Below are 226322 nucleotides of genomic sequence, written 5' to 3'. Positions count from 1 at the left end.
TGCGGGCGGACATCGACGCCGGTGAGCGGCTCGTGATCGGTGTGGCGACCGGGAGCATGGACGAGATCAAGGCCATCGCCGAGGCACTGCGCGACTTGGCCGAACCCCCACTGTGACGTCAGTCCCACCCGCCCCGCCCCCCGCCCCGTCCGAGCACGGCGGAGCCGGTGGCGCCGGTAGGGTGGCCCGGTTGTCATACGTAGCCGAGTTGCCCTACGCCCCCACCCCCGGAGACCGTGACTACCACCGCCGCTTCCGCCTCGAACCATCTGTCCCCCGCCTTTCCCGGCCGGGCCCCCTGGGGCACCGCCAGCAAGCTGCGTGCCTGGCAGCAAGGGGCGATGGACAAGTACATCCAGGAGCAGCCGCGTGACTTCCTCGCCGTCGCCACCCCCGGCGCCGGCAAGACGACCTTCGCGCTGACGCTGGCCTCCTGGCTGCTGCACCACCACGTCGTGCAGCAGGTGACCGTCGTCGCGCCGACCGAGCACCTGAAGAAGCAGTGGGCGGAGGCCGCCGCGCGGATAGGGATCAAGCTCGACCCGGAGTACAGCGCGGGCCCGGTCGGCAAGGACTACCACGGGGTCGCGGTCACCTACGCCGGTGTCGGCGTACGCCCGATGCTGCACCGCAACCGCTCCGAGCAGCGCAAGACACTGGTGATCCTGGACGAGATCCACCACGCCGGCGACTCCAAGTCCTGGGGCGAGGCGTGCCTGGAGGCGTTCGAGCCCGCGACCCGGCGCCTGGCGCTGACCGGTACGCCGTTCCGCTCGGACACCAACCCGATCCCCTTCGTCACGTACGAGGAGGGCAACGACGGCATCCGGCGCTCCTCCGCCGACTACACCTACGGCTACGGCAACGCGCTCGCCGACCATGTCGTGCGCCCCGTCATCTTCCTCAGCTACAGCGGCCAGATGCGCTGGCGCACCAAGGCGGGCGACGAGATCGCCGCCCGGCTCGGCGAGCCGATGACCAAGGACGCGGTCAGCCAGGCGTGGCGCACCGCGCTCGACCCGCGCGGCGAATGGATGCCGAGCGTGCTGCGCGCCGCCGACCAGCGGCTCACCGAGGTCAGGAAGGCCATCCCGGACGCCGGCGCCCTCGTCATCGCCTCCGACCAGGACTCCGCCCGCGCCTACGCCAAGCTCATCCGCGAGCTGACCGGCACCAAGGCCACCCTCGTCCTCTCCGACGACGCGGGCGCCTCCAAGCGCATCGACGACTTCAGCGCGAGCAACGACCGCTGGATGGTCGCCGTCCGCATGGTGTCCGAGGGCGTCGACGTGCCCCGCCTCGCCGTCGGCGTGTACGCCACCACCATCTCCACCCCGCTGTTCTTCGCCCAGGCCGTCGGCCGCTTCGTACGGTCCCGGCGGCGCGGCGAGACCGCGTCCGTGTTCCTGCCGACCGTCCCCGACCTGCTGACCTTCGCCAACGAGATGGAGAAGGAGCGGGACCACGCCCTCGACAAGCCGAAGAAGCAGGGCGAGGAGGACCCGTACGCCGAGTCCGAGAAGGAGATGGAGGAGGCGAACCGGCAGGAGGACGAGGACACCGGCGAGCAGGAGCAGTTCTCCTTCGAGGCGCTGGAGTCCGAGGCCGTCTTCGACCGCGTCCTCTACGACGGCGCCGAGTTCGGCATGCAGGCCCGCCCCGGCAGCGAGGAGGAGCAGGACTACCTCGGCATCCCCGGACTGCTGGAGCCCGAACAGGTGCAGTTGCTGCTCCAGAAGCGGCAGGCCCGGCAGATCGCGCACAGCAAGAAGCGGCCGGACACCGAGGCCGACCTGCTGGAACTGCCCGCCGAGCGCCGCCCGGTGGTCAGCCACAAGGAGATGATGGAGCTGCGCAAGCAGCTCAACACCATGGTCAGCGCCTACGTCCACCAGAGCGGCAAGCCGCACGGCGTGATCCACACCGAGCTGCGCCGGGTCTGCGGCGGCCCGGCGAGCGCGGAGGCGACCGCCGGCCAGCTCAAGCAGCGCATCGCCAAGATGGGCGAGTGGGCGACCCGGATGCGCTGAGGCGGGCGCCCGGGGCGCGTATGCGGACGAACACTGGCAGGCCGGAACGGGCCCTGACCGGATTCTGGACCGAGTCTTCCGCTGAGCGAACCGGCTCGCTACTGTCCCGCTACGCACACGCCCCGTGGCAGCGCCGCCGCGGAGCGCAGCCGTGAAGCGACGGGTCCGACAGCCGCCGGGCCGTCCTGCCGATCGGCGGCCTCTGATACGCGTCGCCGACGGGGCTCGGTGACGCGCGCCGCTCGGAGGGCGCCGACCTCACCGCAGAAGGAGGGGGCGTCGTGACCGCGGAGACCTCCCAGACGCTCGACCGGGGACTGCGCGTCCTCAAGCTGCTCGCCGACACGGACCACGGCCTGACCGTCACCGAACTGTCCGGCAGGCTCGGGGTGAACCGGACGGTGGTGTACCGGTTGCTGGCCACGCTGGAGCAGCACGCGCTGGTCCGCCGCGACCTCGGCGGCCGCGCCCGCGTCGGGCTGGGGGTACTGCGGCTCGGCCGCCAGGTGCATCCGCTGGTACGGGAGGCGGCCCTGCCCGCACTGCGCTCGCTGGCCGAGGACATCGGCGCCACGGCCCATCTGACCCTGGTCGACGGTACGGAGGCGCTCGCCGTCGCCGTGGTGGAGCCGACCTGGACGGACTACCACGTCGCCTACCGCGCGGGCTTCCGCCATCCCCTGGAACGCGGCGCCGCCGGCAAGGCCATCCTCGCCGCCCGCCGCTCCCCGGCCGAGGGCCCCGGCTACATCCTCACCCACGGCGAACTGGAGGCCGGCGCGAGCGGCGCCGCCGCCCCGCTCCTGGGCGTCACCGGCGTGGAGGGCAGCGTGGGTGTGGTCATGCTGAGCGACGCGGTCCCGGAGCGGGTGGGCCACCGGGTGGTGGAAGCGGCGCGCGAGGTCGCCGATGCGCTGAGGTAGCGCGTACCGGCACCGCTCGGCACAGGAGCCGCGCGTTAGATTTACCCCGTGCTCTCACGTCTCTCGCGTTCCCGGATCATCGCCCTGTGCTCCCTGCCCGTCGTGGGGCTGATCGGGGTCGCGGTGTTCGCGCCGTTGCCGTTCTCGGTGGCTCAGCCGGGGATGACGGCGAACGTGCTGGGCAAGAACGACGGCACGCCGGTGATCACGGTGGCCGGGGCGCCGACCCGGAAGACGTCGGGCGAGCTGCGGATGACGACCATCGAGGCGACCTCGCCGGGTACGCGGGTGTCGCTCGGACAGGTGGTCGACAACTGGTTCCGCACCGACCGCGCGGTGATGCCGTACGACGCGGTGTACCCGACCGGGGACACCGTCAAGGAGATCGAGAAGCACAACACGACCCAGATGCGGCAGTCGCAGGACGCGGCGACCACCGCGGCGCTGGACCATCTGCGCAAGGACCCCGACGACGTGAAGGTCACCCTGCGCCTCGCCGACGTCGGCGGCCCCAGCGCGGGCCTGCTGTTCAGCCTGGGCATCGTCGACAAGCTGGCCGGTGACGGCAGCGGGGGCGACCTCACCGGCGGCCGGACCATCGCCGGCACCGGCACGATCGACGCGGACGGCAAGGTCGGCGCGGTCGGCGGGGTGGCCCTGAAGACGCAGGCCGCCCGGCGCGACGGTGCCACCGTCTTCCTGGTGCCGAAGGCCGAGTGCGCCGACGCCCACACCAATCTGCCCAGGGGCCTGCGCCTGATCCCGGTCACCACCCTCGACGGCGCGGTGGACTCCCTCATCGCGCTGGAGAAGGGCACGGGCAAGATCCCGAGCTGCTAGACCTCGCCGAACTCCCCGGCCGCCTGCTCCACCAGCGGGATGATCCGCAGCGGCACCGGGTTCTCCATCACGATCGCCGTGGAGGCCCGCACGATGCCCTCGAAGCCCACCACCCGGTCGATGACGCGTTGCAGATCCGCGTTGGAGCGGGCCACCAGCCGGCACAGCATGTCCCCGGTGCCGGTCGTGGTGAGCAGCTCCAGCACCTCCGGCACCCCGTCCAGGTACGCCCGTACGTCCGCCCCCTGCCCCTGCCGGATCTGGAGCGTGGCGAACGCGGTCACCGGGTAGCCGAGCGCCGCGGCGTCCACCTGCGGGCCGAACCCCCGGATCACCCCGCGCGAGCGCAGCCGGTCCAGCCGGGCCTGGGCGGTGCCGCGCGCCACCCCGAGCCGCCGGGACATCTCCAGCACCCCGATCCGCGGCTCCTCGGCCAGCAGCACGATGATCCGGCCGTCCAGATGATCGATCGCCACGACGTCCTCCCCGGATGGTCATCCTGTACAGAAAGCGCGCCGGTACCGCCGTAAGGCTGAACACAGTGACCAGCGAATACGCGAACTATTGCGCACCTTGCAGGGCGGGGCCACCCTTCGAGCATGACGCAGACCACTCAGCACACTCCCGAAACCGCCCGGCGGGCCGACCCCTTCCCGGTCAAGGGAATGGACGCGGTCGTCTTCGCCGTGGGCAACGCCAAGCAGGCCGCGCACTACTACTCCAGCGCCTTCGGCATGCGCCTGGTCGCCTACTCCGGCCCGGAGAACGGCAGCCGCGAGACGGCGAGCTACGTACTGGAGAACGGCGCCGCCCGGTTCGTGTTCACCTCGGTGATCCGCCCCACCACCCCCTGGGGCGAGTTCCTCGACCGGCACGTCTCCGAGCACGGCGACGGCGTGGTGGACCTCGCCATCGAGGTCCCGGACGCCCGCGCCGCGTTCGCCTACGCCGTCGAGCACGGCGCCCGCCCCCTCGCCGAGCCGCACGAGGTGAAGGACGAGCACGGCACCGTCGTCCTGGCCGCCATCGCCACCTACGGCGAGACCCGGCACACCCTGGTCGAGCGCTCCGGCTACGACGGCCCGTACCTCCCCGGCTTCGAAGCCGCCGCCCCGATCGTCGAGCCGCCCGCCCGCCGCACCTTCCAGGCCATCGACCACTGCGTGGGCAACGTCGAACTCGGCAGGATGGACGAGTGGGTGGCGTTCTACAACAACGTCCTCGGCTTCACGAACATGAAGGAGTTCGTGGGCGACGACATCGCCACCGAGTACAGCGCGCTGATGTCCAAGGTCGTCGCGGACGGCACGCTGAAGGTGAAGTTCCCGCTCAACGAGCCCGCCGTCGCCAAGAAGAAGTCCCAGATCGACGAGTACCTGGAGTTCTACGGCGGCCCCGGCGTCCAGCACATCGCGCTGGCCACCAACGACATCGTGCAGACGGTACGCACCATGCGCGCGGCCGGCGTGCAGTTCCTCGACACCCCGGACTCCTACTACGACACCCTCGGCGAGTGGGTCGGCGACACCCGGGTGCCGATCGAGACACTGCGCGAGATGAAGATCCTCGCCGACCGCGACGAGGACGGCTACCTGCTCCAGATCTTCACCAAGCCGGTCCAGGACCGGCCGACGGTGTTCTTCGAACTCATCGAGCGCCACGGCTCGATGGGCTTCGGCAAGGGCAACTTCAAGGCCCTCTTCGAGGCCATCGAGCGGGAGCAGGAGAAGCGGGGCAACCTGTAACCCGGCTCCACACAAGCTGAGTCGGGGGCGCGAGGAGCGGTCGCGCCCCCGACTCACAGCACGTCGGCGGGCAGTGGCCCCTCGGTCACCTCACCCATGTCCGCCAGCGCGGCTCGCGCCTCGGGCGCCCACAGCGGCGAGAACGCCGGGTTGACCAGCAGCGCGTCCTCCAACTGCCGCCGGGCGCTGCCGTACCGCTCCAGCGCGTACTCGATCATGCCCCGGTGGAAGGCGTGCGGCGCGCTGCGCACCCCGCCGCCCTTGGTGCGGTCGGTCGCGATGGTCGCGTACTTCAGCGCCTCCTCGTCCTCGCCCGCCCGGTGCAGCGCCCAGCCCAGCGCGTCGGCCACCTCGATGCCGGGCTGCCGCTTGTACTCCGCCCGCAGCCGGGTCACCGCCTCCTGCGGATCGCCGTGGTCCGCCTCCAGCCGGCCGAGCAGCAGCTCCTCGTCGACCCCGTCGGAGGCCGACTTCTCCGCCCGCTTCCGCACCAGCGCGTACTGCGCCTCGGCGTCCTGGGTGCGGTTCAGCGACTCGTACAACTCGGCCAGTTCCAGGGTGACTTCCGCGTCCGGCCGCTTCGCCAGAGCCTCGCGGTACGCGGTGAGCGCGTCGGCGGTGCGGCCCTGGGCGGCGAGGGTACGGGCCTTGCCAGCGCCCGCCGTGGCCTCGGCCGGGTCCAGGCGCAGTGCCTCGGTGAACTGGCGCAGGGCCTCTGGGAGTTCGCCGCGCTCCCAGGCCAACTGGCCCACCCCGGCACGGTAAGCAGCCTGCTCGGCGGGCGTACCGGCGGCCGCCGCCGCGTCCGTGAGCTGGGCCAGCGCGTCCTCCCGCCAGCCCCGGTCCCGGTACACGGCCGACGCCCGCGCCATCACGGCCGGGCGGTCCGCGGGTGCGGTGCGCAGCGCCATCAGCTTGTCCAGGGTGCTCCGGGCGGCGGTGTAGTCACCGAGCCCGTTGTACGCGTCGATCAGCGGGGGATACGCCGACCAGCGCTTCGGGGTCAGCTTCAGCGCCTGCTCCCCGTACCGCTTGGCCGCCGCGAAGTCCCGGCGGGCGTTGGCCAGCGCGGTCATCCCGGCCAGCGCCTCGGTGTTCCTCGCGGCGCGCGCCTTCAGCGAGGTGCCGAGTGCCCGCTCGGCGCGGGGGAGGTCGGCCGGGTCGGCGGTGCGGGCGGACCGGGCCACGTAGGCCGCGCCGAGCACCGCCCAGGCGCGGGCGTCGGCGGGGCGGGCCCGTACCCCGCTCTCCTGCCGGGTGATCAGCTCCGCCAGGTCGGGCAGCGCCGCGGGGACGCCGGTGGTGACCGCCGTCAGCGCCCGCGCCTGCGGTCCGGGCGCGGGTGCCGGGGGCCGGTGCCGGGCCCGCTGCGGCGCCTCCTGCGGCAGCAGCGTCAGCGCCACGCCCGCCGCGGCTCCGCCCGCCGCCACGGTGAGCAGCGTGCGGCGCAGCCAGCGCCGGGGGCGGCGGGGCGGGGGCTCGGCCACCAGGGACGTACCGGGCCGCGCGTCGCCGTACTGTCTCTTCGCCATGCCGTTCACTGTGCGTCAATATGACGAGCACATCCGGGTGGCCCAAGGGCGGCGCGTGCGGGGTTCACACCGATGGCCCCGAGTGACACGCTGTGATCATGAGCCGTATCGAAGCACCCCGCGACGGCGACACCGCGCCCGCCGAGACCCCCCTCATCGAAGCGCTGCTGGCGGGGCTGCCCGCCGGGGCCGTGCTCACCGATCCCGACGTCACCGCCTCCTACGCGCACGACATGGCGAGCTTCTGCCCGGCCGGGGCCCCCGCCGCCGTGGTCCTGCCACGCACCGTCGAACAGGTCCAGCACGTGCTGCGCACCGCCACCGCGCTGCGCGTGCCGGTCGTCCCGCAGGGCGCCCGCACCGGGCTGTCCGGCGCGGCCAACGCCACCGAGGGCTGCATCGTGCTGTCCCTCACCAAGATGGACCGCATCCTGGAGATCAGCCCCGTCGACCGGATCGCCGTCGTCGAACCGGGCGTCGTCAACGCCGTCCTCTCCCGCGCGGTGGAGGAGCACGGGCTGTACTACCCGCCGGACCCGTCGAGCTGGGAGACCTGCACCATCGGCGGCAACATCGGCACCGCGTCCGGCGGCCTGTGCTGCGTCAAGTACGGGGTGACCGCCGAGTACGTCCTGGGTCTTGAGGTCGTCCTCGCCGACGGCCGCCTGATGTCCACCGGCCGCCGCACCGCGAAGGGCGTCGCCGGGTACGACCTGACGCGGCTGTTCGTCGGCTCCGAGGGCTCGCTCGGCATCGTGGTCCGCGCCGTGCTCGGGCTGCGGCCCAAGCCGCCCCGGCAACTGGTGCTGGCCGCCGAGTTCGCCACCGCCGCCGACGCCTGCGACGCGGTGTGCTCGATCATGGCCGGCGGGCATGTGCCCTCGCTGCTGGAGATGATGGACCGCACCACCGTCAAGGCGGTCAACGACTTCGCCCGGATGGGCCTGCCGGAGACCACGGAGGCGCTGCTGCTGGCCGCCTTCGACACCCCCGAACCCGCCGCCGACCTCGCCGCCGTCGGCGCCCTGTGCGAGGCGGCCGGGGCCACCGGGGTGGTCGTCGCCGACGACGCCGCCGAGTCCGAACTCCTGCTCCAGGCACGGCGGATGTCGCTGGTCGCGCTGGAGGCGGTCAAGGGCACCACGATGATCGACGACGTGTGCGTGCCCCGCTCGAAGCTCGGCGCGATGCTGGAGGGCGTGGAGCGGATCGCCGCCAAGTACGACCTGACGATCGGCCTGTGCGCGCACGCCGGTGACGGCAACACCCACCCCACCGTCTGCTTCGACGCCCTGGACGAGGACGAGTCCCGGCGCGCCCGCGAGTCCTTCGACGAGATCATGGCCCTCGGCCTCGAACTCGGCGGCACCATCACCGGCGAGCACGGGGTGGGCGTGCTGAAGAAGGAGTGGCTGGCGCGCGAACTCGGGCCCGTGGGACTGGAGATGCAGCGGGCCGTGAAGGACGTCTTCGACCCGCTCGGCATCCTCAACCCCGGCAAGCTCTTCTGAGCTGAGCTTTTGTGCGCCGGGGCCCCTCACCGGGCCAGCAACTGGTCGAGCGCGTCGTCGATGCCGAGCTGGGCGGCCTCGGCGCCCGGCGGCACTGCCCGCAGCGTCCGCTCCAGCCAGGCGGACACCTGCGGGGTGGGCGCCTCCAGCAGGGCGTCGCCGTCCGGCGAGCTGAGCGCCATCAGCACCACGCTGCGGCCGTTCACCTTCGTCGGCCACACCCGCACGTCCCCGTGCCCGCACGGCCGGAACACGCCCTCCACCAGCAGCTCGCGGGCGAACGTCCAGTGCACGGGGAAGTCGGAGTTGATGTGGAAGGTGATGTGGACGGCGTAGGGGTCGTCCGACCGGTACGCGAGCCGGGCCGGTACCGGGATGCTCCGCTCGGGCGAGAGGATGAGCCGCAGCTCCAGTTCGCGCTCCACGACCGTGTGCTCCATGACCTGTCTCCTTCGATCTGACCGCGGGCCGCTCGGACGGGCCCGTGCCAGGAGAGAGGGGGCAGGGGCGCGGTCATTACGCGGGTTCCCGGAAATTTTTTTCCAACCGGCGTCGCGCGCCCTGAGCATCGCCCGGAAGGGGTCGGCTCCGGCCGGAGAGGGGTAAGGGGCGCCTCGGGTCTGATAGATGTGGAGGCTCCCTTCCACCCCCGAGCAGATACGGGACGACGGACATGAGCGCCCCTACGCCGGCCCACGGTGACGACAGGCCCCGTGAGGGCTACTACCCGGACCCGTCCATCCCCGGCTACGTCCGCTACTGGAACGGCACCGCCTGGGTGCCGGGCACCAGCCGCCCCGCCCCCGCGGACGGCGAACCGCTCACCGCGCCGTCAACCTCCGGCCCCGACACGCCCCCGGTGGAGGAGACGGGTCCGCACTTCTTCGAAGAGGGCGGCTCCGCCGACGCTCCGGGGGCCCAGGGCGAGGCGCCTTTGGACACGTTCCTGTTCCGACGGCCGACTCCGGGCCCGGCGGCGGGTCCGTCGGCGGGGGTCCAGCGGGACGACGGGACGATGACGTTCCGTCGGGTGCGGGCGGGGGACGCCGTGGAGGGCGCGGGGGCGCCGGGGCAGGGCGCTCAGGGTTCCACCGGGCCCGTGGCGGGCGCGGCTCAGGGACCCGTAGGGGGACCGGCGGGATTCGGTACCGCCGCCGACGCGGCCGCCCGACCGGCGGCGGGGGCCGCCGTCGCACCCCAGGTGCCGGGGCAGGGGACGCCCGCCCCGCAGGCGGACCCCCGCAGACAGTCCGGGTTCCCGCAGCCGTCCGCCCCCGCCCCGGCGAACCCCGTACTCCCGCCCCGGACCGGCGGCCCCCTCGCCCCCGGACCCGGCGGCGGACAGGCGTCCTGGGCGCAGCAGGTGCACCGGTTGGCCGGGGCGGGCGAGGAGCAGCAGCCCGTGGCGCCGTGGAAGCCGCCGGTGGAGGACCTGTTCCTCGCGGCGGCCCGGCGCCAGGCGGAGGCCCGCCCGGCCGGACTCGGCAAGCGCTTCGCCGCCCGCCTGATCGACAACCTCTTCATCGGCGCCGTCACGGCAGCCGCAGCCGTACCCCTGGGCGTACGGGCCGTGGACCACACCCAGAGCAAGATCGAGGCGGCCCGCCTCTCCGGCCGTACCGTCACCGTCTGGCTGCTCGACGGCACCACCGGCGTCTCGCTCGCCATCGTCCTCGGCGTCCTGCTGGTCTTCGGGGTGGTGTACGAGGTGCTGCCGACCGCCCGCTGGGGCCGCACCCTGGGCAAGCGGCTGTGCGGCATCCAGGTGCGGGACATCGAGGGGCACGAGCCCCCGTCCTTCGGGGCGGCGCTGCGCCGCTGGCTGGTCTACAGCGTGCCCGGCGTCCTCGTCATCGGCGTGATCGGTGTGCTGTGGGGGCTGTTCGACCGGCCGTGGCGCCAGTGCTGGCACGACAAGGCGGCACACACCTTCGTGGCCGAATAACGTCCCCCGGACGGTCGCCCGCCGGGTGCGGCGGCCCCGCGTTCGCGGTCGACTCGGTGCCATGAGCAGTGAACCGCCCCCCGGCTCCGGACCGCAGCCCCCCGACGACGACCCGCTGCGGAAGCGGCCCCCGTCGGACCCGGGGCCGGGCTCGCCGTACGACCGTCCGTACGGCGCCCAGCAGCCCCCGCCGCCCGGCGGCGAACCCCCGCCCCAGGGCGGCGGCCCCTACGGGACGGGCGGCCCTTACGGGGGCGGTCCTCAGGGCCCCGGCGGCCCCTACGGGGGAGGTGGCCCCTACGGGGGCGGCGGTCCCTACGGCGACAGCCCCTACGGGGGCGGCCCCGGTGGTCCCGGCCGCCCCGGCGACCCCCTCGCCGGCATGCCCCCGCTCGCGGACAGCGGCAAGCGCACCGTCGCCCGCATCATCGACATGATCATCGTCGGTATCGCCGTCTGGCTGCTGACCTGGGCCTTCGGTGTGCACCAGTACGACGTGAACGGCGACCGGATGGAGGTCGGCAAGTCGCTCGGCCAGTCGATCATCGCCGCCGTGCTGTACGTCGCCTACGACACCATCCTGATCGCCCGCACCGGGCAGACGCTCGGCATGCGCTGGTTCAAGATGCGGGTGGCCAACCTGCGCGACGGCGCCACCCCCTCCGCGCAGTCCTCGCTGATCCGGGCGCTGGTGCTGTGGCTGCCGTTCGCCTTCTGCTGCGCCTGCGTCTGGACCGCGATCTGCGGCGGCTGGAGCTACTTCGACCGCCCGTACAAGCAGGGCCTGCACGACAAGGCGGCGAAGACGGTGGTGGTCGCCACCACCTGACCGGGCCGGGGCGCGGCGCACCGGAGCGGCGGGCGGGAGAGGAGTCCCCGGCCCGCCGCTCCGGCGTGTGGTCGTGCGGGGCGGCCGCTCTCAGGACGCCGCGCGGCCGCGTACCGACTCCGCCGAGGCGCCGACCGGGCGGCGGCGCTCGGAGAGCCGGGCGGGCTCGGCGGGCGTCGGGCCGGTGGCAGCGGCCGACCGGGTGGGGCGCGGCCGGGGCAGCGGCACCGTCATGGCGACCAGCAGCCCGAGCGCGAGCGCGGCCAGCGCGATGACGGCGACACCGATGCCCGAACTGGTTCGGGACAGGGCCAGCATGGCGACGGTGGAGAGGATCACGGTGCAGGAACCGTAGGCGAGCTGTGCGACGGTCGGACGAGGCATGGCAATCGTGTCCTCGGAAGACGGGGGCAGGGGCGAGCTGGGGCGCCGATTCGACTCTATTCGCGTGCATGCCCGAGTCCTGTGCCAGGTAAGCCCCGCCTCACCCCGGCCGGCGGTGCACAGGGGGCGCACGGAGTCATGGTCCACCTCAACTGGGGTGATGCACGCGCCCGTTCCGCCATAGCACGTGTTCGTAAAGCGGACGCCAACTCCGCATAGTGCACTTGTCCTGTTCAAGTCAAGGTCTGTCTTTTCCAGAGAACCTCTAGTCAAATTGCGGCACTTGAATACACGCGTTGATCGTGCGCGCACGGAATCTTCCAAGGTCCGGAACCCTCCTGCCGTGCGCGCGGCGCGGGGGAGGATCTCAAGTGACCAGCAGACCCTGGACGTTCAGAGCCGCGGCGATAGGCGTGGCCCTCGCGGCGTCGTCCGCCGCCTTCGCCACGTTCGCCGTGGCCGAGGCCGACACGATGGCCCGCCCGGCGGCCGAGAACCGGCACGACCCGGCCCCAGCCGGACAGCGGGAGCACGACCTCGACGGCCCGCTGAGCAAGACCCAGGAGGCTCAGCGCCAGGAGGCCCTGAACCAGCTCATCGCCGGCAAGGCCACGGCGAAGGAGCGCAACGGCTCGAAGGTCGTCCAGCTCAAGAGCAAGCAGGGCGACAGCAAGTACGTCGAGCTGAGCCGGGAGAAGACCGACAAGATCTTCACCATCCTGGTGGAGTTCGGGGACCAGACTGACCCCAAGTTCGGCGGCACCCCCGGCCCGCTGCACAACAAGATCGCCGCACCGGACCGCAAGAAGGACAACTCCACGGCCTGGCAGGCGGATTACAACCAGAAGCACTACCAGGACCTCTACTTCGGCACCGGCGCCCAGACCGAGTCGCTGAAGAAGTACTACGAGAAGCAGTCCTCGGGCCGCTACTCGGTCGAGGGCGAGGTCTCGGACTGGGTCAAGGTCCCTTACAACGAGGCCCGTTACGGCAACAACGCCTGTGGCCAGACCAACTGCACCAGCGTGTGGAACGTGGTCAGCGACGGTCTGAACTCCTGGGTCGCCGGGCAGAAGGCGGCCGGCAAGTCCGACGCCGCCATCAAGGCCGACCTGGCCCAGTACGACCAGTGGGACCGCTACGACTACGACGGCGACGGCGACTTCAACGAGCCGGACGGTTACGTCGACCACTTCCAGATCGTGCACGCCGGTGAGGACGAGTCCGCGGGCGGCGGCGCCGAGGGCGAGAACGCCATCTGGGCGCACCGCTGGTACGCGTTCGGCACCGACGCGGGCGCGACCGGCCCGGCGGGCAACAAGCTCGGCGGCGCCCCGGTCGGCGACACCGGCGTCTGGGTCGGCGACTACACCATCCAGCCGGAGAACGGCGGACTCGGGGTCTTCGCCCACGAGTACGGCCACGACCTCGGTCTGCCGGACGAGTACGACACCGACGGCGGCGACAACTCCACCGGTTTCTGGACCCTGATGTCCTCCGGTTCCTGGCTCGGCACCGGCAAGGACTCCATCGGTGACCTGCCCGGCGACATGAACGCGTGGGACAAGCTCCAGCTCGGCTGGCTGACCTACGACACCGCCAAGGCGGGCGTCTCCTCCTGGCACAAGCTCGGTGTCGCGGAGTACAACACCAAGTACCGCCAGGCCCTGTTGGTCTCGCTGCCCGACAAGGCGGTCAAGACCGACATCGTCACCCCGGCCCAGGGCGCGACCCAGTGGTGGAGCGGCAGCGGTGACAACCTCAAGAACACGCTGACCCGTTCGGTCGACCTGACCGGCAAGTCCAAGGCCACGCTGGGCCTGGACGGCTGGTACGACATCGAGGCCGGTTACGACTACCTCTACACCGAGGTCTCCACGGACGGCGCCAACTGGACCGCCCTGGACGGCACGGTGGACGGCCAGCCGATCCGACGCGACGGCTCCGACAAGCCCGCGCTGACCGGCACGGTCGACGGCTACAAGAAGCTGTCGTACTCGCTGGACGCGTACGCGGGCAAGAAGATCCAGCTCCGCTTCCGCTACCAGACCGACAGCGGCGTGGCGTTGAAGGGCTTCGCGGCCGACGAGATCACGGTCACCGCGGACGGGGCCCCGCTGTTCCTGGACAACGCCGAGGCCGCGGACGCCGCTTGGGCCGCGACCGGGTTCTCCCGCGTCGGCGCGTCCTTCACCAAGGACTACAAGCAGTACTACCTCGCGGAGAACCGTCAGTACGTGTCGTACGACAAGACGCTGAAGGTCGGCCCGTACAACTTCGGTTTCACCGGCACCGACCGGCCCGACTGGGTGGAGCACTACCCGTACCAGGACGGCCTGTTGATCTGGAAGTGGGACACCTCCCAGGCGGACAACAACACCAACGCCGACGCGCACCCGGGCACCGGTCTGATCCTGCCGGTCGACGCCCACCCGAAGGCGCTGAAGTGGTCCGACGGGACGCTGCTGCGGAACCGGATGCAGGCGTACGACTCGCCGTTCTCGCTCGACCCGACGGACGGGATCACGCTGCACAACGCGGGCGCGGCGACGAAGATCAAGGCGCAGAATGGGGTGTCGGTCTTCAACGACCGCACCCACACGTACTGGGACCCGTCGAACCCCACCGGTGGTGTGAAGGTCACTGACACCAACACCAAGATCAAGATCAAGAAGCAGGCGGACGACGGCTCCACGATCGAGCTGGAAGTCGGGCCCGCGACGAAGTAAATAGCATCTTCGCAGGTCAGAGACGTATCGGCGGTGACCCCCTAGCGGGTCGCCGCCGATCGTGTTTAGGTGCGTCCTGTGGACCGCTTATTGACACCTGACTGGACGGGGATGTGACCGCATGGCCGCAGGAGGCTTCTGCAAGCTGCCGGGAGGCACGGTCGTGGTGGCGGTGAACCTGCCCCACGGCACCGCCGGCGTACGGGTCCTCGTCCACGCGGGGAATCGCGCGAAAGCCTTGACCCGCCTGCGAAACCTCGGCCGGTGGTCCGTCTTCCTCCGCGGCAACACCGCCCCGCCCACCCCCGACGAGGTGACAGCGGTCCTCCACCACCCCGACGGCCTCATATGGCGCACGGCCCCGGTGGAGGGCACGGGCCTGTGGCGCCCGATCCGAGCCCTGCGATCCTCTGCGGTTCAGCGATAGCGTGCCGGCATGGCATTGCGACCGGCGTTGGTGGAGGCGCTCGTACTGGTGGCGTCCTCCGCGGAGGAGCAGGCGGAGTGGGTACGGCGGCTTCGGGTGGGACCCGATGAGATCGCGCTCGTGTTCGACGACGCCTGGCGGGCTCCGCAGGGGGAGCTGACCGGTGAGGACCTGGCCGGCCTGCGGGCCATCGACGCGATCCTCGACGAGATGACCGCCGACCGCACGGTGGACCACTGGAGCGAGGCGGCTCTCGCCGAGGACGAGGGGTGGGCCCGTACCCGTGTGCTCGCGCGGGAGATCCTTGGGCGTCAGCGTTCGACCGCGGGTGCGTAGTGGCCGTTCGCGCAGTTCCCCGCGCCCCTTGGGCGAGACATCTGTGCCCGAGCCTTTCAGGCGGACGCCGGTTCACGCACGTGACTCCGCCCAGGCTCGCCACCCCAGGGGCGCGGGGAACTGCGCGACCAGCTACAGCCGGGCCCGCGGGCGCGTACTACGCGTTCACCACCGGCTTGCCGGTCAGTTGGACTCCGGCCTCGCGGAGGGACTCCAGGGCGCGGGCCGTGGTCTCCTGGGCGACGCCTGCTGTCAGGTCCAGGAGGACGTGTGTGCGGAAGCCCTCGGAGGCCGCGTCCAGGGCGGTGGCCCGTACGCAGTGGTCGGTGGCTATGCCGACCACGTCGACCTCCTCGACGTCTCGGGCGCGGAGCCAGTCCGCGAGGGACTGCCCGTTCTCGTCCGTGCCCTCGAAGCCGCTGTACGCGGCGGAGTACGCGCCCTTGTCGAAGACCGCGTCGACCGCGCCGGAGGCGACCGCCGGGGCGAAGTTGGGGTGGAAGCCCACGCCCTCCGTGCCCGCGACGCAGTGCGCGGGCCAGGAGTGGACGTAGTCCGGGTTGTCCGCGAAGTGACCGCCCGGCGCGATGTGATGGTCGCGGGTGGCCACCACGTGCCGGTACCCGGACCCGGCCGCCTGACCGATCAGCTCGGTGATCGCGGCGGCCACGTCCGCCCCGCCGGCCACCGCGAGACTGCCCCCTTCGCAGAAGTCGTTCTGCACGTCTACGACGATCAAGGCGCGGCGCATGGTGGTGTCCTTCGAGTGGGGTCCAAGGAATCGAGCCTAGAGACTTCCGGCCTCCCGCACTAGCTACCCGAGGGCAGGTGCAGGTACTCCGTCGGGATGACGGGCTCGCCGCGGGAGAGCTGGGTGGCGGAGAGCGGGAGGTTCCCGCGCGCCGCGATGTGCCGCTCGCGCGCCGCGTCCAGCGGCTCGCGGGCGACGACCTCGCCGCCCTTGACCAGCTCGACCAGCAACTGCCGGTCGGCCAGCTCGTCCGGCACCGGTCCGGTGCCCACGACCTCGGCCTCCGCGACCCCGTACTCGTCCAGCCGCCGGGCCGCCCACTTGCGCCCGCCGATGGAGGTCTTCCCGCCGCTGGACTTCTTCGCCACCGGCACCAGCTCGGCGGAGGGATCGGCGGACTCGGCGCGGGCGACCAGCTTGTACACCATGGAGCAGGTCGGATGCCCGGACCCGGTGACCAACTGCGTGCCCACCCCGTACGCGTCCACCGGCGCCGCGGCCAGCGAGGCGATGGCGTACTCGTCGAGGTCGGAGGTGACCACGATCCGGGTGTCCGTCGCGCCGAGGTCGTCGAGCTGCTGCCGCACCCGGTGCGCGACCAGCAGCAGGTCGCCGGAGTCGATGCGCACCGCGCCCAGCTCGGGCCCGGCCACCTCCACCGCCGTACGGACGGCCTCCGCGACGTCGTAGGTGTCCACCAGCAGCGTGGTGTCCGCGCCCAGGGCGTCGACCTGGGCGCGGAAGGCGTCCCGCTCGTGGTCGTGCAGCAGGGTGAAGGCGTGCGCGGAGGTGCCCACGGTCGGGATGCCGTAGCGGAAGCCCGCCGCGAGGTCGGAGGTGGTGGCGAAACCGCCCACGTAGGCGGCGCGGGCGGCGGCGACCGCGGCCAGCTCGTGGGTGCGGCGGGCGCCCATCTCGATCAACGGCCGGCCGCCCGCGGCGGAGGCCATCCGGGAGGCGGCGGCCGCGATGGCCGAGTCGTGGTTGAGGATGGAGAGGATCACCGTCTCCAGCAGCACGCACTCCGCGAAGCTGCCCTCGACCCGCAGCAGCGGCGAGCCGGGGAAGTACACCTCGCCCTCCGGGTAGCCCCAGATGTCGCCCTGGAAGCGGTAGTCCGCCAGCCACTTCAGGGTCGGCTCGTCGACGATCCCCCGCTCGCCCAGGAAGGCGAGCATCGCCGCGTCGAAACGGAAGTTCGTCACCGCGTCCAGCACCCGGCCGGTGCCCGCGACCACGCCGTAGCGGCGGCCGTGCGGCAGGCGCCGGGTGAAGACCTCGAACACGCTGCGCCGCTCGGCCGTCCCGGCCTTCAGGGCGGCTTGCAGCATGGTCAGCTCGTACTGGTCCGTGAAGAGCGCCGTCGACGGGACTTCCACCGGCAGCCCAAGGTCCGCTGTGTTCATGACGACGAAGCGTACTCCCATTTCGTCAGTGTGACGATTTCTGGGGTGCGTGGCAGCATGGCTGTGTGACGTCACCCGCGCCCGTAGAGATCGAACGCACCGAATCGGCGGAGGAGACCTTCGCCGTACCCGAGCCGGACGTCCCCTGGATCACGATCGTCCACAATGATCCGGTCAACCTCATGAGTTACGTGACCTACGTCTTCCAGACGTACTTCGGCTACTCGAAGGACAAGGCCACCGAACTCATGCTCGACGTCCACCACAAGGGCCGGGCGGTCGTCTCCAGCGGGAGCCGCGAGGAGATGGAGCGCGACGTGCAGGCGATGCACGGCTACGGACTGTGGGCCACCCTCCAGCAGGACCGGAAGTAAACCGACACAGATGCCCGGACACTTCGAACCGCTCCCCGGCGGCGGCGCGACCGTCGCGCTCGACGACGTCGAGATCTCCATCATCCGCTCGCTGGCCGTCCAGCTCCTGGAGCTGATCGGACCCGGCCCCGCCCAGGACGCCGGCGGCGACCCGCTCGCCGAGCTGTTCGCGGAGGGCCCCACCGAGCCGCCCGCCGACCCGGTGCTGCGCCGGCTCTTCCCGGACGCCTACACCGACCCGGAGCAGGAGCCGGCCGACCCGGCCGACGCCGAGGAGCGGCGCGCGCACTCCGCCGAGTTCCGCCGCTACACCGAGAACGACCTCCGGGCCGGGAAGCGGGAGAACGCGCTCGCGGTCATCCGCACCCTGGACCAGGTCGCGTCGTCGGCCGAGGGCGGCGAGGCGGTGCTCAAGCTGTCGCCGGAGCGGTCCCGGCAGTGGCTCTCCGCGCTGAACGATCTGCGCCTGGCCATCGGGTCCCGGCTGGAGATCTCCGACGAGGAGGACACGGACCCGCTGTACCGCCTTCCGGACCACGACCCGCGCAAGCCCATGGTGCTGGCCTATCTCTGGCTCGGCGGTCTTCAGGAGACCCTCGTCTCGACACTGATGCCGTAATACGTCGCTTTCGCGTTCGCTCAGAGGACGCTCAACTCCGGATAACGATCGCATTACCGTTGCGGCCGCTTTTGGCGCATTTGGGCGTACTTTGTCCGGTTCTTCCTGTGTGGTGCGCCACAGCACGCCCTCGGACCCCTCTTTGCTCAATATTGCGGCCGTGATAAATCTTCACGACCGCCCGGCGAACACCACCCATGTTCGGCCGGGTGCGCCACCGAGCCGGCGACCGCCGGCCAGGCACGAGCGGGTCGCTGACCTGCTCACTCCATCAGTTCCGGGGGGATCGAGACCCGATCCGAGGCCGAGTGAAGGCCACGGGTCGGCATGGAGAAAGGCGCACCACCATGGCCTCTGAGAAGGTCACCGAAGCCCCTGAAGAGGGTTACGAGCGAGGGCTCGGCAGCCGGCAGGTCCAGATGATCGCCATCGGTGGCGCCGTCGGAGTCGGCCTGTTCCTGGGAGCCGGGGCGAACATCGCCAAGGCCGGTCCCAGCCTCATCCTCATGTACGCCCTCGCGGGCGTGATCATCTTCTTCATCATGCGAGCCCTGGGCGAGCTGCTGCTCTACCGCCCGGTGTCGGGTTCGTTCGCCGAGTACTCGCGCGAGTTCCTCGGCGACTTCTTCGGTTACTTCACCGGCTGGACGTACTGGCTGATGTGGGTCGTGACCGGCATGGCCGAGCTGACGGCCGCCGCCATCTACGTCAACTACTGGTTCCCGGCCGTCCCGAGGTGGGTCACGGCGCTGGTCTTCCTGGTGGTCCTGTTCGGCGTCAACCTGATCTCCGTCAAGCTCTTCGGCGAGCTGGAGTTCTGGTTCTCGATGGTCAAGGTCACCGCCCTGATCGGCATGATCGTCATCGGCCTCGGCGTGCTGACCTTCGGCTTCAGCGCCGCCGGTGACACCGCCTCGGTGGCGAACCTGTACCAGTTCGACGGCTTCTTCCCCAAGGGCATCGGCTCCTCGCTGATGACCCTCCAGGGCGTCATGTTCGCCTACCTCGCGGTCGAGCTGGTCGGCGTCACCGCCGGCGAGTCCGAGGACCCGGAGAAGACGCTGCCCAAGGCGATCAACACCCTGCCCTGGCGTATCGCGCTGTTCTACGTCGGTGCCCTCACCGTCATCCTCTGCGTGGTCAAGTGGACCGAGTTCGCGCCGGGTGTCAGCCCGTTCGTGAAGGCGTTCGCGGTGATCGGCATCCCGGCCGGCGCGGGCATCGTGAACTTCGTCGTCCTCACCGCCGCCCTGTCCTCCTGCAACTCCGGCATGTACTCCACGGGCCGCATGCTGCGCACCCTGGCGGACAACGGCGAGGCCCCGCGGATCTTCGCCCGGCTGTCCTCCACCAAGACCCCGGCGCTCGGCATCACCGTCTCGGTGCTGTTCATGGGCATCGGCGTGGTGCTGAACTACATCGTCCCGGAGAAGGCGTTCGGCTACGTCACCTCCGTCGCCACCGCCGCGGGCATCTGGACCTGGCTGATGATCCTGATCAGCCACGTGCTCTACCGCCGCGCGGTCGTCGCGGGCAAGCTCCCCGCCTCGTCCTTCCCGGCGCCCGGCGGCTCGGTCTGCTCGTACGTCGCCATCGCCTTCCTGCTCTTCGTCACCGGCCTGATCGCGTACGATGCCGACTCCCGCGTCTGCCTGTACGTGATGGCCGTCTGGGCCGTCGCGCTCGGCATCGGCTGGAAGGTCATGAAGTCCCGCACGCCGCAGAGCGGCGAGCGTGACGAGCCGGCGCTGGAGAAGGTGGGCTAGACCCACCGCCAGACCCACCGAGGGACCATCCAGGACGTCTGGCCGCCGGGAGTACTCGTGGCACCCCCGGCGGCCGCCGCTCAAGGCGTCCGCCATGCGGGCCGTCCCGTACCGCACTGCGGTACGGGACGGCCCGTCCCCCTATCCTGGCCCGCATGCTGACCATCACCCAGGACCTGTACGACCGGATCGTCGCCCACGCCCGCGAGGACCACCCCGACGAGGCGTGCGGTGTGGTGGCCGGGCCGGAGGGCGCCGGGCGCCCCGAGCGGTTCATCCCGATGCTGAACGCCGCGCGTTCGCCCACGTTCTACGAGTTCGACTCCCAGGACCTGCTGAAGCTCTACCGGGAGATGGACGACCGGGACGAGGAGCCGGTGATCATCTACCACTCCCACACCGCCACCGAGGCGTACCCCTCGCGCACGGACATCGGCTACGCCAACGAGCCCGGCGCGCACTACGTCCTGGTCTCCACGGCGGACGCCGACGGCCTCGGCGACTTCCAGTTCCGTTCGTTCCGCATCCTGGACGGAGAGGTCACCGAGGAGGAGGTCAAGGTCGTCGAGGCGTACTGATCCCACTCCCCGGTCGGAAACCGTCCGCCATCCGGGACGGGATTCCGGTCGGTGGACCGGGAATCGATACGATGAGCCCATGGTTCTGACTGTGGTGCGCGCCTTCTGCTGACGTACCGAGCCGCAGCCCCGACGAACACCTTCGAACAGGAGCCCGCAACCATGGCCATCGAGGTCCGCATCCCGACCATCCTCCGCCAGTACACCGACGGCCGGAAGGCGGTCGAAGGCAGCGGGGAGACCCTCGCCGACCTGTTCGCCGACCTCGAGACCCGGCACGCGGGCATCCAGGGCCGCGTGGTGGACGGCGGGCAGTTGCGCCGCTTCGTCAACGTGTACCTGAACGACGAGGACGTCCGCTTCGTCGACGGGATCGACACCAAGCTGTCCGACGGCGACACCGTGACCATCCTGCCGGCCGTGGCCGGCGGCATGGTCTGACCGGCCGCCGCGCTCCGATGCGTTACGACTCCCCGCTGGCCGCGGTGGGCAACACCCCTCTGGTGCGCCTGCCGCGGCTCTCGCCGTCCCCCGACGTCCGGATCTGGGCCAAGCTGGAGGACCGCAATCCGACCGGCTCCATCAAGGACCGGCCCGCGCTGCACATGATCGAGCAGGCGGAGAAGGACGGCCGGCTCACCCCCGGCTGCACCATCCTGGAGCCCACCTCGGGCAACACCGGTATCTCGCTCGCCATGGCCGCCAAGCTCAAGGGCTACCGCATGGTGTGCGTGATGCCGGAGAACACCTCCCGCGAGCGCCGGGACCTGCTCGGCATGTGGGGCGCGGAGATCATCCCGTCCCCGGCGGCCGGCGGCTCCAACACTGCCGTCCGGGTCGCCAAGGAACTGGCCGCCGAGCACCCCGACTGGGTGATGCTCTACCAGTACGGGAACCCCGACAACGCGGGCGCCCACTACGCCGGGACCGGCCCCGAGATCCTGGCCGACCTGCCCTCCGTCACCCACTTCGTCGCCGGTCTCGGCACCACCGGCACCCTGATGGGCGTCGGCCGCTACCTGCGCGAGCAGAAGCCGGACGTGAAGATCGTCGCCGCCGAGCCGCGCTACGACGACCTGGTGTACGGCCTGCGCAACCTCGACGAGGGCTTCGTGCCCGAGCTGTACGACGCCTCGGTGCTCACCACCCGGTTCTCCGTCGGCTCGGCGGACGCGGTGGCCCGTACCCGTGAACTCCTCCAGCAGGAGGGCATCTTCGCGGGCGTGTCCACCGGCGCGGTGCTGCACGCGGCGCTCGGGGTGGGCCGCAAGGCGGTCAAGGCGGGCGAGAGCGCCGACATCGTCTTCGTCGTCGCCGACGGCGGCTGGAAGTACCTCTCCACCGGGGTCTACACCGCGGCGACCACCGAGGAGGCGGTCGAGGCGCTGCACGGCCAGCTCTGGGCCTGATCCTCCTCCGGCCGTTCCCCGCAAGGCTTCTTCCGGTCAAACCCGGGAAGCCCACAAGATCGCGTCAGCCCCCTCCTATGAGGGGGCCAACCGCTTTCTATGGCGGGGCAAAGAATTCCGTGCGGTACTGCCGGGCCTCGGCATCCCGGAGCTACGTTCCTCCCGCGATCTGTCATGTCACGTTCACTGGCATGCCGGACGGCTGAGAATGTCATGCTCATGACGCGTGTGCCCTGCCACCGCTACACGCGTCACGTGCCTGCCGATCCAGCGCGAGAAACCCCCACTCCCCATGGAGGCAGTTCCCCATGCGTGACTCACGCACCGGCGGGCGGAGACGGAGTCTGCCCAGACTCCTCGCCGTCGCCCTCCCCGCCCTCGCCCTCTCCGTGGCCGGATTCACCGCGGCCCCCACGGCCTCGGCCCGACCCACCACCCCGGACACGTCCCCCGCCACCTCGCGCATCACCCAGAACCACAAGGCGCTGACCGACCCCGGCCGGCAGACCTTCCACCCCACCGGCAAGGCCGGCCAGAAGGTCCCCACCACCCATCTGTGCGCCACCGCGCAACCCGGCCACGCCTCCTGCTTCGCCCAGCGCCGCACGGACATCAAGCAGCGGCTCGCCTCCGCGGTCGCCGCCGCCACCCCCTCCGGCCTCTCCCCGGCCAACCTGCACAGCGCCTACAACCTGCCCTCCACCGGCGGTTCCGGCATGACGGTCGCCGTGGTCGACGCCTACAACGACCCCAACGCCGAGGCCGACCTGGGCACGTACCGCTCCACCTACGGCCTGTCCTCCTGCACCAAGGCCAACGGCTGCTTCAAGCAGGTCAGCCAGACCGGCTCCACCACCTCGCTGCCCGCCAACGACACGGGCTGGGCGGGTGAGGAGGCGCTGGACATCGACATGGTCAGCGCGGTCTGCCCCAACTGCAAGATCATCCTGGTCGAGGCCAACTCCGCCAACGACACCGACCTCGGCATCGCCGAGAACGAGGCCGTCTCGCTGGGCGCCAAGTTCGTCTCCAACAGTTGGGGCGGCTCCGAGGCGTCCAACCAGACCACCGAGGACACCCAGTACTTCAAGCACCCGGGCGTCGCCATCACCGTCTCCGCCGGTGACTCCGCCTACGGCGCCGAGTACCCGGCGACCTCGCAGTACGTGACCGCCGTCGGCGGCACCGCGCTCACCACCGCGTCCAACTCCCGCGGCTGGAGCGAGTCCGTCTGGCACACCAGCGCCACCGAGGGCACCGGTTCCGGCTGCTCCGCCTACGACCCGAAGCCCACCTGGCAGACCGACACCGGCTGCGCCAAGCGCATGGAGTCCGACGTCTCCGCCGTCGCCGACCCGGCCACCGGCGTCGCCGTCTACGACACCTTCGGCGGCTCCGGCTGGGCGGTCTACGGCGGCACCAGCGCCTCCGCCCCGATCATCGCCGGCGTCTACGCCCTCGCGGGCACCCCGGGCGCCACGGACTACCCGGCGCAGTACCCCTACAGCCACACGGCGAACCTCAACGACGTGACCAGCGGCAGCAACGGCTCCTGCGCCACCTCGTACTTCTGCACCGCGCGCGCCGGTTACGACGGCCCGACCGGCTGGGGCACCCCCAACGGCACGGCCGCCTTCACCTCCGGCGGTGGCGGGGGCGGCGGCACCTGCACCCCGGCGCAGTTGCTCGGCAACCCCGGCTTCGAGTCCGGCGGCACCACCTGGACCGCCAGCAGCGGGGTCATCAACTCCGACACCGGCGAGGCCGCGCACTCCGGTTCGTACAAGGCGTGGCTCGACGGCTACGGCTCGGCCCACACCGACACGCTCTCCCAGTCGGTGACGATCCCGGCCGGCTGCCGGGCCAGCTTCACCTTCTACCTGCACATCGACACCGCCGAGACGGGCAGCACCGCGTACGACAAGCTGACCGTGACCGCCGGTTCGACCACCCTGGCGACGTACTCGAACGTCAACGCCGCCTCCGGGTACGCGCAGAAGACCTTCGACCTGTCGTCCTTCGCGGGCCAGACGGTCACCGTGAAGTTCAGCGGTGTGGAGGACTCCTCCCAGCAGACCAGCTTCGTCGTGGACGACACCGCCGTCACCACGAGCTGAACCGCACCAGCACCTCCGGTCCCGCGCGCGGAAGCCGTCCGCGCGCGGGACGCGCGCGTCTCCAGGGAGCCGATCGCGCCGGTGTCACGTCACATCACCCGCGGTGCCGAACGGCACCGGCCACGACGGAGAGGCGGACCCCATGCGCCGTACGACGTCCCGCGCCCTCGCGGCGACGGCCCTGCTCCTGCTGCTCGCGGGCTGCGGGGGCGAGTCCACGCCCTCGGCCTCGGCCGAGCCGTCCGCCGTCCCCTCGCGCTCGGGCGGCTGCGCGGACCAGGTGCGGCTGACCTCCGCCGCCGCCGGGAAGACCGTCTGTCTCAAGCGGGGCGGCGAGCTGCGGCTCACCCTCGACGGCACCGAGTCGCGCCCCTGGGAGCCGGTCCGGGCGAGCGGCGACGCGCTGACCCCGATCAACGCCGGGATCGTCCTCCCGCCCGGCGACGCCAACGCCGCCTACCGCACCTCCGCCACCGGCACGGTCCACCTGACCTCCACCCGTCCGCTGTGCGCCCGGCCCACCACACCGGGCGGGGTCTCCTGCAAGGGCATCCAGGAGTTCCGCGTCACCGTGCGGATCGGTTAGGGGGCGTCTTGCCGCTCACGCCGGGCTCGCGACGCCTGGCACCGCACCTCGCCGCGTTGTCGTCGGTCGCCGATGCTCCGCATCGACTCCCTCCTCCGCCTTGCGATGCACGGCACCAGACGCCGCTCCCTGATCCGGCCTGAGCGGCAAGACACCCCCTAGCGCGTCAGGCGGCGCACCTCGTCCCACAGGGCCGGGTCGACGGTGCCCACCCGGCGCCGGAAGTCGCTCACGCGCACCTCGCGCAGCTCGTCGGTGCGCAGGAAGCTGGGGCGGCCCCGGCTGTCGCCCACCGAGCCGGGCGGCAGCGGGATGACCCCGGCGCGCTGGTCGTGGTCCTTGCTGGTGATCTTCGCGACCGTGACCCGGTCGCCGCGTACGGACAGCACCAGACACGGCCGGTCCTTGGACTCCGGCCGGTCCTCGTAGGGCACGTCGGCCCACCAGATGTCGCCCGGTCGCGGACGGTCCGTCAGAGTCCGTGTCCGCTCCCGCGGTCGGGACCGCGGGGCGGGCCGGCCGGGTGGCCGCCGCCGCCCGCGCGGACGGTGACCGCGTCCCCAGCCGTCCACCAGCGTGGCGACCAGGGCCAGCAGGAGCACCGCCACCAGCGCGAGCCACCAGGTCGTGTCCATGCGGAGGACGTTACCGGCGCGCGCCGCCCGCCGCGCGCCCTTGGTCATCCCCATGCGCCCCCGGTCCAGCCGAACCGGTGACAGCACAGGTGAGTTCGCCCACAACGGCCCCTGGCGAAGGAGCGACCCGTGCTTTGGCGCCTTACGCTCGACAAACCGCACAACCATGCCCTGCTGCTTCCCGACCCGCTTCTGCCCACGGAGGTTTCCGCTCCATGAAGCTCACCGTCGTCGGCTGCTCGGGGTCGTTCCCGTCCGCGGAATCGGCCTGTTCGAGCTACCTCGTCGAGGCCGACGGCTTCCGGCTGCTTCTCGACATGGGCAACGGCGCCCTGGGCGAGTTGCAGCGCCACATCGGTCTGTACGACCTCGACGCGATCTTCCTCAGCCATCTGCACGCCGATCACTGCATCGACATGTGCGCGTACTTCGTGGCGCGCTACTACCGGCACGACGGCGGCCGCTGCGAGCCGATCCCGGTCTACGGTCCCGAGGGCACCGAGCACCGGCTGACCACGGCGTACGCCGACACGCCGTCCGCGTCCTCGATGAGCGAGGTCTTCGACTTCCACACGGTCAAGCCGTCCACCTTCGAGATCGGCCCCTTCACCGTGCACACCGAGCGGGTGCGGCACCCGGTCGAGGCGTACGCGATCCGGATCGAGCACGACGGCAAGTCCCTGACGTACTCCGGGGACACCGGGGTCAGCGAGGCGCTGGACGAGCTGGCGCGGGACGCCGACCTGTTCCTGTGCGAGGCGGCGTTCACGCACGGCAAGGAGAACATCCCCGACCTGCACCTCAACGGCCGCGAGGCCGGGGAGACCGCCACGCGCGCGGGCGCCCGCATGCTGGTCCTCACCCACATCCCGCCGTGGACCGACCCCGAGGTCAACCTGGCCCACGCCCGCGAGACCTTCCCCGGTCCGGTGGAGCTGGCGGTGCCCCGGATGACCTACGAGCTGTAGGCCCTGAACGCGACGAAGGCCCCGGAACCTCAACAGGTTCCGGGGCCTTACGCGTGCTTCGGCCGGGTTACTTGGCCTCGGCTTTCTGCAGCTCGGCCAGCTCCTCGTCGGACTCGCGGCCCGGCGTGGGGAGGTTCCACTTGGTGATGGCGAAGCGGAAGACCACGTAGTAGACGACCGCGAAGCACAGGCCGACCAGGATGAGGCCCAGCGGGTTGGACGCGATGCCCCAGTTCAGGCCGAAGTCCACCGCGCCGGCGGAGAAGCCGAAGCCGTCCCGCATGCCCAGCGACCAGGTCAGCGCCATGGAGACACCGGTGAGCACCGCGTGGATCGCGTACAGCACCGGAGCGATGAACATGAAGGTGAACTCGATCGGCTCGGTGACACCGGTGACGAAGGAGGTCAGCGCGAGGGAGAACATCATGCCGCCGACGACCTTGCGGCGCTCGGGGCGGGCGCAGTGCACGATGGCGAGGCAGGCGGCGGGCAGCGCGAACATCATGATCGGGAAGAAGCCGGTCATGAACTGGCCCGCGTGCGGGTCACCGGCGAGGAAGCGCGCGATGTCGCCGCTCTTACCCTGGTAGTCACCGGCCTGGAACCACGGGAACGAGTTGAGCAGGTGGTGCATGCCGATCGGGATCAGCGCGCGGTTGGCGACACCGAAGATGCCGGCGCCGACCGCGCCCGAGCCGACCAGCCACTCACCGAAGTTGTGCAGGCCCGTGCCGAGCACCGGCCAGATGTAGCCGAAGACGATGCCGATGAGCAGACCGGCGAGCGCGGAGAGGATCGGGACCAGACGGCGACCGCCGAAGAAGCCGGCCCAGTCGGGCAGCTTGGTGCGGTAGAAGCGCTGGTAGAGCAGGGCGACGACGATGCCCATCACCACGCCGCCGAGTACCTTGGCGTCCACCGGGGCGTCCACCATGACGACCTTGCCGTCGACGGCGGTGGCCACCTTCGGCAGGTTCTTGTCGGTGAACGTGGCCAGCACGTTCTTGAAGACCAGGTAACCGACGACCGCGGCGAGCGCGGTGGAGCCGTCCGACTTCTTGGCGAAGCCGATGGCGATTCCCACCGCGAACAGCAGCGGCATGTTGTCCAGGATCGCGTTGCCGCCCGCGGCCATGAAGGAGGCGATCTTGGTCAGGAACGCCGGGAAGGTGGGGTCGCCCAGCATGTCGGTGTTGCCGAGCCGCACCAGGAGGGCGGCGGCCGGGAGCACCGCGACCGGCAGCATCAGGCTGCGGCCGATCCGCTGGAGAACGCCCATCACCTTGGCGCCCGTCTTCTTCTCGGCCGGGGGCGCGGCGCTGGCCGTGGTCACAACTTCCTCCAGATGGGCAGGGCGCCGCCCTGGGACCATGGAAGGGGACGGCGGCGTCTGTGGTCTACACCACTTGTGGTGTAGACCTGTTGTAGCACGATGGCACGGATATAAGGAACCCGTGAAATAGCGATCGCCGGGCTACACGGAGTGCGGGACCTGTCGGGGTCCGGGGGCGGTTTGGTGGGGTTCCCCTTGGTGGTGTAGACCAGTCTTCGGACGGTTCTCGTTCGGACCGGTTCGGACCAGGGAGATAGAACATGGCCACCAAGGCTGAGAAGATCGTCGCCGGGCTGGGCGGCATCGACAACATCGACGAGGTCGAGGGCTGCATCACCCGCCTGCGCACCGAGGTCCACGACGCGTCGCTCGTCGACGAGGCCGCCCTGAAGGCCGCGGGCGCCCACGGTGTCGTGAAGATGGGCACCGCCATCCAGGTCGTCATCGGTACGGACGCCGACCCGATCGCCGCGGAGATCGAAGACATGATGTGAGCCTCGCGCTCACCCGGGGCTCACCGGAGCCTCACCGGCACGAGGGGCTTCTTCCCACGGGGGAGGAGCCCCTCGCGTCACTCCCGATAGGCTCATCCGCATGTCTCGCATCGACGGCCGCACCCCCGAACAGCTCCGCCCCGTCACCATCGAACGCGGCTGGAGCAAGCACGCCGAGGGCTCCGTCCTCGTCTCCTTCGGCGACACCAAGGTGTTCTGCACCGCCAGCGTCACCGAAGGCGTCCCCCGCTGGCGCAAGGGCAGCGGTGAGGGCTGGGTCACCGCCGAGTACTCCATGCTGCCCCGCTCCACCAACACCCGAGGCGACCGTGAGTCGGTCCGGGGCAAGATCGGCGGGCGTACGCACGAGATCTCCCGCCTCATCGGCCGCTCGCTGCGCGCCGTCATCGACTACAAGGCGCTCGGCGAGAACACCATCGTCCTGGACTGCGACGTCCTCCAGGCCGACGGCGGCACCCGTACCGCCGCCATCACCGGCGCCTACGTCGCCCTCGCCGACGCGATCGCCTGGGCCCAGCGCAAGAAGCTGATCAAGGCGGGCCGCCAGCCGCTCACCGGCACGGTCGGCGCCGTCTCGGTCGGCATCGTGGACGGCGTCCCGCTGCTCGACCTCTGCTACGAGGAAGACGTGCGCGCCGAGACCGACATGAACGTGGTCTGCACCGGCGACGGCCGGTTCGTCGAGATCCAGGGCACCGCCGAGGCCGAGCCCTTCGCCCGCGAGGAACTGAACGCCCTGCTCGACCTGGGTGTGGCCGGCTGCGCCGAACTCACCGAGTTCCAGCGGGCCGCCCTCGCGCTGACCCTGCCCGCGTAGCGCCGGCCGGGTAAAGGGCACTTCAAAAACCCCCGCCCGCACAGGCAACCCCGCCCCGGCGGACGGCGTCTTGGACGGTACGGGCGCGCGGCTCGATCCCGCGCGCCCGGCCAGCCGTACCTGGGGAGGGACACCGCATGGCCGCCGGCCGCCGAAGCCGTACCACCGCCATCGCCGCACTCGCGGCCGCCGCGCTCACCATGGGCCTGACCACCGGCTGCGACGCCGTGAACAAGGCCCTGGACTGTGTGCAGACCGCCGACTCCATCGCGGACAGCGTCACCGACCTCCAGCAGGCCGTGGAGAACGCCGCGAACGACCCCGCGCAGGCCGACGCCTCGCTGGACTCCATAGAGAAGAACCTGGACCGGATCGGCGACCACACGGACGACGCCGACGTCAACAAGGCGGTGGACGACCTGAATTCGGCCGTCTCCAACGTCCGCACCGCCATCAGGAACGGCGACAGCACCCCGGACGTCCGCCCGGTCACGGACGCGGCCGGCGAACTCACCAAGGTCTGCACGCCCTAGCGGTCGCGGTCCTCCCGGCGGCCCCGGCGGAGTTCCTGCCGGGCCTCGCGGCGGTCCAGGCGCTCCTGGCGGCGCAGTTCCCTCAGCCGTTGCCGCTCGGCGCGGGTGAGCTTGCGCTCCACGCCCACCCCGCCCCAGAACGCGAACCCGCTGATGATCACGCGCGGCGCCCCCGGATCGCCGGGCTCGTCCCGGTCCAGGTGCTCGAAGCCGCCCATGATGCCGATTCCGCGCACCACGACCTCGACGCCCGGCGGCACGATCACCTCCAGGCCGCCCATCACGGCCACGCAGTTGATCTCGACCTCGCGGTCCGCGAAGAACGCCTCGCGCAGGTCGATCTCGCCGCCGCCCATGAAGGCGAAGCAGGTGAACTTCTTCGGCATCGTCCAGCGCCCCTTGCGCTGGAACCCGGACAGCACCGCCACCGCCCGGGTCGAGGTGCCCTCGCCGCCGACGATCCGGGACGCCCAACTCCCGTCGTCCACCGGCTGCTTGATGAAGGAAACCGGTGCGGCGGCGGCCCCGGCGGCCGGCAGGTCGCTGGTCAGCGGGGCCAGCTCGCCGTAGGTGCGGGCCTTGTACGCCGACTCCAGCCGTTCCTCGAACTCCGCCATGTCCAGGCGGCCTTCGGCCAGGCCGTCGCGGAGGATCTCGGCGACCCGCTCCCGGTCGGCGTCGGAGGCCCGCAGGTCCGGGACGGGACCGGGGGAGCGGCGGTCCGGGGCGGCGTCGTCGGTCATGACAGCAGACTACGAGACGGCCTTCTCCGCGTACATCTTGGCGATGACCGCCTCGATGTCGGGTTCGCGGACGGAGAGGTCCACCAGCGGGTACGCCGCCGCGATGTGGGCCACCAGGGGTGCCGCCGACTGCCCGGCCGGGAACGCGAGCCACTGCCGGGGCCCCTCCACCCGCACCACCCGCGCCGAGGGCACCTCCACCGGCGGCAGCTCCCGCTCCAGGTCCACCACCAGCGTCCGCTCACCGTCCCCGGCCGCGTGCAGCCCGGTCAGCGAACCGTCGTACACCAGGCGGCCGTGGTCGATCACCATCACCCGCGAGCACAACTGCTCGATGTCCGTCAGGTCGTGGGTGGTGAGCAGGACCGTGGTGCCGCGCTCGGCGTTCAGCTCCTTCAGGAAGCCGCGCACCTTCGCCTTGGAGACGACGTCCAGGCCGATCGTCGGCTCGTCCAGGTACAGCACCTCCGGGTCGTGCAGCAGGGCCGCCGCGATGTCGCCGCGCATCCGCTGGCCGAGCGAGAGCTGCCGTACGGGCACGTCCAACAGGTCGCCCAGTTCCAGCAGTTCGACGCAGCGGGCCAGGTTCTCCCGGAACCGGGCGTCCGGAATCCGGTACATGCGGTGCGCCAGGCGGTAGGAGTCGATCAGCGGCAGGTCCCACCACAGGGTCGTCCGCTGGCCGAACACCACCCCGATCCGCGCCGCCAGCCGGGTCCGCTCCCGCGAGGGGTCGATCCCGGCCACCCGCAGCCGGCCCGAGGTCGGGGTGAGGATGCCGGTCAGCATCTTGATCGTGGTCGACTTGCCCGCCCCGTTCGGCCCGATGTAGCCGACCATCTCGCCCCGCGCCACGGTGAACGAGATCGAGTCCACCGCCCGCACCTCGCGCCGCTCCCGCTTGAGGAACCCCGTCTTCCGGCGCACCTCGAAGACCTTGCCGACCTTCTCCAGCGCGATGAACCCCTCGCCGTCCGCCATCAGTTCAGCTCCCCGTGCTCCGGTACGAACGCAGTCCCGCCCGCCAGGCCAGCCCGGCGAGCGCACAGCAGGCCAGCGCCACCAGCGGGGAGACGAACGCCGCCCACCCCGGCAGCCCCAGCGGATACGGGCGCCCCAGCACATAGGCCGCGGGCACCCAGTTGACGAAGGCCAGCGGCAGTACGAAGGTCACCCCGCGCACCAGCTCCACGGTGAACACCGCCGGCGGGTACTGGAGCAGGGTCGTACCGCCGTAGGTGAAGGCGTTCTGCACCTCCGAGGCGTCCTGCGCCAGGAACTGGAAGGCCGCGCCCGCCACGAACACCGCGCAGAAGATCCCGCAGCCGCCCACCACCATCACCGGCATCAGCAGCAGCTTCAGCGGCGTCCAGGCCACGTCCAGCCGGCTCAGCGACCAGCCCAGCACCAGCGCCCCCTGCGTCAGCCGCCCCAGCCGTCGCAGCGCGAACCGGTCCGCCGCGACCTGCGCCAGCACCGGCGCCGGACGCACCAGCAGGGTGTCCAGCGTGCCGTCCCGCACCCGGCGCCCCAGCCGGTCCATCGACCCGATCAGCAGGTCGGCCGCCCCGAACGCCACCGCCGACAGCCCGTACAGGAACGCCACCTCCGGCAGCGACCAGCCCGCCAGCGAGTCCACGCGGGAGAACATCAGCATGATCGCGACGAAGTCGAGGAAGGTCGCCGCGAAGTTGCCGAGCGTGGTCATCACGAACGACGCCCGGTACGCCATCGTGGAGCGCACCCACATCCCGGCGATCAGCCCGTACGCCCGCACCCCCTCGCGGACCCGGCCGTACTCAGCCACCCTGGACCACCACCCGCCGGGTCGCCGCCGACTGCAGGAGGCGCCCCGCGCCCAGCAGCGCCACCGCCCACCCGGCCTGGAACAGCCAGACACCCAGCGGGTCGGCCCGGCCCAGCAGCACGTCCGCCGGGGCCTGGAGCAGCGCCGACCAGGGCAGCGCCCGGACGACCTCGCCGAGGGTGCCCGGGAACACGTTCAGCGGCAGCAGCATGCCCGAGCAGAAGTGCCCGGCCAGCCAGGCGATCCGGGAGATCCCCGAGCCGTCCAGCAGCCAGAACGTGCTCAGCGCCAGCAGGTACCGGATGCCGAAGCCGACCAGCATCGCCAGGGCCAGCGTCACCAGCAGCGCCAGCCAGGTGCCCGCGTCCGAGGGCAGGTAGGCGTGGAAGCAGAGCATCCCGAAGAGGAAGGGGAGCACCCCGCGCCCGAGCAACTGGAAGGAAGCCCGGCCCAGGTCCGCCGCGAGCCACCACAGTTGCAGATCGGCGGGCCGGTACAGATCCACCGCGACATCACCCGTACGGATGCGTTCCATCAACTCTTCCTCGACGCCCCCGCCGCCGATCGCCAGCGTGGACAGCAGGGCCTGACCGAGCCATACGTAGGTCACGGCCTGCGCCTGGTCATATCCGCCCAAGTGCGGGCGGGCCTCCCACAGGGCACGGTAGGTGCAGACGATGATCAGACCGAAGACGGTGTTGGTGAACACCCCTGCCGCCGTGGCCGCGCGGTAGGTCGCGTACCGTCTGAATCCCCCTGCCGCGACGGCCACGTACAACCGTCCAGCGCCCACGCCGGTCCACCTCCTCGGACTGCTCGACACCGAAGCGCAGGAGCCTAGCCCCGGCCCCCGCGAACGGCCACGCGTTTTCCGTGACCGAAGCGTGCCGGAATCCGGGAACGGTTCACCAGGTGCGAGAGTCTTCAACCAGGGGGCGCAGAAGGCGTACGAGGCGTACGGGAACGTACGACGAAACAGGAGTCCGTGCACGACATGAGCGACGAGCCGCAGCCGCAGCAGCCGAACGAGGGCGGGGCGCCGGAAGATCCTCAGCCGGCTGAGGGGCCCGCAGCAGCGGAACCGCAGGCGAAACCGGCGAAGGGTCCGGCCGACCGCGCGCCGGCCAAGACCGGGCCGAAGCCGGAGAGCGCCCCCGCGCGCGACTCCGCGACCCCGAACGCCCCCCGGGCGACGGGAGCTTCGGCGACGGGTTCTCCGGCGACGGGTTCTTCAGCGACAGGTTCTCCGGCGACAGGTGGGAAGTCCGAGGCGGGGAAGCCGGGCGAGGGTGCCAAGGGTGCCCCGAGCGCTCCGGCCGCGAGGGAGGCCGGGCAGGCTCCGGCCGTGCCCGCGCAGTCCGGCGCCAAGGAGGCCCCGGCCGCCAAGAACCCGGCGGCGAAGGCCCCGGCCACCAAGCCTCCGGCCGCCGAGAACCCGGCCGCCAAGAACCCGGCCGTCAAGCCCCCGGCTGCCAAGAACCCGGCAGCCGAGCCGCCGCCCGCCGAGAGCACCCAGGTGCTGCGCCGGGTGAACGCCCCCGCCGGGGCCGCGAAGCCCCGTACCGGTGGTGCCGAGCCGGAGCAGGCGCCCGAGAACACCCAGGTGCTCCGGCGCGTCAAGGCCGACCAGCCGCCGCCCGCCGAGAGCACGCAGGTGCTCCGCCGGGTCAACGCGCCCCGGTCCGGGGGCGCCGCGGGGCCCGGCGCCGACGCGCCCAAGCCCCCGGCCGCCCCGGTCGCCGCGGCCGGGGCCACCAGCGTTCTGCCCCGCACCCCGTCCGAGCCGGCCGCGACCGCGACCCCGCAGGCGAGCGGCAACGGCAGCGACGGCGGCCAGGGCGGCGGCACCGGTGACGGCGGCGGCAAGAAGCCCAAGCGCCCCAAGCGCACCGGCTGGCGGCGGATCTTCCCCACCTGGCGGATGGTGCTCGGCACCTTCGTGCTGGGCGTGCTCGTGATCATCGGCCTGCTGTTCCTCGGCTACTCGATGGTCCAGATCCCGGCCGCCAACGCCCTGGCCACCAAGCAGGCCACCGTCTACCTGTACGCCGACGGCTCCCAGCTCGCCCGCGACGGCGAGGTCAACCGCGAGAACGTGGGCCTCGCCCAGATCGCCAAGCCCGCCCAGCACGCCATCCTGGCCGCCGAGGACCGCGACTTCTACACCGAGTCCGCCGTCGACCCCAAGGCGATGCTCCGCGCGGGCTGGAACACCGCGCTCGGCAAGGGCAAGCAGTCCGGCTCCACCATCACCCAGCAGTACGTGAAGAACTACTACCTGGCCCAGGAACAGACGGTCACCCGCAAGGCCAAGGAGTTCTTCATCTCGATCAAGCTGGACCGGGAGAAGTCGAAGAACGAGATTCTTGAGGGCTACCTCAACACCAGCTATTTCGGCCGCAACGCCTACGGCATCCAGGCCGCCGCCCAGGCGTACTACGGCGTCGACGCGATCGACCTCGACCCGGCCCGCGCCGCCTACCTCGCCGCGCTGGTCAACGCGCCCAGCGAGTACGACGTCGTCGCACACCCCGAGAACAAGGGTTCCGCGCTCGGCCGCTGGAACTACGTGCTGGACGGCATGGTCGCCAAGGGCTGGCTGAGCCAGTCCGAGCGCACCGGGATGAAGTTCCCGATGCCCAAGGAGCAGACCGTCTCCACCGGCATGTCCGGCCAGCGCGGCTATCTCGTCGAGGCCGTCAAGGAGTACCTGGTCGGGCACGACATCCTCACCAAGGAGCAGCTCGCCACCGGTGGTTACCGGATCACGACCACCATCCAGAAGCCCAAGCAGGACGCCTTCGTGAAGGCCGTCGACGACCAGCTCATCTCCAAGCTGGACAAGAAGAACCGCAAGGCCGACACCTACGTCCGCGCGGGCGGCGCCTCGATCGACCCGAAGACCGGCAAGATCGTCGCGATGTACGGCGGCATCGACTACGTGCAGCAGTACACCAACGGCGCGACGCGGGGCGACTACCAGGTCGGCTCCACCTTCAAGCCGTTCGTCTTCACCTCGGCCGTGCAGAACTCCTCCAGCACGCAGGACGGCCAGCGCATCACGCCCAACGCGTACTACGACGGCACCAACATGCGCCCCGTGCAGGGCTGGTCGGGCGGCCGGTACGCGCCGGAGAACGAGGACCAGAAGTCGTACGGCCAGATCACCGTCCGCAAGGCCACCGACCTGTCGGTCAACGCGGTGTACGCGCAGATGGCCGCCGACGTCACCGGTGACAAGGTCAAGGAGACGGCGATCTCCCTCGGCATCCCGGCCGACACCCCCGACCTCTACCCGTCCCCGTCCATCGCGCTCGGCACCGCCACCGCCAGCGTGCTGGAGATGACCGAGGCGTACGCCACCCTGGCCAACCACGGGCGGCACGGCACGTACACGATCATCGAGAAGATCAGCAAGGACAACGTCCCGGTCGACCTGCCCGGCCGGCAGACCAAGCAGGTCGTGACCCGCGAGGCCGCGGACACCACCACCTCGGTGCTGAAGAGCGTGGTCGAGGGCGGCACCGCCACGGCCGCGCAGGCCGCCGGCCGTCCGGCCGCGGGCAAGACCGGCACCGCCGAGGAGGACACCGCCGCCTGGTTCGCGGGCTACACCCCCGACCTCGCCACGGTGGTCTCCGTGATGGGCCAGGACCCGGTCACCGCCAAGCACAAGCCGCTGTACGGCGCCCTCGGCGTCGCCCGCATGAACGGTGGCGGTCCGCCCACCGAGATCTGGGCCCAGTACACGCGGGACGCGCTGCGCGGCAAGCCCGCCGCGAGCTTCGACCTGGAACTCCAGGCCGGCGCCGACGTGGTCGCGCCCAGCACCCGGCCCTCCACCTCGCCCGGCACCGACGCGGGCCAGGGCGACGGCGGCACCACCGGCACCCCGAGCGAGGGCACCACGCCCACCGACGGCGGCCAGGGCAACGGCGGCACCACCGGCACCCCGACCCAGGGCACCACCCCGGCCGACCCGACCACCACGGGCGGCGGCGACACCGACGGGGGCGTCGGCGGCGGTCCGGCCACCACCGACGGCGGGGCCGCCGACGGGGGCGCCACCGGTGGCGGCGGCCCCGGCGGCCAGCCCGGCACGGGCGGCACCGGCGGCGGCGCCGACCCCGGCACGACCGGTCTGCCCGGCGGCTTCATCGCCCCGCAGACGGCCCGGCGCGAGTAGCGGAGAACACGGGAAGGGGCTGACGACCACGGTCGTCAGCCCCTTCTCACGTTCTCCCGGCGGCGGCTCGGCTCAGAGATACAGCCCGGTGGAGTCCTCCGACCCCTCGAACCGGTCCGCGGCCACCGCGTGCAGGTCACGCTCGCGCATCAGCACGTACGCCACGCCCCGCACCTCGACCTGGGCCAGGTCCTCCGGGTCGAACAGGACCCGGTCGCCGGGCTCCACGGTCCGGACGTTCTGCCCGACCGCGACGACCGCGGCCCAGGCCAGCCGGCGCCCGACCGCCGCGGTCGCGGGGATCAGGATGCCGCCGCCCGAACGGCGCTCGCCCTCACCGGTCTCCTGCCGCACGAGGACCCGGTCGTGCAGCATCCGGATGGGCAGCTTGTCGTGGTGGGGGGTGCTCTGCTCGTCTCTGTTGGCGCTCACGCCTTTGAACCTACCTGCCCGCGCGGCGCGGACACGCCTCCGGGTCGCCACGGCACCCGCCGCGGCGACCCGGTCGCAGAGATCGGCCGAACTAGCGCCGGCGCCGGTGCCTGCGCTTGCGCGACCCGGCGACGATCAGCCCGACGGTCCCGGCCACGATGAGCACGGCGGGCACGACGCGCTCCTTGCGGGGCGCGCCGTCGTCGTCCACGAACTGGTCCCGTACCTCGGTCATCACGCGATTGACCTGCACGTACGCCCGTCCGAAGACCCGGTCGACGCCGGCGACGGCCTTCGCCTTGGCGTCCCCGACGATCGTCTTGGGGTGCACTCGCACCCCGATCTCGTCGAGCGTCTCGGCCAGCACTTCACGACGGCGCTTGATGTCCGCCTCGATCTGCGCCGGTGTTCTGGTGTCCGACGTCTCCGCCACCGTACGGCCTCCGAAATCTCCTGGTGCTGTTCCGAACAGTCTGTCAGCTCTTCACCACACCGCACGGCAGGGGCACCCGGTTAGGCTGGCCGGATGAGCCAGCGACTTGAGCCCGGGGACGTTGCCCCCGCCTTCACCCTGCCCGACGCCGACGGGAACGAGGTGTCCCTGTCGGACCACAAGGGCCGCAAGACCATCGTGTACTTCTACCCTGCGGCACTTACCCCCGGCTGCACCAAGCAGGCGTGCGACTTCACCGACAACCTCGCCCTGCTGGCCGGTGCCGGGTACGACGTCATCGGGATCTCGCCCGACAAGCCGGAGAAGCTGGCCAAGTTCCGTGAGCAGGAGGACCTGAAGGTCACTCTCCTCGCCGACCCGGACAAGAAGGTCCTGGAGGCGTACGGCGCCTTCGGCGAGAAGAAGCTCTACGGCAAGACCGTCACCGGGGTCATCCGCTCCACGGTCGTCGTGGACGAGGACGGCAAGGTCGAGCGGGCGCTGTACAACGTCAAGGCCACCGGCCACGTGGCGAAGATCATCAAGGATCTGGGCATCTGAAGCCGCCGCCCGGCCGCTAGCATGGCCGGGCAGCAGCAGGCGGCCGTGGTGGAATTGGCAGTCACGCTGGGTTTAGGTCCCAGTGGGGTAACTCCCGTGAGGGTTCGAGTCCCTCCGGCCGCACCAGCATGCAGAGGCAGGGGCTCAGCCCAGCAGCTCCCGCACCACCGGGACCAGGGCCCGGAACGCCTTCCCGCGATGGCTGATGGCGTTCTTCTCGTCCGCGCTCAGCTCGGCACAGGTACGGCTCTCGCCCTCCGGCTGCAGGATCGGGTCGTAGCCGAAGCCTCCCGTACCCGCCGGAGCCTGCCGCAGGGTGCCGCGGAGCTGCCCCTCCACCACCCGCTCGGTGCCGTCCGGCAGCGCCAGCGCGGCCGCGCAGGCGAAGTGGGCACCCCGGTGCTCCTCCGCGATGTCGGAGAGCTGGGCGAGCAGCAGGTCGAGGTTGGCGGTGTCGTCGCCGTGCCGGCCGGCCCAGCGGGCGGAGAAGATGCCGGGGGCGCCGTTCAGCACGTCGACGCAGAGGCCCGAGTCGTCGGCGACAGCCGGAAGCCCGGTCGCCCGGGCGAGCGCGTGCGCCTTCAGCAGGGCGTTCTCCGCGAAGGTGACGCCGGTCTCCTTGACGTCCGGGATCTCGGGAAAGGCGTCGGCACCGATCAGCTCGTGCGGCAGCCCGGCGTCGGCCAGGATGGCCCTCAGCTCGGTGATCTTTCCGGCGTTACGGGTGGCGAGGATCAGGCGGGTCATGGGGGCCAGTATCCCCGGCCCCCGTCCGCTTCCCCGCGAGGGGTCAGAGCTCCGCCTGTCCGGCGCCCGCGAGCAGTCGCAGGTCGAAGACCTCGGCCATCTTGCGGTACCCGAGGTCGCTGGGGTGCAGGTGGTCGCCGGAGTCGTACGGTTTCGCCAGCCGCTGCGGCGCGGCGGGGTCCCTGAGCGCGCTGTCGAAGTCGATCACGGCGTCGAAGATCCCCCCGGAGCGGATCTCCGCGTTGACCTGCCGGCGCATCTCCTCGCGGGCCGGGGTCCAGCCCCTGCGCCGCTCGAAGGGCGTCAGGGTGGCGCCCACGACCTTCAGGCCGCGCGCGTGCGCCTGCCGGACCAGGGTGCGCAGGCCGTCCAGGATCTTCGTCCGGTCGCCGGGTGTCTCCGCGTGCAGGATGTCGTTGATGCCCAGGTCGATGACGACGACCTTCACATTGGCGTGGCCGAGCGCGTCCCGCCCGAACCGGTTCAGCCCGCTGGGGTTCTCGGCGGGCCTGCCCAGGCCGTCCGTGAGCACGCGGTTGCCGCTGATGCCCTCGTTGACGACGGAGTAGCGCGGCGCGTCGGCCCGAAGGCCGGCGGCGGAACGCAGCCGGGAGGCCAGGAGGTCCGGCCAGCGGCGGTTCTCGCCCGTGGTCGAGGTGATGCCGTCGGTTATGGAGTCGCCGAACACCACGACCGTGCCGTGCGCCTCGTTGCTGAGCACGTCGAGCGCGGTCAGGTACCGCCAGAAGGTGGTCTGCTCCGCGTACGGGACCCCGGTCGACTCCTCGGTGCGGTCACCGTCCGCGACGTAGGAGATCTGACGGGCGTGCGGGTGGTAGGTGACCGGGCCTGACGGGTCGGCGGCGTACGTGGTGACCAGCACGTCGGAGTCGTGCGGGACGACGATCCGTACGGCGTCGCTGAGCACTTGCTCCCCGGCCGGGATGGTGACCGCGTACGCGCCGTCGAACGTCAGGCGCCGCATCGTTTCCGCACGGGCGGCGGCCGTGCCCGGTCCCGCCGAGAGGGCCACCGAGGCGTGAGTGATGGTCAGCGGCGCCTGCCCGTACAGGTTGGACAGGGTGACGCGGGCGCTCGTACCGCCGGTGTTCGCGTGCACGACGTTGCGTACCGAGCGGCCCGCCAGACCGGTGGCCTCGGTGCCGGGCTCGGCGCCTACGGGCGAGGCCGCCCAGGAGCCGACCCAGGTGCCCGCGGAGGCGGGTGCGGCGGAGGAGCCGTGGGGGCGCCGGCCCGTGGCCGTGGACCCCGAGGTGCTGTCGCCGGCCGCCGACCTGATGAGGACGGTGACGGAAAGGGCGACGACGAGTGCGACGAACGCACTGAGCAGGGCATAACCGTGGCGCTTGGTCACGCTGGCGTTGTTCTCCTCGGGAGACGGGAAGCCGGACGATCGATTCACCATGATGCGGCATATGGGGGAACGGAGTTGACGGGCACCCCGTTCGACGGGACCCGCCCCCGGCCCTCCTTCAGTCAGACGCCGTGGGCCTCCCGTACGTTCCGCGAGCCGGCGGGAAGGGACAATGTGTGTGCGGGATCACCGATCGGGCGGAGCGAGATGGAACGCGCGCAAACGGAAGAGGCGCAGCCGGGGCGCACCCCCCGGCCCACGGCTGCCGGGCGGGCCGGTTCGTACCGGACCATGACCGCCTTCACGGCGGCCGACGAGGAGCGGCAGCGCGGCGTACGGCGCATGAAGCTCACGGCGGCCGGACTGCTGCTGTTCGTCGCCGTCGTCTACGTCCTGGCCACCTGGGCCGGGCACGCGGGGGCGGGCGCCTGGACGGGCTATGTGGCGGCGGCCGCCGAGGCCGGCATGGTCGGCGCGCTCGCGGACTGGTTCGCGGTCACCGCGCTGTTCCGGCACCCGCTGGGCCTGCCCATCCCGCACACCGCGATCATCCCCACCAAGAAGGACCAGCTCGGCGTCTCCCTGGGCGAGTTCGTCGGGGAGAACTTCCTCTCCGAGGACGTCGTACGCCAGCGGCTCGCCGCCGTCGGCATCGGCAGCAGGCTCGGTGACTGGCTGGCCGAGCCCGAGAACGCCGACCGGGTCACCGCCGAGCTGGCCACCGCGCTGCGCGGCGCGCTGACCGTGCTGCGCGACTCGGACGTGCAGGCGGTGGTGGGGGAGGCGATCACCCGGCGGGCCGACGCGCGGGAGATCGGTCCGGCCGTGGGCAAGCTGCTGGACCGGATCGTGGCCGACGGCGGGCACCGGCGCGTGGTCGACCTGGTGGTGGGCCGCGCCCACGAGTGGCTGGAGCGGCACCGGGACGACGTGATGGTGGCCATCGAGGGCGGCGCGCCCGGCTGGACCCCGCGCTTCGTGGACCGCAAGGTCGGCGACCGCGTCTACAAGGAACTGCTGCGCTTCGTCACCGAGATGCAGGAGATGCCCTCGCACCCCGCGCGGGCCGCCCTGGACCGCTTCCTCACCGACTTCGCCTCCGACCTCCAGTCCGACACCGAGACACGGGCGCGGGTGGAGCGGCTGAAGAGCGAGGTGCTGGCGCGGGACGAGGTGCAGGACCTGATCGCGTCCGCCTGGACCGCCGTACGGTCGATGATCGTCGCGGCGGCGGAGGACGAGCACAGCGAGCTGCGCCTGAGGGTGCGGGCGGGGCTGCTGTCGCTCGGGCAGCGGCTGGCGACCGAGCCGAAGATGCAGGGCAAGGTCGACCGCTGGATCGAGGGCGCGGCCGTGCACGTGGTGACGACCTACCGCAAGGAGATCACCTCCCTGATCACCGAGACGGTGGCGGGCTGGGACGCCGAGCACACCACCCGCAAGATCGAGGCGCACATTGGGCGCGACCTCCAGTTCATCCGGATCAACGGCACGGTGGTGGGCTCACTGGCCGGGCTGGTGATCTACACCGTGTCGCGGGCGCTGGGCGGCTGACCGGCTCGTCCGGCGGGGTGAGCCTGCCGGACGGCCCGGTCTGATCCCGTCCGGCGGGGGCACCCGTAACTCGTCCTTCGACGAAGAAGGGGTGCCGAGGAGCGAGGGGTGCCGATGAGCACGGGAGCAGGGACGCCGTCGCGGGGCGGGGGTTCGGCCGGGGGCGGTTCGGCCCGAGGCGGTTCGCCCGGAGGCGGTTCGGTCGGGGGCGGTTCGGTCGGGGGCGGTTCGGCCGGAGGCGGTTCGACCACCACCGACATCCCGGCCCGGCTGGACCGCCTGCCGTGGTCCCGCTGGCACTGGACGATCGTGGTCGGGCTGGGCACGGTGTGGATTCTGGACGGCCTGGAGGTCACGGTCGTTGGCAACATCGCGGGCCGGCTCTCCGAGCCCGGCAGCGGGCTGTCCATCAGCTCCGGGCAGGTCACCGGTACCGCGGCGGCGCTGTACGTGGCCGGGGCGTGCCTCGGGGCCCTGTTCTGGGGGCGCCTGACGGACCATTTCGGGCGCCGCAAGCTGTTCCTGATCACGCTGGGCGTGTATCTCGCGGCGACCGCGCTGACCTCGCTGTCGACCGAGGCATGGTGGTTCTTCCTGTTCCGCTTCCTGACCGGCTTCGGCATCGGCGGGGAGTACGCGGCCATCAACTCCGCGATCGACGAGCTGATCCCGGCCGCCTATCGCGGGCGGGTCGACCTGATGATCAACGGCAGCTTCTGGCTGGGCGCGGTGGGCGGCTCCCTGCTGTCCGTCCTCGCGCTGGACACCGCCTTCCTGCCGGAGAACATCGGCTGGCGGCTGACGTTCGCCCTCGGCGCGGTCCTCGCCCTGGTCATCCTGCTGGTACGACGGCACGTACCGGAGAGCCCGCGCTGGCTGCTGATCCACGGGCGGGACCGGGAGGCGGAGGAGATCGTCTCCGGGATCGAGCGGAAGATCGAGGAGCAGACGGGGGAGGCGCTGCCCGCCCCCGAGGGCCGGCTGGAGATCCACCGCCGGGGCAGTGTCACCTTCCTCGAGATCGCCCGCACCGTCTTCGGCCGCTACCGCAAGCGCGCGGTGCTCGGCTTCTCCCTCTTCATCGGCCAGGCGTTCCTCTACAACGCCATCACCTTCGGCTTCGGCGCGATCCTGACCCGCTTCTACGACGTGCCCGCCGACCGCACCGGCTACTACTTCGCCGTCATCGCGGTCGGCAACTTCTTCGGGCCGCTGCTGCTGGGCAAGCTGTTCGACACGGTGGGCCGGCGGGTGATGATCTCCTCGACCTACCTGCTGTCCGGCGTCCTGCTGTTCGCCACGGCCTGGCTCTTCGACCGCGGCACCCTCAGCGCGGGCACCCTCACGGCCTGCTGGTGCGCGGTCCTCTTCTTCGCCTCCGCGGGCGCGTCGAGCGCGTACCTGACGGTCTCGGAGATCTTCCCGATGGAGACCCGGGCGATGTCGATCGCCTTCTTCTACGCCCTGGGCACGGCCGCGGGCGGCATCAGCGGCCCCCTCCTCTTCGCCGACCTCACGGGCACCGGCCGGGTGGGGGACACGGTGTTGGCCTTCCAGATCGGCGCGTCCCTGATGTGCGTGGCGGGCCTGGTGGCAGCGGTGCTGGCGGTACGGGCGGAGGGGCGGTCCCTGGAGGACATCGCCACCCCACTGTCCTCTGCTTCGCCTTCGGGGGCGGGGGAGAAGGGGGTGGGGGTGGGGTAGGGGGTCTTGGGGGCAGGGGCTGTTGTGGGGTAGGGGCTCTTGAACGGTGGGGCCGCCCGGGTGTGGCCGGGCGGCCTCTGCGGCTTGAGACCGGGCGGGGCGGTGTGTTCAGCTTCGGCGGTCTGGGAGGGGCTGGGCGGGTGTGTTCAACCCCGGAGGTCTGGGAGCGGCTGGGCGGGTGTGTTCAGCTTCGGCGGTCTGGGAGCGGCTGGGCGGGTGTGTTCAGCTTCGGCGGTCTGGCAGCGGCTGGGCGGGTGTGTTCAACCCCGGAGGTCTGGGAGCGGCTGGGCGACGGCGCCCGGCCTTTGGCGTTCCGTGCTGGCGGTCGGCCAGGGCTGAGCGGGGCGGCGATGCAGGCGTCGTGGTGTTGGGGCCTAGCCGTCGCCCAGGCTGAACAGAGCGGCGGCACCGCCCGCCTGGTGTCCAGCGCCGGCGCCCGGCCGGGGTCGGAGCGGGGCGGCGGCGCAGGCGTCGTGGGGTTGGGCCTCGCCGTCGCCCAGGCTGAGCAGAGCGGCGGCACCGCCCGCCTGGTGTCCAGCGCCGGCGCCCGGCCGGGGTCGGAGTGGAGCGGCGGCGCCGGTGCCCTGAGGTTCAGCCCCGGCGGTCCGCGAGGGCCCAGGAGGCGAGGGCGACCGCACCGGCCACGCCGAGGACGGACGGCCAGGCGCCGACCTTCTTGGCGAGGGGGTGGGAGCCGGCGAACCCGGCGACGTACGCACCGGTGAGCGCGGCGGCCGTAGGAGCCCCGGCCCGAGCGTTCCACTCCCGAGCGGCCAGCGCCCCGGCGGCGGCCAGCACGACCCCGCCGAGCGGGCGCTTTTTGGTCCAACGAGCGACGCCGTACCCACCGACGAGCCCGGTGGCGGCGGCCACAGCGCCAGGAATCTTGGCCATGAGTTGTCTCCTGTCGTCCCCGTATGCCTTGGTATGCCTTGTTCGGTATGCCTGCCGCCGAGGCTAACGCGCGGCACGACGCCCCCGGCGACCGGGTCACCCTCCCCCGAACTGACCGAAAACCTCCCCCATGCCCCAGCGAACCCGGGGCATCCGGGCTTCGCCGCCCCGACGTGCCGGAAGAGGAGCCCCGACGATGACTGTGACGACCGTGCAGCCGAGACCCCTGACGGAAGCGGTCCGCGAGGTGGGCCAGTACCGCAGCGCCGCCGAAGCGGAGTCGGTCACCCGCACCGTCCTACTGGCCCTGGCCGCTCACCTCCCCGCGGCCGAACGCGCCCTGCTCCCCATCGAAGCCCCCCTGTCCAGCCCTCTCGCCCCCCGCCCCCTAACGGCACGCGAGTTCGTGGAATCCCTGGCCCCCCACATCGAAAACGCCACCCCGGCAACAGCCCGCTGGCACGTAACCTCAGTCCTGACAGCACTGGCCCAGCAGTTGGGCACCACCCACACAGCCGGCCTCCTCAGCCAACTCCCGCCCGGCTACGCCCTGTTGTTCGGCCTGGCGGATTTGGCGGCGGTGGCCTAGCCGCCGCCTCCTCTGCGCGAGCAGTACGAGTCAGCTTGCCGTGACGGCTGCGGAGTAGGTCCAGACGTCAGCCGGCAGATCGTGCTTGAGCCGCCAGGTAATGGCCATCGGCTTGCTGCCAGTGTGCGTGTCGTACGTGGCCGGTCCGAGCAGCATCCAGGGCTGAGACTTGCCTATGTCGGTGTTCTTGTACCGTCGCATGAAGAGAAGGACTTCACTGCCCAACGCCTCGTGCTGCTGGTAACGCTTACCTGTGCGAGAGTCGGCAGCCGTAGCGTTCTGTGACTCCCAGTGGAAGAGCGTCGGGCTAAGCGCGTAGTCCCGGTATCGAACGGTGGGGGAGAAGTCCTTCTCGTTCTTCTCCAGGGTGATGAGCAGCGCATCTGTCTGCAACTCATCAACCCACTGCACCCCTTGGGCAAACGAGCGCGGCATCTGGCCACCTAGACGAGCCACACCAAGCGCGGCAAGGATCTCCGAGCGGTTGTACGCGCTGTGCACCTTCAGCGGTACCTGACTCAAGCGCCCGGAGAGGGAGATGGGGAAGTGGTCCGTTAGCTCCATGACATACGTAAGGAGCTGACGCAGTTCGTCACGGAACTCTGTCAACGGACGCAGCGACTCAAGGCCCTCTTGGTAGCTGGTGAAGCCGCCAGCGTTATCCCAAATGTTGAAGAACAGCATGCGGGCGTAAGCCTGATCGAGGGGACTTAGCTCCGCATAAGTAGGAGCGTCATCCTGGAGCAGCCGTTGGTAGGCGTCTGCCCGCTCCGGGTCGTCGACGTGCAGAAAGGCGTGGACTCGCTTAAGCAGGGCCGCCTCCGCAGGGGGAGCGGTCTCTTCGAGGAACCCCGCGCGGCGCAGGACCGCCGTCCAAGAGTTGTCGCTCTTATAGAGCTCCTTGATCTCGCGCCTACTCTCTCGCAGGTAGTCGGCCAGAAGAGGCGTGTGGTAGGACTTCACCTCCTTGACTAGCGTCTTCACCGTGGCCCCAAGCTGCGTCCGGATATTGTCCAGGACGAAGTCCTTGGACTTGCCCTCCAGGATGATCTGGCAGCCCGATGGGAGCTGCGGGAAGTCATGCTCAATGTGATCGACCAGCCGGTTCCGGGTCAGGTTGGTCAGGGCCCGGAACTGCTCCTCAAAGCGGAACTCGGCCCGGTGTTGCCCGATAAAGTCGAGGACGGTGAGTACCGGCTTGGCCTCGGTGCGCCGCAGCCCTCGGCCCAACTGCTGAAGGAAGATCGTGGCGCTGTTGGTCGGACGGAGTAGGAGCAGAGTGTCTACGTCGGGGATGTCGAGCCCCTCGTTGAACAGGTCGACGGAGAAGATCACCTGAAGCTTGCCATCACGGAGATCGGCGAGCGCTTGGGCGCGTGCGTCCGAGGAAGAGTCGCTGTCGAGCGCTACTGCCTGAAAGCCCGCCTCGCGGAAAAAACCCGCCATGAAGTGCGCGTGGGCTTTGGTGACGCAGAAGCCGAGCGCCCGCATGGAGCCGGGGTTGGAGACCTTGTCCTGGATCTGCTTCACCACGATGCGGGCGCGAGCGTGGTTGCCGGTGTAGAGCTTGTCGAGGTCCTGGTCGGTGTACGAACCCTTCTGCCAGTTCAGGTTCGTCAGATCGGTGCCATCGGGGACGCCGAAGTAGTGGAAGGGGCAGAGGAGGTCGTTTTCCAACGCCTCCCAGAGGCGCATTTCGGCCGCAATCCTGCCATCGAAGAACTCGTCCTGGACGTTACGCCCATCCATCCGCTCGGGTGTGGCTGTCAGCCCCAGCAACTCCTTGGGCGTGAAGTGCTCGATGACGCGCCGGTAGGTAGACGCAGTGGCATGGTGGAACTCGTCGATCACGATGATGTCGAAGTGGTCAGGAGCCAACTGCTCCAGACGCTGCACATTGAGGGATTGGACGCTGGCGAAGACGTGGTTCCACTCGCGCGGGTCCTGGCCGCCGTGCAGAAGCTCGCCGAACGATCCGTCATCGAGTACTTCGCGGTAGGTGCGGAGAGACTGCCGCAGGATCTCCTTGCGGTGGGCGACAAACAGAAGCCGCGGCTGGCCCCCCTCGAAGTTCTTACGCAAGCCGCGGTAATCAAGGGCAGCCATAACGGTCTTACCCGTGCCGGTGGCGGCAACGAGGAGGTTCCGGTGGCGTCCGCGAAGTTCCCGCTCGACCGTCAGGCGCTCCAGCATGTCCCGCTGGTGCGGGAAGGGGCGTACTTCAAGACCGGAAAGGTTGATCTTCAGGTCCGTGCCGGAGCCAGTGCCACTTGCTTGCGCCAGCGCTTCGTCCAAGCGCGCGCCGTGCTGGTCAGGGTCGTAGGTCTCGAAGGCAGTGTCGTTCCAGTACGCGTCAAAGGTCGCCTCGAACTTGTCCAGCACCGCCGGCGTAGCCACCGACGACAGGCGCACGTTCCACTCGAGCCCGTCGAGCAGTGCAGCCCGAGAGAGGTTCGAGCTGCCCACGTACGCGGTGTCAAAGCCCGTGTTGCGGCGGAAGAGCCATGCCTTCGCATGCAGACGAGTGGACCGGATCTCGTAGTTGACCTTCACCGTGGCGCCGAAGTCCCGGACAAGGCGGTCCAAGGCATGGCGGTCCGTCGCGCCCATGTATGTGGTGGTGATGACCCGAATCGGCACACCACGTTCCTTGGCTGCACGCAGGGCATCTTCAAGGACTCGTATCCCGTACCACTTCACAAAGGCGCACAGCAGGTCAATGCGGTCCGCGGTGGCAAGTTCGGCTCGTAGCTCGGTGCCGAGGCTCAGGTCCTCCGGGGAGTTCGTCAGCAGCGATGCCTCAGACAGCGGGGTCAGCGGTCGGACGGAGTAGGCACCAGGGGCCTCCTGCTTGGCAAGCGCGAGCAGTTGCTGCGGGCCCTCGACGAGGGCGCTGACCGGCTCCGGCTCGCTATCTGGTGTGCCCTTGCTGGCAAGCGACGCCAGGAGCTCATTAGCGAAAGGCACTCGCTGCTCAGGAGGTAGCTGTGTGAGTCTTTGGGTGACCATCGCGCCGATGTGCCGAGCAAGCACATGGGGCGTGGACTCCGCACTGACCTCTGTGTTGATGGCCTTCCAGCCCAGAGCCTCAAGCTGTTCGAGTTCTCGCTCGTCGTCTTGAGTGATCAGCTTCTCGTAAACCCCAGCAACCGGCTCCGCCGGCCCCTTTGCCTCAGCCACTGCAACCCCCTCAGGCGCCTGTCAATGTGGATTAGTTGTAACAGCCACCACTGACAACGGCTGAGGGGGTGGGCGTTGCGCCTTACTCCGCCCCGTGGCACTCCCCGTACTCCCGCCCGCTCGCACACCAACACCCCGCCCCCCGCGACGGCGGCCAAGCCACCGCCAACCCCCTCGCCGCCAGCGTTGTCGCGTACTCGGGGAGCAGGGCGGGGTCGGCCGGGGAGGCGCTCTCCGAGGCGGCGAACGCCTCGTAGGAGGGGACCGTGCCGGTGACGATGCCGAGGTTGGGGGTGCCGGAGGTGGAGAGTTCTCGGAGGGATGTCTCTATCGTCGCCAGGTGGTCGGCGTGGGAGGTGTACTCCGACTCCAACGCCGGGTACGCCGCCAGCAGTTCGGTCAGTTCCGGGGCCGGCCAGTGCAGGACCGCCACCGGGTACGGGCGGGACAACGCCTCGCGGGCCGTGGACAGTTCCGCTCGGAGGCGGGAGATCTCAGCCTCCAGTTCCGCCGGGTTCTCCGAGCCGAGGGACCAGACGCGCTTGGGGTCGTGGAGTTCGTCCAGGGAGACCGGCGAGGTGTGGAGGGTGTCGGCGAGGGCGTCCCAAGTGTCGTGGGGCAGGCCCAGCATGCGGCGCACCCGGTGGCGGCCGAAGAGGAGCGGGTGCGTGGCGTACGGCGGCTCCGGCGCGTCCGTCAGCAGCAGGACCGCGCCCTCCTGGAACGTCTCGTGCGCCGCCTCCAGCTCGTCGTGCGACTCCAACGCCTCCGCGACGATCACCCACGGCGCCGGGTCCCGCGGCGCGGCCATGCGGATGCCGTCGATGATCGCGCGCGCCTCGGCCTCGTGGCCGTACTCCCACAGGTTCGCCGCCCTCAGGGCGCGGACGAGCTGCGGATGCTCCAGCGGGCCGGCGGCGGACAGCAGGCGGTCGTAGAGCGCGGTCGCCGCGGGGCGGGCGCCGGACAGTTCGAGGTGGGCCGCGGCGCGCAGCAGCAGGGCCTCCGCGTCCTCGGGGTACAGGCCGGCGGTCCGCTCCAGGCGTGCCGCTTCGGCGGTGTGGTCGACGTTCTCGGCAGGCGTGTCGGGGCGCATGCATGACACCGTACTGCCGAGGGGTGACAGCCGAGGAGGGCGCCCGACGAGGAGATTTCTCCAACTCGCGGCGAAGATCGGGAACCGGCCCGCAACACCGGGCGTTGTACGGGGTGAACGGGCTTGTACAGCCCGTAGTCATGGGGGCAAGGGGAGAGACGGGGGGTGCGGTCGGTGATGCGCAGTCGTATCCCTGTCACGCGCGCCCTGCTGCCGCTGCTCGTCCTGGGCCAGCTCCTCCTGCTCCAACTGTTCCAAGTCACCCTCCTCGGCTCCGGCGGTCTCACCACCGCCGTCGCGCTCGCCGCGACCACCGCCGCCGGCACCGCCCTCGCGCTCTGCTCGGTCCTCACCGCCCGCCGCGTCCCCGCCGTCCCGCCGACGCGCGTCCGCACCGCGATACGCGACAGGGCCCGCCGTACGGCGTTCCTGGCGCAGCGCGACCCCGACGCGAGGGGGCGCCGCAGGTCACGGGCGCCCGGCCGGGTCCTGCCGACGACCTGCGCGTAGGGCCGCACCACCCCTCTCTCCGCCCCGCCCGCGCGGGTCGTCCTGCCATCGGCCGATTCCGGCCGTATCCACACCCGGCACGACGCCACCCCGTACGGAGGGTCACCCATGTCCGTCTTCGCCCGTCTGGTCGAGCAACTCGCCGACCTGCTCCAGCCGTTCTTCCACGCCTCCGCGACCGCCGCCGCGATCGTCCTGTTCACCGCGCTGGTCCGGCTGGCCACCCATCCCCTCGCCCGCGCCGCCGCCCGCGGCCAGCGGGCCCGCACCGCGCTCCAGCCGGGAATCACCGAGCTGCGCGAGAAGCACGCCCGCGATCCCGAGCGGCTCCAGCGGGCGGTGCTGGAGCTGCACACCGAGGCGAAGGTGTCCCCGTTCTCCGGGCTCCTGCCCGGCCTGCTCCAACTCCCCGCGTTCTTCCTGCTGTACCACCTGTTCGCCAGCCCCACGATCGGCGACGGACCCAACACGCTCCTGGATCACGACCTCCTCGCCGCCCCGCTGGCCGGCCACTGGACCGACGCCCTGAGCGGCGGCATCCTCGGCGGGGCCGACCTGGTCTACCTGGCCCTCTTCGCCATCGTCGCGGCCGTCGCCACGGTCAACTTCCGGCGCACCAGGCGTGTGGCGGCCGAGAATCCCGTACAGACAGGCGTTCCGGGCCAGACGGCGGTCGGCAAGGTGGCCCCGTTCCTGTCCTTCCTCACCCTGGTGACCGTCGCCGTCGTCCCCCTGGCCGCCGCGCTCTACGTCGTCACCAGCACCACCTGGAGCGCGGTGGAGCGGGCGGTGCTGTCATGAGCGGCCAGGGGGCGGGGCGGTCAGAGCAGGATGTCCGCCAGCCTCCGCCAGGCCGCGCGGGGCAGGTCGTCGGGGGAGCCCTCCTGCACGACCTGGAGGGCGACATGGTCGGCACCCGCGGCGAGGAAGGCGTTCACCTTCTCCCGGACGGTGTCGTCGTCGCCCCAGGCGTACAGCGCGTCGATCAGCCGGTCGCTGCCGCCGTCGCGCAGGTCGTCCTCGGTGAAGCCGAGCCGCTGGAAGTTGGAGGTGTAGTTGGGGAGCTGGAGGTACATCTCCAGGTGTCCGCGGGCCAGTTCGCGGGCACGGGCCGGGTCGGATTCCAGTACGACCCCGAACTCCGGTGCCAGCAGCGGCTCCTGGCCGAGGATCTCGCGGGCCCGCGCGGTGTGCTCGGGGGTGACGAGATAGGGAATCGCCCCCAGGGAGCGCTCGCCCGCCAGCCGTACGGTCTTCGGGCCGAGCGCGGCCAGGACGCGCCGTCCGGCCGGGACACCGGCCGCGTCCAGCTCGTCCAGGTACTCCACCAGCGCCGAGTACGGCCGCCGGTACTGCTCGGCCAGCTTGGCGTGGCTCACACCCAGGCCGAGCAGGAAGCGGCCGGGGTGCGCGGTCTCGACCTCGGACCAACCGGCCGCGCTCTCGCGGGCGTCGTGCTGCCAGATGCTCTGGATGCTGGTGCCGACGATCAGCCGGTCCGTCTTCTCCAGCAGGGGCAGGGCGTTGACGGGCGCGCTGGAGCCGCCGAGCCAGGCGGTGCCGTAGCCGAGCTCCTGGAGTTCGGCCGCCGCCTCCCCGATCTCACCGCGCCGGCCCGGGTCCTCGTTGCGCAGGCCGACGCTCCATACGCCGTACCGGCCGATCTCGGCCTTGGAGATGCTCCCGCTCGTCGAGTCGCTCATCGGATCTTTCCCTCCGGCTGGATGTCGTGCACGAACGATCGTCGTGCACGACAGGCCCAGCCGGCGGGAGCCGCGCGGGTGTCACACCTTCAGGAACCGCTCCAGCGCCTCGACGACCAGCCGGTGGTCCTCGATCTGGGGCAGGCCGGAGACGGTCACCGAGCCGATGACGCCCACGCCCTCCACGGTGATCGGGAAGGAACCGCCGTGCGCCGCGTAGCGGTCGGGGTCGAGGCGGGACGAGTCCTCGAAGGTGGTGCCCTTGGCGCGGAAACGTGAGCCGACCAGGTAGGAGGCGGAACCGTAGCGCTCCACCACCCGGCGCTTGCGGGCGATCCAGGCGTCGTTGTCCGGGGTCGAGCCGGGCAGCGCCGCGTGGAAGAGCTGCTGGCCGGCGCGGTGGATGTCGACGGCGATCGGCGCCTGCCGCTCCCGGCCCAGCTCGACCAGGAGCGAGCCCAGCGCCCAGGCGTCGTCGTGGGTGAAGGTACGGAAGACCAGGCGCTGTTCCTGCGCCTCCAGGTCGGCCACGCTCGGGGCGTTCTGTGCCTGCGTCATCAGAGGGTCACCGTCACCTTGTCGCGGGCGGAGCGGCGGGCCGCCTCCAGTACGTCGAGGGTCTCGGCGGCCTCCAGGGCGGTCACCGGGTTGGGGCCGGTGCCCCGCACGGCGGCGGCGACGGCCGCGTAGTAGGCGGGGTAGTCGCCGGGCACGGTCTCGACGGGGGTGCCGCCCCCGGTGACCGGGGACTCGCCGGCGCCCAGGCGGCCCCAGAGCGACTCCTCCTCGACGCCCCAGGCGGCACCGGTGCCGGGGCGGGCGCCGTCGCGCAGCGCCGCCTCCTGCGGGTCCAGGCCGTACTTCACGAATCCGGCGCGCGAGCCGAGCACCCGGAAGCGGGGGCCGAGCTGGGCGGCGGTGGCGGAGACGTACAGGTGCGAGCGGACGCCGTTGGCGTGGGTCAGGGCGAGGAAGGTGTCGTCGTCGGTCTCGGCGCCGTCGCGGCGGACGACCGCCTCGGCGTACACCTCGGTGACCGGGCCGAACAGGGTGATGGCCTGGTCGACGACGTGGCTGCCGAGGTCGTAGAGCAGGCCGCCGATCTCCGCCGGATCGCCGGACTCGCGCCAGCCGCCCTTGGGCTGCGGGCGCCAGCGCTCGAAGCGGGACTCGAAGCGCCAGACGTCGCCCAGCGCGCCGTCGGCCAGCAGCTTGCGGAGGGTGAGGAAGTCGTTGTCCCAGCGGCGGTTCTGGAAGACGGAGAGCAGCACCCCGTGCTCGTCGGCGAGGGCGGCCAGTTCGCGGGCCTCGGCGGCGGTGCCGGAGATCGGCTTGTCCACGACGACCGGCAGGCCGGCCTTGATGGCGGCGGTGGCGAGCGGCACATGCGTCTTGTTCGGAGACGCGATGACGATCAGGTCCAGCTCACCGGCGCGCTCGAACAGCTCGTCCGGGGTGGCGGCGACACGGACGTCCGGGAACTCGGCGCGGGCCTGCTCCTGGCGCTCGGGGTTCGAGGTGACGACCGTGTCCAGGACGAGGCCGTCCGTGGCGGCGATCAGCGGGGCGTGGAAGACGGAGCCGGCGAGGCCGTAGCCGATCAGGCCGACGCGGAGGGGTGTACCAGTCATGGCTCCTACTTTCGCAACGCTGTTGCCAAAGTGCAAGCGGCGGGGAGAATGGACCCGTGAACAGGACTGACAGGACGGGGCGCACCCCGGCGGGGGCGAATCTGCTCGCGGTGCGGTCGCACAACACCGCGCTCGTGCTCGATCTGCTGCGCGGCGCCGGGGCGGAGGGCATCAGCAGGCTCGAACTCGCCGAACGTACGGGGCTCACCCCGCAGGCCGTCAGCAAGATCACCGCGCGGCTGCGGGAGGAGGGCTTCGCCGCCGAGGCCGGACGCCGGGCGTCCACCGGCGGCAAGCCGCGCACCGTGCTGCGCCTGGTCCCCGAGGCCGGTCACGCGGTGGGCGTGCACCTGGACCGGGACGAGCTGCGGGTGGTGCTGCTCGACCTCAACGGCAGCGTGGTGGGGGAACGGCGCGGCGACACGGGCCTGGGCGGCGGCGCGGAGGCGGTGCTCGCGCTGGTCGCGGACGAGGTGACCGTGCTGGTCACGGAGGTGCTGGGCGGCGAGCGGCTCGCGGACGCCGGGACGTTGCTCGGGGTCGGGGTCGCGCTGCCCGGCCCGCTGGACCATGCCGGCGGGGTGCTGCACCGGGTGACCGGGTTCCCCGAGTGGGAGGGGTTCGCGCTGCGCGACGCGCTCGCCGGGCGGCTCGGAGTGCCGGTGGTGGTCGACAAGGACACCAACGCGGCGGCGCTCGGGCTGGCGGCGGGGGGCGAGGGCGGGTCGTTCGCCTACCTGCACCTCGGTACGGGTCTCGGCGCGGGCCTGGTGATCGGCGGCAGCGTGCACCGGGGGGCGCGGACCGGGGCCGGGGAGTTCGGGCACCAGGTGATCCAGCTCGACGGGCCTCGTTGCGAGTGCGGGGACCGGGGATGCCTGGAGGCGCTGTGCCTGGCGGCCGTCGGGCGCGGTGAGACCGGGGAGGCGGCGCGTGTGCTCGGGGTGGGGGCCGGGAACCTCGCGGGGCTGCTGGACATCGACCGGGTGCTGCTCGGCGGGCGGACGGTCGCCGCGGCGCCGGAGGCGTACGTCGAGGGGGTGGCCGGGATACTCGCGGCGCGGGCCCGGCGGGAGGGGATGCTCGGGGACGCGGTGCCGGTGCGGCTGGCGCCGGGCGGGGAGGGGGTGGTGGCTGTGGGGGCGGGGCAACTTCTGCTGGCGCCGGTGTTCGGGCGGGCGGGGGGTTAGGGGCTCTCTTCCGGATGGGGTCGGGTCGGGTCGGGCGGGGTTGGGTCAGGTCAGGTCGACGGTGCCTTTGGACAGATCCGGTGCGGTCTGGGGGCAGGTGCGTGGCGGAGGCGGGCGCCGCCGAGCGTTGCGGAGTCGGCGAGCGTGGGGGAGCGACTGGCAGACCCCCGCGAGCGTCCGGCACGCCTCACGCCCCGGCGAGCCTCCTACGACAGGCTGCCCTGGGGGCCCTGCCGGTTGGCGCAGCGCGGGTCCACTGATCGGGCGGAGCTGAGGGCGGGGCCGGAGTGGCGCAAGGCTCGGGGACGGGGGCCCGGCATGTTCATGTGTTCATGCGATTGTCCTCGGCCCTGTCGTTCTCTCTCTCCCGCTCCTCCGTGCCGGCCTCGCTCTGTCTGGTCGCGGTCACCGCGCTCGCGCCCGTGTCGTCCGCGGCCGCCGTCGCGCCCTGTACGGCGGGCGACGACGGGTCCTTCCCGCTCGGCACCCGTATCCACGGGGGTCCCGACACCTACGAGGCCGGCGGGCCGCCTGGCACCTGGTACATCGACCTCGTCAACACCGGGGCGCGGGCGTGCGCGGGCGTCCACCCGGTGGTGGTCCTCGTCGACGACGAGCGTCTTCTGCGGCCGTCGCAGGCCAAACTCGACTTCTACGACGGACGCAAGCGGCGCCCCGTCCGGCTGGAGAGCACCGATCACCAGGAGCTGGTCGGTGTGGTCGGGGCCGACGGTTTCGCGGGGTACACCGTGGCCCCCGGCAAGACCGTCACCGTCCGGCTCCGCCTGATGATCACCTCCGAGGCGTACGCCGACCACGTCACCGCCAAGGCCGCGCTGGTCCAGCGCCGGGGCCAGGACGGGGAGTGGGTGGGGGAGTCCGGGGACTACGTCTTCGACATCGACGGCGAGGAGCCCGACCCCGCCCGCACGAAGGGCTCCGCCCCGCCGACCGGCCCCAGTCGGTCCGCCGGGCCGACGGCTACGGATGAAGCGGGCCACCCGGTGGGCACGGACGAACCCGCCCGCCCGACGGCCACGGACGAAGCAGGCCACCCGGTGGGTACGGACGAACCCGGCCGCCCGGTGGGCACGGACGAAACCGGCCGCCCGGTGGGTACCGAGGAGCCCGCTCGTCCGGTCGGCACCGATGAAGCCGGTCGTCCGCCGGGAACGGATGAGGCCGGGCGTCCGGCGGACACCGAAAACTCCGGCCGCGTGGGGGAGACCGACGACCCCGGCCGCACGGGGGACACCAAGGAGTCCGGCCGCACGGGAGACACCGGGGAACCCAGCCGCCCCGTAAGCACCGATGCCCCCGACGAGACCCCCGACCCGGCCGACCCCGACAGCACCCCGGTCAGCCCCTCCCGAGCCCCCGACACCACGGAGGCGGGCGTCACCCCGGCCCCTGAAGACCCCTACGCCCCTGACACCCCCGCCCCCGCGGACCCCTCCCCGTCCGCCCCCTACGACGCCGAGAACGCCGAGGACCCCGACGACCCCGAACTCCCCGAACTCGCCCACACCGGCCGCCCCCTCCCCCGCGCCCTCCTCGCCGCGATCGCCGCCCTCCTCGTCCTCCTCGGCACCACCGCCCTGCTCCTGACCCGCAAACGCCCCTGACCCCAGCAGCCAGCGCACCCCAAGCCCCCCGACATCCGAACCCCACCCCACCCCCCAGGCCCCCGACACCCGAACCCCACCCCCCAAGCCCCCCGCACCCCGAGCCTCCCGCAACACCCGATCCCCCCCAAGCCCCCCACCTCCCCCGACACCCGAACCCACCCCGCCCCCACCCCCCGCACTCCCTCCTCGCTAACTACCCTGGACCCCTCAGTCGTCGGCAGGCACTCGCTGGAGGACGTACGCATGGCAGACCGCAGGCCCATCGAGTCATGGCTCACCGACATGGACGGCGTTCTGATCCATGAGGGGGTGCCCATTCCCGGCGCCGACGCGTTTCTGAAGAAGCTGCGGGAGGCCGAGCGGCCGTTCCTGGTGCTGACGAACAACTCCATCTACACGGCGCGCGACCTGCACGCCCGGCTGAAGCGGCTGGGCCTGGACGTGCCGGTGGAGAACATCTGGACGTCCGCGATGGCCACCGCCCAGTTCGTGAACGAGCAGCGGCCCGGCGGCAGCGCGTACGTGATCGGCGAGGCCGGGCTGACCACCGCGCTGCACGACGTCGGCTACATCCTCACCGACCACGACCCCGACTTCGTGATCCTGGGCGAGACCCGGACCTACAGTTTCGAGGCCATGACCAAGGCGGTCCGGCTGATCAACGACGGCGCCCGGTTCATCGCCACCAACCCGGACAACGTCGGCCCCTCCACCGAGGGCGCGCTGCCCGCCACCGGCTCGGTCGCCGCGCTGATCACCGCCGCGACCAAGAAGAAGCCGTACTTCGTCGGCAAGCCCAACCCGCTGATGATGCGGGCCGGCCTCAATGTGCTCGGCGCCCACTCGGAGACCTCCGCGATGATCGGTGACCGCATGGACACCGACGTGCTGGCGGGGCTGGAGGCCGGGATGCGGACCTTCCTGGTGCTCACCGGGGTCACCCAGGCGGACGAGATCGACCGCTACCCGTTCCGCCCGTCCAAGGTCGTCGACTCCATCGCGGACCTCGTGGACCTGGTCTGACCTGGTCTGACCTGGGGGATTGGCGAGCAGCTCAAACCCGGTCCCACCCGTACGGAGCAATCGGACGCCCTGTCCGGATGCGGGTGGGTACCGGACGGGGGAACCTCCCACTATCAGGAGGTTCACGATGGGCTCACTTCGCCTCACTCTCTGTACCGGAATCCTCGCCGCCGCCGCGTTCACCCCGGCGAGCGCCCACGCGGCGGACGGGGGCGGTACGCACGACAGCGGATCGCACGGCACCGGTGGGCTCACCGTGGCCCCGGCCGTCCCGCTCCCCGGCACCGACGTCTCGCTGCGGGTGCGCGGCTGCACGGCCTCGCAGGGCACCGCGGTCTCCAGCGCGTTCGTCTCGGACGCCCGGCTGACCGGGGGCCAGGGCGACCTGTCCGGCCAGACCCGCGTGCGCACCTCCCTCAAGGCGGGCGCGTACGACGTGCGGATCACCTGCGCCGACTACTCCTTCACCGGCCGGATCAGCGTCGACGAGTCCGGCGCGGGCGCCCGCCCCGACTCCGGCTCCGACGACGGGCCGGACACCGGGCCCTCCCCGGTCGCCCCGGTCCACGCGGGCGGCGGCGGTACGGCCGCCGGAGCGGACACCAGCACCCTGTTCGCCACCGTGGCTCCCACCGGCTCCGGCCCCGGCGCCGCCCAGGCCCTGACCGGGCTGGCCCTCGCCGGCTGCGCGGCGGTCACGGTCGGGGCGCTGCGGTCCCGCCGGAGCCGGAACGACGGCTGAACGGGCGCCGGGATGTCCGAGGAGCAGGGGCGCGCCACCGGCCGGGCGGTCACGGCCGTGGCCTGGGCCGTGCTGCTGCTCGGACTGTGGCTCTGGGGGCGTGACGTGACCGGGCTGCCCGACAGCCCGGCCGGCACCACGCACGGTGATGTCGCCGGGATCGACGGCGTCCCCCTGCCCGCCCCGGCGACCCCGCTGCCCGACTCCACCCCGCAGCGCGTCGACATCCCCCAACTCGCCATCCAGGCACCGGTGGTGGAGCGCGGGCTGGACAGCCGGGGCGGCATCGACCCGCCGCCCTTCGACCAGCCGGGGGTGGTCGGCTGGTACGGCGCCGGGACCACACCCGGCGCGAACGGCACCGCGCTCCTGGTCGGCCATGTCGACACCGAGACCCGGCCCGCCGTCTTCTACCGGCTCAGCACCCTGGAGCGGGGCGAGACCGTCCGGGTGGTCCGCGCGGACGGCAAGGTCGCCCGGTTCACCATCGACGACGTCGAGGTCCTCCCCACCGACCACTTCGACGCCGCCCGCGCCTACGGCACCCGCCACCCCGGCCGCGCCGAACTCCGCCTGATCACCTGCGGCGGCACCTACGACCGCGCCGGCCGCACCTACACGGCCAACGTGGTCGTCTCCGCGTACCTCACCGGCACGGGAGCCTGAACACCCCTGAGCATCCCTGAACACCCCGGACAATCAAGGGTGTTGACTTCCACGTCTGGCCATGTCCGGCACGGCCGGTATGCCAGGATTGGCCCTCCGGAGCGAATGCGCCCAGGGGGGAAATCGCATGGACGGGACATGGGGGACCCGCGCGTCCGTGGTGCTGCTGGGGGCGGCACTGCTGACGACCGGGTGTTCTTCGGGGGACGGCGCCGGGGGAGCGCCGGCCGGAACCCGGGAACCGGGGAACCCCTACTGGGTCAACCCCGACGGCAACGCCGCCCGTCAGGTCGCCGCCTACGAGAAGGCCGGCCGGAAGGCCGAGGCCGCGCGGATACGGCGGATCGCCGAGCAGCCGGTGGGGGAGTGGATCGGCCCCGAGAACCCGGAGGGGGAGGCGCGCGGATACACCGAGGCCGCCACCCGGTCCGGCCGTACCGCCCTGCTGGTCCTCTACAACATCCCGCACCGCGACTGCGGCCAGTACTCGAAAGGGGGCGCGGCCGACGGAGCCGCGTACCGGGCCTGGGTCGACGGGGTGGCGCGCGGCATCGGGGACCGCGCCGCGACCGTCGTCCTCGAACCGGACGCCCTGCTGCACCTGGTGGACGGCTGCACCCCCAGGGAGTTCCACGAGGAGCGCTACGACCTCCTGCGGGGTGCGGTCACCCGGCTCACGACCCTGAAGAACACCAAGGTCTACCTGGACGCGGGCAACGCGGGCTGGGGCCACCCCGACCAGATCCACGCCCCGCTGAAGTCGGCGGGGGTGGAGGACGCCGACGGCTTCGCCGTCAACGTCTCCAACTTTTACTCCACCCAGGACTCCGTCGCCTACGGCAAGCGTCTGGCGGCCAAGGTCGGCGGCAAGCACTTCGTCATCGACACCAGCCGCAACGGCAACGGCCCCTACACCGAGGGCGCCCCCGAGAAACGCTGGTGCAACCCACCCGGCCGAGCCCTGGGCGAACCCCCGACCACCAGGACGGCCGACCCCCTGGCCGACGCCTACCTGTGGATCAAACGGCCAGGAGAGTCGGACGGCGAATGCGGGGGCGGCCCGAAGGCGGGCCAGTGGTGGCCGGCCTACGCCCTGAAACTGACCGAGGACTGACCGAGGACCGACCGAGGACCGACCGAGGACTAAGGCACCCGTACCCACCGAGCCTTCGAAGGCGTCCCCTGATCGTCAACCACGAACAGCATGTACCACCCCGCCTGCACCAGATTCCGGTTGGCCGGCACCCGCACCGTCACCCGGTCCCCGTCCACACGGAACCCCAGCGCGATGGACCGCTGGTCCACATCCGTCACATGCGTAGCCGCACTCGGCCGGATCAACCGCACTTTCCGAATGCTCGAAGCGTGCTGCGAGACGAACGTCCCCGACCCGCCCCGCACGAGCCGCTCGGGCCCCGCGCCGAGCGACGGCCGCGAACCCCGGTACAGATAGGGCGGCCTGTAGATCTCGATCCGCTGCTCGAAGCTCCCCGGCCGGGTGTTGGCCCGGTCCCCGTACAGCGGGTCGGAGCCGAAGAACATCACCCGCCCGTCCGGCAGCAGGATCGACCCGGAGTGGTAGTTCCGTCCCACCAGCGGATCGGCGACCCGGGGGAAACGGCCACTGTCCGGGTGGTAGATCCGCGCCTGGAGAATGTCGGAGTCCCCCCGCCCCCGGTAGTCCTCCGAACCCCCCGACACCAGCACGGTGTCGTCGGGCAGCACGGACGCTTGCGGATACCGGGTCCCCTTCTCCAGTGAGGGCCCGTCCACGAACCGCGGATCGGATGCCTTCAGGTCGATCAGCCGGGTCTTCCTGCTGGCCAGCGCCGACTCCCCGACCCCGCCCCCGCCGATGACCAGATACCGCTCGTCCTGCGCCGGGGGCAACAGCACGGTGCCCGAGGTCTCCAGCCGGTCGGGATCGCTCAGCCCCGGCAACTCGGTGAACTTGTTGGTGTCCACGTCCCACACGCCGGGCTCGCGTCCCACGTCGTCCGGCCCGTACCCCGCGTTGGAGCCGGAGTAGAAGACCTTGCCGTTCTGCATCAGGAACAGTGCCGGGTAGGTCGGGAACTGCCGGACCTTCGGCATGTACGCCCACTTCTTCGTCGCCGGGTCGAACACCTCGTTCTTGCCCGGCACCAACTGCCCGATGTCGTCCAGCCCCGAGACGCTGAGCACCTTGCCGTCCGACAGGGTGGTGAGCGTCGGGTACCAGCGGGCCTCGTTCATCGGGTCGACCTCGATGTACCGCTCGGCCACCGGATCGAACTCGAAGGCGTCGCGGATGCCCTGGAAGTCCTTCTTGTCGAGCGCGAGCTTCTGCGCGATGCCGTACGTGTTGCGCGCCTCGGCGCCGGTGAGCCCGCGCACCCGGTAGTTGTCCTGGGTGCCGGTCTCGTACTTCCTGCCGCTGCGCTGCGCCTCGACGTAGATCCGGCCGAGGCCGGGGTCGTTGCGCAGGAACCGGCCCGCGCGGTCGAAGACCTTCTTCGCGCGCGGGACCAGCACCGGGTCCTTCGAGACGAAGGTGCGGCCGTTGCTCCTCCCGGTGAACCGGGTGCCGGCGGGCAGCGTGATCGGGCGGTCCGGGTTCTCGTTGTGGACGATCATCAGGCCGCCCGCCTTGGTGACGTCGCCCTTGAGCTTCTCGTACCGCTTGGTGCCGCCCGCGATCAGCAGACGGCCGTCGGCGAGCTGTGTGTGGCCGGTGCAGAAGAGGTCCTTGGGCGTGGGGATCTTCTTGACGGTCCCCTTGACCGGGTCCCAGAGCCGGGTGTCGAACTTCTTGGCGTCGAAGTTCTCCTGGTTGTTGCCCGACCCCGCCACCAGCAGCACCTTGCCGGTGCGCAGCAGCGCCGCGTGGATGGTGTCCTGGCGGTACTCCTCGGGGAACTCCACGATCTCCCAGCGGCCGTTGGCGGCCTTGTACTCCGGCTTGTCGATCTCGTACCGGTGGTACCGCTCGGTGCCGAAGCGGTAGAGCCAGGGACCGTTCATCCCGGCCAGCGCGAGGACCACCACGGCGCCCATCCCCAGTCGGCGGGCGCGGCGGCGGCCGGTGAGCTGCCTCACTCGTCCCGTCCCCCCTGCCCGCCGACGGCGATCCGCAGGGTCTGCTCGCTGTCACGGGCCGTGCGCTGCACCGGGACACGCGGCGCGGGCAGCGGTTCCGGTACGGGCCCGGCGGCCGTACCCGGCACGCGCTCGCCCCGCAGCGACCACCCCCACACGAGGATCGGCGAAGCCGTGACCAGCAGGGCGAAGACCGCCCAGGTGATCATCGCCGGGTGGGCGTGGTCCAGCGCGAACCCGGCGGTCAGCGAGCCCGCGAAGACCGCGATGAAGAACCAGTGGATGCGGAACGTCCCGAACAGCGTGTCCGGGCTGGCCGAGTCGCCCTTGGGGGTCACCACGAAGCCGCTTTTGCGGCGCAGCAACGCGTCCAGCAGCGAACGGGCGTACACCGGGGCGGACAGCGCCGACATCATCATGCCCGCGATCCCGCCGGAGCCCTCCGGCTCGTGCGGGGAGACGTTGTGCCGCCGGTTCCAGATGTACAGACCGATCTGGAGCGCGGAGGCGTTGCCGTACAGCATCAGCCACACCGTCGGGTCGATGTTCACGCCCGAGGCGCCCAGCCCCAGGAAGAGCGCGCAACTCAGGGCGGCCAGAATCCAGTTGAGGGCGGACATCGGGTAGAACACGATCATCATCGTGTAGTTGAAGAGCTTGCCCGGCGGCAGGGTGAACAGGCCCCGCCAGTACTGCCTGAGGATCGTCTCGTACGTCCCCCGCGACCAGCGGAGCTGCTGGGTGAAGAAGTCGGTCCAGGCGTTCGGGCCCTCGCCCACCGCGAGCACGTCCGGGGTGTAGACCGAGCGCCACTTGCGGCCGGTGGCGGGGTTGGTCGCCCGGTGCATCTCGAAGCCGGTCGCCATGTCCTCGGTGATCGAGTCGTACAGCCCGCCGATCTGCTTCAGCGCGGTGATCCGCACCGCGTTGGAGGTGCCGACGAACATCGGGGCGCCGTAGCGGTTCCCGGCGCGCTGGATCAGCGCGTGGAAGAGGAACTGCTGCGACTCGGCGGCCTTGGTGACGAACGTGTCGTAGTTGCCGTACACCTGCGGGCCGATGACGAAGCCCACGTCCGGGTCGCGGAACCAGCCGAGCATCCGCTCCAGGTAGTTGGGGAGCGGGACGTGGTCGGTGTCGACGGAGGCGAAGAAGTCGTAGGCGTCGCCGTGGGCCTCCAGCCAGGCGTTGTAGTTGCCGTGCTTGGTCTTCGCGCGGTGCGGGCCCGAGGGCTGGTTCCACTTCGCCACGCCCTTGCGGCTGAAGTGGCGGACGCCGAGCCGGGCGCAGACCTCCTTGACTGCCGGGTCGTCGCCCTCGTCCAGCAGCCAGACGTGCAGCGGGCCCCGGTGCCGCAGCCGGACGGCGGCCTGAAGGGTCCGGGTGACCATCTCCAGCGGCTCCTTGCCGGGCACGAAGGAGGTCAGGAAGGCCACGCGGGTCCCGTCCTCGGGCACCACCGGCACCGGGTCGCGGGCGACCAGGGTGGCGTGCGCGTTGGACAGCACGTTCAGACAGCGGAAGGACTCGATCAGGCCGATCGAGGCCAGCATCAGGGTGTCCAGCGCCGGCAGGAAGCCGTAGGCGGGGTGGTCCCGCTCGGTCCAGTGCTCCGGCTGGAGCAGCCAGCCCAGCAGGACGAGTGAGAGCAGCGGGGCGGCGCCCAGCATGAGCGCGGCACGCAGCCGGTGCGGCTCCTGCGAGAGCAGCGAGCGGTAGCGGACGGTGTACGGCCGGCCGGCGGGCGGCTCGGTGAGCGGGCCGGCGAGGCGGCTGTAGTGCTCGTAGTCGTAGCGCGGCAGGCCCCTCGCGGCCGGGCCGGGCCGGTGCGCGACGGTTCTCGGTCCGGTGGTGCGTGACGGATCGTCCGTCATGAGTCATCCCCCCACACGCGCGGGTCGGCGCGTGTTTCGTCAGTCCTTCCGTCCGCGACGGACCTCCCCAGGCCGGCGCGGGCGACTTCACGGCATGCGACCGTGACCAAGCCCTGACTCACCGTGAGCAGAGCAGGGAACGGCGATGCTCCGGTCGCGGCGCGAGATGCCCCCTCGGCGCGGTGCGCGACCGGTACTTCCCCCCAACTGCCGTGTTTCCACGGCATCGTGGACAACAGGGTTCTACGCCGACGAGCATGATCGCAAGATGCGAAACCTGTTGTTTACCGGTCAAAACCGTTCATTGCGGTGAACGGAAACGCAAGCAGGCCCCCCGTTCGCACGGGGGGCCTGCTTGTTGTCTGTGCGCCGCCAGGGACTCGAACCCCGGACCCGCTGATTAAGAGTCAGCTGCTCTAACCAACTGAGCTAGCGGCGCCTGCTGACGGGAAAACTCTACAGGACCAGCCAGGGTGCTCCTGACCACCAAGGACAGCCCCGCCGGGGTCCGGGCGGGGGCGTGCACCATTCGGACCGTCAACATGCGCGGCACGCGGACAGTTGTGAAACTGATCAACGTGCACACACGCGGACATATCCACCCCGAATGTGAGGCAGATCGCATGACGGCTCCGGTGTTCGAGGAATTCGATCCGGTGAGCGACTGCGACTGCCTCGGCTGCGTCCGGTGGCGGCGGCTCGCCCCCCGCCCGGCGTCCGCCCGTACCGGTGGCCGCCCGGCCGCCCGGAGTGCGGTGGTCGTGGCCGCCGCCGCGTCCGCCGTCCTCGGCGCCGTCCCCGCCGCCGGCGCGCTCACCCAGGCGCCGCCCCCGCACGCGGCCCCGCACCGTCCCGGCGCCCCGGCGGCGGACGGGGACGCCGCGACCCCGCAGGGCGGCACCGCACCCCTGCACGGCCCGGCCGGCTCGCCCGCCCGGCCCCAGGCCAAGACCCCGGCCACCACCCGGACGGCGATCATCAACCGGGCCAAGCAGTGGGTCACCGCGCAGGTGCCCTACAGCATGACCAAGTTCTGGTCGGACGGGTACCGCCAGGACTGCTCGGGCTATGTCTCCATGGCCTGGGGGCTGCTCTCCAACGAGTGGACGGGCAGCCTGGGCCAGTTCGCAGTGAAGATCACCAAGGGAGACCTCCAGCCCGGCGACATCCTGCTCTTCCACAACTCCGCCGACCCCCAGGGCGGCTCGCATGTCGTGATCTTCGGCGGCTGGACGGACTACACCCACACCGCCTACACGGCGTACGAGCAGACGCCCCCGCACACCCGCCGCCAGAGCACGCCCTACCCCTACTGGAACAACACCACCAAGTACGTCCCCTACCGCTACAAGGGCGTCACCGCGGGGACGGCGGGTGCCGAGCCGACGACCGCCCCGGTGCCCTTCCCCGGCACGAAGTACTTCGGGCCCGGCGCGAACAACAAGTACGTCACCCAGCTCGGCGAGATGCTGGTCGCCCGGGGCGGCGGCCCGTACTACTCGACGGGGCCAGGCCCGGTCTGGGGCGAGGCCGACCGGCGCGCCACCCAGGCGTTCCAGAAGGCCCAGGGCTGGACCGGCTCCAGTGCCGACGGGCTGCCCGGCCCGCGCACCTGGGAACTGCTGGTCACCGGCACGGGCAAGGACATCGCGTCCGGCTCGGCGGGCCCCGGCGGCGCCCCGGCCTTCCCCGGCAAGCAGTACTTCAAGGCGGGCGCGAACAACGCCCATGTCACCCGACTGGGGCGGCAACTGGTGAAGAAGGGATTCGGCGGCTTCTACGCCACCGGGCCGGGACCGCGCTGGAGCGAGGCGGACCGGCGGGCCGTGGAAGCCTTCCAGCGCGCCCAGGGCTGGCGCGGCGGAGCGGCGGACGGCTATCCGGGCCCCGAGACCTGGCGCCGTCTGTTCGGCTGAGGCGCCCGGTCACCTCCGGGTCCCGCGTCCGCGCGCGGCCCGGCATCCCCTGTCATGACGCACCCGGCGCGGAGGCTGGAGGCACCCATGAGCACGACCACACCCCACACCCACGAGTCCGACGACCATCCGGAGAGCCTGCCGGGCGGTGCGGGGACGGCCGTCCGGCCGCCCCGGCTGATCCACACCGAGGCGACCACCGAGATCCCCGTCCACCTGCTCTTCCGCGACGAGCCCGCCCCCGAGGCGCGGCGCCCCGCCGTGGTGAACCGCCGGCACGGCACCGGCGAACAGCCCCGGCCCGTCCGCCCGGCGCAGGTCCGCAGACGGCCCGAACTGCGCCCCGACCCGGACCTCCAGGAGCGTCCGGCGCGGGTGCTGCCCGGCGTGGCGGGGGTGCTGGCCGGGCTCGGCGGGGTCGCCGGATGCGTGGCCATCACCTGGTGGGCGGGGGCGCTGCCCGGCGAGGTGCCCGGCGCGGGACTCGGTCCCGCGCAGTGGGCGGCGTACGCGGGGGCCGGGGCGCTGGGGCTGTTCGGGTTCGGCGGGCTGGCGCGCGGGCGCACCGGGCGGGCCTGGGTGCTGGGGCTGTTCGGCCGGTACCGGGGGACCGTGCGGCGGACCGGGCTGCTGTGGATCAACCCGCTGCTGCGGCGGCGCCGGGCCGATGTGCGGCTGCGGCACTGGCGCAGCGGCGCGGTGCCGGCGGTGGACGCGGGCGGGGTGGCGCTGCGCGTGGTGGTGCTGGTGGTGTGGCGGGTGCGGGACACCGCGCGGGCGCTGCTCGGCATCGAGGAGCACGAGACCTACCTGCGCGAATGCGTGGAGTCGGCCCTCGCGCGGGTCCCGGTGGAGCTGCCGGGCGGCGCGCGCAGCGGGGCGGACGCGGCCGGTGACGCGCTGACCCGGCTGGTCGCGGCCGACGTGGCGCCGGTCGGGGTGGAGGTGTTCTCCGTGCAGCCGGTCCGGGTGGAGTACGCGCCCGAGGTGGCCGCCGCCATGCAGCGGCGCCGGATCGCCGCCCTGGACGCGCAGCAGCGGGCCACCATGCTCAGCTCGGTGGTGGACTCCGTCGAGGACACGGTCACCCGGCTCACCAGGCGCGGGCTGGTCGAGCTGGACGACTACGAGCGCAAGGCGCTGGTCCGGGACCTCACGGTGGCCTTCTGCTCGGCCCGCCGGGAACCGGCCTGACGCATGCCTCCGAATGGTATGGACACGTTCAACTCCCGGCAATAATCTGGTACTTGGTCTGGACCTATCGCACGTCATCGCACAGCCCGGCTCAGTGAACCTTCCCCCACGACGTTCCCCAGGAGCGGCAGCATGCGTACCAGGACCAGGTTGTCAGCGTTGTCCGCGGCCGTGCTCGGCATGGCCACCGCCGGCGCCTTCGTGCTCTCCACCGGCGGCGCCAGCGGCCACGGCTACACCGACCTCCCCGTCAGCCGGCAGAAGCTCTGCCAGAACGGCTCCGTGGCGAACTGCGGCGACATCCAGTGGGAGCCGCAGAGCGTCGAGGGCCCCAAGGGCTTCCCCGGCTCCGGCCCCGGCGACGGCCAGCTCTGCAGCGGCGGCAACAGCCGCTTCGGCCAGCTCAACGCCCCGAACACCCCCGGCGGAGGTGCCTGGCCCACCACCCGGGTCACCGGCGGCCAGTCGTACACCTTCCGCTGGCAGTTCACCGCCATGCACGCCACCAGCGACTTCACCTACTACGTCACCAAGCAGGGCTGGAACCAGAACCACGCCCTCGCCCGGTCCGACCTCAACCTGACGCCGTTCCTCTCGGTGCCGTACAACGGCCAGCGCCCGCCGTCCACGCTCAGCCACAGCGGCACCCTGCCCCGGGGGCTCACCGGCCACCATGTGATCCTCGCGGTGTGGAACGTGGCCGACACCGCGAACGCCTTCTACGCCTGCTCGGACGTCACCTTCTGAGCTTGGCGTGCGGCCGACGGCCCTGCCTCACGGGTGCGTTCCCGGCACGCCGGTCCACCGGAGCGGCGTGCCGGGAAAAGCGCGAGGGCGGATCGGTTTCCCGACCCGCCCTCGGCAGATGTGCGCCGCCAGGGACTCGAACCCCGGACCCGCTGATTAAGAGTCAGCTGCTCTAACCAACTGAGCTAGCGGCGCATGACTCCCGCCTTCCGCTTTCGCGGCCGGCGACAGAGAAAATACTACCTGGTCCTCGGGGGTGCTCCGACCACGGCCGGCCCGGCCGCCTCCGTGCCCGGCCGCCCGTGCCCGTCCGGCTACAGCACCGCGCTGAGGAACTCCCGCGTCCGCTCCTGCTCCGGATCGCCGAAGATCTTCTCCGGGGGGCCGGACTCCACCACCCGGCCCTGGTCGAACATCAGCACCTGGTCGGAGATGTCCCGCGCGAAGCCCATCTCGTGGGTGACGCAGAGCATGGTGATGTCGGTGCCGCGGGCGATGTCGCGCAGTACGTCCAGCACGCCCGCGACCAGCTCCGGGTCGAGCGCGCTGGTCACCTCGTCCAGCAGCAGCACCCGCGGCCGCATGGCGAGCGCCCGCGCGATCGCGACGCGCTGCTGCTGGCCGCCGGAGAGCCGGGTGGGCCGGGCGTCGAGCTTGTCGGAGAGCCCGACCAGCTCCAGCAGCTCCCGCGCCCGCGCCTCCGCCTCGTCCCGCGAGAGCCCGAGCACCTGGACCGGGGCCTCGGTGAGGTTGCGCAGCACGGACATGTTCGGGAACAGGTTGAAGTGCTGGAAGACCATCCCGATCTTCTTCCGCACCTCCCGCACCTGCTTCTCCGGCGCCGGGAACAGCGTCTGGCCGTCCACGGTGATGATGCCCTCGTCCGGCCGGGTGAGGGTCATCAGCAGGCGCAGGATCGTGGTCTTGCCCGACCCGGAGGGGCCGATCAGGGTCACATGCCTGCCCGCGTCCACGGCGAAGTCCAGGTGGTCGAGGACCGTGTGGGCGCCGAAGCGCTTGGTGACCTGCTCCAGGCGGATCAGCTCACCGGGCTGGTTCTGCTTCGGCAGGGTGATGTCAGCGGACAAGGCGTCGCTCCAGTGCTCGCAGGAGAAGGGAGGCCAGGTAGGACAGGACGATGAAGGCCACGCCGATCACGGTCAGCGGCTCGGTGAACCGGAAGCTCGCCTGCGAGAACAGCCGCGCCCGGCCGAGCATCTCCAGCACGGTGATCACCATCAGCATCGGGGTGTCCTTCAGCATGGAGATCACGTAGTTGCCGAGCGCGGGAATCACCCGGCGCAGGGCCTGCGGCAGGATCACCGCGGTCCAGGTCCGCCGCCGGGGCAGGCTCAGCGCGGTCGCCGCCTCCCACTGGCCCGCCGGTACGGCCTCGATCCCGGCCCGGTAGACCTGCATGGTGTACGTCGAGTAGTGCAGCCCGATGGCGAAGATGCCGGTGGTCAGCGCCGAGAAGGTCACGCCCCACTCGGGCAGCACGTAGAACAGGAAGAACAACTGCACCAGCAGCGGGGTGTCCCGCACGAACTCCGTGACCACCCCGACCGGCCAGCGCACCCAGCGCGAGGGCACCCGCGTCAGCAGCGCCCACACCAGCCCCAGCGAGAACGACAGCAGCGAGCCGAGCGCCACCACCTGGAGCGTGACCAGCAGACCGCGCCAGAAGTACGGCATGAAGTCGCTCACGGCGTTCCAGTCCCACGTCATGCCGCACCACCCACCCTGCTCGCCGCGGCCGGTTCGCTCCCCCGCACCGCGGGCTCAGGGACGGGCCCCTGGCCCAGCCCCGCCTTCAGCCGCTTCTCCAGCGAGCGCATCAGCCGGGTCAGGGCGAACGCGATCACGAAGTAGACGATCAGCACGTACGTGTAGATCTCCGCGCTCTGCTGGAGGGCGAGCCGTACCAGGTTGGCGCTGAAGGCGAGGTCGCCCATGCCCATCACGGACACCAGCGCGGTGCCCTTGAGCAGCTCGACCAGCAGGTTGGAGAAGGGCGGGATCATCTCCGGCACCGCCTGCGGCAGCAGGATGAGCCGCATCCGCTGCCAGGGGGTGAAGCCGAGCGCGATCCCGCCCTCGCGCTGCGCCGGGTCCACCGCGTTCAGGGCGCCGCGCACGATCTCCGACCCGTACGCGCCGTAGGTCAGGCCGAGTGCCAGGGTGCCCGCCCACAGCGGGACCAACTGCCAGCCGAAGGCGATGGGCAGCACGAAGAACACCCAGAAGATCATGACCAGCGCCGAGGTGCCGCGGAACACCTCGGTGTACAGGCCCGCGAGGAAGCGGACGAGCCGGCGCCGGTGGGTGCGCGCGATGCCGACGGCGAAGGACACCGCCGACGCCAGCAGCGCGCTGAGTACGAGGAGTTGGACGGTCGTCCAGACGCCCCGCAGGACGAGTTCCCACAGTCCCGAGGTCATCCGCCGCACAGCTCCTTCGCGGTGAGGTCCGTCATCTCGTCCGGGGTGAACCCGAACGGCCGGAGGATGCGCAGCAGTTCACCGGTGCGCTTCAGCTCGCGCAGCTCGGCGTTGAAGGCGTCCCGCAGCCGGGTCTCGACCGGCCGGAACGCGAACGCGCCCCCGTCGACGTGCGGTTCGCCCTCCACCAGCGGCGCGAAGGGTTCGGTGGACTCCGCCTTGCGGGACTTTTTGACCACCTCGCGGGTGGTGAGCGCCGTACCGGCGAACACGTCGACCCGCCCGGCCTCCACCGCGTTCAGCCCGGCGACCTGGTCGGGGACGACGAGGATGTCGCTCTCCTTGCAGCCCGCCTCGACCGCGTACTGCATCTCGGCGTACCCGGCGCCGGTGGCGAACCTCGCCTTCTTCCTCACCACGTCCTGGTAGGAGCGCAGGCCCTTGGGGTTGCCCTTGCGGACGATGAAGGCGTCCTTCATCTGGTAGTCCGGGTCGGCGAAGATCACCTGGCGGCAGCGCTCGGCGTTGACGTACATCCCGGCGGCCACCACGTCGAACTGCTGGGAGTTCAGGCCCGGTATGAGCGAGCCGAACTCGGTGGGCACCGGCTGCACCCGCTCCACCCCGAGCCGCTTGAAGATCACCCTGGCGAGTTCCGGTGCCTCCCCGGTGAGGTTGCCGTCCCGGTCGATGAACCCGAAGGGCACCTCACCGGCGATTCCCAGCCGTACGACACCCTGCGCGCGCAGCCGGTCCAGCAGGTCGCCGCCCTTCCCGCCGGACGCGGCCGCCACCCGCGTGCACCCCGTCGCACCCAGCGCTCCGACCCCGCCCAGTGCCAGCGCGCCCAGCAGCACCGCCCGTCTTTCTCTCAGGCGCACCGGCCGGATTCTTTCCGTGTCCTTGCCAAGTCGAGGAGCCATGGCGGCGCCGCTACCCAGGCCCACACGGGTCATGCGTGCCGATTTCCCGCCACGCAGGGGGAGTTCAGGGGCCCGGAACGTAATCGCGCTTCCTGTGCACCCCGTTGACCAGCTCTCTTCCGGCCGCCCAGCGGTCGTACAGGTCCACGAACTGGGCGCCGAGTTCGTCCCGCCGGCCGACCGGGTCGCCGCACATGTGCGGGCGCGTCCGCCCGGTGAGCGGGGCGGCGGCGATGGCCCGGCCGGCCCGGAGCCGACGACGTAGGGGCGGGGTGCCCGCCACCCGCGGTCTTGCCGGAGCCCACCGTGTGCGGGAGATCCTTTGCGGCGGCGCCAGTTCGGGGTACATCAGATGGCCCACGCCCACGCCCGCGCTCGCCCCACGCCGGCACGGGGGCCCGGTGCCGTCAGCGGGCCGCGCCCTGAGGAGAAGATCCGGCTTGTGCTGGGTACCCGAATCGGGAGCGGGGGTGCCCGTACCGCCGTGCGGGCCACGCGGGGCGCCCTCGCGGGAAGCGGGGGAAGACGCAGGGAAGGTCCCTCAGCAACACGGAGAAAGGGCGACATGACAGCAATCGGATTCCTCTGCCCGGGCCATCGCGGCGAGGACGACTACCCGCGCGTCGAGCAACTGCTCGCCGGCGCGGTCCGGCTGGACCTGGTGCACACCGGCACCGGTGAGGACGCCCACGCGGTGGACCCGCTGCGCGGCGCCGACTTCGCCGGACGGCTCACGGCGGCCATGGAGGGGCTGCGGCTGACCGGCGCCGAGGCGGTCGTGTGGACGAGCCCGGCGGGCGGCTTCGCGCACGGCTGGAAGGGCGCGCACACCGAGGCGACGGAACTGGCCCGGCAGGCCGGACTCCCCGCCTCCTCCACCTCCCTGGGCTTCGTGCACGCCGCCCAGGCGCTCGGCGTCCGCAAGATCGCCGTCGCACACGCCTACCCGCCGAAGACCGCCGCGCTGCTGCGGGCGTTCCTGGCCGACGGGGGCCTGGAGGTGACCGGCGCCGACGAGGCCGACGCCCTCACCGCCGAGCGCGCCGCCGAGGGCGACGAGGCCGAACTGGTGGCCCTCGCCCTGGCCGCCGACACCCCGGACGCCGAGGCGGTGCTGCTGCCCGACACCGCGCTGCGCACCGCAGCCCACCTGTCCGCGCTGGAGGCCGCCCTCGGCAAGCCGGTGCTCACCGCGTCCCAGGTCTCGGTGTGGGAGGGGCTCAGGCTCGCCGACCGCCGGCTGCACACCGACACCCTCGGCACCCTCTTCACCCGCGAGCCCGTCGTCCAGCTCTGAGGCGAGGCCCGTAGGCAGGCGGGGGGAATAAGCGGGGACTGCCTCCTGTTACGGCACGACAGGACAGAGCACGCCGTAAACAGGAGGCATCCACCGTGCCGGCAGACGAGATCCGGGGTGCCGTGCACGGCACCGCCCCCGTCCCCCTCTCCGTACTCGACCTGGTCACCGTGGGCGCCGGGAGCACCGCGAGTGACGCGCTGCGCACCAGCGTGGAGCTGGCCCGGTTCACCGAGGCGCGCGGGTTCCACCGCTACTGGGTCGCCGAGCACCATTCGATGCCGGGTGTCGCCTCCTCCTCGCCGGCCGTGATCCTGGCCCACCTCGCCGCCCACACCGACCGCATCCGGCTCGGCTCGGGCGGCGTCATGCTGCCCAACCACGCCCCGCTGGTCATCGCCGAGCAGTTCGGCACCCTGGAGGCCATGGCACCGGGCCGGATCGACCTCGGCCTCGGCCGGGCGCCGGGTACGGACGGGGCGACGGCGGCCGCGCTGCGCCGCTCCGACACCCTGAACGAGGGCGCCGACGACTTCCCGCAGCAGCTCGCCGAGCTGACCCGGTTCCTCGACGACGACTTCCCCGACGGGCACCCCTACGCCCGTATCCACGCCATCCCCGGCCCGGTGCAGGGCAGCACCCCGGGCGGCGTGCAGTCGGCGCACCGGCCGGTGATCTGGCTGCTCGGCTCCTCCGGCTTCAGCGCCCAACTGGCCGGAATGCTGGGCCTGCCCTTCGCCTTCGCGCACCACTTCTCCGCGCAGAACACCGTCCCGGCGCTCGACCTGTACCGGGAGACCTTCCGCCCCTCCGAGGTGCTGGCCGAGCCCTACGCCCTCATCGGCGTCTCCGCACTCGCCACCGACGACGAGGCCGAGGCGGCCCGCCAGGTCCGCGCCACCGCGCTCAACATGCTCCGGCTGCGCATGGGCCGTCCCGGCCTCTTCCCCGACCCCGAGGACGCCGCCCGGCACGAATTCAGCCCGATGGAGGAGGAGTTCGCGGCCTCCTTCACCCGCAACATCGTGCACGGCACCGCCGACGAGGTCCGCGCGGGCCTGGACGGCCTCCAGAAGCGCACCGGCGCCGACGAGCTGATGCTCACCAGCCACGCCCACCGCGGCGAACTGCGGCTGCGCTCCTACGAGCTGATCGCCGACGCCTACGACCTGCCCGCCGCGTAGCTCCGCACCCCGAGGGGGTGTCTCGTCGGTCAGGCCGGGCTCGCGGCGCCTGGCATCGCGCCTCGCGGCGTTGTCGTCGGCAGCCGATGCTCCGCGTCGGCTCCCTCCTCCGCCTTGCGATGCACGGCACCAGATGCCGCTCCCTGACCCGGCCTGCTCGACGAGACGTTCCCCAGCAGCTCCGTGATGCGGTCCGGCGGCACCGGGCGGGAGTAGAGCCAGCCCTGCCCGGTGTCGCAGCCGATCCGGCGCAGCCGGGTGGCCTGCGCCGAGGTCTCCACGCACTCGGCGGTGACGGTCAGCCCGAGCCGGTGGGCGAGCTGGATCATCGCCTCCACGATCACCTCGTCCGCCGGGTTCGCGGTCGTCCCCGCCCCGGCCGGACCCTCGTACTGGAAGCCGCGTACGAAGGACCCGTCCAGCTTCAGCACCGAGACCGGGAGCCTGCTGAGGTAGGCCAGGTTCGAGTAGCCGGTGCCGAAGTCGTCGATGGCGATGCGCACGCCCATGTCGCTCAGCGCCTGGAGCGCCTGGATCGGGCGGCCCCCTGAGCCCATCACGGCCGACTCGGTCAGCTCCAACTGGAGCAGATGCGGGGCGAGCCCGGTCTCGGTGAGCGTGCTCGCCACGTCCGCGACCAGGTCGGAGTCCCAGACCTGGCGCACGGCCACGTTCACGCTGACGAAGATGGGCGGCTCGTCCGGGTGGGCGAGCTGCCACTGCCGGGCCTGGCGGCAGGCGGTGACCAGCGCCCAGCGGCCGAGCTGCACGATCGAGCCGTCCTCCTCGGCCAGTTGGATGAACCGATTCGGCGTCAGCGTCCCGAACTGCGGGTGGTGCCAGCGCACCAGCGCCTCCACCCCGCTCAGCCGCCCGTCCTCCATGCCGACCAGCGGCTGGTACTCCAGCGCGAACTCCCCGCGCTCGATGGCCGGGCGGAGCGTGGAGGACAGGGCCTGCCGGGTGACGCGGTGCGCGTTGCGCTCGGGGTCGAACAGCGTCCAGCGGGCCCTGCCGTCGGCCTTCGCCCAGTACAGCGTGGTGTCGGCGGCCTGCATCAGACCGGTCGCCGTGGTCCCGGCCGTGTGCCGCTCGACCACGCCGATGGACGCGGTCAGCGACAGCCGCCGCCCGGCGAGGTCGAACGGCTCCTCCAGTGCCCGCAGCGCCGAGGCGGCGAGGTCGGAGAGCTGCTCGGTGCCGGTGGAGTCCTCCACGAGCAGCGCGAACTCGTCCCCGCCGAGACGGGCCACCAGCGGGGCTCCGGCCCGCGCGCCCTCGGTCTCCTCGGCCACATGGGTCAGCCGCTGGGCCACGGCTTCCAGCAGCCGGTCGCCGACGCGGTGGCCCAGGGTGTCGTTGACCGCCTTGAACCCGTCCAGGTCCAGACAGCACAGGCCGATCCGCCCGGTTCCGGTGCCGTCCTCCGGCTCCGCCTCCAGCGCGGCCGACAGCCGCTCGAAGAACAGGGTGCGGTTGGGCAGCCGGGTCACCGGGTCGTGCATCCGCAAGTGCCGCAGCCGCGCCTGGAGTTCACGGCGGGCGCTGATGTCGGAGACGGACAGCAGGGCGCCCGGCGTGCCCTCGGTCAGCGGCGTGACGGTGATACGCACCCATACGGGGTCGCCGTCCGGCTGCTTGAGGCGCCGGGTGCAGCGCAGCCGGTCCAGACTCCCGGCGAGCACCTCGCGGTACGCGTGCCGGGTGCGCGGGTCGGGAGCCAGGTCCACGAGGTCGGCGGCCGGGCGGCCGGCCAGTGCCTCGGCGGTCGTGCCCAGCAGCGCTCCCAGGGCGGTGTTGGCGTGCGCGACCAGCCCGTCGGGGGTCACCACGGCCATGGGGAGCGGGGCCGTGGTGAAGACCCGGTGGTAGGTCATGTGGTCACCGTCGGTCACGGCTGACCGGTCGAGGTCTGCCGCGGGCGTCGGCCCTTCGGACGTTGCGCTCACCGCTCGCTCCCGCAGTGCACTCGATCCCTGTCCGTGCCGGAAAGTGTGCCGATCATAGAGGCTGGTCCCGGCCCCTTCCAGCCGGTCTCCAGTCTCCACGACCGACCCACCCCCCTGACAGATCGTTTCTGCCCGGACCTGGACGGGTTCTTGAGGCCCCCGACCACTTGTGACGTTCCGTGAGTGATTCGGGGTGTCGGCCGCCGGGTGGCCGCCGGGGTGGCCGCAGGGGCGCAAACGGGCGCACTCACCCTTCCGGTTCAGGTAAACAGGGCATAGCGCACCATAAGCGCACAGTCTGGGTTGCGGTGTTCCGAACCGCGACCGGAGGTCCCAGACGTGCCCAAGCTGCGCAGCACCGCCGCCGTGGCCACCACGATGTCGGCGCTCGCCGCGACCTCGATCCTCACCGGGCCCTCGGTGGCCGACGCCTTCTCGCCCGACCCCTGCGCGCTGCACCGCACCACCGCCCACCACTCCGAGGGCCTGGACACCTGGAACTCCGCCTACCCGCGCCCCCGGGGCACCCTCGACGCCGCCCTGGTCTTCCTGTCCTTCCCGGACGCCACCCCGCGCACCACCCCCGACGAGCTGACCGCCGACCACTTCCCCGCCACCAGCCGCTACTTCGAGCAGTCCTCCTACGGCCGTTTCACCCTGCGCCCGCACCCGATGGACCGCTGGCTGAAGATGCCGCGCCCATCCACCGCGTACCGCATACAGCGGGACTGGGCGCCCTCGGACCGTGCCGCCTATCTGCGGGACGCGTTCGCCGTGGCCGACAAGGCGCTGGACTTCTCCCGCTACGACGTGGTCTATCTGGTCGCCGATCCGGACGCGCCCGGTGTCGACTCCGACGCCACCAAGGTCGTCAACCTGGACTCGCCCGTCCGCCTCGACGGCACCGACGTACGCCGGGTCGTCACCGTCTTCGAGCAGCACCCGCCGGACCGGCTGGTCCTCGCGCACGAGACCGGGCACGTCTTCGACCTCCCCGACCTCTACCACCGCCCGACCGACTCCGAGGACGACTGGGACACCCACGTCGGCGACTGGGACCTGATGGGCAGCCAGTTCGGCGCGGCCCCGGACCTCTTCGGCTGGCACAAGTGGAAGCTGGGCTGGCTGGACCCCCGCCAGGTGGCTTGCGTACGGGGGACGGGCCCGACCCGGCTCACCCTGGAGCCGCTCGCGGCCGGGCCCGGCGTCCCGGTGCGGGGCGCGTCCGGCGCCCCGGCCTTCGGGCTCGGCAACGGCACCAAGCTCGCCGTGGTGCGCACCGGCCCGGACACCGCCCTCGCCTTCGAGGCGCGCGGCCCGGTGGGCAACGACCGTACGGCGTGCAAGCAGGGCATCCTCGTCTACCGGGTGCGGGCCGGCGTGGAGTCCGGGGACGGCCCGGTCGACGTGATCGACGCCCACCCGCACACCGAGGCGTGCTGGGAGAACTCCGTCTACCCGCCGCTGGCCGACGCGCCCGTGTCGCCGGGGGAGAGCTTCACCGTGCCGGGGGACGGGGTGAGGGTGGAGGTCGAGGAGCGCACCCCGGCCGGCGCGTGGACGGTACGGATCACACCGGGGGAGGGCGCCTGAACCGGGGCACGCGAAAGGCCCCCGCTCGCGCGAGGGCCTTCGTTGTCTGTGCGCCGCCAGGGACTCGAACCCCGGACCCGCTGATTAAGAGTCAGCTGCTCTAACCAACTGAGCTAGCGGCGCCTGCTGACGTCGTAGACCTTAGCATCCTGGTCGGCGGGAGGAAAAATCGATACCCGGGCCGCCGTACGGGCCGCGCGCACCGCCGCCCAGAGCACCACCTCGGGGCCGGGGAGCCAGGGGTGCCGGGTGTCCGGGGCGACCAGCCAGCGGGACCCCGCCGGGGCGGGCTCGGCGTCGCCCTCCAGCGCCGGGACGGTCACCGCGTCCCCGGTGCCGTGACAGAGCAGCGGCGGGACGACATGGGTGCGCGGGCCCCACTCCTCCCAGGCCAGCAGGGAGGGCAGCCGCTGGGCCGTGCCCGGCGCCGCGAACAGCAGGGTGCGGCCCCGGTGCACCGCGACCGGGCCGCAGCCCGGCCCCTCCGCACCCCATAACCGGTCCAGCATCCGGCGGCCGAACACCGAGGGCGCGCTCACCACGTCGAAGACCGTGCCGCAGGGCAGCACGACGGGGGCGCCGGGCCGCTCCGCCCAGAAAGCGAGCGTGCTGCGCGGATATGTGCCGGCGGAGGCGAGCCAGGCGGCTCCCTCGGCGGTGGTGGCGGTGACGTCCGGTGCGCTGGTCATGCACACAGGTGTACCGGCGGTGAGCGGGCGGTTTCCCTGGGTTGCGGAAAATGGGGACAGCGGGGGGCGGGAGGGGGTATCTTGCCCGCCTGGCATATGCCAGATGCGCGGGTCCCCTAGTGCGGGTCGACCGCCCTGCGACCCTCGGGGTCGGCGCCCCGCATCAGGTCCCGGCCGAACTCCACCATCTTCCTGGCGTAGTCCTCGGTCCACTCCGCCCGCTCGGCGATGTCCGCCGCCGTCAGCCGGTCGAACCGGCGCGGGTCGGCGAGCTGGGCCGCCGCCACGGCCTGGAACTCCATGGCCCGGTCGGCCGCCGCGCGGAACGCCTGGGTCAGGTCGGTGGCCCGCGTCAGCAGGGCGCGCGGGTCGTCGATCGACTCCAGGTCGAAGAAGTGCTCCGGATCGGCGGCCGCCTCGGCGGGCTCGAAGAGCAGGGGCGCGGGGCGTAGCCGCGGTTCGTTCCGACGCGGCGAGGGCTCCGCCATGTCTTCATCTCCTCCTCGTACGTTCGCTGTACTCGGCCCCGCCTGCGGCCGGACCACCGTCCATTGTCCCGCGCCCACGCAAGACCGCCTGAGGGCCAGACCCACACCGACGGTCAGGGCCGGTGCCTCAGGGCCGGTACGGCACCCGGTGTTCGGCCAGGTGCGCGAGGACGGCGTGGTTCGCCTCCCAACCGTCCGGGAACTTCACCAGGGTGCCGAGCTGGACCGGTTCTGTGGACGGGTATTCGTCCAGGAGGTCGCTCACACCGGCGCGGCAGACCACGATGCAGGCGTGGCGGTGGCGGGAGGCGAGGACGCAGAGGCGGCCGGTCTCCAGGTGGAAGGCGGTGGCGTCGGGGCGGCCGGAGAGCGGGTGCAGGACCACCGTGACGTCGTACTCCCGGCCCTGGAGGCGGTTCGCGGTGTCCACGGTGACGCCCGCCACGCCCAGGTCGGCCAGGGCCGCGCGGACCGCCGCCGCCTGGTCCCGGTGGGCGGTGCCCACGGCGATCCGGTCGGCGGTCAGCGGGGCCGGTGTCTCCGCGCGCTCGGAGACGGCCGCGCCCCCTCGGTCCAGCAGCCGCCGCACCACCGCGGCCACCGCCCGTACCGCCTCCGGGTCGGTGCGCGGGGTGTGCCGGGCCGGCAGCTCCAGCAGCCCCCAGCCGGACTCCGCCGCCTCGTCGATCACCCGGTCCGGCCCCGACCCGTCCGACGGCACCGCGAAGGCGAGCCGCCGCTCCCCGTGCCCGGTCCCGCTGCGGAACGGCGTGTACGGATAGAAGGCCGCCGACACCAGCGGCGCCGCCGACGCGGGCAGCCGCCAGGACACCGGGAGCCGGTGCTGGGGCAGGCCGGGGTTGTGGGCGAGCAGCGTGGTCACCGCCGAGGCGGACGGGTCGTAGGACAGGCCAGCCCACTGGTCGCCGCCCACCGTGGAGAACGGGTCCAACTGGCCGGGGTCGCCCACGAACAGCGCCCGCTCGAACAGCCCGGCCACGGCCAGCAGCGAGTCCGAGCGCATCTGGTACGCCTCGTCCACGATCGCGTGCCGCCACGGTTCGTCCACCGTGACGTGCGCCCACTTGGCGGCGGTGGAGAGCACCACGGGCAGCCCGCCCAGGTCGGCCGCCTTCGCCGACGTACGGACGCCCGGCAGCGCGTCCAGCGCCTTGTCGTAGGCGTCGGTGTCGCTGCTGTGCAGGCGGCCCACCGGCAGGTCGGGGTCCTTCTCGGCGAGGCGCAGCACCAGGTCGTCCACCTGGGCGTTGGTCTGCGCCACCACCATCAGCGGGCGGCCCGCGGCGGCCAGCTCCAGCGCGGCCCGGACCACCAGCGTCGACTTGCCGGCGCCGGGCGGGGAGTCGACCACCACACCGCGCTCGGTGCCGTGCAGGGTGTCGGCGAGGATCGCGTCCGTGGCGCGCGTGGCGGCGGCTCCGGGGTCGAAGTCCACGGTCGTCACAGCACGTCCTCCTCGGTCACCGCGTCCGGCACCTCCGCGACGGGCTCACCGGGCGGCCCGCCGTGCGTCCACGGGGTCTGCTCCGGGTCGGGCAGCCTGGCGCCGCCGCGCTGCTCGTGCTCGAAGAGCGTGAAGCACACCGCGTCGCCCTTCTCGGGCACCGAACCGGCCTCCGGCTCCTTGCCCCGGCCCATCTTGTCCATGATCCGCAGCACCAGCACGCCGTCCTCCGGCGCGCCCTCGTACCCGGCGAACTCCGCCGTCTGCGCCTTGCCGTTCAGCGAGCGGTACACCTTGGCGCGCTCGCCCAGATGCGGACGGTCCTCGGTGCGCACGGTCACCAGCGGGCGCGGGCTGGGCCGCTTGCCCTCGCTGTACGCCATGACCACCTCGGTCACCTCGCCCGCGAACGCCTCCCCGGCCAGCCGCCGGGCGGCCATCACCAGCGGGTCGTCGAGCGCCTCCTGCGCCTCCAGCCGGGCCTGCTCGCGCTCGCGGCTCGCCAGCTTGCCGGCGGCGGTCACCGCGTCGTCCCGGCGGGGCTGCGGGGGTTCGCCCGCGGTGATCCGGTCCCGGTGCGCGGTGAACGACCACCGGTCCCGCGTCCAGCGCTCCTCGACGTGCCCGCCCTCGGGGAGCGTCCGCAGCAGGTCGAGCCCCCGCCAGACCGCGTCCCAGGTCGGCCGTGTACGGCTCTCCACCAGGTCGCGGATCTCCCGCTCGGCGGCGGTGACGGCGGTCAGCAGGTCCTCGGCCCTCGGGGCGTCCTCGGCGGTCGCCAGCGCGGTGCGCGCCCGGTCGTACCGCTCGATGGCCGGGGCCAGCAGCTTGTTGTCGAACGCCGGGTCGGTGGCCGGGCCCGCCGGGGGGCACAGCAACTGGCCCGCCGCGTCCCGCGCCCGCTCCGCCCGCGCGGCCGCCTCGGCGCCGGACTCGCCCTCGGGCGGGTCGATCCAGGCCAGCAGGGCGCCCAGATGCTGGTCCTCCACCATGGACTGACCGGTGGCCCAGTGGCGGGACAGCACGTCGGTCAGCGCCAGCAGCAGCGAGGAACCCGGCACCCGCGCCCGCTCGTCGTAGTGCGTCAGCCAGCGGCCCAGCAACGGCACGCGCGGCGGCGCCGGATACGGCGTCTCCGGCTCCTGCTCGGCCGTACGCCGGAACCGCATCGAGCGGCCCAGCAGCCGGACCAGGTCCAGGCCCGCGCGGCTCGGCACCACGATCTGGGGGGCGTCCACGCACAGGTCGACCTCGACCTTGACCCGCTTGCCGGTCTCCGGGTCGGTGTCGGTGCGCTCGGCGGTCTCCACCGCCTCGGCGCAGGAGTCCAGGTGCGGCAGCACGATGTCGGCCAGCTCGGCGAGGAACGCGAAGCGCTGGTCGCGGTCGCGGGGCTGCGGCACGACCAGCAGCCGGGGCGCGTCCCGGTCGGTGCCGACCAGCGCGCCCAGCGGTGCGCCGGTCTCACCGGCGGTGGTCAGCGGGACGAACACCAGCGGACGGCCGGACAGATGGCGGTGCCGTACGGTCGCGGCGGGCTGGGCCCGGCCGGTGGCGACCGCCTCCAGGCGGGCCAGGGTGGCGATCAGGGACACGGCACGGCCTCCCGGTCCGCCGCCTCGGCGAGCGCCTCCGCGCGCAGGGCGGCGGCCCGGCGCAGCGCGGCCACCACCGGGTCGGCGGGGTCGCCGCTCTCGCCGCGCGCCGCCGACAGCACCTCCTGGACCGTGCCCAGACCACCCAGCTCGGCGCGGAGCGGGCGGCCCAGCCGGGTCACCGCGTCGGCCGCGCGGGACCGCTCCCGGCAGTGGAAGGCCAGCTCGCAGGAGGACAGGCACTCGGGCGCGTAGGTCGCCGGGACCGCGTCGACGGCGGCCGTCAGCTCACCGGCCGGGCGCTGCGGGTCGAAGCAGGTGCCCTCGGGCAGCTCCTCGGCGATGGTCTCCACGCGGGTCAGCCGGGCGAGCTGCCGCGCGGTGACCGCCCGCTGGGCGCGTACGTCGACCGCGCGCGCGGTGGCCAGGTTGGAGAAGTCCTTCGGGCACACCAGCAGCACCTCGTGCCGTACGGCGGGCGGTGGGGTCAGCCGGGCGGCGACCGCCTCCAGCGCCAGCACGTACACCGCCGCCTGCCGGGCGGCGGCGCCCACCTTCGCCGGGTCGGCCGAGCCGTCCAGCATCGGGAACGACTTGATCTCCACGACCGTCCAGCCGCCGTCGGGGTGCACCACCACCGCGTCCGGCTCCAGGAAGGCGGGCGAGCCCGCCACGTCCAGGGCCAGCATCGGATGGTCCAGCAGCGTCCAGCCGCCCGCCGCGACCGCCTCGCGCAGCGCCAGCGCCGTACGCGCGGTACGGCCCTCGGGGCCCGGCGCGCTCAGGTCCGGCACGGCCGCCCCGGCGGGCGGTTCGGCGGCCGGGTCCAGCAGGGTGTGGGTGAGCCGCAGCAGTTCGGCGCCGCCGTCCGCCTTCACGCGGGCCTCGAAGGTGTTGCCCCGGATCAGCGCGAACTGGGACTGCCCGTAGTCCGAGGGGGCGCCCAGCGCCCCCGCGAGCGCGGCCTTGTCCACCCCGGCGCCGTCCAGGATCGCGCGTCTGCGGCAGCCCGGGTTGGCCGCGAGCGCCGCGAGGGCGCGCGCGTCCAGCGCCTTGGCCGGTACGTCGGGACCGCGCAGCTCAGCGAGCCGGTGCCGCAGCGCCGTCCCCCGCGTCGCTGGGGGAGGCGTCGGTTCCGGCCGCGGGGTCGAGCCGCGACTCGCGCTGCCGTGGAATTCGCTCACCCGCGGAAGTCTGGCATCCGTCACTGACAATCGGTGCGGGACCGGTGTTTCCGGCCGCCCGGAGCGGGGCCGCCCAGGCGGTCAGCCGCAGCCGCGCGGCGGTCGCGGCCCGCGTCACGTACGGGGCCAGGAGCAGGCCGGCGCCCATCACGACCGCGCCCGCGACCGCGTCCAGGAAGTAGTGGTTGGCGGTGCCCATGACCACGATCGCGGTCAGCAGCGGATAGCCGACGGCGGCGATCCTGGCCCAGCGGGAGCGCCCGTACTTCCACAGCACCACTCCGCAGAACAGCGCCCAGCCGACGTGCAGACTCGGCATCGCCGCGTACTGGTTGGTCATCCCGCCCATCCCGCGCGGGGCACTGGCCTCGCCGCCCCACCAGCCGTACGAGCTGTAGTGCGCCATGGTGTCCACGAAGCCGTGGTGGGGGGAGAGCAGGCGGGGCGGGCAGGTGGGCAGCAGGGTGAAGCCGATGAGTCCTATGAAGGTGGACGTCATCAGCCAGGTGCGGGCCGCCCGGTAGTGCTCGGCACGGGCCCGGAAGAGCCAGACCAGCACGGCGGGCGTGACGAGGTAGTGCAGCGAGGCGTACCAGAAGTCGGCCGGGACCCCGAGCCAGGGCTCCGCCGTGAAGAGGCGGTTCAGCGGGTGCTCGGCGTTCAGGTACAGCGCCTTCTCGATGCCGAGGATCGCCAGACCGTGGTCCACGGCCGAGGAGACGTCCCCGCGCGCGAGGAGGCGTCCGGCGGTGTAGCAGCCGTAGACCAGCAGGATCAGCGGCAGTTCGGTCCACCAGCGCGGCCGGGTGACCGGCCCCGCCCCGGTGTCCGCTGCCTCGGTCTGCGGCATCCGATCGCCCTCCCCCTTCGCGCTGGCCTGGCACCCCCCCGCGGGCGCCGTGACACTTTACGGTGTCGGTCCGCCCGTCCGCGCGGGCGTTCCGGCTCTCGAAGACGCCCGATCCGCCCGGCGGGTTGCCCGCGCGCGGGGTGCGCCATCATGGAAGGACCCGGCGAACGGGTTTCCCCGGCGTCCACTCGGCGTCCCTCTTCCGGAAAGGTTCCCCATGGCACCGCGCATCCTGCTGGCCCGGCACGGACAGACGGCCTGGTCGCTGTCCGGCAAGCACACGGGCCGGACCGACGTGCCGCTCCTCGAGGAGGGCCGGCGCGGGGCCAAGCTGCTCGGCGAGCGGCTGCGGCACACGCCGCCGGCCGGATTCGCGGACGTGGAGGTGCGCACCAGCCCGCTGGTCCGCGCACACGAGACCTGCGAGCTGGCAGGGTTCGGGGACCGCGCCGAGGTGTGGGACACCCTCATGGAGTGGGACTACGGCGCCTACGAGGGCATGACCCCGGCCGAGATCCAGGACGTCCGGCCCGGCTGGCTCATCTGGCGCGACGGGGTCCCCGAGGGCGAGACGCTCGCGGAGGTCACCGCCCGCGCGGACGAGGTCGTGAAGTGGGCCCGCTCCGCCGACCGGGACGTCCTGATCTTCGCCCACGGCCACATCCTGCGCTCCATCGGCGCCCGCTGGCTCGGCCTCCCCATTGACTTCGCCGCCCGCCTCCGCCTCAACCCCACCTCCCTCTCCACCCTCGGCTGGGCCTACGGCGAGCCGGCGATCGAGAGCTGGAACGACACGGGGCACCTGGTCGGCTAGGGGCGCCGAGGCCGCGGCAGCGAGGCGTGCCGCTCCAGGAAGTCCGCCACTCCGGTGGCGCGGCGGTGCGGGAGCAGGACCCGCGCGGTACCGGCCAGCATGGTGTGGATGCGGGAGGACTGGACCTGGGCGAGCAGGTCCAGTACGCGCAGACCGGCGGTGGCCGCCTCGTCGGGGTGGCCGTCGCGGGCCAGGTCGTCGGCGAGTTCGGCGGTGTACAGGGCGATGTTGCGGGTGAAGTGCGGGTCCTGGAGGCGGGCAGCGCGGCTCGCGTGCCGGGACGCCCGGCGCCAGTCGCCCAGTGTCGACCAGCACTGCGCCTCCAGACCGGCCAGCTCGGCCTCGCCGTAGAAGCTCATCCACTCCGGGTCGGCCTCCGACGTACCGCGCCCGAACAGTGCCTGCGCGCGGACGAGCGCCTGTTCGCAGCCGGTGCGGTCCGCGAGCCCCGCCCAGCCGCCCGCCTCGCGCAGCGCCAGCAGCGACATCAGCCGGGACGAGCCCAGCGGGCGGGCGGCCCGCTGCGCGGCCTGCGCGGCGCGGACCGCCTCGCGGGGGCGCCCGGCGTCCCGCGCGAGGAAGGCGGTGTTGCAGAAGGCGTGCGCCTCCAGGCCCGCGTCCCCGGTCATCCGGGCGGTGGCCAGCGCCTCCGCGTAGTGCGAGCGGGCGTCGTCGAAGCGGCCCGAGTCATGGGCCAGCCAGCCCACCGAGATGGCCAGTTCACCGGCGCCCGAGTGCAGCCGGTCGGCGGTGGCCTGCCGGGTCGCGCCCGCGTCCAGCAGGGCGTACGCGGCGCGCAGCGGCTCCGCCGCGCGCCGGTACAGGCCGTCCGCGCCGTGCTTGTCGTCCAGCAGCCGGATGCTCCGGACCGCCTCCTCGACGGCGGCCGCCTCCGACGCGCCCGGCCGCCGCGCGGCGGCCGACGCGTCCGTGGCCAGGCCCAGCGGGCCCAGCGTGGCGGCGGCCGCCACCGTGGCACCCGTACCGGTCATGAATGCGCGACGCAGCACGTCGCTCTCCTCGTGGTTCAGGGGGTCGTAAGGATGCTCGTACGCGGCCGCCGGGACGGCGCCCGGCGCCGCGGCGGGGCGTGCGCCGCGCCCCCGCACGGCCGAGCGCGGCGCGAAGCCGAGGTCGGTCAGGGTGCGCCCGGGGAACATGTGCAGGAACACCCGCTCGTACGCGTAGTTGGGACAGCGGATCTCACCCGCCTCGACTCTCCCGACGTAGCGCGCGTCGCAGCTCACCCGCTCGCCGATCTCCCGCGCCGCGCGCCGCACCAGGGCGGCGAATTCGGCGGGGGAACGGCGGCCGCGCACCTGCCGGAAGGCGGTGTTGGGGCGGGGCGGCCGGTCGGGCTGCGCCGGGGTATCGGTTGACGACGCCATGGCCGGTCCTCTCGTGCGAACCGTCGAACCAGGCCGGAACGGGGCCGTTGACGGGTGTGGTCGCCCGTGTGACACCGTGGGTCCGGCGGGGCAAGAACGTACAGGCTGTGTCCGGCCCGACACGCAGTGTTTGGCTACAAAACGGATATCTCATCCACGATCTGCCATGAACTGCCATCCTTTGCGGGACACTTGTGCCGTAGCCCTTGACGCCGTCACGCGTTGTTCCTCACGGACCGCAACAGGCAGCGTGCTGGAGGCCGGCATGGAGACCCGTCCGAACAACGATCCGTGTCCGATGGCGCCGTGGTCGCGGCCGCCCGGCGACACGGCGTGCGACCTCGTCACGGTGCCGACCCGCCAGGGCCTGGAGGCCGTGGACATTCTGCGCCGCGAGGCCACCGAGGGCGTGGGCCCGGTGCTGCACGACGACGGCCGCGACACCCTCGGCTTCCTCGTCCCGCCCGGTACGGCGGGCCACTGGGACGTGCCCGGCAGCACCTGTATCCGCACCTCCGGGCGCGGCCTCCGGCTGAATCCCGAGCCGCCCGTGCAGGGCTCGAACTGGCTGCTGCCGCCCGGCGAGGCCGACCTCGCCACCGACCCGGCGACCCTGCGCCGGGCGCTCGGCGAGGCGGCCCGGCTGATCGAGGCCGCCGACAGTTGCCGCTGACCCGGCACCGCGCGGCGGCCTCTCGGGCCACCTGCGAGAATGGGCCGATGGGCAGGTCCAGGGACAACCGGCGCAGGGCGGCCGCCGAAGCCGTGGTGGAGGCCGTCGAGGGCGGCCTCGCGGAACTCATACCCGACCCCGACCGGGCGCGCGGCTGGTCCCTGCTGATCGACGGCGCCCCGCAGTCGCACGTCGACCTGGACGACCCGGCGCACCTGTCCTTCGAGTACCAGCGCCGTATCGGCCACGTCATCGACCTGGCCGCGCCGCCCGGCAGGCCGGTGCGGGCCGTGCACCTCGGCGGCGGCGCGCTCACCCTCGCCCGGTACACCGCGGCGACCCGGCCCCGCTCGACCCAGCAGGTGGTGGAGCGCGACGCGGCCCTGGTCCAACTGGTCCGCCGCGAACTCCCTCTTGACCCCGGCGCCCGGATACGGGTGCGCTCGGCCGACGCCCGCGAGGGGCTCGCCAAGGTGCCGGACGGCTGGGCCGACCTGATCGTCGCCGACGTGTTCAGCGGCGCCCGCACCCCGGCCCACCTGACGTCCACCGAGTTCCTCGACGAGGCCCGCCGCGCCCTGCGCCCCGGCGGTGTCTACACCGCCAACCTCGCCGACGGCCCCCCGCTGGCCCATCTGCGCGGCCAGATCGCCACGGCGGCCGCCCGCTTCGCCGAACTCGCCCTGATCGCCGACCCGGCGGTGCTGCGCGGCAAGCGCTTCGGCAACGCCATCCTGGTCGCCTCCGACACCCCGCTCCCGCTCGCCGAACTGACCCGCCGCGCCGCCTCCGACCCCCACCCGGCCCGTCTCGAACACGGCGCGAAACTCATGGACTTCACGGGCGGCGCGACCCCGGTGACGGACACCTCGGCGGTCGCCTCACCGGCCCCGCCGCCGTCGGTGTTCCGCTGAGGGGTGATCGGCCGCCGCGGGGGCCGGCGAAGACAACCGGCGCAGGGCGGCCGGCCGGTTCGCGCGCACGATGTCGACCAGCAGCGCGTCGAGGGTGGCCATCCGCTCAGTACGTCTGCACGTCCACGTGCGGGGGGCCGTCGTGCCAGTCGCAGAAGACCGTCACCCGGTCGGTGCTGCGGCTGAACTCCACCCTGATCCAGGTCTCCGTCTTCCAGACCTGCATCGACCAGCCGGTACCCGGCGTGGCGGAGACCAGCGTCGCGCTCGCGGGGCCCAGGTCGAACACCGCCCGGCCGCCGCCGGTGTCGTACGCCTTGACGTCACCGGCGGGGGTGGCGGGCGCCGGGGGAGCCGGGGCCGGGGTGGCCGCGGGCGTGGTGCGGGCCGGGGTGGGGGAAGGGGGTGCCGAGGTGCGGCGGGGCGCGGGTGTGGGCGTCGGCGTGGGGGGCGTCGGCGTCGCGGTGGAGGCGTGGGCCGCCGCCTCGGCCGCGGTGATCGGCACGGCGCGCGGGGGGTCGTACGCCGTGCCCGCCATCACCGTGTGCACGCCCCACCAGGACAGCGTGGTCGCCGCCGCGGTGGCCAGCAGCCACGCCAGTACGTGTACGAGTCCTCTGCGCATCGGGGCCATACTGCCTCAGCCGCCACCGGCCGCGCAGGCGACCGGAGTTGTCCACAAGGAGTTGTCCACAGGCCAACACTTCGCCGGGCCGCATGGCGTACGGTGCGGCGCATGGCAAGTGTGCTCGTGGTCGAGGACGATCAGTTCGTCCGCTCGGCGCTGATCCGGCATCTCACCGATGCCGCCCACGTGGTGCGCAGCGTCGGCACCGCGCTGGAGGCGCTGCGCGAGGTCGCCCATCTCCGGTTCGACGTGGTCATACTCGACCTCGGACTGCCTGACCTGGACGGCTCCGAGGCCCTGAAGATGCTGCGCGGCATCACCGACGTGCCGGTCATCATCGCCACCGCGCGGGACGACGAGACGGAGATCGTCCGGCTGCTCAACGCCGGGGCGGACGACTACCTGACCAAGCCCTTCTCGGTCGAGCACCTCTCCGCCCGCATCGCCGCCGTGCTGCGCCGCTCCCGCTCCGGCGCCGCCGAGGCACCGCCCTCCCCGGTGATCCGGGTCGGCGGCCTCACCGTCGACCCGCTGCGCCGCCAGGCCGAGCTGGACGGCGCCCGACTCGACCTGACCCGGCGGGAGTTCGACCTGCTCGCCTTCCTCGCCGGGCGCCCCGGCGTGGTCGTCCCGCGCAAGGAACTGCTCGCGGAGGTCTGGCAGCAGTCCTACGGGGACGACCAGACCATCGACGTCCATCTGTCCTGGCTCCGGCGCAAGCTGGGCGAGACGGCGGCCCGCCCCCGCTATCTGCACACCCTGCGCGGGGTCGGGGTCAAACTGGAGCCGCCCGCCGTGGGGGAGCCCCGATGAGATGGGCGTTGGTCAAGGTCTGCCTGGCGGTGACCACCATGGTCGTCGTCGCCTTCGCCGTCCCGCTCGGCCTGGTCGTCAAGGAGATGGCCCGCGACCGCGCCTTCGCCGGCGCCGAGCGCGAGGCCGCCGCCGTGGCGCCCGCGCTGTCCATCACCACCGACCGGGACGAGCTGGAGCGGGTGGTGGCCGCGGCCGGGGCCGACTCCGGGATGTCCGTGCACCTGCCGGCCGACGGCGACCGGGGCGCGCTCGACCTGGGCCGGGGAAGGGCCGCCGGCCGGGACATCGAGGCGGTGCGCCGGATGGGCCGCGCCTCCACCACCGAGGTCACCGGCGGCTCCGCCCTGCTCCAGCCGGTCGCGCTCGGCTCCGGCGCCATCGCGGTGGTCGAGGTGTGGGTGCCCGAGGCCGCGATGAGCAACGGGGTGGGCACGGCCTGGGCGGTGCTCGCCGCCGTGGGGCTCGCGCTGATCGCCGGGTCCGTCGCGGTCGCCGACCGGCTCGGGGTGCGCATGGTGCGCCCCGCCCGGCGGCTGGTGGAGGGCGCGCGCGAACTGGGCGAGGGGCAGCTCGGCGCCCGGGTCCCCGAGGAGGGGCCGACCGAACTGCGGCTCGCGGCCGTCGCGTTCAACTCCATGGCCGACCAGGTCGTCGCGCTTCTCGCCAACGAGCGGGAACTGGCCGCCGACCTCTCGCACCGGCTGCGCACCCCGCTCACCGTGCTCCGGCTGAACGCCGCCTCGCTGGGCGCCGGGGCCGCCGCCGACCAGACCCGCGCCGCCGTGGCCCAACTGGAGGGCGAGGTCGACACGATCATCCGTACCGCCCGCGAGGCCAAGCCGCAGACGGCCGCCGCAGGGCCCGGCGCGGGCTGTGACGCGGCCGAAGTGGTGCGCGGGCGCATGGAGTTCTGGTCCGCGCTCGCCGAGGACGAGGGCCGCAAGTGGCGGGTGGCCGGCGCCGAGCGTCCGGTACGGGTCCCGGTGGCCCGTGCCGACCTGGCCGCCGCCCTGGACGCCCTGCTGGGCAACGTCTTCCGGCACACCGCCGAGGGCACCGCCTTCGCGGTCGACGTCCACCACGCCGAGGACGCGGTGATCGTGCTGGTCTCCGACGCGGGCCCCGGCATACCCGACCCGCGCGCGGCGATGGCCCGCGGCCGGGGTTCCGGTACGGCGGGCTCGACCGGGCTCGGCCTGGACATCGTGCGCCGTCTCGCCGAGTCCACGGGCGGTGACGTCCGCATCGGCTCCTCCGTGCTCGGCGGCACAGAGGTGCGGATCTGGCTCCAGCTCGACGCCCGCAAGCCCGCCGGACGCGGCCACCGGGGCGCCGTACGCAGGCGGCGCAGGCTGATACCCAGCCGCTGACCGGTCCCGATCTGCAAACCCGTCCCGATCTTTAACCGGTCCCGATGCCTTCCTTAAGCGCACCCTAAGCCTTTCAACCACCGTCCCTGATAAGCCGATTGCCGGATTCCGCATCGATAGCGTGCTGCCACCACCCCCCACCCCCGCACGAAGGACAGGCACGCCCATGAGCACGCACCGGCGCAGGATCAGTGGCAGGAACAAGGCGATAGGCGGCGTGGTCGCGGCGGCCGTGGCCGGTGGCGGCGCGGTCCTGGTGACCGGGGTCGCGCACGCCGCCGGTGTCGGCGCCGCGTACACCAGGACCAGCGAGTGGTCGACCGGGTACAGCGCCCAGTACGTCGTCACCAACGACACCGGAGCGGCCAAGAAGGACTGGAGCCTGGAGTTCGACCTCCCGGCCGGCGCCAAGCTCGGCTCGCTGTGGAACGCCGAGTCCAGCGTGAGCGGGCAGCACGTCACCGTGAAGGCCGCCAAGTGGGACACCGACGGGCTGGCGGCGGGCAAGTCGGTCACCGTCGGCTTCGTCGTCGACGGCACCGGTGACCCCTCCGGCTGTCGCATCGACGGCTCCGAGTGCGCGGCCGACCCGGGCGCCACCCCCGAGCCCAGCGGCCGCCCCACCGAGCCCGAGACCCCGGCGCCCACTCAGAGCACCCCCAGCCGGCCCGAGACGCCGGTCCCCACCCAGAGCGCGGGCAACGGCACCAAGGCGGCGGCCGGGTTCGCCCCGTACGTCGACACCTCGCTCTACCCCGCCTTCGACCTGCTGGGCACCGCCGACGCCACCGGCGTGAAGAACTTCAACCTGGCCTTCGTCACCGATGGCGGCGGCTGCACCCCCAAGTGGGGCGGTGTGAGCGAGCTGACCGCCGACGGCGTGGCCGCCCAGATCGGCGACCTGCGCGCCAAGGGCGGTGACGTCCGCGTCTCCTTCGGCGGCGCCTCCGGCTCGGAGCTGGCCACCACCTGCGGCTCCGCCGACGACCTGGCCGCCGCGTACGGCAAGGCGGTCGACGCCTTCAAGCTGACCAAGGTCGACTTCGACGTCGAGGGCGGCGCGCTGCCCAACACCGCCGCCAACACCAAGCGCGCCCAGGCCATCGCCAAGCTCCAGGCCGCCCACCCCGACCTGAACGTCTCCTACACCCTCCCGGTGATGCCCGAGGGCCTCACCCAGGACGGCGTCAACCTGCTGGCCGACGCCAAGGCCAACGGGGTCCGCGTCGACGGCGTCAACATCATGGCGATGGACTACGGCCCGGCGTACAGCGGTGACATGGGCGACTACGCGATCCAGGCGGCCACCGCCACCCAGGCCCAGATCAAGGGCGTCCTCGCGCTCTCCGAGGACGACGCCTGGAAGACGGTCGGCGTCACCCCGATGATCGGTGTCAACGACGTGGCCACCGAGGTCTTCAAGGTCGACGACGCCGGCCAGCTCGTGGACTTCGCCAAGTCCAAGGGCATCGGCTCGCTGTCCATGTGGTCCGGCACCCGTGACAAGAGCTGCGACGGCGGCACCAAGCCCACCGCCGACGCCACGTGCAGCTCGATCGCCCAGGACAAGTTCGCCTTCTCCAAGGCGTTCGCCGCCTTCAACTAGGGGCGCGTGAAAGAGAGGCCCGGCGGACGAGAAGACCGCCGGGCCTCACTCATGCGTCCGGGCCGGCCCGGTCAGCCCGCCGACTCCACCGAAGGCAGCGTGCCGGTGCGGGCCGCCTCCCCGTACCAGCGGGCGCTGGACTTCGGGGTCCGCTCCTGGGTCGCGTAGTCCACGTACACCGCGCCGAACCGCTTCTCGTAGCCGTAGGACCACTCGAAGTTGTCCAGCAGGGACCACAGGTAGTACCCGCGCACATCGGCGCCGTCGCGCAGGGCGTGGCGGACCGCCGAGAGGTGGGCGTGCAGATAGGCGACGCGCTCGGGGTCGTGCACCCGGCCGTCCGCGTCCGGCTTGTCGTCGTAGGCGGCGCCGTTCTCCGTGATGTACAGCGGGAGTCCGGGGGCCTCGCGGGTGTAGCGCATCAGCAGGTCGTACAGGCCGGACGGGTCGACGGTCCAGCCCATCTCGGTGCGCTCGCCGGGGCTCTGGTGGAAGAGCACGTCGTCGGCGCCGGGCCAGGGGGAGTGCTCGCTCGCGCCGTGGCCGTCCGCGCGCGGGCCGCTGACCCTGTCGGTCACCGCCGAGACCAGCGCCGGGGTGTAGTAGTTCAGGCCCAGCGCGTCCAGCGGGGCGTTGCTGGTGGCGAGGTCGCCGTCCAGCACGAAGGACCAGTCGGTCAGCGGGGCCGTCGCGGTGAGCAGCGACTCGGGGTAGGCACCGTGCAGCATCGGGCCGTGGAAGACACCGTTGGCCAGGTCGTCGATGCGCCGGGCCGCCGCCAGGTCCGCCGGGTCCTGCGAAACCGGGCGCACGACAGCCGAGTTGAGGCTGACCGCGACCTGGTTGCGGGCCGGCATCGCCGCGCGCAGCGCCGAAGCGCCGAGCCCGTGCGCCAGGTTGAGATGGTGGGCGGCCCTCAACGAGGCCACCGGGTCGGTCCGGCCGGGGGCGTGCACCCCGGAGCCGTAGCCCAGGAAGGCGCTGCACCAGGGCTCGTTGAGGGTGATCCAGTTCTCCACCCGGTCGCCCAGCGCCTCGCCGACGAGGTGCGCGTACTCGGCGAACCGGTGCGCGGTGTCCCGCTCTGGCCAGCCGCCCGCGTCCTCCAGCTCCTGCGGGAGGTCCCAGTGGTAGAGGGTGACGGCGGGCTTGATGCCGTTCTCCAGCAGCTCGTCCACCAGCCGGCGGTAGAAGTCCAGCCCGACCTGCACCGCCGGACCCCGCCCGGTCGGCTGCACCCGCGACCAGGAGACGGAGAAGCGGTACGCGCCGAGCCCCAGCTCCGCCATGAGGGCCACGTCGTCGCGGTAGCGGTGGTAGTGGTCGACGGCCACGTCACCGGTCTCACCGCCCGCCGTCTTGCCGGGCGTATGGCTGAAGGTGTCCCAGATCGAGGGGGTACGGCCGCCCTCGCGCACCGCCCCCTCGATCTGGTACGCGGAGGTCGCCGCCCCCCAGAGGAAGGCCGGCGGGAAGGTGACCTCGGAGGCCACGGGGGAGACCACGGAGGAGGAGTCGGGCATGGAAGCGCTCCCATCGAGAGTCGGGAAGACATCGGGGAAACTCAGGGTGAGGGGAAGGGGCCGGGGCGTCGGTGTCCCGGCACCCATGACGGGACGGTGCTCGGCGGGACGCGTCAGCCCTTGATCGCGCCCTGCATGATGCCGCCCACGATCTGCTTGCCGAACAGCAGGAAGGCGATCAGCAGTGGCAGGGTGCCGAGCAGCGCGCCCGCCATGATGACCGCCTGGTCGGGTACATACCCGGTGCCGAGTGCGTTCAGGGCGACCTGCACGGTCGGTTTCTGCTGGTTCAGGGCGATGATCGGCCACAGGAAGTCGTTCCAGGCGAACACGAAGGTCAGCAGGCCGAGCACCGCCATCGCGGGCCGCGCCGCCGGGAACACCACATGCCACACGACCCTCAGGCTGCTCGCCCCGTCCACCCGCGCCGCCTCGATCAGCTCGGTCGGCAGCGCCTGCACCAGGTACTGCCGCATGAAGAACGTGCCGAACGCCGTCACCAGGCTCGGCAGGATCACCGTCTGGAGCTGGTTGGACCAGCCGAGGTCGCTCATCCACAGGTAGAGCGGGACGACGGCGAGCTGCGGCGGGATCATCATCGTGCCGATGGTCAGCAGCAACAGCAGCCCGGAGAACCTGAACCGCAGCTTGGCGAAGGCGAAGCCGGCCAGCGTGGAGAAGACCACCGTACTGACCGTGATCGTGCCCGCGACGATCAGCGAGTTGAGCATCGCGGTGCCCAGCCCGGCCTGGTCCCAGGCGGTTTCCAGGTTCTTGAACAGGTTGCCGCCGAACCACAGCGGCGGCGGGGCCTGGGCGAGCCGCCGGTCGGTGCGCGAGGCCGCGATGGCCGTCCACACCAGCGGCGCCAGCGAGACCAGCGCGAACACGGTCAGCGCCGCGTACGTCACCGGACCGGCGTGCAACTGCCTGCCCGCCTTCGTGGCCCGGCGCCGGCCGGTGCGCGCCTTGGGAAGAACGAGGTCACCGGCGGTCATCGGACCTCCTCAGCCAGCGGGTCAGCAGCAGGTTGGCCGCGGCGATGATCAGCATGACCAGGAACATCGTCCACGCGATCGCGGACGCCTTGCCGAGGTTGCCGATGATCCAGCCCTGGTCGTACATGTAGAGGCCGAGCGTCTGGTACTGGTGCTCCGAGCCGCCCTTGGTCCCGCTGACCCCGCCGAACAGCAGCGGCTCACCGAAGAGCTGGGTGGCGCCGATGGTCGAGACGACGATCGTGAACAGCACCGTCGGCCGCAACTGCGGGATCGTCACGTGCCAGAACTGCTGGCGCCGGTTGGCGCCGTCGAGCGCGGCGGACTCGTACAGGTCCGCCGGGATGGCCTGCATCGCGGCCAGGTAGATCAGCGCGTTGTAGCCGGTCCAGCGCCAGATCACGATGGTCGACACCGCGAACTGCGATCCCCAGTCCGATTCACGCCAGTTGACCGGGTCAACACCGAAGAAGTGGAGAATCCAGTTCACCATGCCGCCGTCCCACGAGTACAGCAGCGTGAACACCAGCGTTGCCGCCGCCACCGAGGTCGCGTACGGGGTGAGCATCACCACGCGCCACACGGTCGAGCCGCGCAGCTTGTAGTTGAGCATGTGGGCCAGCCAGAGCGCCGCCATGAGCTGCGGGACCGTCGAGATCACACCGATGGTGAAGGTGTTCCTCAGCGCGTTCCAGAAGAAGTCCGAGGACAGCAGGTTCCGGTAGTTGGCCAGGCCCGTCCAGCTCTGGTGATCGAGCGCGGACAACTGCACGTTGTGCAGCGAGTACCAGACCGTGTACAGCAGCGGAACCAGTGTGAACACACCGAACAGCACGAAGAAGGGGGTCACGAACGCGTACGGCGACGCCTTCGTGTCCCAGCGGTACAGCCGGCTGCGCCAGGAGGGGGCGCCGTCCGGCGCACCGCGACCCCGAGCGCCCCGGACCGCGCCCGGCGGGATGCCGGGCGCGGTCTCGGCGCTCGACGCGGGATGCGCGAGAGCCTCTTTGGAGGTCACTGGCCGAGCACGTCCTTGATCTCCTTGGACGCGGCGTCCCAGCCCTGGGCCGGGGACTTGCCCTTCTGCTCGACCTGGAGGATGCCGATGTCACTGATCGCGGTGTCGATCGGCTTGTCCTTCGGGCCCAGCGGCTGGTCGGGGATGGTCTTCGCCGCGTCGGAGAAGATCTGGGTGAGCGGCGCGTTCGAGAAGTACGCGGTGGTGTCCGCCTGCGGCTTCAGGCTCGCGTACGCCGACGGGGTGGAGGGGAAGCTGGCCTGCTTGGCGAAGACCTTGGCCTGCTGCTCCGGTGCGGTCAGCCACTTGGCCAGCGCGACGGCCTCCTTCTGGTGCTTGCTCGCCGTCGGCACACCGAGGAACGAGCCGCCCCAGTTGGACGCGGTCGGCGCCGCCGCAACGTCCCACTTGCCCTTGCCGGAGTCGCCGGCCTTCTCGACGATGTAGCCGAGCATCCAGGCGGGGCAGGCCACCGTGGCGAAGGAACCGTTGGCGAAGCCCTTGTCCCAGGTGGGGTCGAACTGCTTCAGCTTGGCCGACATGTCGCTGGTCGCCACGCTCATCGCGTCGTCCCAGGCGTCCTTCACACCCCGTGACTTGTCCCAGACGACATTGCCGCCCTTGTCGTAGTTCCGCTCGGAGGCACCGCCCAGGGAGGCGTTGTACACCGAGGACGCCGAGTCGACGTACTTGGTGCCCTTGGGCGCCTTCTTCATGTACTGCTTGCCGAGGTCGACGTACTTGGACCAGTCGCCCTTCCACTGCTCGGCGAGCTTGGCGCGGTCGGTGGGCAGGCCGGCCTCGGCGAACAGGTCCTTGCGGTAGCAGACCGCCATCGGGCCGGTGTCGGTGCCGAGGCCGATGGTCCTGCCGTCCTTGGTGGTGGCCTGCGCCAGCTTCCAGTCCAGCCACTGGGACTTGTCGACGTCCTTGCCGAGGTCGACGAACTTGGCGGCCTGCGTCTGCACGGCCTCCGTGATGTTGCCGACCTCGATGGCCTGGATGTCGTCGGCGCCCGAACCGGCCTGGAGGCGCGTGAGCACCTTCGGCCAGTACACGTCCGTACGGGTGGTGACGTTCTCCTTGATGTTGATGTCCGGGTGCAGCTTCATGTACTCGTCGTACAGACCGGCCTGCTGGTAGCCGAAGACCCCGAAGGTGCCGACCGTCAGCGTGATGTTGCCCTTGCCGTCGCCGCCGCCCGCGTCCGACGAGCCGTCGTCCGAGTCGCTGGCGCAGCCGGCCAGCAGACCCGTGGCCAGCGCCGCGGCGGCCATCATGGCCACCGTGCCGCGAGACCTGCGGATGCTCGTACGCATTGCGTCCTCCTGTTGCCTGACGTGCCGACCCCCCGGCCAACTGCATGGAAATCGCGTGGATCTGGGCCCGTTCGTACTCGCTGCGGCTCGGGCGGGGAACGTGCGGGTTGTGTAGGTGTCAGGTACTGTGGGAGCGCTCCCACATGTGATGGGTTGAAGAGTCGTCCGTTCGGGACGGGGTGTCAAGGGAGTGCGCACGGCCAACGCGGTTCAGTTATCGGGCTGTTAACCGGCACGGGTTTCGGTGCGGACGGCTTGGGGCCACTGTTGGACCAGTACACGGAGAGAGGCGGAGGCCATGGCGAGCCACGGGGTGCGGGGCGGCCGGAGCGGTGGGCGGCCGACGCTGGAAGAGGTGGCCGCCCGGGCCGGGGTGGGCCGGGGCACGGTCTCCCGCGTGATCAACGGCTCCCCGCGGGTCAGCGACGCCACCCGCGCGGCCGTGGAGGCGGCGGTCGCGGAACTCGGGTACGTCCCCAACACCGCGGCCCGCGCGCTCGCGGCCAACCGCACCGACTCCATCGCGCTGGTGGTGCCCGAGCCGGAGACCCGCTTCTTCGCCGAGCCGTACTTCTCCGACATGCTGCGCGGGGTGGGGGCCGAACTGGCCGACACCGAGTGGCAGTTGCTGCTGATCTTCGCGGGCAGCGACCGCAAGAGGCAACGGCTCGCGGACTACCTCTCCGCCCACCGCGTCGACGGCGTCCTCCTGGTCTCGGTCCACGCCGACGACCCGCTGCCGGATCTGCTGGACCGGCTGGAGATCCCGGCCGTGATCAGCGGCCCCCGGTCGGCGGGGGAGACGCTCACCTCGGTCGACTCCGACAACTACGGCGGCGGCCGCTCCGCCGTCGAGCACCTTCTCGCCCGCGGCCGCCGCCGCATCGCCCACATCACCGGCCGCCCCGACGTCTACGGCGCCCAGCGCCGCGTCGACGGCTACCGCGACGCGCTGCGGGGCGCGGGCCTGGAGGTGGACGAGCTGCTGATCGAGCCGGGTGACTTCACCGAGGAGGGCGGCCACCGCGCCATGACCGCCCTGCTCTCCCGCCGCCCCGACCTGGACGCCGTCTTCGCCGCCTCCGACGTCACGGCAGCCGGCGCCCGCCGGGCCCTCCGCGAAGCGGGCCGCCACATCCCCACCGACGTCGCCCTCGTCGGCTACGACGACTCCGCCATCGCCCGCCACATGGACCCCCCGCTGACCAGCGTCCGCCAGCCCATAGAGGAAATGGGCCGCGCGATGATCGACCTCCTCCTGACGGAGATAGCGGACCGCCGGCCGGCGGGGACGCGGGGGCTGGAGAGGCGGCACGCGGTGCTGGCTACGGAGCTGGTGGGGCGGGAGTCTTCGTAGGGGGCGTTAATCCCTGGCTGCTCAGCGCACTGCCGGCTTAGGATCACCGGCAAGGCGGGGTCGTAGCACAGAGGTAGTGCGCCGCGACATCATCTCGGAGGACGTCGGTTCGAATCCGACCGCCCCGCCCCTCTGAGATCAACCGGGAGAGTATGCCGGGAACGACTGAGGGGCCGACTCCGTAATGCGAGTCGGCCCCTCAGTCGATCAGGGTGAGTGACGGGACTTGAACCCGCGACATCCTGGACCACAACCAGGTGCTCTGCCAGCTGAGCTACACCCACCGCGACCGGCGGTTGAACTGTCGTTCCCCGACCGGCCGAGAAGAAGTCTACAGGGTTCTCGGGGGTGCTCGCGCACACGTTTCCGGGCGGGGGGCTACGCGGGCGGCAGGACGTACTTCGCGGCGATGGACTTCGCGGTGTCGGAGTCCGGGCCGGGCTGGGGGACGAAGACCGCTTCGCGGTAGTAGCGCAGCTCGGCGATGGACTCGCGGATGTCGGCCAGCGCCCGGTGGTTGCCGTTCTTGTCCGGGCTGTTGAAGTACGCCCTCGGGTACCAGCGCCGGGCCAGTTCCTTGATCGAGGAGACGTCGACGATCCGGTAGTGGAGGTGGGCCTCCAGCGTCGGCATGTCGCGCAGCAGGAAGCCGCGGTCGGTGCCGACGGAGTTGCCGCACAGCGGGGCCTTGCCCGGCTCCTTGACGTGCTCACGGATGTACGCCAGCACCTGCTCCTCGGCGTCGGCCAGCGTCGTGCCCCCGGCCAGCTCGTCCAGCAGCCCGGACGCGGTGTGCATCTGCCGCACCACCTCCGGCATCGTCTCCAGCGCGGAGTCCGGCGGGCGGATGACGATGTCCACCCCTTCACCGAGCACGTTCAGCTCGGAGTCGGTGACGAGGGCGGCCACCTCGATGAGCGCGTCGTCGGACAGCGAGAGGCCGGTCATCTCGCAGTCGATCCACACCATGCGATCGTTCATGTGTCTCACCTTAAGGGGACCCGCGGCCACCTGGACCCCTGCGTACACATGGCGGAGGGGGCGGGGAAGGCCCGGCCCTCCCCACCCCCTCGCACCGAGACGATCCTCAGCCGCCCCCGCGCGGCCCCGGCAGCAGACTCACCGCGCCCGCCGCATGGCGACGGCTCTGCAGCGGCACCCCGCCGTCCCGGTCCGGGTGCAGCACCGACGGCACCGCCACCGGGCCGTGGCCCGGCAGGCCGGACGGCCCCTGCGGCATTCCGTGCCGCTCGAGCTGCTGCTCCTGCTCGGCCGGCCGCTCACCCTGCGGCCTGCGGGCCCGGTACGCGGCCCGGTACGTCGCGGGCGACGAACCGAGCTGGCGGCGGAAGTGCCCGCGCAGCGCGACCGGCGAGCGGAACCCGCACCGGCCCGCGACCTCGTCCACGGAGTAGTCGGAGGTCTCCAGCAGCCGCTGCGCCTGGAGCACCCGCTGGGTGATCAGCCACTGCAACGGCGCGCTGCCGGTGAGCGAGCGGAACCTGCGGTCGAACGTACGGCGGCTCATGTAGGCGCGTGCCGCCAGCGTCTCCACGTCGAACTGCTCGTGGAGGTGTTCCAGCGCCCAGGCGACGACCTCGGCCAGCGGGTCGGCGCCGATCTCCTCGGGTAAAGACCGGTCGAGGTAGCGCTCCTGACCGCCGCTGCGGCGGGGCGGTACCACCAGGCGGCGGGCCAGCGCACCGGCGGCCTCGTTGCCGTGGTCCGTCCGCACGATGTGCAGACACAGGTCGATCCCGGCCGCCGTACCGGCCGAGGTGAGCACGTCGCCGTCGTCGACGAACAGCTCACGCGGATCGACGTGCACCGACGGATAGCGCTTGGCCAGCGTCGGCGCGTACATCCAGTGGGTGGTGGCCGGGCGGCCGTCCAGCAGGCCGGCCGCGGCCAGGACGAACGCCCCGGTGCACAGGCCGACGATGCGGGCCCCCTCCTCGTGCGCCCGGCGCAGCGCGTCGAGCGCCTCCTCCGGTGGCGGCGAGGTGATCGAGCGCCAGGCCGGCACGACGACCGTGCCCGCCCGGGAGATCGCCTCCAGGCCATGCGGCGCGGTGAGTTCCAGGCCCCCTGTGGTCCGCAGCGGGCCGTCCTCGCCGGCACACACCAGCAGTCGGTAGCGCGGCACTCCGGCGTCCTGGCGGTCGATACCGAACACCGAGAGCGGTATGGAACTCTCGAAGATGGGGCCGCCGCTGAACAGCAGCACCGCGACGATCTCCTTGCGGCGTCGCCCGGCGAGTTTCCGGACGGTGGCGTCCGGCGCGGCGGTGGAGTCGTGGCTCATACTGCTAAGCCCCCCTCGGTGGTCGCGGCTCCCTTTACGCTTCGGGTCTGTCGCTCCTGCACGTTTCCCCTCGGTCCTGCACGAGTCCCCCGCCGTAAGACATCAAGATCGAAATCTACTGGCTCCCGCGGTCTGTCGGTGGCCAGTTCCACACGCGGTGCATTGTCGACATGACAACTTGGCGTGAAGCATTCGATCACGAAGGGTTGCACTCGTGGGGCGTGCAGGGAAGTACGCCTGGGCGGGGTGGCCAAAGCGCATAGGGTGCGACGGGTCGGACGACCCCTGTTTGTGCAGGTGGAACGGGGGTTGAAGGGTGGTTGGGACCCCTCCGGAGCGATATCAGGAACTTGGCTGAAAACCAGCGTTCGAGGGTGTGGAAACCGGTCAGTCGACCGGTGTACCGGCCGCTCTGTGATCTGTGACTCCCCGCGCGGTCTCCCGGAGCGAGCGGCGCAGCAGCGCCCGGCAGGCGAGGGTGACGCCGGCCAGCCCCAGCCCCGCCCCCACGGCCGCGACCGGCGCCGTACCGCACCACAGCAGGATCACCGGCACCAGCACGCAGGCGAACACCGCCCAGCCGATCACCTCGCGCGCGGCGTCGGGGCCGGGCGTGGAGCGGGGTGCGGGCATCTGGGGGCTCCCTGGGGGCGTTGGTTCCAGGGGGTTCAACGCGCGGACGGCCGGTCGGTCACCCCCTGACGGGCGAGTCCCGGCAAACCGCCTGTACGGGGCAGCGACCATTGCGTAAGGGGCGCCGCTCGTGCATGCTCCCTGGAACCCCTCGGGACGTCCCGGAGGGGCCGCTCACGGAGCGTGTGCACGAACTGCGACGGGGAGGCGTGCCGCCGTACCCTTGGGGGTATGGGCAGGGGAAGACGTTTCCCGGACACAGCTCCGCCGCACGATGTCCCCCTTCATACAAGGATCACGACGCCGAGACAGCCATGGCCGGTCACGAATTCTTCGAACCCGCGGACCGCAAGCGGCCGGTAGCCGAACCCACGGCGACCGACCCCCTGGCGGCATCAGAGGCACGCCCTTCCTGCGATCCCGCCTTCCGGCACGGAGTGGTCGTCGGCTTCGACGGTTCCACCTCCAGCGAGCGCGCCCTCGCCTACGCGGTCGGCATGGCCCACCGCTCCGGCTCCGGTCTGATCATCGTGCATGTGGCCAACCGGCTGCCCACCACGGTCTGGGCCGGCTGCGAGCCGCCCGTCTTCGTGGACGTCCCCGACCACCGCACCGAGGTGCTCGGTCTGGAGCTGGCCTGCGCCGACCACTTGAGCGAGGTGCCGTGGATTCTCGTGGAGCGCGGCGGCGACATCTGCCATGAACTGGAGGAGGTCGGGCGGGAGTACGAGGCGGACGCGATCGTCGTCGGCTCCACGCACGGCATCGCCGGGCGGATCTTCGGCTCCGTGGCCGGACGGCTCACCAAGCGGGCCCGGCGGCCCGTCATCGTGATCCCCTGAGGTCTCGACTTCCCCTGGTGGCGCCCCACTTCGCGCTCCGTGAAGCTACTCGCGCGTAGGAGTGTTCCCGCCCCTGTGCCGGGCATACAACAGCCGACGCCGCAGGTGAGTCGTGCTGCCGGCCGGTGGGTGACGGCCACCGGCCGGGGCGCAGCGGCACAGAAACGGACCCCCACGACGGCTCGCGCGAGGGTCCGTTTCTCTGTCTCCGGGGGAGACCTACTCCACCGTCACCGACTTCGCCAGGTTGCGCGGCTTGTCGATGTCGCGGCCCAGGACCTTCGCCGCGTGGTACGCGAGGAGCTGGAGCGGGATGCCCATGAGGATCGGGTCCAGCTCGTCCTCGTTCTTCGGGACCACGATGGTCCGGTCCGCCTTCTCCTGCTCCTGGTGCGCGACCGCGAGGATCTTGCCGCTGCGGGCCTTGATCTCCTCCAGCGCGGCGCGGTTCTTCTCCAGCAGGTCGTCGTCCGGGACGATGGCGACCGTCGGCAGGGCGGGCTCGATCAGGGCCAGCGGGCCGTGCTTCAGCTCGGAGGCGGGGTACGCCTCGGCGTGGATGTAGGTGATCTCCTTGAGCTTCAGGGACGCCTCGCGGGCCACCGGGTAGCCCCGGACACGGCCGATGAAGAGCATCGAGCGGCTCTCCGCGTACTCCTCGGCCAGCTCGCGGACCTGCTCCTCCTGCTTGAGGATCTCGGCGATCTGCGAGGGCAGCCTGCGCAGGCCCTCGATGATCCGCTTGCCGTCGCGCACCGACAGGTCGCGGGTGCGGCCCAGGTGCAGCGCGAGCAGCGCGAAGGCGACCGTGGTGTTGGTGAAGCACTTGGTGGAGACCACGCACACCTCGGGGCCGGCGTGCACGTAGATGCCGCCGTCGGCCTCGCGGGCGATGGCCGAGCCGACCACGTTGACCACGCCGAGGACGCGGGCGCCCTTGCGCTTCAGCTCCTGCACGGCGGCCAGCACGTCGTACGTCTCACCGGACTGGGAGACCGCGATGTACAGGGTGTCGGGGTCGACGACCGCGTTGCGGTAGCGGAACTCGGACGCCGGCTCGGCGTCGGCGGGGATGCGGGCCAGCTCCTCGATCATCTGGGCGCCGATCATGCCCGCGTGGTACGAAGTACCGCAGCCGAGGATCTTCACCCGGCGGATCTTGCGCGCCTCGCGGGCGTCCAGGTTCAGGCCGCCGAGGTGCACGGTGGAGAAGCGGTCGTCGATGCGGCCGCGCAGCACGCGGTCCACGGCGTCGGCCTGCTCGTGGATCTCCTTGTGCATGTAGGTGTCGTGGCCGCCCATGTCGTAGGAGGCGGCCTCCCACTCCACGGTGGTGGGCTCGGCCGTCGTGCGGGTGCCCTCGGTGGTGTAGGTGCGGAAGTCGTCGGCCTTCAGGGTGGCCATCTCGCCGTCGTCCAGGGTGACGATCTGGCGGGTGTGGGTGACCAGCGCGGCGATGTCCGAGGCGACGAACATCTCCTTCTCGCCGATGCCGAGCACGACCGGGGAGCCGTTGCGGGCCACCACGATGCGGTCGGGGAAGTCGGCGTGCATCACGGCGATGCCGTAGGTGCCCTCGACCACGCGGAGCGCCTCGCGGACCTTGTCCTCGAGCTTCTCGGCGCTCGCGCGGGCGACCAGGTGGGTGAGGACCTCGGTGTCGGTGTCGGAGAGGAACTCGACCCCGTCCGCCTCCAGCTTGCGGCGCAGGTCGGAGGCGTTGTCGATGATGCCGTTGTGGACGACGGCGACCTTGTCGTCGGCCGACATGTGCGGGTGGGCGTTCACGTCGGAGGGGGCGCCGTGGGTGGCCCAGCGGGTGTGGGCGATGCCGGTGGTGCCCTTGAAGCGCGCGGGGACCTTGGCCTCCAGGTCACGCACCCGGCCCTTGGCCTTGACCATCTTCAGCGCGGCCGACTTCGGGGACGAGACGACGATGCCCGCCGAGTCGTAGCCCCGGTACTCCAGGCGCTGGAGACCCTCCAGCAGCAGGGGAGCGACGTCCCGCTTACCGATGTATCCGACAATTCCGCACATGTAGTAGCTCCCTCACCCTGGCTTCTCAGCCGTAGACCATGCGGCGCAACTGCCGGAGCGTGAGCTCGGGCGGCGCCACCGCGCGGTATTTCAGGTCCGCATCGATCCGTTCGAAGATCGCCGCGTTCTGCAGGCCCTGGGCCTGCAGTTCTCGGTGTCGACGACGGACGTAGTCCTGGGTCGTCTCGTCGAAGAAGGCGAGCACGTCTTGTATCACTCGCAGCGCCTCGCCCCGGCTGAGCGGGGTCGAGCGCGTCAAATGATCGACAAGTTCCTCGTGCACCCGGTAGATCTTCGGGTACGAGCGCCGGTTTCGCAAGAATCGTGCCCGATTCCGGGCAGGGGCCTCTTGGCGCGCTCATGGTGCGCTGTTCGCCCGGTGTCCACTTTCCGTCCCAGGAGGCGTCGCCCCCGGCCACGAGTTTGCTGGTCATGGACATTCCTCGTATGGGCGTACCCGAGAAGCTGGCCGAGCGGATGAGCATGGCCGAGCGGCACGAGTACCTGCGGAGCAGATTCTCCCGGCGCACCCTGATCAGGGGCGGCGCCGTCACCCTCGGCACCGTCGCGGGCGGCGCCTTCGTGCCCGGCGCCGCGACCCCGGCCGCCGCCGCCACCCCCACGGTCCCGGCACCGCGCCGCACCGAGCACGTGGACGGCGCGCTGGCCGCCCCCTTCGGCCGCCACCTGGCCTGGGGCAACGACCCGCGCACCGAGGTCACCGTCTCCTGGCAGGTGCCTGTCGCCGTCAAGCGCCCCTTCATCCGGATCGGCGCCCACCCCTGGGACCTCTCCCGCAAGATCGACGCCGAGGTCCGCACCCTGCACACCCCGGCCGGCGTCGGCGCGAGCGGCGACCACACCCAGTACTACGTGCACGCGAAGCTGAGCCGCCTGCGCCCCGGCCAGACCTACTACTACGGCGTCGGCCACCAGGGCTTCGACCCCGCCGAGCCCCACCTGCTCGGCACGCTCGGCACCTTCACCACCGCCCCCGCCCACAAGGCGCCCTTCACCTTCACCGCCTTCGGCGACGAGGGCGTCGGCTACCACGGCCTCGCCAACAACGCCCTGATCCTCGGCCAGAACCCCGCCTTCCACCTGCACGCGGGCGACATCGCCTACGGCGACCCGGCCGGCGCCGGCAAGACCACCGACACCGGCTTCGACTCGCGCACCTGGGACCAGTTCCTGCACCAGACCGAGTCCGTCGCCAAGCAGATCCCCTGGATGCCCGCCTACGGCAACCACGACATGGAAGCCTGGTACTCGCCCAACGGCTACGGCGGCGAGGAGGCCCGCTGGTCCCTCCCCGACAACGGCCCCGACGCGGCCAACCTGCCCGGCGTCTACTCCTTCGTCTACGGCAACACCGCGGTCATCTCGCTGGACGCCAACGACATCTCGTACGAGATCCCCGCCAACCTCGGCATCTCCGGCGGCACGCAGACGACATGGCTGGAGGCGCAGCTCAAGAAGTTCCGGGCCGCGCGGGACATCGACTTCGTGGTGGTCTTCTTCCACCACTGCGCCTACTGCACCTCCACCGCCCACGCCTCCGAGGGCGGGGTGCGCCAGGAGTGGGTGCCGCTGTTCGAGAAGTACACCGTGGACCTGGTCATCAACGGCCACAACCACCAGTACGAGCGCACCGACGTGATCAAGGGCGACACGGTCGTCAAGAAGCTCCCCGTCGGCGGCACCGCCTACCCCGAGACCGAGGGCGTCGTCTACGTCACCGCGGGCGCGGCCGGCCGCAGCCTGTACGCCTTCACCGCGCCCGACACCTACGAGGGCAACGAGCACGAGGTCGAGTCCGTCTCCTCCTTCGTCAACCTCAAGGAAGGCAAGAAGCCCGAGACCGTCACCTGGTCCCGCGTGCGCTACCTCGACTACTCGTTCCTGCGCGTGGACGTCACCCCCGCGCCGAGCGGGCGGCACACCACGCTGACCGTGTCCGGCATCGCCGAGACGGGTGAGCGCATCGACCACTTCACCGTGGCCCGCCGCGCCAAGTAGACCCGCGCGTTCGCGCGTAGGGTCACGGGCGCACCGCCGGACGGTTGCCGGCACGGCCGGGATCGATTCACCCAATCTGCGGGAGAGTTGTCCCGACCACATCCGAAGGGAGCGCATGTGACACGGCACCACGGCACCACTCCCCGACCGACTCGAAGGACCCGAACGCCCCGAATCCTCGGATCGCTGCTGCTTGTCGCGGCGGCCGGTGTCTTCACCGTCGCCGCGAACCCCGCCGGGCAGGCGGCCGCCCCGCCCGCGCTGGACCGGGTGGTCCCGGCCCCCGCCTCGGTCCAGCCGGGCGGCACCCCGTACCGCATCACCCGCGCGACCCGCGTCCGGGTGGACGGCTCCGCCGAGGTCCGCCGGATCGGCGCCTACCTCACCGGCATCCTGCGGCCCTCCACCGGCTATCCGCTGCCGCTCACCGACCACGGCGGCGGAGGCATCCGACTCCGCCTCCAAAAGGGCGACTTCGGCGCCGAGGGGTACCGGCTGCACAGCGGAGCCGGTGGCGTCACCATCACCGCCGCCGCCCCCGCCGGCCTCTTCCACGGCGTGCAGACCCTGCGCCAACTGCTGCCGCCGGCCGTCGAGAAGAAGACCGTCCAGCCCGGCCCCTGGCGGATCGCCGGCGGTACCGTCGAGGACCGCCCGCGCTACGCCTACCGGGGCGCCATGCTGGACGTCTCCCGGCACTTCCTCACCGTCACCCAGGTCAAGCGCTACATCGACCAGTTGGCCCTCTACAAGATCAATGAGCTGCATCTGCACCTCAGCGACGACCAGGGCTGGCGCATCGCCATCGACTCCTGGCCGCGCCTGGCCCCATACGGCGGCTCCACCGAGGTCGGCGGCGGCGCGGGCGGCCACTACAGCAAGGCCGACTACCGGGAGATCGTCCGGTACGCGGCCGACCGCTATCTCGAGGTCGTCCCCGAGATCGACATGCCCGGCCACACCAACGCCGCCCTCGCCTCCTACGCCGAGCTGAACTGCGACGGCGTGGCACCCCCGCTCTACACCGGCACCCGGGTCGGCTTCAGCTCGCTGTGCGTGCCCAAGCAGGTCACCTACGACTTCGCGGACGACGTGATCCGCGAGCTGGCCGCGCTCACTCCGGGCCGCTATCTGCACATCGGCGGTGACGAGGCGCACTCCACCAGCCACGCGGACTATGTGACGTTCATGGACCGGGTGCAGCCGCTCGTCGCCAAGTACGGCAAGACGGCCATCGGATGGCATCAGCTCACCGGCGCCCGTCCGGTCCAGGGCGCCCTCGCCCAGTACTGGGGCCTGGACCGCACCAGCGCGGCGGAGAAGGCGCAGGTCGCCGAGGCCGCGCGGAACGGCACCGGGCTGATCCTGTCCCCGGCCGACCGGGTCTACCTCGACATGAAGTACACCAAGGACACCCCGCTCGGCCTGGACTGGGCGGGCCTGGTGGAGGTGCGGCGGTCCTACGACTGGGACCCGGGCGCCTATCTCGACGGGGTGCCCGCCTCGGCGGTCAGGGGGGTTGAGGCTCCGCTGTGGTCGGAGACGCTGAAGAAGTCCGCCGACATCGAGTACATGGCGTTCCCGCGGCTGCCGGGCGCGGCGGAGCTGGGCTGGTCACCGGCCGCCACCCACGACTGGGACACCTACCGGGTGCGGCTGGCCGCGCAGGCTCCGCGGTGGGACGCCCTCGGCATCAGCTACTACCGCTCGCCGGAGGTCCCCTGGCCGACGGGCTGACGGACTGACGGACTGACGGGCCGGCGGGCCGACGAAAGGGGTACGGGCACTCCGGAGGACCGTCTCCGGGGTGCCCGTGGCCTTGGCCGGCCCCCTCAGCGCCCGGCTAGCGGGTTCTTCAGGGTGCCGATGAGCTGGAGCGCGCCGGACGGGTCGGCGAGGTCCACCATCTGCCTGTTGTCGCGGAGCTGGAGCCGGTTCAGGCAGGACAGCGCGAACTCCGGCGCGAACATGTCGTACCGCTCGAACTTCTCCGCGAGCTGCGGGTTGGCCTCCTGGTACTCGCGGGTGATCTCCGCGACCGTGTCCCAGAACGCGTCCTCGGTGAGCACCCCGTCGGCGGCCAGGTTGGCGGCGAGGAAGCGGAAGAAGCAGTCGAAGACGTCGGTGAAGATCGACAGCAGCTTCTTGTCCTCGGGCACCTCCACCCGGATGCGCCGCACCTCGGGCGGCAGGGCCGCGTCCGGGTCCATGACGGCGATCTCCTCGGCGATGTCCTTGTACACCGCGCGCCGGACCGCGCCGTCTTCCAGCACCAGGATGACGTTCTCGCCGTGCGGCATGAACACCAGGTCGTAGGCGTAGAAGCTGTGCAGCAGCGGCACGTAGTAGGCCCGCAGGTAGTCGCGCAGCCAGTCGGTGGGCGTCTGCCCCGAGCGCTCGATCAGCGCGCCCGCGAACGAGGCGCCGTCGTGGTCGGTGTGCAGCAGGGAGGCCATCGTCGCCAGCGACTCGCCCTCCGCGAGGCGGGACACCGGGGACTCGCGCCACAGGGCGGCCAGCATCTTGCGGTAGGGGGAGTAGCGGTCGGTGGCCCGCTCGTACTCCAGGTGCCGGTAGCCGACGGCGGCCTGCTCGCGGATGATCGTGAGGCCGGTCGCCGAGAGCACCGGGTCGTTCTCGATCAGCCGGGCCAGCCAGTCGTTGATCGCCGGGGTCGCCTCCATGTACGCGGCCGAAAGACCGCGCATGAAGCCCATGTTGAGCACGGACAGCGCCGTCTTCACATAGTGCTTCTCGGGGTGCGTCCGGTTGAAGAACGTCCGGATGGACTGCTGGGCCAGGTACTCGTCGTCGCCCTCGCCCAGGCACACCAGGTTGCGGCGGCCCACCTCGGCGGCGAAGGTCACGCTGAGCTTGTTCCACCACTGCCAGGGGTGGACCGGGATCAGCAGGTAGTCGTCCGCGTCGAGACCCTGCCCGGTGAGCACGCCCCGGAACCGCTCCAGGGTGGCCTCGCCCAGCTCGCGCCGGAAGAACTCCTCGTACTCGACGCCCGCCCCGGCCGTGAAGGCGGCGCGCGAGCGGTGCGCGGCCAGCCAGACCAGTTTCACCGGGCTGGCCGTCTCGGGCGCGTACGCCAGGTACTCCTGGACGCCGAAGCCGAGCCGGCCGTTGTTGGCCACGAAGCAGGGGTGACCCTCGGTCATCCCGGTCTCGATGTCCTGGAACGACGCCCCGGCCAATTCCTTCGCGCTCACCCGCGGTTTGGTCAGCTTGTAGCAGGTGCCGGAGAGGGTGGAGGAGATCTCCTCCAGGTACACCGGCAGGATCTCCTCGCTGAGCCCCAGGGTCTCCTTCAGCTCGATGAAGAAGTCCAGCGCGGCGAGCGGGAGTTCGCCCCCCTCACGGTGCCGGGTGATCGAGTCGGCGTCCACCTGCCAGTGGTCCAGGCCCCGGCGCACGGCGGAGAAGCGGTACGAGGTGAGCTTGTCGTCGCTGCGGACGACGTAGGTGTCACCCTCGTGCTCGGGGGTCAGCAGGCGCTCGTGCGTGAACTCGGCGAGGGCCTTGCGGATCAGCAGGCGGTTGGCCAGGTCCCAGCGCTCGGGGGAGAGGTGGGCCACGGAGCCGGCGAGGGTCATGCGACCACCCCCGTCGCCGCCTCGAACTGTTCCCGGGTGCAGAAACTCAGCAAGGCGCGCTTCTCCGGCTTCTGTATCTCGCCCTCGGGCACGAACCCGACGGCCTCGTTCAGGGCGTGCACGGCGGTGTTGCGCACATCGGGCTCCACGACGACCCGCAGGGTGCGCGGGTCCGTGAACAGGTGCGTCATCACGGCGGTGATGACGCGCCGGGTGAACCCGTGCACGGGTGTGTCGGTGGGCGCCACCAGGAAGTGCATGCCCACATCGCCCGGCTGGGCCTCGTACAGCCCGGCCAGCTCGCGGTGCGCGGGGTCGTAGGACTCCATCAGGAACACCGGCACCCCGTCGTCCAGACCGAGGAAGGCGTGGTGGTGCTCGTCGGCCGCGATCTCCAGGTAGGCACGCTCGACGTCCTCCAGCCTGGCGTCCTGCATCATCCAGAAAGCGGCCTTCGCATCGGTCACCCACCCGTGCACCAGACTCGCGTCCTTCAGGGGGTCGAGGGGGCGGATCGTGAAGGTCATACGGCAAACTCCTGGAAGGCGATGGTCTTTTCGACCGGGTAGTACTCCGAGCCGAGCAGCTCGCGGATGATGGAGGCGTTGCGGTAGGCGCCCATGCCCAGGTCGGGGCTGGTGATGCTGTGGGTGTGGACGCCGGCGTTCTGGAGGAAGACACCCCGGCCGGTGACGTCGATGGCGTAGTTGCGGGCCAGGTCGAAGTTGCCGTGGCTGTCATAGCGCAGGCGGTCGCGGACCGGCTTGAGGAACTCCGGCTCGCGGTACTGGTAGCCGGTGGCCAGCACCAGGCCCTCGCTCTCCAGCTCGTAGTCCTTGCCCTGCTCCTCCTGGCGGAGGGAGAGGGTGTAGGTGCCGTTGCGGTAAGTGGCCTTGTTCAGCGCGGAGTTGGTAAGCAGGCGGGTCTGGATCGGGCCGCCGAGGTTCTTCTGGTAGAGCAGGTCGAAGATCTCGTTGATCAGCTCGCCGTCGATGCCCTTGAACAGGCCCTTCTGCTGGGCGGTGATCCGGTAGCGGGTGTCCTCGGGGAGCGCGTGGAAGTAGTCGATGTACTCCGGGGAGGTCATCTCCAGCGTGAGCTTGGTGTACTCCAGCGGGAAGAACCGCGGGGAGCGGGTGACCCAGTTGAGCCGGTAGCCGTGGACGTCGATCTCGCTGAGGAGGTCGTAGTAGATCTCGGCGGCCGACTGCCCGCTGCCGACCAGGGTGATGGAGCGCTTCTTCCGCAGCTCCGCCTTGTGCGCCAGATAGCGGGAGTTGTGGATGAAGTCGCCGCCCAGGCCCTCGCAGGCTTCGGGGATGTACGGCGGGGTGCCGGTGCCGAGGACCAGGTGTTCGGCGCGGTAGGTGTCACCGGCGTCGGTGTGCACCGCGTAGAGCCCGTCCTCCCACGTCACCTCGGTGACCGTGGTGCTGAAGCGGACGCTGGTCAGCTTGCCCGCGGCCCAGCGGCAGTAGTCGTCGTACTCGACCCGCAACGGGTAGAAGTTCTCCCGGATGTAGAACGAGTACAGACGGCCCTTCTCCTTCAGGTAGTTGAGGAAGGAATACGGCGAGGTGGGGTCGGCCAGGGTGACCAGGTCCGACATGAACGGCGTCTGGAGGTGGGCGCCGTCCAGGAACATCCCGGCGTGCCACTCGAAGTCGGGCTTGGATTCGAGGAAGACGCCGTTCAGCTCCTCGATGGGCTCGGTGAGGCAGGCCAGGCCGAGGTTGAAGGGGCCGAGGCCGATCCCCACGAAGTCGAGGACGGGACTGGCTTCAGGAAGCGCGGTCAAGGGACTCTCCCAGGTACTGCTCGGCGTGGCCGGCGATCAGATCGAGGACGGCGGCGATGTCGGCCGCGGTGGTCTCGGGGTTGAGCAGGGTGAACTTCAGGTAGTGGCGGCCGCCCACCGTGGTGCCCGCCACCACGGCCTCACCGGAGGCGAACAGGGCCTTGCGGGCGTACAGGTTGGCGCGGTCGATCTCGGCCGGGTCGGTGACGGTCGCCGGGATGTAGCGGAAGACCAGGGTGGACAGCGAGGGCGCCACGACCACGTCGTAGCGGGGGTCGGCGGCGAGCAGCTCCCAGCCCTCCCGGGCCAGTTCGCAGACCTCGTCGAAGAGTTCACCGATGCCGTCGGCGCCCATCACGCGCAGCGTCATCCACAGCTTGAGCGCGTCGAAGCGGCGGGTGGTCTGGAGGGACTTGTCGACCTGGTTGGGGATGCGCTCCTGCACCATGCGGCGGGGGTTGAGGTAGTCGGCGTGGTAGGTGGCGTGGCGCAGGGTGGCCGCGTCCCGGACCAGCACGGCGGAGGAACTCACCGGCTGGAAGAAGGACTTGTGGTAGTCGACGGTGACCGAGTCGGCGCGCTCGATGCCGTCGATGCGGTCGCGGTGCTTGAGCGAGGTGAGCAGTCCGCAGCCGTAGGCGGCGTCCACGTGCATCCACACCCCGAACCGCGCGCAGAGTTCGGCGATTTCGGGGAGCGGGTCGATGGAGCCGAAGTCGGTGGTGCCCGCGGTGGCGACGACGGCCATCGGGAGGAATCCGTCCCGGGCGCAGCGCTCCAGCTCGTGGGCGAGGGCGAGGGTGTGCATCCGCTTGTCGTGGTCGACGGGGACGGCGATGACCGCGTCCGGGCCCAGACCGAGGAGTTTGGCGGACTTCTTCACGCTGAAGTGGCTGACCTCGGAGGTGAGGATGCGCAGTCGGTCGTAGGACTCGGCCTTCGCCTCCTCGCGGGCCAGCAGCAGCGCCTGGAGGTTGGACTGGGTGCCGCCGGAGGTGAACACGCCGTCGGCGGCGGGGCCCAGGCCGATGCGGGCGTTGGTCCAGTCGATCAGTTTCCGCTCGATGAGCGTGCCGCCGGCCGACTGGTCCCAGGTGTCCAGGGAGGAGTTGACCGCGGAGAGCACGGCCTCGCCGACCACCGCCGGAATGACGACCGGGCAGTTGAGGTGGGCGAGGTAGCGCGGGTGGTGGAAGTAGACGGCGTCGCGGAGGTAGACCTCCTCCAGCTCGTCCAGCGCGGCGGCGGTGTCGCCGAGCGGCTGGTCGAGGTCCACGGAGTCGACGCGGGGAGCGAGGCCGTCGACGGTGACACCGGTGAACGGGCTTGCGGTGGTGGCGAGTTTGGCCGCCACCCGCTCTACTCCTTCGGTCACGGAGCGGCGGTATGTCTCCGCGGTGAGGCCATTGAGCAGGTGCGAGCGCATGAGGGGGTCCTCCGGGGGAAACACGAGGGGGAGTGAAGTTCCGCGGCTTCAACTTAGGTAAGCCTAACCTAAGTCGGCCGGGAGTACACCCCTCCGGGGTTCCGTGCCTAGGCGGCACTCGCGCGGAGCTGTTCCTCCGTCAGCCCGCGTCGCCAGTAACCGACGAAGGTCACCCGTCGCCGGTCCGTGCCGCGCTCCCCGACGAAGTGCCGCCGCAGCTCCCGCACCTGGCCGGCCTCACCGGCGAGCCAGACGTACGGACGGGTGTGCGCGGGGAGTTGGGCCGCGCGCAGGGCTTCCACGGCCGAGGGGGCGCCCTGGTGCCGTACCAGCCAGGTGATGCGGGCGTCCGCCCCGGTGCGCACGTCCTGGATGTCCCCGGAGTGCGGCACCTCCAGCCAGGCGCGCACCCGGGTGGAGGCGGGCAGCGACTCCAGTACGGCGGTGGCGGCCGGTACGGCGGTCTCGTCGCCCCACATGACGACCAGGTCGGTGTCCTCCGGCGCCCGGAACCGGATGGCCCGGTTGTCGGCGGCGGCAGGACCGAGCAGCAGTACTCGGTCGCCCGCCACGGCACCGGCGGCCCAGCGGGAGGCGGGGCCGGCCGGGACCGGGGCGCCGGGCTCGGTGCCGTGCAGCGCGAAGTCGATGTCGATCTCGTCCGGGTCCCGGCGCAGCGCGCGCAGGGTGTACGAGCGCATCACCGCCCGTACGTCGTCCGGCAGTTCGCGCCAGCCGTGCCACCAGTCGTCGCCCAGCTCCAGCGGGACCACGGGTGCGCGCCGGCCGGGCTGCGGCAGGAACAGCGAGAGGGACTGGTCGCGGCCCAGCGAGTGGAACTGGGCCAGCTCCGGTCCGGTGAAGGTGACCCGGAGCAGGGACGGACCGAGCCGCCTCGTCCGGGCCACAGAGAGGGCGAAGAAACGGAACGGGGCGGCCACGGCCGTCGTCATGCGGGGCTCCTGAATGTCAGGAAGGGGTCATGCGGACAGGTGTTAGCTGACCTTCTTGGCCGTCTCGATGGCCTTGGCGAGGTTTTCCAGCAGCGGGGCGCACTTGTCGTAGGACAGGATCGGCTCGGCGGAGCGGGGGATGACCTGGCCGGCCTTGACGGCGGGCAGCTTCTTCCAGGTGGCCTTGGTGATGTCGGCGGGCTGGATGGCCGAGGAGCGGTCGTCCATGATGATGACGTCGGCCGGGTGCTTGTCGACGTTCTCCCAGCTCAGCGTCTCGAACCAGCCGCCGGTGGGCTTCTTGGCGGCCTCCGAGGGCTCGACGAAGTTCACGCCGAGGGACTTGAAGTACTCCAGGTCCGCGGAGAGGTTGGTGCCGGAGACGTAGAACGCGTCCTGCGCCGCGGAGCCCGCCATCACCTTGATCTCGGGGCGGGACTTGGCCGCCTTCCGCAGCCGGGCCGCGGCCGCCTCGAAGCGCTTCTTGGCGTCGGTGATCTTCGCCGACCTGGTGTCGGCGCCGAGGGACTCGGCCAGCTCCCACATGCGCTGGAGGGGGCCGGTGAGCGGGCGGTCGTAGACCGAGACGGCGACGCTGGGCGCCAGCTTGGCTATCTTCGCGGCGGACTCCAGGGGCACGTACCAGAGGACGCCCTTGGGGTCGAAGGTGGTGGTGATGAGGACCTGGGGGCCGAAGGCCGCGTACTCCTCGACGTTGAACTGGTTGAAGACGTTGCCGAAGACGGTCAGCTTGCTGACGTCCATGTCGCCGGCCTGCACATCGGCCTTGCCGTCCTTGGTCTTGGTCGGGCCGAAGACGCCCTTGACCTCGATGCCGTAGTCGAACAGCGCGGCGGCGACACCGGTGAAGGCGACGATCTTCGTGGGGACCGAGTCCAGCTTCACGGTCTGGCCGCGGTCGTCCTTGAAGCTCCACGCGCCGGACCTGCCGGGCTTGGCCTGCCCCTCGGAGCCCCCGCTCTTGCCCTTGTCGTCACCACAGGCGGCGAGCGCGGCGCCGAGACCGAGGGCGCCGCCCGCGGCGAGGATGCCGCGGCGAGTGAGGTGGGTGGCACGGGTGTGGGACATGGGTATGACTGCTTTCGACCGGGGCGGGCACCGCCTGACCAATTCGAAGCAAGGTTAGCCTAACCTTGCCGTATGTCCAGGGCTGGGGCGTCCGCCCCCGTCGGGATGCGCTGTGAGGTCAGCCGGTGAGGCCCAACTCCCTTGCGATCAGCATGCGCTGGACCTCGCTGGTGCCCTCGCCGATTTCCAGGATCTTGGAGTCCCGCCACATGCGGGCCACCGGGTACTCGTTCATGAAGCCGTAGCCGCCGTGGACTTGGGTGGCGTCACGGGCGTTGTCGACGGCGATGGTGGAGGAGTAGAGCTTGGCGATGGCCGCCTCCTTCTTGAACGGCTCGCCGGCCACCAGCCGGGCCGCCGCGTCGCGCCAGGCGAGGCGGGCGGTGTGGGCCTTCATCTCCATGTCGGCCAGCTTGAACTGAATGGCCTGGTTGGCGCCGATGGGCCGGCCGAAGGCGTGCCGCTCCTTGGCGTAGCGCAGCGACTCGTCCACGCAGCCCTGGGCGAGCCCGGTGCCCAGCGCGGCGATGGCGATGCGGCCCTCGTCCAGGATGCGGAGGAACTGCGCGTACCCGCGCCCCTCTTCGCCGAGCAGGTTGGCCGCCGGCACCCGCACGTCCTGGAAGGACAGCTCACGGGTGTCCGAGGCGTTCCAGCCGACCTTGGAGTAGGGAGCGGCGACCGTGAAGCCCGGTGTGCCCGAGGGGACGATGATCGCGGAGATCAGCGGCTTGCCGTCCGGCTTGCGGCCGGTGACCGCGGTGACCGTCACCAGGCCGGTGATGTCGGTTCCGGAGTTGGTGATGAAGCACTTGCTGCCGTTGATGACCCATTCGTCGGTGTCCGGGTCCAGCCGGGCCGTCGTACGGGTCGCGCCCGCGTCCGAGCCGCCGTCCGGCTCGGTGAGGCCGAACGCGCCCAGGATCTCGCCCGAACACAGCCGGGGCAGCCACTCGGCCTTCTGCTCCTCGGTGCCGAAGAGGTGGATCGGCATGGCGCCCAGCGAGACGCCCGCCTCCAGGGTGATGGCCACCGAGGAGTCCACCCGGGCCAGCTCCTCCAGCGCGATGCCCAGCGCCAGATAGTCGCCGCCCATGCCGCCGTACTCCTCGGGGAACGGCAGCCCGAACAGGCCCATCCGGCCCATCTCGCGGACGATCTCGTACGGGAACTCGTGGCGCTCGTAGAAGTCGCCGATCTTCGGCGCCACGACGTCGTGCGCGAACTCCTCCACCGTGCGGCGGAGTTCCTCCAGCTCGGGGCTGAGGCGGTGGTCCATGCTGATCACTGGTCCTTGTCGGGCTGGGTCGTGGTGCCGAGGGCGCGGACGGTGCGGGAGGGGCTCGGGCGGCCCAGGTGGGCCGCCATCCAGACGCTGGTGGCGGTCAGCGCCTCCAGATCGACGCCGGTCTCGATGCCGAGGCCGCGCAGCATCCAGACCAGGTCCTCGGTGGCGAGATTGCCGGTGGCGGACTTGGCGTACGGGCAGCCGCCGAGGCCGCCCGCGGAGGCGTCTACGGTGCTGACGCCGTGCTGGAGCGCCGCGTAGGTGTTGGCGAGCGCCTGGCCGTAGGTGTCGTGGAAGTGGACGCCGAGGTCTGCCGTGGGCAGGCCCGCCTCGTTCAGCAGGGTGAGCAGGGCGCGGACCTGGCCCGGAGTGGCGACGCCGATGGTGTCGCCGAGGCTCAGCTCGTCGCAGCCCATGTCCTTCAGGGCCGCGCACACCCGGACCACCTGGGGGAGCGGTACCTCGCCCTCCCAGGGGTCGCCGAAGCACATCGACACATAGCCGCGGACATGGGCGCCCGCGTCCTTGGCCCGGCGTACCACCGGCTCGAACACGGCCAGCGACTCGTCCACCGTGCGGTTGAGGTTGGCCTTCGCGAAGGACTCCGTCGCGCTGGCGAACACCGCGATCCGGCGCGCCCCGAGGGCCAGCGCCCGGTCCAGGCCGCGCTGGTTGGGCACCAGCACCGGGAGTTCGGCGTCCACGTCGGACACCTGCGAGAACAGCTCCTCGGCGTCGGCCAGTTGGGGCACCCACTTGGGGTGCACGAAGCTGGTCGCCTCGATGGTGGTCAGGCCCGCCTCGCGCAGCCGGCGGATGAACTTCGCCTTCACCTCCGTCGGTACGGCCGCCTTCTCGTTCTGGAGGCCGTCCCGCGCGCCCACCTCGTGGATGCGGACCCGCGTGGGCAGGGCGGGGTCGGGGACGACCATGGGCAGGGCGCTCATTCCGTCTCCTCCGTCTCTCTCGGCTCCTTCGGCGCGATGACGGCCAGCACCTGGTCCATGGCGACCGTGCTGCCGGGCGTCACGTCGAGTTCGGCGACCGTGCCGGCGTGCGGGGCGGAGACGACGTGCTCCATCTTCATCGCCTCCACCACCAGCAGGCTCTGCCCGGCCTCGACCTCGTCGCCCACGGCCACCTTCACCACCGTCACCGTGCCCGGCATGGGCGCGGTCAGCGAGTCGGCGCCCGCGTGCGCGGACCGGCTCAGCGAGGCGGCGACCGGGTCGTGGTCCCGCACCTGCCAGGCGTCGCCGTCCCGGCCCAGCCAGGTGCCGTCCGGCGGTACGGCGAAGGTGTGCGACACGCCGTCCAGGACGAAGGTGAAGCGGCCTCCGCCCGCCGAGAAGGTCCCCGCAGTGGCCCGGAGCGGGGTTTCGCCGCCGTCCGTCAGCAGCTCCGCCCCGCCGTCGGTGCTGTCGCGGACCCGCACCGTCACCGGCTCGTGCCCCGGCAGCCGCAGGTGGTGGGGCGTCCACGCCCGCTCGCCGCTGAGACGCCACCCGTCGGCCGCCGCGAAGGGGTTCACCCAGCCGGAGCCGCCCGCCGCAGCCGGCGCCAGGGCCGCCTGGCGCAGCAGTGCGGCCGCCGCGTAGACCTCCGGCGGAACGTCCACCGGAACCAGGTCGTCCACCGCCCGCTCCACCAGCCCGGTGTCCAGTTCGCCCGCCACCACCGCGGGGTGCGCCAGCAGGCGGCGCAGGAAGCCCGCGTTGGTCGGGACGCCCAGGGTGACCGTCTGTGCGAGGGCGGCGCGGAGCTTGCGCAGGGCGGTCGCGCGGTCGGGGCCGTAGGCGATCACCTTGGACAGCATCGGGTCGTACAGGCTGCCGACCTCGGTGCCCTCGCTGAGGCCGGAGTCGGTGCGGACCCCGTCGCCCTGCGGCTCGGCCAGCAGCAGGACCGTTCCGCCCGAGGGGAGGAAGCCGCGGGACGGGTCTTCGGCGCAGATACGAGCCTCCACGGCGTGCCCGGTGAGTGTCACGTCCTCCTGCGCGAAGCCCAGCGGCTCGCCGGACGCGACCCGGAGCTGCCACTCGACCAGATCCAGGCCCGTGATCAGCTCGGTGACCGGGTGCTCGACCTGGAGGCGGGTGTTCATCTCCATGAAGTAGTACGAGGACGGGTCGCCGCCCGGCACGATGAACTCCACCGTGCCCGCGCCCCGGTACCCGCACGAGCGGGCCGCCTGCACGGCCGCCTCGCCCATCGCGGCACGGGTCGCCTCGTCGAGCAGGACGCTGGGCGCCTCCTCGATGATCTTCTGGTGGCGCCGCTGGAGCGAGCACTCGCGTTCGCCGAGGTGGACCACATGGCCGTGGCCGTCGGCGAGCACCTGGATCTCGATGTGCCGGGGGCGGTCGATCCACCGCTCCACCAGCAGGGTGTCGTCACCGAAGGAGGCGCGGGCCTCGCGGCGGGCGGCCGCGATCTCGTCCTCCAGGGCGGCGACGTCCCGTACGAGACGCATCCCCTTGCCGCCGCCGCCCGCCGAGGGCTTGAGCAGTACGGGGGTGCCGATCTCACGCGCGGCGTCGGCCAGTTCGGCGTCGGTCAGGCCGCTGCCGCTGGAGCCCGGCACGACCGGGACCCCGGCCGCCGCCACCGTCTCCTTGGCGCGGATCTTGTCGCCCATCAGGGCGATGGCGTCGGCGGACGGACCGATGAAGACGAGCCCCGCCTCCTCGCAGGCGCGTGCGAAGCCGGCGTTCTCGGCGAGGAAGCCGTAGCCGGGGTGGATCGCCTGGGCGCCGGTGCGGGCGGCGGCCTCAAGCAGCCGCTCCACCGACAGATAGCTCTCCGCAGCCGGGGCCGGGCCGATCCGGACGGCCGTGTCGGCCTCCCGGACGTGCCGCGCGTCGGCGTCGGCGTCGGAGAAGACCGCCACCGAGCGCACGCCGAGCGCACGGAGCGTACGGATGACCCGTACCGCGATCTCGCCCCGGTTGGCGACCAGCACTGTGTCGAACACGGAAGTTCCCCTCCCTCTCACATCCGGAAGACGCCGAACCGGGGCTCTCCCAGCGGCGCGTTGGCACAGGCGGTCAGGGCGAGTCCGAGCACCTGACGGGTCTGGAGCGGGTCGATCACACCGTCGTCCCAGAGCCGGGCGGTGGCGTAGTAGGCGCTGCCCTGGCTCTCGTACTGCGCGCGGATCGGCGCCTTGAAGGCGTCCTCGGCCTCGGCGGGCCACTCCTCGCCGCGCGCCTCCATCTGGTCCCGCTTGACGGTGGCGAGCACCGAGGCGGCCTGTTCGCCGCCCATGACGGAGATCTTGGCGCCGGGCCACATCCACAGGAAGCGGGGGGAGTAGGCGCGGCCGCACATCGAGTAGTTGCCCGCGCCGTAGGAGCCGCCGACGACGACCGTCAGCTTCGGCACGCGGGTGCAGGCGACGGCGGTGACCATCTTGGCGCCGTGCTTGGCGATGCCGCCCGCCTCGTAGTCCTTGCCGACCATGAAGCCGGAGATGTTCTGGAGGAAGACCAGGGGGATGCCGCGCTGGTCGCACAGCTCGATGAAGTGCGCGCCCTTCTGGGCGGACTCGGAGAACAGGATGCCGTTGTTGGCGACGATGCCGACCGGGTGGCCGTGGATGCGGGCGAAGCCGGTGACCAGGGTCTGGCCGTACTCGGACTTGAACTCGCTGAAGCGTGAGCCGTCCACCACGCGGGCGATGATCTCGCGGACGTCGTAAGGGGTGCGGGAGTCGACCGGGACCGCGCCGTACAGCCCGAAGGGGTCGACCTTGGGCTCGACGGCCTGGGTCACCTCCCAGGGGGCGTCCTTGCGGGCGGGGAGGGTGGCGACGATGTTCCGCACGATCCTGAGCGCGTGCGCGTCGTCCTCCGCGAGGTGGTCGGTGACGCCGGAGACGCGGGAGTGGACCTCGCCGCCGCCCAGCTCCTCCGCCGTGACGACCTCGCCCGTGGCGGCCTTCACCAGCGGGGGGCCGCCGAGGAAGATCGTGCCCTGGTCGCGGACGATCACCGCCTCGTCGCTCATCGCCGGGACGTACGCGCCGCCGGCCGTGCAGGAGCCGAGGACGGCGGCGATCTGCGGGATGCCGGCCGCGGACATGCGGGCCTGGTTGTAGAAGATGCGGCCGAAGTGGTCGCGGTCGGGGAAGACCTCGTCCTGCATGGGCAGGAAGGCGCCGCCGGAGTCCACCAGGTAGACGCAGGGCAGGCGGTTGTCGAGGGCGACCTCCTGGGCGCGCAGGTGCTTCTTCACCGTCATCGGGTAGTACGTGCCGCCCTTGACGGTCGCGTCGTTGGCGACGATCACGCACTCGCGTCCGCTGACCCGGCCGATCCCGGCGATCACCCCCGCCGCCGGGGCCTGCCCGTCGTACATCCCGTCGGCCGCGAGGGGGGCCAGCTCCAGGAAGGGGGAGCCGGGATCGAGCAGGGCGTCCACCCGGTCCCTCGGCAGCAGCTTGCCGCGCGCGGTGTGCCGGGCGCGCGCCTTCTCGCCGCCGCCGAGGGCCGCGGCCGCCAGCTTGGCGCGCAGCTCCTCGCCCAGGGCGAGATGGGCCTGTTCATTGGCCTGCCAGGCCTCCGACGCGGGGTCTGCCGCGCTCGTCAGCTCCGGTGCCTCGTGCATCCTGCGAACCCCTCACCTTGTTAATGAGCGTTAACGCATTTCCCTCAGGTTAACGACCGCTAACCTCGCTGTCTACAATGACCCGCATGGCCAGCAGAACCGACGCCCCGACCCGGCGGCAGCAGATCCTCAAGGAGGCCGCCCGCCTCTTCGCCGAGCGCGGGTTCCACGGCGTGGGGGTGGACGAGATAGGGGCGGCGGTCGGCATCAGCGGCCCCGGCCTCTACCGGCACTTCCCCGGCAAGGACGCGATGCTCGCGGAGCTGCTGGTGGGCATCAGCGGCCAGCTCCTCACCGGCGCGCGCCGCCGCCTGGCGGAGACGGACGGCCGGGCCGGCGCCTCCGCGGTGCTGGACTCCCTCATCGAGGGCCACATCGACTTCGCCCTGGACGACCGCCCGCTGATCACCCTCCACGACCGCGAGCTGGACCGGCTGCGCGACAGCGACCGCAAGCTGGTCCGCCAGCTCCAGCGCCAGTACGTCGAACTCTGGGTCGGCGTCGTCCGCGAGACCCACCCCACCCTGACGGAACCGGCCGCCCGCTCCGCCGTCCACTCCGTCTTCGGCCTCCTCAACTCCACCCCCCACCTGGGCCGGGCAGGCACCCTCCCGGGCCGCGCGGTCACCGCGACCCTGCTGCACCGGATGGCACGGGGGGCGTTCGCGGCGGCGGGCGCGTAGGGCTCCGCCGATTACGCTGCGGCCGTGGACTACGCCAAGATGCGCCTGCTCGCCGACGAACTGGACGCCTTTGCCGAAGGGCTCGACGGGACGTGGCGCGTCGAGATCGGACCGGAGGGACCTTCGCTGGCCCTGAGGCGTCGCCCGAAACGCCACGCGGGGATCGTCCGCCGACTGCGCGAGCGGCTGAACGAGCAACTCCGTGCGACTCATCCGGACCACATCTGCGCGTCCCCGCACATCGAGCACCCCGTCCTCGGCCGGATGCTCCACCCGGACCTGTCGGTCGTTCCCGAGGCCGCCCTCGATGAGGACGGCCCAGCGGTGAACGCCTTACCGGTGATGGCGTCCGTCGAGATCGCCACCGAGGCGGAGGAGTGTGGCGCGCGGCCGGGTGCCTTTGCCGCCATGGGCATCGCCCATTACCTGATCGTCGACCCCCGCACCGGCACCATCGAGGTCCACTCCGACCCCTGCAAGGGCCGCTACGCCCGCAAGGACGCGTACATCTTCGGTGACACCGTCCCCTTCGGCCCCTGGCTGATCGATTCCGCCGACTTCAGGCGATACGGCAAGGCCGGGAACTGACGGCGCCCGGGGTGGGGAAGCTCACCCTGGACGGTGAACGTACTCGCCGGTACCTTCGGTTGAGCAAGCGCTTAGACATGCTCGATGTCATGCCGAGGTACGTGGAGGTGGCGGCGTGCGCCGTACGGTGTTCAACGAGGATCACGAGGCGTTCCGGGAGACTCTCCGGGACTTCATCGAGTCCGAGGTCGTTCCGGTCTACGACGAGTGGTTCGCCGCCGGTCAGGCTCCGCGCGACTTCTACTACAAGCTCGGCGAGCTGGGCATCTTCGGCATCAACGTGCCCGAGGAGTTCGGCGGCGCGGGGATGGACAGCCACAAGTTCGAGGCGGTCCTCTACGAGGAGACCTCCCGCGCGGGCGTCCAGTTCGGCGGTTCCGGCGTGCACGTGCTGCTCGCCCTGCCGTACATCAAGATGCTGGCCACGGACGAGCAGAAGAAGCGTTTCCTGCCGAAGTTCGTCACCGGCGAGGAGATGTGGGCCATCGCGATGACCGAGCCCGGCACCGGCTCGGACCTCGCGGGCATGAAGACCACCGCCAAGCTCTCCGAGGACGGCACGCACTACGTCCTCAACGGCGCCAAGACCTTCATCACCGGCGGTGTGCACGCCGACAAGGTCATCGTCTGCGCCCGCACCTCCGCCCCGAAGGAGGACGACCGCCGGTTCGGCATCTCCCTCTTCGCCGTGGACACCAAGTCCGAGGGCTACTCCGTCGGCCGCAAGCTGGACAAGCTCGGCCTGAAGACCTCCGACACCGCCGAACTCGCCTTCGTGGACGTCAAGGTCCCCGTCGAGGACCTGCTCGGCGAGGAGAACAAGGGCTTCTACTACCTCGGCCACAACCTGGCCTCCGAGCGCTGGGGCATCGCCTTCGGCGCCTACGCCCAGGCCAAGGCCGCCGTCCGCTTCGCCAAGCAGTACGTCCAGGACCGCACGGTCTTCGGCAAGCCGGTCGCCCACTTCCAGAACACCAAGTTCGAGCTGGCCGCCTGCCAGGCCGAGGTGGACGCGGCCGAGGCCGTCGCCGACCGCGCCACCGAGGCGCTGGACGCCGGTGAGCTGACGCCCGCCGAGGCCGCCTCCGCCAAGCTGTTCTGCACCGAGGTCGCCCACCGCGTGATCGACCGCTGCCTCCAGCTCCACGGCGGCTACGGCTACATGAACGAGTACCCGATCGCCCGTCTGTACGCGGACAACCGGGTCAACCGCATCTACGGCGGCACCAGCGAGATCATGAAGTCGATCATCGCCAAGGACATGGGCCTGTAAGGCCCCCGCAATGACTGGCCGGTACAACTACACGTCATGAGCCAGGCACTTCAGGACCTCCTCGATCTGCTCGACCTCGAGCGGATCGAGGAGGACATCTACCGCGGGCGGTCCCGCTCCGCCGTCATCCCCCGCGTCTTCGGCGGCCAGGTCGCCGCGCAGGCGCTGGTCGCCGCGGGGCGCACGGTCCCCGCCGACCGCGCCGCCCACTCGCTGCACGCGTACTTCCTGCGCACCGGCGACCCCGGCGCGCCGATCGTCTACAGCGTCGACCGCATCCGCGACGGCCGCTCCTTCACCACCCGCCGCGTGGTCGCCGTCCAGCACGGCAAGCCGATCTTCCACCTCTCCGCGTCCTTCCAGAGTCACGAGGACGGCCTCGACCACCAGGCCCCCATGCCCGAAGCGCCCGACCCGGCGACCCTGCCGACGTCCCAGGAGCGCCTGCGCGGCTACGCCCACCTCGACCCCGAGGTCGTCGAGCGCTTCCTGGAGGCCCGCGAGGCGATCGACCTGCGGTACGTGGACGAGCCGCCGTTCGGCGAGTTCGGCGCCCCGCGCGAGCCGCACAGCCAGGTCTGGTTCCGCGCCAACGGCAAGCTGGACGACGACCCCCTGCTGCACGTCGTCCTCGCCACCTACGTCTCCGACATGACCCTGCTCGACTCGGTGCTGCTCGCCCACGGGCGCGGCGGCTGGGCCGTCGGGGACGTGGTCGGGGCCTCCCTGGACCACGCGATGTGGTTCCACCGCCCCTTCCGCGCCGACGAGTGGCTGCTCTACGACCAGGAGTCCCCCTCCGCGCACGGCGGCCGGGGTCTGGGCCAGGCCCGGATCTACACGCGGGACGGAGGACTCGCCATCTCCGTCGTCCAGGAAGGCGTGGTCCGCGTACCGCGCTGAGGCGTCAAGTCCGTTGCCGAGCGCCGGGGTTGACCTGCCCCGGCGTCCTCTGTCGCGAGGACGCCCGCGCCGTGCGCGCGGCATCCGCGATCACCCGTCACTCAGTAGACCGCTCAACAGGACGCGCGACGCATCCGGGACTAGGCTTCATGAGTGAAAGCCGCAGCACACGGCTTGCCCGGTGACGAGGATTCCCGCTCCCAGGGACCTCAGCCGCAGCACCTGATGGCGTGAATGCGTACGGGTGGCCTGTAAGGCGTCGGCGGAGCACGACCGTGCCGCTCAGCACACTGCGGTGACACCTGAAGACCGTGCCGCAATCTTCCTCTCGCGGTGACGGCCATCCACCTCGCACCCAGATCGGGATCGCGAGAGACGATGGAGATGGAAGGTAATTTCTCATGCGATCAACGCGCGCGAGGCGTCTTGTCGCCCTGTCCGCCACCGGCCTTCTGCTGGCCGGCGGAGCAGCGGTGGGCGCCGCGGGCACCGCTTCGGCGACCCAGAACGGCAACCACAGCTCGTACGACAGGGACTATCGGGGCGGTCACCACAACGGCTACAACCACGACCGCGGCTGGTGGAACGATGACGACTGGGGTTGGGGTCGTCACCACAACAACTGGAACAACTGGGGTGACAACGACAACTACTGGGGTGGCCACGGCCACGACGGTTACGGTCACGGCGGCTACGGCCACGGTGGCTACGGCCATGGCGGCGGCTACGGCGGCGGTCACGGTGGCGGCGGTCACGGTGGTGGCGGCCACGGTGGTGGCGGTCACGGTGGTGGCGGTCACGGTCGCTGACAACACCGCGATCTGAGCGAGACGTGCGGCCCCCGAGGGGGTCGCACTCCCGCGTCCGGGGCCGGGATCAGACGAGTCCGGCCTGGTCGAGCAGATACGCCGTCATCGGGTCGTAGTGGCGGGGGCTGACCACGTGGTCGTCCAGCGGGATCGCCACCTGGAGGGTGCCCTCGGCCTCGGCGAGGAACAGCGCCGGGTCGTTGCAGTCGGCGTACCCGGCGGCGTCCACGCCGTGCTGCGCCGCGTAGCCGGCCCAGCCGTGGTCGGCCACGACGAGGTCGGGCAGCTCGCGGCCCTCGCGCTCAAGTCCGGTGAGAATGGCGCGCATCGGTTCCCCGGAATGGGTGTGCCAGAGGGTCGCGCCGTGCTCCAGGACGGCCACGTCCGCGAACTGCATGACGTACCCCTCGTCGGTCTGGAGCCGCTCGGGGATGACGACGATCTCGCAGCCGGCGGCGCGCAGCGCGGCGGCGGTGGCCCGGTGCACGTCCAGCAGGCCGCCCGGATGCCCGGTGGCGAACAGCACCCGCTGGCTGTCCTCGGCCGCCTTGCGCAGCCGCAGCGCGAGCCGCTCCAGGGCGGAGACCGTCAGCTCCGGGTCGATGGTGTCCTGGCCGTACCGGTGCTCGGCGTCGTCGTTCACGCCGACCCGCTCGGCCATCACCGCGAGCACGTCCTGCTCGTCGGTCCAGCGGTCGCCCAGTTCCAGGCCGAGCCAGAAGTGCCGGTCGCCGTTGGCCAGCCTGCGGTAGTGGGAGAGGTTGTTCTCGCGGGGCGTGGCCACGTCCCCCGCGATCCGCGTTCTCACCAGATGGTCGACGAGCTGAGCACGGCTGGGCGTCCCGGATATCGGCATGCCCCCCATTGTGGGGCAGCGAACGATCCGCCGTCTCCGGGACGCCCCTCTTCCGGGGCACGCGGACGATCTAGTGGTTGCGCAGGGCGAACCACAGCTCCATGCGCACGTCCGGATCGTCCAGATCCGTGTCGAGGAGGGCCGCGCAGCGGGTGATGCGCTGGCGGACGGTATTGCGGTGCACGTCCAGCGCGACCGCCGTACGGTCCCAACTCCCGTGCAGGGACAGCCAGGTGCGCAGGGTCTCGATGAGCGCCGGGGCCGCCGCGAGCGGGGCGAGCAGGGCCCGGGCGTGCTCCGCCGCGTCCGCGCGCGGCACCAGCTCGCCCAGCCCCGGCCGGGCGCCGTGCCGGACCAGCGGGGCGCGGGTGGCGCGGGCGCGGGCCAGCGCGCGGGCGGCCTGCGCATCGGCGGACGGCCAGTCCGCGGGCTCGGCGGGCGCGCCGACGCCCAGCGTCCAGCCGGGCTGCGCGGCCGGCTCCCGCCCGGCGGGCACCAGGACGCGTACGACGTCCCGGCCCAGGTCGATCAGGGGCGAACCCAGCGCCGCGCCGAGGGCGGCCGCGCCCACGGGGTCGGGGGTGCCGTTCTCCGGGCGGGCGTGCACGACGAGCCACCGGTCGCCGTTCCCGAGCAGCCCGGCCACCTCCGCCGGGGCCGCGCCCAGCAGCAGCCGCACCAGTGCCGAGGAGCGCGCCGCGCCCGCCCCGCTCTGGTGCTCGCCGGTCAGCAGGGAGAGCAGTACGGCGGCGACGGAGGCGATGGTGTGGTCCGCCGGTTCACGCCGTCTGGTCGCCACCCCGAGCACGAACCCGCTGCTCCCGCCGAGGGCGTAGGCGGCTAGCTGGGTGTCGCCCAGGGTGTCGGTGGCGGAGGCGGGGGTGGCCCGGGCGGGGGCGGACTCGGGTGGAGCGGCCGGGTGCCCTTCGCCTCCGGCGCCGGAGGCTCGGTCGCCGGGGCCGGGTGGGCCGGCAGGCCCCGCGTCCCGCGCCGGGTCCGCCCGCCCCGTAGCGCCGGCGGGTGCGCCGGGCTCCGGGACGGGCCCCGGCCGTACCACCGCCGTCAGCTTCCGCAGCGCCTCCTCGGTGCCCGGTACCGGCGCGCGGCCCGCGCCGGCGATCACCGTGCCGTCGGGGGCGCAGAGGAGGGCGCGGGCGGAGAGGCGCTGGGCGAGCTGGCGCAGGACGGAGGGAACCGGGTCGGGGCGGGAGGCGGCCGCCGCGAGGCTCCGCTGGGCCTCCGTGACCCGGCGCAGCTCGGCGAGGCGGGCCTGCGCCATGAGCTGCCACACCGCGCGGGCCACCCCGGAGAACGTGGTCCGGGGCGGCACCTCCAGCAGCGGCAGCCCGTACGCCTCGCAGGCGGCGACCAGCGCGCGCGGCACCGCGTCGTGCACCGGGGCCAGCCCGAATCCGAGGGCGGCTCCGCCCGCGGCGACGATCCGGGACACATAGTCGTCGAAGTACTCCCCCGAGCTCCCGGCTTCGCTCGAACAGGGGGTACCCCCCTCCGCCCCGGCCGCCTCCGGTACGTGCACGCCCGCCGTCAGCAGCAGCTCGCCGCCCAGCAGATAGGGATACGGGTCGGCCATCTCCGAGGTGTGCGCCCAGTGGATCACGGTGTCCGCGGCCGGGGGACCGGCGATCTGGCGCAGGCCCAGTTCCTCGCGGGCCAGCAGCGCGGAGAGCGGCACGGGCGGGGTCGGCGGGACGGACGGGGTGGTCGGCTCCGACATGGTGTGCACATCCTCCTGTCCACCCCGTTCATATGGATGAAACGTACACTTCGCAGTCGCTTTCCGGCCACCTATCGTCTAGCGGAACGGCAGCCGCGGGTACGGGCGGATGTCCCTGCGGACCGCTGCCGTCGACACCCCCACGCCACCGCACGACACGCCACCGGACAAGCGCGCGAAGGAGGGCCCCAGCCCATGGCCGTCGACTACACAGTGATCGTCGTCTATCTCGCCGGGATGCTGGCCATGGGCTGGTGGGGCATGCGCCGCGCCAAGTCGAAGAGCGAGTTCCTGGTGGCCGGCCGCAGACTGGGCCCGGCCATGTACTCCGGCACCATGGCCGCCATCGTGCTGGGCGGCGCGTCCACCATCGGCGGGGTCGGCCTCGGCTACAAGTACGGCCTCTCCGGCGCCTGGATGGTCTTCACCATCGGCCTCGGCCTGCTCGCCCTGTCGGTGTTCTTCTCGGCCCGCGTCGCCCGGCTGAAGGTCTACACCGTCTCCGAGATGCTGGACCTGCGCTACGGCGGCCGGGCCGGGGTCATCTCCGGCGTCGTCATGTGGGCGTACACCCTGATGCTGGCGGTCACCTCGACCATCGCCTACGCCACCATCTTCGACGTGCTGTTCGACATGAACCGCACCCTGGCGATCGTCCTCGGCGGCTCGATCGTCGTCGCCTACTCCACCCTCGGCGGCATGTGGTCGATCACGCTCACCGACATGGTGCAGTTCGTGGTGAAGACCATCGGCGTGCTGCTCCTGCTGCTGCCCATCGCGGTGGTCAAGGCAGGCGGCTTCTCGGAGATGAAGGCCAAGCTGCCGACCTCGTACTTCGACCCGCTGGGCATCGGCGGCGAGACGATCTTCACCTATGTGCTGATCTACACCTTCGGCATGCTGATCGGCCAGGACATCTGGCAGCGCGTGTTCACCGCCCGCGACGACCGCACCGCCAAGTGGGGCGGCACCGCGGCCGGCACGTACTGCCTGGTCTACGCCGTCGCCGGTTCGGTGATCGGCACCGCGGCCAAGGTGCTCTACCCCAAGCTCGCCAGCCCCGACGACGCCTTCGCCACCATCGTGAAGGACGAACTTCCCGTCGGCGTGCGGGGTCTGGTGCTGGCCGCCGCGCTCGCCGCCGTGATGTCGACCTCCTCCGGCGCCCTGATCGCCTGCGCGACCGTCGCCAACAACGACATCTGGTCCCGGCTGCGCGGCCTGGTCCGCTCCGGCGGCGAGGAGCACGACGAGGTGAAGGGCAACCGCGTCTTCATCCTGATCATGGGCATCGCGGTGATCGGCACCGCCATCGCGCTGAACAACGTGGTCGAGGCGCTGACCGTCGCGTACAACCTGCTCGTCGGCGGGCTGCTGGTGCCGATCCTCGGCGGGCTGCTGTGGAAGCGCGGCACCGTGCAGGGCGCGCTCGCCGCCGTGACCGTCGGCGGTCTCGCGGTGATCGGCCTGATGGCGGGTTACGGCATCCTCGCCAACGAGCCCGTCTACTACGGCCTGCTCGCCTCCCTCGCCGCCTACGTGGTGGTCTCCCTGGTCACGAAGCCCACCGACGAGCGCGTCCTCGCCGTCTGGCGCGACCGCCTCGCCGGCAAGTCCCCCGAACTCCCGTCCGAACCCGTCCCGGCTCACCAGTAGAGTCGTACGGAAAGCAGTACATGCGCGACGAAGCGCAAGGAAGAAGGCATTTCAGAATGAGCAGCTCCGAGACGCCCCGTGGGCCCGTCGACTCCTCCCGCGTCCCGCGCTACGCGGGCCCCGCGACCTTCGCCCGGCTGCCCCGGCTGGACGAGGTCGGCCGCGCGGACGTCGCCGTGGTCGGTGTGCCGTTCGACTCCGGCGTCTCGTACCGGCCGGGCGCCCGCTTCGGCGGCAACGCCATTCGCGAGGCGTCCCGGCTGCTGCGCCCGTACAACCCCGCGCAGGACGCCTCCCCGTTCGCCCTCGCGCAGGTCGCGGACGGCGGCGACATCGCGGTGAACCCGTTCAACATCAACGAGGCCGTCGACACCATCGAGGCCGCCGCCGACGACCTGCTCGGCACCGGCGCCCGCCTGATGACGCTGGGCGGCGACCACACCATCGCGCTGCCGCTGCTGCGAAGTGTCGCCAAGAAGCACGGCCCGGTCGCGCTGCTGCACTTCGACGCGCACCTGGACACCTGGGACACCTACTTCGGCGCCGAGTACACCCACGGCACGCCGTTCCGCCGCGCGGTGGAGGAGGGCATCCTCGACACGTCGGCCCTGTCCCACGTGGGCACCCGCGGCCCGCTGTACGGCAAGCAGGACCTCACCGACGACGAGAAGATGGGCTTCGGCATCGTCACCTCGGCGGACGTGTACCGCCGGGGCGCCGACGAGGTCGCCGACCAGCTCCGCCAGCGCATCGGGGACCGCCCGCTGTACATCTCCATCGACATCGACTGCCTCGACCCGGCCCACGCCCCCGGCACCGGCACCCCCGAGGCGGGCGGCATGACCTCCCGCGAGCTGCTGGAGATCCTGCGCGGCCTCGCCTCCTGCAACCTGGTCTCGGCCGACGTGGTCGAGGTCGCCCCGGCCTACGACCACGCCGAGATCACCTCGGTCGCGGCCTCGCACACGGCGTACGAACTGACCACCATCATGTCCCGGCAGATCGCGGAGGCTCGCGACAAGTGACGCACGACCACGACCTGGAACTCCGCCCCACCGAGGCGCAGACAGAGGCGGCCCTGAATCCCCCGCCGGGGCGCAACGGCGGTGACCTGGTCGTGGAGACCCTGGCGGGGCTCGGCGCGACGACCGCCTTCGGCCTGCCCGGCCAGCACGCGCTCGGCATGTTCGACGCGTTGCGCCGCTCCTCGCTGCGGTACATCGGCCTGCGGGTCGAGAACAACGCGGGCTTCGCGGCGGACGCGTACGGCCGGATCACCGGGGAGGCGGCGCCGCTGCTGCTCTCCACCGGGCCGGGCGCGCTGACCTCGCTGGCCGCGCTCCAGGAGGCGGCGTCGGCGTCGGCGCCCGTCCTGGCGATCAGCAGCCAGATCCCGACCGCCGGGCTGGGGGGTGGACGACACGGTTATCTGCATGAACTCCCGGATCAGTCGGCGTCGTTCCGGGGCGTTGTGAAGTCGGTTCACACCGTGCGCGCGCAGTCGCAGATTCCGTCCGCGATCGCGGAGGCGTGGCGCTCGGCGCTGACCGCTCCGCACGGCCCGGTGTGGGTGGAGATCCCACAGGACGTACTCCTCGCGGAGACCTCGCTGCCGGTGGTGACGGCCCCCGACGCGACCCCGGAGGCACTCGTCCCGCGCGTCGAACTCACGGCGGTGGCGGCGGACCTGCTGTCCCGCGCCGAGCGCCCGGCGATCATCGCGGGCGGGGGAGTCGTACGGTCGGACGCCTCGGGCAAGCTGCTTCAGCTCGCCGAGGCGCTGGACGCCCCCGTGGTGACCACCTTCGGCGGCAAGGGCGCCTTCCCCTGGGAGCACCCGCTGTCCCTCCAGTCCTGGCTGGAGGACCGGCACATGACCGACCTGCTGGAGGACGCGGACGTCCTGCTGGTGGTCGGGTCGGGGCTCGGTGAACTCTCCTCCAACTACCACACGTTCAAGCCGCGCGGCCGGGTCGTCCAGATCGAGGCCGACCTCGGCAAGCTGGAGTCCAACCATCCGGCGCTGGGCATCCACGCGGACGCCCACCTCGCGTTGCAGGCGCTGCTGGAGACGGTGACGGAGCGGACGGACGCCGCGGCGCCGGAGCGGGTCCGGGACGTGCTCGCCCGCATCAAAGACCGCATCGCCGGGCAGGAACTCTCCCTGGAGCAGGACGTGTTGGCGTCCGTCCGCCGGGCGCTCCCGGCCGGCTCGCCGTCCTTCTGGGACATGACGATCCTCGCCTACTGGGCCTGGTCCGCCTTCGATCCGCGCGGCGCCAACACCATGCACTCCGCCCAGGGCGCGGGCGGCCTCGGCTACGGCTTCCCCGCCGCCCTCGGCGCGGCCGCCGCCGACCCGACCCGCCCGGTCCTCGCCGTCTCCGGCGACGGGGGAGCGCTGTACTCCATCGCGGAGCTGGCCACGGCCCGCCAGTACGACCTCCCGGTCACCTGGCTCATCGTGGACGACGGCGGCTACGGCATCCTCCGCGAGTACATGACGGACGCCTTCGGCGAACCGACCGCGACGGAACTGACCCGGCCGGACTATGTCGCCCTCGCGGAGTCCTTCGGGGTTCCGGGGGTCCGTTCCTCCCCGGAGACCCTGGAGGCGGACCTGGCGAAGGCGCTGGCCGCGCCCGGCCCCTCGGTGGTCGTGCTGCCGGCGGTGCTGCGGATGTTCGCGCCCACGCACCTGGGCTGAACGGCCGCGACGGTGGTGAACTCCCCCCTCTGCGGGGGTGGTTCACCACCGTCGTGCTGCTACCAGATCGCGTCGACCCACTCCGGGTGGTCGATGAACGGGTTGCGGTTGTGCTGGTAGGTGTCGTAGATGACCTGGTTGCGCTTCTCCTCGAAGGCGCTCGGCGGGTCCTCGTCGCTCCACTGCTTGAGGACGGACAGTCTGCCGATGTACGGGCTGCTGCCGTTGCCGACGTTCTCGTTGGGCTCCAGGTCGGCGAAGCCGTCGCCCCCGTCGTAGCGGACCGCCATGTAGAGGATCATCCGGGCCACGTCGCCCTTGTCCGCGTCGCGCGGCTCGAAGGAGTCGGAGTCGGTGAGGCTGCCGCCCCCGCCGCTGACCGTGCTGCCGCCGTTGTCGAAGTCCTTGTTGCCGCGGATGCTGTTGACCTGGACGTCCGCGGGGCGCAGGTGGTGCAGGTCGGTGCCGGGACCGGTCACCTCGCCGAAGTCGCCGTGCGACTTGGCCCACACGTGCTCGCGGTTCCAGTCGCCGGTGTCGCCGCCGTTGAGGGATTTGGCGCGTGAGACGCCGCTATAGAGCAGGATCACGTTGTTGCTGTTGTTCGGGTCCTGGTCGGTGACCTTCAGCGCGTCCCAGACCGCCGTGTACGAGATCTTGCTCTGGCTGCTGATGATGGTGTGCAGCGAGGACTTGAGACTCGCGCCCGTCTTGCCGACGGCGTTCTTGTAGTACGTGGTGTCGTACGAGGTCGTCGTCGCGCTTGCCGGGGTGGCGACCGCCGCGGGCAGGGTGAGCCCGACGAGCAGGGCCGAAACGGCCAGCGCCGGAGCCTTCCAACGGTGCATGTGCGTCACGGGCATGAGGGTGCCGATCTACGCGGGTTGATTGAGCGGAGAACGAGCGTGACATGGGCACGCGTAAATAGCGGTGAAGAGGAGGTGACCGTTGTGTGACGAGATCCGGCAAGTCAGCCTATGACGAGCCCTGTTCGGCGCGACCGTCGCACTCGGCGACGCCGAGCAGTACCCGCGCCAGCTCACGCGGCCGGGAGAACATGGGCCAGTGGCCGGTGTCCATGCGGACCAGCCGCCAGTGGCCGTCGGCCACCAACTGGGCCACGTCGTCGTCCGGTTCCTCCCCCTCGGGTGCGCAGAGGACGTAGGTCGCCTTGAGATCGCTGAGCGGGCCGGACAGTACGGCGGGCTCGGTCAGGGTGCGGCCCGGGTGGGGCGTGGAGCCGGCCACGATCCGGGAGATCTGCTGCTCGGTGAGGTCATGGCCGGCGTAGTGCGAGGCGGGGGCGGGCGGCCAGAAACCGTCGTTCCGGGCGAGGGACGCCTCGATGTCCGGCCACGGTCCGGCGAAGGACTCGCCGTCGGCCGGGATGCCGGAGTCGAGGAACACGGTGTGGGCCAGCCGGTCCTGGATTCGCTGTGCGGCCTGGCCCACGGGGACACCGGCGTAGCTGTGACCCACGAGGACGACCTCGCGCAGATCCAGCCGTTCGACCTCGCCGACGATGTCCTGCACATGCGTCTGCTGCCCGGCCGGCAGCCCCTGTTTCTCGGCGAGGCCGGTGAGGGTCAGGGGGTGGGCGCCGTGACCGGCCGCCCGGAGGTGGGGTACGACGTCGTCCCAGGCCCATGAGCCCAGACGGGCGCCCGGTACGAGTATGAAGTTGACCATGGAGGCACCGTAGTGGTGCTCCAAGGCGGCGGTGTCGTAATCCTGTTGACCGGCCCCGGCGGGCAGTGCTGGAGTCGGTACGTGGACAGCGTTTCCGCCAACCGGCGGCTCTGGAACCGGATCAGCAGCTCCTACCAGCGCGAGCACGATCCGCGGATCGGTGCCGCGCCCCGGCTGTGGGGCATGTACTCCATTCCCGACGCGCACCTGGATGCCCTGGGCGACGTCACCGGCAAGCGCGTCCTCGAACTCGGCTGTGGCGCCGGACAGTGGTCCAGGGCGCTCGCCGCCGAGGGCGCCTCCGTGGTCGGGCTCGACCTGTCCGAGGCCCAACTCGCCGCGGCGGCAGGCGCGATGGGAGCGGCCCGCTATCCGCTGGTGCAGGGCGCGGCCGAGCGACTCCCCTTCGCCACCGGCAGCTTCGACCTGGTGTTCTGCGACTTCGGCGGGCTGAGCTGGGCGCCGCCGAGCCTCGCCGTCCCGGAGGCCGCACGTGTCCTGGGCCCAGGCGGGCGCCTGGTGTTCAACGTCGCCAGCCCGTGGTTCGAAGCCTGCTACGACGAGGCCGCCGCCCGCGTGACCACGACACTGCGGCAGGACTACTTCGGGCTGGACGCCATCGCCGAGGGCGACGGCGCGACCAGTTATCAGCTCACCTACGGCGACTGGGTCAGGGTTCTGCGCGGCGCGGGCCTCGTCATCGACGACCTCATCGAGCCGAGGCCCGAACGCGGAACACCCAACGGCTACAACGAGACCGACCCGCCCGACTGGGCGCACCGCTGGCCGGCGGAACTCCTGTGGGTGACCCACAAACCGTGAGTCCCGCCGCGCCGGGACGCCCTTCGGACCGGTCCTAGGACCTCCGGGAGACGCCGCGCCCCGCGAGTACGCCCAGGAGCACCAGCGCCGCGTTCACCGCGATCGCCGTCTTCAGGCCGGTCAGGACGGCGGGGGCGGTCGTGCGGGGCATCGCGGCGGTGGCGATCGCGCTCATGACCGGGGCGTCCATGGTGATGCCGATCTGCTGGGTCATCGTGGCGAGGCCGGTGGCGAGTCCCTGCTCGTGATCGGCCAGACCGGACGTGGCGGTGACCATGAAGCCGACGATGACGAGCATGTTGCCGACGCCGCCGGTGAAGGTGGCGGCGAGCAGTAGGGCGAGGGAGCCGTTCCCCTCGCCGAGCGCCAGCAGCGCGGCCGTGGACACGGCCTGGACCAGGCCGCCGACGACCAGCGTCCTCCCGGTGCCCAGCCGCCCGATGACCCGCGGCGCCGCCGAGCCGCCGACGACCGTACCCACGCCCAGCACCCCGAAGGCCAGCCCGGCCGCGAGCGGGGAGAAGCCGAGCACCTCCTGGAGGTACAGGGTCAGCAGGAACACCAGCGAGGTCTCGGTGAGGAACGCCAGCAGCCCGACGACGTTCCCCCAGGCCACCGTGGGCTTCCTCAGCACCCCGAGCGGCACCAGCGGGGCGGGCGCGCGGCGCTCCATGGCGTGGAAGGCGAGCAGCAGGACGGCCCCGGCGGCGAGCGGGAGCAGCGCGGCCGGGGAGGTCCAGCCGCGCTCGCCGGCCTGGGTGAGGCCGAGGACCACGGCGAGCAGGCCGAGGGTGACGCCGAGGGCGCCGGGGACGTCCAGCCCGGGCCGCCGGAGCGGCTTGGACTCCGCGACGACCGTCGGGGCGAGAAGCAGTACGGCCAGGGCGACGGGGACGTTGACGAAGAAGGCCCAGCGCCAGGAGAGCAGGTCGGTGAGGACACCGCCGAGGATCGCGCCGGTGGTGAACCCCGCCGACATCAAAGCTCCGTTGAGCCCGAGCGCCTTCTCCCGCAGGGGCCCCTCGGGGAACGAGGTCGTCATCAGCGACAGCCCCGCCGGGGTCACCGCGGCCGTGGCCAGCCCTTGCAGCACGCGCGCGGCGAGCAGCACCCCGGGGCTGGTGGCGCGACCGCCCGCGAGGGAGGCGACGGCGAGTACGGCGAGGCCGCCCAGGAACAGCCGACGGCGCCCGAAGAGGTCGGCCACGCGGCCGAAGAGCAGGGTGAAGCCCGCCGCGCAGAGGGCGAAGGAGGTGCCGATCCACTGGAGGTGGGCGAGGGGGAAGCCGAGGCCCTGGCCGATGACGGGGAGGGCGACATTGAGGATGGAGAAGTCCACGGCGAGCATGAACTGGGCGGCGAGGAGGAGGACGAGGGTGAGGCGTAGGCGGGGGGTGAGGGTCGGTGCGAGCGTCGTCGTCATGCCCGTCAGGCTGGCCCGCGGGGCGGGGCGCAGCCAGAACCATGGGGAGGGTGGTCATGACGTGACCACCCTTGGCGGGGCGGAGCGCGTCATCATGGAAGCCCCGACCCTGGAGGCAGCGATGGACGTCCCGTCCGACCTCGGCGAGTTCCTCAAGTCCCGCCGCGCCGCGCTGCGTCCGGAGGAGGTGGGCCTCACCCCGCTGCCGACCCGGCGCCGGGTGACGGGCCTGCGCCGTGAGGAGCTGGCCATGCTCTCCGGCGTCAGCGTCACCCACTACACCCGCCTGGAGCAGGGCCGCGCGGCCGGCGCCTCGGACTCCGTGCTGACCGCCATCGCCCGCACACTCCGCCTGACCGACGACGAGACGGCCCACCTCCGCGCCCTGGCCCGCCCGCCCCGCCGTACGACCCCGTCCCGCCCGGAACAAGCGAGCGCGTCGGTACGGCAGTTGCTGGCGTCGATGCGGGAAATCCCCGCCCTGGCCCTGGACCGCCGCAACGACATCCTGGCCTGGAACACCCCCGGCCACGCCCTCTTGGCCGCCCACCTCCCCGCCGACGCCCCGGACACCCCCGCCACCCGTCCCAACCTGACCCGCATGCTCTTCCTGGACCCGGCTTACCGCGCCCTGCACCGCGACTGGCCCGCGGAAGCGGTTCTGGCGGTCGCCTCCCTCCGCCAGGTGACGGCCCGTCACCCCGACGACCGGCGCCTGACGGGCCTGGTGGGTCAACTGACGATCCGCTCCGACGAATTCACGGCCCACTGGATCCGCCACCCGGTCCGCACGTGCACCTCGGGCGTGAAGCGCCTGCACCACCCGAGCGCGGGCCCCCTGGACCTGGCCTTCGAGACGTTGACGCTGCCGTCCCCGACCGGACAACGCCTGATCACGTACACGGCGGAGGCGGGCTCGGCCTCGGAACGAGCGCTGCGCCTCCTGTCGCAGGCCGGTCCGAGTGCATACCCGGTCCTTCCCCGGTCCGCGGAGCGGTGACGACGACGTTCCGTTCGAGCACGCGGACCGCCGCTCGGGACAGACGCGCCTTCGCGCTGTGCGGTGGAGCGCAACCCTCTCCCCTGTCCAAGAGTCAATCCGTGCATGACGCATCGGATATCACCCCGCGCCCGCAAGGGCGCGCTCGCTGCCGTGGTCGGTGGGGCGCTGCTCGTGCCCGTTCTCGGCGCGGCCCCCGCATCCGCCGCCACCGCGGTCACCTGTACCTCCGCCAAGTCCGGGCTCGCCGCCAAGCTCAGCAAGGACATCGGGGCGGCCCTCGCCACACGGAAGGGGAGTGTGGCGCTCGGGGTGTACGAGGCGGGGACGAAGACGACCTGCACGCTGCGGGCGACCAGCTCGTACGACTCCGCCAGTACCGTCAAGGTCACCGTGCTGGCGACCCTGTTGTGGGACGCGAAGAAGCACAACCGGTATCTGACGAGCACCGAGTCCTCGCTTGCCACGGCGATGATCACGAAGTCGGACAACACCGCGACCAGCAAGCTGTGGAAGCAGCTCGGGATGACGAAGATCAAGGGCTTCCTGGCGGCCGCCGGGATGACGAGGACGACGCCGGGCGCGAACGGTTACTGGGGCCTGACCCAGATCAACGTCACCGACGAGCAGAAGCTGCTCAGGCTCGTCACCGCCAGGAACTCGGTGCTGAGCGACAACTCCCGTGCCTACATCCTGAAGTTGATGGGCAAGGTCGTCTCGTCCCAGCGCTGGGGCACTCCCGCCGGCGCCCCCTCCACCGTCGCCGTGCACGTCAAGAACGGCTGGCTCCAGCGCTCCACCCACGGCTGGCGCGTCCACAGCCTCGGCACCTTCAACGGCGGTGGCCACGACTACACCATCACCGTGCTGACCCAGGACAACAGCACGATGGACTACGGCGTCACCACCATCCAGAACATCGCCAAGGTCATCCACAAGGACCTGGTCCCGACGGCGTCCAGGTCCGCCGTCTACGTCCCGACCAGCACCCCCCGCGAGGCGTTCGTCGCGACGCCGCCGCAGGGCTGATCCCTCAGCGCGGAGGCCAGCCGCCGGCCCTGCCTACTGGACCAGTGCGATGTGGGGGTGGTCCGGTGAGGCGGGACAGGCGTGGAGTTGCAGGCTGTAGGCGCCGGCGATGTCGAGGAGAGTGAAGTTCGCGGGCGGGGTGCCGATGAGGAGCGGGGTCGGGTCCGTCCGTTCCTCGTCGGGCATCCAGCTCTTGTTGCCGGAGTTCCATTCCGAGGACGCGATGGTGAGGAGCGGAGTCGTCTCGGTGCCGCATTCGGGGCAGGGACGCGGCATGGGGTCGGTGAGGCCCCAGCGGGTCCAGCCGCCGGTCTTCCACCCGGGGGCGTGACACAGGTTGCGGAAGTAGAACTCCTGCGGGTCCAACGCCCCGGTGCTGTCCCACGCGACTCCGGCCGCCTCCCACAGGTTCACATCGGCCAACTGCTGCTGCAGTTCCTTGCTCAGCTCCATGGGGCTGGGGTATTCGGTGACCTGTTCCGGTGCGAGCAGACACGGTTCCGGGAGGTACCAGTCGAACTGGATCACGGACGGTTCGGGCGGTGCCTCGAGGACCTCGGTGATGGAGGCGGAAGAACGCCAGAAGAGGGCGGTTCGGGGGTGCGCGAAGTCCTCGTGGTCGCAAGGGCACCACAGGACCTGGAGAAGGTCAGCTCCGGGAGGGCTGACCGGGAGGGGGACGTCGCGGGCGTAGAGCTGGGCCACGGGAATCATGGGGATCGGGCCGTCGGACCACGGGTGGCCCTCGCGGAGCCGCTGCTCGATCTCCCGTTCCTCCGGCGTGCTCAAGGGTGCCTGAGGGTCGCGGAGCCGGCGCTCGGCCGCCGCTGTACGGATGCGACGCAGGAGCCGGATCTCGTCCGGAGCGTGCATCACGTCTGCCGCCTCACTGTCGTGCGGCTCTTCGCAGTGGGGCCATGGCTCGTCGGCGGGCCAGAGGAGCGGCCCGCCGACGGAGCTGTCGTGCACGGTCGGCGAGCCGGGCCGGGGATGCAGCCGGGTCGCCGTCCTCGCCAGCGGGGCCAGTTGAGGGAGAAGCGCGGTCACGTCGGACGGCCGCGGCGGGGTGGTGAATCTCAATCTGGCTCCCGATGACGCGAACTGAGGTGTGTCAGTTACCGAGGTTGTACAGCCCGGTGTTCTTCAGGGTGTTGGTGACATAGACGTTGGGGAACAGCTCCTCGACCGTCCCGTCCGCCCGTTCGATGTTAGCGGTCATGGTGACTCCCACCGGGATCGTGCTGGTGCTGTCGTTGTAGACGGGCGTCACCTGGTAGAAGATCGCGTCGTCCGGTCCGAAGAGGGAGACAGGGCCCTTGATCACATTCTGCGCCATGGATTCGTAGGTGCGCATGCTGGGCGTACCGGTGTTCATCCCTGACTGCCAGCACGGGACGAGATTGACCTGGATACCTCTTCCACCGGTGACTTTCGGGATCAGGTGGCACCGGGCCTGCCCGTTGGTGAGCGAGTTGTCGGCCTTGAACTTCTGTGCGTCCTGCCAGCCCGGGATGTCTCCCTGCGCATCGGTGCCCTCGGGGACCGAACGGTCCAGGCATGCCTGTGCCTGGGTCGGCCGGTTTCCGGCCGGGCCGAGCGGGTCGGTCGTCTTGTTGACGTGGGCGACCGGTTCGGTGGTGTTCAAAATCCACCCGGCACCGTTGGGCTCCGCATCGATCGGCGTGGTGTCCAGGCAGCGGGCGTGCGGCCCGGTGTCCGGCAGCGTGAACTTCACCTCGAACTGATCGGCGTCGATCACTCGCTGGTCCGTGAAGCCGTTGGTGAGCTGTGCGTCGGCGAACTGCTTGTCGGCGGCTGTGGCGTGGGCACGCACACAGGGCCGGGTCCGGTCCAGTGCCCGGGCATCATTCAGGACGTAGTTGTCCCACTCGCCGTTGCCGAGGTTGGGGATGACCTCGATGCACTGGGCGCCGTCGCTTCCCCCTTCCCTCGTCTCGGCGAAGGGGAACTCGCTGCAGGTGTCGGTGCTGACAAGATCCGTCTGCGGCTGGAAGCTGCCGCACGTGCTGGCGGTGCGGTTGGCCACCCCGCTCGTCGAGCGGGTCAGCGGCTTGCCCGGCTTTCCCCACCCGCCGTCGAGGTTCTGCTGCGCCCACGCATAGGCGGCCACGGCGCCGCCGGCGTCGGAGGCCTGCGCGCTCATCGGTACGACGGGCATGACCGAAGGGATGACACAGCCCGCCGTCGAGCCGCCGCCGACCGCGTTGTCGCAGCGGATCTTGCGCGGGTTGTCCCAGGAGGCGTTCGGGTCGATGGCCGTGGCGCCCGGGGACGTCACGTACAGCTTGTACGAGGTGAGGAACGACGCGACGGCGCCCGCCGCGGGGGACGAGGAGTACGTGACGGTGCCGGTGAGGGACTGTCCGAGGACCAGGTCGCCGCCGTACCAGGGCGCGGTCTTCGTCGCCGTGCAGCCGGTTCCGCAGGCCGCGCGGAACTTGGCGTTGAGGGCGGCGACCTCGCCGCTCGCGGCGGTCATCGTCACGGTGACCTGCTCGCTCCAGGTCGTGCCGCTCGCGGGCAGTGACGCACTGGTGGAGATCGTCAGGGTGCCGCGCCCGAGCTCCGCGCCATTGCTGTCGCGCAGGAGGTAGAGGACGTTCACCCCGGTCACGCAGTAACTGAAGCGCTCGTAGGAGTAGTTGCCGGGGCTGGTGACGGAGCAACTGGCGGCGGCGGCAGTGGCGGCAAGGCTCTGCGGCTGTGCCGTGGTGCGCGCGGTGCGGACGGGGCTGGTGCTCACACACGCCTTGACGGCACCCGCCCGGCGTTCCTTCGAACCCGCCTTCGTGGCCTCACAGTGTTCCCCCGGCTGCTGGGGGAAGGCGCTGATGGCGCTGGTCCGGTCCGTCCGGTCCACCTTCTCCACCTGCCGCGGCTTCTCGTTCGCGGCCTGCTGTGCCGTGGCCGTACCCGCCGTGGTCAGTCCCAGTGTCACCGCGGTCACCAGGGCCAGTACGGCCGACCGGACCCGTATGCGGGCCGCGCCTCTGGGGCGTATCTCGTGCATGTACGTCAGATCTCTCTTCCTTGATTCCTTGTGGTTCTTTGTCCTGATGGCAGGGGGGAAGGGGGGCACCGGGCATGCGGTGCCCCCCGAGGAGCGGCGGTGGGCGGCGCGCGCTCTACCGCGTCAGGGCCGGACGAAAGGGACGCACTCGTCAGGCGACCAGGTCGTACAGACGCTTGGTGATGGTGGAGGCCCCGTCCTCGACGACGCCGGCGATCCTGCCCACGACGGGCTTGACGAGAGTGCTGGCGGGCTTGGCGGCCGCGCCCAGCACCTTGGACGCGCCGAAGGTGACCAGGCTCAGGCCGGTACTCGCGGCGGACCACCCGAACTCGCTGCTGGTGAAGCCGTGTTCGATGCCGGTGAAGACCGTGCTGATGGCGCTCGCACCCACGGAGACCTCGGCGAAGAAACCGGCCGCGGCGAAGGCCGGCGGGAAGACGAAGCCCGCGAGCGTGCAGCCGGCGGCCAGGAAGCCGGCACCGATGCTGACCGCGTTGGCCGCGTCGGCGTACCACTGGGCGTCGTTCCACCACTCGTCGGAGTCGGCGGCGCCCTTGGTGCCGTTGGGGTTGACCTGGTTGTTCCGGTCGTTGGCGGCGGGGTCGCTCCCGGCCTCGCGATGTTTCTTGGCCTCTTCGAGGGCTGCCTGGGCCTTGGCGGCCACTTCGGCCCGGTGCTTCTCGGCGACGATCCGCTTGGCGTCGGAGTACGCGGCGGCGGCCTCCCTCGCGTCCGCCTGCGCGGCGAGCTTGGCGGCACGGGCGGCGTTGGCCGAAGCCTGGGCGTCGGCGGAGGACTTGAGGGCGGAACGCGCCGAGTCGATGGCCTTGTTGGCCGAGTAGTTGGCCGTACGCGCCGCGCCACGGGCGGTCGCGGCCGCCGCCTTCGCCTTGTCGGCGGACGCCTGGGCGTCGGCGGCCGACTTGTCGGCGGCGTCCGCGTTGGCTCGCGCCTCGTCCGCGTAACTGTCGGCCTTCTTGGACGAGGCGAGCGCCTTGTCCGCCCACTCCTGGGCCTTCTGGGCGTCGTTACGGGCCTCGGCGGCGGCCTTCGACGCGAGCTCCGCGTTCTGCTGCGCCTGGTAGGCGATCTTCGAGGCGGCGGCGATCGCACCGCGGATGGCGGCGACATGGGTGGCGGTGTCGTGGTCGAGCTGGGCCGTCTGGAACTGCACCACGGAGATGAAGTTGCGCAGCATCCATGCCGGGCCCTCGAGGGCGACCTCGGCGTAAGCCTGGGTGAAGGCGCCGCCGGTGGCTATGAGCTGGCCGGCGAGGACCTTGTCGTCCTCCTCCTGCGCCCGCGGGTATGCCTCGTCGAAGAAGTGGTTGAGGGATTCGGTCGTGTTGGTGTCGAGCGCGTCGTTGGCGGCCTCGGTGACGGCCTTGCCCGCGCCATCGCTGAGGATCTTGCCGATCGCGACGCGCAGTTCCTCGTCGGAGGCCCTCTTCATGCCGATGGTGAGGAAGTCGCCGACGGCCGTGGAGCTGGAGCTCGCGAGGGCGACCTGGGCGGCCTGGGCGATCGCCGGTGCGGCGACCGTGGCCACATGGAGGGCGGTCTCGCGGTCGTCCTGGGCCTCGGCGAGGGCCCGGTCGAGGTCGATCCAGGCGTAGAGGTCGTCGTCGGAGCCGGCCAGGGCGTGCTGGGCGGCCTGCCGGGTCCAGGCTCCCCGGGCGTCGAGCAGGCCGATCGCGGCCTTGCGCCCCAGGGTCCCCGCGAGCGTCAGGTCTCCGGAGTACAGGGCCTGCTGGGCCCTGGAGTTGAGGTCCTTGATCTCCTGGGTGGTGCGGTCCGCCAGGAGCCGCTTGTCGCGGGCGTCGGACAGCTCGCTCGCCTCGACGGAGGCGAGAAGCTGCGCCTCCTCCATCGCCTGCTGCTTGTCCTGCTCCAGGGTCTGGGCCTCGGCGGCGCGGGCGTTCTGCTCCACCACGATGGCGTCGGCGACGGCCTTGGTCGCCACGTTCGCCGCCTGCACGGCCGCATCGGCGTGGGCGGTCGACTTGTTGGCGTAGTCGATGGCCTGGCCCGCGTACTTCACGGCCTCCTCGGCGGCGGCCGCCGCCTTGTCGGCGTGGTCGGCGGCGGAGTTGGCGGCATTACGGGCGGCGCGGGCCGCGGCGGCGGCGGTGCCGGCCAGGGCCTGGGCGGTGGAGGCCGCGTTGGTGGCACGGTTGGCCGCGGCGGTGGCGATGGCGGCCTGGCGCTTGGCCTCGGCGGCTTCCGCCTGGGCGACACCGGCGGCGGCGGCGGCCTGGGCGGAGGCTGTGGCGGCGGCAGCCGCGTTGCGTGCGGCGGAGGCGGCGGCGTTGCCTGCGGCGGCGGACGCGTCGCCGGCGATGGCGGCCTTGTCGGCGGCCTTGGCGGCGGTGCGGGCCTTGGCCGCCGCGTTCCTGGCGGCGACCGCCGCGTTCTTGGCCGCCTCCGTCTTGGTCGCGTCCTTGGAGGCGGCGATCGCGGCCTTGTAGGCGGCGGCTGCGGCGCTGCCCGCCTTCGAGGCGGCCTGCGCGGCGCCGGTGGCCGCCCAGGAGGCGCGGCGGGAGGCGTTCACCGCGGCGTTGGAGGCGTTGATGGCGTTGCGCGCGGCGTCCGCCGCGCCCTTCGCCGCGCTCGCCGCCTTGCGGGCCGCCGCACCCGACTTCTCCACATCGTTCTGGGCGGCGGTCGCCTCGGCAGCGGCCTTCTCGGCGGCTTCCTTGGCCTTCCCGGCGGCGGTCGAGGCGCGGGCCGAGGCTTCCACGGCCAGGTTGGTCTGCTGCTCGGCGCGCTTGCCCTCACGCTCGACGAGGGCCACCAGCTCCTCGATGGTCGCCGACTCCTGGTCACGGGCGCGCGCGATGTGCTGGCCGGTCTCGATGAACCACTCCACATCGCCCGCGGCGCCGTCGAGCGCACGGCTCGCGTACTTCTGCACCTCCGGGCCGGCGGTCAGCATCATGGTGCTGACCTGGACCCGGGTGTCCTCCAGGCGCGAGTCGTACTGGCTGTCGGTGAGGAAGGCGGTGAGCGCCGGATTGGTGCCGGTGGTGAGGGCGGTGTTGGCGCTGCGCACCACCGCCTTGCCGCCGGTGGACGAGACGGTGGTGGTGGCGACCTGGAGGTCTTCGAGGATGGCCGGCTTGAAGCCTTGCTGCAGGAACGCGGCGATCGCGGCGTCGCCGTTCTCGAGGGCGGCCACGGCCTCCCGGCGCAGACCCTTGCCCGCACGGTCCAGGCTGCGGACGATCGCCACCCGGTTGTCGTCCACGGTCTGCCTCGGCAGCGTCTCGGTGAGGAAGGTCTGGATGTCGGCGTCCGACCCGTAAAGGGCCACGGCGGCGGCGGCTTTGACGCCCTTTCCGCCGGTCAGCCACGCTCTGACGACCTTGGCGCGCTCGGTGTCCGGCAGCGGCACCGGTTCGGGGGCGGTGCCTTCGGTGGCAGCGGCGGTGGCCGGTATCAGGGCCGAAGGCGTGGCGGCGACGGCGGTCACGGCGGCGAGCGCGCCGAGCACGCGGCGTCGGCTCCAGAAAGCTGTCTGCATAAGGAAATTTCCTCGCGTGAGAAGCGTGAGAGGCGTGAGAAGTGGGGTGAGTAACCCTGAAAGCGCGAGGGCAGGGCCCGGCACGGGGTTACGGAAACGTCAGTGAATGACGGCGGCCCTGCCGATTCGCCGTGTTATCGCGGTTGCTTCCGCGAAGGGCGGGCAACTCTGCGGTCCCCGCGGTGAGCGGCCGGGCGGGCCTTGGCGGGGGAGGTGAACATGGCGCGATGGCGGTGAGGCGGCGAGAAAATCGACGTGCCGCGCGGATTCCTGGCGCCACGGCAGCAGGCGCGCCTGCCGCGCTCGTGGCGACGGCACCGCTGGATGGACCTTTTTGGGCGGATCAAAAAGCACCCAGAGTGAGCGTAAGCGGCACAAGGGTCCCATGTTCCCCCCGAAACAGGTGTCGATGTCATCGATTACCGGCGGAAGGATTGCACAGATCGCGCGAGTGGATCAGGCTCAAGGTAAACGCGCCCTATTTATCCCGCATGGGGTATGTGCGTGCCGGCGCCCCGGTGGGCAGGATCGCCCGCTATGGACCGCTCGCCCGGCGTTTGCGCAGATCGTAATGGCTGGACAAAGCGCGGATCATGAGATTTCATAGCGCGGTCAAAGGGTTCCCGTCCGGGATGTGCAAGCGCTTTCGCGGTCCATTGCCCGAGCGGCTTACCACCTCCCCGACCGGGTGGACGGGTCTTTGAATGGCTGTCTGGGGGCAGGGCGCCGGGGTTCCGCAGGGGGGTGAGCTCATGGATATGCGTTTGCAAGCTGTTGCTTTGTTATGTCGGAATTCGTTCTCCCGCACATCTTTGAACGTGTCCTCGCCGCTGGACGCGGCTTCGAGGCCCGCCTTTCATTCCGTGTTCCGGGTTTCCGGAACCGACGACAAAGGCTGTGGATCAAAACTGTGATGAAAGCACGTGTGCGTACCGCGCTTCAGGCGCGATCGGGCCGCGGGAGACTTGTGCGGCGTGTTGTGGGTCTGTCGGCGGTGGCCGCTGCGGGCTGCCTCGTCGTGGCGCAGGGCGTTTCGGGCGATTCCACCGGTGCGTCGGCGGCCGACGCGGCTCCGGTCGCGGGTGAGGCTCCGGGTTACGCGATCGAGGACTTCGCCTATCCGCAGGCGGACAAGATCCTCGCGGAGCAGGGCATCGTGCTCAAGCGCGGTGACGGTCACATCACCCTGGCGGACTGTGCCAGTGGTACCGGACTCCTGCAGATCATGGCGCGGGAGCGGTCGGGATCGGTCTGCTTCAAGACGGTCGGCAACTCGGGCTGGCTGACGCTGGAGATCCCGTCCGTCTACGTGATGAAGGGCAACGACTACGCGACCCAGGTGGACATGACCGTCGGGAGCGAGGAGAAGTCCTTCGACATCACCAAGAACACCTGGACGCCCGTGGGTGAGAGCGCGGACGAGCAGGGGCGCGAGTTCATGCTCATGGAGATCAGGACCTCCAAGTAGCCCGCCGGCGAGACCCCGTGGCGAAGCCGGTGCCCGTCGGGCACCGGCACCGCACTGCTCTACCGCGTCCGCCTCAACCGAGACTCCCGTCCGGGTTCCAGTCCGAGGGGATCTCCGCCGTCAGACCCAGCGCCCGGGCCCGCTCCTCCACATGCCGCCGGATCTTGTCGTGCGGATCGCGCCGCCCCCGCCCCACCGCGTGGATCGCCCGGTGCAGATCCTCCGCGCCGTGCAGGTCCGCGGGCCGGACCGGGTAGCTGCCGTCGGGGAGGGACCAGCCCTGCGAGGCGCAGTAGCGCCGGGCCGCCGCGTCCAGGTCGGCCGCGTCCGGTGTGCCGATGTTGCCCTTGTCCATACCCGCCTCCAGCGCTGAGTCCGTACGACGCGACGCATTCCAGCACAAACCCGGACGCACCGCCCGCCGGGCGGCGCGTCCGTGCCCGGAATACCCCCTCGCGCCCCCGTGTTCTTGCCTCCGGAAGATCAGGCAGAGCGACGGAGGACACCCGCGTGGGACCGCAACGAGGATGGGCGCGACGGCTGGCGGGATACGCCTGGCGCCATCCGAAGGACGTCGTCCTGGCGCTGGGCGCCTCCCTGGGCGGGATGGCCGTCATGGCCGTCGTCCCGCTGATCACCAAGGTGATCATCGACGACGTGATCGGCGACCACACCCGTGACATGGCCCCCTGGGCCGGCGCCCTGATCGGCGCCGCCGTGCTGATCTACGTCCTCACCTACGTCCGCCGCTACTACGGCGGCCGGCTCGCCCTGGACGTCCAGTACGACCTGCGTACCGGGATGTACGACACGATCACCCGGCTCGACGGCCGCCGCCAGGACGAGCTGTCCACCGGGCAGGTCGTCGGCCGGGCGACCAGCGACCTCCAGCTCATCCAGGGCCTGCTGTTCATGCTCCCGATGACCATCGGGAACGTCCTGCTCTTCCTGATCTCGCTCGGCATCATGGCCTGGCTCTCGCTCCCGCTGACCCTGGTCGCACTCGCCGTCGCCCCCGCCCTCGGCTGGATCGCCCGCCGCAGCCGGACCCGGCTGCACCCCGCCACCTGGTATGCCCAGGCGCAGGCCGCCGCCGTCGCGGGCGTGGTCGACGGCGCGGTGAGCGGGGTCCGCGTGGTGAAGGGGTTCGGGCAGGAGGAGCAGGAGACCGGGAAGCTGCGCGAGGTCGGCCGCAGGCTGTTCGCGGGGCGGCTGCGCACCATCCGGCTGAACAGCAAGTACACCCCCGCCCTCCAGGCCGTCCCGGCGCTCGGCCAGGTCGCGATGCTGGCCCTCGGCGGCTGGCTCGCGGTGCGCGGGCACATCACGCTGGGCACCTTCGTCGCCTTCTCCACCTACCTCGCCCAGCTCGTCGGCCCGGTGCGGATGCTCGCCGTGGTGCTCACCGTCGGCCAGCAGGCCCGCGCGGGCACCGAGCGCGTGCTGGAGCTGATCGACACCGAGCCGTCCCTGAAGGACGGCACCAAGACCCTCCCCGCCGACGCCCCCGCCTCCGTCGAGTTCGACGACGTCTCCTTCGGCTACGACCCCGAGCGGCCCGTGCTCGACGGCCTCAGCCTGGAGATCCGCCCCGGCGAGACCCTGGCCGTGGTCGGCTCCTCCGGCTCCGGCAAGTCCACCCTCTCCCTGCTGCTGCCGCGCTTCTACGACGTCACCCACGGCGCCGTCCTGGTCGGCGGCCACGACGTGCGCGAGCTGACGCTCGACTCGCTGCGCGCCGCGATCGGCCTGGTCCCGGAGGACTCCTTCCTGTTCTCCGCCACCGTCCGCGAGAACATCGCCTACGGCCGCCCCGACGCCACCCAGGACGAGATCGAGGCCGCCGCCCGCGCCGCCCAGGCCGACCGCTTCGTCCGCGAGCTGCCCGAGGGGTACGACACCAAGGTCGGCGAGCACGGCCTGACCCTCTCCGGCGGCCAGCGCCAGCGCCTCGCGCTCGCCCGCGCCCTGCTCACCGATCCCCGCCTGCTGGTGCTGGACGACGCCACCTCGGCGGTGGACGTACGGGTCGAGCACGAGATCCACGAGGCGCTGGCCCACGTCATGGCGGGCCGTACCACCCTGCTCATCGCGCACCGCCGCTCCACCCTGAGCCTCGCCGACCGGATCGCCGTGCTGGACGGCGGCCGGCTGGTCGACCTCGGCACCGACGAGGAACTCCAGGAGCGCTGTCCGCTCTACCGCAGGCTGCTCACCGACCCCGACGAACTGGGCGCCCCCTCGCCGGGCCACGCCCGCCCGGCCGAGCGCACCGAGGACACCTCCGTACGCGAGGAGCTGGACGCCGAGTTCGACGCCGAGCGCGGGGTCACCCCCCGGCTGTGGACCGGCGACCGCACGCCGAGGGAGGAGACCCTCTCCGGCACCCCGGCCACCCCCGAGCTGCTCGCCCAGGTCGAGGCGCTGCCCCCGGCCACCGACACCCCGGACGTGGACGAGGCCCGCGCGGTCCGCGCCGAGGACTCCTACGGGCTGCGCCGCCTGCTGCACGGCTTCGGGCGCCCCCTGCTGGTCAGCCTGGCGCTGGTCGCCGTCGACGCGGGCTCCGGCCTGCTGCTGCCGGTGCTGATCCGGCACGGCATCGACGAGGGCGTGACCCGTACCGCCCTCGGCGCGGTGTGGGCGGCCTCCCTGCTCGGCCTGCTCACCGTGCTGGTGCAGTGGACCGCGCAGTACGGCGAGACCCGGATGACCGGCCGCACCGGCGAGCGGGTGCTGTACGCGCTGCGCCTGAAGATCTTCACGCAGCTCCAGCGGCTCGGCCTGGACTACTACGAGCGTGAGCTGACCGGCCGGATCATGACCCGGATGACCACGGACGTGGACGCGCTGTCCACGTTCCTCCAGACCGGCCTGGTCACCGCGTTCGTCTCGGTCGTCACCTTCTTCGGCATCATGGGCGCCCTGCTGGTGCTGGACGTCCAGCTCGCCCTGGTCGTGTTCGCCACCCTGCCCCCGCTGATCCTCGCCACCTTCTTCTTCCGCCGGGCCAGCGTGAAGGCGTACGAGCTGGCGCGGGAGCGGGTGTCGGTGGTCAACGCCGACCTCCAGGAGTCGGTGGCGGGCCTCAGGATCGTGCAGGCATTCCGCCGCGAGCGGGACGGCGGGCGCCGGTTCGCCGAGCGAAGCGACTCCTACCGGCAGGCCCGCATCCGGGGCCAGTGGCTGATCTCCATCTACTTCCCGTTCGTGCAGCTCCTGTCCTCGGTCGCGGCCGCCGCCGTGCTGATCTCGGGCGCCGGGCGGGTGGAGGCGGCCACGCTGACCACGGGCGCGCTGGTCGCCTATCTGCTCTACATCGACCTGTTCTTCGCCCCGGTGCAGCAGTTGTCCCAGGTCTTCGACGGCTACCAGCAGGCCACCGTGTCGCTGGGCCGCATCCAGGAATTGCTGCGCGAACCGGCGTCCACCGGGGCCGCCGACGCCCCGCTGGAGGTGCTCTCGCTGCGCGGTGACATCGCCTTCGAGGACGTGACGTTCGCGTACGGGGACGAGGAGGAGGCGCTCACCGGGATCGACCTGGTCATCCCGGCCGGGCAGACCGTGGCGTTCGTCGGCGAGACCGGCGCGGGCAAGTCGACGCTGGTCAAGCTGGTGGCGCGGTTCTACGACCCGACCTCGGGCCGGGTCACCGCCGACGGCACCGATCTGCGCGCGCTCGACCTCACCTCGTACCGGCACCGACTCGGGGTGGTGCCGCAGGAGGCGTATCTGTTCCCGGGCACGGTCCGGGACGCCATCGCCTACGGGCGGCCCGACGCCACCGACGCCGAGGTGGAGGCGGCCGCGCGGGCGGTCGGCGCGCACGAGATGATCGCCACCCTGGACGGCGGCTATCTGCACGAGGTCGCCGAGCGCGGCCGGAACCTCTCGGCCGGCCAGCGCCAGCTCATCGCGCTCGCCCGCGCCGAGCTGGTCGACCCCGACGTGCTGCTGCTGGACGAGGCGACGGCCGCGCTGGACCTGGCCACCGAGGCGCAGGTCAACCAGGCCACCGACCGGCTCGCGGGCCGCCGCACCACCCTGGTGGTGGCCCACCGGCTGACCACGGCCGCCCGCGCCGACCGGGTCGTGGTGATGGAGCACGGCCGGGTCGTGGAGGACGGCCACCACACCGAACTCCTCGCCCGCGACGGCCGGTACGCCGACATGTGGCGCACCTTCATCGGCCAGTCGGAGCCGGAGGAGCCGGTCGGCGTCACCTCCTGAGGCGATGCGTTTCCCTGACGGCCGCGCAACCATCCGGCACATCCGTAGCGTCCGTACATCAGTACGTAGATCGCAAAAGTGTGCCCACGGGGCGGGGAGGGGCAGGCGTGGACGGTGGGGCGATACGGCGGTGGGCGGCGCTCGGTGCGGCCGCGCTGACCCTGTCCGGGGTGTTCGCCCTGGCGGCCCCCGGCACCGCCGAGGCCGCCGGCGCCGCGCGGTGCGCCGGGCGCGAGGTGCGGGTCCTGCCGTTCGCCACCGGCACCGTCCACCTCTACCGGCACAACGGCTACGTCTGCGCCACCACCGTCGCCAGAAGACCCGGCACCGGCGGCCTCCTCCTCGTCAGCCTGCAGGCGCGCGGCAACCGGCCGGTGACCGACCGGGGCCCCTACAAGCACCACGCCGGACCGGTGACCGTCCACGCCGGACACCGGTGCGTCAAGGTGCGCGGAGCGGCCGGCCGGGGCGCCGTCGCCTCCGGCTGGATTCTGTGCTGATCGCGCGAAGCGGCCAACCCCCTCTGGTGCGAGAGCAGTTGCTCGGATAGCTTCCGGCGGACATCTGTCTCACAGGGGAGAGTGCGCATGCGCAAGGCGCTGAGATGGCTGCTGGCGCTCACGGTGCTCATCGGCACACTGGGCACGGCGGGCACAGCGGGGGCGGCCACCACGGCACCCACGGACATCAAGGACCGGCTGCTGGCGATACCCGGCATCAGCCTGGTGGAGGAGAAGCCGTACACCGGCTACCGCTACTTCGTCCTGAACTTCACCCAGCCGGTCGACCACCGGCACCCGGACCGGGGCACCTTCCAGCAGCGGATCACCGTGCTGCACAAGGACACCAGCCGCCCGACCGTCTTCTACACCGGCGGCTACAACGTCTCCACCACGCCGTCCCGCCGCGAGCCCACCCAGATCGTGGACGGCAACCAGGTCTCGCTGGAGTACCGCTTCTTCACCCCGTCCCGCCCGGCCCCGGCCGACTGGTCCAAGCTGGACATCTGGCAGGCGGCGAGCGACCAGCACCGCGTCTTCGAGGCGCTGAAGCCGCTGTACTCCGCCAACTGGCTGGCCACCGGCGGCTCCAAGGGCGGCATGACGGCCACCTACTACGAGCGCTTCTACCCCCGCGACATGGACGGCGTGGTCGCCTACGTCGCCCCCAACGACGTGGTGAACAACGAGGACTCGGCCTACGACCGCTTCTTTGCCGACGTGGGCACCAAGGAGTGCCGCGACAAGCTGAACGCCGTCCAGCGCGAGGCGCTCGTCCGCCGCGAGCCGCTGGAGCGGCGGTACGCCCAGTACGCCGCCGACAACGGCTACACCTTCACCACCATCGGCTCCCTGGACAAGGCGTACGAGGCCGTCGTCCTGGACTACGTGTGGGGCTTCTGGCAGTACAGCGGCCTGGCGGACTGCGACTCCGTCCCGTCCGGCGCGGCCGGCGCCAGCGACGACGCGATCTGGGACTCGGTCGACACCATCTCCGGCTTCTCCGCCTACACCGACCAGGGCCTTGAGCAGTACACGCCGTACTACTACCAGGCGGGCACCCAGCTCGGCGCGCCCACCATCCGCTTCCCGCACATCGAGCGGAACCTGATCCGCTACGGCTACCAGCCGCCGCGCAACTTCGTACCCCGCTCCATCCCGATGCGCTTCCAGCCCAGCGCCATGCGGGACGTGGACAACTGGGTCCGGCACGAGGCCCGGCACATGCTCTTCGTGTACGGGCAGAACGACCCGTGGGGCTCGGAGCGGTTCCGCCCCGGCGCGGGCGCCCGTGACGCGTACGTGTTCACCGCGCCCGGCATGAACCACGGCGCGAACGTCGCCGGGCTCGTCGCCGACGAGCGGGCCTTCGCCACCGCCCGCATCCTCAAGTGGGCCGGGGTGGCGTCCCCGGCGGTCCAGGCCGACCCGTCGGCGGCGAAGCCGCTGGCCCGGTTCGACGGCCGGCTGGACGTACGGGACGTGGAGCGCGAGCCCGCGCTGCGCCCGTAGGGCAGGCGGGGGAGGGGGCGCCGGTTCTTCTCCGGCGCCCCCTTCGCCGTTTTCCGTCGCGGTGGGTGATGCCCCGTGAGTTCCCTTGACGGAAAGAAACTTCCCGGATATTGGTGACTTCCGAAAGTTTCCTTCAGCGGTTCTCTCCTTCGGAAGGGGCGCACGTGCACCACACCAGCACGGGAAGCACGGGAAACACCGCGGGACCCTCCAGACGGTCCCTGTTCGCGAGCGCGGCCGGTCTCGGCGCCGCTCTCGCCGTCCCCGCCGCCTCCGGCAGGGCCCACGCCGCCGCCCCCGCCGACGACGCGGCACTGCGCGCGATCATCGCCCGGATGACGCTGGAGGAGAAGGTCGGCCAGCTCTTCGTCTCCCGGATCTACGGCCACTCCGCCACCGCCCCCGACCAGGCGGACATCGACGCCAATATGAGGGAACTCGGCGTCCGCACCGCCGACGAGCTGATCGAGCGGTACCGGGTCGGCGGCATCATCTACTTCACCTGGGCCCACAACACCCGCGACCCGCACCAGATCGCCGACCTCTCCAACGGCATCCAGCGCTCGTCGCTGACCCGGCCGCGCGGGCTGCCCATGCTCATCGCCACCGACCAGGAGCACGGCGCCGTCTGCCGGATCGGCAAGCCCGCCACCCTGCTCCCCGGCGCCATGGCCCTCGCCGCCGGCCGCTCCCGCACCGACGTCCGCACCGCCGGCCGCATCTCCGGCACCGAGCTGCGCGCGCTGGGCGTCAACCAGGACTACGCGCCCGACGCCGACGTCAACGTCAACCCGGCCAACCCGGTCATCGGCGTACGGTCCTTCGGCGCCGACCCCGGCCTGGTGGGCACCCTGGTGGCGGCCGAGGTGAAGGGCTACCAGTCGGCCGGGGTCGCGGCCACCGCCAAGCACTTCCCGGGCCACGGCGACACCGCCGTCGACAGCCACACCGGCTTCCCCGTCATCACGCACAGCCGGGAACTGTGGGACAAGCTGGACGCGGTGCCGTTCCGCGCCGCCGTCGCCGCGGGCATCGACTCCGTGATGACCGCGCACATCCAGTTCCCCGCGCTCGACCCCTCCGGCGACCCCGCCACCCTCTCCCACCCCATCGTCACCGGCATCCTGCGCGGCGAACTCGGCTACGACGGCGTGGTCATCACCGACTCCCTCGGCATGGAGGGCGTCCGCACCAAGTACGGCGACGACCGGGTGCCGGTGCTCGCGCTCAAGGCCGGGGTGGACCAGCTCCTCAACCCGCCGTCGATGGACGTGGCCTACAACGCGGTACTGGCCGCCGTCCGCAACGGCGAGCTGACCGAGGCCCGCGTGGAGGAATCGGTTCTCCGCATCCTGCGCATGAAGGCCAAGCTCGGCCTCTTCCAGGGCACCCGCGTCACCCGCGCGGGCGTCGACCGGACCGTGGGCGACAAGCAGCACCTGGCCGCCGCCGACCGCATCGCCGACCGCACCACCACCCTGCTCGTCAACGAGGGCCGGCTGCTCCCGCTGGACCGGCGCAGGCAGCCCAGGGTCCTGGTCGTCGGCGCCGACCCGGCCTCCCCGTCCGGCACCACCGGCCCGCCCACCGGCGTACTGGCCACCGCGCTGTCTGAACTGGGCTTCACGGCAACGGCGTTGTCCACCGGCACCGCGCCCACCGCCGACGCCGTCACCAAGGCGGTCACCGCCGCCCAGGACGCCGACGCGGTGATCGTGGCCACGTACAACGTCACGGCAGGCAGCTCCCAACGCACCCTTGTGCAACGGCTGTTGGGCACCGGCCGCCCGGTGATCGCGCTGGCGATCCGCAACCCGTACGACGTCGCCCAGCTCACCGAGGTCAAGGCGCACCTGGCGGCCTACTGCTGGACCGACACCGAACTCCGCGCCGCCGCACGGGTGATCGCGGGCCGGGTGAAGCCGCGCGGCAAGCTCCCGGTGCCGATCGCGCGGGCGGACGACCCGGCGAAGGAGCTGTATCCCCTCGGCCACGGACTGAGCTACTAGGAACCCGCGAAAAAACTCTCCACGGGCGTGCAACCCTTCCCCGCCATCCGGTGTCGTACTACGCGTCAGGGCTTCGGGGGGGATTCCGTGGGGGGATCGCGAAGCTCCGGCATGTAGGGGGAAAGCGAGGGGGCGTCCCCGGTCGACACGACCGGGGACGCCCCCTCGAAATATCTCAGGCGGCCGGTGGCGCCACTTCGGCCGCCGTCGGGTACGACTCCTGCGCCCCGCGCCGGGTCACCGCCGCCGCGCCCACGCGGGCCGCGTAGGAGGCAGCCACCGACAACTCCTCGCCCGCGCCCAGCCGCCAGGCCAGCGCGGCCGTGAACGCGTCCCCGGCACCCGTGGTGTCCACCGCGGACACCGCCACCGAGGGCACCGCCCGTACGCCCGAGGCGTCGCACACCAGCGCGCCCTTCGCGCCCAGCGTCACCACCACCGAGCGCGGGCCGAGGGCCAGCAGGCGCCGGGCCCAGTCGGCCGGGTCGTCACCGGTCTCGCCGGTCTCGCCGTCGCCGAGCAGCACCCGCGCCTCGTGCTCGTTGACCACCAGCGGATCGCAGGCGGCCAGCACCTCGGCGGGCAGCGGGCGCGGCGGTGACGGGTTCAGCACGAACCGGGTGCCCTCGGGCAGCGCCCGCACCACGGCCGCCACCGTCTCCAGCGGGATCTCCAACTGTGCCGACACCACCCGCGCCGCGCCCAGCACGTCCGCCCGCACATCACCCTCGGTGAGACGGGCGTTGGCGCCGGGGGAGACCACGATGCTGTTGTCCCCGGAAGGGTCGACGGTGATGAGCGCGACCCCGGTCGGCGCCCCGCCGGTCAGCACGGCCGCGGTGTCCACCCCGGCCGAGCGGAGCGAGTCCAGCAGCAGCCGGCCGTGGCCGTCGTCGCCGACCCGCGCCAGCAGCGCCGTACGGGCACCGAGGCGGGCGGCGGCGACCGCCTGGTTGGCGCCCTTGCCGCCCGGATGGACGGCCAGGTCACCGCCGAGCACCGTCTCCCCGGCACCCGGCCGCCGCTCCACCCCGACCACCAGATCGGCGTTGGCGGACCCCACGACCAGCAGGTCGTAGTCGTACATCAAGGCTCCCTCACGGATGTTGGGACGCGGTCAGCCGGTGAAGCCGGCCACGTTCTCGCGGGTGACCACCTTCACCGGCACCTTCACCGTCGGCGCGACCTTGCCGCCGTCCAGCGCCTTGAGGGCGTTGGTGACGGCGATCCGGCCGAGCTGGGTCGGCTGCTGCGCCACCGACGCGTACAGACTGCCGTCCTTGACCGCCTTCAGTCCGTCCGGGGTGCCGTCGAAGCCGACGACCTGCACGGACTTGCCCGCCTTGGCGCCGAGTGCCTTGATCGCGCCGAGGGCCATCTCGTCGTTGGCCGCGATGACGCCCTGCACATCGGGGTGGGCCTGGAGCAGGTTGGACATCACGTCCAGACCCTTGGCCCGGTCGAAGTCGGCGGGCTGCTGGGCCAGCACCTTGATGCCGGGGAACTGCTTGAGCCCCTTGGCGAAGCCCTCGGCCCGCTCGCGCGCGGCGGAGGTGCCCGCCTGTCCCTGGAGGACGACGATCCGGCCCTTGCCGCCGAGCTTCTCCGCGACCGTCTTCGCGGCCAGCTCGCCGCCCGCCACGTTGTCGGAGGCGACCAGCGCGGCCACCTTCGCCTTGTTGACCCCTCGGTCCACCGCGATCACCGGGATGCCGGCCTTGCCCGCGGCCTTCACCGAGTTGCCGGCCGCGTCGGAGTCCACCGGGTTGACGATGACCGCGCCGTAGCCGGAGCTGGTGAAGTTCTGGAGCTGGTCGGCCTGCTGGGAGGCGTCGTCACGGGCGTCGGTGACGGTGAGGTCCACGCCCCGCTTCCTCGCCTCCGCCTGGGCGCCGTCCCGGATCTGCACGAAGAACGGGTTGTTCAGCGTCGACAGCGACAGACCCAGCTTGGGGGCGGCCGGGGCCGAGCCGTTGTGCAGGAAGGAGGTCGCACCGACGACGGCCACGGTCACCACGGCCGCGAGCCCGTACGTCGCCGCCTGCCTGCCCCGGTTCCCGCCGCCGGTACCGGCCGCCACCGGGGTCGCCCCCGCCTTGCGGCGCACGGTGTCCAGCAGCACGGCCAGCGCGATGACGACACCGATCACGACCTGCTGCCAGAACGCGGAGACGGAGAGCAGGTTGAGGCCGTTGCGCAGCACCGCCAGGATCAGCGCGCCGATCAGGGTGCCCGACGCCTTGCCCGTGCCGCCCGCCAGCGAGGCTCCGCCGATGACGACGGCCGCGATGGCGTCCAGCTCGTAGCCGTCGGCGGCCTGCGGCTGCGCCGAGGACAGCCGGGAGGCCAGCACCACACCGGCGACGGCCGCGAACACGCCGGACAGCGCGTACACGGCGAGCTTCTGCCGCTTCACCCGCAGGCCGGAGAGGCGCGCGGCCTCCTCGTTGCCGCCGATCGCGTACATCGACCGGCCGATGTAGGTCCGTCCCAGCACGAACGCCGCGAGCAGCCCCATCACCACCATGACCAGCACCGGCACCGGCAGCCAGTTGCCGAGGGTGTCGCCGAGGTGGGAGACGGAGTCCGGGAACGGGATCGGCACGCCCCCGGAGATCACCAGCGACAGACCGCGCGCCACCGACAGCATGGCCAGCGTGGCGATGAACGGCGGCAGCTTCCCGTACGCGGTCAGGAAGCCGTTGACCAGGCCCGCCGCGATGCCCGTGGCGAGCGCGAGGACCACCGCGAGGGCGACCGGGACGCCGTGCGAGGTGGCGCTCCAGGCCAGTACGGTCGCCGACAGCGCGGCCACCGAGCCCACCGACAGGTCGATGCCCGCCGAGACGATCACGAAGGTGACACCGAAGGCGAGGATCGCCGTCACGGCCGCCTGCACACCGATGTTGAGCAGGTTGTCGGTGGTCAGGAAGTCGCCCGACAGCACCGACAGGGCTATGACGAGGACGATCAGCGCGGTCAGCGCGCCGTTGTCGAGCAGCAGCCGGCCGAAGCCGCCCACGGAACTGCCGGAGTCCGCCCGGCTCTTGAGGGTGTCAGTGGCCACCGGGGGCCTCCGTTTCGGTACGGGGGTCGGTCGAGGGGTCGGTCGTGGGGGTGCCTACGGCGAGGGACATGACGGCGTCCTGGGTGGCCTCGGCGGAGCTGAGTTCGCCCGCGATCCGGCCCTGGGCCATCACCAGCACCCGGTCGCTCATGCCGAGCACCTCTGGCAGGTCACTGGAGATCATCAGGACGGCGGCGCCGGCCGCGGTGAGTTCGTTGACGAGCTGGTAGATCTCGACCTTGGCGCCGACGTCGATGCCGCGCGTCGGCTCGTCGAGGATCAGCACCCGCGCGTCGGCCAGCAGCCACTTGCCGATGACGACCTTCTGCTGGTTGCCGCCGGAAAGGGTCCGCGCGTGCTGGCCGAGGCCCGCCATCCGCACGTTCAGCCGCTCGGCGATCCGGCCGGCCGCCGCGTACTGGCCCTTGCGGTCCACCAGTCCGGCCCGGCTCGCCGAACGCAGGGTCACCAGGCCCAGGTTCTCCGCCACGGAGGCGTCCAGCACCAGGCCCTGGCCCTTGCGGTCCTCGGGCACCAGGCCGATCCCGGCGGTCAGCGCCGCGTCCACGTCGTGCCGGCGCAGCGCGGTGCCGCGCACCTTCACCGAGCCCGCGTCGTACGGGTCGGCGCCGAACACCGCCCGCGCCACCTCGGTACGGCCCGCGCCGACCAGCCCGGCGATGCCGACGACCTCACCGGCGTGCACCTCGAAGCTCACGTCGTGGAAGACGCCGTTCCGGGTCAGCCCCTCGACCGCGAGCAACGGCTCGCCCCGCTCGGGGCGTTCGCGCGGGTACTGCTGCTCGATGGAGCGGCCCACCATCAGCCGGACCAGTTCGTCCTCGGGCGTGGACGCCGGGACCTGGCCCACGCTGCGGCCGTCCCGGATCACGGTGACCCGGTCGCCGAGCGCGGCGATCTCGTCCAGGTGGTGGGTGATGAACACGATGCCGACGCCGTCCGCGCGCAGCGTGCGCACCAGCGCGAACAGCCGGCCGACCTCCTCGGAGGTGAGCACCGCGGTCGGCTCGTCCATGATCAGCACACGGGCGTCCAGGCTGAGCGCCTTGGCGATCTCCACCATCTGCAGCCGGGCGATGCCCAGTTCGCGCACCCGGGTGCGCGGGTGGACGTCCAGCCCGACCCGCTTCAGCAGGGCCTCGGCGTCCGCCTCCATCCGGCCCCGGTCCACCATGCCGAACCGGCGCGGCTGGCGGCCCAGGAAGATGTTCTCGGCCACCGTGAGGTCGGGGACCAGGTTGAACTCCTGGTAGATGGTGGCGATCCCGAGCGCCTCCGCGTCACGCGCGGAGCGCACCCGGACCTCGGTGCCGTCGACCAGGATGCGCCCGGAGTCCGGCGGGCAGGCGCCGGAGAGGGTCTTGATCAGGGTGGACTTGCCCGCGCCGTTCTCGCCGAGCAGGACATGCACCTCGCCCCGGCGCAGGCCGAAGTCGACGCCGTCCAGCGCGACCACACCGGGGAATGCCTTGCGGATGCCCTCGACGCGCAGCAGTTCGTCGGGATCGCTCACGGTGTGCTCCTCTGCACCGGTGTGCTCCTTCGCATGGGGGACGTGGGAGGAATGAGTACGGGCGCCGGGGCACCGCACGAGCGGCGCACCACCAGGCGGGCGTCGAGGGTCACGGACTCCGCGGCCCGCCCCTCGATCCGGTCGACCAGGGCGCGTACGGCGGCCCGGCCCAGTTCGCCGGTGGGCTGGGCGATGGCGGTGATCGGCGGGTCGGTGTGCACGAACCACGGGATGTCGTCGAACACCGCCAGCGCGATGTCGTCCGGTATCCGCAGCCCGCGCGCCCGGATCGCGTCCAGCGCGCCCAGCGCCATCAGGTTGTCGGCGGCGAACACCGCGTCGGGAGGCTCGGGCAGGTCGAGGAAGCCCTCGGTGACCCGCCGTCCGCTGGCCGCCTGGAAGTCGCCGTGGCCGATCAGTTCGTCGGTGAGCGGCAGCCCGTAGTCGGCCAGCGCGTCCCGGAAGGCGGCCACCCGCTCGCTGCCGGTGGTGGTGCCGGCCGGGCCCGCGATGATGGCGAGCCGCCGGTGCCCGAGCAGGTGCAGATGCGCCACCAGATCCCGTACCGCCCGCCGTCCGTCGGCCCGGACCACCGGGACCTCGGCGCCCGGAATCCAGCGGTCCACGAAGACCACCGGGGTGCCCGCGCGGGCCGCGTCCAGCAGCAGCGGGGAGTCGCCGGGGGCCGGGGAGACCAGCAGACCGTCGATCCGGCGGTCCAGCAGGGTGCGGACGTGGTGGTCCTGGAGGTCGGGGCGCTCGTCGGCGTTGCCGATGATCACGCTGTACCCGAGGGCGCGCGCCGCCTCCTCCACCGAGCGGGCCAGCTCGGTGAAGTACGGGTTGAGCACATCGCCGATCACCAGGCCGAGGGCGTGGGTCTGGTCGGTGCGCAGGGAACGGGCCACGGCGTTGGGCCGGTAGCCCAGCGCGGCCACGGCGGCCAGCACACGGGAGCGCGCGTCGGCGCTCACCGAGGGATGGGCGTTCAGCACGCGCGAGACCGTGGCGACGGAGACACCCGCCGTGGCGGCGACGTCCTTGATGCTCGCCATCGACGGCTCCACCTCCTTGTGGAATCGTTTACAACGACGTGTTCCGGAGGATTGGAATCGATTACACGAGCTCCCGGCAAGACCCTCCCCGGTGGCTGAAATCAGATCGTGATGAACCCCGCTCAGATGAGCGCTTCGGGTGCGGGGTTCACTGTCCGCCCCCGCCGGTACCGTCGGTCCATGGCTCAGCAGGCGTCTCGGCAGACGGGGAACACCACGGGCGAACGGCAGTCGGCCGAGCTGGAGGGTGTGCTGGAACGCATCACCTACGCCGACGAGGAGACCGGTTACACCGTCGCCCGCGTCGACACCGGCCGGGGCGGCGGCGACCTGCTCACCGTGGTCGGCGCGCTGCTCGGCGCCCAGGTGGGGGAGTCCTTGCGGATGCGGGGCCGCTGGGGCTCCCACCCCCAGTACGGCAAGCAGTTCACCTGCGAGAACTACACGACCGTCCTCCCCGCCACCGTCCAGGGCATCCGCCGCTACCTCGGCTCCGGGCTGGTCAAGGGCATCGGCCCGGTCTTCGCCGACCGCATCACCCGGCACTTCGGCCTGGACACCCTGAGGATCATCGAGGAGGAGCCCGGGCGCCTGATCGAGGTCCCCGGCCTCGGCCCCAAGCGCACCGCGCGCATCGCCGACGCCTGGGAAAAGCAGAAGGCGATCAAGGAGGTCATGCTCTTCCTCCAGAGCGTCGAGGTCTCCACCTCCATCGCCGTGCGCATCTACAAGAAGTACGGCGACGCCTCGATCTCCGTGGTGCGGAACCAGCCGTACCGGCTCGCCGCCGACGTCTGGGGCATCGGCTTCCTCACCGCCGACAAGATCGCCCAGTCCGTCGGCATCCCGCACGACAGCCCCGAACGCGTCAAGGCCGGGCTCCAGTACGCCCTTTCCCAGTCCACCGACCAGGGCCACTGCTATCTGCCCGAGGAACGCCTCATCGCGGACGCGGTCAAGCTCCTCCAGGTCGACACCGGCCTGGTCATCGAGTGCCTGGCCGCGCTGGCCGCCCCCGGCGAGGAGGGCGAGGAGCCCGGTGTCGTACGGGAGCGGGTGCCCGGACCGGACGGCGGGGAGCCGGTCACCGCCGTGTACCTCGTCCCCTTCCACCGGGCCGAACTCTCCCTCGCCGCACAGGTGTCGAGGCTGCTGCGCACCGGCGAGGACCGGATGCCGGTCTTCCGGGACGTGAACTGGGACAAGGCGCTCGGCTGGCTGAGGGGCCGTACCGGCACCGACCTGGCGCCCGAGCAGGAGGCCGCCGTCCGGCTCGCGCTCACCCAGAAGGTCGCCGTCCTCACCGGCGGCCCCGGCTGCGGCAAGTCCTTCACCGTCCGCTCGGTGGTCGAACTCGCCCGCGCCCGGCGGGCCAAGGTGCTGCTCGCCGCGCCCACCGGACGCGCCGCCAAGCGGCTGGCCGAACTGACCGGCGCCGAGGCGTCCACCGTGCACCGGCTGCTGGAACTGAAGCCCGGCGGGGACGCCGCCTACGACCGCGACCGCCCGCTGGACGCCGACCTCGTGGTGGTGGACGAGGCGTCCATGCTGGACCTGCTGCTGGCCAACAAGCTGGTCAAGGCCGTGCCGCCCGGCGCCCATCTGCTCTTCGTCGGTGACGTGGACCAGTTGCCCAGCGTCGGCGCCGGGGAGGTGCTGCGGGACCTGCTGGCCGAGGGGAGCCCGGTGCCCGCGGTCCGGCTCACCCGCGTCTTCCGTCAGGCCCAGCGCTCCGGCGTGGTCACCAACGCGCACCGCATCAACGCGGGCCGGCACCCGCTCACCGAGGGGCTCACCGACTTCTTCCTCTTCGTGGAGGACGACACCGAGGAGGCCGGCCGGCTCACCGTGGACGTGGCCGCCCGCCGCATCCCGGCCCGCTTCGGCCTCGACCCGCGCCGGGACGTGCAGGTCCTCGCCCCGATGCACCGGGGCCCGGCCGGTGCCGCCGCCCTCAACGCCCTGCTCCAGCAGGCGGTCACGCCCGGCCGCCCCGATGTGCCGGAGAAGCGGTTCGGCGGCCGGGTCTTCCGGGTCGGCGACAAGGTCACCCAGGTCCGCAACAACTACGACAAGGGCGCGGCCGGTGTCTTCAACGGCACCGTGGGAGTGGTGACCTCACTCGACCCGGTCGAACAGCGCCTGACGGTACTGACCGACGAGGACGAGGAGGTGGGGTACGAATTCGACGAACTGGACGAACTGGCCCACGCCTACGCCGTGACCATTCACCGCTCCCAGGGCAGTGAATACCCGGCCGTGGTGATCCCGGTCACCACCGGGGCCTGGATGATGCTCCAGCGGAACCTGCTCTACACGGCGGTCACCCGCGCCAAGAAGCTGGTGGTGCTGGTGGGTTCGCGCAAGGCGATCGCGCAGGCCGTACGCACCGTGTCGGCAGGCCGGCGGTGCACCGCGCTCGGCTTCAGGCTCGCCGGTTCCGGACGTGTCGGCGAAAATGATCGATCAAATGAGTCATGAAGGTCACAGAGCCTTTCCGGATGCCCCGCCCAGGGGGCAGGATGAGCAGGTTGACGGCACTGAGTGCCGCCAGTGGGCCAAGTGGCGACCCCGAGTGCACTCTCCTGAGCCAAATGGGGGATGGTAGAGACAGTCAGGGCACCTCGAAGATGAGGCACTAAGTCGGTGAGGGAAGACGTGAGCGAGCACACCAAGAACGACGCGGTAGTACTGCGGGTCGGCGACGGCGAGTACACCTATCCGGTGGTCGACAGCACCGTCGGTGACAAGGGCTTCGACATCGGGAAGCTCCGCGCCCAGACCGGTCTGGTGACCCTGGACAGCGGCTACGGCAACACCGCCGCGTACAAGTCCGCCGTCACCTACCTCGACGGCGAGGCGGGCATCCTCCGCTACCGCGGCTACCCGATCGAGCAGCTCGCCGAGCGCTCCACCTTCCTGGAGGTGGCGTACCTCCTGATCAACGGTGAGCTGCCGACCGTCGACGAGCTGGCCAGGTTCAAGAACGACATCACGCGGCACACCCTGCTGCACGAGGACGTCAAGAACTTCTACCGGGGCTTCCCGCGCGACGCCCACCCGATGGCCATGCTGTCCTCGGTCGTCTCGGCGCTGTCCACCTTCTACCAGGACAGCCACAACCCGTTCGACGAGAAGCAGCGCGACCTCTCCACGATCCGGCTGCTCGCCAAGCTCCCGACGATCGCGGCGTACGCCTACAAGAAGTCGATCGGCCACCCGTTCGTCTACCCGCGCAACGACCTCGGCTACGTCGAGAACTTCCTGCGCATGACGTTCTCGGTGCCGGCCCAGGAGTACGACCTCGACCCGGTCGTCGTCTCCGCGCTGGACAAGCTGCTGATCCTGCACGCGGACCACGAGCAGAACTGCTCGACCTCCACGGTCCGCCTGGTCGGCTCCTCGCAGGCCAACATGTTCGCCTCCATCTCCGCCGGCATCAACGCGCTGTGGGGCCCGCTGCACGGCGGCGCCAACCAGTCGGTGCTGGAGATGCTGGAGAACATCCAGGCCAACGGCGGCGACGTCGACTCCTTCATCCGCAAGGTGAAGAACAAGGAGGACGGCGTCCGCCTGATGGGCTTCGGCCACCGGGTGTACAAGTCCTTCGACCCGCGCGCCAAGATCATCAAGGCCGCCGCGCACGACGTCCTCTCCGCGCTCGGCAAGTCCGACGAGCTGCTGGACATCGCGCTCAAGCTGGAGGAGCACGCGCTCTCCGACGACTACTTCGTCTCGCGCAACCTCTACCCCAACGTGGACTTCTACACCGGTCTGATCTACCGGGCCATGGGCTTCCCGACCGAGATGTTCACGGTCCTGTTCGCGCTGGGCCGGCTGCCGGGCTGGATCGCCCAGTGGACCGAGATGATCAAGGAGCCGGGTTCCCGCATCGGCCGCCCGCGCCAGATCTACACGGGCGTCGTCGAGCGCGACTTCGTCCCGGTCGAGCAGCGCTGAACACGTAAGCAGCGCTGAGCACGTAAAAAGTGAGCGCGTAAAAAGCGGAAGGCGCCCTGGCGTCGGTCCCCCCACGGGCCGACGTCCAGGGCGCCTTCCCATGCCCCGGTGCGGATTCCCCCCACGGGATCCGGGCCGGGCGCTCGGAGAGACAGCGCCTGAATTCGCTGTCCGAGCAGGACGGGCGGACCCGCCGTGCTCCAGTGACGTAAAACGGTTGCGGTCTGCCGGGACAGCGCACGCTGGGAGGGCCGCTCAAAGCTTCCCGGTGTACGTGCCCCGGCAACGCATCTCTGAGGCGGTCCCCCAAGACAACCCCAGATGCCAGCCGGCGCCCCCCAAGACGCTGGACTGACACCGCCAACTTAGACCTTCGAACCCCTTCGATGGTTACGTTCGCGTCACTGTGATCTGCGTCTCTTGCATACGTCCCATAGGTGCGCAAGAGCCCCGATACGGCGATCGAGGCCCAAGCGTAAGGAACATGCGCGAGCCTTGTGAAGAGCTTATGTGAGGTGCGCGCCGGACTCTAGGGGGACTCTTACTTCTGCGCGGGGGACTTCTTCCGGCCACCGCGGCACTTCCTGGCCCGTCTCAGTGGAACCGGCGCAGCCGCAGGCTGTTGGTCACCACGAACACCGAGGAGAAGGCCATCGCCGCCCCCGCGATCATCGGGTTCAGCAGCCCCGCCGCGGCCAGCGGCAGCGCGGCGACGTTGTAGCCGAAGGCCCACACCAGATTGCCCTTGATGGTGGCGAGGGTGCGCCGGGAGAGCCGGATGGCGTCGGCGGCCACCCGCAGGTCGCCCCGGACCAGGGTGAGGTCCCCGGCCTCGATCGCCGCGTCCGTGCCGGTGCCCATGGCCAGACCCAGGTCGGCGGTGGCGAGCGCGGCCGCGTCGTTCACCCCGTCCCCGACCATGGCGACGGTCCGCCCCTCGCGTCGCAGCCTTTGGACCACGTCCACCTTGTCCTCGGGCAGCACCTCGGCGACGACCTCGTCGATGCCGACCTCGCGCGCGACCGCCTCCGCGACCGTGCGGTTGTCCCCGGTGAGCAGCACCGGCTTCAGGCCCAGTGCGCGCAGGTCCCGTACCGCCTCGGCGCTGGTCTCCTTCACCGCGTCCGCGACGGCGAGCACCGCGCGCGGCTCGCCGTCCCAGCCCGTCACCACGGCCGTACGGCCCTGCTGTTCGGCCCTGGAGCGGGCGGCGGCCAGTTCGGCGGGCAGGTCGTCCCAGAGCCGTCCGGCGGCCACCTCGTGGCCGTCCACGCGGCCGCGTACGCCCCGGCCGGGGACGTTCTCGAAGTGCTCGGCCGGTGGCAGTGTGCCGACGCGCTCCTCGGCGCCCTCCGCGACGGCGCGGGCGACGGGGTGCTCGGAGGCGTGCTCCAGGGCGCCGACGAGCCGCAGCACCTGCTTCTCGTCCTCGCCGGGGGCGGTGTACACCTCCTGGAGCGTCATCCGCCCGGTGGTGACGGTGCCGGTCTTGTCGAGGACGACGGTGTCGACGCGGCGGGTGGACTCCAGCACCTCGGGGCCCTTGATGAGGATGCCGAGCTGTGCGCCCCGCCCGGTGCCGACCATCAGCGCGGTCGGCGTGGCCAGGCCCAGGGCGCAGGGGCAGGCGATGATCAGTACGGCGACGGCGGCGGTGAACGCGGCGACCGTGTCGCCGGTGACGGCCAGCCAGACGCCGAAGGTGCCGAGCGCGATGAGGATGACGACGGGCACGAACACGGCGGAGATCCGGTCGGCCAGGCGCTGTACCTCGGCCTTGCCGTTCTGCGCGTCCTCCACCAGCCGGGCCATCCGGGCGAGCTGGGTGTCGCCGCCGACGCGGGTCGCCTCGACCAGCAGCCGGCCGCCCGCGTTGACGGTGGCGCCGGTGACCCGGTCGCCGGCGGAGACGTCGACGGGCACGGACTCGCCGGTCAGCATGGAGGCGTCGACGGCGGAGGTGCCCTCGATCACCGTGCCGTCGGTGGCGATCTTCTCGCCGGGCCGCACCACGAACCGGTCGCCCACGGCGAGCGAGCCCACCGGCACCCGGACCTCACGCCCGGCCCGGACCACGGTCACGTCCTTGGCGCCCAGCTCCATCAGCGCCCGCAGCGCGGCCCCCGCCCTGCGCTTGGAGCGGGCCTCCAGATAGCGGCCGAGCAGGATCAGCGCGACGACCCCGGCGGCGACCTCCAGATAGATGACGGAGGTGCCCTCGGAGCGGGAGACGGTGAACGAGAAGGCGTGCCGCATGCCGGGCATGCCCGCGTGGCCGAAGAAGAGCGCCCACAGCGACCAGCCGAACGCGGCGAGCGTGCCGACCGAGACCAGGGTGTCCATGGTGGCCGCGCCGTGCCGCAGGTTGGTCCAGGCGGCCCGGTGGAAGGGCAGGCCTCCCCAGACGACCACGGGGGCGGCGAGGGTCAGCGAGAGCCACTGCCAGTTGTCGAACTGGAGCGCCGGGACCATCGCCATCAGGATGACGGGCACGGCCAGCAGGGCGGAGATCAGCAGCCGCTGCCGGAGCGCGGACAGCTCCGGGTCGCGCTCGGCCCGACCGGCGGACTCGCCCGTGTCGGCGGCCGGTTCGGGCTCCGGGGGCGGGGGTTCCTCGGCGGTGTACCCGGTCTTCTCGACGACCGCGATCAGGTCCGCGACGTGGACGCCGTCGCCGAAGCTGACCTTCGCCTTCTCCGTCGCGTAGTTGACGGTGGCGCTCACGCCGTCCATGCGGTTGAGCTTCTTCTCCACCCGCGCGGCGCAGGACGCGCAGGTCATGCCGCCGATGAGCAGCTCGACCCGGTTCTCGTCCGCCTCGGGCGCCGTACGCCCTGTCGGTGCGGTGGTGCTGGTCATGCCCGGACTCCAGACATCGGACCGGACCTTACGGAATCCAGTATGAGCTGGTCGGTACGGCCCGGTCGGGGAAGGGTTGCGCGGTCCGCGCGCGGGACGCGCGGACCTGCGGGGTGGTGCTCAGGCCCGCCCGGCCAGCTCGAAGCCGGCCTCGTCGACGGCAGCGCGCACGGCCTCGTCGTCGAGCGGGGCGGCCGAGACGACGGTGACCTCACCGGTGGAGGCCACGGCCTTCACCGAGCTGACACCGGGGATCTCGGAGATCTCGGCGGAGACGGAACCCTCGCAGTGGCCGCAGCTCATGCCGCTCACCTGGTAGACGGCGGTGACGGAGCCGGGGGTGTCGGTCTGGGCGCTCATGTCGTTCTCCTCGTCGTACTGGGTCGTACTGGGTCGTACTGGGTCGTACTGGGTCGTACTGGGGGTGCCCTCAGGGGACCCTCACTCTTCGAACACTATACCCCTAGGGGGTATTCCCCAAGGGGGTGCCGAGCGGTGGGGGAATTCACCGGCACCCTATGTATACGCCCGCTTTGTCGCAGTACGGCGAACGCCCGCACGCCGTCCCCGGGGGAGGCGTGCGGGCGTTCCTGGTCGGGTGGCGCGGGGGTCAGCCCTCTCTGCGGCCCCGGTTGCCGGGCCGGGAGGCGACCCAGGCGCGCACCGTGTCGGCGTACCAGTACGGCTTGCCGCTCTCCACGTGGTCGGGCGGCGGCAGCAGGCCGTGTTTCCGGTACGACCGAACGGTGTCCGGCTGCACCCGGATGTGTGCCGCGATCTCCTTGTAGGACCAGAGCCTGCGGTCGGTCATGCGTCGCACCTCCTGCGCGCGCCGCGGCGGCGGCCGGGGAACGGCCGTCGGGGGAGCCCGGCGCTGTGCTGGTGATCACCAAGCCTGTGCCCGGTCAACGACGCAGAGTGACCATGAGCAAGCGGCTGTGGGCCGGGTGTGACGGAGAACCCGCGTAGGCGAGACGTATGTGACGGGAGGGACAAGTCCGTGACGAAACCACAGCGAACGGACTTGAGGCCCGCCAGGCGTGGCGGGTTGACCCGAGCGGCTCCGGTCGCTCCGCAGAAACGTCACATCGCGCGAAAGCGGACGACGTCAGACGCCGCAGGACCGCAGGAACGCCCGCGTCCGCCGTGCGATCGGCAGCGGCTTGTCCGGTTCGCAGGGGTACATGTCCTGCTCGACGATGGCGAAGAGGTCGGTGTCCAGCCGGGCCGCCGCCTCCAGGACCGGGCCCAGCGCGGGTACCCCGGCGGGCGGTTCGCACATCACGCCTTGCGCGACCGCCGGGCCGAAGGGGGTGCCGTCGGCCCGTACCCGCGCCAGGATCTCCGGGTCGACCTGCTTGAGGTGCAGGTAGCCGAGCCGTTCGCCGTAGGTCTCGATCAGCTCGACGCTGTCCCCGCCGCAGTAGGCGTAGTGGCCGGTGTCCAGGCACAGGGAGACCAGGTCGGGGTCGGTGGCGTCGAGGAAGCGGGTGACGTGGGCCTCGGTGTCGATGTGGGTGTCGGCGTGGGGGTGGACGACGATCGTCAGGCCGTACCGTTCGCGCACCTCGTGGCCCAGCCGTTCGGTCTGCCCGGTGAGGTCGCGCCACTGGGCCGGGGTCAGTTCGGCCGGCTCCAGTACCGCGCCGGTGCGGTCGTCCCGCCAGAAGGAGGGGATGACGACGAGATGGCGGGCGCCCGTCGCCCGAGTCAGCGCCGCGACGGCGGAGACGTGCTCCCAGGTCTTCTCCCACACCGCCGGGCCGTGGTGCAGCCCGGTGAACACGGTCCCGGCCGACACCTTCAGGCCGCGCCGGGCGGTCTCCTCGGCGAGCACCTCGGGGTCGGTGGGCAGATACCCGTAGGGGCCCAGCTCGATCCACTCGTAGCCGGACGCGGCCACCTCGTCCAGGAAGCGCCGCCAGGGGACCTGGGCGGGGTCGTCCGGGAACCAGACGCCCCAGGAGTCGGGCGCCGATCCGACGCGGACACGGGACAGCGGGGAGGACGGCATCGACGTCATGGCCGCCAGCGTGCGGGCCGTCCGGAAAGGGTGTCAATAGCTGGTCCGAATGTCTGGACAAAACGTTGACAGGGCTCACCGGACCGGACTAGAAAGCCGGGGAGAGTCCTGCCGGGTGGAGTCCCGACGCATCGTGATGAAGGGGAGTCGATGGCGTACGACCTGATCACCATGGGACGGATCGGGGTGGACCTCTACCCCCTCCAGACCGGCGTCCCGCTCGACCGGGTGTCCTCCTTCGGCAAGTTCCTCGGCGGCTCCGCCACCAATGTCGCCGTCGCCGCCGCCCGCCTCGGACTCACAACCGCCGTCATCACCCGTACGGGTGACGATCCGTTCGGTACGTACCTCCACGAGGCGCTGCGCGGCTTCGGCGTCGACGACCGCTGGGTCACCCCGGTGCCCGGCCTGCCCACCCCGGTCACCTTCTGCGAGGTCTTCCCGCCGGACGACTTCCCGCTCTACTTCTACCGGCAGCCCAAGGCCCCCGACCTGGAGATCCGCCCCGGCGAACTCGACCTCGACGCGATCCGCGCCGCCCGCGTCTTCTGGGTCACCGGCACCGGCCTGAGCGAGGAGCCCAGCCGTACGGCCACCCTGGGCGCCCTCGCCCACCGGGCCCGGTCCGGCATCACCGTCTTCGACCTCGACTGGCGCCCGATGTTCTGGCGCGACCCCGACACCGCCCGTCCCTTCTACGCCGAGGCCCTGCGGCACGCGACCGTCGCCGTCGGCAACGTGGACGAGGTGGAGATCGCCACCGGCGTCCGCGAACCGCACGCCGCCGCCCGCGCGCTGCTGGCCGCGGGGGTGGAGCTGGCGGTGGTGAAACAGGGCCCCAAGGGCGTCCTCGCCGTCCACCGCGACGGCGAGAGCGCCGAGGTGCCTCCGCTGCCCGTCACCGTCCTCAACGGCCTCGGCGCGGGCGACGCGTTCGGGGGCTCGCTGGTCCACGGCCTGCTGGCGGGCCGGGACCTGGAGACGGTCATGCGCCACGCCAACGCCGCCGGCGCCATCGTGGCCTCCCGCCTGGAGTGCTCCTCCGCGATGCCGACACCGGACGAGGTGTCGGCGGCACTGACGGCGGGAGCGGTGCGATGAGCCCTGGCCGGGCGGTGGCGGCGATCCTCCTGGGGACCCCCGCCCGGGTCACCGCCACCGGGGCGCGGAGCACAAAGGCCACCGCCGGGGCGAGGATCGTCGCCGGGGCCCGTGCTGCCACCGGGGTCGGGAGCGCGTGCGCCCCCCGCCCCGCCGAGGCCGCCGCCGGGAGGAGGAGCGCCCCTCGGGCCCGCGTCGCCGCTGCGGCGGCGGGCGCCATTCGGGGCCGTGCCGTCGGCGGTGGCTGGAGTACATGCGGCTCGGGTCCCGCCGAGGTTTCCGGTGGGGCCTCGCGATGAGTGCCGTTCACGTCGACGTCGCCGCCCTCGTCCATCTGCGGGCCCGGCATCCCGAGGCCATCGCGGAGGCGGCTGCGCGGCGGGTGCGGCGGGCGTTGGTGGGGGCGCGGGAGCGGTTGCTGATCGTGGCCGCCGATCATCCGGCGCGGGGGGCGCTCGGTGCGGGAGGGCGGCCCTTCGCCATGGCCAACCGGGCCGACCTGCTGCACCGGCTGTGCGTGGCGCTGTCCCGGCCCGGTGTGGACGGCGTGCTGGCCAGTGCCGACGTGCTGGACGACCTGCTGCTGCTCGGTGCGCTGGAGGGCAAGGTCGTCCTCGGCTCCATGAACCGGGGCGGCCTCCAGGGCGCCCGCTTCGAGCTGGACGACCGCTTCACCGGGCACCGCCCCGAGGACATCGCGCGCCGCCGCTTCGACGCGGGCAAGCTGCTGCTGCGCATCGACCCCACCGACCCCGGCTCGCTGACCACGCTGGAGTCCGCCGCCCGCGCCGTCGACGCGATGGCGGAACGCCGACTCCCTCTGTTCGTCGAGCCGTTCCTCAGCCGACGCGGGCCGGACGGGCGTCTGCGCAACGATCTGTCCGCCGAGGCGGTGACCACCTCCCTGGCCATCGCCTCCGGACTCGGCGGCTCCTCCGCCTACACCTGGTTGAAGGTGCCCGTCACGGAGAACCCGGACGACATGGCCGACGTCATGGCGACCACCACGCTGCCCGCCGTCCTGCTGGGCGGCGAGACCGGCGGCTCCCCGCAGGAGCAGGCCGCCGCGTACGAGAAGTGGCGCGGCGCGCTGCGCCTGCCCACCGTGCGCGGCCTGGTGGTCGGCCGCACACTGCTGTACCCGGCGGACGGCGACGTGGCCGCCGCCGTGGACACCGCCGCAGGACTGCTGTGAGGGCCCGCATGACCAGCACCCGACTCCACCTCCCGCACGGCGAGGCCGCCGGCGGCCCGTACGCGCTCGACATCGGCCCAGGTCAGGAGGGCTGGGCACACACCCGCCTGCGCGTCGTGGAGTTGAAAGCCGGCGGCACCCATACCTTCGACACCGGTGCCGCCGAATGGATCGTGCTCCCCCTCCAGGGTGCATGTACCGTACAAATTGACGAGAACGAGTTTCAGATCCGGGGCCGGGAGAACGTGTTCGCGGCAGTCTCCGACTTCGCGTACGCCCCCCGCGACAGCCGGGTCCAGATCGCCTCCGGCGCGGGAGGCCGCTTCGCCCTGGCAGGAGCGAAGTGCGAGCGACGACTCCCCGCCCGCTACGGCCCCGCGCCGGAGGTCCCCGTCGAAGAGCGCGGCAGCGGCACCTGCGCCCGCCAGGTGCGCAACTTCGCCGCCGCCGACACCTTCGACTGCGACCGGCTCATCGCCGTGGAGGTCGTCACCCCCGGCGGCAACTGGTCGTCCTACCCGCCGCACAAGCACGACAAGCACCGGCCGGGGGAGGAGACCGAGCTGGAGGAGATCTACTACTTCGAGATCGAGGACGGCGGCCTCGGCTACCAGCGTGTCTTCCCCTCCCGCCCGGGCGGCGCCGACCTGCTCGCCGAGGTCCGCACGGGTGACGCGGTGCTCGTACCCGACGGCTGGCACGGCCCGTCGATCGCCCAGCCCGGCCACGCCATGTACTACCTGAACGTGATGGCCGGACCCGGCGCCGGCCGGGAGTGGCGGATCAGCTTCCACCCGGACCACTCAGGGGGTTACCGGTGACCATCCGGCTCACGGTCGCGCAGGCGCTCATCCGCTTCCTCGCCGCCCAGTACACCGAACGCGACGGCGTGACGCAGCGGCTCATCGGCGCCACCTGGGGCGTCTTCGGGCACGGCAACGTCGCGGGGATCGGCCAAGCCCTGCTGGAGAACCGGAAGTTGATGCCGTACCACCAGGGCCGCAACGAGCAGGCGATGGTGCACGCGGCCGTCGGCTACGCCCGTCAGTCGAACCGCCTCTCCACCCACGCCGTGACCACCTCCATCGGCCCCGGCGCCACCAACCTCGTCACCGGCGCCGCCCTCGCCACCATCAACCACCTCCCCGTCCTGCTGCTCCCCGGCGACGTCTTCGCCGCCCGCCCCGCCGACCCCGTCCTCCAGCAGCTCGAACTCCCCTACACGGGCGACGTGTCGGTGAACGACACCCTGCGCCCGGTGTCCCGGTACTTCGACCGCATCACCCGCCCCGAGGCCCTGATCCCGGCCGCGCTCGCGGCCGCACGGGTGCTCACCGACCCCGTCGACACCGGCGCCGTCACCCTCGCCCTCCCGCAGGACGTGCAGGCCGAGGCGTACGACTGGCCCGAGGAGTTCTTCGCCGACCGGGTGTGGACCGTCCGCAGACCCGGCGCCGACCCGGCCGAACTCGCGGCAGCGGTACGGGCGATCAGGCAGGCCCGGCGTCCCCTCGTCGTCGCGGGCGGCGGGGTCCACCACAGCCGCGCCGAGGACGCGCTCGCGGAGTTCGCCGCCGCCACCGGCATCCCGGTCGCCGCCACCCAGGCGGGCAAGGGCTCCCTGCCGTACGACCATCCCCAGGACGTGGGCGGCATCGGCCACACCGGCACCGCCACCGCCGGTGAACTCGCCCGCGCCGCCGACCTGGTGATCGGGATCGGCACCCGGTACACCGACTTCACCACGGCCTCCGGCACCCTCTTCCAAGACCCCGGCGTGCGCTTCCTCAACCTCAACATCGCGCCCTTCGACAGCCACAAGATGGCCGGGCTGCCGCTGGTGGCCGACGCCCGCAGCGGGCTGGGCGAGCTGACCGAGGCGCTGGGGATGCACGAGCACCGGGTCCCGGAGCCGTACACCGCCGCCTACACGGCGGCCAAGGCGGAGTGGGAGCGCCGCGTCGACGCCTGCTTCGCCGCCGAGGACCCGGACGCGGTGCCGACCCAGACCCAGGTGATCGGTGCGCTGGACGCCCTGGTGGACGCGAGCGACATCATCGTGGGCGCCGCCGGCTCCCTCCCCGGCGACCTGCACAAACTCTGGCGGACCCGCGCCCGTGACCAGTACCACCTGGAGTACGGCTACTCCTGCATGGGCTACGAGATCCCGGCCGCCCTCGGCGTGAAACTCGCCGCTCCCGAGCGCAACGTCTGGGCGCTGGTCGGCGACGGGACCTATCTGATGATGCCGACCGAGATCGTCACCGCCGTACAGGAGGGCGTGGCGGTGAAGATGGTGCTGATCCAGAACCACGGGTACGCGTCCATCGGCGGGCTTTCCGAGTCGGTCGGCGCCGAGGGCTTCGGGACCGCCTACCGGTTTCCCGCCGGGGACGGCACCCTCACCGGCCCGCCCCTGCCGGTCGACCTCGCCGCCAACGCGGCCAGCCTCGGCATGCGGGTGCTGCGCGCCAGGACGGTCTCCGAGCTGCGCGGCGCCCTCGCCGAGGCGCGCGCCGCCGACACCCCCACTTGTGTCTACGTGGAGACCGAAACGTCCGACAGTGTGTCGGGCGCGCCCCCGGCCGCGGCCTGGTGGGATGTTCCTGTGGCCGAGACCGCGACCAGGCCGTCCGCGGTCAAGGCCCGCGAGCTGTACGAACGGCATCTGCCGGCCCGCCGCCGCCATCTGTGACAAGGAGCCCGAGGACATGACGAAGATCGTCAACCACTGGATCGGCGGCAAGACCGCCGAGGGCGCGTCGGGCACGTACGGCCCGGTCACCGACCCGGCGACCGGCGAGGTCACCACCAAGGTCGCCTTCGCCTCCGTCGAGGAGGTGGACGCCGCGGTCGCCGCCGCCAAGGACGCCTTCACCACCTGGGGCCAGTCCTCGCTGGCCCAGCGCACCACGATCCTGTTCAGGTTCCGGGCGCTGCTGGACCAGCACCGCGACGAGATCGCCGCGCTGATCACCGCCGAGCACGGCAAGGTGCACTCCGACGCGCTGGGCGAGGTCGCGCGCGGCCTGGAGATCGTGGACCTGGCCTGCGGGATCAGCGTCCAGCTCAAGGGCGAGCTGTCCACCCAGGTCGCCACCGGGGTCGACGTGGCCGCGATCCGGCAGCCGCTCGGCGTGGTCGCGGGCATCACCCCGTTCAACTTCCCGGCGATGGTGCCGATGTGGATGTTCCCGCTCGCCATCGCGTGCGGCAACACCTTCGTGCTGAAGCCGTCGGAGAAGGACCCCTCGGCCGCCCTGAAGCTGGCGGAACTGCTGGCCGAGGCCGGGCTGCCGGACGGTGTCTTCAACGTCGTGCACGGTGACAAGACGGCCGTCGACCGACTGCTGGAGCACCCGGACGTGAAGGCGGTGTCCTTCGTCGGCTCCACCCCGATCGCCCGCTACATCCACACCACCGCCTCCGCCCACGGCAAGCGCGTCCAGGCCCTCGGCGGCGCCAAGAACCACATGCTGGTCCTCCCCGACGCCGACCTCGACGCGGCGGCGGACGCGGCGGTGAGCGCCGCCTACGGCTCGGCGGGCGAGCGCTGCATGGCGATCTCGGCGGTCGTCGCGGTCGGTTCCATCGGCGACGAACTGGTGCGGAAGATCCGCGAGCGCGCCGAGAAGATCAAGATCGGCCCCGGCACCGACCCCACCTCGGAGATGGGCCCGCTGATCACGGCGGCCCACCGCGACAAGGTGGCCTCCTACGTCGCCGGCGCCGCCGCCGAGGGCGCCGAGGTCGTGCTCGACGGCACGGGATACACCGTCGAGGGCCACGAGGGGGGCCACTGGATCGGCATCTCCCTGCTCGACAAGGTGCCGACCAGCGCGAAGGCGTACCAGGACGAGATCTTCGGCCCGGTGCTGTCCGTGCTGCGCGTCGACACCTACGAGGACGGCGTCGCCCTCATCAACGCCTCCCCGTACGGCAACGGCACCGCCATCTTCACCCGCGACGGCGGCGCCGCCCGCCGCTTCCAGTTGGAGATCGAGGCCGGCATGGTCGGCGTCAACGTCCCGATCCCGGTCCCCGTCGGCTACCACTCCTTCGGCGGCTGGAAGGACTCCCTCTTCGGCGACCACCACATCTACGGCAACGACGGCACCCACTTCTACACCCGAGGCAAGGTCGTCACCACCCGCTGGCCCGACCCCTCCGACACCCCCGCCGGCGTCGACCTGGGCTTCCCCCGCAACCACTGAGCCGGCGCCGCTTCGGCGGCCTGGCCCGCTTTCTCCGGGTCCGGCCGCCGCAAATCCTGTGGCAGCGGTGTCGGTGGTGCCGCTTATGCTGCCCCCGAAGATCACCGGGGCCAGGGGAGGGCGCGGCATGTTCGGCAGGCTGACCAGGGGTGGGAAGAGACCGGAGGCGGACCCGTACGTCCTGCCGGCCCCCCGCAGATTCGGCGTCTACCGGCTGGAGGCGCTCGGGGACACCCGGGTGCGGACCCTGCTGCGGGCGGCCGGGACAGGGGACTGGGAGGCGGTCAAAGAGGCGCTGACCCCCTTCGACCTCGGCCGGGACCACCAGCTCCTGGACGAACTGGCCGAGGTGGCCGGGGTGCAGGACTGGATCGGCCGGGCCGTCGAGGAGGACGGGGAACACCGCGCGACGGCCCTGCTGATCTCCGGGGCGCGTCACGTCGTCTGGGGCTGGGAGGCGCGCACCAGGGATCAGGCCCACAACGTCTCGCGGGAACAGTGGCGGGTCTTCCACGAGCGGCTGCGCATCGCCGAGGAACACCTTCTGGAGGCCGCCGAACTGCGCCCCGAGTGGATCACCCCGTGGCGCCCCCTGCTGAAGTCCGGCCGCGGCATGTCGCTGGGCGACGACGTCAACCGGGCCCGGCGCGACGCCGCCCTGCGCCGCGACCCGCTGGACCTGGAGACCCACTACGAGTGGGTGACGTTCCGGCAGCCGCGCTGGCACGGAAAACCCGGCCAGGCCCTGGCGTTCGCGCGCAAGGCGTTCCACGGCGCGCCGGAGGGCCATCGCCTCGGCTGCGTCCTGGCCATGGCGCACATCGAGGACTGGGTGGAGTCGGACGCCGGCGACTGCCTCGACGCCTGGCACATCCAGACCGAACTGCGGGACGCGGCCAAGCACAGCATCCTCCACCCGGCCTACGAGCGGCGCCGGGGCTGGCAGGAGGACTTCAACGTCTTCGCCATGGCCCTCTCGCTGTCCGGCGAGAGCATCGTGGCCCCGCGCGTCTATCGCGAGCTGCGCCGCGCGTACACCCGGTGGCCGTGGCGGTACGTGAACCACCCCGAGAAGCTGTACGCCCGCTACCGGAGCCGGGCCTGAGAACGCCGGCCCTTCCCGCACGCCGCCGTTCCGCGCGCACCCACTCCCGCCGTCGTCCCCCGACGACCACACCCCGGACTCCGTGATGACTCTGCCCGACACCTCCATGTCCCCGGCCGGCGCCGACCGCACCTTCCAGGTGGACCTGCGCGGTCTGGTCGACCTCCTCTCCCACCACCTCTACTCCAGTCCCCGCGTCTATCTGCGCGAACTCCTGCAGAACGCGGTGGACGCCCTGACCGCCCGGTACGCCCATGAACCCGGCGCCGCCCAGGGCGACTTCGGCATCCGGCTCTACGCCGACGGGTCCTCCGTACGCGTCGAGGACGACGGTGTCGGTCTCACCGAGGCCGATGTGCACACCTTCCTCGCCACGATCGGCCGCAGCAGCAAGCGCGCGGACCGCATCGCCGAGCAACGCGGCGACTTCATCGGCCAGTTCGGCATCGGGCTGCTCTCCTGCTTCCTGGTCGCGGACGAGATCCACGTACTGAGCCGGTCCGCCCGCACCCCCGGCGCGGCGGCCGTGGAGTGGCGGGGCCGGGGTGACGGCAGCTACACCGTCCGCACCCTGCCCGCCTCAGCTCGCCCCCGCCCCGGCACCACCGTCACCCTGACCCCGCGCACCGACGCGGCCGAGTGGACCGCCCCGGCCCAAGTACGGTCACTGGCACAGCACTTCGGCTCCCTCCTGCGCCACCCGGTGACCTTCGACGACGGGGGGCCGGCCCGGCTCCCGTCAACCCCGAGCCCGCGCCCTGGGCGCTCACCCACCCCACGCCGGGGGCCCGGGCGCGTGCGCTGGCCGGGTACGGCGAGGACGTCCTCGGTTTCACCCCGCTGGACACCATCGAGCTGGACCTGCCCGCCGTCGGGCTCAAGGGCATCGCGTGCGTCCTGCCGGACACGGTGCCCGCCGGGCGCCGCCACGGCCACCGCGTGCACGTCAAGGGCATGCTGCTGTCCGAGCGGGCCGAGGAGATCCTGCCCGAGTGGGCGTTCTTCGTCCGCTGCGTGGTCGACGCCGAGAGCCTGCGCCCGACGGCGTCCCGCGAGGCCCTGTACGAGGACGACACCCTCGCCGCCGTCCGCGACGCGCTCGCCGAACGACTGCGCGCGTGGCTCGCGAGGATCGCCGCCAGCGATCCGGACCTCCTCGGCCGGTTCCTCCGGGTGCACCACCTGGCCGTGAAGTCGCTCGCGGTGCACGACGACGAGATCCTGCGGATGCTGCTGCCCTGGCTGCCGTTCGAGACCACCGACGGGCACACCACCCTGGACGAGTTCGCCCGCGCCCACCCCACCGTGCTCGTCACCTCCAGCGTGGAGGAGTTCCGGCAGGTCGCCGCGATCGCCTCGGCCGCCGGGCTCGGTGTCGTCAACGGCGGCTACACCTACGACCGCGAACTGGTCCACCGGCTGCCCGAGATCAGGCCCGAGGCCACGGTGGCCGACCTCGACCCGGCCACCCTCACCGCCCACCTGGACACCGTCGACCGGGAGACGGAGCTGGCCGCCGCGGCCTACCTCGCCCTGGCCCGCGACGCCCTCGCCGTCTTCGACTGCGACGTGGCGCTGCGCACCTTCCAGCCCGCCTCCGCCCCCGCCCTGCTGGTCGACAGCCGGGAGGCACGGCACGAGCGCACCCGCTCCCAGCTCGCCCGCGAGCAGGAGGGCGGTCTGTGGGGCGACATCCTCGGCCACCTGCGCCAGGAGGCCCCGCGCGCCCAGCTCATTCTCAACCAGCTCAACCCGCTGGTCCGCACCGCCGTCACCATCGACGAGCCCGAACTCGCCCGTACCAGCGCCGAAGCCCTCTACGGGCAGGCCGCGATGCTGTCCCGGCGTCCGCTCAGGCCGGCCGAGTCGAGCCTGATCAACCGCTCCTTCCTCGACCTTCTCGCCCACGCCCTGCGCAAGGACCGCTGACGATGCCGACCGCACCCCGGACCACCGACGAGCTGTACCAGGCGCTCCGCGAGAACGACGGACGCCCCTACGGCCGTACCCGCACCCTCACCGCCGAGGAACTGGCCGAGGCCGCCGAGCAGTTCGGCGATCCCCGGCTGCTCGCCGTGACCCTCATGGGCCTCCAGGAGGCGTACGCCTACGGCGCCGAGCCCCGGAAGTCGCCCGTCGTCTTCGCCCGCCTCCTCGCCCTCTACGACGAGCAGCCCGACGTCTTCGACGCCGCACTGCGCCACTCGCTGTTCTGGCGCTTCAAATGGGTGGGCAACGCCCTGCGCGCGATCCCCGAGGTCCCCCTGACCGCCCTGCGCCAGTGGCTCACGGAGATGCGCGACCGGTACGAGAAGGCCGGACTGGGCCTCCAGCCGTACTACGGGCAGTGCTTCCAGCTCGCCGCCCACACCGGGGAGGGCGCCGACCTCGCCTACGAACTGTGGGCGAGCCGCACCCGTACCCCGCTCAGCGACTGCGAGGCGTGCGAGATCTGCGAGCGGGCCCGCCACCACCTCGCGGCGGGCGAAGACGAGCGCGCGCTGGCCGTCTGGGAACCCGTCCTGGCCGGCAACGAGTCCTGCCAGGAGGAACCCGCCCGCTCCGTCTCGTACGCGCTGCTGCCCCTGCTGCGCACCGGCCGCGCCGACCGGGCCCGCGAACTGCACCTGACCGGGTACCGCGCCTGCCGCCGCAACCCCTCGATGTCCGGCGAGGTGGGCCGGCACCTGGAGTTCTGCGCGCTCACCGGCAACGAGGCGCGCGGCCTGGAACTCCTCGCCGAGAACCGGAACCTGTTCGAGGACGTGGACTCGCCGCTGGACCAGTACGACTTCCTCACCGGCGTCGAGGTCCTCCTCCAGCGCGTCGAGGCCCTCGGCCACGGCGGCCTGCCCGCCGCCGGACCCCCCGGCCGCACCTGGACGGTGACCGCCCTGCGCGCCGAGGTGCGCGGCCGCGCCGACGACCTCGCCGCCCGCTTCGACGCCCGTAACGGCACCACCGCCCACACCGACCGCCGCCGGGCCCGCCTCGACCGCGTCCCACTCCTGGGGGCGCTCGAACTCACCCTGCGCACCCGTGCCCTCGACGACGTGGCCCCGGCCGCGCCCGTCGCCGTACCCGCGGCCGGCCTTCCGGAGTCGCTGCCCGCGCTCATCCGGCGGGCGCGGGAGCTGGAACGGCAGGGACACCCGGACGACGCCGCCCACTGGACCCGGCTGCGCGCCCTCGTCGCCGCCCCCGGCTACACCCACCCCGACGACCCCGACGTGGGCCCGCTCGCCCGGCTCCGCGCCGACCTGCTGTCCGAGGAGGCGAACCAGGAGGCCGAGGAGGAGCGGTACGAGGCCGCCGCCGCGCTCATGGAGGAGGCCGCCGGCCTCTACGACGAGGCCGGTGAACCGGGTGCCGCGGCCGTCTCCCGGGCCGGCGCCCTGGTCGCCCGTGCCGAGACCGTCCCGGAGGACGCCACCGACGTGACCGGGACGAAGGTCACCGCGCTGACCGCAGCCCACGCGGCGATCGTCCGCCTGCGGGAGGAGACGCCCGGCCTGGCGCCGTACCAGGAGGCCCGGCTGCTGCGGCTGCGGGTGACCGCGCTCGCCCTGCGGTTCCAGGCGTCGCGGGACGAGGAGTACAGCGCGCCCGTCCTCGCCGAGGCGGACCTGCTGCACGCGTTCGCCACCCGGCACGACCTCGCCGGCCAGATATCCGGCGCCCTGATGATGCGGGCGAGCACCCACGCCCTCTCCGGGGACCTGCCCGCGGCGGTCGCCGAACTCGACGCCCTCCTGGACCGGCTCAGGGCGCACGGGCCCGCCTGGCACCTGCCCCGCACTCTCGGGCTCCGCGGCCGGGTCCAGCTCGGGCTCCGGGACGCCCCAGGCGCCCACGAGAGCCTGACCGAGGCCCTGCGGCTGGCCGCCGGACAGCCGGCCCCGCACGCCGGCACCGCCCGGCTCCACGCCGACCTGGCCCAGGCGTGCCTGGGCCTCGGCGAGCCGGACGAGGCACTGCGGCACCTGACCCGCTCGGCCGAGCTGGACCTCCGCGACGGCAAGCGCGTGGACGCGTTCTGCACCTACACCGACGTGGCCCACCTCAGCCTCGACCTCGGCCGCGAGGAGGACTGCATCGCCCTGATGGACTCGCTCCTCGCCGAACCGGACGTCGCCGGCGGGGAGGTGGACGACCGGCTGGTGGCCCAGCTCCGCCTGGCCCGCGCCCGCGCGTTCCGCGCGGCGGACGACCTGGGGGCCGCCACGGCCGAGTTCGCCGCGCTCGCGGCCGAGTCGGCGGCCTGGGACGACGATCCGGGCAGCCACGCCATGATCGCTGCCGAGACGGCCGTACTCCTCGCCGGGACGGGGGAGTTCTCCCGGGCCCGCGAGGCCGTGGACCAGGCGCTCGCCGCGCACACCCGCGCCCCGCGCTACGACCGGATCAGCGGCGCCCTGCGCGAACTCGCCCGCCTCCAGGCCGAGTGGCAGGGTCCCGACGGACTGGCCGACGCCCTCGACCTGCTCGCCGACGCCGGCCGGATCGCCGACGAGGCCCGCGCCGCCGGCCACCAGGCCACGGGCCGCTCCCTGGACACCGCACTGGCCTACGAGTACGGCCGGGTCAACACCTACGCCCGCGAGTACGCGGACGCGGTGACCGCCCTGGAGAAGGCACTCGCCCTGCTCGGAGAGCCGGGGCCGGAATCGGAGACCGCCGCCGAGTGGGCCGAGTGCGTCCGGTTCGCGGCCGCCGTGGAGGGCCTCCACCAGGAGCGCCGCCATGACGCCCGTGTCCGCCTCACCGCGGCGATCAAGCTCCTGACCGCCGCCGGGTACACCGAGGAGACCGGGGAGCTGGTGAAGCTGGAGGACCGGCTGAGCAGGCACACGTAAGCGGCAACCCTCCCCTCGACCGGCCCCGAAGGCAGCCTTCGCCGTCTTCGGGGCCGTCTTTTTTCGGCCACCGCCTGCGGTTCCCGTACGGCCGACAAGGGCGCGGGCGCCTGCGTGATGCTGCCGTTTCGGTCGTCAACAGGGCGTCAGGGCTGCGGATTCCGTAGGTGAACACCCATTGACGTGGTGGTTTTCGTCGGTGTTCCATGCAGCGCCGGGAGCGAGACGTACGACACACAGCGAGCCGCCGGAGGCGATACCGCTCCCGCCCGAGTCCTCACCGCACGAGTCGATCGGACGCCGCATGACCGACACGCTCCGCCCCGCCGAGCCAGCCAGCGCCACCGAGACCGGCGACGGTCAGCGGAAACTCAAGCGTTCCATCGGCGTCGTCGGCGGCACCCTGCTGACCCTCTCCTGCGTGACGCCCGCCTCCACCCTCTTCGTGGTCGTCCCGGACCTGTTCGGCACCCTCGGCACCGCGACCGCCCTCACCATCGCCATCGGCTCGGTGCTCTGTATCGCCGTGGCGTTCTGCTACGCCGAGCTGGGCACCCTCATCCCCAGCGCGGGCGGCGAGTACGCCATGGTCTCCACCCTCGCCGGACGGCTCGCGGGCTGGCTGGTGTTCGTGCTGTCGCTGCTGGTCGTCGTGATCGTGCCGCCCGTCATCGCCATGGGCACCGCCGACTACCTCGCCCCCCTCGCCCACGTGGACCCCGCTCTCACCGGCGCCGGGGTCATGCTGCTCGCCACCCTCGCCGGACTGCTCGACCTGCGCGCCAACGCATGGATCACCGGCGTCTTCCTGGTCCTGGAGGTGATCGCGGCGGCCGTCGTCGCGGTGCTCGGCTTCTCGCACGCCCACCGGGGCGCCGGCAGCCTGGTCTCCATGCAGGTGGCCGGAGCCCACGGCGGCGTGGACCCCGTCACCGCCGCACTGGTCGTCTCCGGTCTCGCCATCGCCCTCTTCGTCACCCAGGGCTTCTCGACCGCCGTCTACCTCTCCGAGGAACTGGAGCACCCGCGCCGGGACGTGGCCCGTACCGTGCTCGCCACCCTCGCCATCTCCACCGTGATCATCCTGGTGCCGGTCGCCGCCATCACCATGGGCGCCACCGACCTGAAGGAACTGACCGGCGGCGACCTCAGCGCCATGGTGACCGCCTGGTCCAACACGGCCGTCGGCACGTTCGTCAGCCTCTGTGTCGCCCTCGCCATCGTCAACGCGGGCATCGTGATGGTCATCCAGAACTCCCGGGTCCTGTTCGCCTCCGCCCGCGACAAGGCGTGGCCCACCCCGGTCAACCGCCTGCTCTCCCGGCTCGGCCGCTTCGGCTCGCCCTGGGTCGCCACCCTCACCGTCGGCGTTCCGGGCGCGCTGCTCTGCTTCGTCGACCTGGACACCCTGTACGGCGTCACCGGGGTCTCCGTCACCGCCATGTACCTGCTCGTCGCCGTCGCCGCCCTGCTGGGCCGCCGCGACAGCCACCGGCACACCCCGGCCTGGCGGATGCCGCTGTGGCCGGCCGTACCGGTGCTGCTCATCGCCGTCCTCGGCTACGTCCTCGTCCAGCAGGACCCCGCCTACCTGCTCCTGACCGGCGGCATCACCGCCGCCGCCACCCTGTACTGGGCGCTGTACCTGCGGCCCCGCCGCGACACCCACTGGCTGGTCTCGGTCCCGGAAGACACCCGGAGCTGACCCGGCGCCCCTGTCTACCGCACCCGCAGTACACCCGCCCGGGCCCGTACTCCCGAAGGAGGGGCGGGGGTTCAGCCCGGCGGGGCCGTCCGGCGGGGAGGGCGGCCCGTACCGTTGGGTCATGGATCTTCGAGTGCCCCGGCTGCCGAAGGTGCCCCGGCGGGCCGCCGCGCTGGGGGCCGCCGTACTGCTGGCCGCCACCGGCACATGGACGGCGACCGCGTCCGACACACCCCGCCCGCACCGCGCCGACCAGGTCCTGACCATGACGGACGGCACCCGCGTGGACACCTCGTACTTCACGTCGGGAGGAGGCGGCCGGCGCCCCGCCGTCCTGCTGGCCCACGGCTTCGGCGGCAGCAAGGACGACCTGCGCGCCCAGGCCGAGGACCTCGCCGGCCACGGGTACGCCGTACTCACCTTCTCGGCACGGGGGTTCGGCCGCTCTACCGGCAAGATCGGGCTCAACGACCCGGCGCACGAGGTCACCGACGTCTCCCGCCTCATCGACTGGCTGGCCAAGCGGCCCGAGGTCCGCCTCGACAAGCCCGGCGACCCGCGCGTCGGCATGGCAGGCGGCTCGTACGGCGGGGCCATCTCCCTGCTGGCGGCCGGACACGACCCGCGTGTGGACGCCATCGCGCCCGCCGTCACCTACTGGGACCTCACCGACGCCCTGTTCCCGAACGGCGTGTTCAAGAGGCTGTGGACCGGCGTCTTCTTCAACTCCGGTGGCGGGTGCGGGCAGTTCGAGCCCGCGCTGTGCGCGATGTACCAGCGCGTCGCCCAGTCCGGCGTCCCCGACGCCGACGCCCGCGCCCTGCTCCAGCGCCGCTCGCCCGTCACCGTGGCGGACCGGATCAAGGTCCCCACCCTGCTCTTCCAGGGCCAGACCGACTCCCTGTTCACCCTCGCCCAGTCCGACGCCGCCGAGCGCGCGATCCGGGCCAACGGCGCGCCCGTCGAGGTCGACTGGATCGCGGGCGGCCACGACGGGGGAGACCTGGAGACCGGCCGGGTCCAGGGGCGGGTGCGGGACTGGTTCGACCACTACCTCAAGGGCGAGCCGGCCGGCACCGGGCCCGCCTTCCGGATCACCCGCACCGGAGGCGTCGACTCCACCGACGGCAGCACCCGCAGCCGGGGCGCCACCGCCGACACCTACCCCGGCCTGCGGAGCGACCCGCGCACCATCCCCCTCACCGGCCGCGAGCAGCACATCGCCAACCCCGCGGGCGCCAGCCCGCCCGCCGTCTCCGCCCTGCCCGGCCTCGGCGGAGGCGGCCTCGCCCAGCTCTCCGCCCTCGGCACCGGCGTCTCCCTCGACTTCCCCGGCCAGTACGCCACGTTCGACGCACCGCCGCAGCGCACCGCCCTCCGCATCACCGGCACCCCGACCGCCCGCGTCCATGTGAAGTCCACCAGCGCCGACGCGGTCCTCTTCGCCAAGCTCTACGACGTCGGCCCCGGCGGCAGCCAGGTGCTCCCCGGCCAGCTCGTCACCCCGCTCAGGATCACCGGCGCCAAGGAGGGCAAGGACGTCACCGTCACCCTCCCGCCCGTCGACCACGAGGTCCAGCAGGGCCACCGCCTCCGCCTGGTCCTCGCCACCACCGACCTCGCCTACGCCTCACCCACCGCCCCCGCGACCTACACGGTGTCCATCGAGGGCCCGCTGAGCGTCCCCACGGCTCCCGCCGTCACCACCGCGGCCACCCCGCTGCCCTCCTGGGTCTGGTGGCTCCCGCTCGGAGGCGCCGCAGCCGCCCTCGCCCTCCTCCTCACCGCCCGCCGCCGCACCACGGCCCCCGCACCCGACCCCGAGCTGGCCGAAGTCCCCCTGGTCATCACCGACTTGAGCAAGCGCTACGCCAAGTCGTCGGACAGGTACGCCGTACGCGACCTCTCCTTCCGCGTCGACAAGGGCCAGGTGCTCGGACTGCTCGGGCCCAACGGCGCGGGTAAGACCACCACCCTGCGCATGCTGATGGGCCTGATCCGGCCCGACGGCGGCGAGATCCGCGTCTTCGGCCACGCCATCCGCCCCGGCGCCCCCGTCCTCTCCCGCGTCGGCGCCTTCGTCGAGGGCGCCGGCTTCCTGCCCCACCTCACCGGCCGGGAGAACCTGGAGCTGTACTGGCGCGCCACCGGCCGCCCGCCCGAGGACGCCCACCTCGCCGAGGCCCTGGAGATCGCCGGCCTCGGCGACGCCCTGGCCCGCGCGGTCCGCACCTACTCCCAGGGCATGCGCCAGCGCCTGGCCATCGCCCAGGCCATGCTCGGCCTGCCCGACCTGCTCATCCTGGACGAGCCCACCAACGGCCTGGACCCGCCGCAGATCCGCGAGATGCGCGAGGTCCTGATCCGGTACGCGGCCGCCGGGCGCACCGTCATCGTCTCCAGCCACCTGCTGGCCGAGGTCGAGCAGTCCTGCACCCACCTCGTGGTCATGGACCGGGGCCGGCTGGTCCAGGCGGGCCCGGTCCGGGAGATCGTCGGCTCCGGCGACACCCTGCTCGTCGGCACCGGCACCCCCCTCGCCGAGCCGGTCGTGGAGAAGGTGGCCGCGCTGGACGGCGTCGCCTCCGCCGTACCGGCCGAGGGCGGGCTGCTGATCCGCCTCGAACCCGGCCACACCGCGGGGCAACTCGTGGTGGACCTGGTCCGGCTGGAGGTGCCCGTGCTCTCCGTCGGCCCGCACCGGCGTCTGGAGGACGCCTTCCTCACCCTGATCGGAGGCTCCGCGTGAGCACGCTCACCGAGGCCGCGGAGACGGCACCCGGCTACCGCGCCGCCCGCACCCTGCCCGTACGCGTCGAACTCGTCCGGCAGCTCGGGCGGCGCCGCACGCTGGTCATGGGCGCCGTCCTGGCCGCGCTGCCGCTGGTCCTGCTGGCCGCGTTCGCGATCGGGGGCGACCCGGCCGGGCGGGGGCGCCGGATCTCCCTGATGGACACGGCCACCGCGTCCGGCGCCAACTTCGCCGCCGTCAGCCTCTTCGTCTCGGCCGGCTTCCTGCTGGTGATCCCGGTCGCCCTGTTCTGCGGGGACACGGTCGCCTCCGAGGCCGGCTGGTCCTCGCTGCGCTATCTGCTGGCGGCGCCGGTGCCCAGGGCCCGGCTGCTGCTGTCCAAGCTGGTGGTGGGGCTCGGGATGAGCCTGGCCGCGATGATCCTGCTGCCGACGGTGGCGCTGGCGGTGGGCACGGCCGCGTACGGCTGGGGGCCGCTGCTCGTGCCGACCGGCGGGGCGGTGGAGGCGGGGACGGCGGTCGGGCGGCTGGCCGTGGTGGTGCTGTACCTCTTCGTCTCGCAACTGGTCACCGCCGGGCTCGCGTTCTGGCTCTCCACCCGGACCGACGCCCCGCTCGGCGCGGTGGGCGGCGCGGTCGGGCTGACCATCGTCGGCAACGTCCTGGACGCGGTGACCGCGCTCGGCCACTGGCGGGAATTCCTGCCCGCGCACTGGCAGTTCGCCTGGGCCGACCTCCTCCAGCCGCACGCGGAGTGGGCCGGCATGGCCCAGGGCGCCTCGGTCTCGGGCACCTGTGCCCTGGTCCTCTTCGCCCTGGCCTTCCGGGGCTTCACCCGCAAGGACATCGTCTCCTGACGGGAGCCCGTACACACGGCGGCGGCCCACCGGTCGGAACCGGTGGGCCGCCGCTGCGGGGGGCTCGATCAGCCGTTGCCGGCACCGTTGCCGGACAGGGCGGAGATGTCGTCCAGGATGTGCGACAGCGGCTCGTCGCCCTTGGCCTGGGTCGAGTTCTCGACGCACTGCTGGTTCTGCGGCGAGGACAGGACGGGGATGTCCTGGATGCCGACGTTGATCAGGGCCACCAGGGACTGGGCGTTGAGCTTCGCCGGCAGGCCGATGCAGGGCTTGTTCAGCGAACCCTGGACCAGAGCCAACTGCGGGCTCATGTTGCCGTAGGTGGCCGAGTTGCCGAACGACTGCGAGGCGCCGTTGCCGCTGAACGACGTGGTGCCGTGGTCGTCACCGATGGCCAGGGCCTGCGGAGCGGCAGCGCCCGCGAGACCGGCGACGGAGGCGGCGACGGCCGCGGTTGCCCACAGCTTCTTCATGTTGGTTCCCTTCGAAAGGCGGACTCCGGGGAGGAGCTGCGTGATCGTCAACGGGGAAGCGGGCGCCGGGGTTGCGGTCTTTGACCCTAACGGGGCAGCGCAGTCCGATGAGTTCACAAACGCCCCCCTCGGCTCACCCGCCTCGGAAAACACCGACGGGCCGCCGAACGAGTCGGCGGCCCGGATGCGTCGCGGAGCCGTCAGTTGTTGGCGGCGCCGTTGCCGGACAGGGCGGAGATGTCGTCCAGGATGTGCGACAGCGGCTCGTCGCCCTTGGCCTGGGTCGAGTTCTCGACGCACTGCTGGTTCTGCGGCGAGGACAGGATCGGGATGTCCTGCACGCCGATGTTGAGCAGACCCACCAGGGACTGGGCGTTGACCTTCGCGGGCAGGCCGATGCAGGGCTTGTTGAGCGAACCCTGGATGAGCGCCATCTGCGGGCTCATGTTGCCGTAGGTCGCGGAGTTGCCGAACGCCTGGGAGGCGCCGTTGCCGCTGAAGGACGTCGTGCCGGTGTCATTGCCGATGGCCAGGGCCGGCGACGCGGCGGCGGCGGAGACGCCGGCAACGGACGCGGCGACCGCGGCGGCGGCCAGAACCTTCTTGATCACTTGCGATTCCCTTCTGGAGAAACCCCGTCCATCGGAGTGCCCGGCTCAACTGCCGGGCGGGGGAGAGGGTTGCTCCCGTTCACTCCAACGGCCGATGGGGGCGCGGGAAATCGGCCGCGCGCCGTCGGGGGAATTCCGTCTCCTCCGTGCACCGGAAGCGATCCGATCGGGTGACTTACCGCAACCAATCGGCGCCCCTCCGGTTGATGTCTCCGCAGGAACGAACGTCTGGCGACCAGCCAGGAAAGCGTCTGGCGAGCAGCCAGGAAAGGAAAGCGAAATGCTGAAGAAGGCAATGGCCGCGGCGGCGGTCGCCGCGTCCTTCGTGGGCGTGTCGGCGGCGGCGGCCCCTCAGGCGCTTGCCATCGGCAACGACACGGGCACCACGTCGTTCAGCGGCAACGGCGCCACCGAGGCGTTCGGCAACAACGTGACCAACGGCGACCTCAGCCCGCAGGCCACGCTCGTGCAGAGCTCCCTGAACAAGCTCTGCGTCGGCCTGCCGGTCAAGGCGAACGTCCAGTCGGTGCTGGCCCTGATCAACGTCGGTGTCCAGGACATCCCCGTCCTGTCCTCCCCGCAGAACCAGCAGTGCGCCGAGAACTCCACCCAGGCGAAGAACGACGAGCCGCTGTCGCACCTCGTCGACGACGTCTCCGTCCTCGCGGGCAACGGCGTCGCCAACGACTGACGCTCGCGCGAGCGCTGATGCGAAAACCGCCCGGCGGCACGGGAAATCCGTGCCCCGGGCGGTTTTCGCTGCCCTTTTTCGGGGGCCGGTGTTGCTCCATGCTGTCAATTACCTGGGGGCGTTCGAGTGAATTGACGGGCGACGCGCGTTCCGCAGTTTCTTCCGCCGTCTATTCCTCGTTCTACAGCCTGCCGGTCATGGTGCGAGCCGTTCAAGTTGTGCTCGCTCGGTTTCGGCCGTCACAGGGCATGACCGCAGAGAAGGGAAAGACCATGAAGAAGAGCGCTGCTGTCATCGCCGGCGCCATCCTGGCTCTGGGTGGGGCGGCTCCCGCCTTCGCCGACGCCGGTGCCGAGGGCGCCGCGGTCGGTTCGCCGGGTGTGCTGTCCGGCAACGTCGTCCAGGTCCCGATCCACATCCCGGTCAACGTCTGTGGCAACTCCATCAACGTGATCGGCCTGCTGAACCCGGCGTTCGGCAACGCCTGCGTCAACGACTGACGCGCATAACGCAAGGCACCAGCCCCACGGCTGCGTTCAGGCCGGCCCCGGACCGTTGATCCAATGTGAATCTGCGTTCCGGGGCCGGCCTTCCCACTTCTTCGAGCAGGAAGACCACGAGATTGCGACAGACCCTGAGCAAGGGCATGGTCGTGGCCGCCGCCGCGACGGGTGTGCTGTCCTTGTACGTCAGTCAGGCGCTCGCCGATTCGGGAGCGGACGGAGCCGCACAGGGCTCTCCCGGCGCGGTGTCCGGCAACACCCTCCGGGTGCCGGTGCACGTCCCGGTCGACATCTGCGGCCACTCCGTCGATGTGACGGCCGCGCTGGACCCGGCCGTCGGCAACGCCTGCGTCAAGGACGCCCTCCCCAAGGCGCCCCGCACCACCGCGCCGTCGTCCTATGGTGACGACGACGAGCCGAGCACCCCGGTAAAGACCCCGCCCGCGTACGGCGCCGAGGAGACCAAGCCGCCCGCCGCGTACGGGGGCGACGACGAGACCACCCCTCCGCCGTCCTACGGCCACGACGAGCCGAGCGCCCCGGTCACCACCGCGCCCGCCTCGTACGGCGACGACGAGGAGACGACGCCGCCCCCGTCGTACGGGGACGACGACGAGACGACACCCCCGCCGTCGTACGGCCACGACGACGAGACCACCCCGCCGCCGTCGTACGGCGACGACGAGACGACACCCCCGCCCTACGGCGGCGAGGAGACCACTCCGCCTCCGTACGGCGGTGAAGAAACGTCTCCTCCCCCTTACGGCGGCGAGGAGACCACCCCTCCGCCCTACGGGGGCCACGAGACCACGCCTCCCCCCTACGGCGGCGAGGAGACCACTCCGCCTCCCTACGGCGGTGAGGAGACCACGCCTCCTCCGGGCGGGCACACCACGCCCCCGCCCGGAGGTCACACGACACCGCCGCCCGGCGGGCACACCACTCCGCCTCCGGGAGGTCACACCACGCCCCCGCCGGGAGGTCACACCACACCGCCTCCGGGTGGGCACACCACACCGCCTCCGGGTGGGCACACCACTCCGCCCACCCTTCCGCACACCGGTGGCAACGCGCGGATGCTGTGGGCGACTTCGGGCGCCGGAGCCGTGCTGATCGCCGGCGGAGTCCTGCTGTTCCGGCGCGGCCGGACCATGTCCCGGCACCGCTGACCACCGGGTGCCGGACCCGAGCGCCCGGCACCCAGAGGTGACGGCGCCGTACCGCCACGGCGCCGTACGCATCCTTTCGGGCCGTGTCCCGTCCGGCAGCTCGCCACGCCGACGGGCCGGGAGCGGCCAGCCGGGCGGCCCCGCACGGATAACTCCGGCGGGGCCTTCGCCGTTCACCCACGCGGGGGCCACGGCCACCCGCAAGCCGTAACCGCGCTGGCGAGCACCCGGTGCGTGTGACTGGGTGTCAGTACAGGCGCTGTTCCAGGCGCGAGGGCAGGGCCGGGTGGAGGGAGGGGCCGGGATGGCTCCACAGTGGCGCAGGACCCGGCGAGGGCGGCTGTCCCTCCTCGCCGCGGCGATCACCGTCTCGGTCGTCCTGGCCGGCCCCGGCTTCGCGGCCGGACCGCACCGGACGGCACCCGCACCGGCCCCCGCGCCCACCGCGACCCCGGCACCCCCGCCCGTCAACCGGGGCCCCGACTTCGGGGCGTTCCTCGACTCCGGCCCCCTGGGGATCGCCCGGATGCCCGCCCTGAGCAACTGGCTGGGCGGCGCCGAGCTGAAGGTCGGGCACACCTATCTGCCCGGCGGACAGTGGCGGGACATCGAGGGCCCGCCCGGCTTCCTGGAGCCGTGGGCGCACTGGCGGCGCGACAAGGCCGACCGCACCTTCGTCCTCAATGTGCCGATGCAGGAGCGCAACGAGGAGCACCTCTCCGACGCCGAGGTACGTCTGCTGCTGAGGCAGGCCGCCGCCGGGCAGTTCGACCGGCACTTCCGCGTCCTCGCCGAGAAGCTGGTCAAGCTCGGCGTCCCGGACACCGTGCTGGTGCTCGGCTGGGAGATGAACGGCATCACCTACACCCACCGCTGCGGGCCCGACCCCGAGGCGTGGAAGGCGTACTGGAACCGGATCGTCGCCACCATGCGCGCGGTGCCGGGGCAGAGGTTCCGCTTCGACTTCACACCCAGCCGGGGCCGGGACGCCGTGCCGTGGACCGAGTGCTACCCCGGCGACGACACCGTCGACATCATCGGCATGGACTCCTACGACCAGCCGGCCGGGATGCCCTTCGACGAGCAGATCAGCGAGCCGTACGGCCTCCAGGCGCACGTCGACTTCGCCAAGGCGCACGGCAAGCCGGTCTCGTACCCGGAGTGGGGGATGTTCCGCAACGGCGACAACCCCGAGTACATGCGGCGGATGCTCGCCTGGATGGACGAACACCGGCCGCTCTACAACACCCTCACCGACTACTGCCCGCACGGCGTCTGGCAGTGCCCGGCCAACCCGGGCGCGGCGAAGGTGTACCGGACGACGCTGTACGGGCGCACGGGGCTGACCACGCCTACGCCGACCCCTACGGGCACCCCGACGCCGACGCCGACGCCGACGCCGACTCCCACCCCGACCCCTACCCCTACGGACCCGGTGACCCCGACCCCCGATCCCACCCCGACCCCCGCCCCCGCGTCAGGGACCAAAACCCCCGTCGACTGCTCGGAGTTGGCGATGGGGAACTGGGTGGAGTTCTGGCTCGGGGGCCGGGTCTGCCTCCGCTTCGACCGCCTGCCGGGCGCCCGCTAGCCCGGCCGGCGCTCGCCGAGGCGGGCCAGCGCCGCCTTGCCGTGCCGCCGGGCGGCGGCGTCGGACAGCGCGGCCGACAGCAGCGGTGCGGTACGGCGCCGGGCCAGCAGCAGCCGGGCGCTAGGCGCCGGGTCGGGGCGCCAGTGGTGCTTGTACGGTTCGTCGCCGCGCATCAGGCTCAGCGTGCCGTGGGAGCCCGCGGCGGTGTGCGCGGCACAGGCGTCCAGCAGCATCACGGCGACGTCCGCCTTGCGTTCGCGCAGCGAGGGATGGGCGCCGTAGAGGTAGCCGCCCGCGAGGCTCGGAGAGAGCAGCGTGAGGTCGACGGCGACGACCTCCTCGCCGATGCGGAACTCGGTGACGACCGCGTCCCCGGAGCGCACCATCGGCTCCACCGCGCGCACCAGGTGCTCCTGGAAGCGGGGCCGCAGATGCTCGGGCGTCACCTTCCGGCCCTGCCACTGCAGCCGGTGCAGCTCCAGCAGCCGGACCACCGCCGCCTCCGCCTCACCGGGACCGGCCGTGCGCCGGGCCACCCCGAGCGCGGCCAGCTTGCGCAGCTTGGCCCGCACCCGCTGGGCCTTGCTCGACGGCAGCCGGGTGAGCAGCTCGGCCATCGGCACCGGGGGCAGCTCCAGGCACAGGGAGTCCGGCACCCGTCGGCGCGGGCCGGGCCAGCGGTCGTGGACGCGCTCCGCCGCGCCCCCGGCGCGTACCTCGCGCAGGTCGATCAGCGCGGTGCGGGCGGCCGTCCACAGGGCGTCGGTGAGGGCGGTGAGGGCGCGGCCGTCGTCGGCGTCGTCGAGCAGCACGTCGCCGTAGTCGGAGACCGTGCCGCCCAGCGGGACCAGGGCGGGGAAGGGGTGCCGGACGAGGGTGAGCGGGGCGGCGGCGAGCAGGTCGCGGCCCGAGCGGACCAGGAGGACGCGGAGCCTTCCGGGCCTGCCGTACGACTGCCACCAGGAGTGCAGCCAGGCGTGGCTCTGGAACGGGGTCGCGGTGGCGCAGCGCCGGTGCAGCCGGCCCCAGGCGGGGGCGAGGGCGGCGAACGCCATGTCGTCGGTGAGGAGTTGGGTGGTGAGCGCGGGACGCGCGAGGGTTGCGGGGCGCGCCGCGTACGTCGCCGTCACAGCCGGCTGTGGACGTCGGCGGCGAAGGCCGGGCCGGGCAGCGGGGCCGGGAGCGCGGTCTCCGGTTCCTCGCGGCGGCCCGGCCGGACCAGCAGCGCGAGCCCGCCGAGCAGTCCCCCCGCGCCCGCGCCGACCAGCGTGGTCACCCCGGCGGACGCCGAGGACGGCTCGGTCGGCCGGACGGCGCGGGAGAACTGGAGCAGCTCGACGTGGGTGGCCTTCTTGCTCGCGTCGGCCTGCTCGGTGAGCGCGGCGGCGACCGCGTTGGCCATGACCGCGGCCCGCGCCGGCTGCCCGGAGGTGGCGGAGACGGCGACCATCGGGGCGTCCGGCGAGGTCGCCGTGCGCACACTCTTCGCCAGGGTGCTCACCGGCACCCCGGCCCGCGCCTGCGCCTTGGCGAGCACGGCGGGCTGGGTGGCGACCCTGCCGTACGCCTGGGCGAAGCCGAGCGCGGTGGAGGTGTCCGAGCGGTCGGCCGGGACGGCGATGACATAGCTGGTCGCGGTGTAGTCGGGGGCCCTGAGCAGGCCGTACCCGCCGCCGATCAGCCCGCCCGCGACGACCCCGGCGGCCACCAGCGACCAGGGCGGCAGGGAACGGGAGCCCGGCAGACGGCCGGTACGACGGCGCCGGGTGGGATTCTCGGTCATGAGGGGCTGCCTCCGTGAGGGTGTCGGGGCGAGGGGACGGTACGGGTGAGCGCCGCCGCGTAGACGTCCATCAGCCGGGCGGCGCTGCGGGTGATGCAGTAGTGGCGGGCCGCCTCGGGAACGGTGCGCGGGCTCGGCCCGGCGGCCCGGACCTCTGCGAGGGCGGCGGCGTACGCGTCGGCGCCGCCGCGTACCCGCACGGCGTCGGGGGCGGCTTCTGGCGGCAGGTCCTCCACGGCCGGGCAGGAGGCGTAGCGCACCGGGAGGCCGGCCGCGAGTGCCTCCACGACGGCCAGGCCGAACGCCTCCTCCGGGGAGGGGGCGGCGAGCACGTCCATGGCGGAGGTCAGCGCGGGCAGGTCGGGACCGGGCGAGCCGTCGGCGAGACCGGGGACCTCACCGGTGAACCGCACCCGGTCGGCCACTCCGGCCGCGACGGCGGTACGGCGGAGAGCGCCTTCCTCGGGGCCGCCGCCCACCAGCAACAGGTGGCAGTCGGGCGGTAGTTGAGCGAGGGCCTCGATCAGGATGCCGAACCGTTTGCCGGGCGCCAGCCGTCCGACGCCGCCGATCACGAACGCGCCCTCAGGCATGCCCAGTCGGGCCCGGACGCGCGCCCGCCGTGCCGGGTCGAAGCGGAACGGCTCCAGGTCGATGCCGTTGGGGACCACCGCGATACGCGGTTCCGGCACGCCCCAGCGGGTCAGGCGGGCGGCGACCGTGGGGGAGACGGCGACCGTCGACCGGCCCAGACGTTCCCCGGCCAGATACAGCGCGCGCACACCGGAGTTGAGCGGTCGCCCCTCCATCTGGGAGTCACCGAGGGAGTGTTCGGTGGCCACCACCGCGCGTACTCCCGCGAGCCGAGCCGCCAACCGGCCGTAGACACAGGCCCGGTAGAGATGCGTGTGCACCAAGTCGTAGCGGCCGCGCCGGATCAGCCGGGCCAGCCGGGGCAGTGCGGCCAGGTCCCGGTTGCCGCCCATGGCGAGGTCGGCCACCCGCACCCCGTCGGCCCGCAGCCCGGCGGCCACCGGGCCGGGGTTGGTCAGCGTGACCACGTCGCACTCGACGGGCAAGTGCCGCAGCAGCAGCCGTAGTTGCTGCTCCGCGCCCCCGACACCGAGACCGGTGATGACATGCAGCGCCCGCATCACAGCCCCGCCACGGGTCGGCGGCGCAGCCGGTGCAGCCGGTACTTCAGGAACAGCCGCAGGGCGTTGTCGTTCTGCCCGACATGGACGCGGGGCAGCGCGTGCGGGCCGCTCAGCCCGCCGGGGTCGATGGCGCAGGCGTAGCGGTAACCGGCCGCCCGTACGGCCTCGGCCACGCGTGCGTCCACCGTGCCGTACGGGTAGCAGAAGCCCTCGACCGGGGCGCCGGTCAGCTCGGTCAGCAGGGCACGGCTCTCGCTGACTTCGGCGTGCAGGGTGGCGTCGTCGGCGTGCGTGAGGTCGACATGGGTCAGGCCGTGGGAGCCGATCTCCACCCCGGCCCGGTGGGCCTCGCGCACGGCGTCGGCGGCCAGCAGGGGCTTGCGCGGGCCGAGCGGGTCCCAGGCGTTCTCACCGCCGAGCCGGCCGGGCAGCACGAACAGGGTGGCCGTGCACTCCCAGCGGGTCAGCAGCGCCAGCGCGTCGGTGACGAAGTCGGCGTACCCGTCGTCGAAGGTGAGCCCGACCAGACCGCGTCCGGCGCCCCGCGCGCGGGCGGCCAGCAGCTCACCCACCGACACCCCCCGCAGCCCCCGCCCGCGCAGCCAGCGCAACTGGCGCTCCAGCCGGGCCGGGGTGACGGTGACGCGGTACGGGTCGTCGGAGCAGTCGCCGACCGAGTGGTACATGGCGATCCACGGGACGGGACCGCCTCCGCCCGGCCGGGGGGAGCCGGTGCGGAGGACGGACGCGGACTCAACGGAAGACGGCATGAGCGAGCCTTCGGGTGTGGGTGCGTACGGAACGGAGGGCGGGTGCGAAGCCCTGGGCGCCCAGGGCCCAGCCGAGCAGGACGAAGACGGTGATCACGGTGAGGCACCCGGAGGCGAGCCCCGCGAGCGCTCCGACGGGCAGGGTCGCGGCCCAGGCCCCGGCGAGCGCGGCCCCGAGCGCGGCCCCGGCCGGGCGGCTCAGCTCGCGCAGCACGTGCCGGGTCCGGATCGGCACCCCGCGCCGCCTGCCGTGCCGGGGGCCGCGCATCCCGGCGAGCAGCAGGGCGGCGGTGAGGGTGATGCCGGTGGCGTTGGCGGCGGCGATGCCGGTCACACCCCAGGTGCTGACGGTGGCCGCGCCGATGACACAGGTGGCGAGCACACCGGCGGACATCGCGCCGAGCGGGTACCAGGTGGGGCGGCCCGCCGAGAAGTAGGAGCGGACCAGGACACCGGTGAGGGTCTGGCCCAGCAGGCCGACGGCGTACACGCGCATCACGCCCGCCGTCGCCGCCGTGTCCCCGGCGGTGAACGCGCCACGCTGGAAAAGGAGTTGGACGATCTGCGGCGCGCAGGCCACGACCGCCGCCGTACCGAGCAGCACCAGTCCGGAGGCGACCGCGAGGTCCCGCTCCACCCGGACCCGGGCGCGCTCGGTGTCGCCCTCGGCGAGCGCCCGCGCGACCACCGGGAAGGTGATCGTGCACAGCATCATCGACATCGTCATGGGGATCTGCGCGATCTTCTGGGCGTAGTTCAGGTGCGAGATGGCCCCGGAGGGCAGGCTGGAGGCGAGGAACCGTTCGATCAGCACCTGCGACTGGCGGCACAGCGCGAACAGCAGCACGGTCGCCATCAGCGGCAGGTTCACCGAGTGCGGCTTGGCCGAGGGGAGTTCCGGTGCCGGCTCCGAGGTCTGCCGGCTGCGTAACCTGCCGATCAGGAAGGGCAGTTGGGTGAGGACCATCAGTACCCCGCCCGCCGCGACCCCGAACGCCGCCGACCGCACCCCCCAGGTCCCGCCGAGCGCGAACATCGCCGTGACGATGCCCGTGTTGTACGCGACGTAGATCGCGGCCGGGGCCAGGAAGCGGCGGTGGGCGCGCAGAGCCGCGCTGAAGTACCCGGCGAGCCCGAAGGTGAGCACACAGGTCGCGGTGAGCCGGGTGCAGTCCACGGCGAGCGCCGGGTCGGGCAGGCCGGGCGCGAGCACCCGCACGAGCTGCGGCGCACCGAGCGCGAGCACCGCCCCCACCACCGTGAAGGCCAGCGCCAGCCGGGGCAGCGTGCCCTTGACCAGGGCCCGTACGGGATCTCCCGGAGCACCCTGCGCGCGGCGGGCCAGCGCCATGCTGAACGCCGGGATCAGCGCGAAGGCCAGCCCGTCCTCGATCAGCAGGGTGGCCGCGAACTCGGGCACCGTCCAGGCGACCAGGAACGCGTCCGTGTCCCGCCCGGCCCCGAACAGCCGGGCCAGCGACTGGTCCCGGACCAGCCCGAGCAGGGCTCCGGCGGCGGACAGGGAGGCGGTGAGCAGGGCGGCACGGGCGAGGAACCGCCGGGTCACCGGGGCGTGTTCGGGCTCGGTCGGCGGGATCTGCCGGGTCGTCGTCTCCGGTCCCGGAGCGGGCGTCAGCGTCATCGCGCACCCTCCGCTTCCGCGCCCACCAGCGCCCACCACGCCACCAGGCCCAGGCACACGGCCGTCAGCACGGTGGAGGGGCCGCCGATGTCGGCGTACACGAAGTCCACGAGCTGCCAGAGCAGCAGGCCGCAGCCGATCAGCGCGCAGTCCAGGCCCCGGCCCGTGCGGTGGGCGGTCCGCAGGCCGCGCAGGCCGAGCGCCAGCATCGCCAGCCAGCCGCCGGCCAGGCACAGCAGCCCGATCAGGCCCTGTTCGGCGAGGACCAGCAGGTACATGTTGTGCGGGGAGAGCAGCGGCTGCCTGCGGAAGCCGGCGCCCGCGCCCTCGGTGTCACTGCCCGAGGACAGCGCGAGCGAGGCGTGGCCGTCGCGGTACTCCGGGAAGCCCTTCAACCCCACGCCGGTGAGCGGGTGTTCGCGCCACATGCCGGTGGCCGCCGCCCACATGGTGTACCGGTCGGTCACCGACTGGTCGGGGGCGTCGGCGACCTTGGTGATGCTGTCGATCCGCTCCTGGAGCATCGCCGTACCCACCCCGAGACCGCCCACCAGGACCACTCCGGCCGCGACCACCGCGGCGCCCACCTTCAGCGCCCGGCGGACCCCGGCCAGCAGCAGTTGCGCGGTGAGGGTGACGGCGGTGGCGATCCACGCGCCCCGGCTGAAGGAGAGCGCCAGCGGCACCAGCAGTGCCAGCGCGCACCCGGCCGCGACCGCCCGCTCCCGCACCGGCCGCTTCCCCAGCGCCAGCCCCACCGCGCACAGCAGCCCGAAGGCCACCACGGTGGCCATTCCCATCACGTCGTACGGCCCGAAGGTGCCGACCGCGCGGATCATCCGGCCCTGGTACGAGGCACCGGTCCCGGTGACGTACTGCTTCACGCCGACCGTGCCCTGCCAGAGCGCCAGTCCCACCAGCGCCCAGGCCAGCAGGCGGAAGTCCCGGCGGTCGCGGATCAGGAGGAGCACGGCGGCCGGGACGAGGACGAAGACCTGGAGGTAGCGGCCGAGTCCGGCGATCCCGGCGGCCGGGGAGGCGGCGCCCATCGCGGCGAGCGCCGCCCCGGCCACCGGCAGCCCCAGCACCAGCGCGGCCCTGGCGGACAGCGGGCGGGCCCGCTCCCGCAGCAGCCGCACCAGGCAGGCGCCGACGACCAGCGCGGAGGCCGCGTCGGCCGGGCCCGCGCCGCCCCCCTCGCTGGAGGAGAGGGGCAGCGCGAGCAGGACGAGCACGGCGAGCACCGGCAGCACCGGGGACCAGTGCCGGGGGCGGCCGAGCGGCAGCGCGAGGCTCATCCGTCAGCTCCCGGTGGACCGCACGACGGCGGCGGCCGTGCGCAGCAGGATGCAGACGTCCTGCCACAGCGACCAGTTGTCGATGTAGGCGTTGTCGTAGCGCGCCCGGTCCTCGATCGAGGTGTCCCCGCGCAACCCGCTGACCTGAGCGAGCCCGGTGATGCCCACCCGCATCCGGTGCCGGGCCGCGTAACCGGGGTAGCACTGGCTGAACTGCGTGACGAAGTACGGGCGTTCGGGGCGGGGGCCGACCAGGCTCATGTCGCCCCGGAAGACGTTCCAGAGCTGGAGCAGCTCGTCCAGCGAGGTCCGGCGCAGGAACCGGCAGAACGGGTTCATCCGCCGCTCGTCCGCCACGCTCCACCGGGTCGCCGACTCCCGCTCGTCCACCGGGCGGTACGTGCGGAACTTCAGCAGGGTGAAGGGGCGCCCGTCCTTGCCGATGCGCTCCTGCCGGAACACCACGCCCGGACCCTGGGTGAGCCGCAGCACCAGCGCGCAGGCCAGCAGCAGCGGCGCGGCCGGCACCAGCAGGGCGCCCGACACCACCAGGTCCAGCAGCCGCTTGCCCGCACTGCCGCGCCGCCGGGCACCGAGGTCGAGCCGCCGTACCGAGAACCCGGCGAGCTGCTCCCGCATCTCGTACGCCGGGCAGTCCGCGTCCACCTCCCACACCGCGCAGCCCGACTCAGCGAGCGCCCGCAGCAGCGGGCCCTTCTCGGTGCGTACGGCGGGGTCGACGGTGAGGACGGTGCCGACGCCGTTCTGGATGAGCGCCCGCTCGACCTGTTCGCCGCAGGTCAGCACGGGGAGCCCGGCGCTGCCGTCCGGGTGGTCGGTGACCACGCCGACGGGGCGTACCCCGCAGTCCGGCTGCCGCAGCAGCGCGGCGGCGACCCGCTGGGCGGTCGCGGCGGGGCCGATCACCAGCGCGGTGCTCGGCTGCCGCAGCCGCAGCACCCGGCGCCGCCGGTGCACGGCCGCCCGGCCGGCACAGGCGACCACCGAGTGCGCGGACCAGCCGACGGCCAGCGCGGACAGGGTGAGGGCGCGGCCGGGTTCCAGGGCGGCGGTCAGCGCGCCGAGCGCCAGCCAGACCACGGCGATCCGGCCGCAGACGGAGGGGAGTTCGTCGAGCACACCGGTCACGGACCGCACCGGGCGCGGCCGCAGCAGCAGGGCTCCGGCGACCAGCGCCGCCACGACGAGCGGCCCGCGTACGGCCGCGTCCAGGACGACCGCGCCGGCCGTCGCGGCGGCGAGGTCGGCGGTGAGCAGGGGCAGCGGGGAGACGGAGGGGGAGTGCGGGCGCCGGGCGGGGAACCGGAAGCCCTGCGCGGGCCGTACGGCGTACCCGGACTCCCTGCCGGAGGCGCTGGGCGAGGGGACGATGCTTTCCGCGGTCACGGGTGGGTCGACTCCCTGCGCTCGGTGGACACGGCCGGCAGGGTGCCCAGGAGGCCGCGGTAGAGATCCGCGATCCGCTCGGCGGTCAGCCGTACGTCGTGCGTGGTCAGGACGTGCCGGCGGCCCTGGGCGCCGAGGTCCGCGCGCAGCGGCCCGTCGGACAGCAGCCCGGTCACGGCGGCGGCCAGGGCGCCGGGGTCCTCCGGCGGCACCAGGCAGCGCCCGGCGAGCGCGGGCGGCAGGCTCTCGCGAGCGCCGTCCACGTCGCTGAGCACCACCGGCCGGGCGCAGGCCAGGGCCTCCAGCGGGGCCAGGGCCATGCCCTCCCAGCGCGAGGGCAGCACCACCAGATCGGCGGCCCGGTACCAGGGCAGTACGTCGGCGACCTCACCGGCGAACTGCACCCGAGGGCCCGCCAGTTGGCTCAGCCTCTCCCGGTCGGGTCCGTCGCCGACCAGCACCAGGCGGGCCTCCGGCAGCACGTCCAGCACCCGCTCCCACGCGGCCAGCAGCACGTCCTGGCCCTTCTGCGGGCACAGCCGTCCCACGCACACCACCAGCGGTCCGGCCCCGAGCCCCGGCAACCCGGCGCGGGCCGCGGGGGCGGGCGCGGGGGAGAACCGTTCGAGGTCGATGCCGTTGGGCACCACGGCGTACGAGGCGCGCACTCCGGCGCGTACGCCGGTTGTGCGCTCCGCCTCGCTGACGCACACCACCCGCTCGGCCCAGCGCGCGGCGAACCGCTCCCAGCGCAGGGCGAGCGCCGCGGTGATGCCACCGACGGCTTCGAAGGACCAGGCGTGCGGCTGGAAGACGGTCGGGACGCTGCCCCGCAGGGCGAGGCGGGCGGCCAGACCGGCCTTGGCGCTGTGCGCGTGCACCAGTGCGGGCCGTACCTCCCCGACGAGGCGGGCGAGCCGCCGTACCTCGCCGGGGAGCGCGGGACCCGGTGACCGGGTGGCCCGCCAGAGCCGCACCTCGGCGCCTATCTCCTGTGCCTCCGTGGCCAGTCGGCCGCCTGGGCAGGCGATCACGACGCGCACGCCGGCCGCGAGCTGGGCCCGCGCCAGGTCGAGCACGACCCGCGCGACTCCGCCGTCGACGGGCTGCGCGATGTGCAGCACCCGTTCTCGGGCGTCGGAAACTGGCTGGTGCATGGGCGGAATACCTCGCTCACAGGGGCGCTCTGGTCTGGTCGGGACCGCGCCTCGCTGCCGGGCGTCCTCCGCGGTGAAGAGCACACCGGCCCTCGCCGCGTCCCGGTGGGGAACGAGCAGGTGGCCCGGCGGGTCACCGCCACGCCCGCGCGGCGCGCCCGAGATCGGCCACCCTCGGGCCCGCGTCCGGACGGGACGGCGTAGCCGGCCTGGCGCCGGACCCGTACGCGCCTCCAGGCGCCCGTCGTGCGCTCCGGTACGACGTCCGGTGGACCCGCGCCCGGCCACTTACGTGCGCCCGGCGTACGACGGCGCGGCACGCTGCCTCCCTGAAGCGTGAGCCGGTGCCCGCCACACACGGCGTCCGGACCTGGTACGGAGGAGAGGGCCGCGACTCTAGTGAGCGCGGGGGCCCCAGCGGCGGAACGACGCGAGCGGGCGGCACGAGCGGCCGCGGTTCTCGCGGAGATCACCCCTTTGGCGGCACAACCCCTCGCCGCGGCTCGCGTTGACACTGCGTCGGGCAGCCCGCCCGGATGTTTGTCTCGATTTTCAAGGAGTACCTCTCCATGTCGCGTATCGCGAAGGGTCTGGTCCTGACCTCCGCCGCCGTGGCGGCCGTCGCCGGCGGTGCCGGTATCGCCGCCGCCGACTCCGGCGCGCAGGCCGTCGCCGCGAACTCGCCGGGCGTCCTCTCGGGCAACGTCGTCCAGATCCCGGTCCACGTGCCGATCAACGTCTGCGGCAACACCATCGACGTCATCGGCCTGCTGAACCCGGCCTTCGGCAACACCTGCGTCAACGACTGAGGTCGTCCGACGCACACCTCGGCCCGGCCGTCCGCACGCGCGCTTCGCGTGAGCGGACGGCCCGGCCGCTGTCGTACAGGGGCGCCCTCTTGCATCGGAGGGAATCTCATATGTCTTGTGCACACAGGGTTTCCGCCCCGGCCGTGACTCGTTGGGCATGGCGTCGGAAAACCCCGGGGCGACGCGAGTTGCCGAGGAGAGGAACATGATGAAGTCCCTGAAGGCCGCAGCCGTCCTGGCCGGTTCCATCGCCCTCACCGGCGTCGCCGCGCCCGCGTTCGCCTACTCCGGCGACCTGACGCCCAGCAGCCTGAACGGCGCGGTGGACCAGATCGCCAAGGGCGGTCTGAAGGTGCGTGACGTGATGCCGCTCCAGCACCAGTCGGACGCGCTGAACACCGAGAACAAGGACTCCGTCCTCAGCACGGTCAAGGGCGCCACCACCGCGCTGAACACGCACAACCCGCTGCTCGGCGGGCTGCCGCTGCAGAGCTGAGCCGCCTGTGGAGGGAGGGCCGGACCGCGCCGCGCGGACCGGCCCTCCCTTTCGTGCTTCTCGGGCGCGGTGCCCCTTCGCGTTCGAGGCCGCGTCCCCGTTTCGAGGGCGCTTCCCCCGATCGTGTGGAGCACCTCCCGGCCGTCCCCCGGACGAGTGAGCGGCCCCCCGGTCGGCCCGCCGGCCGTGGATAGGGTCGCGCGGTGACCTCAACCACAAGCGAAGCCTTCCGCGCCGCCGAGCTCGGCACTCTCGTCGTCCTGGCCTGGAGCGGCGAGGCTCCCGACGGCGGCGACATGCCCTATCTGCTGGCGTACTCCCTCGGGGACGCCGAGGGCGGACCGCGCGCCACCTCGGCCGCCGTCACCCAGCTCCTGGAGATGAACGGCCTGACCATCGGCACCGTCATCGACGGCGCCACCCGGCCGAGTCTCCCCGTCACCCTGCTCGTCGAGGCCGGCCAGGCCGTCGTCCGGATGCCCCAGCTCGTCGCCCAGGCCGACGCCCCGCCGGAGTGGCTGGACGCCGTGGCCCGGCGCGGCCACGCCTACCTCGTCTTCACCACCCGCGCCTGGCCCGAGGGCCGCCCCGGTGTGGCCGTCGACCCCGCCGCGCTGGCCGCCTTCGCCGGTGCCGACGAGACCCTGATGACCGCCGCCCACGTCATGCTCCCGGCGCGCAGCCTGCGCTGACCCCTTCGCCGCCTACCCGGATGGCCGCTGTGCGGTGACTGAGGGCGCCCTCGCGCGGTTACCGCTGTCGACAAGCCGAACAGTGGACGAGGGAGTGAGCGATGGTCGTCGATGCCGGTGCTGTGGCCGTGGGGACCGAACGGCAGGTCAGAGAAGGCGGATTGTCACGGCGGGAGGTGACCCGCGGGCTGCTGGCCTCGGTGGCCGCTCTGGGGCTGGCCCCCGTGGTCGCCGCCTCCCGTCCGCTGCCCCCGGCCGGGGACCCGGCGGACCGGGCCTTCGACGAGACCTACCGCGGGCACCGCATCCAGGGCTTCCTGGTCCCGGCCGCCGCGCGCCGGGCGGACGAGGGCGAGTGGCAGATCACCGTCGACGGACGCCCGCTGCACCTGATGCGCCGCGCCGACGGCACGTGGATGAGCATGGTCGACCACTACACCTCGTACGCCACCCCGCTTCAGGCGGCCCGTGCCGCCGTGGACGAGATCGGTCCCGGCCAGAAGCTGCGCGAGACGGCCCCCGGGCCGGTCGGCGGCGAGCACGCGGACCACGGGACGGGGGGCATGCATGGCGTACGTGCGTAAGAACGCCGCAGCCCTCACCGCGAGCGAGAAGCGGCGCTTCGTCAACGCCCTGCTGGAGGTCAAACGGCGCGGCGAGTACGACGCGTTCGTCCGGACGCACATCGACTACTACACGGCGGACGGCGAGAAGGGCCTGCGCGCCGCCCACATGGCCCCGTCCTTCCTGCCCTGGCACCGGCGCTTCCTGCTGGAGCTGGAGCGGGCGCTGCGCCGGGTGGACTCCTCGGTGACCGTGCCGTACTGGGACTGGACCCGCGACCGGGGCACGACGTCGGTGCCCTGGACCAAGGACCTCCTCGGCGGCAACGGCCGCAAGAGCGACCGGCAGGTGACCACCGGGCCGTTCGCGTATGCGGCCGGGCACTGGACCATCAAGGAGGGCATCACCGACGGCAAGTACCTCACCCGCGACCTGGGCCGCGCCGCCTCGCCCATCCAGCTCCCGACCAAGAGCGAGCTGCAGTGGGCGCTGGACGACCCGGCGTACGACGTCTCCCCGTGGGACTCGACCGTGCGGCGGGGCTTCCGCAACAAGCTGGAGGGGTGGGGGACGGGGAGCGGCAGCGCGTCCTGGCACAACCACAACCGGGTGCACCGGTGGGTCGGCGGCGTGATGCTCGGCGGGGCGTCGGTCAACGACCCGGTGTTCTGGCTGCACCACGCCTTCCTGGACTACCAGTGGTACCGCTGGCAGCAGGCGCACAAGACCCACCGCTACCTGCCCGCGACCCAGCCGGCGCCCGGTGACAAGCAGCGCGGGCGGGTCGTCGCGCGGCTGGACAAGATGCCGCCGTGGAACGTCACGCCGGACTCGCTGGAGAATGTGAGCGGGATCTACCGGTACGCCTGAGGGCGTGTCTGGTGGGGACATGTCCTTGGGGCATGCGAAGAGCCCCGGCGCTCAGGGTGCCGGGGCTCTTCGCGGAGGTGGCGGGGCTCAGTTGCCGTAGCCGTAGCCCTCGGGGGTTTCCTGCACGGGCTCCGGCGTGCTGACGTTGGCGCAGGTGTTGCCGAAGGCCGGGTTCAGCAGGCCGATGACGTTGATGGTGTTCCCGCACAGGTTGACGGGGATGTGGACCGGGACCTGGACCACGTTGCCGGAGGCCACGCCGGGCGAGCCGACGGCCGCGGCCCCGGCGTCCGCGTCGGCCAGCGCCAGACCGGCGCCACCGACCATCACGGCACCGGTGCCGAGGGCCACGACGGCTGCCTTCGCAATGCGAGACATCACGTTCTCCTTATGTCGCTTCATGTCGCTCGGGGGAGTGGGACGGCAGACATCGCCGCCGCACTTCCCGTACAACGGCGCGCGGGGGAGGGGGTCACGGGGGAAAGGTGGGGGATCACCCTTTTACGGGGGGTGAATCTGGGGTGGGGGGATTCGGGGGGATGTGTCCGTAGCGGGAGGTAGCCGTTCAGCCGGTGAAGGACTCGGGGCCGAAGCGGCCCCAGGCGATGAAGGCGGCGAGGGCGAGGTAGGCCAGGTTCAGCACCACGAACCCGAACTCGCGGCGCCGGCCGTGGGTGGCCATGGCCCCGAGCATCAACAGCAACCAGCAGGCGGCGGTCACCGGGACGAGGACGGGCACGCGGTCCAGGAGGGCGGGCAGTACGAGCCCGGCGGCGGCGAGGAGTTCGAGCACGCCGAGCGCCTTGACGCTCCGCTCGCCGACCCCCTCGGTCCACCCTCCCCCGTGCACGGCGGCCAGCTTCTCCTTGGGCACGAAGGTCTTGCTGACACCGCCTGCGAGAGCCACCACGGCCAGCGCCCAGGCGCTGATCCAGAGAGCGAGGTCCATCTGTGCCACTTCCTTACCGGTCGGCGTCCTTTCCGGAAGGGAGACGGGGCGGCGTCGCCCTTTGTGACATGGCCCGGCTCGGCGGAGAATCCCGCGGGGGAACCGCATGTGCCCGGCCCGCCGTCCTGCCCTGTCGTGAACGGAAACGACTCCTGCCTGCCCTGGGCGGCCTCTGGCCTGTTCGGCGCCCTCATGGGCGGCGCCACCTGGTCGCTGACCGTCTGGGCGCGGGCGTACTGCGACGCGGGCTACGACGCCGGGGGCCGCTTCGAGCTCAACTTCCTGCTCCCGGTGATCGTGGCGGCCGGGGCGGCGGCAGGTCTCGCGTCGTGGGCGCTCGGCCGCCGCCTGGCAGGGGGCGTCCGGCTCCCGGCCCTGTCGGTGGCCGTCGTGACGATCGGCCTGGCCTGGTGGTTCTTCGCCGCTCGCGGAACCCTGGCCGACTACCCCGGCGACTCGGGCCTGTGCCCGGCAAGCAACATCCCGCCACAGTGGCCGAACTGGCTCCCGGCGTGAACGAGCCGGGGCGCGCTCACCGAAATAGCCCCGGAACAGGACAGGCCTCCAGCCCCGCCTCCGGCCGGTCGACCGGGACGGCCGGCCGAAACCACCCCCGACCAGCAAAAAGCCCTCCCGACGGGAGGGCCGAAGACGCGCCCCCGGCAGGACTCGAACCTGCGGCCAAGCGCTTAGAAGGCGCCTGCTCTATCCACTGAGCTACGGGGGCCTGGTGCGGGTCAAGGATAAAGCTCCCCGTTCCTTGACCCCGTCGCCGCGCCTCCGTGGCTCGATGTGGAGGTTCGGTGAAGCGGTCAAGATAATCGCAGGCGGGTACGAATCATGCATCGCTTTTGCGCCCAGACGCGCCGGGTGTTGTGCACTCGTTATGCCGGGAGGGGGCCCGCGTCCCAGTCATCCCTTCCGTCCGGTCCGTCCCTTCGGCGCGCAGGCATGTCCATATGCTTCAGAATTCCCCTAAAATTGGGCATTCTTCGCATGTGGTGACCTTGGACGTACGCCCTCAGCTACTCGACGCACTCGCTGCTCTGCGCGACCGTGTCGCCGCCGCACGCTATCCGCTCCCCCTGGCGGGAGCCCCGCGCGTGCGCGCCAACCGGGACGAACTGCTCGCCCAACTGGACGACTATCTCGTACCCCGACTGCGCTCGCCCGAGGCGCCCCTGCTGGCCGTCGTCGGCGGCTCGACCGGTACCGGGAAGTCGACCCTGGTGAACTCCCTGGTGGGGCGGCGGGTCACGGAGGCGGGCGTGCTCCGGCCGACCACCCGTACCCCCGTACTCGTCTGCCACCCGGAGGACCAGCACTGGTTCAGCGGCATGCGCGTCCTGCCCGACCTCACCCGCCGCTGGGTGCCGCACCCGGAGAAACCGGCCAAGGACAGCGACACGCCCGTCGACGACCACGCGCGCGTGCTCCGCGTCGAGACCGCCGAGACCCTCCCGCGCGGACTCGCCCTGCTCGACGCGCCGGACGTCGACTCGCTGATCGCCGACAACCGCGTACTCGCCGCACAGCTCATCTGCGCCGCCGACATCTGGATCATGGTCACGACGGCCGCCCGGTACGCCGACGCCGTCCCCTGGCACCTGCTGCGCACCGCCAAGGAGTACCGCGCCACCCTGATCACCGTCCTGGACCGCGTCCCGCACCAGGTCGTCGCCGAGGTCTCCCGCCAGTACGGCGCGCTGCTCACCAAGGCCGGCCTGGGCGAGGTGCCCCGGTTCACCGTGCCCGAGCTGCCCGAGTCCGCCTGGGGCGGCGGCCTGCTGCCCGCCTCCGCCGTCGCCTCGCTGCGCACCTGGCTCCACCACCACGCCCAGGACCCCGGCGCCCGCCGCAGCGCCCTCACGCGTACGGCGTACGGCCTGCTCGACTCGCTGGCCGCCCGGATGCCGGAGCTGGCGAGCGCCGCCGCCGCCCAGTACGCGGCCGCCCTCCGCCTCACCTCCGCCGTGGACGGCGCCTACGACAGCGAGCACGCGCGCGTGCGCGGCAGGCTCCAGTCCGGCACCGTCCTCGCCGGCGACGCCCTCAAGCGCTGGCGCGCCTTCCCGCTGGACTGCACCGCCGGCGAACTCCTCGACGCCCTCACCGAGAGCCTCGGCGCGCTGCTGCTGTGCGCAGTCACCGCGGCCGACGAGCGCGTCGACGAGTCCTGGCGCCGCGAACCCGCCGCCCGCGCCCCCGAACTCGCCGACCGCGACCCCTCCGCCGAGAGCACCGAGCACCGCATCGGCCTCGCCGTACGGCGCTGGCGGCGCGAGCTGGAGGAGTACGCCGAGGACGAGGTCCGCGAGCTGGAGCGCGGCCACGCCCCCGACGCCGAGACGGTCGCCGCGCTCGCCGCAGCGGTCGTCCTCGGGGGGCGCCGGGCGCGTACGGCGGGCGAGGGGCTGGCCGAGCGGGTCGGGGCGCACGGCGCGCTCCGGCTGCGCGACCGCGCCGGGCGCCTGCTCACCGAGCACGTCGACCGGGTCCTGCACGCCGAACGCGAGCGCCGTCTCGCCCCGATCGACGCCCTGGACGTCCACGCCGAGTCGCAGGCCGAACTCATCGCCGCGCTGTCCGTACTGCAGAAGGAGAGGTGACCGGTGACCGCCGCCGCTCAGAAGGACCAGATGGGCCACGCCGACGACACGGCCCCCGCCGACGACGAGCCGCACGCGCGCGTGGAGGGCGATCAGCGCCCCGATGACGAGGTCTCCTGGGACGACGGCCTCATCGCCCGCCGCGTCACCGAGGGCAACGCCCCCCAGGAGGCCCCCGCGCGCGGGACGACGGGCGGCCCCCCGGCCCCGCTGGCCTACGACGGACCCCTGCGCTCCCGCCTCGACGCGCTGCGCGAACTCGTGGGCCTGTCCCGCGCCCGCCTCGACAACCAGACGCTCGCCGAGGCCGCGCGCGTCCTGGACGAGGCCGGCGCGCGGCGCAAACTGTCCGGGCAGCACACCGTCGTCGCCATCGCGGGCGCGACCGGCAGCGGCAAGTCGCAGTTGTTCAACACGCTCGCCGGGGTGCCCATCTCCGAGACCGGCGTACGCCGTCCGACGACCGCCGCGCCCATCGCGTGCAGTTGGAGCGACGGCGCCGCGACCCTGATCGACCGCCTCGGCATCCCCGGCCGGCTGCGCCGCCGCCCCCTGCAGAGCGCCGAGGCCGAGGCGCAGTTGCGCGGTCTGGTCCTGATCGACCTGCCCGACCACGACTCCGCCGCCGTACAGCACCGCGAGCACGTCGACCGGGTCCTCAAGCTGGTCGACGCCGTCATCTGGGTGGTCGACCCGGAGAAGTACGCCGACGCGGCGCTGCACGAGCGCTATCTGCGGCCGATGGCGGGCCACGCCGAGGTGATGATCGTCGTCCTCAACCAGACCGACCGGCTGCCCGCCGAGGCCACCGAGCAGATCCTCGACGACCTGCGCCGCCTGCTGGACGAGGACGGCATCGCGCTCGGCGAGTACGACGAACCCGGTGCCACTGTCCTCGCCCTCTCCGCGCTCACCGGGGACGGCGTCGGCGACCTGCGCGAGGTGCTCGGCAAGATCGTGGCCGAGCGGGGCGCGGCTGCCCGCCGGGTCTCGGCCGACGTGGACGCCGCCGCCGCCGGCCTGCGGCCGGTGTACGCCGCCGGGCAGGGCGTCGGGCTCAGCGAGGAGGCGCGGGAGGAGTTCTCCGCGCGGCTCGCGGACGCGGTCGGCGCCACCGCGGCCGGGGAGGCCGCCGAACGCGCCTGGCTGCGCAGCGCCAACCGGGCGTGCGGCACGCCGTGGCTGCGGCTGTGGCGCTGGTACCAGGACCGCGGCGGCCCGCAGACCGGCAGCCTGCCGGTACGCCGGCAGCCGGACGCGGAGGCGACCGCGCGCCAGTGGGTGGAGCAGGCGGTCCGTACGGTGTCCGACCGGGCCGCCGCCGAGCTGCCCACACCCTGGGCGCAGGCGGTGCGCGAGGCGGCCGTACGCGGGTCGCAGGGGCTGTCGGAGTCGTTGGACGAGCTGGCGGAGCAGGCCGGGCTGCCGCCGGGACGTCCGCCCCGGCCGGGGTGGTGGCCGGTGGCGGTGCTGGTGCAGGCGGCGATGACGCTGCTGCAGATCGTGGGCGGGGGGTGGCTGGTCGGGCAGATCGCGGGCGTGCTCTCGCCGAACCTGGGCGTACCGGTGCTGCTGATGCTGTGCGGGATCGTCGGGGGGCCGCTGGTGGAGTGGGGGTGCCGGCTGGCGGCGCGGGGGCCCGCTCGGCGGTACGGGCAGGAGGCGGAGCGGCGGCTGCGGGAGGCGGCGGCGGGCTGTGGACGGGCTCGGGTGCTGGACCCGGTGGCGGCGGAGTTGCTGCGGTACCGGGAGGTGCGGGAGCAGTACGGGCGGATCGCGGGGGTGGGGGTCGGGCGGTAGGGGGGTCTCGGGGGCGGGGGAGGTGGGGCCGGGGCGTGCCGGGGGGACTGAGGTGGGCCGGAGTGGGATGTGGCGGCCTGTGGAGGGTGTGACCACCTGATCGGGTGACGGAGTTGTCCACAAGCGGGGGGGCTGTCCACAGCGCCCGGCGGGGTGGGACCGGGTGGGCGCAGTCTGGTGCCACGGCGATCGCACCGCCTGCCCGACCCGGAGCGCCGGGTTGGGGGGAAGGGCGGGCTTCGCGATCGGCGGTCGTGCGGCGCGCTGCGAGTGAGACCGGTGCGCGCCGCACGGCATCAGGAAGCCGTGCGGGACAGGCCCGTCGCGGCACCGGCGGCCCGGCGGCGAGCGCCGGGCGAGGGAGGGGATCACGATGAACGAGACCGTGCTGTGCGTGGTGGGCAATGTGGCGACGCGGCCGGTGTACCGGGAGCTGCCGAACGGCCCGTCGGCCCGGTTCCGGCTGGCGGTGACCGCGCGGTACTGGGACCGGGAGAAGAATCTCTGGACCGACGGGCACACCAACTTCTTCACGGTGTGGGCCAACCGCCAGCTCGCGGTCAACGTGGCCGCGTCGGTGGAGGTGGGGCAGCCGCTCGTGGTGCAGGGCCGGCTGAAGGTGCGGACCGAGATGCGCGAGGGACAGCAGCAGGCGTGGGCGTCGGCCGACATCGACGCGGTGACGATCGGCCACGATCTGACACGGGGGACGGCCGCGTTCCGGCGCTCGGCGAAACCGGAGACACCAGCGCGGGTGGAGACGCGTCCGGAGCCGCAGTGGGAGACACCGCCGCCATCGGAACCGGAGGCTCAACAGGAAGCGGAGACAGTGTTGGTGACATGACGTCATCCACCGTCTGACCGAGACGTGGCTTATCGGTGAATGCGCCGCGAACACCCCGTCCAAAACGGTGGATTTGTCGATAAGCCCAGCTCAGGACGCGCCCCGGCGATAACGATTACAGCTCGGATCAGTCGTACGACCATCCGACCGCCGGGTATGGCCTTCGTTGATCCATAGGATGCCGAGGCGAACACCCCCCAGGGGTGGGTGATTTCTGCTGGTGGGACCGCCCCCCAAGTCCAACGGGTCCTGCTCGAAGGGGAATTCTGTGCTCTCTGCGTTCTCTGGGTTCACCCGGTCCACCGCGCCCGTGAAGGCCGGTGCCCTGACCCTGGCCTGCGGGCTGGCGGCGGCGGGTGTGCTGTCCGGCGCCGGTACGGCCCTGGCCGACGACAGACCGCAGACGCAGAACGGCGCGACGGCCACGATCAACGGCCTCAAGACGTACGGCGAGGCCGTGATCCACGAGGACGGCGGCACCGACCTGCGGGTACCGGCCGGGCTGTTCGACATGTCGGTGGACGGCGGCGGCACCCTCCAGACGTACTGCGTCGACCTGCACAACCCCACCCAGCGTGACGCCAAGTACCAGGAGACCCCCTGGAGCGGCACCTCGCTGGCCGCCAACGCGAACGCCGGGCGCATCCGCTGGATACTCCAGAACTCGTACCCGCAGGTGAACGACCTGGACGCGCTCGCCCGCAAGGCCGGCGCGACCGGGCTGACCGAGCAGGACGCGGCGGCCGGGACCCAGGTGGCCATCTGGCGCTACTCGGACGCGGCGAAGGTCGACGCGGTGGACCCGCAGGCGGAGAAGCTCGCGGACTACCTGGAGAAGAGCGCGCGTCCGGCGGCCGAGCCCCGTGCCTCGCTCACGCTCGACCCGCCCGTGGTCTCCGGCCGTCCCGGTGACCTGCTGGGACCGGTGACCGTGCACACCGACGCCGCCGGCGTGATCGTCTCGCCTCCGGCCGACGCGGCGGCCGAGGGGATGCGGATCATCGACCGCACCGGCAAGGTGATCACCTCGGCGCACGACGGCACCCAGCTCTACTTCGACATACCCGAGGACGCGCCGGACGCCGCGGTGCAGGTGGCCGTGCAGGCGTCCACCACCGTCCCGGTGGGCCGCGCCTTCGCCTCCGAGTCGCGCAGCCAGACCCAGATCCTCGCCGGCTCCAGCGAGTCCACGGTCTCCGCGACGGTCGACGCGTCCTGGGCCGCCGAGGGTGCCGTACCGGCGGTCTCGGCCCGCAAGAACTGCGCCAGGGGCGGGGTGGACGTCACGGTCGCCGACAAGGGCGACGAGCCGTTCACCTTCGACCTCATGGGCACGTCCCACACGGTCGCCCCCGGCAAGGTCGAGACGATCACGGTCCCCCTGAAGGAGGACCAGTCCTACGACTTCACCGTCACCGGCCCGGGCGGCTTCACCCAGCGCTTCACCGGCATCCTCGACTGCGCCACCCAGGGCCCGGCCACGGCCGCCTCCGCCCAGACCCTGAGCGAACCCACCCCGGTCACCCTCCCGGGCGAGGCCCCCGGCGGCACGGACCTGGCGGCCACGGGCGGCTCCGCCCTGACCCCGGTCATCACGGGCGCGGCCATCGGCCTGGTCGTCATCGGCGGGGCTGTGCTGGTGATTCTGCGGGGGCGGGAGAACAAGGCGGGGGAGTAACCGGCTGCGCCTAGCGTCAGTCGTCCTCCGGTAGGTGCAAGGAGACGGGTCCGCTCGGCATGGGCTTGATCGCAGAACTGCGCCCGTCGCCCGAACCCCCAGCTCACAGCCCCCCGCCGGAACGCGTTTCCTCACAGGGGTGGCCGTACGGCAAGATGGGGTGTATCTGCCCACTGCCAGATTTCAAGTTGCCGGACGGTTTCTCTTGGCTGAGTTCATTTACACCATGCGCAAGGCGCGCAAAGCGCACGGCGACAAGGTGATCCTCGACGACGTCACCCTGAACTTCCTGCCGGGGGCGAAGATCGGCGTCGTCGGTCCGAACGGTGCCGGTAAGTCGACCGTGCTGCAGATCATGGCGGGACTGCAGCAGCCCTCCAACGGTGACGCCTTCATCTCCCCCGGCTACAGCGTCGGCATCCTGCTCCAGGAGCCCCCGCTGAACGAGGAGAAGACGGTCCTGGAGAACGTCCAGGAGGGCGTCGCCGAGATCAAGGGCAAGCTCGACCGGTTCAACGAGATCGCCGAGCTGATGGCGACCGACTACTCCGACGCGCTGCTCGACGAGATGGGCAAGCTCCAGGAGGAGCTGGACCACGCCAACGCCTGGGACCTCGACGCCCAGCTCGAGCAGGCCATGGACGCGCTCGGCTGCCCGCCCGGCGACTGGCCCGTCACCAACCTCTCCGGTGGCGAGAAGCGCCGCGTCGCGCTCTGCAAGCTCCTCCTGGAGCAGCCCGACCTGCTGCTCCTCGACGAGCCCACCAACCACCTCGACGCCGAGTCGGTGAACTGGCTGGAGCAGCACCTCGCCAAGTACCCGGGCACCGTCGTGGCCATCACCCACGACCGGTACTTCCTGGACAACGTCGCCGAGTGGATTCTCGAGCTCGACCGCGGCCGCGCGTACCCCTACGAGGGCAACTACTCCACCTACCTGGAGACCAAGCAGACGCGTCTGAAGGTCGAGGGCCAGAAGGACGCCAAGCGCGCCAAGCGGCTCAAGGAAGAGCTGGAGTGGGTGCGGTCCAACGCCAAGGGCCGCCAGGCCAAGTCCAAGGCCCGCCTCGCCCGTTACGAGGAGATGGCGGCCGAGGCCGACAAGATGCGGAAGCTGGACTTCGAGGAGATCCAGATCCCGCCGGGCCCGCGTCTGGGCAACATCGTGGTCGAGGTCAACGACCTCAACAAGGCGTTCGGCGAGAAGATCCTCGTCGACGACCTCAGCTTCACCCTGCCGCGCAACGGCATCGTGGGCGTCATCGGCCCGAACGGCGCCGGCAAGACCACGCTGTTCAAGATGATCCAGGGCCTGGAGACCCCCGACTCCGGCGCGATCAAGGTCGGCGACACGGTCAAGATCTCCTACGTCGACCAGAGCCGCGAGAACATCGACCCCAAGAAGACGCTGTGGGAGGTCGTGTCCGACGGCCTCGACTACATCAACGTCGGCCAGGTCGAGATGCCGAGCCGCGCGTACGTGTCGGCCTTCGGCTTCAAGGGCCCGGACCAGCAGAAGCCCGCGGGCGTGCTGTCCGGCGGTGAGCGCAACCGCCTCAACCTGGCGCTCACCCTCAAGCAGGGCGGCAACCTGCTGCTCCTCGACGAGCCCACCAACGACCTCGACGTCGAGACCCTCTCCAGCCTGGAGAACGCGCTGCTGGACTTCCCCGGCTGCGCCGTGGTCGTCTCCCACGACCGCTGGTTCCTGGACCGGGTCGCCACGCACATCCTCGCCTACGAGGGTGACTCCAAGTGGTTCTGGTTCGAGGGCAACTTCGAGTCCTACGAGAAGAACAAGATCGAGCGGCTCGGCGCCGACGCCGCGCGTCCGCACCGTGCCACCTACAAGAAGCTGACCCGGGGCTGATCGCACCTTGCGCCACATCTACCGCTGCCCCCTGCGCTGGGCGGACATGGACGCGTACGGCCACGTCAACAACGTGGTGTTCCTCCGCTACCTGGAGGAAGCCCGTATCGACTTCCTGTTCCGTCCGGACAAGGACTTCCAGCAGGGGTCGGTCGTGGCGCGCCACGAGATCGACTACAAGCGGCAGCTCGTCCACCGGCACCACCCGGTGGACGTCGAGCTGTGGATCACCGAGATCCGGGCCGCGTCCTTCACCATCACCTACGAGGTGAAGGACGCGGACACCGTGTACGTACGGGCCTCCACCGTCGTCGTGCCCTTCGACTTCGAGGCGCAGCGGCCGCGCCGGATCACCGCGGAGGAGCGTGAGTTCCTCCAGGAGTACCGGGACGAGTCCGCCGAGGAGAAGGCCGTCGCCGCATGACGGTGCTCCACCTCGCCGACGAGACGGAGGCGGCCGACCTCGCCGCCTTCCTCACCCGGCTGCTCCGCTACGACCGCGCGGCCGCGGTACGCCTCCAGGCGGCCGGGACCGCGCTCGCCGTGTTCGGACGCCCGCCCTCCTTCGAGGTGCTGGCCGTCCGCGCGGTACGCCTCGCCAAGCCGTACGAGGACGGGCTGGACACCGGCCTCGACATGACCGTCTCGGCGGGTGAGCTGCTGGAGTCGGTGGACGAACGCGCGGCCACCGCCCTCGTGTCCGCCGCCGTCACCGGGCCCCCGTGGGCCGGGGTGCTGCCGCCGCGCGGTGGCTGGCGGGCCGAGCCGGGGCTGCCCGGACCGGCCGTGCTGCATCGGACGGTTGCCCGGTCGGTGGCCGAATTCCGGTCCCGTACCGAGGAGTTGGCGCCAGAGGCGCGTACCCGTGCCGAGCTGGACCGGATCGGGCGGGAGATCTGGTCCCGCGAGGTCGGCCCCACCCGGCTGCCGGTGCGGGCCGTGCACGCCGCGCACTCGCTGGGCTTCCTGCGGCCCCCCGCGCCGGACAGTGCCGAGGAGACGGGCCTGTTCTCCTCCGGGGCGTGGCTCCGGCTGCGCACCCCCTACGGGTCGATCGCCGTACGCCGAGCCGGGCTTGGCGCGCTCGGCGTCACCGTGCGCTGAAAACCCCGTTCACAGAGCTTGGCTCACTCCGCCGTGTTCACCATCGACGCAGCCGCGTACGTGAGGTAGTTCCACAGCGTCCGCTCGTGCTCCTCGGACAGCTCCAGCTCGTCCACCGCGTCCCGCATGTGCTTCAGCCAGGCGTCGTGCGCGGCCCGGTCCACGGTGAAGGGGGCGTGCCGCATCCGCAGGCGGGGGTGGCCGCGCTCCTGGCTGTAGGTGGTGGGTCCGCCCCAGTACTGGATCAGGAACAGGGTGAGCCGCTCCTCGGCCGGGCCGAGGTCCTCCTCCGGGTACATGGGCTTCAGCAGCGGGTCCCCGGCGACGCCCTGGTAGAAACGGTGGACCAGCCGGCGGAAGGTCTCCTCCCCGCCGACCTGCTCGTAGAAGGTCTGCTCCTGAAGCGTGCCGCGTCGGATCTCGTTCACCCGTCCATGGTCTCAGACCGGGAGGCCCAGGACTCAAGCCCTAGGACCGGCCACCGTCCGCCGCTCCGAGTCCCGGCGACGCGCCCCCGATCGTGCCTACTGTGGACGTATGGGCGCCTACGATGCCGAGCTGACCCGGGTGGCCGCCGAGGCGCGCGCCGCGCTGATCCGGCAGATCGACCGCGACGGCGCCTGGCGCGCGGACCCGGTGTGGCGGGAGACGTTCGCCGAGGTGCCCCGGCACCTGTTCGTGCCGTACTACTACGTCGGCGTCCTCGGCGGTTACGAGCGGCTCTCGGCCGACGACCCCGATCCTGCCGGGCGGCAGCGCTGGGCGCGCGGCGCCTACGCGGACGCCCCGCTGGCCACCCGGCTGCACGACGGTGAGCTGGTCTCCTCCAGCAGCCAGCCCTCGCTGATGGCCCGGATGCTGGTCGCGCTGGGGGTCCGGGACGGCGACCGGGTGCTGGAGATCGGCACCGGCACCGGTTACAACGCGGCCCTGCTCGCCCACCGCCTCGGCGACGACTCCCTGGTCACCACGGTCGACATGGAACCGGAGATCACCGAGCCCGCCCGGCGGAACCTGGCCGGGGCCGGGTACCACCCGGTGGTGGTCACCGGCGACGGGGCGCACGGGGTGCCCGCGCACGCCCCCTACGACCGGATCATGGCCACCTGCATGCTGCCCACGGTGCCGCGCCCCTGGATCGCCCAGTGCGCGCCCGGCGCCCGGATCATCGCCCCGCTGAACAACGGGCTGCTCGCGCTGGACGTCGACGGCTCCGGCCGCGCCGAGGGCCGCTTCCTGCCCACCGGCGCCTACTTCGTCCCGCTGCGCGGGGAGAGCCGGGCGCCCGCCGAGCCGGTGTCCACACGGGGACTGCCGGGGCGGGCGCGGGACACGGAGTCGTTCCGCTTCCTGCTGGGCCTGGTCCGGGGCGCGCTGGAGCCCACACGGGCGTACGCGCTGTGGGAGGACGCGGGTATGCCGGACCGCGAACGGTACGGCGTCACGGTCAGCGGCCCGCGCGCCTGGGCCTGGCTGGACGACCCGGAGGGCCGCCACGCGTGGCCGCTGCCGTGAACGCCCGATTCGGCAGCGGTCAGCCGCGGTGGACGGTGATCGTCGTCCAGGCGCCCACATGCACCCGGTCGCCGTCCTGGAGCGGTACCGGCACGAACGGCTGGATCGGCTCGTCGGAGCCGTTGACCGTGGTGCCGTTCGTCGAGTTCTGGTCGACGACCGCCCAGTTGCCGTCCGGCTGCTGCACCAGCACCGCGTGCTGATGCGAGACACCGGGGTCCTCCGGCGGCACCGACAGGTCGATGTCCGGGGTGTCGCCGGTGGAGTGCCGGCGGCGGCCGATGGTCACCTGGTTGCCGGTGAGCGTGCGCTGCTGCTCGGGGGAGTACGCGGGCAGGTTGAGCCCCGCGGCCTCCGGGCCGGAGCGCTGCATCATCGCCATGAAGTAGTCGCGGTCCGGGCCGATGGTCGCGGTCCAGGTCGCGGGGCCCTGCGGGGCCTGGGGAGCCTGGGAGTAGCCCTGGTTCTGGCCGGCGCCGGGCTGCGGGAAGCCGTAGCCGCCCTGGCCGCCTGCGGGGCCGTTGTTCGACGGCGGCGGGGGGATCACCCAGTCGTCGTCGGCGAAGGACGGGCCGCCGGCGGGGGTACGGCCGGTCTCCTGCGGGAAGCCGGACGGCGCGGACGGCGGGGGAGCCTGCCGGGAGGGTGCGGTGCCGAAGGCGGACGGCTCACGCCCGAAGGGCGGGGGACCGGAGGGGCCACCCTGACCGGAAGGGCCACCGGGGCCGCCGGGGCCGCCCTGCGTACCGGGGCCACCGGGACGGCCGGGACCACCCTGACCGACGTAGCCCCCAGGCCCACCCGGACCCTGCTGACCAGGACGCCCCTGCGGACCGGGACCCTGCGGACCAGGACCGCCCTGCTGGCCGGACCCACCCTGCGGACCAGGACCCTGCGGACCAGGCCCACCCGGCCCCTGCCCAGGCCCCCCGCCGAACCCCGGCGGAGGCCCCTGGCGCCGCTCGCCGAACGGAGACGCCCCGCCCGAAGTGGGCGGCGGCGACGCCGGACGCCGCTCGTTGCCGAACGGTGTCGGCCCCGAGGGCTCGCTGTCGAACGAAGGTATCGGCTCGGCCGGCCGGTTCACCTGCGAGGGCCGCGAGCCTTGGTACTCGTACCCCTCACCGCCGCCGCCGAAGGGCCGGCTCGGCGACTGGTAGCGGGGCTGCTGCTGCCGGGGCGGGGCCGCCGGGGTGTACGAGGTGGCGGTGTTGGTCAGGAAGTTCCACCGGCACTCCTCGCAGAAGGGCGCGCCGCCCTCGCGGGGCGTACGGCACTGCGGGCACAGCTCGCCCTGCGCGCCGGGGGAGGGGCGTCCCTCGTTGCGGGGCGGCGGGAACCCGTAGCCGCCGCCGGACGGGGGCGGAGGCGGAGGCACGGCACCGGCCATGCGGTGACCGCAGACCTCGCACCAGTCGTCGGAACCCGACTGGTGTCCGTTCGGGCAGGTCGGCATGTCGGTGGTACCCCTTCTGCTGAGGTATCGGTGTCTACAGGGTCCCTGTCGCCAGGGTCACTTCTTGACGCGAACAGTCTTCGTGGAGCGGGTCTCGAGGGTCATCTCGTCGGCCTCCGCGACCTTCGCCTTCAACCGCACAGTACCGGTCGGGGCGTCGACCACGTCCACCACCTTCGCAAGCAGTTTCGCAGTATCCGCGTTCCCGGACACCCCCGCCAACTGAACGGCACGTCCCAGTTTGGCCGTTGCTCCATCCATATCTCCCGCTTTGCGGAGATCGAGCCCTTCCCTGATGGCCTGCGCCAGTTCGGCCTGGCCGGTGTAGTGGGCGACTTGGGAATTGAGCGAGGTGGAGGCCGCCATGTCGTCGGTCCACACGGCCCGTACGAGTCCCTGGGCGCCTAGGTTCTGTACCTCTTTGTCCGGTCGGGCCGCCACCAGGGAGACCCGCGCGGCGAGCATCTCCTGGCCCAGTCCGGCCGCCGGGACCTCCACGCAGAGGTGGTAGTCGCGGGACTCCTCGCCCCAGGAGCCGGTGGGGTAGTCCCCGGCGCGCGGACCCGCCTCGGTGCGCCGGTCGGTCAACTCCTCGACCGAGGGCGCCACTTGCTTGACAAACTTGATGCGCGCGCCGACCGGCGTCCACACCCGCAGGGCGACGTCGGCGACCTCCTTGCCCATCGTCGACGCCATGATCCGGGTGAAGTCCTCGGTGAGCCGGGCCGGGTCGGCGACGATGTCGGCGGTGCCGAGCAACGCCGAGGCGATGCCTGTGACTTCTTTCACTTCCCAGTCGGTGCCCACGCCCCGCGCGTCACAGGTGAACCGCCCGGCGCACGCGTCCAGGGTGTCCCTCAGCTCCGCCGCCGACTCGTGCTCGTTGCGTCCGTCGGTCAGCAGGATGCCGTGCCGGATCGCCACGTCCGCCCCGGCCAGCAGCCGGTCCGCCAGCCGCAGCCAGGTGCCGATCGCGGTGCCGCCGCCCGCTCTCAGCCGGCGCAGCGCCTGCTTGGCCTGGGCGCGGGTCGTCGGGTCGGCCACCGCGAGCCGCCCGCCGCCCGGATAGACCTCGCGCGCGACATGCGTACCGTCGACGATCCCGAAGTGCGTCCCGTCGCGCAGGGTGTCGATCGCGGCGGCGGTGGCGTCGCGGGCGTTGCGCATCTTGGCGGGCGGGTGGTCCATCGAGCCCGAGCAGTCCACCATCAGCACCACGGCGGCCGACGTGCCCGGCCCGGCGGGTCTACCGCCGCCCCTGGCCGTCACGGTCACGATGGCGTTGACCTCGCGGCCGCCCTCCGGCAGGTACTCGTTCTGGTAGACGTCCACCGAGAACCGCGGTCCGCCCGGCTTGGCGAAATTGGCCATGCTGGTTCACATCCCCCTCGGACACGCCCCGCTCCCCGCGAGGCGGTGCGTTCGGGCGGACCGGTCCCCTCCGGCTCCGCCCGTCGTCCCTCAGGCCGATCCTGCCCCCTGCGGCGGCGTGGGGAACGGCACGACGGCCACTGTTACGTTGTCGTGGCCCCCGGCGTCCAGCGCGTGCCCCACCAGCACCCGCGCGGCGTGCAGCGGGCGGGCGGCCGCGTCCGGGGGCAGCACCTCGGCCATCTCCTCGGCCCCTTCGGCGTAGTTCCACAGGCCGTCGGTGCAGACCAGCACCACGCCGGACCGGTCGGGCTTGAACGACGCGGTGTGCGGCTCCAGTTCGTAGGCGTCGGCGCCGAGCCAGCCGGTGATGGCGTGGGCCCGCTCGTCGGCGTACGCCTCCGCCTCGTTCATCAGGCCGGCCGCCACCATCTGGGCCGCCCAGGAGTCGTCCTCGGTCAGCCGGGCCGGGGGTGCGGAGCGGTCGTCCGGCACCCAGTAGGCGCGGCTGTCGCCGACCCAGCCGACCACCAGCAGGCCGGAGGCGACCACCGAGGCGACGATCGTGCAGGCCGGGGCGTTCTGGTGCGGGGCGTGCTCGCGGGCGCCGTCGGGCGCCTCGGCGAGCGCGTCGACGGCCTTGGCGGCCGCCACGATCGCCTCGTGCATCGCCGCCTGCGGATGCGTGCCACGGGGCAGGGCCGCCAGCAGCACGTCCGCGGCGGCCCGCGAGGCGGCGGTGGACGCGTCGTCGGGGCGGGTCGCGGAGGAGACGCCGTCGCAGACCACGGCGAGCACGGCGGGGGAGCCGTCGGGCAGCGCGGTGTGCGCGACGGCGAAGTCGTCCTCGTTGCGGTGGTGGCGCAGACCCCGGTCGCTGATCGCGGCCACCGGGCCCGACTCCCGCTCCATGTGGTCGCGTTCGCGGGGCTGGGCGTGCCCGCAGTTCTCGCAGTACCCGTCGCCGTCCACCCGGCCCGCACGGCAGGCCACGCACACCTGCGCGGCGGGCTCGGCACGCGGGTCGGGGGCCTGGAGGGGGTATTCCTCGGGCTCGGTCGGCTCGTCGGCTTCGGCACGCCGGTCGAAGCGCACCCCGGACGCGGCCGGCTCGGGCGCGTGCAGCGGGGTGCCGCCGGAGTCGGTGCCGGGCACGTCCGCCGCCCGGTGGGCGCGGGGCTCGGTTCCGCCGGTGGTGGCCGGCTCCGGCTCGGGCCAGTCGACGCCGCCGTCCGGCGCGCCCGTCATGGTCAGCGTCGGCTGGTCCGCGGGCGGCGCGGGCACGGCGGACAGGTCGTATCCGCACGCGCCGCAGAAGAGGTCGCCCGGTTCGAGCGGCTCCGCGCAGCTCGGGCACTTGGGCAGTGCGGCCTGCTGGGGCATCTGTGACATGACTACACCCACGTCCGGGGGCGGTAACGGTTGGCCCGTTCCACCAGGTTGATCCTCTCCTCGCCGCCGGGCGCCAGCCGGGCCAGCGTGCGGTAGGCGCGCTCCAGTCCGAAGCGGAGGCCCCGCTCGTCCAGACCGCTGCCGAGCAGCACCCGCCCGCCGGTGACCGGCCGAGCGGTGTCCTGACCCCTGGAGAGTATCCAGTCCAGGGCGCAGCCGAGGACTTCGGCCGACAACCGCTCGCGTCGCGCCGGGTCCAGCCCGTACGCGTCCAGCGCCTCGACCTGGCCCGCCGCGGCGGTCAGGTCGTCCAGGAACGGTACGTCACCCGCGGCCGCCGTGCGTTGCCGCAGCCGCGCCCGCACCGCCGCGACCCGTGCCGCCGTGTAGTGGATGGACGACTCCGGCACCGATTCCAGCGTCTGTACGGCACCCGCCCGGTCGCCGCTCGCCAGCCGCACCCGCGCCAGGCCGAACGCGGCGCTCACGAAGCTCGGGTCGGTCGCCCACACCAGCCGGTAGTACTCGGCGGCGTTGTCCAACTGGCCCAGCACCTCCGCGCACAGGCCGAGCGCCAGCTTGGGCGCGGCCTCGCCGGGAAAGGCGTCGTAGATCGCGTCGAAGGCGAGGGCGGCGCTCTCGAAGTCGCCGGTGACCAGGGCGGCCACGCCCCGGTACCAGACCACCCGCCAGTCGTCGGGCCGTTCCCCGTCCAGCCGGGCCAGCGTCGCGAGCGCGGCCTCCCGGTCGCCGTGCTCCAGCCGGGCCCGCACCCTGCGCAGACGGGTCTCCACGCCCTGGCCGGGAGCCGCCTCCAGCGCGCCGATCAGCTCGCCCGGCGCGGAAGCGGCGAGACCGGCCAGGAAACCGGCGTCCGGGTCGTTCGGGTCGACCAGCGGCACGGGCAGGGCGAGCGCGGCGGCCGGGGTGTCGACCGGCCGGACCAGCGCGGGCGGCGGAGCCGGCGGCCGGCCGGGGCCGGGCAGCGGTCGGGCGCCGAGGCGGGACACGTCGCCGTCCAGCGCCGGGAACAACTCGGTGTCGGTGACCCGGACTTCGGGCCCGAACAGGGTCGACAGCGCGGGCCGGGCCTGCCCGGTGCTCAGCGAGACGACCTCACGCAGCACACCGGTGAGCTGGTCGGCCATCTCCTGCGCGGAGGCGAACCGGCGGGCCGGATCGGGGTCGGTGGCGCGGACCAGGAAGCGGTAGAAGGACTCGTAGCGGCGGAACACCTCGATGGTGTCCGGGTCGGGCAGCGAGTCGGCGTAGACGGTGGTGTAGCCCTGGAAGTCGAAGGTGAGGACGGCCAGGGTGCGGCCCACCGTGTACAGGTCGCTGGCCGCCGAGGGGCCCACGTCGGCGACCTCGGGGGCCTGGTAGCCGACCGTGCCGTAGATCGCGGACTCCTCGTCGTCCATGCGGCGCACGGCACCCATGTCGATCAGCTTGAGCTGGTCCTCGGTCTGGATGGCGTTGTCGACCTTGAAGTCGCAGTACAGCAGGTTGCGGCTGTGCAGATGGCCGAGCGCCTCCAGCGCCTCGATGCCGTACGCGCACGCCTGCTCCACCGGCAGCGGGTCCCGCCTGCCGTCGGGGGTGCGGCGGGCGTTGGCGATCTCCTTCAGCGACTTGCCGCCGACGTACTCCATGACGATGTAGCCGTCGAGCGAGCCGGTGCGCTGGTCGAGGTGCTCGACGAAGTTGTAGATCCGGACGATGCCCGCGTGCTCGATCTCCGCCAGGAACCGGCGCTCCGAGATCGCCGCCGCCATCGCGTCCTGGTCACCGGTGTCCAGCAGGCCCTTGAGCACCACCCAGCGGTCGGACACCGCGCGGTCCACCGCGAGGTAGATCCAGCCGAGCCCGCCGTGCGCCAGGCACCCCGCCACCTCGTACTGTCCGTGCACGATGTCCCCGCCGCGCAGCTTGGGCACGAAGGAGTACGGGTGCCCGCACTTGGTGCAGAACCCCTCGGTGCGCCCCGGCCGTTCGCCGCGCGCCCGGCCCACCGGCGCCCCGCAGTCCGAGCGGGAGCAGTACCGCTTGCGCTCGGGCACCTCCGGGTTGTCCAGCACCATCGCGCGCGGGTCGGGCCTCGGTACCTGGGGAACCACGACCAGACCGGCGCCCAGCCGCCCGCGCCCCGAGGGCCCGGAGGCCGAGCCCGAGCCGCGCACCGACACCGAGCGGCCGGCCGGCTTGCCCGACAGCGAGCGGGACAGCCGGCCCGACACCGAGCGCCGGGAGCGGGCGGACTGCGAAGAGCTGCGCGTGGCACCGCCGTTGATCCCGGTCGGCGCCGAACCGACCGAACCCACCGGCTCCGGGGCCGGACCGGCCTTCGGTGCGACCACGGGGGCCAGCCCGCAGGTGTCGCAGTACAGCTCGCCCCCGCCCATGTCCTCGTACGTGCCCGCGCAGTCCGGGCGCTGGCAGGTGCGCCGTTCCTCGCTCATTCCTGGTCCCCCCTGCCGTCCTCGGGCGCCTGCTGCTCCGGGACCCTCGGCGGGGCCAGCAGTTCGGCCGCCGCCTGCTGGTAGCGCAGCACCGCCTGCTCGGCCACGCGCAGATCGCAGGGCGCGCTCCACAGCATCCGGCGGGCCGCGTCGTACCGCTCGATCAGCAGCCGGTCCTCGGCCAGGCCGTGCCGGGTGACCTTCGCCCGGTAGGCGTCGAGGCGGCCGCGCAGTTCGGCGCGGACCGCGAGCGGCGCGGTGACCGCCGTCAACGACTCGCGGGCGCGCAGCAGTTCGTCCTCCGCCCGCTGCTCGAGCGACTCCAGCAGCGGGGAGAGGCGGTGCCAGCGGGCCTGGCGGCGGTACTCGGCCGCCGCCGCCAACTGCTCCTGGAGCACGGTCGGCGGGCCGCTCACCACCGGCACCTCGGTCGCGGCGATCTTCGCCAGCACCTCACCGCGCGCGGTACGCGCCTCGGCCAGGGTGCGGTCGGCGCGGGAGAGCACGTCCCGCAGCCGGATCAGGCGCTCCTCGGCGTCCTGCCGGACGGTGAGCACCGCGTCGATCTCCCGGCGCACGTCCTCCAGCGCCCGCGCCTCCCGGTCGTACACCGTGGTGTCCGGGCGGCCCCCGCCGGGCGCGGAGCTGCCACCGGCCGGCACCCAGTGCGCCAGCGGGTCGCGGACGACCTCCTCGCGCAGCGCGGTCAGCGTCGCGGTGATGCCTTCCAGGTCGTCCCCGGAGGGGTGTTCGCCGGGGCGGACGCCGACGGAGTGGGCCAGTCTGCGGGTGCGCTGGAGTTCGGCGGCCAGTAAGTCGATGCGGGCGGGCAGCGCCGACCACACGGCGTCGGCGGCCACCACCATGTCCAGCGAGGACGCGTACAGCTCGTTCATCCGGTCCACCAGCGCGGCCAGGGTGAAGCTCTCGCTGAGCACGGCCGGGCCCGAGGCGCCGCCCGCCACCGTGACCGACTCACCGCGCAGCAGGGCGGTCAGCTCCACCAGGTCCTCCCGGCTGGACCAGCGGCGCCGGGAGCGGATCTCGCGGGCCTGGCGCAGCGCGTCGGTGTACGCGTCGAAACAGGTCCACAGCAGGGTGATCGACGCCTCCGTGGCGGCCCACCGCTCCTTGGTCACCCCGGTCAGCTCGGCGCCCTCGAGGAGGCGGCGGCCGGCATGGTCCTGGAGCGCGAACAGCGAGGTCTCGATGGCCTCGTGCTCCTGGCCGAGCCGCGCCAGCGCACGGTCCACCTCGTCCCGGTCCATCACCGGCCCGGCGGGGTCCGTGACGCCCATCGATCACCTCTCGCTGTGTGGTCCATCCGGCCCGTGCGTGCTTGCTTCAGCTCTCGCGCAGGTATTTCGGGGCGGGCGGTCTGGAGGACCGCGCGTCCCCGCCCAGTGTGGCCGACAGCCACTTGTCGTACGACGCCTGCCAGCCGTCGGCCCGGTAGTCCACCAGCACGCGGTTGACGCGGCGTACGAGGTCGGTGGCGTCCTTCTTCATCGCCACGCCGTAGTACTCGGTGGTGAACGGCTTGCCCAGCACCTTCACCGTGGGGTCCTGCGCGGCCTGGCTGGCGGCCAGCGCGCCGTCGGTGACCACCGCGTCCGCCTCACCGAGCTGGAGCCTGACCAGGCAGTCCAACTGGTTGGGGACGGTCGCGGAGAAGTCCGTGGTGGCGGGCAGCGCCTTGCGCTCCCGGTCCGCCTTCAGCCTGCCGTACGCGGTCGAACCGGCCGCCGTGCAGACCCGCTTGCCGGCCAGCGTGCCGTCGTAGCCCTTGACGGGGGAGACGTCGGGGACCAGGAGCTGCTGCCCGGTCTTGAAGTAGGGCGCGGAGAACGCCACGTCACGCAGCCGGTCGCAGGTGATGGTCATCGTGCGGACCACCATGTCGACCGTGCCGTCCTGGATCGCGGGGATGCGCTGGCTGGTCGGGATCGCCTTGAACTGGACGTCGTCCGGGCTGCCGAGGATGTCCTTCGCTATGCGGCGCACCAGGTCGATGTCGAAGCCCTCCAGCTCCGCGCCCTCGGTGCCCGGGTTGCGGTAGCCCCAGCGGTAGCTGTTCTGGTCGATGCCGACGATCAGCTTGCGCTTGTCGCCCTTGCGGGCCTTGATGGCGTCGATGGTCGGGCCGTCCGCGCCGGAGGGGGGAGGGGTGCGGTTCTGCGCGTCGGACTCCACGCAGTCGTCCGCGCGGGCGGGGCTGCCGGTGACCAGGCTCCGGCCCGCCGGTGCCGCGCCGCTCGCCGGGTGCGCCTGGGTGCGGGGCAGCAGCGTCACGAACGCCAGTGCCAGCGCGCACAGCACCGCCATCGCGCCGACCCCGCCCCAGCCGCGCAGCCGCGCCGCGTCCATCGCCTGGCCCCCTGTCACCGGTACTCCGAAAGCCTGCGCCCGATGCCGAACACCGCGCCCGCCGCGCCCAGTACGCCGAGCACGGCCGCGCCCTCGGGCAGCCCGGTCATGGCGTCCCGGCCGTCGGTGGCGGCCCGGTCGAACTCCGTCTGCTCATGGCCCAGCGCGCGGGTCAGGCTCCGGTCCACGCCGTCGAAGGCGGCACCGGTGGTGTCGTCGGCGCCGATCACCAGGTCCAGCGCGTGCTGGTAGTTGCCCCGCTCGTCCTCGGTACGGGCCGCGCCGTGCCGCTTCTTCCACTCGGCCGTGTCCCCCAGGGCCGAGCCGACCGGCTCGCCGCCCTTGGCGTCGTCCGCGAGCCGCCGGGCCTCGGTGAGCCGGGTGTCCAGCGTGGCGAGGTCCCGGTCGAAGGCGTAGTAGTACGCGTCCTGCTTGGCGCCGTTCACCTCGACGGTCTCCGCTCCGCGCGCCACCAGGCTCAGGTTCTCGTTGCCGCGCGCCTTGAGGGCGGCGATCTGGGCGTTGTGCAGCACGTTCAGCGAGCGGATGCCGTGGTCGTAGGAGCCGAACAGCCCGGAGCGGGCGAAGGTGTGGCCGACGACCAGCCACAGCAGCACCACGACGGTCGCGGCCGAGGCCGCGACCAGGCCGTGGTTCAGGACGCGGTTGGTGCGGCGGAAGTCCCGGTACTGGGCGAGCCCCAGCGCGGCCAGCGCGAGCAGACCCAGCGCGATCGCCGCCCAGGGGTAGGGGGTGGCGTCCGCGTAGTCGGCGTCCAGCCGCTGGTTCTCCTTGGTGTACAGGTCCTGAGCGGCCGGGAGCATCTCCGTCTGCATCTTCTCGTTGGCGTACCGCAGATAGGCGCCGCCCACCGGGTAGCCCTGGCGGTTGTAGACGCGGGCCCGCTCGATGAGGCCCTTGTACTCGGGCAGCAGCCGGTTCAGCTTGCGGACGGTGGCCTCGGAGGGCGAGCCCGGCTCGGTGTCGGCGGCGGCGCGGACCAGTCCGGAGGCGGCGGTACGGATGTCGTCCTCGTACCGCTCCCGGTTCGCGGCGCTCTCCCTCGGGCCGGCCAGAAAGCCGGTGGATGCGGCGGTGTTGGCGTCGGCCAGCGAACGGTAGATCGCGGCCGCGCCGGAACTGAGCGGCTGGCTGCGGGTCAGCACGTCGTCGGCGGCGGTCGCCCGCTCCCCGCTCTGCCAGGCGGTGACCGTCCCGAACGCGACGACCAGCAGGGCGAGTACGGCCCCGATGACCCGCAGCCGCCCCGGCTCGGTGGTCGCGGCGTCCCGCAGCCGCTCGGCCCCCTCGGCGAACGCGGTGCGCCGCACGGGCGGCAGGCCGGACGGGCCGCGCTGGGCGGGGATGGCCGCGGTGGCCGGTGGTGCGAACACGGCACTGCTCTGCGGCGGTTGTGTCACCTGACCTCCCCCATGGTCATCCGTTGGCCGCCAGTATCGCCGCCTACGCCCCCCTCCGCACCAGCCTTCACCGCATCTTGATCGGATCGGGGCGCGGAGCGGGCCCTACCCCCTCTGTCCAGAAACACGCGGAGTCAATCACGTTGGTTCCCCCGGCCGTTGCGGCGGCGCCGGTTCAGGCGCGGGCCGGTTCCCAGGTCAGGCGGGCCCGCTCCAGTGCCCCGGGGGTCGCGGCCAGGTGGTCGAGGCCGAGGAGGGCGGCGCCGAGGACCGGAGGAGCGGTCACCGACCGGGGCTCCGCGAGCGGGGCCCGGGCGGTGAGGCGGGTGCGGATGCCCTGGTCGAGTTGGGGGTGGGCCGCCGTGAGGACGCTGCCGCCCAGCAGGACCGGGGTGGGCTCGGTGAGGAGGTCCAGGCGGGTCAGGGCGATCCCTGCCATCCGGGTCACCTCCTCCGCCAGGCGGTCGACCAGGGAGCGGGCCACCGGGTCGCCGTCGGCCGCCGTGGCGAAGAGGACCGGGGTCAGCTCGTGGCGGCGGGCCGGGG

At 72.2% G+C, this 226322-nt stretch carries 193 protein-coding genes, 6 tRNA genes and 1 pseudogene (2 of these 200 cut by a window edge); 100 read left to right on the top strand and 100 right to left on the bottom strand.

Annotated elements, in window-relative coordinates; all coding sequences use genetic code 11:
- From ACZ3HQ_RS20110 to ACZ3HQ_RS20095, 4 genes are all read left to right on the top strand, one after another.
- On the top strand, nt 1-116 hold the 3' portion of the coding sequence (locus ACZ3HQ_RS20110) for a hypothetical protein (RefSeq protein ID WP_467512684.1). Its footprint begins 16 nt before the window's first position; only the last 116 of its 132 coding nucleotides appear in the window; its start codon lies off the left edge, out of view; it ends in the stop codon at nt 114-116.
- Nucleotides 117-236: 120 nt separating this feature from the next.
- On the top strand, nt 237-2030 hold the full coding sequence (locus ACZ3HQ_RS20105) for a DEAD/DEAH box helicase (RefSeq protein ID WP_467512682.1): 1794 nt from the start codon (nt 237-239) through the stop codon (nt 2028-2030).
- 281 nt (nt 2031-2311) lie between these two features.
- Entirely contained in the window at nt 2312-2953 is a 642-nt protein-coding gene (locus ACZ3HQ_RS20100) for an IclR family transcriptional regulator (RefSeq protein ID WP_467512680.1), read from the top strand.
- 48 nt (nt 2954-3001) lie between these two features.
- Nucleotides 3002-3793, top strand: a complete 792-nt coding sequence (locus tag ACZ3HQ_RS20095; protein WP_467512678.1) for a S16 family serine protease — start codon at nt 3002-3004, stop codon at nt 3791-3793.
- Here the strand turns inward: ACZ3HQ_RS20095 and ACZ3HQ_RS20090 are convergent.
- Nucleotides 3790-4269 (bottom strand): Lrp/AsnC family transcriptional regulator, encoded by a 480-nt coding sequence (locus ACZ3HQ_RS20090; RefSeq protein WP_467512676.1) that lies wholly within the window; start codon nt 4267-4269, stop codon nt 3790-3792. The two genes, ACZ3HQ_RS20095 and ACZ3HQ_RS20090, sit on opposite strands and share 4 nt — an antisense overlap.
- Nucleotides 4270-4392: 123 nt before the next feature.
- Between ACZ3HQ_RS20090 and hppD the strand changes: the two genes are divergently transcribed.
- Nucleotides 4393-5538, top strand: a complete 1146-nt coding sequence (gene hppD / locus ACZ3HQ_RS20085; RefSeq protein WP_467512675.1) for a 4-hydroxyphenylpyruvate dioxygenase — start codon at nt 4393-4395, stop codon at nt 5536-5538.
- A 53-nt stretch (nt 5539-5591) separates the two neighbouring features.
- On the opposite strand, the gene ACZ3HQ_RS20080 is transcribed toward hppD, so the two are convergent.
- Entirely contained in the window at nt 5592-7070 is a 1479-nt protein-coding gene (locus ACZ3HQ_RS20080; RefSeq protein ID WP_467512674.1) for a tetratricopeptide repeat protein, read from the bottom strand.
- Nucleotides 7071-7162: 92 nt separating this feature from the next.
- Here ACZ3HQ_RS20080 and ACZ3HQ_RS20075 point away from each other — a divergent pair, with 92 nt between their 5' ends.
- On the top strand, nt 7163-8581 hold the full coding sequence (locus ACZ3HQ_RS20075) for an FAD-binding oxidoreductase (RefSeq protein WP_467512672.1): 1419 nt from the start codon (nt 7163-7165) through the stop codon (nt 8579-8581).
- 26 nt (nt 8582-8607) lie between these two features.
- Here ACZ3HQ_RS20075 and ACZ3HQ_RS20070 read toward each other — a convergent pair whose 3' ends face one another.
- Nucleotides 8608-9021, bottom strand: coding sequence for an SsgA family sporulation/cell division regulator (locus tag ACZ3HQ_RS20070; protein ID WP_030810907.1), 414 nt, complete (start codon nt 9019-9021; stop codon nt 8608-8610).
- Between the two features lie 233 nt (nt 9022-9254).
- Here ACZ3HQ_RS20070 and ACZ3HQ_RS20065 point away from each other — a divergent pair, with 233 nt between their 5' ends.
- Together ACZ3HQ_RS20065 and ACZ3HQ_RS20060 are read left to right on the top strand one after the other, a co-directional pair.
- Nucleotides 9255-10526, top strand: coding sequence for an RDD family protein (locus ACZ3HQ_RS20065; RefSeq protein WP_467512670.1), 1272 nt, complete (start codon nt 9255-9257; stop codon nt 10524-10526).
- A 61-nt stretch (nt 10527-10587) separates the two neighbouring features.
- On the top strand, nt 10588-11355 hold the full coding sequence (locus ACZ3HQ_RS20060) for an RDD family protein (RefSeq protein WP_467512668.1): 768 nt from the start codon (nt 10588-10590) through the stop codon (nt 11353-11355).
- Between the two features lie 90 nt (nt 11356-11445).
- Here the strand turns inward: ACZ3HQ_RS20060 and ACZ3HQ_RS20055 are convergent, their stop codons facing one another.
- Entirely contained in the window at nt 11446-11739 is a 294-nt protein-coding gene (locus ACZ3HQ_RS20055; RefSeq protein ID WP_467512666.1) for a hypothetical protein, read from the bottom strand.
- A gap of 371 nt (nt 11740-12110) precedes the next feature.
- Here ACZ3HQ_RS20055 and ACZ3HQ_RS20050 point away from each other — a divergent pair, with 371 nt between their 5' ends.
- The 3 genes from ACZ3HQ_RS20050 to ACZ3HQ_RS20040 all read left to right on the top strand — a co-directional run bounded on the left by ACZ3HQ_RS20050 (nt 12111) and on the right by ACZ3HQ_RS20040 (nt 15231).
- Nucleotides 12111-14468, top strand: a complete 2358-nt coding sequence (locus tag ACZ3HQ_RS20050; RefSeq protein ID WP_467512665.1) for an immune inhibitor A domain-containing protein — start codon at nt 12111-12113, stop codon at nt 14466-14468.
- A 121-nt stretch (nt 14469-14589) separates the two neighbouring features.
- A complete protein-coding gene (locus tag ACZ3HQ_RS20045) occupies nt 14590-14895 on the top strand; it encodes a hypothetical protein (RefSeq protein ID WP_467512663.1) in 306 nt (101 codons plus the stop codon).
- Nucleotides 14896-14904: 9 nt separating this feature from the next.
- The gene (locus ACZ3HQ_RS20040) at nt 14905-15231 is read left to right on the top strand and encodes a hypothetical protein (protein ID WP_467512661.1); all 327 of its coding nucleotides are present in this window, start codon (nt 14905-14907) and stop codon (nt 15229-15231) included.
- Between the two features lie 157 nt (nt 15232-15388).
- Here the strand turns inward: ACZ3HQ_RS20040 and ACZ3HQ_RS20035 are convergent, their stop codons facing one another.
- Together ACZ3HQ_RS20035 and ACZ3HQ_RS20030 are read right to left on the bottom strand one after the other, a co-directional pair.
- Complete coding sequence (locus ACZ3HQ_RS20035) at nt 15389-15982, bottom strand: isochorismatase family protein (RefSeq protein ID WP_467512659.1); 594 nt, start codon at nt 15980-15982, stop codon at nt 15389-15391.
- Nucleotides 15983-16041: 59 nt separating this feature from the next.
- The gene (locus ACZ3HQ_RS20030) at nt 16042-17388 is read right to left on the bottom strand and encodes a nicotinate phosphoribosyltransferase (protein WP_467512658.1); all 1347 of its coding nucleotides are present in this window, start codon (nt 17386-17388) and stop codon (nt 16042-16044) included.
- Between the two features lie 65 nt (nt 17389-17453).
- Here ACZ3HQ_RS20030 and clpS point away from each other — a divergent pair, with 65 nt between their 5' ends.
- The 8 genes from clpS to ACZ3HQ_RS19990 all read left to right on the top strand — a co-directional run bounded on the left by clpS (nt 17454) and on the right by ACZ3HQ_RS19990 (nt 24837).
- Complete coding sequence (gene clpS, locus ACZ3HQ_RS20025; RefSeq protein WP_030810877.1) at nt 17454-17762, top strand: ATP-dependent Clp protease adapter ClpS; 309 nt, start codon at nt 17454-17456, stop codon at nt 17760-17762.
- Nucleotides 17763-17772: 10 nt separating this feature from the next.
- Nucleotides 17773-18381 carry a DUF2017 domain-containing protein gene (locus ACZ3HQ_RS20020; protein ID WP_467512656.1) on the top strand — a complete coding sequence of 203 codons (609 nt, stop codon included), beginning with the start codon at nt 17773-17775 and terminating at the stop codon, nt 18379-18381.
- A 347-nt stretch (nt 18382-18728) separates the two neighbouring features.
- The gene (locus ACZ3HQ_RS20015) at nt 18729-20147 is read left to right on the top strand and encodes an amino acid permease (protein ID WP_467512655.1); all 1419 of its coding nucleotides are present in this window, start codon (nt 18729-18731) and stop codon (nt 20145-20147) included.
- A 155-nt stretch (nt 20148-20302) separates the two neighbouring features.
- Nucleotides 20303-20725, top strand: coding sequence for a M67 family metallopeptidase (locus ACZ3HQ_RS20010; protein ID WP_467512654.1), 423 nt, complete (start codon nt 20303-20305; stop codon nt 20723-20725).
- A gap of 162 nt (nt 20726-20887) precedes the next feature.
- On the top strand, nt 20888-21166 hold the full coding sequence (locus ACZ3HQ_RS20005) for a MoaD/ThiS family protein (protein WP_467512652.1): 279 nt from the start codon (nt 20888-20890) through the stop codon (nt 21164-21166).
- Nucleotides 21167-21183: 17 nt separating this feature from the next.
- Entirely contained in the window at nt 21184-22134 is a 951-nt protein-coding gene (locus ACZ3HQ_RS20000; protein ID WP_467512650.1) for a PLP-dependent cysteine synthase family protein, read from the top strand.
- A 308-nt stretch (nt 22135-22442) separates the two neighbouring features.
- Nucleotides 22443-24251, top strand: a complete 1809-nt coding sequence (locus ACZ3HQ_RS19995; RefSeq protein ID WP_467512647.1) for a S53 family peptidase — start codon at nt 22443-22445, stop codon at nt 24249-24251.
- Between the two features lie 142 nt (nt 24252-24393).
- Nucleotides 24394-24837, top strand: a complete 444-nt coding sequence (locus ACZ3HQ_RS19990) for a hypothetical protein (protein ID WP_467512645.1) — start codon at nt 24394-24396, stop codon at nt 24835-24837.
- A gap of 158 nt (nt 24838-24995) precedes the next feature.
- Here ACZ3HQ_RS19990 and ACZ3HQ_RS19985 read toward each other — a convergent pair whose 3' ends face one another.
- Nucleotides 24996-25472, bottom strand: coding sequence for a type II toxin-antitoxin system PemK/MazF family toxin (locus tag ACZ3HQ_RS19985; protein ID WP_467512643.1), 477 nt, complete (start codon nt 25470-25472; stop codon nt 24996-24998).
- A 215-nt stretch (nt 25473-25687) separates the two neighbouring features.
- Between ACZ3HQ_RS19985 and ACZ3HQ_RS19980 the strand changes: the two genes are divergently transcribed.
- Nucleotides 25688-26440, top strand: coding sequence for an MBL fold metallo-hydrolase (locus ACZ3HQ_RS19980; protein ID WP_467512641.1), 753 nt, complete (start codon nt 25688-25690; stop codon nt 26438-26440).
- A gap of 67 nt (nt 26441-26507) precedes the next feature.
- On the opposite strand, the gene ACZ3HQ_RS19975 is transcribed toward ACZ3HQ_RS19980, so the two are convergent.
- Nucleotides 26508-27773, bottom strand: coding sequence for a PTS transporter subunit EIIC (locus tag ACZ3HQ_RS19975; RefSeq protein ID WP_467512639.1), 1266 nt, complete (start codon nt 27771-27773; stop codon nt 26508-26510).
- A 260-nt stretch (nt 27774-28033) separates the two neighbouring features.
- Here ACZ3HQ_RS19975 and ACZ3HQ_RS19970 point away from each other — a divergent pair, with 260 nt between their 5' ends.
- The 3 genes from ACZ3HQ_RS19970 to ACZ3HQ_RS19960 all read left to right on the top strand — a co-directional run bounded on the left by ACZ3HQ_RS19970 (nt 28034) and on the right by ACZ3HQ_RS19960 (nt 29638).
- The gene (locus ACZ3HQ_RS19970; RefSeq protein ID WP_030810845.1) at nt 28034-28267 is read left to right on the top strand and encodes a PTS sugar transporter subunit IIB; all 234 of its coding nucleotides are present in this window, start codon (nt 28034-28036) and stop codon (nt 28265-28267) included.
- A gap of 100 nt (nt 28268-28367) precedes the next feature.
- Entirely contained in the window at nt 28368-29105 is a 738-nt protein-coding gene (rph, locus tag ACZ3HQ_RS19965; RefSeq protein ID WP_467512637.1) for a ribonuclease PH, read from the top strand.
- A 137-nt stretch (nt 29106-29242) separates the two neighbouring features.
- On the top strand, nt 29243-29638 hold the full coding sequence (locus ACZ3HQ_RS19960; protein ID WP_467512635.1) for a prefoldin domain-containing protein: 396 nt from the start codon (nt 29243-29245) through the stop codon (nt 29636-29638).
- Here the strand turns inward: ACZ3HQ_RS19960 and ACZ3HQ_RS19955 are convergent.
- Genes ACZ3HQ_RS19955 through ACZ3HQ_RS19940 form a run of 4 tightly spaced genes read right to left on the bottom strand, consistent with a single transcriptional unit; the run spans nt 29635 to nt 32981 of the window.
- Entirely contained in the window at nt 29635-30381 is a 747-nt protein-coding gene (locus ACZ3HQ_RS19955) for a DUF1707 SHOCT-like domain-containing protein (protein ID WP_467512633.1), read from the bottom strand. The genes ACZ3HQ_RS19960 and ACZ3HQ_RS19955 overlap by 4 nt on opposite strands.
- Before the next feature lie 9 nt (nt 30382-30390).
- Nucleotides 30391-31362 carry an ABC transporter ATP-binding protein gene (locus ACZ3HQ_RS19950; protein ID WP_467512631.1) on the bottom strand — a complete coding sequence of 324 codons (972 nt, stop codon included), beginning with the start codon at nt 31360-31362 and terminating at the stop codon, nt 30391-30393.
- 4 nt (nt 31363-31366) lie between these two features.
- Nucleotides 31367-32131, bottom strand: a complete 765-nt coding sequence (locus tag ACZ3HQ_RS19945; protein ID WP_467512827.1) for an ABC transporter permease — start codon at nt 32129-32131, stop codon at nt 31367-31369.
- Nucleotides 32132-32180: 49 nt separating this feature from the next.
- Nucleotides 32181-32981, bottom strand: coding sequence for an ABC transporter permease (locus ACZ3HQ_RS19940; protein ID WP_467512629.1), 801 nt, complete (start codon nt 32979-32981; stop codon nt 32181-32183).
- A 969-nt stretch (nt 32982-33950) separates the two neighbouring features.
- On the opposite strand from ACZ3HQ_RS19940, the gene ACZ3HQ_RS19935 reads away from it, so the two are divergent.
- Nucleotides 33951-36374, top strand: a complete 2424-nt coding sequence (locus tag ACZ3HQ_RS19935) for a transglycosylase domain-containing protein (protein ID WP_467512825.1) — start codon at nt 33951-33953, stop codon at nt 36372-36374.
- 72 nt (nt 36375-36446) lie between these two features.
- On the opposite strand, the gene ACZ3HQ_RS19930 is transcribed toward ACZ3HQ_RS19935, so the two are convergent.
- Nucleotides 36447-36749: a co-chaperone GroES gene (locus ACZ3HQ_RS19930; RefSeq protein WP_373310107.1), complete on the bottom strand. Its 303-nt coding sequence runs from the start codon at nt 36747-36749 to the stop codon at nt 36447-36449.
- A 148-nt stretch (nt 36750-36897) separates the two neighbouring features.
- Nucleotides 36898-37239, bottom strand: a complete 342-nt coding sequence (locus ACZ3HQ_RS19925; protein WP_467512627.1) for a DUF3618 domain-containing protein — start codon at nt 37237-37239, stop codon at nt 36898-36900.
- A gap of 93 nt (nt 37240-37332) precedes the next feature.
- On the opposite strand from ACZ3HQ_RS19925, the gene bcp reads away from it, so the two are divergent.
- Nucleotides 37333-37800 carry a thioredoxin-dependent thiol peroxidase gene (bcp, locus tag ACZ3HQ_RS19920; RefSeq protein WP_467512625.1) on the top strand — a complete coding sequence of 156 codons (468 nt, stop codon included), beginning with the start codon at nt 37333-37335 and terminating at the stop codon, nt 37798-37800.
- 39 nt (nt 37801-37839) lie between these two features.
- Nucleotides 37840-37926 (top strand) — tRNA-Leu (locus tag ACZ3HQ_RS19915).
- A gap of 18 nt (nt 37927-37944) precedes the next feature.
- Here the strand turns inward: ACZ3HQ_RS19915 and rdgB are convergent.
- Together rdgB and ACZ3HQ_RS19905 are read right to left on the bottom strand one after the other, a co-directional pair.
- On the bottom strand, nt 37945-38547 hold the full coding sequence (gene rdgB, locus ACZ3HQ_RS19910) for an RdgB/HAM1 family non-canonical purine NTP pyrophosphatase (RefSeq protein WP_467512623.1): 603 nt from the start codon (nt 38545-38547) through the stop codon (nt 37945-37947).
- A gap of 43 nt (nt 38548-38590) precedes the next feature.
- A complete protein-coding gene (locus ACZ3HQ_RS19905) occupies nt 38591-39922 on the bottom strand; it encodes an SGNH/GDSL hydrolase family protein (protein WP_467512824.1) in 1332 nt (443 codons plus the stop codon).
- Between the two features lie 291 nt (nt 39923-40213).
- On the opposite strand from ACZ3HQ_RS19905, the gene ACZ3HQ_RS19900 reads away from it, so the two are divergent.
- A complete protein-coding gene (locus ACZ3HQ_RS19900) occupies nt 40214-41476 on the top strand; it encodes a DUF445 domain-containing protein (protein ID WP_467512822.1) in 1263 nt (420 codons plus the stop codon).
- A 114-nt stretch (nt 41477-41590) separates the two neighbouring features.
- The gene (locus tag ACZ3HQ_RS19895) at nt 41591-43180 is read left to right on the top strand and encodes an MFS transporter (protein WP_467512621.1); all 1590 of its coding nucleotides are present in this window, start codon (nt 41591-41593) and stop codon (nt 43178-43180) included.
- A gap of 591 nt (nt 43181-43771) precedes the next feature.
- Here ACZ3HQ_RS19895 and ACZ3HQ_RS19890 read toward each other — a convergent pair.
- Complete coding sequence (locus ACZ3HQ_RS19890) at nt 43772-44074, bottom strand: hypothetical protein (RefSeq protein ID WP_467512619.1); 303 nt, start codon at nt 44072-44074, stop codon at nt 43772-43774.
- Nucleotides 44075-44270: 196 nt separating this feature from the next.
- Here ACZ3HQ_RS19890 and ACZ3HQ_RS19885 point away from each other — a divergent pair, with 196 nt between their 5' ends.
- On the top strand, nt 44271-44663 hold the full coding sequence (locus ACZ3HQ_RS19885) for a DUF2267 domain-containing protein (protein ID WP_467512617.1): 393 nt from the start codon (nt 44271-44273) through the stop codon (nt 44661-44663).
- A 30-nt stretch (nt 44664-44693) separates the two neighbouring features.
- Here ACZ3HQ_RS19885 and ACZ3HQ_RS19880 read toward each other — a convergent pair whose 3' ends face one another.
- Together ACZ3HQ_RS19880 and ACZ3HQ_RS19875 are read right to left on the bottom strand one after the other, a co-directional pair.
- Nucleotides 44694-47843 (bottom strand): DEAD/DEAH box helicase, encoded by a 3150-nt coding sequence (locus tag ACZ3HQ_RS19880; protein ID WP_467512615.1) that lies wholly within the window; start codon nt 47841-47843, stop codon nt 44694-44696.
- Nucleotides 47844-47925: 82 nt separating this feature from the next.
- Nucleotides 47926-48939 carry an SEC-C domain-containing protein gene (locus ACZ3HQ_RS19875; RefSeq protein WP_467512613.1) on the bottom strand — a complete coding sequence of 338 codons (1014 nt, stop codon included), beginning with the start codon at nt 48937-48939 and terminating at the stop codon, nt 47926-47928.
- Between the two features lie 177 nt (nt 48940-49116).
- On the opposite strand from ACZ3HQ_RS19875, the gene ACZ3HQ_RS19870 reads away from it, so the two are divergent.
- Together ACZ3HQ_RS19870 and yidC are read left to right on the top strand one after the other, a co-directional pair.
- On the top strand, nt 49117-49449 hold the full coding sequence (locus ACZ3HQ_RS19870; RefSeq protein WP_467512611.1) for a DUF6412 domain-containing protein: 333 nt from the start codon (nt 49117-49119) through the stop codon (nt 49447-49449).
- A 108-nt stretch (nt 49450-49557) separates the two neighbouring features.
- Nucleotides 49558-50250, top strand: a complete 693-nt coding sequence (gene yidC, locus ACZ3HQ_RS19865; RefSeq protein ID WP_467512609.1) for a membrane protein insertase YidC — start codon at nt 49558-49560, stop codon at nt 50248-50250.
- Between the two features lie 20 nt (nt 50251-50270).
- On the opposite strand, the gene ACZ3HQ_RS19860 is transcribed toward yidC, so the two are convergent.
- From ACZ3HQ_RS19860 to ACZ3HQ_RS19850, 3 genes are all read right to left on the bottom strand, one after another.
- Nucleotides 50271-51152 carry an LLM class F420-dependent oxidoreductase gene (locus ACZ3HQ_RS19860; protein WP_467512607.1) on the bottom strand — a complete coding sequence of 294 codons (882 nt, stop codon included), beginning with the start codon at nt 51150-51152 and terminating at the stop codon, nt 50271-50273.
- Nucleotides 51153-51233: 81 nt separating this feature from the next.
- A complete protein-coding gene (locus tag ACZ3HQ_RS19855; RefSeq protein WP_467512605.1) occupies nt 51234-51710 on the bottom strand; it encodes a heme-degrading domain-containing protein in 477 nt (158 codons plus the stop codon).
- Nucleotides 51710-52783 carry a Gfo/Idh/MocA family protein gene (locus ACZ3HQ_RS19850; protein WP_467512603.1) on the bottom strand — a complete coding sequence of 358 codons (1074 nt, stop codon included), beginning with the start codon at nt 52781-52783 and terminating at the stop codon, nt 51710-51712. Before ACZ3HQ_RS19850 ends, ACZ3HQ_RS19855 begins: the two co-directional genes overlap by 1 nt.
- A gap of 56 nt (nt 52784-52839) precedes the next feature.
- Here ACZ3HQ_RS19850 and ACZ3HQ_RS19845 point away from each other — a divergent pair, with 56 nt between their 5' ends.
- From ACZ3HQ_RS19845 to ACZ3HQ_RS19820, 6 genes are all read left to right on the top strand, one after another.
- Complete coding sequence (locus ACZ3HQ_RS19845; protein WP_467512602.1) at nt 52840-53973, top strand: ROK family transcriptional regulator; 1134 nt, start codon at nt 52840-52842, stop codon at nt 53971-53973.
- Between the two features lie 332 nt (nt 53974-54305).
- Nucleotides 54306-55598, top strand: a complete 1293-nt coding sequence (locus ACZ3HQ_RS19840; protein ID WP_467512600.1) for a hypothetical protein — start codon at nt 54306-54308, stop codon at nt 55596-55598.
- A 246-nt stretch (nt 55599-55844) separates the two neighbouring features.
- Nucleotides 55845-56624: an HAD-IIA family hydrolase gene (locus ACZ3HQ_RS19835; RefSeq protein WP_135788545.1), complete on the top strand. Its 780-nt coding sequence runs from the start codon at nt 55845-55847 to the stop codon at nt 56622-56624.
- 127 nt (nt 56625-56751) lie between these two features.
- Nucleotides 56752-57366, top strand: coding sequence for a hypothetical protein (locus ACZ3HQ_RS19830; RefSeq protein ID WP_467512597.1), 615 nt, complete (start codon nt 56752-56754; stop codon nt 57364-57366).
- 12 nt (nt 57367-57378) lie between these two features.
- Complete coding sequence (locus ACZ3HQ_RS19825) at nt 57379-58032, top strand: class F sortase (protein ID WP_467512595.1); 654 nt, start codon at nt 57379-57381, stop codon at nt 58030-58032.
- 127 nt (nt 58033-58159) lie between these two features.
- Nucleotides 58160-59146 carry a glycoside hydrolase family 6 protein gene (locus ACZ3HQ_RS19820; RefSeq protein WP_467512594.1) on the top strand — a complete coding sequence of 329 codons (987 nt, stop codon included), beginning with the start codon at nt 58160-58162 and terminating at the stop codon, nt 59144-59146.
- A gap of 29 nt (nt 59147-59175) precedes the next feature.
- Here the strand turns inward: ACZ3HQ_RS19820 and glxA are convergent, their stop codons facing one another.
- The 3 genes from glxA to ACZ3HQ_RS19805 all read right to left on the bottom strand — a co-directional run bounded on the left by glxA (nt 59176) and on the right by ACZ3HQ_RS19805 (nt 63423).
- Nucleotides 59176-61110: a radical copper oxidase GlxA gene (gene glxA / locus ACZ3HQ_RS19815; protein ID WP_467512592.1), complete on the bottom strand. Its 1935-nt coding sequence runs from the start codon at nt 61108-61110 to the stop codon at nt 59176-59178.
- The gene (locus ACZ3HQ_RS19810; protein ID WP_467512590.1) at nt 61107-62984 is read right to left on the bottom strand and encodes a glycosyltransferase family 2 protein; all 1878 of its coding nucleotides are present in this window, start codon (nt 62982-62984) and stop codon (nt 61107-61109) included. The genes glxA and ACZ3HQ_RS19810 overlap by 4 nt, the downstream gene beginning before the upstream one ends.
- A gap of 365 nt (nt 62985-63349) precedes the next feature.
- Nucleotides 63350-63423, bottom strand: a tRNA-Lys gene (locus ACZ3HQ_RS19805).
- A 184-nt stretch (nt 63424-63607) separates the two neighbouring features.
- Here ACZ3HQ_RS19805 and ACZ3HQ_RS19800 point away from each other — a divergent pair.
- The 3 genes from ACZ3HQ_RS19800 to ACZ3HQ_RS19790 all read left to right on the top strand — a co-directional run bounded on the left by ACZ3HQ_RS19800 (nt 63608) and on the right by ACZ3HQ_RS19790 (nt 66841).
- On the top strand, nt 63608-64900 hold the full coding sequence (locus ACZ3HQ_RS19800; RefSeq protein WP_467512589.1) for a peptidoglycan-binding protein: 1293 nt from the start codon (nt 63608-63610) through the stop codon (nt 64898-64900).
- A gap of 87 nt (nt 64901-64987) precedes the next feature.
- Nucleotides 64988-66094, top strand: a complete 1107-nt coding sequence (locus tag ACZ3HQ_RS19795) for an SPFH domain-containing protein (protein ID WP_467512587.1) — start codon at nt 64988-64990, stop codon at nt 66092-66094.
- Nucleotides 66095-66226: 132 nt separating this feature from the next.
- Nucleotides 66227-66841 (top strand): lytic polysaccharide monooxygenase auxiliary activity family 9 protein, encoded by a 615-nt coding sequence (locus tag ACZ3HQ_RS19790; protein WP_467512586.1) that lies wholly within the window; start codon nt 66227-66229, stop codon nt 66839-66841.
- Between the two features lie 121 nt (nt 66842-66962).
- Here ACZ3HQ_RS19790 and ACZ3HQ_RS19785 read toward each other — a convergent pair.
- The 6 genes from ACZ3HQ_RS19785 to ACZ3HQ_RS19760 all read right to left on the bottom strand — a co-directional run bounded on the left by ACZ3HQ_RS19785 (nt 66963) and on the right by ACZ3HQ_RS19760 (nt 70488).
- Nucleotides 66963-67036, bottom strand: a tRNA-Lys gene (locus ACZ3HQ_RS19785).
- 119 nt (nt 67037-67155) lie between these two features.
- On the bottom strand, nt 67156-67929 hold the full coding sequence (gene ehuA / locus ACZ3HQ_RS19780; protein WP_467512584.1) for an ectoine/hydroxyectoine ABC transporter ATP-binding protein EhuA: 774 nt from the start codon (nt 67927-67929) through the stop codon (nt 67156-67158).
- Nucleotides 67919-68569, bottom strand: a complete 651-nt coding sequence (gene ehuD / locus ACZ3HQ_RS19775) for an ectoine/hydroxyectoine ABC transporter permease subunit EhuD (protein WP_467512583.1) — start codon at nt 68567-68569, stop codon at nt 67919-67921. The genes ehuA and ehuD overlap by 11 nt, the downstream gene beginning before the upstream one ends.
- Entirely contained in the window at nt 68566-69282 is a 717-nt protein-coding gene (gene ehuC, locus ACZ3HQ_RS19770; RefSeq protein ID WP_467512581.1) for an ectoine/hydroxyectoine ABC transporter permease subunit EhuC, read from the bottom strand. The genes ehuD and ehuC overlap by 4 nt, the downstream gene beginning before the upstream one ends.
- Entirely contained in the window at nt 69279-70205 is a 927-nt protein-coding gene (gene ehuB, locus ACZ3HQ_RS19765) for an ectoine/hydroxyectoine ABC transporter substrate-binding protein EhuB (protein WP_467512579.1), read from the bottom strand. The genes ehuC and ehuB overlap by 4 nt, the downstream gene beginning before the upstream one ends.
- 64 nt (nt 70206-70269) lie before the next feature.
- A complete protein-coding gene (locus ACZ3HQ_RS19760) occupies nt 70270-70488 on the bottom strand; it encodes a hypothetical protein (RefSeq protein WP_467512578.1) in 219 nt (72 codons plus the stop codon).
- Between the two features lie 282 nt (nt 70489-70770).
- Here ACZ3HQ_RS19760 and ACZ3HQ_RS19755 point away from each other — a divergent pair, with 282 nt between their 5' ends.
- The gene (locus tag ACZ3HQ_RS19755; protein ID WP_467512576.1) at nt 70771-71502 is read left to right on the top strand and encodes an aspartate racemase/maleate isomerase family protein; all 732 of its coding nucleotides are present in this window, start codon (nt 70771-70773) and stop codon (nt 71500-71502) included.
- Between the two features lie 95 nt (nt 71503-71597).
- The gene (locus ACZ3HQ_RS19750) at nt 71598-72686 is read left to right on the top strand and encodes an LLM class flavin-dependent oxidoreductase (protein WP_467512574.1); all 1089 of its coding nucleotides are present in this window, start codon (nt 71598-71600) and stop codon (nt 72684-72686) included.
- Between the two features lie 29 nt (nt 72687-72715).
- On the opposite strand, the gene ACZ3HQ_RS19745 is transcribed toward ACZ3HQ_RS19750, so the two are convergent.
- On the bottom strand, nt 72716-74635 hold the full coding sequence (locus ACZ3HQ_RS19745) for a putative bifunctional diguanylate cyclase/phosphodiesterase (RefSeq protein WP_467512572.1): 1920 nt from the start codon (nt 74633-74635) through the stop codon (nt 72716-72718).
- A gap of 378 nt (nt 74636-75013) precedes the next feature.
- Here ACZ3HQ_RS19745 and ACZ3HQ_RS19740 point away from each other — a divergent pair, with 378 nt between their 5' ends.
- The gene (locus ACZ3HQ_RS19740; RefSeq protein ID WP_467512820.1) at nt 75014-76228 is read left to right on the top strand and encodes a M6 family metalloprotease domain-containing protein; all 1215 of its coding nucleotides are present in this window, start codon (nt 75014-75016) and stop codon (nt 76226-76228) included.
- Between the two features lie 49 nt (nt 76229-76277).
- Here ACZ3HQ_RS19740 and ACZ3HQ_RS19735 read toward each other — a convergent pair.
- The 7 genes from ACZ3HQ_RS19735 to ACZ3HQ_RS19705 all read right to left on the bottom strand — a co-directional run bounded on the left by ACZ3HQ_RS19735 (nt 76278) and on the right by ACZ3HQ_RS19705 (nt 82499).
- Nucleotides 76278-76351, bottom strand: a tRNA-Lys gene (locus tag ACZ3HQ_RS19735).
- Nucleotides 76342-76917, bottom strand: a complete 576-nt coding sequence (locus ACZ3HQ_RS19730) for a bifunctional DNA primase/polymerase (RefSeq protein ID WP_467512570.1) — start codon at nt 76915-76917, stop codon at nt 76342-76344. The genes ACZ3HQ_RS19735 and ACZ3HQ_RS19730 overlap by 10 nt, the downstream gene beginning before the upstream one ends.
- Before the next feature lie 116 nt (nt 76918-77033).
- Complete coding sequence (locus ACZ3HQ_RS19725) at nt 77034-77405, bottom strand: hypothetical protein (RefSeq protein ID WP_086692790.1); 372 nt, start codon at nt 77403-77405, stop codon at nt 77034-77036.
- A gap of 127 nt (nt 77406-77532) precedes the next feature.
- Nucleotides 77533-78870, bottom strand: coding sequence for an AAA domain-containing protein (locus ACZ3HQ_RS19720; protein ID WP_467512568.1), 1338 nt, complete (start codon nt 78868-78870; stop codon nt 77533-77535).
- Nucleotides 78867-80465 (bottom strand): hypothetical protein, encoded by a 1599-nt coding sequence (locus tag ACZ3HQ_RS19715; protein ID WP_467512566.1) that lies wholly within the window; start codon nt 80463-80465, stop codon nt 78867-78869. The genes ACZ3HQ_RS19720 and ACZ3HQ_RS19715 overlap by 4 nt, the downstream gene beginning before the upstream one ends.
- Nucleotides 80456-81649, bottom strand: coding sequence for a hypothetical protein (locus tag ACZ3HQ_RS19710; protein WP_467512565.1), 1194 nt, complete (start codon nt 81647-81649; stop codon nt 80456-80458). The genes ACZ3HQ_RS19715 and ACZ3HQ_RS19710 overlap by 10 nt, the downstream gene beginning before the upstream one ends.
- Nucleotides 81546-82499 carry a phosphatase PAP2 family protein gene (locus ACZ3HQ_RS19705; protein WP_467512563.1) on the bottom strand — a complete coding sequence of 318 codons (954 nt, stop codon included), beginning with the start codon at nt 82497-82499 and terminating at the stop codon, nt 81546-81548. Before ACZ3HQ_RS19705 ends, ACZ3HQ_RS19710 begins: the two co-directional genes overlap by 104 nt.
- 217 nt (nt 82500-82716) lie before the next feature.
- On the opposite strand from ACZ3HQ_RS19705, the gene ACZ3HQ_RS19700 reads away from it, so the two are divergent.
- Nucleotides 82717-83313, top strand: a complete 597-nt coding sequence (locus tag ACZ3HQ_RS19700) for a histidine phosphatase family protein (RefSeq protein ID WP_467512561.1) — start codon at nt 82717-82719, stop codon at nt 83311-83313.
- Here ACZ3HQ_RS19700 and ACZ3HQ_RS19695 read toward each other — a convergent pair.
- Complete coding sequence (locus ACZ3HQ_RS19695; protein WP_467512559.1) at nt 83310-84701, bottom strand: hypothetical protein; 1392 nt, start codon at nt 84699-84701, stop codon at nt 83310-83312. The genes ACZ3HQ_RS19700 and ACZ3HQ_RS19695 overlap by 4 nt on opposite strands.
- Before the next feature lie 265 nt (nt 84702-84966).
- Between ACZ3HQ_RS19695 and ACZ3HQ_RS19690 the strand changes: the two genes are divergently transcribed.
- Entirely contained in the window at nt 84967-85374 is a 408-nt protein-coding gene (locus ACZ3HQ_RS19690; protein ID WP_467512558.1) for a hypothetical protein, read from the top strand.
- A gap of 47 nt (nt 85375-85421) precedes the next feature.
- Nucleotides 85422-86288, top strand: coding sequence for a spermidine synthase (locus ACZ3HQ_RS19685; protein ID WP_467512556.1), 867 nt, complete (start codon nt 85422-85424; stop codon nt 86286-86288).
- Between the two features lie 106 nt (nt 86289-86394).
- Here ACZ3HQ_RS19685 and ACZ3HQ_RS19680 read toward each other — a convergent pair whose 3' ends face one another.
- Complete coding sequence (locus ACZ3HQ_RS19680; protein ID WP_467512555.1) at nt 86395-86913, bottom strand: hypothetical protein; 519 nt, start codon at nt 86911-86913, stop codon at nt 86395-86397.
- A gap of 111 nt (nt 86914-87024) precedes the next feature.
- Between ACZ3HQ_RS19680 and ACZ3HQ_RS19675 the strand changes: the two genes are divergently transcribed.
- The 3 genes from ACZ3HQ_RS19675 to ACZ3HQ_RS19665 all read left to right on the top strand — a co-directional run bounded on the left by ACZ3HQ_RS19675 (nt 87025) and on the right by ACZ3HQ_RS19665 (nt 90708).
- The gene (locus ACZ3HQ_RS19675) at nt 87025-87729 is read left to right on the top strand and encodes a response regulator transcription factor (RefSeq protein WP_467512553.1); all 705 of its coding nucleotides are present in this window, start codon (nt 87025-87027) and stop codon (nt 87727-87729) included.
- Nucleotides 87726-89102, top strand: a complete 1377-nt coding sequence (locus ACZ3HQ_RS19670; RefSeq protein WP_467512551.1) for a sensor histidine kinase — start codon at nt 87726-87728, stop codon at nt 89100-89102. Before ACZ3HQ_RS19675 ends, ACZ3HQ_RS19670 begins: the two co-directional genes overlap by 4 nt.
- A 166-nt stretch (nt 89103-89268) precedes the next feature.
- A complete protein-coding gene (locus ACZ3HQ_RS19665; protein WP_467512549.1) occupies nt 89269-90708 on the top strand; it encodes a glycoside hydrolase family 18 protein in 1440 nt (479 codons plus the stop codon).
- Nucleotides 90709-90779: 71 nt separating this feature from the next.
- Here the strand turns inward: ACZ3HQ_RS19665 and ACZ3HQ_RS19660 are convergent, their stop codons facing one another.
- The 4 genes from ACZ3HQ_RS19660 to ACZ3HQ_RS19645 form a co-directional block, all read right to left on the bottom strand.
- Complete coding sequence (locus tag ACZ3HQ_RS19660) at nt 90780-92231, bottom strand: GH1 family beta-glucosidase (protein ID WP_467512547.1); 1452 nt, start codon at nt 92229-92231, stop codon at nt 90780-90782.
- 113 nt (nt 92232-92344) lie between these two features.
- Entirely contained in the window at nt 92345-93229 is an 885-nt protein-coding gene (locus tag ACZ3HQ_RS19655; RefSeq protein ID WP_467512545.1) for a carbohydrate ABC transporter permease, read from the bottom strand.
- Nucleotides 93216-94247, bottom strand: coding sequence for a carbohydrate ABC transporter permease (locus tag ACZ3HQ_RS19650; protein WP_467512543.1), 1032 nt, complete (start codon nt 94245-94247; stop codon nt 93216-93218). The genes ACZ3HQ_RS19655 and ACZ3HQ_RS19650 overlap by 14 nt, the downstream gene beginning before the upstream one ends.
- Nucleotides 94244-95566: an ABC transporter substrate-binding protein gene (locus ACZ3HQ_RS19645; protein WP_467512541.1), complete on the bottom strand. Its 1323-nt coding sequence runs from the start codon at nt 95564-95566 to the stop codon at nt 94244-94246. Before ACZ3HQ_RS19645 ends, ACZ3HQ_RS19650 begins: the two co-directional genes overlap by 4 nt.
- A 298-nt stretch (nt 95567-95864) precedes the next feature.
- On the opposite strand from ACZ3HQ_RS19645, the gene ACZ3HQ_RS19640 reads away from it, so the two are divergent.
- On the top strand, nt 95865-96923 hold the full coding sequence (locus tag ACZ3HQ_RS19640) for a LacI family DNA-binding transcriptional regulator (RefSeq protein WP_467512539.1): 1059 nt from the start codon (nt 95865-95867) through the stop codon (nt 96921-96923).
- A gap of 211 nt (nt 96924-97134) precedes the next feature.
- Here ACZ3HQ_RS19640 and ACZ3HQ_RS19635 read toward each other — a convergent pair.
- The 4 genes from ACZ3HQ_RS19635 to ACZ3HQ_RS19620 all read right to left on the bottom strand — a co-directional run bounded on the left by ACZ3HQ_RS19635 (nt 97135) and on the right by ACZ3HQ_RS19620 (nt 99861).
- Nucleotides 97135-97207, bottom strand: a tRNA-His gene (locus ACZ3HQ_RS19635).
- A 94-nt stretch (nt 97208-97301) separates the two neighbouring features.
- Nucleotides 97302-97904 carry an oligoribonuclease gene (gene orn, locus ACZ3HQ_RS19630; RefSeq protein WP_135788584.1) on the bottom strand — a complete coding sequence of 201 codons (603 nt, stop codon included), beginning with the start codon at nt 97902-97904 and terminating at the stop codon, nt 97302-97304.
- 106 nt (nt 97905-98010) lie between these two features.
- Nucleotides 98011-99228: a GlxA family transcriptional regulator gene (locus ACZ3HQ_RS19625; protein WP_467512537.1), complete on the bottom strand. Its 1218-nt coding sequence runs from the start codon at nt 99226-99228 to the stop codon at nt 98011-98013.
- Between the two features lie 387 nt (nt 99229-99615).
- The gene (locus tag ACZ3HQ_RS19620) at nt 99616-99861 is read right to left on the bottom strand and encodes a hypothetical protein (protein ID WP_467512535.1); all 246 of its coding nucleotides are present in this window, start codon (nt 99859-99861) and stop codon (nt 99616-99618) included.
- Between the two features lie 314 nt (nt 99862-100175).
- Here ACZ3HQ_RS19620 and ACZ3HQ_RS19615 point away from each other — a divergent pair, with 314 nt between their 5' ends.
- Nucleotides 100176-100703, top strand: a complete 528-nt coding sequence (locus ACZ3HQ_RS19615; RefSeq protein ID WP_030816597.1) for a universal stress protein — start codon at nt 100176-100178, stop codon at nt 100701-100703.
- A 219-nt stretch (nt 100704-100922) separates the two neighbouring features.
- Here ACZ3HQ_RS19615 and glmS read toward each other — a convergent pair whose 3' ends face one another.
- Nucleotides 100923-102740, bottom strand: a complete 1818-nt coding sequence (gene glmS / locus ACZ3HQ_RS19610) for a glutamine--fructose-6-phosphate transaminase (isomerizing) (protein WP_467512533.1) — start codon at nt 102738-102740, stop codon at nt 100923-100925.
- Between the two features lie 25 nt (nt 102741-102765).
- The gene (locus ACZ3HQ_RS19605; RefSeq protein WP_030816599.1) at nt 102766-103023 is read right to left on the bottom strand and encodes a hypothetical protein; all 258 of its coding nucleotides are present in this window, start codon (nt 103021-103023) and stop codon (nt 102766-102768) included.
- Between the two features lie 149 nt (nt 103024-103172).
- Here ACZ3HQ_RS19605 and ACZ3HQ_RS19600 point away from each other — a divergent pair, with 149 nt between their 5' ends.
- Complete coding sequence (locus ACZ3HQ_RS19600; protein WP_467512531.1) at nt 103173-104759, top strand: purple acid phosphatase family protein; 1587 nt, start codon at nt 103173-103175, stop codon at nt 104757-104759.
- Nucleotides 104760-104876: 117 nt separating this feature from the next.
- The gene (locus tag ACZ3HQ_RS19595) at nt 104877-106496 is read left to right on the top strand and encodes a beta-N-acetylhexosaminidase (protein ID WP_467512529.1); all 1620 of its coding nucleotides are present in this window, start codon (nt 104877-104879) and stop codon (nt 106494-106496) included.
- Nucleotides 106497-106591: 95 nt separating this feature from the next.
- Here ACZ3HQ_RS19595 and ACZ3HQ_RS19590 read toward each other — a convergent pair whose 3' ends face one another.
- The 10 genes from ACZ3HQ_RS19590 to ACZ3HQ_RS19545 form a co-directional block, all read right to left on the bottom strand.
- The gene (locus ACZ3HQ_RS19590; protein ID WP_467512527.1) at nt 106592-108361 is read right to left on the bottom strand and encodes an IucA/IucC family protein; all 1770 of its coding nucleotides are present in this window, start codon (nt 108359-108361) and stop codon (nt 106592-106594) included.
- Nucleotides 108358-108888 (bottom strand): GNAT family N-acetyltransferase, encoded by a 531-nt coding sequence (locus ACZ3HQ_RS19585; RefSeq protein WP_467512525.1) that lies wholly within the window; start codon nt 108886-108888, stop codon nt 108358-108360. The genes ACZ3HQ_RS19590 and ACZ3HQ_RS19585 overlap by 4 nt, the downstream gene beginning before the upstream one ends.
- Complete coding sequence (locus ACZ3HQ_RS19580; RefSeq protein WP_467512523.1) at nt 108885-110159, bottom strand: lysine N(6)-hydroxylase/L-ornithine N(5)-oxygenase family protein; 1275 nt, start codon at nt 110157-110159, stop codon at nt 108885-108887. The genes ACZ3HQ_RS19585 and ACZ3HQ_RS19580 overlap by 4 nt, the downstream gene beginning before the upstream one ends.
- Nucleotides 110143-111585 carry a lysine decarboxylase DesA gene (desA, locus tag ACZ3HQ_RS19575; RefSeq protein ID WP_467512521.1) on the bottom strand — a complete coding sequence of 481 codons (1443 nt, stop codon included), beginning with the start codon at nt 111583-111585 and terminating at the stop codon, nt 110143-110145. Before desA ends, ACZ3HQ_RS19580 begins: the two co-directional genes overlap by 17 nt.
- Nucleotides 111586-111692: 107 nt before the next feature.
- A complete protein-coding gene (locus ACZ3HQ_RS19570; protein WP_467512519.1) occupies nt 111693-112538 on the bottom strand; it encodes a siderophore-interacting protein in 846 nt (281 codons plus the stop codon).
- A 42-nt stretch (nt 112539-112580) separates the two neighbouring features.
- Nucleotides 112581-113627, bottom strand: coding sequence for an ABC transporter substrate-binding protein (locus tag ACZ3HQ_RS19565; protein WP_467512517.1), 1047 nt, complete (start codon nt 113625-113627; stop codon nt 112581-112583).
- 118 nt (nt 113628-113745) lie between these two features.
- Nucleotides 113746-114906 carry an acyl-CoA dehydrogenase family protein gene (locus tag ACZ3HQ_RS19560; protein ID WP_381096163.1) on the bottom strand — a complete coding sequence of 387 codons (1161 nt, stop codon included), beginning with the start codon at nt 114904-114906 and terminating at the stop codon, nt 113746-113748.
- Nucleotides 114907-114911: 5 nt separating this feature from the next.
- Nucleotides 114912-115862 carry a hydroxymethylglutaryl-CoA lyase gene (locus tag ACZ3HQ_RS19555; RefSeq protein WP_467512515.1) on the bottom strand — a complete coding sequence of 317 codons (951 nt, stop codon included), beginning with the start codon at nt 115860-115862 and terminating at the stop codon, nt 114912-114914.
- Nucleotides 115859-117889, bottom strand: a complete 2031-nt coding sequence (locus ACZ3HQ_RS19550) for an acetyl/propionyl/methylcrotonyl-CoA carboxylase subunit alpha (RefSeq protein WP_467512513.1) — start codon at nt 117887-117889, stop codon at nt 115859-115861. Before ACZ3HQ_RS19550 ends, ACZ3HQ_RS19555 begins: the two co-directional genes overlap by 4 nt.
- 17 nt (nt 117890-117906) lie before the next feature.
- A complete protein-coding gene (locus ACZ3HQ_RS19545) occupies nt 117907-119523 on the bottom strand; it encodes a carboxyl transferase domain-containing protein (RefSeq protein ID WP_467512511.1) in 1617 nt (538 codons plus the stop codon).
- A gap of 86 nt (nt 119524-119609) precedes the next feature.
- Between ACZ3HQ_RS19545 and ACZ3HQ_RS19540 the strand changes: the two genes are divergently transcribed.
- From ACZ3HQ_RS19540 to ACZ3HQ_RS19520, 5 genes are all read left to right on the top strand, one after another.
- Entirely contained in the window at nt 119610-120206 is a 597-nt protein-coding gene (locus tag ACZ3HQ_RS19540; RefSeq protein WP_467512509.1) for an SACE_7040 family transcriptional regulator, read from the top strand.
- Nucleotides 120207-120230: 24 nt separating this feature from the next.
- On the top strand, nt 120231-120794 hold the full coding sequence (locus ACZ3HQ_RS19535) for a Uma2 family endonuclease (protein ID WP_467512507.1): 564 nt from the start codon (nt 120231-120233) through the stop codon (nt 120792-120794).
- 115 nt (nt 120795-120909) lie between these two features.
- A complete protein-coding gene (locus ACZ3HQ_RS19530; protein ID WP_086691302.1) occupies nt 120910-122067 on the top strand; it encodes an acyl-CoA dehydrogenase family protein in 1158 nt (385 codons plus the stop codon).
- 36 nt (nt 122068-122103) lie between these two features.
- Complete coding sequence (tesB, locus tag ACZ3HQ_RS19525; protein ID WP_467512505.1) at nt 122104-122970, top strand: acyl-CoA thioesterase II; 867 nt, start codon at nt 122104-122106, stop codon at nt 122968-122970.
- A gap of 401 nt (nt 122971-123371) precedes the next feature.
- The gene (locus ACZ3HQ_RS19520) at nt 123372-123779 is read left to right on the top strand and encodes a hypothetical protein (RefSeq protein ID WP_467512503.1); all 408 of its coding nucleotides are present in this window, start codon (nt 123372-123374) and stop codon (nt 123777-123779) included.
- Between the two features lie 67 nt (nt 123780-123846).
- Here the strand turns inward: ACZ3HQ_RS19520 and ACZ3HQ_RS19515 are convergent, their stop codons facing one another.
- Nucleotides 123847-124635, bottom strand: a complete 789-nt coding sequence (locus ACZ3HQ_RS19515; protein WP_467512501.1) for a phosphatase — start codon at nt 124633-124635, stop codon at nt 123847-123849.
- A 70-nt stretch (nt 124636-124705) separates the two neighbouring features.
- Nucleotides 124706-126370 (bottom strand): PucR family transcriptional regulator ligand-binding domain-containing protein, encoded by a 1665-nt coding sequence (locus ACZ3HQ_RS19510; protein ID WP_467512499.1) that lies wholly within the window; start codon nt 126368-126370, stop codon nt 124706-124708.
- A 195-nt stretch (nt 126371-126565) separates the two neighbouring features.
- On the opposite strand from ACZ3HQ_RS19510, the gene ACZ3HQ_RS19505 reads away from it, so the two are divergent.
- Genes ACZ3HQ_RS19505 through ACZ3HQ_RS19495 form a run of 3 tightly spaced genes read left to right on the top strand, consistent with a single transcriptional unit; the run spans nt 126566 to nt 130733 of the window.
- Nucleotides 126566-128026 carry a sodium:solute symporter family protein gene (locus tag ACZ3HQ_RS19505; protein WP_467512497.1) on the top strand — a complete coding sequence of 487 codons (1461 nt, stop codon included), beginning with the start codon at nt 126566-126568 and terminating at the stop codon, nt 128024-128026.
- A gap of 56 nt (nt 128027-128082) precedes the next feature.
- A complete protein-coding gene (gene speB / locus ACZ3HQ_RS19500; RefSeq protein ID WP_135788604.1) occupies nt 128083-129051 on the top strand; it encodes an agmatinase in 969 nt (322 codons plus the stop codon).
- Nucleotides 129048-130733 (top strand): thiamine pyrophosphate-binding protein, encoded by a 1686-nt coding sequence (locus ACZ3HQ_RS19495; protein ID WP_467512494.1) that lies wholly within the window; start codon nt 129048-129050, stop codon nt 130731-130733. Before speB ends, ACZ3HQ_RS19495 begins: the two co-directional genes overlap by 4 nt.
- Before the next feature lie 59 nt (nt 130734-130792).
- Here ACZ3HQ_RS19495 and ACZ3HQ_RS19490 read toward each other — a convergent pair whose 3' ends face one another.
- Both ACZ3HQ_RS19490 and ACZ3HQ_RS19485 read right to left on the bottom strand, forming a co-directional pair.
- Nucleotides 130793-131596: an endonuclease I family protein gene (locus tag ACZ3HQ_RS19490; RefSeq protein WP_467512492.1), complete on the bottom strand. Its 804-nt coding sequence runs from the start codon at nt 131594-131596 to the stop codon at nt 130793-130795.
- Nucleotides 131597-131708: 112 nt separating this feature from the next.
- Nucleotides 131709-132422 carry an alpha/beta fold hydrolase gene (locus tag ACZ3HQ_RS19485; RefSeq protein WP_467512491.1) on the bottom strand — a complete coding sequence of 238 codons (714 nt, stop codon included), beginning with the start codon at nt 132420-132422 and terminating at the stop codon, nt 131709-131711.
- A gap of 81 nt (nt 132423-132503) precedes the next feature.
- Here ACZ3HQ_RS19485 and ACZ3HQ_RS19480 point away from each other — a divergent pair, with 81 nt between their 5' ends.
- Entirely contained in the window at nt 132504-133244 is a 741-nt protein-coding gene (locus ACZ3HQ_RS19480; protein ID WP_467512489.1) for a class I SAM-dependent methyltransferase, read from the top strand.
- A gap of 34 nt (nt 133245-133278) precedes the next feature.
- Here ACZ3HQ_RS19480 and ACZ3HQ_RS19475 read toward each other — a convergent pair whose 3' ends face one another.
- Entirely contained in the window at nt 133279-134667 is a 1389-nt protein-coding gene (locus ACZ3HQ_RS19475) for an MFS transporter (protein WP_467512487.1), read from the bottom strand.
- Between the two features lie 121 nt (nt 134668-134788).
- Between ACZ3HQ_RS19475 and ACZ3HQ_RS19470 the strand changes: the two genes are divergently transcribed.
- The gene (locus ACZ3HQ_RS19470) at nt 134789-135667 is read left to right on the top strand and encodes a helix-turn-helix transcriptional regulator (RefSeq protein ID WP_467512819.1); all 879 of its coding nucleotides are present in this window, start codon (nt 134789-134791) and stop codon (nt 135665-135667) included.
- Nucleotides 135668-135772: 105 nt separating this feature from the next.
- The gene (locus tag ACZ3HQ_RS19465) at nt 135773-136696 is read left to right on the top strand and encodes a serine hydrolase (RefSeq protein WP_467512485.1); all 924 of its coding nucleotides are present in this window, start codon (nt 135773-135775) and stop codon (nt 136694-136696) included.
- Nucleotides 136697-136729: 33 nt separating this feature from the next.
- On the opposite strand, the gene ACZ3HQ_RS19460 is transcribed toward ACZ3HQ_RS19465, so the two are convergent.
- The 3 genes from ACZ3HQ_RS19460 to ACZ3HQ_RS19450 form a co-directional block, all read right to left on the bottom strand.
- The gene (locus ACZ3HQ_RS19460; RefSeq protein ID WP_467512483.1) at nt 136730-137776 is read right to left on the bottom strand and encodes a hypothetical protein; all 1047 of its coding nucleotides are present in this window, start codon (nt 137774-137776) and stop codon (nt 136730-136732) included.
- Between the two features lie 31 nt (nt 137777-137807).
- Complete coding sequence (locus ACZ3HQ_RS19455) at nt 137808-139727, bottom strand: DNA/RNA non-specific endonuclease (protein ID WP_467512481.1); 1920 nt, start codon at nt 139725-139727, stop codon at nt 137808-137810.
- 151 nt (nt 139728-139878) lie between these two features.
- Entirely contained in the window at nt 139879-143253 is a 3375-nt protein-coding gene (locus ACZ3HQ_RS19450; RefSeq protein WP_467512479.1) for an ALF repeat-containing protein, read from the bottom strand.
- Nucleotides 143254-144220: 967 nt separating this feature from the next.
- Here ACZ3HQ_RS19450 and ACZ3HQ_RS19445 point away from each other — a divergent pair.
- A complete protein-coding gene (locus ACZ3HQ_RS19445) occupies nt 144221-144721 on the top strand; it encodes a hypothetical protein (protein ID WP_467512478.1) in 501 nt (166 codons plus the stop codon).
- 73 nt (nt 144722-144794) lie between these two features.
- Here the strand turns inward: ACZ3HQ_RS19445 and ACZ3HQ_RS19440 are convergent, their stop codons facing one another.
- Nucleotides 144795-145076 (bottom strand): hypothetical protein, encoded by a 282-nt coding sequence (locus tag ACZ3HQ_RS19440; protein WP_467512476.1) that lies wholly within the window; start codon nt 145074-145076, stop codon nt 144795-144797.
- A gap of 155 nt (nt 145077-145231) precedes the next feature.
- Between ACZ3HQ_RS19440 and ACZ3HQ_RS19435 the strand changes: the two genes are divergently transcribed.
- The 4 genes from ACZ3HQ_RS19435 (at nt 145232) to ACZ3HQ_RS19420 (ending at nt 152972) form a co-directional block, all read left to right on the top strand.
- On the top strand, nt 145232-148951 hold the full coding sequence (locus ACZ3HQ_RS19435) for an ABC transporter ATP-binding protein (protein ID WP_467512474.1): 3720 nt from the start codon (nt 145232-145234) through the stop codon (nt 148949-148951).
- Nucleotides 148952-149058: 107 nt separating this feature from the next.
- Entirely contained in the window at nt 149059-149451 is a 393-nt protein-coding gene (locus ACZ3HQ_RS19430) for a hypothetical protein (protein WP_467512472.1), read from the top strand.
- Between the two features lie 87 nt (nt 149452-149538).
- Complete coding sequence (locus tag ACZ3HQ_RS19425; RefSeq protein WP_467512470.1) at nt 149539-150963, top strand: S28 family serine protease; 1425 nt, start codon at nt 149539-149541, stop codon at nt 150961-150963.
- A 164-nt stretch (nt 150964-151127) separates the two neighbouring features.
- Nucleotides 151128-152972, top strand: a complete 1845-nt coding sequence (locus tag ACZ3HQ_RS19420; RefSeq protein WP_467512468.1) for a glycoside hydrolase family 3 protein — start codon at nt 151128-151130, stop codon at nt 152970-152972.
- Between the two features lie 175 nt (nt 152973-153147).
- On the opposite strand, the gene ACZ3HQ_RS19415 is transcribed toward ACZ3HQ_RS19420, so the two are convergent.
- From ACZ3HQ_RS19415 to ACZ3HQ_RS19400, 4 genes are read right to left on the bottom strand one after another with little or no spacing between them, the layout of a single operon-like run.
- Entirely contained in the window at nt 153148-154059 is a 912-nt protein-coding gene (locus tag ACZ3HQ_RS19415; RefSeq protein WP_467512466.1) for a ribokinase, read from the bottom strand.
- Between the two features lie 30 nt (nt 154060-154089).
- A complete protein-coding gene (locus tag ACZ3HQ_RS19410) occupies nt 154090-156039 on the bottom strand; it encodes an ABC transporter permease/substrate-binding protein (protein ID WP_467512464.1) in 1950 nt (649 codons plus the stop codon).
- Complete coding sequence (locus tag ACZ3HQ_RS19405; protein WP_467512462.1) at nt 156029-157573, bottom strand: sugar ABC transporter ATP-binding protein; 1545 nt, start codon at nt 157571-157573, stop codon at nt 156029-156031. Before ACZ3HQ_RS19405 ends, ACZ3HQ_RS19410 begins: the two co-directional genes overlap by 11 nt.
- Complete coding sequence (locus tag ACZ3HQ_RS19400; RefSeq protein WP_467512460.1) at nt 157570-158628, bottom strand: LacI family DNA-binding transcriptional regulator; 1059 nt, start codon at nt 158626-158628, stop codon at nt 157570-157572. Before ACZ3HQ_RS19400 ends, ACZ3HQ_RS19405 begins: the two co-directional genes overlap by 4 nt.
- Before the next feature lie 180 nt (nt 158629-158808).
- Here ACZ3HQ_RS19400 and recD2 point away from each other — a divergent pair, with 180 nt between their 5' ends.
- The gene (gene recD2 / locus ACZ3HQ_RS19395) at nt 158809-161109 is read left to right on the top strand and encodes an SF1B family DNA helicase RecD2 (protein WP_467512458.1); all 2301 of its coding nucleotides are present in this window, start codon (nt 158809-158811) and stop codon (nt 161107-161109) included.
- A gap of 177 nt (nt 161110-161286) precedes the next feature.
- Nucleotides 161287-162588, top strand: coding sequence for a citrate synthase (locus ACZ3HQ_RS19390; protein ID WP_467512456.1), 1302 nt, complete (start codon nt 161287-161289; stop codon nt 162586-162588).
- A gap of 594 nt (nt 162589-163182) precedes the next feature.
- Here the strand turns inward: ACZ3HQ_RS19390 and ACZ3HQ_RS19385 are convergent.
- The 4 genes from ACZ3HQ_RS19385 to ACZ3HQ_RS19370 all read right to left on the bottom strand — a co-directional run bounded on the left by ACZ3HQ_RS19385 (nt 163183) and on the right by ACZ3HQ_RS19370 (nt 167470).
- Nucleotides 163183-165447 (bottom strand): heavy metal translocating P-type ATPase, encoded by a 2265-nt coding sequence (locus ACZ3HQ_RS19385; protein WP_467512454.1) that lies wholly within the window; start codon nt 165445-165447, stop codon nt 163183-163185.
- A 120-nt stretch (nt 165448-165567) separates the two neighbouring features.
- Nucleotides 165568-165807: a heavy-metal-associated domain-containing protein gene (locus ACZ3HQ_RS19380; protein ID WP_467512452.1), complete on the bottom strand. Its 240-nt coding sequence runs from the start codon at nt 165805-165807 to the stop codon at nt 165568-165570.
- 250 nt (nt 165808-166057) lie between these two features.
- The gene (locus ACZ3HQ_RS19375; RefSeq protein ID WP_135788626.1) at nt 166058-166258 is read right to left on the bottom strand and encodes a helix-turn-helix transcriptional regulator; all 201 of its coding nucleotides are present in this window, start codon (nt 166256-166258) and stop codon (nt 166058-166060) included.
- Between the two features lie 297 nt (nt 166259-166555).
- Nucleotides 166556-167470, bottom strand: a complete 915-nt coding sequence (locus ACZ3HQ_RS19370) for a sugar phosphate isomerase/epimerase family protein (protein WP_467512449.1) — start codon at nt 167468-167470, stop codon at nt 166556-166558.
- 150 nt (nt 167471-167620) lie between these two features.
- Here ACZ3HQ_RS19370 and iolC point away from each other — a divergent pair, with 150 nt between their 5' ends.
- The 11 genes and pseudogenes from iolC (at nt 167621) to ACZ3HQ_RS19315 (ending at nt 185255) form a co-directional block, all read left to right on the top strand.
- A complete protein-coding gene (gene iolC / locus ACZ3HQ_RS19365; RefSeq protein WP_467512447.1) occupies nt 167621-168571 on the top strand; it encodes a 5-dehydro-2-deoxygluconokinase in 951 nt (316 codons plus the stop codon).
- 295 nt (nt 168572-168866) lie between these two features.
- Nucleotides 168867-169766: a Cgl0159 family (beta/alpha)8-fold protein gene (locus tag ACZ3HQ_RS19360; protein ID WP_467512445.1), complete on the top strand. Its 900-nt coding sequence runs from the start codon at nt 168867-168869 to the stop codon at nt 169764-169766.
- 8 nt (nt 169767-169774) lie between these two features.
- A complete protein-coding gene (gene iolB, locus ACZ3HQ_RS19355; protein WP_467512443.1) occupies nt 169775-170587 on the top strand; it encodes a 5-deoxy-glucuronate isomerase in 813 nt (270 codons plus the stop codon).
- Nucleotides 170584-172461: a 3D-(3,5/4)-trihydroxycyclohexane-1,2-dione acylhydrolase (decyclizing) gene (gene iolD, locus ACZ3HQ_RS19350; protein ID WP_467512441.1), complete on the top strand. Its 1878-nt coding sequence runs from the start codon at nt 170584-170586 to the stop codon at nt 172459-172461. Before iolB ends, iolD begins: the two co-directional genes overlap by 4 nt.
- 16 nt (nt 172462-172477) lie before the next feature.
- Nucleotides 172478-173980, top strand: a complete 1503-nt coding sequence (gene mmsA / locus ACZ3HQ_RS19345; RefSeq protein WP_467512439.1) for a CoA-acylating methylmalonate-semialdehyde dehydrogenase — start codon at nt 172478-172480, stop codon at nt 173978-173980.
- Between the two features lie 127 nt (nt 173981-174107).
- Nucleotides 174108-175085 (top strand): hypothetical protein, encoded by a 978-nt coding sequence (locus ACZ3HQ_RS19340; protein ID WP_467512437.1) that lies wholly within the window; start codon nt 174108-174110, stop codon nt 175083-175085.
- An 85-nt stretch (nt 175086-175170) separates the two neighbouring features.
- Nucleotides 175171-177014, top strand: a pseudogene (locus ACZ3HQ_RS19335) (HSP90 family protein).
- Nucleotides 177015-177016: 2 nt separating this feature from the next.
- Nucleotides 177017-179941, top strand: coding sequence for a hypothetical protein (locus ACZ3HQ_RS19330; RefSeq protein ID WP_467512435.1), 2925 nt, complete (start codon nt 177017-177019; stop codon nt 179939-179941).
- Nucleotides 179942-180245: 304 nt separating this feature from the next.
- Nucleotides 180246-181646 carry an APC family permease gene (locus tag ACZ3HQ_RS19325; protein WP_467512433.1) on the top strand — a complete coding sequence of 467 codons (1401 nt, stop codon included), beginning with the start codon at nt 180246-180248 and terminating at the stop codon, nt 181644-181646.
- 121 nt (nt 181647-181767) lie between these two features.
- Complete coding sequence (locus tag ACZ3HQ_RS19320) at nt 181768-184395, top strand: CocE/NonD family hydrolase (RefSeq protein WP_467512431.1); 2628 nt, start codon at nt 181768-181770, stop codon at nt 184393-184395.
- Nucleotides 184392-185255 carry an ABC transporter permease gene (locus ACZ3HQ_RS19315; RefSeq protein ID WP_467512428.1) on the top strand — a complete coding sequence of 288 codons (864 nt, stop codon included), beginning with the start codon at nt 184392-184394 and terminating at the stop codon, nt 185253-185255. The genes ACZ3HQ_RS19320 and ACZ3HQ_RS19315 overlap by 4 nt, the downstream gene beginning before the upstream one ends.
- 68 nt (nt 185256-185323) lie before the next feature.
- Here the strand turns inward: ACZ3HQ_RS19315 and ACZ3HQ_RS19310 are convergent, their stop codons facing one another.
- Both ACZ3HQ_RS19310 and ACZ3HQ_RS19305 read right to left on the bottom strand, forming a co-directional pair.
- Nucleotides 185324-185731: a rodlin gene (locus tag ACZ3HQ_RS19310; RefSeq protein ID WP_086694836.1), complete on the bottom strand. Its 408-nt coding sequence runs from the start codon at nt 185729-185731 to the stop codon at nt 185324-185326.
- Between the two features lie 200 nt (nt 185732-185931).
- Nucleotides 185932-186342 (bottom strand): rodlin, encoded by a 411-nt coding sequence (locus ACZ3HQ_RS19305; RefSeq protein WP_467512426.1) that lies wholly within the window; start codon nt 186340-186342, stop codon nt 185932-185934.
- Nucleotides 186343-186622: 280 nt separating this feature from the next.
- Here ACZ3HQ_RS19305 and ACZ3HQ_RS19300 point away from each other — a divergent pair, with 280 nt between their 5' ends.
- From ACZ3HQ_RS19300 to ACZ3HQ_RS19285, 4 genes are all read left to right on the top strand, one after another.
- Nucleotides 186623-187033, top strand: a complete 411-nt coding sequence (locus ACZ3HQ_RS19300; RefSeq protein ID WP_467512424.1) for a rodlin — start codon at nt 186623-186625, stop codon at nt 187031-187033.
- Between the two features lie 272 nt (nt 187034-187305).
- Complete coding sequence (gene chpD, locus ACZ3HQ_RS19295; RefSeq protein WP_467512422.1) at nt 187306-187533, top strand: chaplin ChpD; 228 nt, start codon at nt 187306-187308, stop codon at nt 187531-187533.
- 122 nt (nt 187534-187655) lie between these two features.
- Nucleotides 187656-188705: a chaplin family protein gene (locus tag ACZ3HQ_RS19290; RefSeq protein ID WP_467512420.1), complete on the top strand. Its 1050-nt coding sequence runs from the start codon at nt 187656-187658 to the stop codon at nt 188703-188705.
- 304 nt (nt 188706-189009) lie between these two features.
- Nucleotides 189010-190296: a glycoside hydrolase family 26 protein gene (locus ACZ3HQ_RS19285; RefSeq protein WP_467512418.1), complete on the top strand. Its 1287-nt coding sequence runs from the start codon at nt 189010-189012 to the stop codon at nt 190294-190296.
- On the opposite strand, the gene ACZ3HQ_RS19280 is transcribed toward ACZ3HQ_RS19285, so the two are convergent.
- From ACZ3HQ_RS19280 to ACZ3HQ_RS19245, 8 genes are read right to left on the bottom strand one after another with little or no spacing between them, the layout of a single operon-like run.
- The gene (locus ACZ3HQ_RS19280; RefSeq protein ID WP_467512416.1) at nt 190293-191426 is read right to left on the bottom strand and encodes a GNAT family N-acetyltransferase; all 1134 of its coding nucleotides are present in this window, start codon (nt 191424-191426) and stop codon (nt 190293-190295) included. The two genes, ACZ3HQ_RS19285 and ACZ3HQ_RS19280, sit on opposite strands and share 4 nt — an antisense overlap.
- On the bottom strand, nt 191423-192079 hold the full coding sequence (locus ACZ3HQ_RS19275; RefSeq protein WP_467512414.1) for a YveK family protein: 657 nt from the start codon (nt 192077-192079) through the stop codon (nt 191423-191425). The genes ACZ3HQ_RS19280 and ACZ3HQ_RS19275 overlap by 4 nt, the downstream gene beginning before the upstream one ends.
- Entirely contained in the window at nt 192076-193233 is a 1158-nt protein-coding gene (locus ACZ3HQ_RS19270; protein WP_467512412.1) for a glycosyltransferase, read from the bottom strand. Before ACZ3HQ_RS19270 ends, ACZ3HQ_RS19275 begins: the two co-directional genes overlap by 4 nt.
- Nucleotides 193233-194006 (bottom strand): polysaccharide deacetylase family protein, encoded by a 774-nt coding sequence (locus ACZ3HQ_RS19265; protein WP_467512410.1) that lies wholly within the window; start codon nt 194004-194006, stop codon nt 193233-193235. The genes ACZ3HQ_RS19270 and ACZ3HQ_RS19265 overlap by 1 nt, the downstream gene beginning before the upstream one ends.
- Nucleotides 193990-195648, bottom strand: coding sequence for a murein biosynthesis integral membrane protein MurJ (gene murJ / locus ACZ3HQ_RS19260; protein ID WP_467512408.1), 1659 nt, complete (start codon nt 195646-195648; stop codon nt 193990-193992). The genes ACZ3HQ_RS19265 and murJ overlap by 17 nt, the downstream gene beginning before the upstream one ends.
- On the bottom strand, nt 195645-196946 hold the full coding sequence (locus ACZ3HQ_RS19255; RefSeq protein WP_467512406.1) for an O-antigen ligase family protein: 1302 nt from the start codon (nt 196944-196946) through the stop codon (nt 195645-195647). The genes murJ and ACZ3HQ_RS19255 overlap by 4 nt, the downstream gene beginning before the upstream one ends.
- Before the next feature lie 3 nt (nt 196947-196949).
- Nucleotides 196950-198353: an exopolysaccharide biosynthesis polyprenyl glycosylphosphotransferase gene (locus ACZ3HQ_RS19250; protein ID WP_467512404.1), complete on the bottom strand. Its 1404-nt coding sequence runs from the start codon at nt 198351-198353 to the stop codon at nt 196950-196952.
- Entirely contained in the window at nt 198350-199510 is a 1161-nt protein-coding gene (locus ACZ3HQ_RS19245) for a glycosyltransferase (RefSeq protein WP_467512402.1), read from the bottom strand. The genes ACZ3HQ_RS19250 and ACZ3HQ_RS19245 overlap by 4 nt, the downstream gene beginning before the upstream one ends.
- Nucleotides 199511-200079: 569 nt before the next feature.
- On the opposite strand from ACZ3HQ_RS19245, the gene ACZ3HQ_RS19240 reads away from it, so the two are divergent.
- From ACZ3HQ_RS19240 to ACZ3HQ_RS19220, 5 genes are all read left to right on the top strand, one after another.
- Complete coding sequence (locus ACZ3HQ_RS19240) at nt 200080-200319, top strand: chaplin (RefSeq protein ID WP_467512400.1); 240 nt, start codon at nt 200080-200082, stop codon at nt 200317-200319.
- Nucleotides 200320-200527: 208 nt separating this feature from the next.
- Nucleotides 200528-200815 carry a hypothetical protein gene (locus tag ACZ3HQ_RS19235; protein ID WP_030814186.1) on the top strand — a complete coding sequence of 96 codons (288 nt, stop codon included), beginning with the start codon at nt 200528-200530 and terminating at the stop codon, nt 200813-200815.
- A gap of 203 nt (nt 200816-201018) precedes the next feature.
- Nucleotides 201019-201507 (top strand): DUF5949 family protein, encoded by a 489-nt coding sequence (locus ACZ3HQ_RS19230; protein WP_467512398.1) that lies wholly within the window; start codon nt 201019-201021, stop codon nt 201505-201507.
- A 101-nt stretch (nt 201508-201608) separates the two neighbouring features.
- On the top strand, nt 201609-202091 hold the full coding sequence (locus ACZ3HQ_RS19225; protein WP_467512396.1) for a tyrosinase family oxidase copper chaperone: 483 nt from the start codon (nt 201609-201611) through the stop codon (nt 202089-202091).
- Nucleotides 202075-202941, top strand: a complete 867-nt coding sequence (locus ACZ3HQ_RS19220; protein ID WP_467512394.1) for a tyrosinase family protein — start codon at nt 202075-202077, stop codon at nt 202939-202941. Before ACZ3HQ_RS19225 ends, ACZ3HQ_RS19220 begins: the two co-directional genes overlap by 17 nt.
- Before the next feature lie 87 nt (nt 202942-203028).
- On the opposite strand, the gene ACZ3HQ_RS19215 is transcribed toward ACZ3HQ_RS19220, so the two are convergent.
- Nucleotides 203029-203319, bottom strand: a complete 291-nt coding sequence (locus ACZ3HQ_RS19215) for a chaplin (protein ID WP_467512392.1) — start codon at nt 203317-203319, stop codon at nt 203029-203031.
- Nucleotides 203320-203506: 187 nt separating this feature from the next.
- Nucleotides 203507-203890, bottom strand: a complete 384-nt coding sequence (locus ACZ3HQ_RS19210; protein ID WP_467512390.1) for a DoxX family protein — start codon at nt 203888-203890, stop codon at nt 203507-203509.
- A gap of 135 nt (nt 203891-204025) precedes the next feature.
- Between ACZ3HQ_RS19210 and ACZ3HQ_RS19205 the strand changes: the two genes are divergently transcribed.
- A complete protein-coding gene (locus tag ACZ3HQ_RS19205; protein WP_467512388.1) occupies nt 204026-204406 on the top strand; it encodes a hypothetical protein in 381 nt (126 codons plus the stop codon).
- 138 nt (nt 204407-204544) lie between these two features.
- Here the strand turns inward: ACZ3HQ_RS19205 and ACZ3HQ_RS19200 are convergent.
- A tRNA-Arg gene (locus ACZ3HQ_RS19200) sits at nt 204545-204617 on the bottom strand.
- A gap of 271 nt (nt 204618-204888) precedes the next feature.
- Between ACZ3HQ_RS19200 and ACZ3HQ_RS19195 the strand changes: the two genes are divergently transcribed.
- The 7 genes from ACZ3HQ_RS19195 (at nt 204889) to ACZ3HQ_RS19165 (ending at nt 213795) form a co-directional block, all read left to right on the top strand.
- Complete coding sequence (locus tag ACZ3HQ_RS19195; RefSeq protein WP_467512386.1) at nt 204889-206499, top strand: dynamin family protein; 1611 nt, start codon at nt 204889-204891, stop codon at nt 206497-206499.
- Nucleotides 206500-206502: 3 nt separating this feature from the next.
- Entirely contained in the window at nt 206503-208299 is a 1797-nt protein-coding gene (locus tag ACZ3HQ_RS19190) for a YfjP family GTPase (protein WP_467512384.1), read from the top strand.
- A 373-nt stretch (nt 208300-208672) separates the two neighbouring features.
- Nucleotides 208673-209143: a single-stranded DNA-binding protein gene (locus ACZ3HQ_RS19185; RefSeq protein ID WP_467512382.1), complete on the top strand. Its 471-nt coding sequence runs from the start codon at nt 208673-208675 to the stop codon at nt 209141-209143.
- Between the two features lie 268 nt (nt 209144-209411).
- Nucleotides 209412-210821 (top strand): Cys-Gln thioester bond-forming surface protein, encoded by a 1410-nt coding sequence (locus tag ACZ3HQ_RS19180; RefSeq protein WP_467512380.1) that lies wholly within the window; start codon nt 209412-209414, stop codon nt 210819-210821.
- 205 nt (nt 210822-211026) lie between these two features.
- Entirely contained in the window at nt 211027-212691 is a 1665-nt protein-coding gene (gene ettA / locus ACZ3HQ_RS19175) for an energy-dependent translational throttle protein EttA (protein ID WP_364815513.1), read from the top strand.
- A 7-nt stretch (nt 212692-212698) separates the two neighbouring features.
- Nucleotides 212699-213115, top strand: a complete 417-nt coding sequence (locus ACZ3HQ_RS19170) for an acyl-CoA thioesterase (protein WP_030813986.1) — start codon at nt 212699-212701, stop codon at nt 213113-213115.
- Entirely contained in the window at nt 213112-213795 is a 684-nt protein-coding gene (locus tag ACZ3HQ_RS19165) for a DUF8185 domain-containing protein (RefSeq protein WP_467512378.1), read from the top strand. Before ACZ3HQ_RS19170 ends, ACZ3HQ_RS19165 begins: the two co-directional genes overlap by 4 nt.
- A 23-nt stretch (nt 213796-213818) precedes the next feature.
- Here the strand turns inward: ACZ3HQ_RS19165 and ACZ3HQ_RS19160 are convergent, their stop codons facing one another.
- The gene (locus ACZ3HQ_RS19160) at nt 213819-214223 is read right to left on the bottom strand and encodes a globin (RefSeq protein ID WP_467512376.1); all 405 of its coding nucleotides are present in this window, start codon (nt 214221-214223) and stop codon (nt 213819-213821) included.
- A gap of 109 nt (nt 214224-214332) precedes the next feature.
- On the opposite strand from ACZ3HQ_RS19160, the gene ACZ3HQ_RS19155 reads away from it, so the two are divergent.
- A complete protein-coding gene (locus ACZ3HQ_RS19155) occupies nt 214333-215310 on the top strand; it encodes a methyltransferase domain-containing protein (protein WP_467512374.1) in 978 nt (325 codons plus the stop codon).
- Between the two features lie 19 nt (nt 215311-215329).
- Here the strand turns inward: ACZ3HQ_RS19155 and ACZ3HQ_RS19150 are convergent, their stop codons facing one another.
- The 8 genes from ACZ3HQ_RS19150 to ACZ3HQ_RS19115 all read right to left on the bottom strand — a co-directional run.
- Nucleotides 215330-216766 carry an FHA domain-containing protein gene (locus ACZ3HQ_RS19150; protein WP_467512372.1) on the bottom strand — a complete coding sequence of 479 codons (1437 nt, stop codon included), beginning with the start codon at nt 216764-216766 and terminating at the stop codon, nt 215330-215332.
- A 57-nt stretch (nt 216767-216823) separates the two neighbouring features.
- The gene (locus tag ACZ3HQ_RS19145; RefSeq protein ID WP_467512370.1) at nt 216824-218137 is read right to left on the bottom strand and encodes a vWA domain-containing protein; all 1314 of its coding nucleotides are present in this window, start codon (nt 218135-218137) and stop codon (nt 216824-216826) included.
- Between the two features lie 90 nt (nt 218138-218227).
- On the bottom strand, nt 218228-219529 hold the full coding sequence (locus ACZ3HQ_RS19140) for a PP2C family serine/threonine-protein phosphatase (protein ID WP_467512368.1): 1302 nt from the start codon (nt 219527-219529) through the stop codon (nt 218228-218230).
- A 2-nt stretch (nt 219530-219531) separates the two neighbouring features.
- The gene (locus tag ACZ3HQ_RS19135; protein ID WP_467512366.1) at nt 219532-221988 is read right to left on the bottom strand and encodes a serine/threonine-protein kinase; all 2457 of its coding nucleotides are present in this window, start codon (nt 221986-221988) and stop codon (nt 219532-219534) included.
- Nucleotides 221985-223286 carry a coiled-coil domain-containing protein gene (locus ACZ3HQ_RS19130; protein ID WP_467512364.1) on the bottom strand — a complete coding sequence of 434 codons (1302 nt, stop codon included), beginning with the start codon at nt 223284-223286 and terminating at the stop codon, nt 221985-221987. The genes ACZ3HQ_RS19135 and ACZ3HQ_RS19130 overlap by 4 nt, the downstream gene beginning before the upstream one ends.
- Nucleotides 223287-223332: 46 nt before the next feature.
- Entirely contained in the window at nt 223333-224355 is a 1023-nt protein-coding gene (locus tag ACZ3HQ_RS19125) for a glutamate ABC transporter substrate-binding protein (RefSeq protein ID WP_467512818.1), read from the bottom strand.
- Between the two features lie 14 nt (nt 224356-224369).
- Nucleotides 224370-225776: a hypothetical protein gene (locus tag ACZ3HQ_RS19120; RefSeq protein WP_467512362.1), complete on the bottom strand. Its 1407-nt coding sequence runs from the start codon at nt 225774-225776 to the stop codon at nt 224370-224372.
- A 175-nt stretch (nt 225777-225951) separates the two neighbouring features.
- Nucleotides 225952-226322: the 3' portion of an N-acetylglucosamine kinase gene (locus ACZ3HQ_RS19115; RefSeq protein ID WP_467512360.1), read on the bottom strand. The gene runs 610 nt beyond the window's last position; 371 of the gene's 981 nt are visible here — the last part of the coding sequence; the start codon falls outside the window, past its right edge — the gene reads right to left on this strand; its stop codon occupies nt 225952-225954.

The organism is Streptomyces sp. NPDC018263 (assembly GCF_055562575.1).
Note: the sequence above shows the minus strand (reverse complement) of the source record. Positions and strands in the feature narration are given on the sequence as shown.

What these genes read in the sequence shown, in the direction of transcription:
- ACZ3HQ_RS19515 (WP_467512501.1), bottom strand. Translation starts at nt 124,635, where the DNA reads ATGCCGATATCCGGGACGCCCAGCCGTGCTCAGCTCGTCGACCATCTG.
- bcp (WP_467512625.1), top strand. Translation starts at nt 37,333, where the DNA reads ATGAGCCAGCGACTTGAGCCCGGGGACGTTGCCCCCGCCTTCACCCTG.
- ACZ3HQ_RS19625 (WP_467512537.1), bottom strand. Translation starts at nt 99,228, where the DNA reads ATGAGCCACGACTCCACCGCCGCGCCGGACGCCACCGTCCGGAAACTC.
- ACZ3HQ_RS19840 (WP_467512600.1), top strand. Translation starts at nt 54,306, where the DNA reads ATGCGATTGTCCTCGGCCCTGTCGTTCTCTCTCTCCCGCTCCTCCGTG.
- ACZ3HQ_RS19860 (WP_467512607.1), bottom strand. Translation starts at nt 51,152, where the DNA reads ATGAGCGACTCGACGAGCGGGAGCATCTCCAAGGCCGAGATCGGCCGG.
- ACZ3HQ_RS19810 (WP_467512590.1), bottom strand. Translation starts at nt 62,984, where the DNA reads ATGACGGACGATCCGTCACGCACCACCGGACCGAGAACCGTCGCGCAC.
- ACZ3HQ_RS19275 (WP_467512414.1), bottom strand. Translation starts at nt 192,079, where the DNA reads ATGACCGAGAATCCCACCCGGCGCCGTCGTACCGGCCGTCTGCCGGGC.
- ACZ3HQ_RS19565 (WP_467512517.1), bottom strand. Translation starts at nt 113,627, where the DNA reads ATGTCCCACACCCGTGCCACCCACCTCACTCGCCGCGGCATCCTCGCC.
- ACZ3HQ_RS19235 (WP_030814186.1), top strand. Translation starts at nt 200,528, where the DNA reads ATGAAGTCCCTGAAGGCCGCAGCCGTCCTGGCCGGTTCCATCGCCCTC.
- ACZ3HQ_RS19155 (WP_467512374.1), top strand. Translation starts at nt 214,333, where the DNA reads ATGGGCGCCTACGATGCCGAGCTGACCCGGGTGGCCGCCGAGGCGCGC.
- ACZ3HQ_RS19740 (WP_467512820.1), top strand. Translation starts at nt 75,014, where the DNA reads ATGTCGGCGCTCGCCGCGACCTCGATCCTCACCGGGCCCTCGGTGGCC.
- ACZ3HQ_RS19655 (WP_467512545.1), bottom strand. Translation starts at nt 93,229, where the DNA reads ATGACCGCCGGTGACCTCGTTCTTCCCAAGGCGCGCACCGGCCGGCGC.
- ACZ3HQ_RS20000 (WP_467512650.1), top strand. Translation starts at nt 21,184, where the DNA reads ATGCGTTACGACTCCCCGCTGGCCGCGGTGGGCAACACCCCTCTGGTG.
- ACZ3HQ_RS19705 (WP_467512563.1), bottom strand. Translation starts at nt 82,499, where the DNA reads ATGCCGCAGACCGAGGCAGCGGACACCGGGGCGGGGCCGGTCACCCGG.
- ACZ3HQ_RS19895 (WP_467512621.1), top strand. Translation starts at nt 41,591, where the DNA reads ATGAGCACGGGAGCAGGGACGCCGTCGCGGGGCGGGGGTTCGGCCGGG.
- ACZ3HQ_RS19265 (WP_467512410.1), bottom strand. Translation starts at nt 194,006, where the DNA reads ATGCCGTCTTCCGTTGAGTCCGCGTCCGTCCTCCGCACCGGCTCCCCC.
- ACZ3HQ_RS19470 (WP_467512819.1), top strand. Translation starts at nt 134,789, where the DNA reads ATGGACGTCCCGTCCGACCTCGGCGAGTTCCTCAAGTCCCGCCGCGCC.
- ACZ3HQ_RS19570 (WP_467512519.1), bottom strand. Translation starts at nt 112,538, where the DNA reads ATGACGACGGCCGTGGCCGCCCCGTTCCGTTTCTTCGCCCTCTCTGTG.
- ACZ3HQ_RS19665 (WP_467512549.1), top strand. Translation starts at nt 89,269, where the DNA reads ATGAGCACGCACCGGCGCAGGATCAGTGGCAGGAACAAGGCGATAGGC.
- ACZ3HQ_RS19930 (WP_373310107.1), bottom strand. Translation starts at nt 36,749, where the DNA reads ATGCTGCACGACCGGGTCCTCGTGCGGCAGGAGACCGGTGAGGGCGAG.
- ACZ3HQ_RS19830 (WP_467512597.1), top strand. Translation starts at nt 56,752, where the DNA reads ATGGGCTCACTTCGCCTCACTCTCTGTACCGGAATCCTCGCCGCCGCC.
- ACZ3HQ_RS19545 (WP_467512511.1), bottom strand. Translation starts at nt 119,523, where the DNA reads ATGCACGAGGCACCGGAGCTGACGAGCGCGGCAGACCCCGCGTCGGAG.
- iolC (WP_467512447.1), top strand. Translation starts at nt 167,621, where the DNA reads ATGGCGTACGACCTGATCACCATGGGACGGATCGGGGTGGACCTCTAC.
- ACZ3HQ_RS19285 (WP_467512418.1), top strand. Translation starts at nt 189,010, where the DNA reads ATGGCTCCACAGTGGCGCAGGACCCGGCGAGGGCGGCTGTCCCTCCTC.
- ACZ3HQ_RS19225 (WP_467512396.1), top strand. Translation starts at nt 201,609, where the DNA reads ATGGTCGTCGATGCCGGTGCTGTGGCCGTGGGGACCGAACGGCAGGTC.
- recD2 (WP_467512458.1), top strand. Translation starts at nt 158,809, where the DNA reads ATGGCTCAGCAGGCGTCTCGGCAGACGGGGAACACCACGGGCGAACGG.
- ACZ3HQ_RS19820 (WP_467512594.1), top strand. Translation starts at nt 58,160, where the DNA reads ATGGACGGGACATGGGGGACCCGCGCGTCCGTGGTGCTGCTGGGGGCG.
- ACZ3HQ_RS19850 (WP_467512603.1), bottom strand. Translation starts at nt 52,783, where the DNA reads ATGACTGGTACACCCCTCCGCGTCGGCCTGATCGGCTACGGCCTCGCC.
- ACZ3HQ_RS19455 (WP_467512481.1), bottom strand. Translation starts at nt 139,727, where the DNA reads ATGCACGAGATACGCCCCAGAGGCGCGGCCCGCATACGGGTCCGGTCG.
- ACZ3HQ_RS19310 (WP_086694836.1), bottom strand. Translation starts at nt 185,731, where the DNA reads ATGAAGAAGCTGTGGGCAACCGCGGCCGTCGCCGCCTCCGTCGCCGGT.
- ACZ3HQ_RS20015 (WP_467512655.1), top strand. Translation starts at nt 18,729, where the DNA reads ATGGCCTCTGAGAAGGTCACCGAAGCCCCTGAAGAGGGTTACGAGCGA.
- ACZ3HQ_RS19730 (WP_467512570.1), bottom strand. Translation starts at nt 76,917, where the DNA reads ATGACCAGCGCACCGGACGTCACCGCCACCACCGCCGAGGGAGCCGCC.
- murJ (WP_467512408.1), bottom strand. Translation starts at nt 195,648, where the DNA reads ATGACGCTGACGCCCGCTCCGGGACCGGAGACGACGACCCGGCAGATC.
- ACZ3HQ_RS19645 (WP_467512541.1), bottom strand. Translation starts at nt 95,566, where the DNA reads ATGCGTACGAGCATCCGCAGGTCTCGCGGCACGGTGGCCATGATGGCC.
- yidC (WP_467512609.1), top strand. Translation starts at nt 49,558, where the DNA reads ATGTCCGTCTTCGCCCGTCTGGTCGAGCAACTCGCCGACCTGCTCCAG.
- ACZ3HQ_RS20080 (WP_467512674.1), bottom strand. Translation starts at nt 7,070, where the DNA reads ATGGCGAAGAGACAGTACGGCGACGCGCGGCCCGGTACGTCCCTGGTG.
- ACZ3HQ_RS19970 (WP_030810845.1), top strand. Translation starts at nt 28,034, where the DNA reads ATGGCCACCAAGGCTGAGAAGATCGTCGCCGGGCTGGGCGGCATCGAC.
- ACZ3HQ_RS19360 (WP_467512445.1), top strand. Translation starts at nt 168,867, where the DNA reads ATGAGTGCCGTTCACGTCGACGTCGCCGCCCTCGTCCATCTGCGGGCC.
- ACZ3HQ_RS19440 (WP_467512476.1), bottom strand. Translation starts at nt 145,076, where the DNA reads ATGGACAAGGGCAACATCGGCACACCGGACGCGGCCGACCTGGACGCG.
- rph (WP_467512637.1), top strand. Translation starts at nt 28,368, where the DNA reads ATGTCTCGCATCGACGGCCGCACCCCCGAACAGCTCCGCCCCGTCACC.
- ACZ3HQ_RS20030 (WP_467512658.1), bottom strand. Translation starts at nt 17,388, where the DNA reads ATGAACACAGCGGACCTTGGGCTGCCGGTGGAAGTCCCGTCGACGGCG.
- ACZ3HQ_RS19400 (WP_467512460.1), bottom strand. Translation starts at nt 158,628, where the DNA reads ATGGCGAGCATCAAGGACGTCGCCGCCACGGCGGGTGTCTCCGTCGCC.
- chpD (WP_467512422.1), top strand. Translation starts at nt 187,306, where the DNA reads ATGAAGAAGAGCGCTGCTGTCATCGCCGGCGCCATCCTGGCTCTGGGT.
- ACZ3HQ_RS19375 (WP_135788626.1), bottom strand. Translation starts at nt 166,258, where the DNA reads ATGACCGACCGCAGGCTCTGGTCCTACAAGGAGATCGCGGCACACATC.
- ACZ3HQ_RS19320 (WP_467512431.1), top strand. Translation starts at nt 181,768, where the DNA reads ATGGATCTTCGAGTGCCCCGGCTGCCGAAGGTGCCCCGGCGGGCCGCC.
- ehuB (WP_467512579.1), bottom strand. Translation starts at nt 70,205, where the DNA reads ATGGCTCCTCGACTTGGCAAGGACACGGAAAGAATCCGGCCGGTGCGC.
- ACZ3HQ_RS20040 (WP_467512661.1), top strand. Translation starts at nt 14,905, where the DNA reads ATGGCATTGCGACCGGCGTTGGTGGAGGCGCTCGTACTGGTGGCGTCC.
- ACZ3HQ_RS19790 (WP_467512586.1), top strand. Translation starts at nt 66,227, where the DNA reads ATGCGTACCAGGACCAGGTTGTCAGCGTTGTCCGCGGCCGTGCTCGGC.
- ACZ3HQ_RS20035 (WP_467512659.1), bottom strand. Translation starts at nt 15,982, where the DNA reads ATGCGCCGCGCCTTGATCGTCGTAGACGTGCAGAACGACTTCTGCGAA.
- ACZ3HQ_RS19945 (WP_467512827.1), bottom strand. Translation starts at nt 32,131, where the DNA reads ATGTGGGTGCGCTCCACGATGGCGTACCGGGCGTCGTTCGTGATGACC.
- ACZ3HQ_RS19670 (WP_467512551.1), top strand. Translation starts at nt 87,726, where the DNA reads ATGAGATGGGCGTTGGTCAAGGTCTGCCTGGCGGTGACCACCATGGTC.
- ACZ3HQ_RS19510 (WP_467512499.1), bottom strand. Translation starts at nt 126,370, where the DNA reads ATGTCGGAGCCGACCACCCCGTCCGTCCCGCCGACCCCGCCCGTGCCG.
- ACZ3HQ_RS19210 (WP_467512390.1), bottom strand. Translation starts at nt 203,890, where the DNA reads ATGGACCTCGCTCTCTGGATCAGCGCCTGGGCGCTGGCCGTGGTGGCT.
- ACZ3HQ_RS19640 (WP_467512539.1), top strand. Translation starts at nt 95,865, where the DNA reads ATGGCGAGCCACGGGGTGCGGGGCGGCCGGAGCGGTGGGCGGCCGACG.
- ACZ3HQ_RS19700 (WP_467512561.1), top strand. Translation starts at nt 82,717, where the DNA reads ATGGCACCGCGCATCCTGCTGGCCCGGCACGGACAGACGGCCTGGTCG.
- ACZ3HQ_RS19370 (WP_467512449.1), bottom strand. Translation starts at nt 167,470, where the DNA reads ATGACGTCGATGCCGTCCTCCCCGCTGTCCCGTGTCCGCGTCGGATCG.
- iolB (WP_467512443.1), top strand. Translation starts at nt 169,775, where the DNA reads ATGACCAGCACCCGACTCCACCTCCCGCACGGCGAGGCCGCCGGCGGC.
- ACZ3HQ_RS20010 (WP_467512654.1), top strand. Translation starts at nt 20,303, where the DNA reads ATGCTGACCATCACCCAGGACCTGTACGACCGGATCGTCGCCCACGCC.
- ACZ3HQ_RS19870 (WP_467512611.1), top strand. Translation starts at nt 49,117, where the DNA reads ATGCGCAGTCGTATCCCTGTCACGCGCGCCCTGCTGCCGCTGCTCGTC.
- ACZ3HQ_RS19990 (WP_467512645.1), top strand. Translation starts at nt 24,394, where the DNA reads ATGCGCCGTACGACGTCCCGCGCCCTCGCGGCGACGGCCCTGCTCCTG.
- ACZ3HQ_RS19485 (WP_467512491.1), bottom strand. Translation starts at nt 132,422, where the DNA reads ATGGTCAACTTCATACTCGTACCGGGCGCCCGTCTGGGCTCATGGGCC.
- rdgB (WP_467512623.1), bottom strand. Translation starts at nt 38,547, where the DNA reads ATGACCCGCCTGATCCTCGCCACCCGTAACGCCGGAAAGATCACCGAG.
- ACZ3HQ_RS20045 (WP_467512663.1), top strand. Translation starts at nt 14,590, where the DNA reads ATGGCCGCAGGAGGCTTCTGCAAGCTGCCGGGAGGCACGGTCGTGGTG.
- ACZ3HQ_RS19300 (WP_467512424.1), top strand. Translation starts at nt 186,623, where the DNA reads ATGCTGAAGAAGGCAATGGCCGCGGCGGCGGTCGCCGCGTCCTTCGTG.
- ACZ3HQ_RS19450 (WP_467512479.1), bottom strand. Translation starts at nt 143,253, where the DNA reads ATGCAGACAGCTTTCTGGAGCCGACGCCGCGTGCTCGGCGCGCTCGCC.
- tesB (WP_467512505.1), top strand. Translation starts at nt 122,104, where the DNA reads ATGAGCCAGGCACTTCAGGACCTCCTCGATCTGCTCGACCTCGAGCGG.
- mmsA (WP_467512439.1), top strand. Translation starts at nt 172,478, where the DNA reads ATGACGAAGATCGTCAACCACTGGATCGGCGGCAAGACCGCCGAGGGC.
- ACZ3HQ_RS19800 (WP_467512589.1), top strand. Translation starts at nt 63,608, where the DNA reads ATGACGGCTCCGGTGTTCGAGGAATTCGATCCGGTGAGCGACTGCGAC.
- ACZ3HQ_RS19490 (WP_467512492.1), bottom strand. Translation starts at nt 131,596, where the DNA reads ATGCCCGTGACGCACATGCACCGTTGGAAGGCTCCGGCGCTGGCCGTT.
- ACZ3HQ_RS19615 (WP_030816597.1), top strand. Translation starts at nt 100,176, where the DNA reads ATGGCCGGTCACGAATTCTTCGAACCCGCGGACCGCAAGCGGCCGGTA.
- ACZ3HQ_RS19385 (WP_467512454.1), bottom strand. Translation starts at nt 165,447, where the DNA reads ATGACCAGCACCACCGCACCGACAGGGCGTACGGCGCCCGAGGCGGAC.
- ACZ3HQ_RS20005 (WP_467512652.1), top strand. Translation starts at nt 20,888, where the DNA reads ATGGCCATCGAGGTCCGCATCCCGACCATCCTCCGCCAGTACACCGAC.
- ACZ3HQ_RS20020 (WP_467512656.1), top strand. Translation starts at nt 17,773, where the DNA reads ATGCCCGGACACTTCGAACCGCTCCCCGGCGGCGGCGCGACCGTCGCG.
- ACZ3HQ_RS19685 (WP_467512556.1), top strand. Translation starts at nt 85,422, where the DNA reads ATGGGCAGGTCCAGGGACAACCGGCGCAGGGCGGCCGCCGAAGCCGTG.
- ACZ3HQ_RS19185 (WP_467512382.1), top strand. Translation starts at nt 208,673, where the DNA reads ATGAACGAGACCGTGCTGTGCGTGGTGGGCAATGTGGCGACGCGGCCG.
- ACZ3HQ_RS19955 (WP_467512633.1), bottom strand. Translation starts at nt 30,381, where the DNA reads ATGACCGACGACGCCGCCCCGGACCGCCGCTCCCCCGGTCCCGTCCCG.
- ACZ3HQ_RS19900 (WP_467512822.1), top strand. Translation starts at nt 40,214, where the DNA reads ATGACCGCCTTCACGGCGGCCGACGAGGAGCGGCAGCGCGGCGTACGG.
- ACZ3HQ_RS19425 (WP_467512470.1), top strand. Translation starts at nt 149,539, where the DNA reads ATGCGCAAGGCGCTGAGATGGCTGCTGGCGCTCACGGTGCTCATCGGC.
- ACZ3HQ_RS19270 (WP_467512412.1), bottom strand. Translation starts at nt 193,233, where the DNA reads ATGCGGGCGCTGCATGTCATCACCGGTCTCGGTGTCGGGGGCGCGGAG.
- ACZ3HQ_RS19960 (WP_467512635.1), top strand. Translation starts at nt 29,243, where the DNA reads ATGGCCGCCGGCCGCCGAAGCCGTACCACCGCCATCGCCGCACTCGCG.
- ACZ3HQ_RS19825 (WP_467512595.1), top strand. Translation starts at nt 57,379, where the DNA reads ATGTCCGAGGAGCAGGGGCGCGCCACCGGCCGGGCGGTCACGGCCGTG.
- ACZ3HQ_RS19855 (WP_467512605.1), bottom strand. Translation starts at nt 51,710, where the DNA reads ATGACGCAGGCACAGAACGCCCCGAGCGTGGCCGACCTGGAGGCGCAG.
- ACZ3HQ_RS19600 (WP_467512531.1), top strand. Translation starts at nt 103,173, where the DNA reads ATGGACATTCCTCGTATGGGCGTACCCGAGAAGCTGGCCGAGCGGATG.
- ACZ3HQ_RS19885 (WP_467512617.1), top strand. Translation starts at nt 44,271, where the DNA reads ATGACTGTGACGACCGTGCAGCCGAGACCCCTGACGGAAGCGGTCCGC.
- ACZ3HQ_RS19380 (WP_467512452.1), bottom strand. Translation starts at nt 165,807, where the DNA reads ATGAGCGCCCAGACCGACACCCCCGGCTCCGTCACCGCCGTCTACCAG.
- ACZ3HQ_RS19505 (WP_467512497.1), top strand. Translation starts at nt 126,566, where the DNA reads ATGGCCGTCGACTACACAGTGATCGTCGTCTATCTCGCCGGGATGCTG.
- ACZ3HQ_RS19150 (WP_467512372.1), bottom strand. Translation starts at nt 216,766, where the DNA reads ATGCCGACCTGCCCGAACGGACACCAGTCGGGTTCCGACGACTGGTGC.
- ACZ3HQ_RS19520 (WP_467512503.1), top strand. Translation starts at nt 123,372, where the DNA reads ATGCGATCAACGCGCGCGAGGCGTCTTGTCGCCCTGTCCGCCACCGGC.
- ACZ3HQ_RS19560 (WP_381096163.1), bottom strand. Translation starts at nt 114,906, where the DNA reads ATGGACCACCGCCTCAGCCCCGAGCTGGAGGAACTCCGCCGCACGGTG.
- ehuD (WP_467512583.1), bottom strand. Translation starts at nt 68,569, where the DNA reads ATGACGTGGGACTGGAACGCCGTGAGCGACTTCATGCCGTACTTCTGG.
- ACZ3HQ_RS19145 (WP_467512370.1), bottom strand. Translation starts at nt 218,137, where the DNA reads ATGGCCAATTTCGCCAAGCCGGGCGGACCGCGGTTCTCGGTGGACGTC.
- ACZ3HQ_RS19330 (WP_467512435.1), top strand. Translation starts at nt 177,017, where the DNA reads ATGCCGACCGCACCCCGGACCACCGACGAGCTGTACCAGGCGCTCCGC.
- ACZ3HQ_RS19620 (WP_467512535.1), bottom strand. Translation starts at nt 99,861, where the DNA reads ATGCCCGCACCCCGCTCCACGCCCGGCCCCGACGCCGCGCGCGAGGTG.
- ACZ3HQ_RS19475 (WP_467512487.1), bottom strand. Translation starts at nt 134,667, where the DNA reads ATGACGACGACGCTCGCACCGACCCTCACCCCCCGCCTACGCCTCACC.
- ACZ3HQ_RS19540 (WP_467512509.1), top strand. Translation starts at nt 119,610, where the DNA reads ATGGCCAGCAGAACCGACGCCCCGACCCGGCGGCAGCAGATCCTCAAG.
- ACZ3HQ_RS20070 (WP_030810907.1), bottom strand. Translation starts at nt 9,021, where the DNA reads ATGGAGCACACGGTCGTGGAGCGCGAACTGGAGCTGCGGCTCATCCTC.
- ACZ3HQ_RS19995 (WP_467512647.1), top strand. Translation starts at nt 22,443, where the DNA reads ATGCGTGACTCACGCACCGGCGGGCGGAGACGGAGTCTGCCCAGACTC.
- ACZ3HQ_RS19135 (WP_467512366.1), bottom strand. Translation starts at nt 221,988, where the DNA reads ATGAGCGAGGAACGGCGCACCTGCCAGCGCCCGGACTGCGCGGGCACG.
- hppD (WP_467512675.1), top strand. Translation starts at nt 4,393, where the DNA reads ATGACGCAGACCACTCAGCACACTCCCGAAACCGCCCGGCGGGCCGAC.
- ACZ3HQ_RS19690 (WP_467512558.1), top strand. Translation starts at nt 84,967, where the DNA reads ATGGAGACCCGTCCGAACAACGATCCGTGTCCGATGGCGCCGTGGTCG.
- ACZ3HQ_RS19240 (WP_467512400.1), top strand. Translation starts at nt 200,080, where the DNA reads ATGTCGCGTATCGCGAAGGGTCTGGTCCTGACCTCCGCCGCCGTGGCG.
- ACZ3HQ_RS19980 (WP_467512641.1), top strand. Translation starts at nt 25,688, where the DNA reads ATGAAGCTCACCGTCGTCGGCTGCTCGGGGTCGTTCCCGTCCGCGGAA.
- ACZ3HQ_RS20055 (WP_467512666.1), bottom strand. Translation starts at nt 11,739, where the DNA reads ATGCCTCGTCCGACCGTCGCACAGCTCGCCTACGGTTCCTGCACCGTG.
- ACZ3HQ_RS19590 (WP_467512527.1), bottom strand. Translation starts at nt 108,361, where the DNA reads ATGACCCTCGCCGGCTCCGTGGCCCACCTCTCCCCCGAGCGCTGGGAC.
- ehuC (WP_467512581.1), bottom strand. Translation starts at nt 69,282, where the DNA reads ATGACCTCGGGACTGTGGGAACTCGTCCTGCGGGGCGTCTGGACGACC.
- ACZ3HQ_RS20060 (WP_467512668.1), top strand. Translation starts at nt 10,588, where the DNA reads ATGAGCAGTGAACCGCCCCCCGGCTCCGGACCGCAGCCCCCCGACGAC.
- ACZ3HQ_RS19835 (WP_135788545.1), top strand. Translation starts at nt 55,845, where the DNA reads ATGGCAGACCGCAGGCCCATCGAGTCATGGCTCACCGACATGGACGGC.
- ACZ3HQ_RS19130 (WP_467512364.1), bottom strand. Translation starts at nt 223,286, where the DNA reads ATGGGCGTCACGGACCCCGCCGGGCCGGTGATGGACCGGGACGAGGTG.
- ACZ3HQ_RS19340 (WP_467512437.1), top strand. Translation starts at nt 174,108, where the DNA reads ATGTTCGGCAGGCTGACCAGGGGTGGGAAGAGACCGGAGGCGGACCCG.
- ACZ3HQ_RS19890 (WP_467512619.1), bottom strand. Translation starts at nt 44,074, where the DNA reads ATGGCCAAGATTCCTGGCGCTGTGGCCGCCGCCACCGGGCTCGTCGGT.
- speB (WP_135788604.1), top strand. Translation starts at nt 128,083, where the DNA reads ATGAGCAGCTCCGAGACGCCCCGTGGGCCCGTCGACTCCTCCCGCGTC.
- ACZ3HQ_RS19585 (WP_467512525.1), bottom strand. Translation starts at nt 108,888, where the DNA reads ATGACCTTCACGATCCGCCCCCTCGACCCCCTGAAGGACGCGAGTCTG.
- ACZ3HQ_RS19675 (WP_467512553.1), top strand. Translation starts at nt 87,025, where the DNA reads ATGGCAAGTGTGCTCGTGGTCGAGGACGATCAGTTCGTCCGCTCGGCG.
- ACZ3HQ_RS19555 (WP_467512515.1), bottom strand. Translation starts at nt 115,862, where the DNA reads ATGAGCGCCCTGCCCATGGTCGTCCCCGACCCCGCCCTGCCCACGCGG.
- orn (WP_135788584.1), bottom strand. Translation starts at nt 97,904, where the DNA reads ATGAACGATCGCATGGTGTGGATCGACTGCGAGATGACCGGCCTCTCG.
- desA (WP_467512521.1), bottom strand. Translation starts at nt 111,585, where the DNA reads ATGCGCTCGCACCTGCTCAATGGCCTCACCGCGGAGACATACCGCCGC.
- ACZ3HQ_RS19950 (WP_467512631.1), bottom strand. Translation starts at nt 31,362, where the DNA reads ATGGCGGACGGCGAGGGGTTCATCGCGCTGGAGAAGGTCGGCAAGGTC.
- ACZ3HQ_RS19255 (WP_467512406.1), bottom strand. Translation starts at nt 196,946, where the DNA reads ATGAGCCTCGCGCTGCCGCTCGGCCGCCCCCGGCACTGGTCCCCGGTG.
- ACZ3HQ_RS19795 (WP_467512587.1), top strand. Translation starts at nt 64,988, where the DNA reads ATGAGCACGACCACACCCCACACCCACGAGTCCGACGACCATCCGGAG.
- ACZ3HQ_RS19695 (WP_467512559.1), bottom strand. Translation starts at nt 84,701, where the DNA reads ATGGCGTCGTCAACCGATACCCCGGCGCAGCCCGACCGGCCGCCCCGC.
- ACZ3HQ_RS19140 (WP_467512368.1), bottom strand. Translation starts at nt 219,529, where the DNA reads ATGTCACAGATGCCCCAGCAGGCCGCACTGCCCAAGTGCCCGAGCTGC.
- ACZ3HQ_RS20065 (WP_467512670.1), top strand. Translation starts at nt 9,255, where the DNA reads ATGAGCGCCCCTACGCCGGCCCACGGTGACGACAGGCCCCGTGAGGGC.
- ACZ3HQ_RS19680 (WP_467512555.1), bottom strand. Translation starts at nt 86,913, where the DNA reads ATGCGCAGAGGACTCGTACACGTACTGGCGTGGCTGCTGGCCACCGCG.
- ACZ3HQ_RS19660 (WP_467512547.1), bottom strand. Translation starts at nt 92,231, where the DNA reads ATGCCCGACTCCTCCTCCGTGGTCTCCCCCGTGGCCTCCGAGGTCACC.
- ACZ3HQ_RS19125 (WP_467512818.1), bottom strand. Translation starts at nt 224,355, where the DNA reads ATGGACGCGGCGCGGCTGCGCGGCTGGGGCGGGGTCGGCGCGATGGCG.
- glmS (WP_467512533.1), bottom strand. Translation starts at nt 102,740, where the DNA reads ATGTGCGGAATTGTCGGATACATCGGTAAGCGGGACGTCGCTCCCCTG.
- ACZ3HQ_RS19725 (WP_086692790.1), bottom strand. Translation starts at nt 77,405, where the DNA reads ATGGCGGAGCCCTCGCCGCGTCGGAACGAACCGCGGCTACGCCCCGCG.
- ACZ3HQ_RS19220 (WP_467512394.1), top strand. Translation starts at nt 202,075, where the DNA reads ATGGCGTACGTGCGTAAGAACGCCGCAGCCCTCACCGCGAGCGAGAAG.
- ACZ3HQ_RS19875 (WP_467512613.1), bottom strand. Translation starts at nt 48,939, where the DNA reads ATGCGCCCCGACACGCCTGCCGAGAACGTCGACCACACCGCCGAAGCG.
- ACZ3HQ_RS19415 (WP_467512466.1), bottom strand. Translation starts at nt 154,059, where the DNA reads ATGTACGACTACGACCTGCTGGTCGTGGGGTCCGCCAACGCCGATCTG.
- ACZ3HQ_RS19165 (WP_467512378.1), top strand. Translation starts at nt 213,112, where the DNA reads ATGACGGTGCTCCACCTCGCCGACGAGACGGAGGCGGCCGACCTCGCC.
- ACZ3HQ_RS19985 (WP_467512643.1), bottom strand. Translation starts at nt 25,472, where the DNA reads ATGGACACGACCTGGTGGCTCGCGCTGGTGGCGGTGCTCCTGCTGGCC.
- ACZ3HQ_RS19325 (WP_467512433.1), top strand. Translation starts at nt 180,246, where the DNA reads ATGACCGACACGCTCCGCCCCGCCGAGCCAGCCAGCGCCACCGAGACC.
- ACZ3HQ_RS19755 (WP_467512576.1), top strand. Translation starts at nt 70,771, where the DNA reads ATGACAGCAATCGGATTCCTCTGCCCGGGCCATCGCGGCGAGGACGAC.
- ACZ3HQ_RS19465 (WP_467512485.1), top strand. Translation starts at nt 135,773, where the DNA reads ATGACGCATCGGATATCACCCCGCGCCCGCAAGGGCGCGCTCGCTGCC.
- ACZ3HQ_RS19245 (WP_467512402.1), bottom strand. Translation starts at nt 199,510, where the DNA reads ATGCACCAGCCAGTTTCCGACGCCCGAGAACGGGTGCTGCACATCGCG.
- ACZ3HQ_RS19215 (WP_467512392.1), bottom strand. Translation starts at nt 203,319, where the DNA reads ATGTCTCGCATTGCGAAGGCAGCCGTCGTGGCCCTCGGCACCGGTGCC.